178 protein-coding genes and 1 tRNA gene (2 of these 179 running past the window's edge) are annotated in these 230,686 nt (G+C 63.0%); 106 read left to right on the forward strand and 73 right to left on the reverse strand.

The window, feature by feature from the left end; translation table 11 throughout:
- On the reverse strand, window positions 1-686 hold the beginning of the coding sequence (locus tag ACR9Y2_RS22825) for a tetratricopeptide repeat protein (RefSeq protein WP_435043968.1). It extends 1,147 nt beyond the left edge of the window; the window shows 686 of its 1,833 coding nt (coding positions 1-686); the start codon lies at window positions 684-686; its stop codon lies beyond the left edge, outside the window.
- Window positions 687-884: 198 nt separating this feature from the next.
- Between ACR9Y2_RS22825 and ACR9Y2_RS22830 the strand changes: the two genes are divergently transcribed.
- Both ACR9Y2_RS22830 and ACR9Y2_RS22835 read left to right on the forward strand, forming a co-directional pair.
- On the forward strand, window positions 885-3,170 hold the full coding sequence (locus ACR9Y2_RS22830; protein WP_435043969.1) for a hypothetical protein: 2,286 nt from the start codon (window positions 885-887) through the stop codon (window positions 3,168-3,170).
- A 33-nt stretch (window positions 3,171-3,203) separates the two neighbouring features.
- The gene (locus ACR9Y2_RS22835; RefSeq protein ID WP_435043970.1) at window positions 3,204-3,725 is read left to right on the forward strand and encodes a PEP-CTERM sorting domain-containing protein; all 522 of its coding nucleotides are present in this window, start codon (window positions 3,204-3,206) and stop codon (window positions 3,723-3,725) included.
- A 100-nt stretch (window positions 3,726-3,825) separates the two neighbouring features.
- On the opposite strand, the gene ACR9Y2_RS22840 is transcribed toward ACR9Y2_RS22835, so the two are convergent.
- Complete coding sequence (locus tag ACR9Y2_RS22840; protein WP_435043971.1) at window positions 3,826-5,052, reverse strand: threonine synthase; 1,227 nt, start codon at window positions 5,050-5,052, stop codon at window positions 3,826-3,828.
- Window positions 5,053-5,073: 21 nt separating this feature from the next.
- Between ACR9Y2_RS22840 and ACR9Y2_RS22845 the strand changes: the two genes are divergently transcribed.
- Both ACR9Y2_RS22845 and ACR9Y2_RS22850 read left to right on the forward strand, forming a co-directional pair.
- Window positions 5,074-8,007: a M14 family zinc carboxypeptidase gene (locus ACR9Y2_RS22845; protein ID WP_435043972.1), complete on the forward strand. Its 2,934-nt coding sequence runs from the start codon at window positions 5,074-5,076 to the stop codon at window positions 8,005-8,007.
- Window positions 8,004-8,705 carry a lytic transglycosylase domain-containing protein gene (locus ACR9Y2_RS22850; RefSeq protein WP_435043973.1) on the forward strand — a complete coding sequence of 234 codons (702 nt, stop codon included), beginning with the start codon at window positions 8,004-8,006 and terminating at the stop codon, window positions 8,703-8,705. Before ACR9Y2_RS22845 ends, ACR9Y2_RS22850 begins: the two co-directional genes overlap by 4 nt.
- On the opposite strand, the gene ACR9Y2_RS22855 is transcribed toward ACR9Y2_RS22850, so the two are convergent.
- From ACR9Y2_RS22855 to ACR9Y2_RS22865, 3 genes are read right to left on the reverse strand one after another with little or no spacing between them, the layout of a single operon-like run.
- Complete coding sequence (locus ACR9Y2_RS22855; RefSeq protein WP_435043974.1) at window positions 8,641-10,260, reverse strand: carboxypeptidase regulatory-like domain-containing protein; 1,620 nt, start codon at window positions 10,258-10,260, stop codon at window positions 8,641-8,643. The genes ACR9Y2_RS22850 and ACR9Y2_RS22855 overlap by 65 nt on opposite strands.
- 1 nt (window position 10,261) lies before the next feature.
- Complete coding sequence (locus ACR9Y2_RS22860; RefSeq protein ID WP_435043975.1) at window positions 10,262-11,215, reverse strand: MDR/zinc-dependent alcohol dehydrogenase-like family protein; 954 nt, start codon at window positions 11,213-11,215, stop codon at window positions 10,262-10,264.
- A complete protein-coding gene (locus ACR9Y2_RS22865; protein WP_435043976.1) occupies window positions 11,212-11,487 on the reverse strand; it encodes a helix-hairpin-helix domain-containing protein in 276 nt (91 codons plus the stop codon). Before ACR9Y2_RS22865 ends, ACR9Y2_RS22860 begins: the two co-directional genes overlap by 4 nt.
- Before the next feature lie 22 nt (window positions 11,488-11,509).
- Here ACR9Y2_RS22865 and ACR9Y2_RS22870 point away from each other — a divergent pair, with 22 nt between their 5' ends.
- The 3 genes from ACR9Y2_RS22870 (at window position 11,510) to ACR9Y2_RS22880 (ending at window position 13,394) form a co-directional block, all read left to right on the forward strand.
- Window positions 11,510-11,830, forward strand: a complete 321-nt coding sequence (locus ACR9Y2_RS22870) for an L-rhamnose mutarotase (RefSeq protein ID WP_435043977.1) — start codon at window positions 11,510-11,512, stop codon at window positions 11,828-11,830.
- Between the two features lie 55 nt (window positions 11,831-11,885).
- Entirely contained in the window at window positions 11,886-13,205 is a 1,320-nt protein-coding gene (thrC, locus tag ACR9Y2_RS22875; protein ID WP_435043978.1) for a threonine synthase, read from the forward strand.
- A 112-nt stretch (window positions 13,206-13,317) separates the two neighbouring features.
- Window positions 13,318-13,394: transfer RNA gene (locus ACR9Y2_RS22880), tRNA-Arg, on the forward strand.
- Window positions 13,395-13,638: 244 nt separating this feature from the next.
- Here ACR9Y2_RS22880 and ACR9Y2_RS22885 read toward each other — a convergent pair.
- Window positions 13,639-13,956 (reverse strand): transposase, encoded by a 318-nt coding sequence (locus tag ACR9Y2_RS22885; RefSeq protein ID WP_435043979.1) that lies wholly within the window; start codon window positions 13,954-13,956, stop codon window positions 13,639-13,641.
- Window positions 13,957-14,559: 603 nt separating this feature from the next.
- On the opposite strand from ACR9Y2_RS22885, the gene ACR9Y2_RS22890 reads away from it, so the two are divergent.
- The gene (locus ACR9Y2_RS22890) at window positions 14,560-15,921 is read left to right on the forward strand and encodes an amidohydrolase (RefSeq protein WP_435043980.1); all 1,362 of its coding nucleotides are present in this window, start codon (window positions 14,560-14,562) and stop codon (window positions 15,919-15,921) included.
- 2 nt (window positions 15,922-15,923) lie between these two features.
- Here ACR9Y2_RS22890 and ACR9Y2_RS22895 read toward each other — a convergent pair whose 3' ends face one another.
- Window positions 15,924-16,334, reverse strand: coding sequence for a hypothetical protein (locus tag ACR9Y2_RS22895; RefSeq protein ID WP_435043981.1), 411 nt, complete (start codon window positions 16,332-16,334; stop codon window positions 15,924-15,926).
- 232 nt (window positions 16,335-16,566) lie between these two features.
- Between ACR9Y2_RS22895 and ACR9Y2_RS22900 the strand changes: the two genes are divergently transcribed.
- A complete protein-coding gene (locus ACR9Y2_RS22900; RefSeq protein ID WP_435043982.1) occupies window positions 16,567-20,313 on the forward strand; it encodes an RHS repeat-associated core domain-containing protein in 3,747 nt (1,248 codons plus the stop codon).
- Between the two features lie 421 nt (window positions 20,314-20,734).
- On the opposite strand, the gene ACR9Y2_RS22905 is transcribed toward ACR9Y2_RS22900, so the two are convergent.
- Window positions 20,735-21,319, reverse strand: coding sequence for an IS110 family transposase (locus ACR9Y2_RS22905; protein ID WP_435043983.1), 585 nt, complete (start codon window positions 21,317-21,319; stop codon window positions 20,735-20,737).
- 96 nt (window positions 21,320-21,415) lie between these two features.
- Between ACR9Y2_RS22905 and ACR9Y2_RS22910 the strand changes: the two genes are divergently transcribed.
- Together ACR9Y2_RS22910 and ACR9Y2_RS22915 are read left to right on the forward strand one after the other, a co-directional pair.
- Window positions 21,416-22,243, forward strand: a complete 828-nt coding sequence (locus tag ACR9Y2_RS22910) for an RHS repeat-associated core domain-containing protein (protein ID WP_435043984.1) — start codon at window positions 21,416-21,418, stop codon at window positions 22,241-22,243.
- Window positions 22,244-24,073: 1,830 nt separating this feature from the next.
- Window positions 24,074-24,781 carry a hypothetical protein gene (locus tag ACR9Y2_RS22915; RefSeq protein WP_435043985.1) on the forward strand — a complete coding sequence of 236 codons (708 nt, stop codon included), beginning with the start codon at window positions 24,074-24,076 and terminating at the stop codon, window positions 24,779-24,781.
- Window positions 24,782-25,462: 681 nt separating this feature from the next.
- On the opposite strand, the gene ACR9Y2_RS22920 is transcribed toward ACR9Y2_RS22915, so the two are convergent.
- Together ACR9Y2_RS22920 and ACR9Y2_RS22925 are read right to left on the reverse strand one after the other, a co-directional pair.
- Complete coding sequence (locus ACR9Y2_RS22920) at window positions 25,463-26,701, reverse strand: transporter (protein WP_435043986.1); 1,239 nt, start codon at window positions 26,699-26,701, stop codon at window positions 25,463-25,465.
- Window positions 26,702-27,036: 335 nt separating this feature from the next.
- Complete coding sequence (locus ACR9Y2_RS22925) at window positions 27,037-34,578, reverse strand: protein kinase domain-containing protein (RefSeq protein WP_435043987.1); 7,542 nt, start codon at window positions 34,576-34,578, stop codon at window positions 27,037-27,039.
- Window positions 34,579-35,312: 734 nt separating this feature from the next.
- Between ACR9Y2_RS22925 and ACR9Y2_RS22930 the strand changes: the two genes are divergently transcribed.
- From ACR9Y2_RS22930 to ACR9Y2_RS22975, 10 genes are all read left to right on the forward strand, one after another.
- Entirely contained in the window at window positions 35,313-35,861 is a 549-nt protein-coding gene (locus ACR9Y2_RS22930) for a BON domain-containing protein (RefSeq protein ID WP_435043988.1), read from the forward strand.
- 60 nt (window positions 35,862-35,921) lie between these two features.
- The gene (locus ACR9Y2_RS22935) at window positions 35,922-36,095 is read left to right on the forward strand and encodes a hypothetical protein (RefSeq protein ID WP_435043989.1); all 174 of its coding nucleotides are present in this window, start codon (window positions 35,922-35,924) and stop codon (window positions 36,093-36,095) included.
- Between the two features lie 88 nt (window positions 36,096-36,183).
- Window positions 36,184-37,938, forward strand: coding sequence for an MOSC domain-containing protein (locus tag ACR9Y2_RS22940; RefSeq protein ID WP_435043990.1), 1,755 nt, complete (start codon window positions 36,184-36,186; stop codon window positions 37,936-37,938).
- 293 nt (window positions 37,939-38,231) lie between these two features.
- Window positions 38,232-41,186, forward strand: coding sequence for a formate dehydrogenase subunit alpha (gene fdhF, locus ACR9Y2_RS22945; protein ID WP_435043991.1), 2,955 nt, complete (start codon window positions 38,232-38,234; stop codon window positions 41,184-41,186).
- Between the two features lie 3 nt (window positions 41,187-41,189).
- On the forward strand, window positions 41,190-41,636 hold the full coding sequence (locus ACR9Y2_RS22950; protein ID WP_435043992.1) for a DUF1641 domain-containing protein: 447 nt from the start codon (window positions 41,190-41,192) through the stop codon (window positions 41,634-41,636).
- Window positions 41,637-41,638: 2 nt separating this feature from the next.
- Entirely contained in the window at window positions 41,639-42,442 is an 804-nt protein-coding gene (gene fdhD, locus ACR9Y2_RS22955; protein WP_435043993.1) for a formate dehydrogenase accessory sulfurtransferase FdhD, read from the forward strand.
- Window positions 42,439-42,825, forward strand: a complete 387-nt coding sequence (locus ACR9Y2_RS22960) for a DUF7009 family protein (protein WP_435043994.1) — start codon at window positions 42,439-42,441, stop codon at window positions 42,823-42,825. The genes fdhD and ACR9Y2_RS22960 overlap by 4 nt, the downstream gene beginning before the upstream one ends.
- A gap of 11 nt (window positions 42,826-42,836) precedes the next feature.
- A complete protein-coding gene (locus tag ACR9Y2_RS22965) occupies window positions 42,837-43,451 on the forward strand; it encodes a DinB family protein (RefSeq protein WP_435043995.1) in 615 nt (204 codons plus the stop codon).
- A gap of 68 nt (window positions 43,452-43,519) precedes the next feature.
- A complete protein-coding gene (locus ACR9Y2_RS22970) occupies window positions 43,520-44,938 on the forward strand; it encodes a hypothetical protein (protein WP_435043996.1) in 1,419 nt (472 codons plus the stop codon).
- An 11-nt stretch (window positions 44,939-44,949) separates the two neighbouring features.
- Window positions 44,950-46,197, forward strand: coding sequence for an L-lactate MFS transporter (locus ACR9Y2_RS22975; RefSeq protein ID WP_435043997.1), 1,248 nt, complete (start codon window positions 44,950-44,952; stop codon window positions 46,195-46,197).
- Between the two features lie 17 nt (window positions 46,198-46,214).
- Here ACR9Y2_RS22975 and ACR9Y2_RS22980 read toward each other — a convergent pair whose 3' ends face one another.
- The 3 genes from ACR9Y2_RS22980 to ACR9Y2_RS22990 are packed head-to-tail and all read right to left on the reverse strand — an operon-like array spanning window position 46,215 to window position 50,445.
- Window positions 46,215-47,879, reverse strand: coding sequence for a glycoside hydrolase family 43 protein (locus tag ACR9Y2_RS22980; RefSeq protein WP_435043998.1), 1,665 nt, complete (start codon window positions 47,877-47,879; stop codon window positions 46,215-46,217).
- A 2-nt stretch (window positions 47,880-47,881) separates the two neighbouring features.
- Window positions 47,882-49,159: an MFS transporter gene (locus tag ACR9Y2_RS22985; RefSeq protein ID WP_435043999.1), complete on the reverse strand. Its 1,278-nt coding sequence runs from the start codon at window positions 49,157-49,159 to the stop codon at window positions 47,882-47,884.
- A gap of 2 nt (window positions 49,160-49,161) precedes the next feature.
- Window positions 49,162-50,445: a glycosyl hydrolase family 8 gene (locus tag ACR9Y2_RS22990; RefSeq protein WP_435044000.1), complete on the reverse strand. Its 1,284-nt coding sequence runs from the start codon at window positions 50,443-50,445 to the stop codon at window positions 49,162-49,164.
- A 138-nt stretch (window positions 50,446-50,583) separates the two neighbouring features.
- On the opposite strand from ACR9Y2_RS22990, the gene ACR9Y2_RS22995 reads away from it, so the two are divergent.
- Together ACR9Y2_RS22995 and ACR9Y2_RS23000 are read left to right on the forward strand one after the other, a co-directional pair.
- Entirely contained in the window at window positions 50,584-51,984 is a 1,401-nt protein-coding gene (locus ACR9Y2_RS22995; RefSeq protein WP_435044001.1) for a sensor histidine kinase, read from the forward strand.
- A complete protein-coding gene (locus ACR9Y2_RS23000; RefSeq protein ID WP_435044002.1) occupies window positions 51,981-52,625 on the forward strand; it encodes a response regulator in 645 nt (214 codons plus the stop codon). The genes ACR9Y2_RS22995 and ACR9Y2_RS23000 overlap by 4 nt, the downstream gene beginning before the upstream one ends.
- Here ACR9Y2_RS23000 and ACR9Y2_RS23005 read toward each other — a convergent pair.
- Entirely contained in the window at window positions 52,615-53,181 is a 567-nt protein-coding gene (locus ACR9Y2_RS23005; RefSeq protein WP_435044003.1) for a hypothetical protein, read from the reverse strand. The two genes, ACR9Y2_RS23000 and ACR9Y2_RS23005, sit on opposite strands and share 11 nt — an antisense overlap.
- A gap of 150 nt (window positions 53,182-53,331) precedes the next feature.
- Window positions 53,332-54,192, reverse strand: coding sequence for a DUF3300 domain-containing protein (locus tag ACR9Y2_RS23010; RefSeq protein WP_435044004.1), 861 nt, complete (start codon window positions 54,190-54,192; stop codon window positions 53,332-53,334).
- A 253-nt stretch (window positions 54,193-54,445) separates the two neighbouring features.
- Here ACR9Y2_RS23010 and ACR9Y2_RS23015 point away from each other — a divergent pair, with 253 nt between their 5' ends.
- The 4 genes from ACR9Y2_RS23015 to ACR9Y2_RS23030 all read left to right on the forward strand — a co-directional run bounded on the left by ACR9Y2_RS23015 (window position 54,446) and on the right by ACR9Y2_RS23030 (window position 56,740).
- A complete protein-coding gene (locus ACR9Y2_RS23015; RefSeq protein ID WP_435044005.1) occupies window positions 54,446-55,003 on the forward strand; it encodes a hypothetical protein in 558 nt (185 codons plus the stop codon).
- The gene (locus ACR9Y2_RS23020) at window positions 55,003-55,386 is read left to right on the forward strand and encodes an STAS domain-containing protein (RefSeq protein ID WP_435044006.1); all 384 of its coding nucleotides are present in this window, start codon (window positions 55,003-55,005) and stop codon (window positions 55,384-55,386) included. Before ACR9Y2_RS23015 ends, ACR9Y2_RS23020 begins: the two co-directional genes overlap by 1 nt.
- Before the next feature lie 78 nt (window positions 55,387-55,464).
- Complete coding sequence (locus ACR9Y2_RS23025) at window positions 55,465-55,674, forward strand: hypothetical protein (RefSeq protein ID WP_435044007.1); 210 nt, start codon at window positions 55,465-55,467, stop codon at window positions 55,672-55,674.
- Between the two features lie 46 nt (window positions 55,675-55,720).
- The gene (locus ACR9Y2_RS23030) at window positions 55,721-56,740 is read left to right on the forward strand and encodes an HlyD family secretion protein (RefSeq protein WP_435044008.1); all 1,020 of its coding nucleotides are present in this window, start codon (window positions 55,721-55,723) and stop codon (window positions 56,738-56,740) included.
- A 21-nt stretch (window positions 56,741-56,761) separates the two neighbouring features.
- Here ACR9Y2_RS23030 and ACR9Y2_RS23035 read toward each other — a convergent pair whose 3' ends face one another.
- Together ACR9Y2_RS23035 and ACR9Y2_RS23040 are read right to left on the reverse strand one after the other, a co-directional pair.
- Window positions 56,762-58,171: a trypsin-like peptidase domain-containing protein gene (locus ACR9Y2_RS23035; RefSeq protein ID WP_435044009.1), complete on the reverse strand. Its 1,410-nt coding sequence runs from the start codon at window positions 58,169-58,171 to the stop codon at window positions 56,762-56,764.
- A 199-nt stretch (window positions 58,172-58,370) separates the two neighbouring features.
- Window positions 58,371-58,817 (reverse strand): PEGA domain-containing protein, encoded by a 447-nt coding sequence (locus tag ACR9Y2_RS23040; protein ID WP_435044010.1) that lies wholly within the window; start codon window positions 58,815-58,817, stop codon window positions 58,371-58,373.
- A gap of 231 nt (window positions 58,818-59,048) precedes the next feature.
- On the opposite strand from ACR9Y2_RS23040, the gene ACR9Y2_RS23045 reads away from it, so the two are divergent.
- On the forward strand, window positions 59,049-60,032 hold the full coding sequence (locus ACR9Y2_RS23045; RefSeq protein WP_435044011.1) for a methyltransferase: 984 nt from the start codon (window positions 59,049-59,051) through the stop codon (window positions 60,030-60,032).
- A 202-nt stretch (window positions 60,033-60,234) separates the two neighbouring features.
- Here ACR9Y2_RS23045 and ACR9Y2_RS23050 read toward each other — a convergent pair whose 3' ends face one another.
- The 9 genes from ACR9Y2_RS23050 to ACR9Y2_RS23090 form a co-directional block, all read right to left on the reverse strand.
- A complete protein-coding gene (locus ACR9Y2_RS23050; protein WP_435044012.1) occupies window positions 60,235-62,019 on the reverse strand; it encodes a protein kinase domain-containing protein in 1,785 nt (594 codons plus the stop codon).
- A gap of 9 nt (window positions 62,020-62,028) precedes the next feature.
- Window positions 62,029-63,012 carry a CsgG/HfaB family protein gene (locus ACR9Y2_RS23055; protein WP_435044013.1) on the reverse strand — a complete coding sequence of 328 codons (984 nt, stop codon included), beginning with the start codon at window positions 63,010-63,012 and terminating at the stop codon, window positions 62,029-62,031.
- Window positions 63,013-63,281: 269 nt separating this feature from the next.
- Complete coding sequence (locus ACR9Y2_RS23060) at window positions 63,282-64,397, reverse strand: ABC transporter permease (protein WP_435044014.1); 1,116 nt, start codon at window positions 64,395-64,397, stop codon at window positions 63,282-63,284.
- Window positions 64,394-65,326, reverse strand: coding sequence for an ABC transporter ATP-binding protein (locus tag ACR9Y2_RS23065; protein ID WP_435044015.1), 933 nt, complete (start codon window positions 65,324-65,326; stop codon window positions 64,394-64,396). Before ACR9Y2_RS23065 ends, ACR9Y2_RS23060 begins: the two co-directional genes overlap by 4 nt.
- Entirely contained in the window at window positions 65,323-66,201 is an 879-nt protein-coding gene (locus tag ACR9Y2_RS23070) for an ABC transporter permease (protein ID WP_435044016.1), read from the reverse strand. Before ACR9Y2_RS23070 ends, ACR9Y2_RS23065 begins: the two co-directional genes overlap by 4 nt.
- Window positions 66,188-67,171: an ATP-binding cassette domain-containing protein gene (locus ACR9Y2_RS23075; protein ID WP_435044017.1), complete on the reverse strand. Its 984-nt coding sequence runs from the start codon at window positions 67,169-67,171 to the stop codon at window positions 66,188-66,190. The genes ACR9Y2_RS23070 and ACR9Y2_RS23075 overlap by 14 nt, the downstream gene beginning before the upstream one ends.
- Window positions 67,155-69,611, reverse strand: coding sequence for a FecR domain-containing protein (locus ACR9Y2_RS23080; protein WP_435044018.1), 2,457 nt, complete (start codon window positions 69,609-69,611; stop codon window positions 67,155-67,157). The genes ACR9Y2_RS23075 and ACR9Y2_RS23080 overlap by 17 nt, the downstream gene beginning before the upstream one ends.
- A gap of 13 nt (window positions 69,612-69,624) precedes the next feature.
- The gene (locus tag ACR9Y2_RS23085; protein ID WP_435044019.1) at window positions 69,625-70,101 is read right to left on the reverse strand and encodes an RNA polymerase sigma factor; all 477 of its coding nucleotides are present in this window, start codon (window positions 70,099-70,101) and stop codon (window positions 69,625-69,627) included.
- 95 nt (window positions 70,102-70,196) lie between these two features.
- Window positions 70,197-71,435, reverse strand: coding sequence for a hypothetical protein (locus tag ACR9Y2_RS23090; protein WP_435044020.1), 1,239 nt, complete (start codon window positions 71,433-71,435; stop codon window positions 70,197-70,199).
- A 162-nt stretch (window positions 71,436-71,597) separates the two neighbouring features.
- Between ACR9Y2_RS23090 and ACR9Y2_RS23095 the strand changes: the two genes are divergently transcribed.
- Genes ACR9Y2_RS23095 through ACR9Y2_RS23105 form a run of 3 tightly spaced genes read left to right on the forward strand, consistent with a single transcriptional unit; the run spans window position 71,598 to window position 78,585 of the window.
- Window positions 71,598-73,589, forward strand: coding sequence for an FAD-dependent oxidoreductase (locus ACR9Y2_RS23095; protein ID WP_435044021.1), 1,992 nt, complete (start codon window positions 71,598-71,600; stop codon window positions 73,587-73,589).
- Window positions 73,589-76,981, forward strand: a complete 3,393-nt coding sequence (locus ACR9Y2_RS23100) for a carboxypeptidase regulatory-like domain-containing protein (RefSeq protein ID WP_435044022.1) — start codon at window positions 73,589-73,591, stop codon at window positions 76,979-76,981. Before ACR9Y2_RS23095 ends, ACR9Y2_RS23100 begins: the two co-directional genes overlap by 1 nt.
- 2 nt (window positions 76,982-76,983) lie before the next feature.
- The gene (locus tag ACR9Y2_RS23105) at window positions 76,984-78,585 is read left to right on the forward strand and encodes an FAD-dependent oxidoreductase (protein ID WP_435044023.1); all 1,602 of its coding nucleotides are present in this window, start codon (window positions 76,984-76,986) and stop codon (window positions 78,583-78,585) included.
- A gap of 161 nt (window positions 78,586-78,746) precedes the next feature.
- On the opposite strand, the gene ACR9Y2_RS23110 is transcribed toward ACR9Y2_RS23105, so the two are convergent.
- Window positions 78,747-80,405 carry a hypothetical protein gene (locus tag ACR9Y2_RS23110; RefSeq protein ID WP_435044024.1) on the reverse strand — a complete coding sequence of 553 codons (1,659 nt, stop codon included), beginning with the start codon at window positions 80,403-80,405 and terminating at the stop codon, window positions 78,747-78,749.
- A 463-nt stretch (window positions 80,406-80,868) separates the two neighbouring features.
- Between ACR9Y2_RS23110 and ACR9Y2_RS23115 the strand changes: the two genes are divergently transcribed.
- From ACR9Y2_RS23115 to ACR9Y2_RS23125, 3 genes are all read left to right on the forward strand, one after another.
- Window positions 80,869-82,158, forward strand: a complete 1,290-nt coding sequence (locus ACR9Y2_RS23115; RefSeq protein ID WP_435044025.1) for a Glu/Leu/Phe/Val family dehydrogenase — start codon at window positions 80,869-80,871, stop codon at window positions 82,156-82,158.
- Window positions 82,159-82,393: 235 nt separating this feature from the next.
- The gene (gene mutS, locus ACR9Y2_RS23120; RefSeq protein WP_435044026.1) at window positions 82,394-85,000 is read left to right on the forward strand and encodes a DNA mismatch repair protein MutS; all 2,607 of its coding nucleotides are present in this window, start codon (window positions 82,394-82,396) and stop codon (window positions 84,998-85,000) included.
- A 165-nt stretch (window positions 85,001-85,165) separates the two neighbouring features.
- Window positions 85,166-86,356, forward strand: coding sequence for an anhydro-N-acetylmuramic acid kinase (locus ACR9Y2_RS23125; protein ID WP_435044027.1), 1,191 nt, complete (start codon window positions 85,166-85,168; stop codon window positions 86,354-86,356).
- Window positions 86,357-86,433: 77 nt separating this feature from the next.
- Here ACR9Y2_RS23125 and ACR9Y2_RS23130 read toward each other — a convergent pair whose 3' ends face one another.
- Complete coding sequence (locus tag ACR9Y2_RS23130; RefSeq protein ID WP_435044028.1) at window positions 86,434-88,002, reverse strand: TonB family protein; 1,569 nt, start codon at window positions 88,000-88,002, stop codon at window positions 86,434-86,436.
- A gap of 1 nt (window position 88,003) precedes the next feature.
- The gene (locus ACR9Y2_RS23135; RefSeq protein WP_435044029.1) at window positions 88,004-88,399 is read right to left on the reverse strand and encodes a BlaI/MecI/CopY family transcriptional regulator; all 396 of its coding nucleotides are present in this window, start codon (window positions 88,397-88,399) and stop codon (window positions 88,004-88,006) included.
- A gap of 150 nt (window positions 88,400-88,549) precedes the next feature.
- Between ACR9Y2_RS23135 and ACR9Y2_RS23140 the strand changes: the two genes are divergently transcribed.
- From ACR9Y2_RS23140 to ACR9Y2_RS23170, 7 genes are all read left to right on the forward strand, one after another.
- Window positions 88,550-89,449: a DUF4434 domain-containing protein gene (locus ACR9Y2_RS23140; RefSeq protein ID WP_435044895.1), complete on the forward strand. Its 900-nt coding sequence runs from the start codon at window positions 88,550-88,552 to the stop codon at window positions 89,447-89,449.
- Window positions 89,450-89,566: 117 nt separating this feature from the next.
- Window positions 89,567-89,914 (forward strand): energy transducer TonB, encoded by a 348-nt coding sequence (locus ACR9Y2_RS23145; protein WP_435044030.1) that lies wholly within the window; start codon window positions 89,567-89,569, stop codon window positions 89,912-89,914.
- Between the two features lie 43 nt (window positions 89,915-89,957).
- Window positions 89,958-90,473, forward strand: a complete 516-nt coding sequence (locus tag ACR9Y2_RS23150) for a thermonuclease family protein (protein WP_435044031.1) — start codon at window positions 89,958-89,960, stop codon at window positions 90,471-90,473.
- 7 nt (window positions 90,474-90,480) lie between these two features.
- The gene (locus ACR9Y2_RS23155; RefSeq protein WP_435044032.1) at window positions 90,481-90,900 is read left to right on the forward strand and encodes a secondary thiamine-phosphate synthase enzyme YjbQ; all 420 of its coding nucleotides are present in this window, start codon (window positions 90,481-90,483) and stop codon (window positions 90,898-90,900) included.
- Window positions 90,901-91,002: 102 nt separating this feature from the next.
- Entirely contained in the window at window positions 91,003-91,794 is a 792-nt protein-coding gene (locus tag ACR9Y2_RS23160) for a YoaP domain-containing protein (protein WP_435044033.1), read from the forward strand.
- A gap of 98 nt (window positions 91,795-91,892) precedes the next feature.
- Window positions 91,893-92,513, forward strand: a complete 621-nt coding sequence (locus tag ACR9Y2_RS23165) for a DUF2239 family protein (RefSeq protein ID WP_435044034.1) — start codon at window positions 91,893-91,895, stop codon at window positions 92,511-92,513.
- Window positions 92,514-92,550: 37 nt separating this feature from the next.
- Window positions 92,551-92,895, forward strand: a complete 345-nt coding sequence (locus ACR9Y2_RS23170; RefSeq protein WP_435044035.1) for a GIY-YIG nuclease family protein — start codon at window positions 92,551-92,553, stop codon at window positions 92,893-92,895.
- A gap of 76 nt (window positions 92,896-92,971) precedes the next feature.
- Here ACR9Y2_RS23170 and ACR9Y2_RS23175 read toward each other — a convergent pair whose 3' ends face one another.
- Window positions 92,972-94,327 carry a serine hydrolase gene (locus ACR9Y2_RS23175; RefSeq protein ID WP_435044036.1) on the reverse strand — a complete coding sequence of 452 codons (1,356 nt, stop codon included), beginning with the start codon at window positions 94,325-94,327 and terminating at the stop codon, window positions 92,972-92,974.
- Window positions 94,328-94,381: 54 nt separating this feature from the next.
- Here ACR9Y2_RS23175 and ftsY point away from each other — a divergent pair, with 54 nt between their 5' ends.
- From ftsY to ACR9Y2_RS23190, 3 genes are read left to right on the forward strand one after another with little or no spacing between them, the layout of a single operon-like run.
- Complete coding sequence (gene ftsY / locus ACR9Y2_RS23180) at window positions 94,382-95,299, forward strand: signal recognition particle-docking protein FtsY (RefSeq protein WP_435044037.1); 918 nt, start codon at window positions 94,382-94,384, stop codon at window positions 95,297-95,299.
- A gap of 2 nt (window positions 95,300-95,301) precedes the next feature.
- Entirely contained in the window at window positions 95,302-96,396 is a 1,095-nt protein-coding gene (gene ribD, locus ACR9Y2_RS23185) for a bifunctional diaminohydroxyphosphoribosylaminopyrimidine deaminase/5-amino-6-(5-phosphoribosylamino)uracil reductase RibD (protein WP_435044038.1), read from the forward strand.
- 3 nt (window positions 96,397-96,399) lie between these two features.
- Complete coding sequence (locus ACR9Y2_RS23190; RefSeq protein ID WP_435044039.1) at window positions 96,400-97,044, forward strand: riboflavin synthase; 645 nt, start codon at window positions 96,400-96,402, stop codon at window positions 97,042-97,044.
- Between the two features lie 150 nt (window positions 97,045-97,194).
- On the opposite strand, the gene ACR9Y2_RS23195 is transcribed toward ACR9Y2_RS23190, so the two are convergent.
- Together ACR9Y2_RS23195 and ACR9Y2_RS23200 are read right to left on the reverse strand one after the other, a co-directional pair.
- Window positions 97,195-98,445: an ABC transporter permease gene (locus ACR9Y2_RS23195; protein WP_435044040.1), complete on the reverse strand. Its 1,251-nt coding sequence runs from the start codon at window positions 98,443-98,445 to the stop codon at window positions 97,195-97,197.
- A 2-nt stretch (window positions 98,446-98,447) separates the two neighbouring features.
- Complete coding sequence (locus ACR9Y2_RS23200; RefSeq protein WP_435044041.1) at window positions 98,448-99,695, reverse strand: ABC transporter permease; 1,248 nt, start codon at window positions 99,693-99,695, stop codon at window positions 98,448-98,450.
- 268 nt (window positions 99,696-99,963) lie between these two features.
- On the opposite strand from ACR9Y2_RS23200, the gene ACR9Y2_RS23205 reads away from it, so the two are divergent.
- From ACR9Y2_RS23205 to ACR9Y2_RS23230, 6 genes are all read left to right on the forward strand, one after another.
- Window positions 99,964-101,190: a hypothetical protein gene (locus tag ACR9Y2_RS23205; RefSeq protein ID WP_435044042.1), complete on the forward strand. Its 1,227-nt coding sequence runs from the start codon at window positions 99,964-99,966 to the stop codon at window positions 101,188-101,190.
- Window positions 101,191-101,376: 186 nt separating this feature from the next.
- On the forward strand, window positions 101,377-101,841 hold the full coding sequence (locus ACR9Y2_RS23210) for a fasciclin domain-containing protein (protein WP_435044043.1): 465 nt from the start codon (window positions 101,377-101,379) through the stop codon (window positions 101,839-101,841).
- Window positions 101,842-102,022: 181 nt separating this feature from the next.
- Window positions 102,023-102,697, forward strand: coding sequence for a hypothetical protein (locus ACR9Y2_RS23215; protein ID WP_435044044.1), 675 nt, complete (start codon window positions 102,023-102,025; stop codon window positions 102,695-102,697).
- Between the two features lie 118 nt (window positions 102,698-102,815).
- Window positions 102,816-103,856 carry a hypothetical protein gene (locus ACR9Y2_RS23220; protein WP_435044045.1) on the forward strand — a complete coding sequence of 347 codons (1,041 nt, stop codon included), beginning with the start codon at window positions 102,816-102,818 and terminating at the stop codon, window positions 103,854-103,856.
- Between the two features lie 20 nt (window positions 103,857-103,876).
- Complete coding sequence (locus ACR9Y2_RS23225) at window positions 103,877-104,350, forward strand: GNAT family N-acetyltransferase (RefSeq protein WP_435044046.1); 474 nt, start codon at window positions 103,877-103,879, stop codon at window positions 104,348-104,350.
- Window positions 104,351-104,361: 11 nt separating this feature from the next.
- A complete protein-coding gene (locus ACR9Y2_RS23230) occupies window positions 104,362-104,979 on the forward strand; it encodes a DedA family protein (protein WP_435044047.1) in 618 nt (205 codons plus the stop codon).
- Here the strand turns inward: ACR9Y2_RS23230 and ACR9Y2_RS23235 are convergent.
- Window positions 104,957-105,925 carry an alpha/beta fold hydrolase gene (locus tag ACR9Y2_RS23235; RefSeq protein ID WP_435044048.1) on the reverse strand — a complete coding sequence of 323 codons (969 nt, stop codon included), beginning with the start codon at window positions 105,923-105,925 and terminating at the stop codon, window positions 104,957-104,959. The genes ACR9Y2_RS23230 and ACR9Y2_RS23235 overlap by 23 nt on opposite strands.
- Complete coding sequence (locus ACR9Y2_RS23240) at window positions 105,922-107,550, reverse strand: phytoene desaturase family protein (protein ID WP_435044049.1); 1,629 nt, start codon at window positions 107,548-107,550, stop codon at window positions 105,922-105,924. Before ACR9Y2_RS23240 ends, ACR9Y2_RS23235 begins: the two co-directional genes overlap by 4 nt.
- Window positions 107,551-107,613: 63 nt before the next feature.
- On the opposite strand from ACR9Y2_RS23240, the gene ACR9Y2_RS23245 reads away from it, so the two are divergent.
- Window positions 107,614-108,159: an NUDIX hydrolase gene (locus ACR9Y2_RS23245; protein WP_435044050.1), complete on the forward strand. Its 546-nt coding sequence runs from the start codon at window positions 107,614-107,616 to the stop codon at window positions 108,157-108,159.
- Here the strand turns inward: ACR9Y2_RS23245 and ACR9Y2_RS23250 are convergent.
- The 3 genes from ACR9Y2_RS23250 to ACR9Y2_RS23260 form a co-directional block, all read right to left on the reverse strand.
- Complete coding sequence (locus tag ACR9Y2_RS23250; protein ID WP_435044051.1) at window positions 108,156-109,715, reverse strand: hybrid sensor histidine kinase/response regulator; 1,560 nt, start codon at window positions 109,713-109,715, stop codon at window positions 108,156-108,158. The two genes, ACR9Y2_RS23245 and ACR9Y2_RS23250, sit on opposite strands and share 4 nt — an antisense overlap.
- Before the next feature lie 140 nt (window positions 109,716-109,855).
- Window positions 109,856-110,872 carry an agmatine deiminase family protein gene (locus ACR9Y2_RS23255; RefSeq protein ID WP_435044052.1) on the reverse strand — a complete coding sequence of 339 codons (1,017 nt, stop codon included), beginning with the start codon at window positions 110,870-110,872 and terminating at the stop codon, window positions 109,856-109,858.
- Window positions 110,873-110,880: 8 nt separating this feature from the next.
- Entirely contained in the window at window positions 110,881-111,777 is an 897-nt protein-coding gene (locus ACR9Y2_RS23260; protein ID WP_435044053.1) for a carbon-nitrogen hydrolase, read from the reverse strand.
- 16 nt (window positions 111,778-111,793) lie between these two features.
- Here ACR9Y2_RS23260 and ACR9Y2_RS23265 point away from each other — a divergent pair, with 16 nt between their 5' ends.
- Complete coding sequence (locus ACR9Y2_RS23265; RefSeq protein ID WP_435044054.1) at window positions 111,794-114,196, forward strand: M14 family zinc carboxypeptidase; 2,403 nt, start codon at window positions 111,794-111,796, stop codon at window positions 114,194-114,196.
- Window positions 114,197-114,280: 84 nt separating this feature from the next.
- Entirely contained in the window at window positions 114,281-115,141 is an 861-nt protein-coding gene (locus ACR9Y2_RS23270; RefSeq protein WP_435044055.1) for an aldo/keto reductase, read from the forward strand.
- Between the two features lie 68 nt (window positions 115,142-115,209).
- Here the strand turns inward: ACR9Y2_RS23270 and ACR9Y2_RS23275 are convergent, their stop codons facing one another.
- The 7 genes from ACR9Y2_RS23275 to ACR9Y2_RS23305 all read right to left on the reverse strand — a co-directional run bounded on the left by ACR9Y2_RS23275 (window position 115,210) and on the right by ACR9Y2_RS23305 (window position 121,193).
- A complete protein-coding gene (locus ACR9Y2_RS23275) occupies window positions 115,210-115,389 on the reverse strand; it encodes a hypothetical protein (protein ID WP_435044056.1) in 180 nt (59 codons plus the stop codon).
- A 64-nt stretch (window positions 115,390-115,453) separates the two neighbouring features.
- Window positions 115,454-116,668 carry a 3-keto-disaccharide hydrolase gene (locus ACR9Y2_RS23280; RefSeq protein ID WP_435044057.1) on the reverse strand — a complete coding sequence of 405 codons (1,215 nt, stop codon included), beginning with the start codon at window positions 116,666-116,668 and terminating at the stop codon, window positions 115,454-115,456.
- A gap of 40 nt (window positions 116,669-116,708) precedes the next feature.
- Entirely contained in the window at window positions 116,709-117,092 is a 384-nt protein-coding gene (locus ACR9Y2_RS23285; protein WP_435044058.1) for a hypothetical protein, read from the reverse strand.
- A 135-nt stretch (window positions 117,093-117,227) separates the two neighbouring features.
- On the reverse strand, window positions 117,228-117,722 hold the full coding sequence (locus tag ACR9Y2_RS23290) for a Spy/CpxP family protein refolding chaperone (protein ID WP_435044059.1): 495 nt from the start codon (window positions 117,720-117,722) through the stop codon (window positions 117,228-117,230).
- Between the two features lie 110 nt (window positions 117,723-117,832).
- A complete protein-coding gene (locus ACR9Y2_RS23295; RefSeq protein WP_435044060.1) occupies window positions 117,833-118,498 on the reverse strand; it encodes an O-methyltransferase in 666 nt (221 codons plus the stop codon).
- Window positions 118,499-118,738: 240 nt separating this feature from the next.
- Window positions 118,739-120,376 (reverse strand): phosphoglucomutase (alpha-D-glucose-1,6-bisphosphate-dependent), encoded by a 1,638-nt coding sequence (pgm, locus tag ACR9Y2_RS23300; RefSeq protein WP_435044061.1) that lies wholly within the window; start codon window positions 120,374-120,376, stop codon window positions 118,739-118,741.
- Window positions 120,377-120,419: 43 nt separating this feature from the next.
- Window positions 120,420-121,193, reverse strand: coding sequence for an AraC family transcriptional regulator (locus ACR9Y2_RS23305; RefSeq protein ID WP_435044062.1), 774 nt, complete (start codon window positions 121,191-121,193; stop codon window positions 120,420-120,422).
- A gap of 82 nt (window positions 121,194-121,275) precedes the next feature.
- Here ACR9Y2_RS23305 and ACR9Y2_RS23310 point away from each other — a divergent pair, with 82 nt between their 5' ends.
- The 10 genes from ACR9Y2_RS23310 to ACR9Y2_RS23355 all read left to right on the forward strand — a co-directional run bounded on the left by ACR9Y2_RS23310 (window position 121,276) and on the right by ACR9Y2_RS23355 (window position 131,012).
- The gene (locus ACR9Y2_RS23310; RefSeq protein ID WP_435044063.1) at window positions 121,276-121,659 is read left to right on the forward strand and encodes a VOC family protein; all 384 of its coding nucleotides are present in this window, start codon (window positions 121,276-121,278) and stop codon (window positions 121,657-121,659) included.
- Window positions 121,660-121,701: 42 nt separating this feature from the next.
- Window positions 121,702-122,703: a YncE family protein gene (locus ACR9Y2_RS23315; protein ID WP_435044064.1), complete on the forward strand. Its 1,002-nt coding sequence runs from the start codon at window positions 121,702-121,704 to the stop codon at window positions 122,701-122,703.
- A gap of 256 nt (window positions 122,704-122,959) precedes the next feature.
- Window positions 122,960-123,640 carry a lipid-binding SYLF domain-containing protein gene (locus tag ACR9Y2_RS23320; protein ID WP_435044065.1) on the forward strand — a complete coding sequence of 227 codons (681 nt, stop codon included), beginning with the start codon at window positions 122,960-122,962 and terminating at the stop codon, window positions 123,638-123,640.
- 28 nt (window positions 123,641-123,668) lie between these two features.
- Entirely contained in the window at window positions 123,669-123,941 is a 273-nt protein-coding gene (locus ACR9Y2_RS23325; protein ID WP_435044066.1) for a YtxH domain-containing protein, read from the forward strand.
- 42 nt (window positions 123,942-123,983) lie between these two features.
- Window positions 123,984-124,133: a lmo0937 family membrane protein gene (locus tag ACR9Y2_RS23330; protein WP_435044067.1), complete on the forward strand. Its 150-nt coding sequence runs from the start codon at window positions 123,984-123,986 to the stop codon at window positions 124,131-124,133.
- A gap of 173 nt (window positions 124,134-124,306) precedes the next feature.
- Window positions 124,307-125,215, forward strand: coding sequence for a hypothetical protein (locus tag ACR9Y2_RS23335; RefSeq protein WP_435044068.1), 909 nt, complete (start codon window positions 124,307-124,309; stop codon window positions 125,213-125,215).
- A gap of 54 nt (window positions 125,216-125,269) precedes the next feature.
- Window positions 125,270-125,797, forward strand: coding sequence for a DinB family protein (locus ACR9Y2_RS23340; RefSeq protein WP_435044069.1), 528 nt, complete (start codon window positions 125,270-125,272; stop codon window positions 125,795-125,797).
- A 124-nt stretch (window positions 125,798-125,921) separates the two neighbouring features.
- Entirely contained in the window at window positions 125,922-127,271 is a 1,350-nt protein-coding gene (locus tag ACR9Y2_RS23345; protein WP_435044070.1) for an alpha-L-fucosidase, read from the forward strand.
- A gap of 117 nt (window positions 127,272-127,388) precedes the next feature.
- Complete coding sequence (gene alaS / locus ACR9Y2_RS23350) at window positions 127,389-130,031, forward strand: alanine--tRNA ligase (RefSeq protein ID WP_435044071.1); 2,643 nt, start codon at window positions 127,389-127,391, stop codon at window positions 130,029-130,031.
- Window positions 130,032-131,012 (forward strand): YpdA family putative bacillithiol disulfide reductase, encoded by a 981-nt coding sequence (locus ACR9Y2_RS23355; RefSeq protein WP_435044072.1) that lies wholly within the window; start codon window positions 130,032-130,034, stop codon window positions 131,010-131,012.
- On the opposite strand, the gene ACR9Y2_RS23360 is transcribed toward ACR9Y2_RS23355, so the two are convergent.
- Window positions 131,009-133,147 (reverse strand): glycosyltransferase family 39 protein, encoded by a 2,139-nt coding sequence (locus ACR9Y2_RS23360; RefSeq protein ID WP_435044073.1) that lies wholly within the window; start codon window positions 133,145-133,147, stop codon window positions 131,009-131,011. The genes ACR9Y2_RS23355 and ACR9Y2_RS23360 overlap by 4 nt on opposite strands.
- Before the next feature lie 35 nt (window positions 133,148-133,182).
- Between ACR9Y2_RS23360 and ACR9Y2_RS23365 the strand changes: the two genes are divergently transcribed.
- The gene (locus tag ACR9Y2_RS23365; RefSeq protein WP_435044074.1) at window positions 133,183-134,031 is read left to right on the forward strand and encodes a sugar phosphate isomerase/epimerase family protein; all 849 of its coding nucleotides are present in this window, start codon (window positions 133,183-133,185) and stop codon (window positions 134,029-134,031) included.
- On the opposite strand, the gene ACR9Y2_RS23370 is transcribed toward ACR9Y2_RS23365, so the two are convergent.
- Genes ACR9Y2_RS23370 through ACR9Y2_RS23380 form a run of 3 tightly spaced genes read right to left on the reverse strand, consistent with a single transcriptional unit; the run spans window position 134,028 to window position 136,717 of the window.
- The gene (locus ACR9Y2_RS23370; protein ID WP_435044075.1) at window positions 134,028-134,525 is read right to left on the reverse strand and encodes a hypothetical protein; all 498 of its coding nucleotides are present in this window, start codon (window positions 134,523-134,525) and stop codon (window positions 134,028-134,030) included. The genes ACR9Y2_RS23365 and ACR9Y2_RS23370 overlap by 4 nt on opposite strands.
- A 39-nt stretch (window positions 134,526-134,564) precedes the next feature.
- Window positions 134,565-136,067: a hypothetical protein gene (locus tag ACR9Y2_RS23375; protein WP_435044076.1), complete on the reverse strand. Its 1,503-nt coding sequence runs from the start codon at window positions 136,065-136,067 to the stop codon at window positions 134,565-134,567.
- Window positions 136,040-136,717 (reverse strand): HAD family hydrolase, encoded by a 678-nt coding sequence (locus tag ACR9Y2_RS23380; RefSeq protein ID WP_435044077.1) that lies wholly within the window; start codon window positions 136,715-136,717, stop codon window positions 136,040-136,042. Before ACR9Y2_RS23380 ends, ACR9Y2_RS23375 begins: the two co-directional genes overlap by 28 nt.
- Before the next feature lie 199 nt (window positions 136,718-136,916).
- Between ACR9Y2_RS23380 and ACR9Y2_RS23385 the strand changes: the two genes are divergently transcribed.
- From ACR9Y2_RS23385 to ACR9Y2_RS23465, 17 genes are all read left to right on the forward strand, one after another.
- Window positions 136,917-137,648 carry a hypothetical protein gene (locus tag ACR9Y2_RS23385; protein ID WP_435044078.1) on the forward strand — a complete coding sequence of 244 codons (732 nt, stop codon included), beginning with the start codon at window positions 136,917-136,919 and terminating at the stop codon, window positions 137,646-137,648.
- A gap of 78 nt (window positions 137,649-137,726) precedes the next feature.
- Complete coding sequence (locus ACR9Y2_RS23390; RefSeq protein WP_435044079.1) at window positions 137,727-139,172, forward strand: MSCRAMM family protein; 1,446 nt, start codon at window positions 137,727-137,729, stop codon at window positions 139,170-139,172.
- Between the two features lie 193 nt (window positions 139,173-139,365).
- The gene (locus ACR9Y2_RS23395; RefSeq protein WP_435044080.1) at window positions 139,366-141,033 is read left to right on the forward strand and encodes an ABC transporter substrate-binding protein; all 1,668 of its coding nucleotides are present in this window, start codon (window positions 139,366-139,368) and stop codon (window positions 141,031-141,033) included.
- Window positions 141,011-142,729 carry an ATP-binding protein gene (locus ACR9Y2_RS23400; protein WP_435044081.1) on the forward strand — a complete coding sequence of 573 codons (1,719 nt, stop codon included), beginning with the start codon at window positions 141,011-141,013 and terminating at the stop codon, window positions 142,727-142,729. Before ACR9Y2_RS23395 ends, ACR9Y2_RS23400 begins: the two co-directional genes overlap by 23 nt.
- Window positions 142,710-144,056, forward strand: coding sequence for a sigma-54-dependent transcriptional regulator (locus ACR9Y2_RS23405; protein ID WP_435044082.1), 1,347 nt, complete (start codon window positions 142,710-142,712; stop codon window positions 144,054-144,056). Before ACR9Y2_RS23400 ends, ACR9Y2_RS23405 begins: the two co-directional genes overlap by 20 nt.
- Window positions 144,057-144,183: 127 nt before the next feature.
- The gene (locus ACR9Y2_RS23410; protein WP_435044083.1) at window positions 144,184-144,756 is read left to right on the forward strand and encodes a hypothetical protein; all 573 of its coding nucleotides are present in this window, start codon (window positions 144,184-144,186) and stop codon (window positions 144,754-144,756) included.
- A gap of 77 nt (window positions 144,757-144,833) precedes the next feature.
- Window positions 144,834-145,784, forward strand: a complete 951-nt coding sequence (locus ACR9Y2_RS23415; RefSeq protein WP_435044084.1) for a hypothetical protein — start codon at window positions 144,834-144,836, stop codon at window positions 145,782-145,784.
- A gap of 31 nt (window positions 145,785-145,815) precedes the next feature.
- Window positions 145,816-146,715 (forward strand): PAN domain-containing protein, encoded by a 900-nt coding sequence (locus ACR9Y2_RS23420; protein ID WP_435044085.1) that lies wholly within the window; start codon window positions 145,816-145,818, stop codon window positions 146,713-146,715.
- A 22-nt stretch (window positions 146,716-146,737) separates the two neighbouring features.
- Entirely contained in the window at window positions 146,738-147,064 is a 327-nt protein-coding gene (locus ACR9Y2_RS23425) for a hypothetical protein (protein ID WP_435044086.1), read from the forward strand.
- Between the two features lie 85 nt (window positions 147,065-147,149).
- Window positions 147,150-149,477 (forward strand): PAN domain-containing protein, encoded by a 2,328-nt coding sequence (locus tag ACR9Y2_RS23430; protein ID WP_435044087.1) that lies wholly within the window; start codon window positions 147,150-147,152, stop codon window positions 149,475-149,477.
- Between the two features lie 468 nt (window positions 149,478-149,945).
- Window positions 149,946-150,782 carry an XdhC family protein gene (locus ACR9Y2_RS23435; protein ID WP_435044088.1) on the forward strand — a complete coding sequence of 279 codons (837 nt, stop codon included), beginning with the start codon at window positions 149,946-149,948 and terminating at the stop codon, window positions 150,780-150,782.
- Window positions 150,779-151,387: a nucleotidyltransferase family protein gene (locus ACR9Y2_RS23440; protein ID WP_435044089.1), complete on the forward strand. Its 609-nt coding sequence runs from the start codon at window positions 150,779-150,781 to the stop codon at window positions 151,385-151,387. Before ACR9Y2_RS23435 ends, ACR9Y2_RS23440 begins: the two co-directional genes overlap by 4 nt.
- On the forward strand, window positions 151,384-153,795 hold the full coding sequence (locus ACR9Y2_RS23445; RefSeq protein ID WP_435044090.1) for an AsmA family protein: 2,412 nt from the start codon (window positions 151,384-151,386) through the stop codon (window positions 153,793-153,795). The genes ACR9Y2_RS23440 and ACR9Y2_RS23445 overlap by 4 nt, the downstream gene beginning before the upstream one ends.
- Window positions 153,796-153,824: 29 nt before the next feature.
- Window positions 153,825-154,961 carry a hypothetical protein gene (locus tag ACR9Y2_RS23450; RefSeq protein WP_435044091.1) on the forward strand — a complete coding sequence of 379 codons (1,137 nt, stop codon included), beginning with the start codon at window positions 153,825-153,827 and terminating at the stop codon, window positions 154,959-154,961.
- Window positions 154,912-157,182 (forward strand): transglycosylase SLT domain-containing protein, encoded by a 2,271-nt coding sequence (locus ACR9Y2_RS23455; RefSeq protein ID WP_435044092.1) that lies wholly within the window; start codon window positions 154,912-154,914, stop codon window positions 157,180-157,182. Before ACR9Y2_RS23450 ends, ACR9Y2_RS23455 begins: the two co-directional genes overlap by 50 nt.
- Before the next feature lie 52 nt (window positions 157,183-157,234).
- The gene (locus tag ACR9Y2_RS23460; RefSeq protein WP_435044093.1) at window positions 157,235-158,350 is read left to right on the forward strand and encodes an aminotransferase class I/II-fold pyridoxal phosphate-dependent enzyme; all 1,116 of its coding nucleotides are present in this window, start codon (window positions 157,235-157,237) and stop codon (window positions 158,348-158,350) included.
- A 58-nt stretch (window positions 158,351-158,408) separates the two neighbouring features.
- On the forward strand, window positions 158,409-158,792 hold the full coding sequence (locus tag ACR9Y2_RS23465) for a hypothetical protein (protein WP_435044094.1): 384 nt from the start codon (window positions 158,409-158,411) through the stop codon (window positions 158,790-158,792).
- Window positions 158,793-158,806: 14 nt separating this feature from the next.
- On the opposite strand, the gene larB is transcribed toward ACR9Y2_RS23465, so the two are convergent.
- Both larB and ACR9Y2_RS23475 read right to left on the reverse strand, forming a co-directional pair.
- On the reverse strand, window positions 158,807-159,553 hold the full coding sequence (larB, locus tag ACR9Y2_RS23470) for a nickel pincer cofactor biosynthesis protein LarB (RefSeq protein WP_435044095.1): 747 nt from the start codon (window positions 159,551-159,553) through the stop codon (window positions 158,807-158,809).
- A gap of 18 nt (window positions 159,554-159,571) precedes the next feature.
- Complete coding sequence (locus ACR9Y2_RS23475) at window positions 159,572-160,021, reverse strand: DUF192 domain-containing protein (RefSeq protein ID WP_435044096.1); 450 nt, start codon at window positions 160,019-160,021, stop codon at window positions 159,572-159,574.
- 53 nt (window positions 160,022-160,074) lie between these two features.
- Here ACR9Y2_RS23475 and ACR9Y2_RS23480 point away from each other — a divergent pair, with 53 nt between their 5' ends.
- Together ACR9Y2_RS23480 and mqnE are read left to right on the forward strand one after the other, a co-directional pair.
- Entirely contained in the window at window positions 160,075-161,007 is a 933-nt protein-coding gene (locus ACR9Y2_RS23480; protein WP_435044097.1) for a UbiA-like polyprenyltransferase, read from the forward strand.
- An 8-nt stretch (window positions 161,008-161,015) separates the two neighbouring features.
- Window positions 161,016-162,149 (forward strand): aminofutalosine synthase MqnE, encoded by a 1,134-nt coding sequence (gene mqnE / locus ACR9Y2_RS23485; protein ID WP_435044098.1) that lies wholly within the window; start codon window positions 161,016-161,018, stop codon window positions 162,147-162,149.
- A 23-nt stretch (window positions 162,150-162,172) separates the two neighbouring features.
- Here mqnE and ACR9Y2_RS23490 read toward each other — a convergent pair whose 3' ends face one another.
- From ACR9Y2_RS23490 to ACR9Y2_RS23520, 7 genes are all read right to left on the reverse strand, one after another.
- Window positions 162,173-163,981, reverse strand: coding sequence for a chloride channel protein (locus ACR9Y2_RS23490; protein WP_435044099.1), 1,809 nt, complete (start codon window positions 163,979-163,981; stop codon window positions 162,173-162,175).
- Complete coding sequence (locus tag ACR9Y2_RS23495; RefSeq protein ID WP_435044100.1) at window positions 163,978-164,424, reverse strand: MarR family winged helix-turn-helix transcriptional regulator; 447 nt, start codon at window positions 164,422-164,424, stop codon at window positions 163,978-163,980. The genes ACR9Y2_RS23490 and ACR9Y2_RS23495 overlap by 4 nt, the downstream gene beginning before the upstream one ends.
- Before the next feature lie 77 nt (window positions 164,425-164,501).
- Complete coding sequence (locus ACR9Y2_RS23500; RefSeq protein WP_435044101.1) at window positions 164,502-165,887, reverse strand: hypothetical protein; 1,386 nt, start codon at window positions 165,885-165,887, stop codon at window positions 164,502-164,504.
- 57 nt (window positions 165,888-165,944) lie between these two features.
- Complete coding sequence (locus tag ACR9Y2_RS23505) at window positions 165,945-167,027, reverse strand: aminotransferase class I/II-fold pyridoxal phosphate-dependent enzyme (RefSeq protein ID WP_435044102.1); 1,083 nt, start codon at window positions 167,025-167,027, stop codon at window positions 165,945-165,947.
- On the reverse strand, window positions 167,024-168,361 hold the full coding sequence (locus ACR9Y2_RS23510) for an APC family permease (RefSeq protein WP_435044103.1): 1,338 nt from the start codon (window positions 168,359-168,361) through the stop codon (window positions 167,024-167,026). The genes ACR9Y2_RS23505 and ACR9Y2_RS23510 overlap by 4 nt, the downstream gene beginning before the upstream one ends.
- A gap of 15 nt (window positions 168,362-168,376) precedes the next feature.
- Window positions 168,377-169,345: a quinone oxidoreductase family protein gene (locus ACR9Y2_RS23515; RefSeq protein WP_435044104.1), complete on the reverse strand. Its 969-nt coding sequence runs from the start codon at window positions 169,343-169,345 to the stop codon at window positions 168,377-168,379.
- Window positions 169,342-169,890 carry a hypothetical protein gene (locus tag ACR9Y2_RS23520; RefSeq protein WP_435044105.1) on the reverse strand — a complete coding sequence of 183 codons (549 nt, stop codon included), beginning with the start codon at window positions 169,888-169,890 and terminating at the stop codon, window positions 169,342-169,344. Before ACR9Y2_RS23520 ends, ACR9Y2_RS23515 begins: the two co-directional genes overlap by 4 nt.
- Before the next feature lie 295 nt (window positions 169,891-170,185).
- Between ACR9Y2_RS23520 and ACR9Y2_RS23525 the strand changes: the two genes are divergently transcribed.
- From ACR9Y2_RS23525 to ACR9Y2_RS23560, 8 genes are all read left to right on the forward strand, one after another.
- A complete protein-coding gene (locus ACR9Y2_RS23525) occupies window positions 170,186-173,773 on the forward strand; it encodes a hypothetical protein (RefSeq protein ID WP_435044106.1) in 3,588 nt (1,195 codons plus the stop codon).
- Between the two features lie 72 nt (window positions 173,774-173,845).
- Complete coding sequence (locus ACR9Y2_RS23530; RefSeq protein WP_435044107.1) at window positions 173,846-174,175, forward strand: PadR family transcriptional regulator; 330 nt, start codon at window positions 173,846-173,848, stop codon at window positions 174,173-174,175.
- A 19-nt stretch (window positions 174,176-174,194) separates the two neighbouring features.
- Complete coding sequence (locus ACR9Y2_RS23535; RefSeq protein WP_435044108.1) at window positions 174,195-176,804, forward strand: ADOP family duplicated permease; 2,610 nt, start codon at window positions 174,195-174,197, stop codon at window positions 176,802-176,804.
- Between the two features lie 374 nt (window positions 176,805-177,178).
- Window positions 177,179-178,909 (forward strand): biosynthetic-type acetolactate synthase large subunit, encoded by a 1,731-nt coding sequence (gene ilvB, locus ACR9Y2_RS23540; protein ID WP_435044109.1) that lies wholly within the window; start codon window positions 177,179-177,181, stop codon window positions 178,907-178,909.
- Window positions 178,910-178,927: 18 nt separating this feature from the next.
- Window positions 178,928-179,458 (forward strand): acetolactate synthase small subunit, encoded by a 531-nt coding sequence (ilvN, locus tag ACR9Y2_RS23545; protein WP_435044110.1) that lies wholly within the window; start codon window positions 178,928-178,930, stop codon window positions 179,456-179,458.
- Between the two features lie 122 nt (window positions 179,459-179,580).
- Window positions 179,581-180,588: a ketol-acid reductoisomerase gene (ilvC, locus tag ACR9Y2_RS23550; RefSeq protein WP_435044111.1), complete on the forward strand. Its 1,008-nt coding sequence runs from the start codon at window positions 179,581-179,583 to the stop codon at window positions 180,586-180,588.
- Window positions 180,589-180,594: 6 nt separating this feature from the next.
- Window positions 180,595-182,205 carry a citramalate synthase gene (cimA, locus tag ACR9Y2_RS23555; RefSeq protein WP_435044112.1) on the forward strand — a complete coding sequence of 537 codons (1,611 nt, stop codon included), beginning with the start codon at window positions 180,595-180,597 and terminating at the stop codon, window positions 182,203-182,205.
- Window positions 182,206-182,287: 82 nt separating this feature from the next.
- Window positions 182,288-182,659, forward strand: a complete 372-nt coding sequence (locus ACR9Y2_RS23560) for an MGMT family protein (protein ID WP_435044113.1) — start codon at window positions 182,288-182,290, stop codon at window positions 182,657-182,659.
- Between the two features lie 20 nt (window positions 182,660-182,679).
- Here the strand turns inward: ACR9Y2_RS23560 and ACR9Y2_RS23565 are convergent, their stop codons facing one another.
- From ACR9Y2_RS23565 to ACR9Y2_RS23590, 6 genes are read right to left on the reverse strand one after another with little or no spacing between them, the layout of a single operon-like run.
- Entirely contained in the window at window positions 182,680-183,198 is a 519-nt protein-coding gene (locus ACR9Y2_RS23565; RefSeq protein WP_435044114.1) for a hydrogenase maturation protease, read from the reverse strand.
- On the reverse strand, window positions 183,195-183,851 hold the full coding sequence (gene hypB / locus ACR9Y2_RS23570) for a hydrogenase nickel incorporation protein HypB (protein ID WP_435044115.1): 657 nt from the start codon (window positions 183,849-183,851) through the stop codon (window positions 183,195-183,197). The genes ACR9Y2_RS23565 and hypB overlap by 4 nt, the downstream gene beginning before the upstream one ends.
- Window positions 183,848-184,183: a hydrogenase maturation nickel metallochaperone HypA gene (locus tag ACR9Y2_RS23575; protein ID WP_435044116.1), complete on the reverse strand. Its 336-nt coding sequence runs from the start codon at window positions 184,181-184,183 to the stop codon at window positions 183,848-183,850. The genes hypB and ACR9Y2_RS23575 overlap by 4 nt, the downstream gene beginning before the upstream one ends.
- Window positions 184,176-184,442, reverse strand: a complete 267-nt coding sequence (locus tag ACR9Y2_RS23580; protein ID WP_435044117.1) for a HypC/HybG/HupF family hydrogenase formation chaperone — start codon at window positions 184,440-184,442, stop codon at window positions 184,176-184,178. The genes ACR9Y2_RS23575 and ACR9Y2_RS23580 overlap by 8 nt, the downstream gene beginning before the upstream one ends.
- Window positions 184,433-186,625 (reverse strand): carbamoyltransferase HypF, encoded by a 2,193-nt coding sequence (gene hypF / locus ACR9Y2_RS23585; RefSeq protein WP_435044118.1) that lies wholly within the window; start codon window positions 186,623-186,625, stop codon window positions 184,433-184,435. Before hypF ends, ACR9Y2_RS23580 begins: the two co-directional genes overlap by 10 nt.
- A gap of 36 nt (window positions 186,626-186,661) precedes the next feature.
- Window positions 186,662-190,237: a hypothetical protein gene (locus ACR9Y2_RS23590; protein ID WP_435044910.1), complete on the reverse strand. Its 3,576-nt coding sequence runs from the start codon at window positions 190,235-190,237 to the stop codon at window positions 186,662-186,664.
- Window positions 190,238-190,468: 231 nt separating this feature from the next.
- Here ACR9Y2_RS23590 and ACR9Y2_RS23595 point away from each other — a divergent pair, with 231 nt between their 5' ends.
- On the forward strand, window positions 190,469-191,650 hold the full coding sequence (locus ACR9Y2_RS23595) for a hypothetical protein (protein WP_435044119.1): 1,182 nt from the start codon (window positions 190,469-190,471) through the stop codon (window positions 191,648-191,650).
- Window positions 191,651-191,863: 213 nt separating this feature from the next.
- Window positions 191,864-192,754, forward strand: coding sequence for a hypothetical protein (locus ACR9Y2_RS23600; protein WP_435044120.1), 891 nt, complete (start codon window positions 191,864-191,866; stop codon window positions 192,752-192,754).
- A 177-nt stretch (window positions 192,755-192,931) separates the two neighbouring features.
- Here ACR9Y2_RS23600 and ACR9Y2_RS23605 read toward each other — a convergent pair whose 3' ends face one another.
- Entirely contained in the window at window positions 192,932-193,879 is a 948-nt protein-coding gene (locus ACR9Y2_RS23605; protein WP_435044121.1) for a VWA domain-containing protein, read from the reverse strand.
- 177 nt (window positions 193,880-194,056) lie between these two features.
- On the opposite strand from ACR9Y2_RS23605, the gene ACR9Y2_RS23610 reads away from it, so the two are divergent.
- Window positions 194,057-195,439, forward strand: coding sequence for a hypothetical protein (locus ACR9Y2_RS23610; protein WP_435044122.1), 1,383 nt, complete (start codon window positions 194,057-194,059; stop codon window positions 195,437-195,439).
- A gap of 113 nt (window positions 195,440-195,552) precedes the next feature.
- Here the strand turns inward: ACR9Y2_RS23610 and ACR9Y2_RS23615 are convergent, their stop codons facing one another.
- The 3 genes from ACR9Y2_RS23615 to ACR9Y2_RS23625 all read right to left on the reverse strand — a co-directional run bounded on the left by ACR9Y2_RS23615 (window position 195,553) and on the right by ACR9Y2_RS23625 (window position 200,598).
- A complete protein-coding gene (locus tag ACR9Y2_RS23615) occupies window positions 195,553-199,203 on the reverse strand; it encodes a PKD domain-containing protein (RefSeq protein ID WP_435044123.1) in 3,651 nt (1,216 codons plus the stop codon).
- Window positions 199,204-199,501: 298 nt separating this feature from the next.
- Window positions 199,502-200,287, reverse strand: coding sequence for a hypothetical protein (locus ACR9Y2_RS23620; protein WP_435044124.1), 786 nt, complete (start codon window positions 200,285-200,287; stop codon window positions 199,502-199,504).
- Complete coding sequence (locus ACR9Y2_RS23625) at window positions 200,287-200,598, reverse strand: PadR family transcriptional regulator (protein WP_435044125.1); 312 nt, start codon at window positions 200,596-200,598, stop codon at window positions 200,287-200,289. Before ACR9Y2_RS23625 ends, ACR9Y2_RS23620 begins: the two co-directional genes overlap by 1 nt.
- A 70-nt stretch (window positions 200,599-200,668) precedes the next feature.
- On the opposite strand from ACR9Y2_RS23625, the gene ACR9Y2_RS23630 reads away from it, so the two are divergent.
- The 4 genes from ACR9Y2_RS23630 (at window position 200,669) to ACR9Y2_RS23645 (ending at window position 206,143) form a co-directional block, all read left to right on the forward strand.
- Window positions 200,669-201,433 (forward strand): ABC transporter ATP-binding protein, encoded by a 765-nt coding sequence (locus ACR9Y2_RS23630; protein ID WP_435044126.1) that lies wholly within the window; start codon window positions 200,669-200,671, stop codon window positions 201,431-201,433.
- Window positions 201,434-201,442: 9 nt separating this feature from the next.
- Complete coding sequence (locus ACR9Y2_RS23635; protein WP_435044127.1) at window positions 201,443-204,259, forward strand: serine hydrolase domain-containing protein; 2,817 nt, start codon at window positions 201,443-201,445, stop codon at window positions 204,257-204,259.
- 100 nt (window positions 204,260-204,359) lie between these two features.
- Complete coding sequence (locus tag ACR9Y2_RS23640) at window positions 204,360-204,953, forward strand: hypothetical protein (protein ID WP_435044128.1); 594 nt, start codon at window positions 204,360-204,362, stop codon at window positions 204,951-204,953.
- Between the two features lie 212 nt (window positions 204,954-205,165).
- Window positions 205,166-206,143 carry a DUF4331 family protein gene (locus ACR9Y2_RS23645; RefSeq protein WP_435044129.1) on the forward strand — a complete coding sequence of 326 codons (978 nt, stop codon included), beginning with the start codon at window positions 205,166-205,168 and terminating at the stop codon, window positions 206,141-206,143.
- Window positions 206,144-206,194: 51 nt separating this feature from the next.
- Here the strand turns inward: ACR9Y2_RS23645 and ACR9Y2_RS23650 are convergent, their stop codons facing one another.
- A complete protein-coding gene (locus ACR9Y2_RS23650) occupies window positions 206,195-208,387 on the reverse strand; it encodes a PEGA domain-containing protein (protein ID WP_435044130.1) in 2,193 nt (730 codons plus the stop codon).
- Window positions 208,388-208,827: 440 nt separating this feature from the next.
- On the opposite strand from ACR9Y2_RS23650, the gene ACR9Y2_RS23655 reads away from it, so the two are divergent.
- From ACR9Y2_RS23655 to ACR9Y2_RS23680, 6 genes are all read left to right on the forward strand, one after another.
- The gene (locus ACR9Y2_RS23655) at window positions 208,828-208,920 is read left to right on the forward strand and encodes an Imm53 family immunity protein (protein ID WP_435044896.1); all 93 of its coding nucleotides are present in this window, start codon (window positions 208,828-208,830) and stop codon (window positions 208,918-208,920) included.
- A 1,580-nt stretch (window positions 208,921-210,500) separates the two neighbouring features.
- Window positions 210,501-213,113, forward strand: coding sequence for an InlB B-repeat-containing protein (locus ACR9Y2_RS23660; RefSeq protein ID WP_435044131.1), 2,613 nt, complete (start codon window positions 210,501-210,503; stop codon window positions 213,111-213,113).
- A gap of 82 nt (window positions 213,114-213,195) precedes the next feature.
- Window positions 213,196-215,946 (forward strand): hypothetical protein, encoded by a 2,751-nt coding sequence (locus ACR9Y2_RS23665; RefSeq protein ID WP_435044132.1) that lies wholly within the window; start codon window positions 213,196-213,198, stop codon window positions 215,944-215,946.
- A gap of 672 nt (window positions 215,947-216,618) precedes the next feature.
- Window positions 216,619-218,838, forward strand: coding sequence for an InlB B-repeat-containing protein (locus ACR9Y2_RS23670; RefSeq protein ID WP_435044133.1), 2,220 nt, complete (start codon window positions 216,619-216,621; stop codon window positions 218,836-218,838).
- Between the two features lie 1,184 nt (window positions 218,839-220,022).
- On the forward strand, window positions 220,023-222,785 hold the full coding sequence (locus tag ACR9Y2_RS23675; protein WP_435044134.1) for a hypothetical protein: 2,763 nt from the start codon (window positions 220,023-220,025) through the stop codon (window positions 222,783-222,785).
- 210 nt (window positions 222,786-222,995) lie between these two features.
- Window positions 222,996-225,623 carry a hypothetical protein gene (locus ACR9Y2_RS23680; RefSeq protein WP_435044135.1) on the forward strand — a complete coding sequence of 876 codons (2,628 nt, stop codon included), beginning with the start codon at window positions 222,996-222,998 and terminating at the stop codon, window positions 225,621-225,623.
- Between the two features lie 286 nt (window positions 225,624-225,909).
- Here ACR9Y2_RS23680 and ACR9Y2_RS23685 read toward each other — a convergent pair whose 3' ends face one another.
- The 3 genes from ACR9Y2_RS23685 to ACR9Y2_RS23695 are packed head-to-tail and all read right to left on the reverse strand — an operon-like array spanning window position 225,910 to window position 226,846.
- Window positions 225,910-226,182, reverse strand: coding sequence for a type II toxin-antitoxin system RelE family toxin (locus ACR9Y2_RS23685; protein ID WP_435044136.1), 273 nt, complete (start codon window positions 226,180-226,182; stop codon window positions 225,910-225,912).
- Complete coding sequence (locus ACR9Y2_RS23690; RefSeq protein ID WP_435044137.1) at window positions 226,179-226,439, reverse strand: hypothetical protein; 261 nt, start codon at window positions 226,437-226,439, stop codon at window positions 226,179-226,181. Before ACR9Y2_RS23690 ends, ACR9Y2_RS23685 begins: the two co-directional genes overlap by 4 nt.
- A 17-nt stretch (window positions 226,440-226,456) precedes the next feature.
- Entirely contained in the window at window positions 226,457-226,846 is a 390-nt protein-coding gene (locus ACR9Y2_RS23695; RefSeq protein WP_435044138.1) for a helix-turn-helix domain-containing protein, read from the reverse strand.
- A 698-nt stretch (window positions 226,847-227,544) separates the two neighbouring features.
- On the opposite strand from ACR9Y2_RS23695, the gene ACR9Y2_RS23700 reads away from it, so the two are divergent.
- Together ACR9Y2_RS23700 and ACR9Y2_RS23705 are read left to right on the forward strand one after the other, a co-directional pair.
- Complete coding sequence (locus ACR9Y2_RS23700) at window positions 227,545-227,778, forward strand: hypothetical protein (protein ID WP_435039233.1); 234 nt, start codon at window positions 227,545-227,547, stop codon at window positions 227,776-227,778.
- A 2-nt stretch (window positions 227,779-227,780) separates the two neighbouring features.
- Window positions 227,781-228,749, forward strand: a complete 969-nt coding sequence (locus ACR9Y2_RS23705; RefSeq protein ID WP_435044140.1) for a hypothetical protein — start codon at window positions 227,781-227,783, stop codon at window positions 228,747-228,749.
- A gap of 193 nt (window positions 228,750-228,942) precedes the next feature.
- On the opposite strand, the gene ACR9Y2_RS23710 is transcribed toward ACR9Y2_RS23705, so the two are convergent.
- Both ACR9Y2_RS23710 and ACR9Y2_RS23715 read right to left on the reverse strand, forming a co-directional pair.
- Window positions 228,943-229,515, reverse strand: a complete 573-nt coding sequence (locus ACR9Y2_RS23710; protein ID WP_435044141.1) for a hypothetical protein — start codon at window positions 229,513-229,515, stop codon at window positions 228,943-228,945.
- An 11-nt stretch (window positions 229,516-229,526) separates the two neighbouring features.
- Window positions 229,527-230,686, reverse strand: partial view of a sensor histidine kinase gene (locus tag ACR9Y2_RS23715; protein WP_435044142.1) — the 3' portion only. Its footprint extends 634 nt past the window's final position; 1,160 of the gene's 1,794 nt are visible here — the last part of the coding sequence; its start codon lies beyond the right edge, outside the window; the stop codon is at window positions 229,527-229,529.

Raw genomic sequence — 230,686 nt, forward strand, 5'->3', positions numbered from 1 at the left:
TCGAGCAGCAGTTTGGCCCCCAGCCGGTTGCGGATGGCGGAGAGGTCGAGATTGGGCCCGCGGAAGCGGAATGTGGAGGTGCGGGAGACCACGCGCAGGCGGGGTGTTTCGGCCAGCAGTTGGAGGATGTCTTCGGCGATGCCGTCGCCCAGATAGGGACCCGCTTCGCCGGCCTCGTACTCGACGAAGGGGAGCACGGCGATGAGCGGCGCCTCGCGGCGGGGGAACCAGATGAGAACGGCCGCGATGGCCAGCCCCAGCACAGCCATGCCCGCGGCGGCTGCGCGATACTTCCAACTGCGCGGTGCGGGTGGCGCTGCCGCGGTGGTCTTCCAGGAGAACTGGGGCACATACCCGCCGGGCTGGAGGTCGATCAGGACCGCATCCGCCGCGCCTTCGTTCAAATAGTAGTCCTGTAACCGCTGGCGGAGGCGGCGTGCTTCGACGCGCACGATGTTATCGGCGCGTGCATCGAAATCCGACCCGCGATTGAAAATTTCGACACCCAGTGTGGACTCTTTCAATACCTCGGCACGTCCTTCGACTGCCGCTTCCACCGTGTGCCGCAGGAACTTCTGTTGCCGTTCGGAGCGCGCAAAGGCCCGCGATGCAATCACCTGGGCGAGTTGGGAGCGGATGTCCGCGGCCGAAGGGACCGCCGGGTGCTCCACTGTACCGCGGGTCATTTGATAGAAGCATACCTGTTGCTCCGATGTTCAACAAGGCGTGCAACCAGACATGAAACGGGGCGCTCGTTACCAACTGGTTACCGTAACCGCGGGAACTCGTTCCTTTTATCACCCGGCGCGGCCCGGTAGGGTTGTGTTTCCAGCCCGCCGGCGTCCCATCGAGAGGCACTAGTCCGGGCGAATTGGAGGAAAGTCATGCAGGATCAATCCGCAAGGAACAGAGTTCTTCTCACGGCGGCGCGCTGCCTGGTGATGGCATCGCTCGCCGTTGCCCCAATGGCCGCCCAGGCGCCTGATTACCAGTGGCACACCTTCTACAACCATGGTGAGACCGCGTTTGGCAGCGGCACGGGCAAGACCGTGGCCACCGACATCCTGGGGAACGTATATGTGGCGGGGATCACGCATCACCCCGAGAACTTCGCTCCAGGTTCACCGGTCCACGCGGTGGAGGCGCACCCCTCCGGGAACTATGTCGGCTTCATTATGAAGCTCAACTCTTCCGGGGGCTTGTTGTGGCACACCTTCTATCACGCCACCTTCGCGGCGATTGCCGTTGAAACCGACGGCGCCAGTATTTACGTGACGGGCGAAGGTCAATTCCGGACCGACGGTCTGCCGGCGCCGCGCTACAACGGCGCGGTTTCCGACCTCGAATCGGCGACCTTCGTGTTGAAGCTGGATTCGCAAGGCCAGTACCTTTGGCACACCGAGTACAACCGAAGCAAGGGCGGTGTGGACATGGTGATCGATCCTTCGAATCACAACCTCTACATCACTGGAGAAACCCTGAGCAAAGGCTTTCCAGAGGCGCCGCTGCATGCGGCGGACGGGCCTTCGGCCGCTCCCTACATCCTGGCGCTGACACAGGAGGGCAGCTATTTGTGGCATTCGATCTGGGGAGAAGGCCAGGCGCGCGGCATCACGGTGGATCCGGCGGGCAATATCTTCATTACCGGTCAATGGCACAATTCCGGCGCCTACAACGTCTTTGTCGCGAAGGTGGGAGGCCCCAATGCGGCGGTGGGCTTCGGCAATATGGAGTGGAGTGTCCTGTTCGGAGGCAGCCTGATGGGCTATGGGGTCGCCACCGACAGCGCCGGGAATCTGTACGCAACCGGGTACGCGCGTCCCACCGCCGCCAATCCGGGGGCGCCGCCCCTGCACACCGATGGGAGTGGATCGAGCACGTACGTGGCGAAGTTCAACCCTGCCGGCATCTGCCTCTGGTACACGCTGTATGGAGGCGAGGGCTACGGGTCGCGGGGCATGGACATCGTCCTGGATGGCCTGGGCAAGGTATACGTAGCGGGGTTCAAAGAGAACCACCCGTTTTTCGGGGACAACGGTCAACCCTCGCTGCACGACAACACGCAGGTCTCGGGTTACCATGGCGGCCTGTTCGTCCTGGCGCTGAATACGAACGGCGCCTACCAGTGGCACACCTTCTACGGGAACAGTGACCGTACCAATGCGAACAGCATCGCCCTCGACAACGAGCGCAGCATTTATGTAGCGGGCGGCAGCCGCTTCAACTGGCTGGGCGACAATGGGACCCTGCCGCTGGTTCCGCACGACGGCGCCGATAGCGCGTTTGTACTGAAACTGGCCCAGGCGCCGGCGGCCGCCACGACAACAGTCACCAGCAATCTGCAGCGTACATACAGTCCACAGGCGCAGAACGTCACTTTGACAGCGGCGGTCACCAGCCTCGCTGGTGTGGTGGCCGGGGGCCAGGTCTGTTTCGCGACGTCCGGCCAAGCCATCGCTCCGGTTTGCGCGAATGTGGTGAATGGCACGGCCAGCGCCGCTGCGGTGATACCGGCCGGCACCGCGGCCGGGAACTACACACTCCAGGCGACTTTCTCCGGGACGCCGGTATTCGTCACCAGCAGCGACTCGAAGCAACTGACGATCCTCCAGGCGGCACCGGCGCTCACCTGGGCTAATCCGGCAGCCATTCAGTATGGCTCGTCGTTGGGTGCGATGCAGTTGAACGCAACCGCGAATGTGCCCGGGAGCTTCGTGTATACCCCTACGGCGGGAACGGTGCTGGCGGTGGGCAATGGCCAGACCCTGTCCACCGTGTTCACCCCGGCTGATGCGGGGAACTACAGCGCGGCCGCGAAGAGCGTGCTGATCAATGTCCTGGCCGCGTCGCAGCCTTCGACTCCGGCGAAGATCGTGATCACCAGGACGCTGTCGCGCAACGGGTCGAATCAGGTCGTGGCGGTCCTCAGCGTGGCCAACACAGGGGGCACGGCGGCACAGAATGTCCGGTTGACGGCAGGCAAAATCGGGACCACCGCGGGCACGCCGCTGCCGCAGACGCTGGGGACCGTGGCGGCGGGTGCGGCCGTGACGGCCACGATGACATTTCCAGGGTCGGTGGGGACCGCCGGCGCGGCGTCCACTCTCACCATCTCCGGAACCTACACCGGCGGGTCATTCACCACCGCAAGCCGGATCACGCTGCCCTAGGGAAGCAAGAACGACATAGATAAGGACGCTCCTATGACCATCAAACTTCTACAGCCGGTGCTGCTTGGCCTGCTCTGCGGCTTCCCGGCGTGTGCGGATTCGATTTCGGTCGTGTTCACCCCTTCGCTGCTGACGGGTTCGCAGGGCGTGACGCTGACCTTCCAGGGCGCGCTCGGGACGACCACCAGCGACCTGCCCTACGATGCGTATCTCAACTCGCTCAGCATCTCGCTGGCCGGGCCGTTGGATTGGAGCTTCGATTCCACTCCATTCATGGCGAATGCGCCGCTGCAACTGGCGAGCGGTGCTGCCACAGGGCCGTTCGACTTCTTCTCCGTGACGGTCCCGCTTGGGCTGGCGCCCGGGCTCTACGATGGGGCAGTGTCCGTCCTGGGGGGCACGGATCCGGATTCCGAAGTGATCCTTGGCGTCTCGGGTTTTCAAGTCCAGGTGGAGGAGGCGCCAGCGCCGGTGCCGGAACCAGCGTCATCGCTGCTGCTGCTGGCTGGCGGAGTGGGTGGGGTGCTGCTGTTGCGGTTGCGGCAAAGGCGCTGACGAGACGGCGGGGTCCGGTCATGGTTCCGTGCGATCGGGATCGCCGGACCCAAGGCTGAGAATCAGGCGGCAGAGCGTTGGGAGTCTGCCGCCCGGTGCACTAGCGCGGTGTAATCAGTCCCCCCAGTTTGTCGCTCTCGCTCTCGGACGTCCTTGGAAACAAGGTGGAGTAGGCTTCGAGATATTTCAGCCCGGCGCCGGTATTGTAGACCACGATCTTCTCTTCCGGCTGCAGGAATCCGTTCTTCAACAGTTGATCGAGCGCAGCGAAACAGGCCGCTCCTTCGGGGGCCGCAAAGATGCCTTCGCGGCTCGCCAGTTCCGCCCCGGCGAGGAGGGACGCCCGGTCACTGACGGCCACACAGGTTCCTTTGCTGGCCCGGACCGACTGCAGGATGAGGAAATCGCCCAGCGGTTTCGGCACACGCAGGCCGCTGGAGACGGTCATGGCGTTCTCCCAGAACGTGCTGCGTTCGGCGCCCTGCTCGAAGGCGCGCACCACCGGAGCGCAACCATCCGCCTGGACCACGATCATCTTCGGCCGCTTGGACCCGATCCAACCCAGCGCTTCCATTTCGTCGAACGCCTTCCACATGCCAATCAGGCCGACGCCGCCGCCGGTGGGATAGAAGATGGCGTCCGGCAGATTCCACTGGAACTGCTCGGCCACCTCATAACCCATCGTTTTCTTACCCTCGATGCGGTACGGCTCCTTCAAAGTATTGATTTCAAACCAGCCCTCGGCCTCTTTCCGCTCGCTGACGATGCGGCCGCAGTCGCTGATCAGGCCATCGACCAGCGTGACCTTGGCGCCGAAGCTCTTGCATTCGATGTAGTTGGCCTGGGGCACGTCCTTCGGCATGAAGATGTGCGCTTCGATGCCCGCGGCCGCAGCGTAAGCCGCCGTCGCACTGGCAGCGTTGCCGGCCGAGCCAAGCGCTACCTTCTTGATCCCCAGCTCGTGGCACATCGAGATGCAGCAGGCCAGCCCGCGCGCTTTGAACGAACCCGTCGGATTGATGCCTTCGTCCTTCACCCAAAGGTTCTGAGCTCCTACGGCTGCGCCATAGTGGCGGGCCCGGATCAGCGGGGTCCAACCTTCACCTAGGGAAATCATCGACGTAGGCTTCGATACCGGCAGCACGGGCGCGTACCGCCACATGGAGGACGGCCCGCTGGCGATCCACTCCCGGCTCCAGCCGTTGCGCGCGGCTTCCAGGTCATAACGCACCAGCAGCGGCCCGCCGCACTCGCAGAGATTATGCGCCTGGTGCGCCGGATACGTTTTTCCGCACAGGCTGCATTCTAGGTGTGTGAGAGTGGTCATCTCTTGCAGCATACTGAAAACATGTCTCGCGTGACTTGTCCTGCGGTCCTCTTTTTCCTCGGCGCCAGCCTCGCGCTGGCTCAAACCCAGAAGCTCGACGACGGTTACGCGAAGAAAATCCGCGAATTCACGACCGATCCGATGTTCCTGACGGAGCTCGTCGACCACTTGCCGGTTTCGGACAAGGTGCCGACTCCGGAGAAGTTCCTGGGCTACATTGCCGGTGCGGAGAACAAGCTCACCTACGCCAAGGACATCTACCGCTATATGCGCGAGGTGGAGAAGACCTCGCCTCGCGTGCGGGTTCTCTCCATCGGACAGACCGAGGAGAACCGCGAAATGGTGGTGGTCGTGGTATCGAGCGAGGCCAATCTGGCCCGCTTGGACCGGCTGAAGCAGATCACGGCGACGCTGGCCGATCCGCGCAAGACGACGCCGGCGGAAGCGGACAAGTTGATCGCGGAGGGTTTGCCTTTCTACTGGGCGACCGCCTCCATCCATTCGCCGGAGACCGGTTCACCGGAGATGTCGATGGAGTTGGTCTACCGTTTGGCGGTGGAGGAGACTCCATTTATCCAGAAGATCCGCGACAACGCGATCGTCCTGGTCACCCCGGTAGTTGAGGTGGATGGCCGCGAGAAGATGGTCGACCTCTACCGCTGGAAGAAGGAGAATCCGGGGAAGATCGCCCCCAGCCTGCTGTATTGGGGTAAATATGTTGCACACGACAACAATCGCGACGGCATGGCTCTCTCCCTGGCCCTTAGCCGCAACATAACAAAGGCTTTTCTGCAATTCCACCCGCAGGTTCTGCACGATCTGCACGAGTCGGTGCCGTTTCTTTATACGTCCACCGGCATGGGACCTTACAACGCTTGGCTCGATCCCATCGTCATCAATGAGTGGCAGAAGCTTGCCTACTACGAGATTGAAGAGATGACGAAGCGCGGCGTGCCGGGCGTCTGGACCCACGGGTTCTACGACGGTTGGGCCGCCAACTACCTCATGGAAGTCGCCCACGGGCACAATTCGATCGGCCGGTTTTACGAGACCTTCGGGAACGGAGGCGCGGACACGCGCGAGCGCACCGTGCCGGCCGCCCAGACCACGCGAGCCTGGTTCCGCCCGAATCCGCCGCTGCCGAAGGTGAAGTGGTCGCAGCGCAACAACGTGAACATGCAGCAATCCGCGCTGCTGCTGGCCATGAACTACACGGCCACGAACAAAGAGACGTTCCTCCGCAATTTCTGGCTGAAGAGCCAGCGCAGTGTCGCGAAAGCAACCACCGAAGGTCCGGCCGCCTACATCATCGATGCCAGCGTGCGTCCGAACGAGGCGGCTTCGCTGGCTGACCAACTGGCAATGCATGGTGTCGAGGTACAGCGTCTCACCCAGCCTTACCAGGGCAATGCCGCCGGCGCGTATGTCGTCCGCATGGATCAGCCTTACTCGCGGCTGGCCGATATGCTGCTGGACCGTCAATACTACAACGCCAACGATACGCCGCCTTACGACGACACCGGTTGGACGGTCCAGGCCCTGCGCAATCTCAAGAGCGCCCGGATTACGGACGTTGCCGTGCTGAAAGCGGCGATGGCGCCCGTTACCGGCTCGATTACGCCCGAGGGCAAGCTCACCGGCGACGGAGCGGTCTACGCCATTAACCACAATGCCGACCGGGTGTTGGCCACGCTGCGCTACAAGTTGAAGGATATAAAGATGAACGCGGCTGAGGAGGCTTTCGAAGCCGAAGGCCAGAAGTTCGTCGCGGGTTCGTTCCTGATTCCAGCCTCGGGCAATCCCTCAGATCTGCGGCAGCGCCTGCAGTCGGCCGCGACGGAACTGGGCGTCAACATTGTTGCCCTGAAGAGCGCTCCGAAGACGGCGCAGCACCCGCTGGCCGCTCCGCGCATCGCGCTGGTCCACAACTGGTTGAATACGCAGAACGAAGGCTGGTTCCGGCTGGCGATGGACACGACGGGTGTCCCGTACACCTACATCTCCGATCACACCGTGGCCGCGACAGCGGACCTGCGGTCGAAGTTCGACGTCATCATCCTCGGCCCGATGGGCGGGACAGCTCAGCGCATCGTCAACGGCATGCCGAAACGCGGGGAGCCTGTGCCGTGGAAAGCCTCCACGCTAACTCCTAATTTTGGAACCTCGCCGGATCAAACGGACGACATCCGCGGCGGTCTGGGCCTGGAAGGCGTGCAGCATATCCGCGACTTCGTCGAGGCGGGCGGTCTGTTCATCACCATCGGAGGCAATGCTTCCTTGCCCATCACGTATGGATTGATCGACGGCATCACGATCCAGCCCACGCGGGAATTGAAGGTCCGGGGCAGCGTGCTGGATTCGGCGATCTCTGACGCGCGCAGCCCCATCGCTTACGGTTACTCCGAGCATCTGCCGGTCTACATGGGCGCCGAACTGGTTCTGAACGCCAGTGCGACGGCTGGTTTGGGCGGTGGGGGCGGCGGCCAGGCAGCCAGCGTGAGCGGCCAGAACCGAGCCAGCGGCCGCGGCGGTGTCACTGATCCCGATATTATCCAGGGGCGCCCTCCGGCTCCGGCCGTGCCTGAACCCAAGCCGGGCGAACTCAGTGCGGAGATGCTGGAGAACATGCGCGCCTACCTGCCGACCCCGGCCGAGCGTCCGCGCACGATTCTCAAATTTGGCGAGGAGAAAGACCTGCTGATTTCCGGCCTGCTGGCTGGGGGCAGGGAACTCGCGGGCAAGCCGGCACTGGTCGATGTACCCCAGGGTAAGGGCCACTACGTCCTGTTTGCTATCAACCCCATGTGGCGCCAGCAGACCCAGGGTAGCTTCATGCTGCTGTTTAACGCCGCAATGAATTTTGAGAACCTGGGAGCAGGCCGGCCCGCCGGTACCGGCCGCCTGACTGAGCCGCCCACTGCCGGTGACGACGACTTCAACGACCAGATGCAATGATGCGCTTCGCTCTTTTCCTTGTCCTCGCCGCCCTGCCGCTCGCCGCGGCCGACATCGCCGTGCTCCACACGGGCGCCCGGATCCGTGCGCAACGCATCGAGAAACTGGAAGACCGCTACATCCTGATCAGCGCCGACAGCCGGATTGAGCTGAAGGCTGATCTGATCGCGGAACTGGAGCATGAAGACGACCCGCCTTCGCCGCAGGCGGCTCCGGCGGACAAGTCCCCCACGCCCCCGCCATTCAAAGAAGTGGATCCTAAGAAACTGGTCACGGAAGCAGCGCTGAAGTACGGGCTTCCTCCGGCGATCGTCCACGCCCTGGCCATGACGGAATCCGCTTATCAGACGAATGCCGTCTCTCGCGCCGGCGCGATTGGCGTCATGCAATTAATGCCTGGTACGGCCCAGTCCCTCAACGCCGACCCTCGCGACGTTGAGCAGAATATCGACGCCGGAACGCGCCTGCTGCGCGAACTGCTGTTGAAGTACGAGAACGATCCCAACCCGGTGCGCCGCGCCTTGGCTGCCTACAACGCGGGTTCGGGCGCCGTCGCCAGATACAACGGCGTTCCCCCTTATCGCGAAACCCAGGCCTATGTCGAGAAGGTGATTGAGCGCTACTGGAAGCAGGTCAACGCTCCGCAGTCGGTATCACTCGCAGCTCAAGGTTCTGCGGCCCAGACTCCCGCACAGTGACCTTTTTCGCTTTCGACAGCAGGGGCTTGAGGAATTCCTCGTCCTCCAGCGCGCCTGCTTCCAATTGATCGAGGGACAAGATGGCGTACTCACCCGGAGCGACGCTGGGCAGCTTGAAGGCTCCATTCTGGTCAGTACGCGTGACGCGCATGCGGAAGGCCCGCTTCGGCACCGGCACCAGTCCGACATTCACAGAGGGCACTGGTTCGCCCTTGTCGTTCTGAACAACTCCGCCGACATCCGCGGTCGCCAGGCCCAGGGCGATCGCCAGCGGAGTCGCTGCATTCGAAATATCCGCTTCGTCGCTCTCCAGCGTCTTCTCGCCGAACTTGATTTCCTTCACGTAGTGGGTGGCAGGCATGCCGGTGAGGGCCAGCCTGTACCGCCCCGCCACCAGATTGCCGAGGACGAAATCGCCGTTATCGGCCGCCGAGGACATGGCGAAGGTGGCCACAATATCGTCCGCCGGCACGGCCACGATCTTGATCGAGCCGACTTTCAGCTCAGGTGAGGGGTCGGCCACCAGGTGGCCTTTCACTTCAAACGGGGCGGCCGCCTGGACGTTCACCTTCTCAATGGGCTGGTCGCCGATCTCAATGGACGATTTCACGACATAGGCCACATTGCCGAGCCCCGTCGGCAGGGTCTGCAGGATGTAAGCGCCGGGCGGCACGTTCTTGAAGGTGAACTTGCCGTCCGCGCCCTGCAGCAACGCCCGCGGCCCCATCGCCCGGCCGATTGGGCCGGCGTCTTTCGGCACCAGGCTGAGATAAGTGACGGAGGATGTGCTGGCCGGGATGCCGTCGATGACGCCCGTGAACGTGACCGTCTTCACCTTGCTCATGCGGATGTCGATGCCAGGCACCTCGGAGGAGTCCTTGATCTCAATGGACTGCGCCTCGGCGACGGTGGGCACCGACGGGAAGCAGGTGTTGGCCAGCGACTCTTCCACGCCGGTCTTGACGTCCTTGGGATTCAACTGAGGTTGGTAGGATCCCTCCAGCACCGCGCAGACGACGAACTTGCCGGGCGGCAACTGGCCAATCCTGTACTCACCCAGATCGTTGCTCATCACCGGCACCGTGCCGGCCGGCAGGCGGATCTTCTTCCCATTGGCGTAGATGTTGTTCATCGCCAGTACCAGGGCTTTGGCCACCGGTTCGCCATCGTTGTCGACGATTTTGCCGGCGATGATGCCTTGCTTAGGAAGGGCGATATTCATGCCGGTCAGCCCGGCTCCGGCATCAATCCGCAGGGTCTGTCCCAGCGCTTCGCCCGGGCTCTTCGCTCCGTAGGCCGTCGCCTGGTACCCCGTCTTCTCAGCCGTCAAGCGGTAGCGCCCGGGTTTGACGTCCTTGAGAGTGTACTTTCCGTCATCGCCCGTCTCGGCCGATTGCGACTGTTCGCCGCCGCCGATCAGCGTCAGGGTCACCTTGGCCTTGCGGAGAGCCGTCTGCGTCGCCGCATGGGTGATGGAACCCTCCAGAGTCGCGGGCTTCACCTCCTGCGCGGCTGGAGCCTGCATCAGCATCGCCATCACGATCAGGGAAATCATGTTAGGAACCTCGCAACAACACCTTCAAAACTCCGCGTTCCTGCGCACGCGCAAACGCCCGCGGCGCGTCGGCCAGCGGGCATTCTTCCGAAATCATCTGGTCCAATTGTAATTTGCCGGTTTGGAGCAACTTGAGCGCCGGTTCGAAGCGGCCGCAACGCGAACCCACCAGTGTGATCTCATTGACGATCACCGGAGCGGCGTCCAGGGCGACCGTTCCATGCACGGTGGACTTCATGATGATGGTCCCGCGCGGCCGTGTCATGCCCACAGCCTGCATCAGACCTTCGCTGGAGCCGGTTGCCTCCACCACATAGTCATACGCGGCGGCCGGCAATTTGTTCGATAATCTCGCATCAATGCCCGCTGCTTCGGCGATCCGCAGTTTCTCTTTATGACGCCCGTATTGGTGTACTTCCATTCCCGAGAAACGCAACGTTTGGCCAATCAGCAGCCCCAACTTCCCATCGCCCAGCACCGCCACCTTCTCGCCGCGAGGGATCCTGACCTGATCGAGGATCTCGCAGGCCGCCGCGATGGGTTCCGTGAAGACCGCATGTTCGGTCTTTACCTTGGCCGGCACCGCGCGTAGATTCGCCTCGGGCAGAGTGAGGAGTTCGCGGAACGCTCCGGGATGCCGCACGATGCCGAGCACGGTTCGCCGGGGACAATGCCGTCCCAGGCCGCGCGTGCACCAGTCGCAATGCCCGCAGGGGAGGTTGATCTCGCCCACTACGCGGCGGCCCACCCAGCCGGGATCGTCGCTATCCACCACCTCGCCGACGAACTCGTGGCCTGGCGTCCCCTTGAAGCCATAGTAGCCGCGGAGGAGTTCGATGTCGGTGTTGCAGATGCCGCCGCAGATCAGCCGGATGAGCGCCGACCCCTTGGGCCTGCGCGGCGCGGGCATCCGGCGCACCGTCACGGCGCCCGCTTCGAGATGGACCCCAATCATCGGATCTGGCCCTTCCGCACGCGGCTCCAGTACCACCAGTTGCGCTGCTCCGCCGGCAGGTTTGGGTCTTTCGCCTGCGCCACCGCGCAGACAAACACATCCAACACGCACGGGTCCTGCCTCTGACCGGTGAATTCACACAGCCGGTCGTACATCTTCCGTCCCGACTGCTTCTTCAACTGATCGATGTTGGCGATCCCGAGCAGTTCCAAATCCTTCAGCATCTTTGGACCAATTCCGTCCAGATCCTTGAGTTTTCGCAAATCTGCCATGGCAAGGGATATGATGCCAGAGATGCAACGCGTCTGCTTCCTCCTTCAAGTCAAGAAAGACCGCCTGGCCGAATACAAAGAGCGGCACAAGTCCGTCTGGCCTGAGATGCTCCAGGCCCTGGGCGACACCGGCTGGCACAACTACTCGTTATTCCTGCGGGACGACGGACTGCTGGTCGGGTATGTCGAGACGCCTGATTTCCAGAAGGCCCTGGACGGCATGGCCGGGTTGGAAGTGAATGCCCGCTGGCAGGCCGAAATGCGCGAGTTCTTTGAGGACACGACGGGCCGCAACGCCGATGAACGGATGCGGCCGTTGGAGCAGGTTTTCTACCTGGCCTGAAGCCGATTACCGGACAAGTTAGGAAACCAGGAATCCTCCCGAGTAAACTAGAGGGTTGGAACCCGCACTTCTTTCCTGTCTGAATCCTCACTGCCGCGCCCAGTTCGCCGTGGAAGAGGTTCTCTATACGTGCCCGCGCTGCGGAGCGTTGATCGAAGCCACTTATCCGGGGATGGCCCTGGATCCTGCCGCGACTAAGCGGATGTGGCGCGAACGCCGCATGTCCAACGCGCCCCTCGACCAGTCCGGCGTCTGGCGCTACCGCGAGATGCTCGGCTTTGTCGATACCACGGTTCACGAGGTGGTGACGCTGCGGGAAGGGAACACGCCCCTGCTGCCGGCTCCCCCAGCGGCCCAATTCGGCGGCCTGGATGCCTTGGTCTTCAAGCACCAGGGCTTCAATCCCACGGGCTCGTTCAAGGATAACGGCATGACCTGCGGAGCCACGCAGGGCCTGCGCCTGGGCATGCAGCGCGTGGCGTGCGTCTCCACCGGCAATACTTCCGCGTCGATGGCCGCCTATGCCTCCAGCGCCGGGATGACGCCCATCATCTTCCTGCCGCACGGCAATATCAGCTACGGGAAACTCGCCCAGGCGCTGGAGTATGGCGCGCTGACGCTGCAGGTGGAAGCGAACTTCGACCAGATTCTTGCACTGGTGCGGGTGCTGGCCGATGAGACCGGCATTTACCTGCTGAACAGCGTGAACCCGTTCCGGATCGAGGGCCAGAAGACGATCATGGTCGAGATGCTCGATCAGCGGGACTGGCAGGTGCCGGACTGGGTGGTCGTCCCGGGCGGGAACCTGGGCAACATTTCGGCCTTCGGCAAAGGCTTCCGGGAATTGTTGGCCATGGGCTTCATCGACAAGCTGCCCCGGTTTGCGGTGATCCAGGCCGCGGGTTCGGCGCCGTTCTACGACTACTTCCTCAACCGTTCGGAGTTCCACCCGATCCCAGATCCGGAGACGCTGGCGACGGCGATCCGCATTGGCGATCCGGTGTCCTGGCCGAAGGCGATCCAGGTGATCGACGATTCCAACGGCGTGGTGGAAAGCGTGACGGAGCAGGAGATCGCCGACGCCAAGGCGATAGTCGGCCGGTGCGGCATCGGCTGTGAGCCGGCCTCGGCCGCGACGCTGGCCGGAATCAGGAAATTGACCGCGGCTGGAGTAATGGCGCCGGATGCGGACGTAGTGGCGATTCTGACCGGCAATGTCCTGAAGGATCCGGATTACATTTACAAGTACCACACGGGCCAGTTGAAGACACCCTCGGGCGAGATGATTGCGCCGGGGTATGGGAACAGTCCGGTTGTGGTGCCCAACGATCCCGGCAAAATCGTGGCGCTGCTGGCGGAGCGAGTGGGCTCCTGAGGCAGGTTCCGCCCAGGGTAGCGCGAATAGGTAGGACCCAGGTGCAGTGGTAAAATCACAGCAGGCTGATCGAACTTCGCGACAGGTAGAGATCCGCCTATGAGAGCAGTTTGGGACCGTAGCTCAGTTGGATAGAGCATCTGCCTTCTAAGCAGAGGGTCGCAGGTTCGAGTCCTGCCGGTCCTACCATTTCTTATCAGTAGCTTACACGGACTTAAGGAACGCGGCGGAGAGTAGATTTTGATACGGTGACATCCTGCTCTTTCCGAAGGTGGGCCGGACCGTATCGGAACGTCGGACTCGGCGGTTGTGCCTGCAGCGAACCTTGAGCTCAGTGAGAACATGGAGCTTCTGTCCGGGTCGCGGTAAGGATATCGGTTGCCCGATATGGCTCTACCCCAACAACGGGGGCAGACCCCAATTCCAGACCTTCCTAAGAACATAGCACCTGCACGCGTTGCCGGTAGTTTTCGAAGTTGCGGAACCCGTACGCCTGCCTGCTGATCGTCTCCATTTTATTGTGAAATCCCTCGGTGATGCCGTTGGAGCGAGTGAAGCGCCACATGCGCGCAATCTCGGCCGACCAGGAGTGGAGCGTGTCTCCGAGCGTGACGAGTTGCGCCAATCCGGACTGGCGCAAGTCAACGATGGCGCGCAAGAAGCGGGGGACCAGCTTCCGGCGTTGCTTGCGCGGTCTACTCTTCTTCAGCAGGATGGTCCCAGATACTGAGGCGGCGCCGAGAAGATACACGTCATCGCCGCCCGGACCTCGCTTTCCCGACGCTGTTGCAACTGGCTGCTAAGGCTGGCTGACCGCCACCATAGTGCTGAACCGCCCTGGCTTACACCCGCAGTTCAGGAATGCCGCGGGTTAGAGCCGGGCACGGAAAGTTCTGAAGCGCCCCAGGATGGCGCAGTCGGTCCACGCCACGACGATTTCCGGGATTTTCTAGAATCGTGGAAAACCACGAGTTCCTCTCGCCTTGCGGCAGCTTGCTCGGGCGTAACGGCTTGTTATGCAGCCGGTCCAGAAGTTTGGGGAATCGCTTTACGGTGATCGGGTTACAGAGCAATGCGTCCATCTTGTGCTCGATGTCGGACTCAGCCGAATCTCCAAAGGTAAGGATTCAGTTCGGAACTATTCGGCACCCGAACGTGTCAAGTAACTATGCGGCTCCATTGGGTTTTGATGTGCCTGAGTGCGGGCGCCTGGTGCGCAGCGCAGCCGGCGACTCTGGCCGTGGTCCACGCACGGGTTTGGACCGGAGATGCGAAGCACCCGTGGGCGACGGCGCTGGCGGTATCCGGCGAGAGGATTCTGGCCGTGGGGTCCGACGCGGAGATCCATGCTCTCGTGGGCGCCAAGACACGAATCGTCGATGGGAAGGGATCACTCGTCACCCCCGGCTTGAATGATTCGCACATTCACCTGATGAGCTACGACCGCGCCCATCCCTTCCCGCCGATCTTCCTGCGCTTCCTGCACGGCAGACAGCAGGTAGCGGAGAAGATCGCGTCTTATGCGGCCAAACTCCCGAAAGGCTCATGGATTCTGGGCGAGGATTGGACAGATTCCGTCTGGGCGGGTCCGCTTCCTACGCGCGTATGGCTCGATTCGCTCGCGCCGGATCATCCGGTGTGGCTGGTCGGGCGGGAGGGCAACTCCGGGATTGCGAACAGCGCGGCGTTGCGTGCCGCGAAGATCGACCGGCAGACGGCCGACGAGCCGCCGGGTGCGATCGAACGGGACGGCAAGGGAGACGCGACGGGCGTGATCCGCGGCGGACCGATGTGGCGGATCGAGGCGACGCTGATCGAGCGCAGCCGCGATGCCGACGATCGCGCGATCGAGCAGGTGATGACGGGACTGCTGCGTACGGGCGTGACGTCGGTGCAACACAACAACAGCTGGTACGACTTCCTGGTGCTGCGACGGCTGCACCAGGAAGCTAAGCTGCGGATCCGCATCTATGCTTCGCCTCCACTACCCGCATGGGAACGGCTGCGGGACTATGTAGGCGCCCAAGGCCGGGGCGACACGTGGATGCACTGGGGCGGCCTGAAGGGATACGGCGCGATTCAGGCGGATCAGTATTACCGCTGGGTTTCCGGCGCATCCAAGGCGGGTTTACAGGTGATGGCGCACCTCGGGAGCGAATCGGAAATGCGGCAGCTGCTCCAGGTGTATGGGCGCGTGAGGGGTGAGCAGAAGTTGACGGATCCTCGCTTTCGGCTGGAGCACGGGCACGATATGCCCGCCGATCTGATCCCTGTATTAGCGCAAGTGGGCGCCGTCGCAAGCATGCAGCCTCCACTGCTGGCGCATTTCGACCAGCGTACGGCTCTGGGGGTGCCGGCACCCAAGAATCTCTTCCCATGCCGCGCGATTCTGGAAGCCGGCGTCAGGATCGCGTTCGGGACCGATACGTATCCCGCGACCGAGATAATTGCACCGGCCGCCTCGCTGCAGATGGCACTTGAGCGTGCTGCCCCGGACGGGACGCGTCTGACGATCGACGAGGCGCTACGCGCCTACACGCTGGATGCTGCGTACGCAGAGTTCGCCGAAAGGGAGAAAGGCTCGCTCGAACCCGGCAAACTTGCAGATTTCGTGCTGTTCGATCGCGATTTTACTCGTGGATCCGTCCATTCGATCGGCAATGCCGAAGCGCGCATGACCGTGGTCGGTGGGCGGGTGATGTACGACGCGCTTTGAGATCAACGGCGCAGGGACGAGAGCATCTTGAGCGCGTTCTGTACCACCATTTCGGCCGCCTGCGGAGCGAAGCCGCTGAGATCGACCTCGTATCCTCGCTCCTCGAAGAGATGCGCGGGCGGCAGATAGCCCGATCCTCCATTACAGTTGGTAAGGATAAATGTGTGCGAAAACGGGGACTGGCGGCGGATCGTCTTGCCGACCTCGACCAGCGCCTCACAGTCCAGCGCAAGAAACGCAACGTCCCCGACCCGCGCGGCCGACACCTCCAGGTACTTGGTGGGAGTCTCCGCAGGTTTGGCGGGCGTACCAGTCGGCCTTCCGGGTAGAGCCAGTTGCGCCGACCTGGTTTCGATATCGCCGGGAGGAGCGAGCGCCGTCAGGCCGAACAGGGCCAGCCTGACCCGTCCCACCGCAAATCACCAAAACCTGGCATCCAATTGGGGCTAATCACCCAGAAGCAGAGCCGATGCAGCCATCTTCTCCTCTAAGATGCCGCCGTTCGAACATCCACCGAACCCAAACGGGTGCCCCAGTCTGCCGAGAAGGCCCAGTTCTGCGCCATATCCCACAAAGAGGACAAGGGCGTCTGCAATCAGGAAGGGGAAACCCCCATTGGGACGGGTGCGCCCGTCCCGAACATTCTTGCCCCCCGCACCAGCCGTGCACACCCCGGAAGGCTCGATCTTCGCCTGGTACACGCCGAAGTACACGGGCGAACCGGGTTTCTATGGCAGCCTGACTTCGACCGGCGACACCTGCAGCGGCGTACTGCTGCGGACCGGCAATCAATGGATCTGCGGCCTGGCCGACGACACTTACAAGTCCACGGGCTGGAAGTACACGGATCCGGCGGGCCGGGAATACACAATCGCCGCGGACGGTATCACGTCTTCGGCCGGGAACCTGAAGGTGGCGTTTGTCCGCGACGCGCAGGGGCGGATCACGAAGATCACTGATCCCTTGGGCAAGCAGTATCTGTACGGCTACAACACGACGGGCGAGTTGACCAGTGTCACCTACCCATCGCTGACGGCGCCCTCGGGCTACACGTACGATCCGGGCCATCTGCTGAAGACCGAAACCGACCCGCGAGGCAATGTGGCGGGGACCACGATCTACGACGCGGCGGGCCGCCTGCAGTCGGTGACCGATGCGGCGGGCAACACAACGCAGTACGCCTACGATGTTGCCAATCGCAAGACCACGACCACCAACCCGGACACGGGCGTGGAAGAGGTGATCAGCGACGCCAACGGCAATGTCTTGAGCCGCAAGGACGGGCTCAATCGCATCACCACCTTTACCTACGACACGAAGAACAATCTCCTAACCGAGACCAACGCCCTCAACCAGACCACAACGAATACGTACGACGCCAATGGTTTCAAGACCTCGGTCAAGAATGCACTGAACGAGACGTCCAGTGCGGTGTTCAATGCCTACGGGGGGCCGACGTCGGTCACGAATCCGCTGAGCTTCACGCAGAGCGTGACGTACGACGCAACCTACAACATCAACACGATCAGCGACTCGATCGGCCAGGTGGCGCAGTTCTCGTGGAACTCGCACGGCCAGCCGCTGACGATGAAGGACGCTCGGGGAAACACGAGCCAGTATCAATATGACGCCTATGGCAACCGGACGAGCTACACGGATCCGGAAGGCCACACGACGTTGTCCACCTACAACTCGTTCGGGCAGAAGCTCAGCGAGACGGACCCGCGCGGCAACACGACCACCTACACCTACGACGACCTCGGCCACGTGCTGACGATAACGAATGCCGACGGCAAAACGACAACCTATGAGTACGATGCCAACGGCAACAAGACGGCCGAGGTGGATGCGCTCAGCCGGCGGACGACGTTCGAATACGACGCCAAGAACCGGCTGACGAAGACAACCTATCCGGATCTGACATACACAGAGACCACCTACGACTTCCGGGACAAGCCGCTGACGGTGCGGGATCAGGGTGGACGGATCACGAAGAACGTCTACGACAAGGCGGGTCAGCTCACCAGCGTGACCCATGCCTTTGGAACGGCCGACGCCGGAACGGTGAGCTACACCTACGACGACGCCGGCCGGAAGCTGACCGAGACGGACGAGCGGAATCACACGACGACGTCCGCCTATGACGCGGCGGGCCGGGTGCTCTCGGTGACCAACGCGCTCGGCAAGGTGACGAGCTTCACCTACGATGGAGCAGGCCGGAAGAAGACGCGGACCGACGCGAACAACCACACGACGACTTATGACTACGATGGCCGCGGCCGTCTTGTCACGACGACGTACCCCGACACGAAAACCGTCACGCACACCTACGATGGTCTCGGTGCAAGACTGACCACCACGGATCAGGAGAATCGCACCACCACCTGGACGTACGACAAGGCGAGCCGGCTGAAGCAGGTGACCGACGCGCTGAGCCAGGTGACCACCTACGGCTACGACGCGACGGGCAACAAGATCAGCCAGACGGACGCCAACAGCCACACGACGACCTACGAGTACGACAAGCTGAACCGGCGAACGAAGCGGACCCTGCCGCTGGGCCAGTCTGAAACCTTTACCTACGATGCCGTAGGAAACATGGCGACGCGGAAAGACTTCAACGGGAAGACGACGACGTTCGGGTACGACTCGTTGAACCGGCTGCTGTCGAAGACGCCGGACGCGAGCTTTGCCGCCTCGCCGGTCACATTTACCCATACGGCGACCGGCAAGCGGCAGTCGATGGTGGACCCCAGCGGGACGACGAACTACACGTATGACAATCGGGATCGATTACTAACGAAGGCAACGCCACAGGGAACGCTGACCTACACTTGGCACCCAAACAGCCTGGTGGCCTCGGTGATTTCGTCGAACACGAATGGTGTGAGCGTGGGGTATGAGTATGACGCGGCGAACCGGCTCCAGACTGTGACGGACAGCCGGTTGACCAACTCTACGAGTTACACATATGACGATGCTGGGAACTTGCAGTCGTTCACGTATCCCAATGGTGTGGTCCATGCGTTCACCTATGACGCGGCCGACCGGCCGACGAATCTGGCCGTGACCAAGGGCGGCGTGACACAGGCAAGTTACGCGCAGACCTTCAGCGACGCGGGTCGGAAGCTGACGGTGAACGAGAACGGTACTCGGTTGGTTAACTACGGCTACGACAACATCTACCGGTTGTTGTCGGAGACTATCGGGATGGATTCGTTGGTGTACGCGTTGGATCCGGTGGGGAACCGCCTGAACCGCGCATCGACGATTCCGAGACTGTCGACAGCGGGTAGCACTAATGACAACAACGACCGGTTGATGAGCGATGCTTACGATGCCAACGGCAACACGCTGGCGAGCGGTGGAAACAGTTACGGGTACGACTTCGAAGACCGGCTGACGAGCTTCAATGGCGGCGCAGTCACGATGACTTACGATGGCGACGGGAATCGGGTCGTGCGGACCGGGGGTGGTGTGACGACACGGTATCTCGTGGATGAGTTCACGCTGACCGGGTATGCACAGGTGACCGAGGAGGTTCAGGCGGGGGCGGTCGTGCGGCGATATGCCCATGGGCCACAGCGGATTAGCCAGACGCAACTAATCAGCGGGGCTTGGACTACGCATTACTATGGCTATGACTCCGGGTTCAGCGTGCGACTGTTGAGCAACGCGGCGGGTGCGGTGGCGGACACGTATACGTATGATGCGTTTGGGAATGAGATCGGATTGACGGCGACGACGCCAAATCTGTTCTTGTATCGCGGAGAGATGTGGGATTCCGCACTGGGGCTGTACTACTTGAGAGCAAGATGGTATGAACCGCAGACGGGACGGTTCCTAACCCAGGACAAATATGAGCCCGACTGTCCAAGTAACTGCGCCACTTGTTGTTCGGCTCGTTCATGCTGTGGGATGAATAGGCGCAGCGGCTCACGGGAGGAGAGTGATCTGAAGGCAATAGCCGCGCTCGCACTGGGAATCTCGCCCAGTCAAGTGTCGATGGCTCAACAAGCATCCGTTCACCTCTTCATCTTTGCTGACCAGGATCCCGTGAACAAGACCGATCCAACCGGTCTTTCAACAACAATATCGTGGGCAAAGATCGTGGCAGCCACTGTTATTCCTCTCGGAATGGCCTTCTATGAGCAGAAAACCCACGCGCTGGGTAATCTGATCGCTCAGGGGCTCAATGCCGCTGGCAAGATGCTGCAGTGCCAAGCAGACTACGTCAGATGCACTGACAAGTATCCGGTACCTCACAACCCCAAGCGTCGACGACCTGCGTATCCGAAAGTTCGATGCGACTTATGTCTGCTCATATGCCTGGAGGAGGCCCTTGACCCGACGGTCTACGATCCCTGGCCACACGGCAGATGCCCAATTTAGCGCCGGAGAAACCATATGACAACATTGACCAAGAACAAACGAAAGGCCTTGATCGAGTATGAGATCCGGCGTGTGACCCAGATTTTTGCGAAGCACATGCACGGCGCTGACAATTTCAATCGGGGTGTGGCGGCTCTCAATGAACACTGGCGCACCGTTCGGCATAGCCCTGCGGCAAGGTGGATTCGATTCTTTATTGTCGTTTGGTGTGCGCATCTATCATTGAGCGCAGGTCGACTGGAGGACGCGCTTGCGAAGTGCAAGGAATCATGGAGTCTTCCCGCAAGCACTGACGCGCGACTCAGCGTTGCGCGTTTGCAGGCACACTTGCTTCGGAGACTTGGCAGGTTGTCCGACTCGCTCAAGTGCTGCATAACCGGACTTCGAGTTTGCAGGCGTACAGGGGATCTGAAGGTGGCGTTCAGTCTGCTTGTCGAAGTGGCTCGGATGAACGAGCAAACCTCACTTGAGAAGGTGGCATCCGAATTCGGTCCCCTGGTGAAACAGGCATTGGCCATTTACGGGGCAGCCCCGAACCTTGACAGTGGAACGCCACTATCGAGACTGATGTCACTTCAGCATGCACTCGGTCGTGAGGAGGCCACTGCCGAAAGCGCGCATGATGCTGACACCGATGAATCGATCGTTCCCAGACGCCCTTCAACCTGACCCAGACAGTAGGCAGGTAGTCGAGGCGAAGCAGATGGCCAAGGACCACGACGTCGATCTTGTCGGTTTTCACCTTGGCTTGGGCAATGGCGCGGGTGAGCAACGGGTTGCTCACGGTTACGGAATGGACCAGGGGCTGTAGGAGTTCGACCACGGCCCAAGTGTTGAAGGTGGCCTCCATCACGACTTTATGAAGAGGAGAAAGGTGTTGCCGGGCAAAGGCGAGGATGGCCTCGCGAGTACCGGGAAAGCGTTGGCGGAGGAGGAGGCGGCCGGAGTCGTCGAAGGTGGCGGCCTCAATTTCTCTTTTATGGAGATCGAAAGCGGCGAATGGCATAATATATACACTCCTAATGTGAAACCAGCCAGGGAGCAGGAGTGGCCCGGCGATGAACTGGGTCACCGGCGAGCGAAGGGTGAACGGCAACTATCTATGCGAGCTCGAAGCTCAACCGGGTGGGCCGGAGGGGAGGCCAGATACGACGGCGGGCTCAAAGCCTATAAACAAACCCGGCCTACCCCGAGGTGTTCAACCCTGCTTCCGTGGCTGGGGAGTCGGCAATTCCACCTCGTCCCTGGCCCGGTGAGCACCAGCGTAGCGCCTGCCGCGGCACAGCCGCGAAGGCCGCTACGGTTTGATCATGCCCGGTACGATGGGTTTGGGGGCACGGTCGCCTCAACGGGGTCCACGTCGAATACATATCTCTATCGTGGCGAAGCCTACGACGCTCAATTGCGCTTGCAGTACCTGCGGGCACGATATAGTCGGCCGAATGCCGGAATTTTCCTGACCGGGGATCCGATTGAGCCATGCGGGGAGAGTGGCTGCGACAAGAATTATTGCACTGGCCACTTGTGCGTGCAGAGCACAGCTCTGAATCGGTACGTGTATGCGCTTGCTGATCCTGTCAATCACGACGATCCTACCGGCAAGATAGCCAGAACATCGCAAGCGAATTTATTGCTCTACTTGGTCGCCGCGACCTCTGCTACGGCGTCCTATTACTACAGCCAGAATGCAGATGCTGCAAATGTGCTTGTCACAATGTCCAAAGCGACGATAAAAGGACTATCGTGCAGCGCACACTTTGCACTGTGTCAAGGTTATGGGTGGCCTTGGACGGACCCAACTCTTAATACGAGTTTTGGACATAGTAGATGTAGGGAATGTATGATTACGTGTGAAGGCCTAGGCCGTTGGCCAGATAGTTGCGGAAGCGGTGGGTGCCGTTATTGGGAGGATTGGGTGAAGGAGTACTAGTAATTCGAGGAGGCGGAAATGCACGGTTCTTGGCATATTCTCACTTGGCCTCTGCGGCTAACATTTCTCGACCCTGAGGCCGCACGAACAATAATGTGGACAGACGAGTTGTGCTCCGGGCCGGTGCCTTCAGGACTCAGTTTTCGCGCTCTGACTCACCGCCGAAGCGAATTCTGGCGCGGAGTGGAGTCTCGTAGGACACCGCGGCCCAACTCGCAAATGATGGAAGCAATGAGAGCCCGGTCGACACCGCCACTTTGGCGGTACTCTCAGGATTCTATCGACGTTCTTCAGGCTGCGGAGGAGATCGTGATTTGGCTAGGGGAGGGCCCGGGCAGCCAATTGTCGATGCTGCAATGTGTTGAACTAGTTACCACAGACATCCCGGTGTCTGTGGTAACGAAGGTGTCATCATATCGAGATCACAGCAGAACGGAAGAGGCGTATCAGGGACGAACCGTTCTGTCTACCGATGTGAGACTATTGCTGAGCAAGCTCTGGCAACATTTCCGATCTCCCTCCCCTATAGCATTCCATGAATTGATCAGGTCAGTTCCGGAGTCGTTCGGGGGATTGAGGTCATTGGGTAAAAAGTTCCCACTTCTATTTCCTGCGAAGGTAGGCGGCGTCGATGACCTTCTCTTAAAGGTGCTATCGGCGGCCTCGTCTCGGTCGTTCTCTTTGGCGGAGTGTGTCGGGAAGGCATTGAGCGGAACAGGGATGGGCGACACATATCTGTTCGACAGGGTGTTTGCGGAGTTCAGCAAGCGCACGCCGCTTCTCGCCTTGGATGGATGCGCTTTCGATCCCGCATCTACAGTGTCAATGATGGCCCGCCCCCTAGTCACCACACAAGCCGGAGACGCCGTACTTAGGGGAGAACTGGACGCGATTGAACTAAACGGCATTGACACATGGGTAGGAGGGTGTCACATCAGTAGCGAGCCCCGAAGTGGGTTTCGCTGGTGTGAACATCAGCAAGAATTCTCCGAGTTGTGATAGCAATTCAGAGTGGACCAGTTGGCAACCGACTGAGTCGCGCTCCGACCGATAGGATGCCCTTCAGCCTGAACCATCGTATGCGTCCAGTGAAGCCATGCTCTAGCAGCCCGGCATCTGCCGGCGGCGACTAGACTTCAATGGGCTTCCAGTTCCCCGGCAACAATTCGTCCAATTGCTGGATCGGGGTAAGCGTCCGAAGCTGACCGTCTAGACGCGCCGCCGGTTCGGAGTCGATTCTGGAAAGGGCGACAGCCTGACCCGTCCCAGCTCAATCGACGCGAATCCGCCCTCCCATTGGGGCTCTTCACCCAGAGGAACGACAATTTCGCTCGACTCGTTCATCCTGTTCAGCGCCATCTCCAGATGCCATGCCCGAAACGGCCACGCCAGCCAGCCCAGACTGCCAAACCTGCGCCAAATCACACGAAAAATACGCAACAGTAGGCAATGAGTGGGAGCAAAACCCCGTCGGGACGGGTGCGACTGTCCCCAAGTCCAAGCCAAGCATTCCCAGCGCTCCACACCGCCGCCCCAAATCAGAATCCGTCATCGGAATCGCCTCAAACCACGCGCCAGGGAGCGACTAGCCCGGTACGTCTCCCACCGGGTCCCACCCACACATCCACCCACCAGAACCCACGCGCTCCACCCACTTCTCCCCTAATTCCCACATTAAGCTTTGTTGAGTCACAGGCGCCGAAAATCTATATTTCCTTTCAATTCAACACCCGCCTCTCCAAACAGCCATTTTCGCTTGACCCCACCAGCTACAGTGGAATCGCGCCGGCACCTACGCCGGCATTTCTCATTTACAAGGAGATTTTAGTTATGGCGACCGCAGCTCAGATCAACGCCAACCAGGCCAATGCGAAACGTTCCACCGGCCCCGTCACTATTGACGGCAAGGCCCGCGCCGCCCAGAACGCCCGCAGCCACGGCTTCACCGCCCAGAACCTCAACATCACGCCCGAGGACCGTGCTCAATTCCAAGCCCTCGAAGCCGCCCTCCGCCTCGATACCCGTCCCGCGAATTGCATCGAGGAAGAGATCTTCCATCGCATCCTCACCCATACCTGGAACCTCCGCCGCATCGAATCGTTCGAGTGCCTCATCCTTGCCGAAACGGACCCATTGGCCGAAACCAACACCCACGCCGGCGAACTCGAGCGCTACGCCCGCTACCGCCGGGACCTCGAACGCGGCCTCTACCGCGCCATCAAAGAGCTGAGCAAACTCCAAACCGAGCGCGCCGCCCTCGGCCAGCAGCACCCCGATGTCGTCAAAGGCATCCGCGAGAACGTCCCCCTGGCCGAAGTCACCCGCCTGACCAAAAACACCGAGGAACTCTTCTTCTATGAAGGCTACGGCCGCCCCCGCCGGGCCCTCGAGCACCTCACCACCGGAAACGATACCAACCACCCCGATAACCAGGACCCGCTGGCCGATCTCCAGCCGATCCGCGTTTCACGAAACGAAGCCAACAACCCCAGCGGGGCCGGACAGCCGAACCAAAACTACAAGGTCTCCGGCATCTAGACACCACACGCCCAGACCTACACGCGCGTCGACGAAACGAAGCCTTTGACGGCCCCTGGCCCCGTTCGCGCCCAAGCCGGAGCTACCTCCGGTACTGCTCTTTGACAATTGAATCTACAACTCATCGGGGGCAATCCGATCCACCTCGGCCGTCCGCTGCCCAATCCATCTCCTCGTTAGGTCCGATCCGGGCAGGTCTGCCGGATCGCGAGCGTCGCGAGGCAGGCCGGAACCGCCGGTCCTGACCCCACGGCAACTCGTAGCTTGGGTGACCAGACACCTGCAATACGCACTGGCCGTTCCGGCGCTCGTGGAGCAGGGAAGAGCCCATCGAGTCGTGTTACACGCCTGGATCCCGATTTTCTACGTTAAGGTTGCGTCACGCAGCCCCGGCGACAGCGCACTGTGTCAAAACTGCGCCGCAACTCGACCCGTTGATTCCGATGGGGTTACCTGGAGCGAGGAAGCAGATTCCCCAAGTTGCTGTAAATATTGGGATTCAGGCGCAGGCATTGGAGCCATTGGAAGTGGCTCTCGTCCCTTCCAGGAATCACCCGTGGCGGGGGGGCGGCCTCCGCTGTACGCAATGGAGCGCCAAGCGGCGGAGCTTCCGTCGGCGGAGCGTCTGAAACTACTGCCCGAGAACCCGGTTCCGGTAGTGACGCAGTTGCCGGAGAAGCTTTAGAAGGTGTACGACCCGCCAAACATCGGCACCACAGTGCTACGCAGGCCACTATCGTTCATCTTGAAGATCAGATTCGCGGTCAGCACGAAACTGGCGAACGGGTTCAGTTTAAAACCCAGGGAACCATTGTTCAGATTGAAGCTGCGGTTCGCCAGGGCGATGTTGTTGAATGTCTTCGCGCTATTCTCCGGGTGGGCGGTGGAGACAGCCGTCGTGAATGTGGTTCTGACCACTCCGGTGGCATCGATGACACGCTGTCCCAGGAAGTCGAAAGTAATTGTCAGGGGCTTGGCAACTGAGAATTCTGTCCCGACCGAGTAGAAAAACTGATTTGGAAGATGGGCCTTCACATTGCTCGTGACGTCTCCGGCGAGAACGGAATCGCCGTTCCACTGATAGCCGATATTGACGTGAGGCGCGAAGCGGCCGGTGTGGAGTGAGGCGGCGACGAACGGCTTGAACCCAGCCGCGCCGGACCCCAGAAAGTTCTTTTCGTCTCCGGTGGGGGCGCGAACGTCCGCGGCCACGGCGACCCCGGCCTTTGCGTTCTTCCAGACATTGCCCTTCAATCGAAATGTCACGTCGCCCAGGCCGGTGGAGGATCCGCGGCCAGTGAAGGTCTTGTTGATGCTGCCAGTCGGATCAGCGGAGTCAAAGTAGTGAGCTTCCCCGAACTGGGCGTTGGGTCCGGCGATGCGGCGGATCGTGGCGTTCGACTTCACGTCCAGCGACACATCCATCAGTGGAATGGCTACCGAGAGGTCAATGCGGTTAGTCAGGCCTACCGCGCCAAAAAGAGTGAATTGGTTGACTTTGAAATTAATGTCATTGTCGGTGGTAATAACGTCATTCTCGTATTCTGGCTCGGGCGTTATGTTCTCGGCATGCGTGTGGGTGAAAACGGCTGGCAGGCTGTCGAGACTAACCCCATCGACGCTGCTGAAATTGAAGCGCTGGTAGGCGAACGATAGAAAGAACTTGCCCCGGCCGAGTGTCTCCGCGCGTTCCGTCAGAATGGGGCCCAGGCTCTGGGCTGAGCGAGTGTAGACGCCTGCGGTCCTGTCGAAGGTATACGTAAATCCGGAGGCTGGGGAGGCCAACGGCAACAAAGTAAGTTGCGTGGCCAGCGCGCCGCCCAAAGGGGTGAAGCTCGACTGGAACGAACTCACAAAGTGCGCCTGATGGAAGGCGTTCGGAAGCACCAGCCCCTGCGACCCGTACAGATTGGGTATCACGCAGGCAAGCTTGCTGCTGCTCGCGCAAGCGGTGCCGGCGGTTGTTTGCCCCAAGGCAGACCCCACCCCCGCGCAAGTCAGAAGGTACAACCCAATTGAATAGCTGGTTCTCACTCTTGGACGCTCCTTCCGAGGCATTGCAACTGCTTGATTCCGGCGACAATCAGTCAGTACGCACACGTCTCCTCATGCAATCCAGTGCGGCGTACCGGTTCGATCCGTGATTCATTCCAGTTTGGTCAAGTTTGTAGAAATTGTAATCGTAGCCTGCGCCGGCTGCAAGGGTAATCTTGGTACCAAGTGCTACAAACTAGGATTCTTGTCCACAAGATTCCCTATTGAATGGACGAGATGGACCAGGCATCACCCTGCTTGACGAAGGTGATTGTGACCCGGTCCCGCGCAGCCGGCGGTGCGCCGTCCTTGTATCTCTGGGTCATAGTTCTGCCGCAGACAACCGAAGCCTTGGACCCTGAGATGACCGGCGCCGACTCCGGCTGCAACTGCAAATCGATCGAAACCGCGTTTTTAAATGCGGTTTTGAGAAGAGCTAGCGACTGGCTCGGAATCGATGGCCAGAGGGCACGAACCTGGTCGGCATTCTTCGCGGCGAATGCGGCAGAGTAGCGGCTCACCAGGGCCAGAATGGCCTGCTCGTCGGCTTTCGACTGTGAGGCGCCGGCGAACTTGGCCAGTTCTTCCCTGGCCTGCTGAGAGTTGGCGCCCCTCGGGTGCTTTTGCAGAAACGACTCCAAATCCGCTTTGTTCGACTTATTCAGGTTGTCCCACTCGATCTTCTCCATCGCGCGGGCAGCTTCCGCGGCAAAACGGCCGTTCGGGTACTTCTTCTGGAAAGCATCCAATGCGGCCACGTCCCTGGTGCTGCTCAGACCCGCCCATTCCACCTGTTCGATCCTGTGTCCCGCCTCCTCGGCATGCGGGCCATTCGGAAATTTCCTCCGGAACTCCTCAAGCGCGGACGTGTCGCGGCTGTTTTGCAGGGAGCCCCATTCCTGGGCCTCCACAGCGCGCGGATCGGCCGGCTTCGGAGCTTCAACGGGCGGAGGAGTAGGCGCGGCCTTGCGGATCTCCTGCATCTGGGTCTGCTCCGGCCCGAAGCGCACAGTCGAGCCTGGATCGAAGCGGCTGGCGATCTGCCTGGGCGTGAAACCGTCCTTCCGCAAATCGATCGTGTGCTCACCAGATGGCAGCCGGCCCGAATAGCGGCCATCGGCGCCCGCAAGTCCGTGTGGCCGGCCATCCACCAGGACCTCCGCGTTCGGAGCCAGTCCCGCCAGTTCCAGAGTCGCCTCCCGCGGCGTCAGCCGGAACGAGAGGCGGCGCACCTCGCCACGGTGCAGTTCTACGGACTGTTGCCCACTCGTGTCGTAACCCGGCTTCTCAACTCGAACCGTATACGATTTGGATTCCAACGGAAGCTGCAGGAGTCCGCGGCTGGTGTAGCGGCGCGAGCCCACCACGACCTCGACTTCGCCTTCATTCGTCTCGACAACCAGGGTGCCGACGTCGCGGTTGGCAGTCAGGAAGAGATTCATTGAGGGAGCGTCATGCGTCATCAGAACCAGCGGACTGCCATTGCCGACCTTCAACTCATGCGTTCCGGCTCGCAGATTCGCCACTTCCAGCGCGGGTGACTTCATCACGCCCGACGGTTTCCCATCCACCGTGACCGGCTGACCGGCGCAGTTGCACAGCAGCCGGATTTTGCCCGCAAAGCTGGCGACGGCGACGGTCTTGAGTTCGTTCGAGTTGATGAGATTGGCGAGCCCGGGCATGGCATCGGGGCGAATCTCGAAGGATAGCGAGGCATTCCCATCGGGACCGGAGATCTTCAGGGTGTGCTTGCCGGGCGCGGCTTCAGTCAGGCGGAATTGCCCGTTCTCAAGCTTGCCCGCCGGGCGATTGTCGACCTGCACTGTGGCTTCCGCCAGATTGGTGGCCAGTTCGAGGATGGGCGGCGGAGGCTCCGGAGTGGCCGCCTGTTTCGGACCTCCGGCTGCGCTGCCTTCAGTGGCCGTCTCTTTCCTCGGATGGGACATGCGCCGGATCGCGACAGTTCCACCGATCAGGGCAACTACAACCACCGCCGCCGCCGCCCAGCGAGGAATGCCGGCGATGAGCGACGCCTTTGCCGGCTCGGATCGGGGGGCCTCTTCCACGCCGGCAGACACCGCGGCCGCCAGGGGCATGGGCTGCTTGGGTGTGGCAGGCGCGGGCGGCCCGCTCAATGGTGGTGAGGGAGCGGCCTTCGGAGGCTCGAATCCCTGTAGAGCGGCCTGGATCTGGGCGATGGCCGCCTCGGTCAACGATTTGAATTCACGATCGGCGGAGAAGGGCGCCGCCAGTAGCCGGACCTCCTCGAGGCGCGCCTGCAGCTTGCCGGGCTCCCGGACGTTGGCGGCTGTTTGCCCCAGCTTGCTCACTTTCGCCGCGGCCGCCTCACGTTCCTTCTGCCGGCGCTTTTCGGCGGCAAGTTCAGCCAGCGACGCCAGGCTGGGCTCGTTGGGGAACTGAGCGCGGCTGCGCGCCAGGGCTTCCAGTGCTTCCTCGAAGCGGCCCTTGTCGATCAGCGTCTTGGCGGCCTTCTCCGCCTTTCGAAGTTCCTCGGCTCGTTTGTGCTGCTCCAGTTCCGCGGAGGCCTCCTGCCTGACGGCGGCCAACCGCGGATCCGGCCCTAATTCCTTGACTGCCCGCTCGATGCGTTTGAGTGCGTCGGTGAAACTCTGCTTCTGACGTAACCGGTTAGCCTCGTCAATCGCGGCGCCGATAGCCTGGCTGAGCTCCTGCGCATGCCGGGCGGCCGTTGCTCGCTGCAGGAGTTCCGTGAGCGAGAGTTCGCCGGGAAACTCGCGCAGCCCTGCTTCCAGCGCTCGTATGGCGCCGGCGAAGTCCCCTCCATCCGTGAGAGTCCGGGCCTCGCGGCGGATCTTTTCGAGAGTGGCGGCCTGCTCCGCCTCGCGAATCTTGGACAATGCTTCGGCCAGCAAAGCAGCGACTTCCGCATCCTTGCCTTCCTCGCGGACAAACGCCTCCAGCGCCTGCCTTGCCAGAATCAGTTGCCCCGCCGCGATGGAAGATCGCGCCTGCGAGAGAGTCGTCTGCCGCCTATGTTCCCTGCGCTGCGCCTCAATCCTGGCCGCGATATCTTCGCGTTTGGCTTGCAGTGCCGGATCTTTCCCGACGGTCTGCCGCGCCTGGTCGATCCGCATCAACGCATCGGCGAACCGGCCCGCGCCGCAATACTCATCGGCCTCGCGGATGGCTGTGGCGATGGCCTCGGCCCGTTCGAGAGCCCGTTTCTGCTCTGCAAGCTGCACTTCGGCCGACCGCAGCAGCGCTTCCAGTTCCTTGTTGGCGGGAAAGCGTTGCAGCGCATTCCTCAAGTCCCGCGCCGCGCTGCTCCCGTCTCCTGCCTTCAATCGCGCTTCCGCTTCCCGGGCGGCCGCGGCGATCTCCGCAAGCTGCCGGCGGTTCTCGACCTCGCCTTCGACGATGCGCTGCAACTCAACCAGCAACGGCTGCCGTCCCAGTTCCTTCAGCCCCCGGTTCGCGCGGCGCAGGGCGTCCTCCAGCTTGTCCTGGCTGCGGAGGTCCTTCACGTCCTGCACCACTACCTGGATCGACTGCTGCAGCTCGGCGGCAGCCTGCGCCGCCGCGGCCTTCTGAAGCAGCGCCTCCATCTCGCCGTTGCGTGTGTGCGAGCGCAGGCCGTCTCGCAGTATCCGCTGAGCCTCGGCGAAATTCCCCTTGCCCATCTCCTGCCCGGCGCCGGCGAGAATCCTGCTGATCTCCGCCTGCTTCCTCTGGACCTCGAGGCTTGCCGTGGCACTCTGGCGCAACTGGGCCAGAGCGGGGACGTCGGGATAGCGTGCCGTCACACCAGCAAGAACCCGGATGGCTCCTTCGAATTCACCTTTCGCGATCAAGGATCGGGCCTCGGCCTCACCATCCGCGATGGTTTTGTCGCGGCGCAGGCGTTCGGCCTCCATTCCCAGGTCGGCGGCCATCTCTGTGACAGCTGGATGCTCGCCCCAGCGCTGGGTCCAGGCTTCGAGCTGCGATTGGGCTTCCTCATGGCGCCCCTGCGCGCGCAGCGTTCGCGCCTTTTCCAGAGCTTGCTCCAATTCCTGATTGCGCCGGTGGCCCTGCTGCGCCTCGAAGAGCAGTTTCGTCAGCGTGGCTTCGCCCGGATAGACCTTGTCGGCTTGGCCCAGAATCTGGGCAGCGCCCATGAAATCGCCCCGCCGGATCAAGCCCTGGGCCTCGGCCTCCACCGCGCGGACAGCTTCGTTCCTTTGTTGTAGCTTGAGCCCGTCCGAGAGTTCCCCTTCCAGACGTCGGAGCCGCGGGTCGGAGCTGTACTCCTTCGGCAGGGATCGCAGGAAGTCCAGGCCTTCCGAGTACCGTTCCGATTGCCGCAATTCGCCGGCCTTCGCAACCGCCTTCTCGAGCTCCCGGTTTCTCCCTTGCGCGGCCTTGTCAGCGCGTAACGCGGCCAGGCGGGCCGCAATCTGCTCCTCGCCAGGAAACGACTGGACTCCAGCTTCCAGGCTCCGTATCGCGGCGTCCAGGTCGTTGGCCTGCACCAGCGCGTTCACCTTGCCCAGCAATTGATCCAGTCTGGCCCGCTGCTGTGCCGCCGCGCGGGCTTTCGCGAGAAGCGCCTCCAACTCGGGCTCACCGGGGTATTCAGAGCAGTTCTGCTCCAGCCGGGCGACCGCCGTCGCGGCTTGCCCGCCGGCCAGCAATCGTTCCGCCTCTCCCACGGCCGCCCTCACGGCCGCCGACTTCTTCTGCTGTGCCTTCTCCGCTGCCAGTTGGGCCCGGATGCTCAGGAGTTCCGATTCCTGGGGATGTGCGCGGAGAGCATCCCCCACCATCTGGAGCGCCTGATCCAATGAACCCCTGCCGCGTAATGCCGCGGCCTCCTGCAACGCGCGGGCGACCTCCTGACTCTTCCGCCGGGCCTCCTGCGAGTCGCACACGGCTTTGTGGGTCTCCCTCAAAACCGCCGCGTCGGGATACAACTGGATCGCCTGATTCAGCAGTTGGATCGCCTCGGAATAGTTCTCCCGCGCGGCAAGGCCGGTGGCCTGTGCGCGAATCTTTTCCACCTCCGCCGCCCGCTGCGCGATCTGGAGCCGCTGCCTGGCGGTGGCCATGAGCGGCAGGATTTGCGAGTCGCCGGGAAACCGCGCCAGCGCTCCCTCCAGCGTCGCGATGGCCTCGCTCACACGGTCCTCACCCAGTTGCCGCTGTGCCTCCTCCACCGCCTGACGAACGGCCTGGTCCCGCTGATGCTTCGCCCAGGCAGCTTCGATCTTTGCGCGCAAATCCCCCAGCCGGGCCGCCTCGGGATGCTCGGCGAGGGCCTCGCGAGTCACATCGAGCGCTTCCTCGAAGAATCCACGGCGAAACAGGGATTCTGCTTTGGCCAGCTCTCTTTCCAGCGCCTGCTCGCGCTCCCATGCTCGCTTCGCCGCTGCCGTCTCCGCGAGTAACGACCGGATCGCCTCGCCGCGCTCCGGGAAGTCGCGCGCCCCTTGCTCCAACAGAGAAAGCGCCTGGTCAAAATTAGAGGCACTTGTGAGTTCGCGCAGACGCAGGCGCATGCGTTCGAATGCTTCTGTCTGTTGCAGCGCCTGTATTGACTGCTCGGCCTCTTCGAGCAGGGAGAGCAGCAGCGGTTCGCCGGGGAATCGCACAATGCCATGCCGGAGGAGCGGAATCGCCTTCCCCGGTCGTCCGCCCTTCATGTAGGACCGCGCGTCCTCCTCAATGCCCCGGATCGCCTGCGTTCTGCGCTGCTGGGAGAGGGCCGCTTCCGCGTCCCGGCGCAGTTGGAGCAGCGACTCCTCGCCCGCGAACTTGTTCAGTGAGGAGTCGATCAACTGCAAGGCCTCTGCGAGCATCTGCTTCTCAATGAGTTCCTGGCATCCCTGCACTGCCTCGCTGACGGCCGCTTTCCGCTTGTAGGCAGCCCAGGCCGCGATAGTCACGTGTAGCGTTTCCAATAGCAGGTTCTCGCCCGGGTACTGCCGGAGTCCCTCCTCCAGCCGTTCGATGGCTTGCGCGTACTGCCCTCCTTCGCGCAAGTCCACCGCATCACGTGCCGTGGCGGCCAGGAAATCCGCCTTTTGCTTCAAACGCAATTCATCGCGAATGAAGCCCAGCAGCCCTACAACTTCACGATGGTCCGGGAACTCCCTCGCCAGCCCCTCCGCCAGAACCAACGCCTCTTCCAGGCGATTCTCGCGAAGCATCTGGCGGGTAGCATCGAGATACTGCTGCAATCGCTGGCGATTCAGTTGCTCCTTCTTTAGAACCTGTGCCCGTTCCATCGCGGAAGCGACCTCAGGAGAGCCTGGGAACTTCGCCGACAGCTCGGTCAGAGCGGCGATTGCCTCATCGATGGATTGCATCAGAAACATCGCCTGCACGCGGCTCAGCTCGGCTTTCAGGCGCTGCGCACGGTCCCGCTCTTGCATTTGCAGGCGAATTTCGTCCAGCAGTAGCATCGCCTCGGGATTCTCGGGGTCGCTTTCGGCGGCCTCCGAAGCGTGCTTGAAGGCGCCAGTGAGGTCGTTGTGCTCCAGGCCTTTCCTGGCGTTGGTGAGCAGTTCGGCGGCTCGGCGGCTCTGCTCCAGCAGCGAACGGGCCTGCTCTACCAACGCAATCAATTGGCTGTTGGAGGGATCCAGGGCCAGGGCGTTCTCGAACCACCGGACCGCGTCCTGGAAGCGCCTGCTTTGTAGCTCTGCGTGCCCCTTCGACCGCAGTGCGTCAACCTCTTGCTTCAGCGCCTGCCGTCTGATGGCCTCCCGGACGTTCTCCCGCAGACGCCGCGCGCTTCGGTTTCCGGGATCGAGTTCCAGCACCTTTTTGAGGATCTTCGATGCGGCATTGAATTCGCCGCTGACAAAGTGCCCCTGCGCCTCGGACAACAGCGAAACTGCCTCTTCATATTGCAGTTCCATCATGATCGGCTCCGCGTCCAGCCTGAATTCTTCAATGGACTGGTAGCGCAGCGAACGGTCCTTCGCCATCGCCCGGTGGACAATCTCCGCCAGGGCGGGCGGCCACTCGGACGAGTACTCTTTGAGGTTCCTGGGCTCCTGATTCATGATGGAAGCCATCACCGCTGGAGCCGTCGGACCCGAAAAGGGATGAATTCCGGTCAGTAACTCGTAGTAGATCACCCCATAGGCGAATATGTCGCAAAGTCCGTCTGTCTCGGCGCCCAGAAACTGCTCCGGCGACATATAGGGGATGCTGCCCACCAGGTACCCCTGCTGGGTCAACCGGGTTCCCTCACCATCCACCAGGCGGGCAATCCCGAAATCCATGATCTTTACCGTCAAGTCCGGCAGCAGCATGATGTTAGCCGGCTTCACGTCCCGATGCAGCACGCCATTTGCATGCGCGCAGTGCAGACCCTCCGCCACCTGCGACATGACGTGCATCTTCTGCAGCAAGGTCAGCGAACGTTTGCGGTGGATAGCTTCGTTGAGATCCTCTCCTTCCAATAGCTCCATCACGATGTAAGCCATGCCGCGGTCTTCGCCGAAATCGTGGATCGTAACGATGTTCTTGTGATGGAGATTGCCGGCAGCGGACGCTTCGTTGCGAAACCTCGCCAGCATGGCGGCATCGGCGCTCTCGGTCAGGACTTTGATCGCGACTGGACGCGAGACCACCGGATCGAAGGCACGGTAAACCCGCCCGAACCCGCCTCTGCCAAGCTCAGCCGCGATCTCATACTTGCCGATGCGTTCGATCGTCTCCCCCCAGAGTGCGGCGAGTCCGGTCCCAGAATAGGCTATACAAATCGCTGCCGCCCAGGAGCGATTTTTCACCAACTATATCATTGCAGAGGTGGTTGCCATCAGTCCCGCCAGTTTCGGAGCCGGGTAGCTGTCCCCTTAACGAGAAAACCTGGATCCCTGGGCGTACCTATGCAACGTGCTGGGCGCATCGCGGAACATCCGATCCGAAATGTGGACAAAGCGTTTGGAATAAGGTGGATGACGACACTCAGGGGCCGCGCTCCAGCCAGATTGAGCAGCGTTGCCCGCCGCATCCCAGCCAGGCCAGCGGAGGGCCGCCTTTCGCGTGTGGACCGCGGGCTGGGCTAAAACTTGCCATTCGGCAATAAATGCAGAGCAAGATGTGCACTTTGCCGGTCATTTTTGGGCGCGCGCACCCCCTCACCGGACCAGCCGCCGGCTCCGGTGAGCCTTGGCGGGGTGGGTTCCAAGAGCGGCGGCATTGGCACCAGTCTACGGGCCAGCCCTCCGTTGGACTTAACATTCCGAGGTTGCACTCGCGGAGTTCGGCGCGCACCTGCGAACATGACGCGAAACGATCAGGCGCCCTTTCCTTCGTGAAGGATATCGTCTTTCCAGGGAGAGTGGACCCAGCGTGCACCAGCTCGAAAACGCCGTGTTTTCCTGCATTCTGCGCCTATTCCCCCATCCCATGACTTTGCGCCGGAGCCGCAGAACCACTGCCTGTGGCCCGGACGGCGCAGGATGGCCCTGAGCGTGCTTCCTACAGCAGTGTCGGACTTTAACAAAGCAAAGGAAAACCTATGAAGACTCTCGGCTCGTCCTCACTCATTCTCGCCCTGGCCTTCGCAGGCGCGATGGCAGGTTGCTCCCCTCAAACCACGAAGTCTGTAGACGTCACCGACAGTGTCCGAGCCTCGCTGGATCAGGCCGGCTACAAGGACGTTTCCGTGAAACAGGACAGGGAGAAGGGTGTCGTTACCCTCAGTGGCCATGTCGCACAGGAAGCCGATAAGGCACAGGCGGAAGTCCTGGCGAAATCTCTTGCAGCCGGACAGGTTGTCGCCAATCAGATCGCGGTCCTGCCGCCTGGCGGCGAAAGCGAAGCCAAGACGATCAACTCCGACCTCGACAAAGCCATTGAAAAGAATCTCCACGCAGTCCTTGTGCAAGCCAGGCTTGAGGAGAAGGTGAAGTACTCTGTCAAGAATGGCGTAGTCACTCTCAGCGGTTCGGTGGATTCACAGGCAAGGCGCGCTCATGCGCAGAATCTGGCTGCCGCGGTGGTCAACGTTCAACAGGTCGTCAACGAGTTGCAGGTGAAGGGGCAGAAGGCCTCGTCGTCCATGTGACGCTGGACTCAGCGCAGCCCGGGCCACGCAATCACGTGTGGCAGAAATGAGGATCGGCCTATGTCGTTTGCGATCTATATGCTGGGCTTTCTGATCATGATCGGAGGGCTCATCTACGGCGCCGTCCTACTGCATGTCGCTCCGCATTGGATAGCAGTCGGTGGCCTGATCCTCCTTGGGCTGGCGATCCTAAAGGGAGTCCGATCCACACGTGGAAAAGACCCCTCCAACTAGCCGGATCCTCCCGGCTGCTGCACAGGCCGGAGACAGAACCATCAAGTGCCCGGCAAAATTGCAGATATATTGCAAATAGGGGCACCTGATGGCACGGCTCATCTCAGTCAATGTCGGGCTTCCACGTGACGTCGAATGGAGAGGCGAGCAGGTCCATACCGCCATATGGAAGCAGCCCGTGGAGGGCCGGATCGCGGCGCGCCGCCTGAACCTGGAAGGGGATGGGCAAGGCGATCTCGCCGGGCATGGAGGCGAACATCGGGCCGTAATGGTGTACCAATTGGCGTCTTATCGCTATTGGGAAGCCCAACTCGGCCGGAACGATTTTTCTTTCGGGCAATTCGGCGAGAACTTCACCGTGGATGGCTTGGCGGACGATGAAGTCTGCATCGGGGATCGATACCGCATCGGCAGCGCGGTCTTCGAGGTGACACAGCCCCGCGTCACCTGCTTTCGCGTGGGCATCCGAATGGCTGAGCCGGCAATGGCCGCGCTGCTGGTATCGCATCATCGGCCTGGCTTCTACTTCCGCGTGCTGGAAGAGGGCGAGGTTGGGGCCGGTGACGAGATCACGAAAGTGGCGGATGGCGTTGAACAGATCACCGTAGCCAGCATGGACGCCCTGTTGTATCTGCCTAACCCCTCCCGGGCATTGCTCGAGCGTGCCTTGCGGATCCCGGCACTCAGCCAGGGCTGGAAGACGTCCTTTGCAGCGCTGCTGCAGCCGGACGCGCCGGTGGACGGAAATCCCGGACTCAAGGCCACTGGCGGGCCGCCGCCCGCATGGCCTGGCTTCCGGCCCATGCAGGTCACCCGGTTGGAGCGTGAAACCGCCGCTGTGACGTCTTTGTACCTGGAACAGCAGGATGGTGCTCCCTTGCCTGCCGCCCTGCCCGGACAGTTTCTGGTGCTGCGCTTGCGAACCACTCCTGATGGGCCAATGCTGCTGAGGAACTACTCCATCTCAGGCATGCCCGACGCAAAAAACTACCGGCTGAGCGTCAAACGTGAAGTGAACGGTATTGTCAGCGCGTACATTCATGACCAGCTTCACGCGGGCGACACCCTGGAATCCAGTGCGCCCCGGGGCGCCTTCACCCTGAAATCGGGCGATGCGCCAGTCGTCCTCCTGAGTGCCGGCATCGGCGCAACTCCCGTACTCGCCATGTTGCATTTCCTAGCCAACACCGCCTCCCGCAGGGCGGTCTGGTGGATCTATGGAGCGCGCAATGGGGCACAGCATCCGTTCGCGAAAGAATCCCGGGCACTTCTGCAGGCACTAATCAATGGCCGCAGCCAGATTGTGTACAGCCAGCCGGGCCCCGGGGACGGACTCGGGGTCGACTACGACTCGGCCGGGCACATGGACACGGCGCTGCTCGACCGGATCGGGGTCCCCCGCCAGGCTGAGTTTTATCTTTGCGGCCCCTCGTCCTTCCTGCGCGACCTGGCCGAAGGCCTGAGGAAATGGGGCGCCGATCCGGCACGAATTCATGCAGAGGTCTTTGGACCCGAGGCGTCGATCACCCCGGGCATCACACGAACTGCGCGCCCTCCGGCGCATCCTCCGTCCGGACAGCCCGGCAGCGGTCCGCAGGTGTCGTTTACCCGCAGCGGTCTCACCGTGCCGTGGGATTCACGGTTTTCCAGTCTGCTGGAATTCGCCGAGGCGTGCGATGTTCCCGTACAGTGGGCGTGCCGTAGCGGAGTCTGCCATACCTGTGAATGCGCCTTGATCGGCGGCAGTGTTCTGTACCAGCCGGATCCGCTGCAACCGCCAGCCACCGGCAACGTGCTGATCTGCTGTTCGAAGCCGGCCGGTGACATGGAACTCGATCTCTGAGTCGCAGGCCAGCCCGTCTGATGGCCCCTGCCTTCTCCTCCACCCAGCGTCGAACTCCCGACAATTTGACCCGACGTCGACACATCCGTTCCGTCCCGGGTAGCCAAATATAAGAAATTAAAGAGAATATTGTGGGCGGTTTGTGGCCCTCAAGATGCTTTCTTTCATGGCAACGCGGCGAGACGCGTTGTGTTTCATGAAAGGACCGCTCCGATGCTCCTGAATCCATCCGGCAACGGCGAGTTCCGCCCCACTCCCGTCACTATGGGCGCTTGCGCTCTGAGGTCATCCACGTGCCATCAATCCTGATCAACTCCGCGCGCCACAACGTGCAAGAGGGCGAGCGCCTGGTTGAGGTGATTGACCGCGCCGGTATCCCTCTGCCCCAGGTCTGCTTTCATCCCCAACTGGGCGATATCCAGACCTGCGACACCTGCCTGGTGGAACTGGACGGCAAACTGGTGCGGGCGTGTGGCACGAAGGTATCTGACGGCATGTCGGTGGAGGTCTTCACGCCGCGTGCGAAGGCTGCGCGCACCGAAGCCTTCGATCACATTCTGTCGAACCACCTGCTCTACTGCACGGTTTGCGACAACAACAACGGCAACTGTCAGATCCATAACACCGCTAAGATGATGGCGGTCGAGCACCAGGCTTTGCCCTTCCGCGCCAAGCCCTACGGGATCGACGACTCGAACCCCTTCTACCGCTATGATCCCGATCAGTGCGTCCTCTGCGGGCGCTGCGTCGAGGCCTGCCAGAATCTCCAGGTGAACGAGACGCTCTCCATCAACTGGGAGAGCCCCGACCCGCGCGTGGTTTGGGACGGAGGCGTCGCCATCGGTGAGTCGAGCTGCGTCTCCTGCGGTCACTGCGTATCGGTATGCCCGTGCAATGCGCTGATGGAGAAATCCATGCTGCAGCACGCCGGCTTCTTCACCCGCATTCCCAAAAAGGCGCTGGACTCCATGATTGAGGCGGTGAAGGGTGTGGAGCCGGAGACCGGCTATAGCCCGGTCCTTGCCTTGTCCGAGGCCGAGGCGGCGATGCGGGCCACGCGGATCCGCCGCACCAAGACCGTGTGCACCTACTGCGGTGTCGGCTGCAGTTTCGACATCTGGACCAAGGATCGTCACATCCTGAAAGTCGCCCCCGCCAAAGGCCCGGCCAACGGAGTCTCCACCTGCGTCAAGGGCAAGTTCGCCTGGGATTTCGTGAATAATCAGGACCGGCTGACCACTCCACTCATTCGGGAAGGAGACCGCTTCCGCGAAGCAGGTTGGGATGAGGCACTGGACCTGATTGCCCGAAAGTTCACTGAGATCAAGGGCAGGGACGGCGCCGACGCCCTGGGCTTCATCGCTTCCTCCAAGTGCACCAACGAAGAGAGCTATCTGATGCAGAAGCTGGCCCGGGCGGTGATCGGCACCAACAATGTCGACAATTGCTCACGTTATTGCCAGGCGCCGGCCACCACCGGCCTATTCCGCACCGTCGGCTACGGTGGGGACTCCGGCTCGATCTCCGACATCGAGAAGGCTGACCTGGTCATCATCATCGGCAGCAACACGGCGGAGAGCCATCCTGTGCTCGCCACGCGCGTCAAGCGAGCGCATAAGCTGCATGGCCAGAAGCTGATTGTGTCGGACCTGCGGGAACACGAAATGGCCCGCCGCGCTGACATCTACCTCCACGCGAGACCCGGCACGGACCTCGTTTGGCTTTCCGCCATGAGCCGCTATCTGCTCGACAACGGACTCGCCGCTACCGACTTCCTAGACCGCTGGGTCAACAACCTCCCCGAGTATCGCAAGAGCCTCGAGCCGTTCACCCTGCAGTTCGCTGCCGAGACTTGCGGACTTTCCATCGAAACCCTGGAGCGCGTGGCACGGACCATCGCGGATTCCAAGGCGGTGTGCATCCTGTGGGCGATGGGCGTCACCCAGCACACCAACGGGTCCGACACCTCCACCGCCATCTCGAACCTGCTGCTGGTCAGCGGCAACTACATGCGGCCCGGCACAGGCGCCTACCCACTGCGCGGACACAACAATGTGCAAGGCGCCAGCGACCTCGGCTCCATGCCCAACTTCCTGCCCGGCTATCAACCGGTCAGCGATCCCGAGGTGCGCCGGCGCTTCGAGGAGAAGTGGAAAGTCCCACTCCCCAACACCAAGGGTCTGGACAACCACGAAATGGTGGACGCCATCCACGACGGCAAGCTCAAGGCCCTTTACCTGTTCGGCGAAGAGATGAGCATCGTCGATTCGAACGCGAATCATGTGGGCGCCGCCTTCGAAAAGCTGGAGTTCTTTGTCGTTCAAGACGTCTTCTTCGGTGTTACCTGCAGGTTCGCCGACGTGGTCCTGCCCGCGGCCCCCAGCCTGGAGAAGGAGGGTACGTTCACCAGCACGGAGAGACGCATTCAGCGCCTGTATCAGGTCTTCGAGCCCTTGGAAGGAAGCCGGCCCGACTGGCAGATCCTGCAACTGGTAGCCAACCGCCTCGGCGCGGCGTGGAACTATCGGCATCCCTCCGCGGTCATGGACGAGATCGCTGCCCTGACGCCTCTCTTTGCGGGCGTGAATTACGATCGCCTGGAGGGGTATCGGTCCCTGCAGTGGCCCGTCGCGGCCGACGGCACAGACCAGCCGCTGCTCTACACGCGCGGTTTTGCCCACCCCGATGGCAAAGCGCGATTGTTCCCCATTAGCCTCACCGTCCTCTCGGAGAGTCCTGATCAGGACTACGACCTCCACCTGAACAATGGACGGCTGCTGGAGCACTTCCACGAAGGCAACCTGACCTATCGCAGCCCGGGCATCGCCGCCAGGACGCCCGACACATTCATAGAGATCTCGCCAGACCTGGCCAGCGAACGCGGTATTCAATCCGGCAGCCTGGTGCAACTGGTGTCCCGCCGCGGCAAGCTGCGAGCGCGCGCATTGGTTACCAACCGTGTGCACGGCAAGGAACTCTACATGCCGATGAATTCAACGGAAAGCCCGGTGAACGTCCTCACCAGCAGCTTCACAGACACAGTCACCCACACACCCGCCTACAAGGAGACCGCTGTCCATATGCAGGTCATCGACCCGAATGGCGAAAGTCCGTTGCCGAAGAACAACCCCCGTTTCGGAAAGCCCACGCCACAGCGCGGTGTCGAAGTGGAGCGAAAATGGCGCCGCAAGGACTACAAGTTCCCAGGCAACGGCCTGGTTCAAATCAGCAAAGGAAGTGAGGAATAGACCATGGCGCAAGCGATAGCATTTGAGCCGCAGCCGAAGGATGCCTCCGCGCGGGAGGTGCTGACGCAGGGCACTCCGCGGCCACACACGGATGCGCTTCTGTCGGCCTATGACCTGCTGCAGGTGTTGCACGAGCGCGGCGTGTTGGACATGGTCCGGGGGCTGGTTGGCGCACGCGATGAGGTGACGGGGATTCTGGCCTCCGCCGTGTGCAGCCCGGAATCCATTCGCGGTATCCGGAACTTCCTGCTCCTCACCAAATTTTTCGCGGGAATCCCACCGGAGGTCCTGCAAAGCCTGGTCCAAACCGTCAATGCCGGAGCGGAACGCGAGAAGTCGCAAGAGGCCCCCGGACTGGGTGCGCTCCTCCTGCGGCTGCGCAATAAGGACAGCAGGCACGCCGTGGCCGTCATGCTGGACCTGCTGGAAGCAGTCGGCAAAGGACTCTGAGGATGCCATCCACTGTCAGGGTTCCCATCGACAAGCTGGTGCAGGGTGGACACCTGGAGCGGCGGGACGACTCGCTTGCCGTAGAGGAGCCGCTGGAAATCCGCGTCGGCGGCAAAAGCCTCTCTGTCACCATGCGCACACCGGGGAATGATTATGAACTGGCGGCGGGCTTCCTCTTCTCGGAAGGCATCGTCCGCCACGCCGGCGACATCGCTTCCATCACCCGGCTTCCGGATGGCAATCCAAACATCGTCCAGGTTGTGCTGGCCCGCGACGCCGCAGCCAAGCCGCTCTCCGTCCAGCGCGCCTTCGTCATGACCTCTGCCTGTGGACTCTGCGGCAAGGCCTCGCTCGCCGCACTGGAGTCCAACCGCTGTCCCGCCCTTCCTCCACCCTCCATCGTCTTCGATGCCAGGGTTCTGCATGGTTTGCCGGCGGCGCTACGAGCCCGGCAGAGCGTCTTTGAAGACACCGGCGGCCTGCATGCGGCCGCGCTATTCGATGCCACCGGCCGCCTGGAGTCTCTTCACGAGGATGTCGGACGCCACAACGCCGTCGACAAGCTGATCGGCCACGCCCTGCTGCACGGGCGGACGCCCGCGGCCAATTCCATGGTTCTCGTCAGCGGGCGGGCCAGCTATGAGTTGGTGCAGAAATGCCTGATGGGGGGCGTGCCATTGCTCGCCGCTGTGGGCGCACCCTCCAGCCTGGCCGTCTCCACTGCGGCTAAGTCCGGCATGACTCTTGTCGGCTTCCTGCGGGACAGCCGCTTCAACGTCTACAGCGAGCCAGGGAGGCTTCAATGAAACTCCGCATACAGGACAGCTCCCTTCGATTCCGGCTGACGCAGAAAGAAGTGTCGCAACTGCGGGACTGCGGCTGGGTGGAAGCGGAGGTTCCCTTCGATCCCAGGCGGCCGTTCCGCTACTCCATATTCACTTCCGAGAATGTGCAGGACCTTGTGATCGACTACTCCCCCGATTCCATTCGAGTCGTGCTGCCTCCCTCGGTGGTGAACGACTGGGCCAACAGCGACCAGGTCTCCATCGCCGGCCGAGGCCGCATTCAGGTGTTGGTGGAGAAGGATTTCCAGTGTTTGCACGGACCGGACCGTTGGGATCCTGACGCCTGGCCGAATCCCCTGCTGAATTCCAGCCCATCTGACCTGGTAGTGGAGCCGCGGACATAAATGAGGGTGATATGAGATACGCGTTTCTCATCGAGACCTATGCCTCCGAGCGCGTCAAGGTAATCAGCGCGTGGAGCATGTTCCAGGACGGCGACTTGCCGGTCCGTCCGCATCCCAGCGATAGACGAGGCCGCAGCATTCACGAACAGATGGTTCATCAGTGCGTCAGCGAAGACCTCTGGTTCCGCACAATGCTGGGCATTGAAGTCTGTGCGTCCCCCTTGCCGAAGGAAGAGACGCGCCTGGAGTTCATGCGCCAGTACGAGGGGGACAGCGCCAGGCGGCTGGCCATCCTGCGCGAGAAAGATGAGGCGTGGTGGGAAGGCGAAACCACCTTCTTTGACGTGCGCCGTTCGCGGGCCTGGGTCATGACCCGCCGCATGACGCACACGTCCCATCACCGCGGGCAGCAGTTGGCCATGCTGCGCATGCTGAATCGCGATGAGCACAGCAACTACGGCCCCACCGCGGATACTGGCGGCCTCATGCAGAACAAGGCGCCCACCATCTACCCCTACTCCAGTCTCGAAGCGCTCTTCGAGGGCGAGCGCGCGGGGGGTCGCAAGCACATCCTGCCCGGGCCCGGTCCCAAGCCGGTGACTGAGCGGCCCGATGCAGCGGGGTGACCGCCGCATAGGCACTTTGAAAGCGAAGCCGTCCCGTTGGTCCTAGTGGATTGGGAGAGACAGCACTCATGCTCAAAAATCAGATTGCCGGAGTTGTGCTCGTGCTGTGCGCGCTGACCTGCCAGGCGCAATCACCAGCCGATGAACTCGCCCGGGTCCTGCGCGACAAGCAGGTCATCACGTCCGCCGAATTCGACCGTGTCATCGGCGCCGGAGCCAATGGAGTGCAGCAGCTAGCCGCCATCCTGCGTGACAAGGGCATCATCAGTGCAACCGATGCCGCCGGCCTGCATGCTGCTCCCGCCGTTGCACCGGCACCCATCAGCACCGCCGCGGCCGCAGCCCCAAAGGCCGAGGCTGCGCCGTCGCCGAAACTGAAATTCAACGGCACCCTGTTGTTCAATGCCTACTTTAATTCCGCGGGCACGAACAACGCGGACTTTCCGGGCTTCGCCACCCCGCGTACGGCGGGACCCCAGGAGAACTTTGGCGCCACCGCCCGCCAGACGCGCCTGGGCCTCTCCATCTCAGATCTAAAAGCCGGAAACGCCAAACTCAGCGCCGTGGTTGAAGCTGATTTCTTCGGCGGAGATCCCGCCCTCGCCAACGGCGTCAACATGGATATCCTGCGCCTGCGGTTAGCCTACGGGCGGCTCCAGTGGGATCGTTTCGCGATCCAGGCCGGGCAGGATTGGAGCATCTTTGCTCCCTTGAACCCAACCTCCTTCGCTGAGTTTTCCATCCCCGAATTCTCCGGCTCCGGCAACCTCTGGATCCGTACTCCACAGATTCGGGCTGAGTGGAACGGCAAGTTCGCACACGATCGGACGCTCCTCTGGCAGGTGGCCGCGGTGAATCCGGATATCGGCGATAACCTCGCTGCCTACTCCACCGTGCGCCAGCCGCGGGCCGGGGAACTGGGGCGCCTGCCGGCCGTCGAGACGCGCCTTGCCTTATCCTCGCCCGTCCTGGACCGTACGGCTACCCTCGGCTTCAGCGGACACTGGGGCACGGCTAAGAACACAGCCGTCACGAACGGCATTGCCGCGACACGCGACTTTCAAAGCTGGGGCGCAGCCGTCGACTACAACCTGCCCCTCGGCCGCTTTGTCACCCTGTCCGGCGAGGCCTTCGCCGGCCGTGCCCTCGGCATCTTCAGCGGCGGTATCGGGCAGACCGTCCTGCCCATCGGACAACCGGGTGATCGCGGCGTGGGCACACGCGGCGGCTGGGCGCAGGTCTCCCTCCAGTTGAGCCGCAGATGGCAAAGCAATACAGCCTACGGCATCGATGCCCCCGAGATCGGCAACGTGCCCGGAGGCGGCCGGTCCAAGAACCAGAGCTATATGAGCAACATCATCTTTCACCTGTCTCCTAATGTCGCCTTCGCACTGGAGTGGCACCGCTTCCTGACGAACTATCGCAATCAGCCAGCCAGCAACAACATCGGCGATCACTTCAACCTGGGCGCAGCCTATACCTTCTAGCCGGACATACCATGACAACAAACACTCCCAATCGCTGGCTCATTGCCGCAGCCGGTGTACTCATGCAGATCGCGCTCGGCGCCGTGTACGCATGGAGCGTCTTCCGCATCCCGCTCACCAAGACATATGGCTGGACCGTCCCCGAGGTGACTTCCGCCTTCGAACTCGCCATCCTGGTCCTCGGCTTCGCGGCGTTCGCCGGGGGCCTCTGGATGAGGCGTGTAGGGCCGAGAACCGTCGCCCTCTCCGCATCCATCCTGTATGGGGCCGGGACTATGCTCGCCGGTATCTCTCATACGCTGCCGATGCTCTACCTCACCTATGGGGTGATCGGCGGCGCCGGCATAGGACTCGCCTATATCGTTCCTGTCGCCACCCTGTTGCGCTGGTTCCCTGACCATCGGGGCATGATCACCGGGGTTGCGGTCGCCGGCTTCGGCGCCGGAGCTCTCATCACCGCACCTATCGCGCAGTACCTGATTGACTCGTCTGGTGTGAACGCCACCTTCCTGATCCTGGGCGCCGCCTACTTCGTCATCGTCGCTTCATGTGCTTTTTTCATGATTGTCCCGCCTGAAGGCTACGCTCCTCCCGGCTATCGCGCCTCTCTCGCCAGCGCCCACATTGCACCCGCGCAGGATCTCACCCTTCGCCAGGCGCTCGGCTCCTGGCAGTGGTACGGGCTCTGGATGACCCTGTTCCTCAACAGCATGGCGGGCATCGCCATCATCTCGCAGGCCTCGCCAATGGCACAGGAAGTCTCCCACGTCAGTGCTGCGACGGCCGCTGCCATGGTCGGCATCATCTCCATCGGCAACGGCTGCGGGCGCCTCTTCTGGGCCTGGCTGTCCGATGCCATCGGCCGCAAGACGGTCTTCCTCACGATGTTCGGAGTCGAAGCCCTGGTCTTCCTGCTGCTCTCCCAGACTTCCGACTTCAGCATGCTGGCGCTCCTGCTGTGCATCATCCTGCTTTGCTATGGCGGTGGCTTCGGCACCATGCCCGCTTTTGCGGCAGACTACTTCGGTTCGCGCGACATCGGCTCCATCTACGGGCTGATGCTCACCGCCTGGGGCTTCGCCGGTGTGGCGGGACCCGCCCTCATTGCTCACTTCCGCCAGGCCACCGGTGAGTACCACGGCGTGCTGCGCATCATGGCCTTTATCGCCCTGGCGAGCGGCACCGTGCCGCTGCTGTTGCGAAAGCCGTCGCCGCAGGAACCAGCACTGCGGAGTGTGCAGCACGAGGCTCGCGGTTGAACTTCCTTGACCTCAGCTCAGCCCGCGCTGGGAGCCTCGAACGGCTCCGCCAGATACGGGCGCTCCCGATACGTGAAGTGCGCAAAATCGGCCGGAAGCCGCGTTCCGGCCAGGTCCTGGCAGCAGACGCCGACAAACGCTCCCGTGAAATTGGGCGTACCCGGAGCCGCTGCCTCGTCCGACAAAATGCTCGCATCGAGCGGCCCCGGCATCCTCACCCAGGCCCCGCTCCCCACTTTGAACGCGAAGTACAACCGTTCGAAATCCACCTCGACCCGCAAGTGCACCGGAGCATCTTCCGGTATCGCCACAGCGGCACTGAAAACGTCCGACTGCACCTGGTCCGGCAGGCACGACATCACCCGGACCTGCTTGCCCAGTTCGTCATCGCGCGAGACATACAGGTAGTGAAACTTGCTGCTGTTGTAATAACAGACCAGTCCGGCCATCTGCGCGAACCCCTGTGGCTGGAACTCCATCGAAGTCTCTGCGCTGTAGCAATGTGCCTGCTGCCGGCGCGCCACCAGCGATTGCCGGAACAGGCTGCCGATCGTCTCACGGCCGTACATGCGCAGATACGCCGGCCGCTCCGTCAGGCTGAATAGTTCTTCCGGCCACGGGGACCTGAGCCACTGGAAGTCCGGCGGCAGCTCCGGCCCATCAAACAGTTGGCGCTCCGGCGAAGCGGGAAACTCATGGACAGGCAGGGCCGGCGCAGCCACTTCGCTCAGCGGCAGGCCGGAGCCATCGGCCGTACGCAGCCACCCATCGTCACCCCAGGCCATCTTCTGAATGGCCGTCTCGCGGCCCAGGGTGCAGCGCCCCCGGTTGTGGATCGGCCGCCCGCAGAGGTGAACCAGATACGTCTCGCCCGCCTGCGTCTCCACCAGGTCCGCATGACCGGCACGCTGCAGTTCGACATCCGGCCGGTTCCGCGCAGTCAGCACGTACATGTCCGGATGCAGTTCATAGGCTCCCGTCAGCTCACGTGACCGCGCCATCGTCACAGCATGACCCCAGCCTGTGCCGCCTTCCGCTGTCAGCAGGTGGTAATAGCCGCCCCGCTTGTAGAGATGCGGACCCTCAGTAAACCCGATCTGCGTCCCCCGGAAAATCAAGTGGACCGGCCCGGTCAACGAGCGCTCGGCGGGGGAATATTCCTGCAGCACAATCCCCGAGAATCGATTGCTGCCTGGTCGGTGATCCCACCGTAAGTTGACCAGGTACTTCCGGTCGTCGTCGTCATGAAACAGCGAAGGGTCGAACCCGCTGCTGTTCAAATACACCGGCTCGGACCATCCGCCCTCGATGCTCTGGCTCGTCACCAGGTAGTTGTGCGTATCCCGCAGCGAGGCGCCGGCCGCACCGCCCTGGGTCGTCCGGCCATAACGCTTCACGTCCGTGTAGATGAGCCAGAACAGGCCGTCCGCATAGGTGAGACACGGAGCCCACACTCCGCATGAGTCGGGATCGCCCAGCATGTTCAACTGGCTGGCCCGGTTCAGCGGCCTCCCCACCAGGCGCCAGTGGATCAGGTCGCGGGAGTGGTGGATCTGAACCCCCGGGAACCACTCGAACGTGGATGTGGCGATGTAATAATCGTCCCCCACCCGCACTATGGAGGGGTCTGGATTGAACCCCGGCAGAATCGGATTTCGAATCAGCGCCGACGTTTCCGGCATAGTCATTGCCCTCCCTCTATGGCTTCCGGTTGCGCCGCCGGGCGCTCGCGCACCAGCGTCCACAACACCGCCGCGCCCAGCAGGTCCAACAGGCCCAGGCAGACGAAAAACGGCGTGTAGCCCACCGTGGCGACCAACCCACCAATCATCAGCGAGAAAATCAGCAGGCCCGCGTTGCCGAATGTTCCGGCCATGCCGGCCGCCGTCGCCACCTCGTTCTTCCGGAACAGGTCAGACGCCATGGTGATCACCGTCACCGACAGCGTCTGATGCGCGAAACCCGCCAGGCTCAGCAGCGCGATGGCCGCATAGGGACTCTCCACAAAACCGACAAACCCCACGCCCAGCATCAATACCGCACCCAGCGTGAAGGCACAGCGCCGGGCATTGATCAGGCTCAGCCCCGCCAGTTTCTGCAGCTTCATCGAGACCAGGCCGCCGAACACGCAACCGAAGTCCGCTGCCAGAAAGGGCATCCACGCGAACATGGCGATGTGCTTGAGATCCATGTGGCGGACGCTGCTGAGATACAGCGGCAGCCAGAAGCTCAGCGTGCCCCAGGTTGGATCGGCCAGGAATCGCGGCAGCGCAATGCCCCAGAAGTTCCGCTGCACCAGGATCTTGCCCAGCGATGGCCGCGACCCGTCACTCTGAAGATGCTTCTCCTGCCCAGCAGAGATGTACGCTTTCTCCTCACTCGACAGGGCAGGGTGCCGGTCTGGCGATTGATACAGGAACAGCCACAGCGCTACCCACACCAGGCCCAGCGCACCCGTAATGACAAAAGCCGCACGCCAGTTATACACCAGGATGGCCCACGCGACCAGCGGCGGCGCCAGCATGGAACCCACCGACGCCCCGATGTTATAAACTCCGCCGGCCAGCCCGCGCTCCTTCGCCGGGAACCACTCGGACGTTGCCTTCATGCCCGCCGGGTTGGCCGAGCCTTCCGCGAAGCCAAGCGCGCCGCGCAGCCAGGCAAACGCCTGCCAGCTACCGGCCAGCGCGTGTGCCATGTTGACCAGCGACCACGCGATTGCGAAAATCGCGAAGCCAATCTTCAGCCCAAGAACATCCAGCACATAGCCGCAAATCGGCTGCGCCATGATAGCGCCCTGGAACGTCCCCACAATCCACGAGTATTCCTTCGCGCTGATATGCAGTTCCTGCAGCAGCGTCGGAGCAGCGACAGCCAGCGTGCTGCGAGTCAGGTAATTGATGACCGACCCGAGCATGATCAGGCCGATCATCCACCATCGGAGTGCTTTGATTTTGGGCATGATTACTTCGGCGGCCAGATGCGGAATTCGCCGCTGACGTGCAGCAGGCCCATTAGATACCACATCCCGTCGTAATACCGGTAGCGGCCCGAGGGAATCTCGGCCTTCCATAACGCTTCAGTAAATTGGGCGGCCCGTTCCTTGTTCGTCGCTGCCAGGCTGGCCACGGCGTTCGCGGCCACCAGGGCTGTCGAGTGGGAACCGCCCAACGGCTTGCCATCCAAAGTGAACCGGTTCCCATACGTATCGATGCCCTGCGCCGCGAAGAACGCCTGGATCTTGTCGCTCAAGACCTGCTCCCGCGGGTCGGCCGCCCACCACGACCAGTCCACGGCCCAGTTGGCCGCTGTCCGCCAGGCATCCGCTCCGAAGTTCCCGTTCTGGCCGCCCGCGCCAGGTACGGGCGTCCCGTCGTAGTTGGCATAGTTCGGCGCCAGCGCCGTCACCGGATGCGTTGCCTTCTGAAGGTAGTCGCGGCTCACCTGCGCAGCTGCCGCCCAAAACGGCCGGTCCGCCGCCGGTCCCCAGCGTGCCCACAGTTCATAGAAGGCGGGCAGATGATAAGAAGGATCCGTATGATCCGGCCGTCTCAGGTTCGGAGTGAATCGCACCATCTTGTGATCCGGATGAAACTCCGGCCCCCCGGTTTCCGCACCCCGATTGGTGGGCCCATCTATGATCTTGCGATTCTTCATGCTGTCCAGCAGGCGGTCCGCTTCGGCCCGATAATCATAGATGCCTTTGCCGTTGCCCCACCGGCCCGAGGCGAAATACAACGCCATCACCCAGTATTCTTCCCCATCCGGAGCCGGCGACTCGCTGTTCGGAGTGCCGTCCACTTTCATCGACCATGAGAAGTATCCGTACGATGGATGTGTTGCCGACGCCTGGTACATATAGGTCTTCGACCAGTTCCACAGCGCGTCGAATTCCATCTTCTTATTCAGCTGGACCGCAATCATCATTGCGTATGACATGCCTTCCGATCGCACATCATGATTGTTGATGTCGCTGACATACGCCAGCGGACCGTTGGCATTCCGTCCCACTTCGTAATAGACGGTCTGTGTCTCCGCGTCGCCGTGAAACAACTGCTGGAAGCCCGCCTGGACCTTCGCGGAAATCTCCTTCTGCGAGTGACCTGCTGCCCGGAAGAGGTTCGGGTAGCGCTTCGTAGCATACGCACCACGGGTGGAAGCCGAGCCGGGGCCGCCGGCCGTCTGCGCGGCGAGGCCACCCATGCCTGTCAGCACAAGGGCGATCATCCGAACGAATGTCTTGCTCATAAATCGTGGACTATCGCATCAGATGATCGGGGCCTTGTCAAGAATCCCCCTGCCCGCTGTGCTGCGCATACCGGCCCGCCGCGATATCCAAGGATCCCCTGACCCTGTGCTAACAATGGGTCAAGGCTCAATCCCCAGATGGCGGACCCTTCCCAACAGCCCTGGTCCCTTCGTTCACTCACCGGGCGGCTCCTGTCCACATGGGCGCGCGCCCTCGGCATCGGCTTTGCCGGGCTTCTGCTGCTGATGGCCGCCATGGCCTTCGACGCCACGACCTCCCTGCGCAAAGTGGAACTCGCCACCGCCGCCCTGCGCGACGAATCCCGCGCTCGCGACGCCCTGCTCGACCAGTTGCGGGCCGACATCCTCCGCATCGCCACCATCGTCCGCGACTACCTCCTCGAAGTCGACGGAACCCGCGCCGAAAATCAGAAAGCCGAACTCCACCAGCTGCGCCGCCATGCCGCCGAGACCCTGAACGCCTACGAGGGCCGCCTCATTCCCTCGGAACGACAGGCCTTCCGCGACCTGCGCGGCCAGATCGATACCTACTGGCATTCCCTCGAACCCGCTCTCCAGTGGGACGCCCAGGTCCGCCGCGCCAAGGCCAGCACCTTCCTCTTCGACGTCATCTTGCCCTTCCGCACCGAGGTCCTGCAACTCACGCGCCGCATCACCGCCATGAACGAGCGCGATCTCGACGCCGGCGAGGAACGCATCCGCGCCGTCCAGATCGGCTTCCGCCGCCGCGTCATCGCCATCTCGCTCACCGCTCTCCTGCTCGGGCTCGTGCTCGCCACCATCACCATCCGGCGCGTCCAGCGACTCGAACACGAGGCCCGGCTCCGCTTCGAAGAGGTCGAAGCCGCCCGCCGCGAAATGCAGACCCTCTCCAGCCGCCTCGTCACGGCACAGGAGGAGGAGCGCCGCAATCTCTCCCGCGAGCTGCACGACGAAGTCGGCCAGACCATGTCCGCCATGCTCGTCGAACTCGGCCGCCTCGAATCGTCCCCCAATCCCGAAACTCGCGGCGAGCGCCTGCAGTCCGTACGCAGCCTCGCCGAATCCAGCGTCGGCATGGTGCGCAACATGGCTCTCCTCCTGCGCCCGTCCATGCTCGACGACCTCGGTCTCGTCGCCGCCCTCCGCTGGCAGGCCCGCGAAGTCTCCCGCCGCTCCGGCCTCAAAGTGAAAATGGTAGCCGACGAAATTGTCGAGGATCTGCCCGACTCCCACCGCACCTGCGTCTACCGTGTCGTGCAGGAGGCCCTGAATAACTGCACCCGCCACGCCCATGCGTCCCAGGTCCGCGTCGTTGTCCGCCGCGACTGCAATAGCCTCTCCGTCACTGTGCAGGACGACGGCGTCGGCTTCGATCCGCACCGCGAAAAGGGCATGGGTCTGCTAGGTATGGAGGAGCGCGTCGACCAACTCGGCGGCAGCTTCTCCATCGACTCTGCACCCGGTCGCGGCACAGTCCTCTCCATCCTCCTGCCTCTTCCCGGCGCCCCGCCGCATCCTACAAAGGACACTCCATGATTCGAATCATTCTGGCCGACGACCATGCCGTAATGCGGCGCGGATTGCGCCTCGTCATCGAGGAACACAAGGACTTTCAGGTAGTCGGCGAAGCCAGCGACGGCCGCGAGGCGGTCAGCCTCGTCGAGGAGCTCAAGCCCGATCTCATCGTCCTCGACATCAGCATGCCCAACATGAACGGCATCGAAGCCGCCCGCCAGATCCACGAGAAACAGGCCGGCGTCTCCATCGTCGTGCTCAGCATGCACTCTGACGAAAGCTATGTCCTGCGCGCCCTCAAGGCCGGAGCCCGCGGCTATCTGCTCAAGGAATCCGCCGAATCCGATTTCATCCTCGCCATCCGCTCAGTCAGCGCCGGCAAAGCCTTCTTCAGCCCCGCTGTCAGCCGCCTGCTTGTCGAAGATTACGTCCGCCAGTTACAGGACAAGGACATCGAGGACAGCTATGAACTCCTCACCCAGCGTGAACGTGAGCTTCTCCAACTGATCGCCGAAGGAAAGAGCAATAAAGATGTGGCGAACATGCTCAATCTCAGCCTCTACACCGTGGAGACCCATCGCGGCAATCTGATGGAAAAACTCAACCTGCACAGCGTGCCGGAACTCATCCTCTACGCTGTCCGCAAGGGTGTCATTTCCTAGCGTCGACCACCGGCCTGGCGGCGTGGCCTTCCTGCTGCTTCCAGATTGACCACGCCGCGGTCACCATGCGCATCACGGCGTTTCCATTCACCGGCGTCCGCGCTACATCGAAACCGCCGCACCGCACCAGCTCTTCCCACTGGTTCATGTCGCAGGTATCCGACAGCAGCACGACGCAGGGCCGTGGAATCATGCGTGAAAGCACGCGCACCGCCGGCCGCCAGTCCCGGCCCGCTACCTCACGCTGGAACAGGATCACCTGAAACCGCTCCTGCATCTGCTGCACCAGCGCATCGGTCGTGTTGTCAGCCAGGGCTAAGCCCCAGCCCCGCTCATCAAATGCAGCTTGCAGCGCACTTCGGTCTGGACCCTCTCCCATCACCGCCAGCGTCCGTGGCCCGGGTTCCGCTGGTGCGCCCATCGGCCGCTGCCCGGCGCGTGTCCGCCGACCCAATGACCGCACCACGGCCTGGATCCGCTGGACCACCTTAGCCACCGGCAACATCCCCCGGCTCATGGTGACCACTTCTGGAGACAACCTGATGCTCTCACTCACGGTTGGCCCGCCTTCTTTCTCGGGCACCCCCATCATGCGGTGTCCGGCCCGCCAAGCCCATACCACTCGCGCGGTAAATCGCCGCGCCCATCCTGGGGAGACTGAGCCGGGAAACCCGGTAGCCCGGCTCGGATTCCTCCCCTTCCACGGCTACCTCCTGTGCTCCACCGGACCCCCGCGCCGCTGCGGACGCGTCGGCCGCAGTTCGTGCCTCTCCACGCGCGGACCCGCCGCATGCGGCGGGCGTACATAAGGATGCCGGTAGGCTTCGTGGTTCTCCCTGGTCCGCGCCCAGGCGTGCCCGTCCACGAGCATCGTGCGAGACCTCCACTCAAAGCCCGACCGGCCCCAGCCCCAGGGCGCAAACGCCGCGCCCAGCGCAATCCGCGGCCCGAAGCTGATCCCCACAGTCAGCCCCACCCGAGGCCGCCCGAAGACAATCAGGGGATCATAGACTGGCAGGCAATAGAACCCCGGATCCACCGGCACAATCTGGATCTGCCCCGGGCCCCCATCCGTCACCTGATATTGCGCATTGTTCTGCAGATAGCCGAAATCCCTCGCTTTCTGCCGCATCGCCTGCACCGCATCCATCACATCTCCACGCTGGCCCAGCACTGCGTCGCCCAGTTGCCGCGTCCAAAACAGGTTGCCCGCCATCATGTCCAAGACCGAGGGGAAGGGCAGCAGCGCCTGCACGCTCGGATCCCAGGGCAGGTTGTCCTCCTGAATCGCCTTGGCCAGGCTCTCGCCCGTCAGGTAACTGTGCTCATCCGCCCACCGCGCGGCCTCTGCAGCCTGGTCGGAGTACGTCGACGCCGTCAGGATCTGCGCCAGCAACGGGTCCGGATAGAGGGCGATCCGCGAAACCAGATCATCCAATTGCTGAGGCGAGAGCTGCACCTGTGCCTGCACAGGCCCGGATAATCCCAAAAGCCCCGCGCACACCAGCCCGGCCATCAGCAGCCGGCTTCTCTTTATTTTGGATACTCGCCCGATTGGGTCTTTCATTTTTCGACCTCCTGCTTTGTCGACGGACCCGCGGCCTCGCAAGATACCGCCTACCCTGGCGCAACCTCAGCAAATACCCGCCAGGGGGTAGCCGCGCGGCTCCTGTTTTGCATGCGCCGCAAATCTACCAACTCAACTGGGGCGCGAATGCCGTGTCGGGGGGAGTCTCCAATCGCTGCCTTGCGTCGTCTTGATAGGTGAGCCGGAACAAATTAAACAACCGGCAAACAAGGCAAGTAGGAGAAAAAACGTCATGACCAAAAAGAGCTTTTCCCTCACCGTGATGGCCGCCATCGGTTCCCTGGTGGCGGTCGCCACCCCTTCGTTCGGCAAGACCTCCACTGCCGGCAATGACACCGGCAACCCCCGGGTCATGCTCGAAGAGATGCGCAACGTTGCTTCCAACACCGCCGTCGAGGCCGACCACCTCAGTATGGACGCCCGGAATGCCGCTCTCTCCAGCGACTCGCACCTCAGCCCCCTCTGGATGCTGAAGCAGGATGTCAATGCCATGGGCAAGGAGATCTCCGCCCTCGAAGCCGAACGCGACACCCTCCAGCCCTGGGAACAGCAGGCCGTCGATAAGGTGGTGCCGCTGCTCAAGGAAGCCGCCACCAATACGGAGGAGGCCATCGAATACTTCAATACCAACCACAACTTCCTCTGGAGCCCCCAATACCGCGGCTATGCGGATAAGGTGAAACAGGACTCCGATCAGATCGCCAGGACCCTCAAAAACTACCTCAAATATGAGAAGGTCCAAAACGAGGAACAACAGCTCCGCGGCACCATCACCCCTGGAGCCAACTGATGGACTCCCGGCTGACAATTCACGAGCGCGGAGGTTTCATCATCATCGACGCGCACGGGAAACTCGCCTCGACCGAAGAGCAGCACTCTCTCCACCAGCAGTTGCGCCAGTTGGTGGAGAGAGGCCGCTCCCATATCCTGCTTGACCTGTCCGCCGTGCCTTCCCTCGACATCGACGATCTCGGCGAACTCATGGTCGGCTATGTGATGGTGACCCTCGCCGGCGGCGAACTGAGACTGCTCAACCTCACCGGCTCCACCGCCGATGTGTTGCGCACCACACGCATCATCCACCTCATCGGCGGCGCCGGAGAAATGCCGGAAGCTCCAGCACCGCCCGCGCTCCACAGTTGGCAGGCCGGCAGCGAATGGTACATCGGCTGACTTACCCGGGCGCCTGGGTTGCTTTGCTCAACTCCGGCGCCCAAACCGCCTAAACCTCCCGACAAAAGGAGCAGCGCGATGGATACGCCAAACATCGGCACCTCACCTACGGCCATCAACGCTGCTCCCCCTCCAGCCGCGCGGCTGTCAGTCAGACACGGCCGGCACCTGCTCGCCGTCCTCCTCATCGACGCCGCCGGCCTCTACTGCACAGGCGGAATTCTCGCCATCGTCCTCGGCTTCACCGCCTCCATCTGCTTCTCTCACGTTCGAAGACTGGGCCGCTGATCGCTCTGTCCCCCCTACGCCGGCCCAGCACGGAAAGGACCTCTTCATGAAACTCCACACCACGCCAGCCGTCATCCTCATCACCTCGGCCTGCCTCGTGGGCGCAGTTTGGACCCACGCCAATCAGTCCTCCACCCACCTCTGGCAGAGTGCCGGCTCCAGCCAGGAATCGCCCGAGGCTGAGCCCCTCCACTACCCGGGTGAACTCGTCTCCGTCGCCTCCGTGCCCGTACCCGCCACCATCCTCGAACTCGAAGTGCCCCTGAACGCCCAGGTCCGCAAGGGCCAGGTCATCGGAGAGACAGAACCGCAGGCTTTGCCGGAACCGATCGCTGAGCTGGATGCTCGCGGCAACCTCGCCTCCGCCCAGGCCGCCGTCGACCAGGCCCGCGACCAACTCCGCGACATCCAGGCCCGCGCGGCCGCCTCGCGTGCCCGTGCGGAGGACCTCCGGAACCGCATGATTGGCGCGGAACTCGCGGCGGGTGAGGCAGACGAAGCAACTCAACACAGCGACATGCTCTATCGCGAAGGCATGCAGAGCCAGTTGAAACACGACGAAGAGCTCGCCCTGCAACAGTCTGCCCGCCAACAGGTGGAAACCCAGTCGGAAGCCGCCACCCACTCCATCGGCAGGGAAGAGGAACTGGAAGCCCAGGAAACCGCTGCCCAGGCTGCCTTGCGTCAGGCCGAGGATCGCCTGCGTGCCGCCGAGTCCGCCGCCGTCAATCCCCAGGCCTCCGCCGTGCGCCTCCCCGTGATTGCCCCCGCTGACGGCTACCTGGTTCTGCGCGACCAATACTCCAGGGACTTCGAAATCGTCTCTGGGCTCACGCGCCAGGTGGAAGCCCACATCCCGCAGGCGAGTCTCTCCTCAGTCCACATCGGCCAGCTGGCTACGGTCACTCTCGACAGCCAACCGAATGTTGTGCTCCAGGCCGTCGTGGAGAAGATCGGGGAGCTGCAAGTGTCTGCAACCGGCGCGTTCTACCCCGTCACGCTATCTCTCAACAATGCCGCCGGGCTCGGCGATGATAGCGTCCGCGTCACCATTACCCTGCAGTAACCGCGCAGTCGACGGCAGCGCTCACTCGAGCGTTGCCGTCACATAGATCAACTGCCCCAATCGCTCCACCAGCAGTACAATCCCGTCGCCCTGCTTCCTCTCCTTCAATATCGCCTTCAACTCGTCCAGCGACGCCACTGGCTTGGTGTTCACCTCATAGATCACATCACCTGCCAGCAAGCCCGGATTCAAGCCCGCATACTCCGCCGGCACAGCAGCTACGGCCACCCCCGACAGCCGCCGCAGGTCCGTCAGGATCGCCGTCACCTTCTCATCCACGGTCACGGCGAGAATCCCCAGTTCCCGCACCAGTGCCGCATCATAGCCGGCTTGGTCCGCCAGCAGGCTGGGTTCGTTCTTTCGCTCCAGCACAGCCACGGTCTTCGTCATTTCTTCTTTGCCGCGCTGGAAAACGATCTTCAACTCGTCGCCCGGGGCCCGTTGGAATACCGTCAACGCGAGATCCCGCACCTCTCGGATCGGCTTGCCGTCAATCGAGATCAGCACATCGCCCGGCTGCAGTCCGGCCGCATCAGCAGCCCCGTGCGGTGCCACATCCGACAGAATCACGCCCGAGTCGCGATCCAGCCCCAGCCCCGCGGCCAGCGCCGGAGTGATCGCCTCCGGCAGTACTCCAATAGCGCCCCGCCGCACCCGTCCGTCCTTCCGCAGCTTCTGGTAAACGTCTTTGGCGAGATTCGCGGGGATTGCAAATCCAATGCCTTCACTGCCGCCCGACTCCGTATAGATCATCGTGTTGATCCCGACAATCCGTCCCTCGATATCCAACAGCGGACCGCCGCTGTTTCCAGGATTAATCGGAGCATCTGTCTGGATGTAAACCATCGGGCTCTCCGGCTTCAGTTGCCGCAGCGTCGCACTTACCACGCCATGCGTCAGCGTATTCTGCAACCCCAACGGACTCCCCATGGCCATCACCAGCCGCCCCTGCCGCAAGGTGTCTGAATTCACAAAGGAAAGCGTCGGCAGGTTCGCGCCCTCAATCTTGAGCACCGCAATATCCACCTGCCGGTCGAGGCCGATCAGCTTCGCCGGCAGCAGATGCCCATGCGGAGCCTGACCCTTCTCATCCACCCGCAGCACCTTCACATCAATGCGCCGCGCGTTCTGCACTACATGCGCATTGGTGACGATATATCCGTCCGGATCCACAATGACGCCGGACCCCGTCGCCTCCTGCTCCGACACAAACCCCATGCGCTGCGAATCGCCCTGGCCCACCGGAGCAACCCTCTGTACAAGGATCTGCACCACTGCCGGACTCGCCGCCTCGGCCAGTTGCTCCATCGCCTCGCTGTAGTCGGACAACGACTTCGACGCCGCAATAATAGGCGCCTTCGTTCGCGTCTGCGCCAATCCTGGCACCATCGCGAACACCACCAGCAAGCTATACCCAATCGGCTTCAGCATTTGCTCTATTTCCTCCGCCCCGGTTGGGCCAGCGGTCGGGCCGCTGCAATATACGTCTAGTCTTTGGATGATATGAGTCACCATCCAGTTTCTTCGTAAGATTTGTAATAAAAAAACCGGCCCAAGTCCTTGATTCAGGGCCTTGGGCCGGTTTGTGTTCGAAATCGGGGGGCGCGCTCTTCACCCTGCCGCCGCAGCCTCAAGACTTCGGCTCCAGCCGCAGTTCGGGCCGCACCTTCATCGTCTTGCCGTTCACCACATAGATCTGTTGCGCGAACGCTTCACGCCCCGCACTCCGCACTTCCAGCTTGTACGAGCCCTGCTTCAGCCACATCGACTTCAGCTCGCCCGTCGTGCCGGCATACGAGCCGTTCACATAAACCTCGGCGTCTTTCACCTTCGTGTCCAACTTCACCTGGCCCGCATTCGGATGCGTCACCATCGGGTAGCCGCCGTAGAAATACGGATCATATCCGTAACCCCACGGACCCCACCCGCCCCCATAACCAAACCCACCCCGGAAATAGCGCGGGCCCGCACTCGCGGGTAAGGCCATTATCAGGGCGGCGGACACCAACAGCAGCTTGCGCAGCATCGTGAATCCGAAGTGACGTCCCGCGTCGCCCCTGCCATTTGTGAGTGTCATTTGCTTACTCTCCTTATCAGCACTTTGCTTCTTGCTCGGTCACCCCTATGGACGCTGCACCCCCCACCCGCGTAGCTAGCCTCGGTCGGGTATTCCCATTCCCTTCGATTCAGTAGGCTCGCCTCCATTCCTTCCGGGATCTCTCGCGCAGGCTTACAATGCTGAATAGAACTGCAGCGGCCCGGTTCCGCTGCTCTGGTGTTCAATTCACATCGCGAGGCCCCCACTCCCGTGCCCGATCAACCTCCCGCCGACCTCTGGTCACTGTGCGATCTGCAGACCCCCTGGTGCATCCATACCGCCGCCACCCTACGCCTCGCCCATCACATGGACGCCGGCCTCTCGCACGTGAAGGAAATCGCCGCCGCCGCCCAATGCGATCCCTACGTCCTCGACTGCCTGCTCGGCTACCTCGTCTCCCGAGGCGTCTTCGAGCAGACCGGTCCTGGCCGCTATGTCCTCAATGAAGCCGCCAAAGGGCTGCTCGATCCCGGGATGCTCATCGGCCTCGACCTCGACGGTTTCGGCGGCCGCATGGCCCACGCCTGGGGCACCATGCTCAGCTACGTCCGCACCGGTCGCCCTGCCTATCACCAGCTCTTCGGCCGCGGCTTCTGGGAAGATCTCGAAGCCAATCCGCCCATTGCCGCTCAGTTCGACGCCCTCATCGGGCCGCAGGGCCACGGCACACCCAATCCGCATTTCGACATCACCGGCGGCTGGGACTCCATCCGGACCGTGGTCGACCTGGGCGGCGGCACCGGAGCCATGCTGGCCGAACTGCTGCGGGTCCATCCGCATATCCACGGGACCTTGCTGGACCAGCCCGGCACCGTAGCCAGGGCCAGCGAAATCCTGCAGTCCGCCGGAGTCGCCGGCCGTGCCACGCTTTGCGGCCAAAGCTTCTTCGATCCGCTCCCGCCCGGCGCGGACATCTACCTGCTGAGGGGCATCCTCAACGATTGGCCGGATGCCGAAACAGTAGCCATCCTGACGCGGGCGGCGGAAGCGGCACGTCCCAACGGCCGGGTAGTCATCCTCAAGAGCGTGAGCCCCGACACCGGCACCCGCACCGTTACCATAGAGATGGTGCTCCTGGCGGGCAAGCACCGCACCCTGGAGGAATTCAAGGAATTGGCACAACAGGCAGGACTCGAAGTGTCATCCGCCGGACCCCAGTCCGCCTACTACGTAGTCGAGTGCCGGCCGGCATAAGCCCCGATCCTAATGGGAGCCAGCCTGCCCGGGCGGGCCACCAAATCGGAGCAAATCGCAACGAACCACGACCGTAAGGAAGTGGTCCCATCCGAGCTGCGAACCGCGACTGGCAAGGAGCGGGCCACGGCCGCCGGAGCGTCTTCCAAGTCCAGCGACACAATCATTCGCTAAGCGCGAACCAGAACCAATCCCACCCCCACTACCGCCCCAGGAACGTCTCCAACTTCGCAACTTCGCGTTCCCCTAAGTCGAGATACTTCTTTCCACCAGCGAGATCGCCCGCCTTGATGGCCGTCTCGCACTCGTCCAGGTAAAACTCCATCCGTTGCGATGCCGTATTGATATCCCCGCGCAGCCCCAATCCCTGCCTCGCCTGCGCCTGTTTCAACCGTTCCAGGCTGCTCTTCACCGAATTCGCCCGAGTCCCCAGCAGCATCAACTGCTCCCGCATATCCCGCAGCGCCGCTCCGGAAGCCTCCGCCGCCGGATTGGCCGCGTTGTTCACCGGAGCCTGCTGCACCACCGGAGGAGCGCTCACCTCCGGACTCTGCGCCCCGCCCGCCGGCTGATTCGACGCATACCCCGGCCGCGCCCCAGCTGGTTCCGTATGCGGCCGCCCGCCGCCCCCTGCTGGCGTCACCGGAGCCACCGGGCTCGTCTCCCGGCCGCCCGACGCAACCGGTTGGCTCACCGGCGCCTGGCCAGGTCCTGATCCCGAAGCCGCCCCGTTCGCGGCACCGCCCGCCCCCTCCACTCGAGGTGGTTGCGCACTGCCGCCACCCGCCGCTTCCTGCCCGGAAACTACACTCTGCTGTGGGCCGCCCGCCTGGGTCCGGAACAGCTTAGGAATCTGGATCGCACCCACAATCAGTACGCCCACGGTAACCAGCGACCCAATCGCGATATACAAACCCCGGTTGCCCAAAGGCCGGCCCGGAGGCACCTCCGCCGCCGCGGCATAAGCCGGAGCAGGGAACTCAGGCGCCGCCGCCGAGACCGGGGATTGCATAAACGCCGAAGCCGAAAGCGGTGCCCCGGCCGTACTCGGGGCAACCACACCGCCGGCAGTCGCTTGTGGTGGCGGAATCGGAGCCGCCTCGGGAACCGCAGCCGCGTTGGCAGGCAATGCCGCGACGGCCGGCCGCGTCACCGTCGCATGCCCCGTGCCCAGCACACTCTCCAGCGCCCGCAGCATCGCCGCCGCTGATTGGAACCGCCGTTCCCGGTCCTTCTCAATCGCCGTCAGGATAATATCGTTCAACGCCTGCGGCACGTTCGGGTCGATCTCAATCGGTGGCACAGGTACCTGTTTCAGGTGCGCCACCATTAGCGAATAGTCGCTGTCGCCCAGGAATGGCCGCCGCCCGGTCACAATCTCATACAACGAGATGCCCAGCGCGTAGATGTCGGCCCGGTGGTCCAGATCCGTCGCGCCCTCAATCTGCTCGGGCGACATATACGGCAGCGAGCCCACCGTGAATCCCGTCTTCGTCAGCGACTGGTCCTGCTTCAGCTTCGCAATCCCGAAGTCCAGCAGCTTCACCACGCCTTCCGTGGTCACCATGATGTTCGCCGGCTTCAGGTCCCGGTGGATCACCCCCGCGGCGTGCGCATAGGCCAGCGCGCCCAAAACCTGGCACATCAGCTCCGCCGCCTTCTGCGGAGGCGCCGGCCCCACCTTCAGCAGCCGCTCCAGGGTTGTCCCCTCGACATACTCCATCACCATCAGCACCTGGTTCTCCACACGCAATGCCGTGTGCAGCCCCGCGATGTTCCGGTGCGTCAGCCGCGCCTGGACCTTGATCTCTCGCAGAAAACGTTCGGCCTGGTCCTGCTCTTCGCCCGCATTCATCAGCAGGACTTTGAGTGCCTCTATCCGCTCCGTCAGTACATTGCGGACCTTATAGACCTTCCCCATTCCGCCTGCGCCCAGAATGGAAATGATCTCGTAGTCGCCGATGCGTGAACCAATCGCGTAGTCCATCGCGGGGCCTCAGTTTGCAGTCTTTACCGCATCGCCGACCTTCAATGGCGATGTGCCCGCATAGGTGCCCACGGCGGCCAGGTCGTCCACGTCGGTGATGGTCACCCAGCCGACAGTCTCTTCGATGCGCCGGATCACCTTGCCCGTGGCCGGGTCCTTGATCTCGCGTGTCACCTTCACTACCTGGAACTTATCCCCAAGCGCCACGCCCGCCTTCTTGCCGACGTTCAGCGTGATTGTTTGCCCGCTGACATCCGCCACCAGGCCTTCGATCATGCGCGCATGAGCCGGAATCGCCGACGAATTGCCCTGCAGTTGTGTCGCTGTCGACGCCACCGCTTGGGCCGTCGCCTCGCCCAGGATCGAGCTCGCAAATTGCGAACTGCCCATGCTGTAGCCCGCGCCGCCCGCTGAACTGTAGCTGCCGCCCGACCCCAGCAACGAAGCACCCGACCGCTTCGACTCGCCCTTGCCAGTGAAGGCCGCGAAAATCTGCGCCGTGTCCGTCCCGATGATCCTCGCGCTGATCGCCACCACTGCCTTCGCTTCCTTCTTGCCGACACCGCCCAAACCGTAGCGCGAAGCCATGCCCCCCAGCGCGCCGCCGCCTACGCTTGTCTCTCTGTCATCACGCCCGAACTGCGTGATGCTGCCCATGATGATTGCGTCCACGCCCAGCAGCTTGCCAATCTTGGCCGCCGTCGCCGCATCCGCGCGATCGCTGTTCGAAAGGTTCTGTTCGGCCATCACCTTATCCAGCGTCTTGCGCTCGTACACCGTGTACACGCCGCTCTGGACCAACTTCTCCACCAGCAGGTCCGCGATGCCCTTGCCGATATCGACGTTACCGCCGAATATCGCCGACACTCCGCCCTGCACGGTTCCGTAGTCAAAATCCAGGACAGCGACCTTCTTCTTAGGCGGAGCCGTTTGTGCCAGGCAGCTGAAAGCCACTGCTCCAGCCAGCACCGTCCTCAAAATCAAGTTGTTCATAACACGCCCTCCGTGTACCCCAGTATATGGTGTTCAAGCGGTTTTCCGTCCGCCGCTATTTGGAAGGCAAACAAAATCGGAAGACTCGCGAGCAAGGAAAGCCCATCCTCCGCAATGCGATACACCGGAACCCCAGTCCGGGAGCCGCCCAACTCTCCCCCCACCATTACCCCCGGCGCTAGCCGGGGGCCCGCCGCAACTAGAAAGAAACTTCCATCCCAACGAAAACGGCCGCAAGCCCACCCAATCCGGGAGCCACCCACACCCCCTCACTCCGTCCCGTAATTGATCTCCAACCGCCGCACGGCCTTCGACGCCGCCCACAACACCAGCACCGTCACCGCCAGCAACCCGAGGATCGCCCCCGCCTTCGACGCCGGAGCCGCCGGGTTCAACAGCAACTTCAACAACGGGGGAGTCCCACTGTCCATGGGGGCCGGCACCGGGCACAGCGACTGCAGATAATGCAGCACGCTCAGCTTCTGCAGGATGTCCGGCAGAAACCCGTTGATGCTCTCCCAAGCCAGCAGTACCGCCGCCGGGATGATCGGATTCCGCAGCAACAACCCCGCCGCCACAAACACGCTTCCATACCCCACACACCCCAGCATCGCCGCCACGCCATACCAAATCATGTGGCTCCAGCCCACGCTCTGCCAGTACGCCTGCATCTCCACCCCGCTGTGCGGCCACATCATCGCCCAGTACGACAACAACGCACCGCTGGTGAAGATGACACACGCCGCCGTCAGCCCGGCAACATACTTGCCCAGCAGCAGCACTTCGCGCCTCGTCGGGAACAGAAACCAGAAGTGCAGCGTCTTGTCCAGCATCTCGCCCCGGAACAGGTTCATGAAGATGCCCAGGCACCCGAAGAAGATCGCCAGCCGCAGGTAGAAATACTGGAACACCCCCGCGTAAATCGACCGGTCCTCCTCGAAATTCCCCGACTCACGGGTGTTCTTGCTCTCCAGCAGGCCATTCACGAAGTGCAGGTTCACCCGCCGCTGCCCGTCGGTGTAAATCATGTGCCGGTGCCGCTCCAACTCCGGCTGCTCTTCATACCGCCGCTGGCCGTTCGGCGCCCGCTCTTCCTTGTACTTCCGCCGGTTCCATTCGTTGTCGTCCGCCGGTTCACCCAACCTCTGCAGCACCGCTTTGTCCGTCTCGCCCCTCGACACGCTGTCGAGCAACGCAGCCGAAACCTTGGGCCCCGACGCCCACCTCTGTTGCTGGAACTTCACCTCGATCGCATGACCGAGGAAAATCACCGAGGGGAACAACGCCAGCAGATACACCCAGAATGCCCGCTTCGAAAAGAACGCCCGCCGCATCTCGATCCGCGCAATCACCCACGCCTGGCTCGCCCGCGTCGACATCGTCATCGCCCACCCCCAATCAGATACTCATACAAGGCGTCCACGTTCTCGTCCGCCGGAATCACGCTCGTCACGTCGTGGCCGCTCAACGCGATCCTCGATAGCGCCCGCGCAAACTCTTCCCGGTTCCGTGTCAACACCAGCAGCCCCAGCTTGTCCTCGTTCAGCTTGATCTCCGTCACGTGCTCTTCACTGAACAGCAGCGACGCGATCTTCGACGCATCCCGGCACCGGATAATGAACTGGCTCGGATGCTCGTGAATCTCCTCGCGCACCCCGCGGATCTCGCCCTCGGCCAGAATGCTCCCGTTCGCAATCAGCACCACCTGGTCGCTGATCACGTCCACTTCCTGCAGCACGTGGCTCGACAGAATCACATGCCGCCCCATCGCCGCATAGTCGCGGAACAAGGCGATCGTCTCCGCCCGCACCAGTGGATCCAGGCCGTTCAACGGCTCGTCCAGCACCAGCACATCCGGCTCGTGCGCAATGGCCTGCGCCAGCCGCACCCTCTGCCGCATGCCCTTCGAATACGCCGCCACCTTACGGTGCGCCGCTTCCGTCAGGCTCACCCGCTTCAGCGCTTCCCACGCCTTGTGCTCCGACTCCGCCTTCGAATACCCGTACAACTCCAGGCCCGTCGTCACAAATTGGAAGCCCGACGCCCACCGCGGAGCCGCGTCATACTGCGTCGCATATCCGCAGATCCGCATCAGTTGCTCCGGATCCCGCGGTGACAGGCCCCGAATCGAAACCGACCCGCGATCCGGATGGATCAACCCCATCATCAGGTTCATCAACGTCGTCTTGCCCGACCCGTTCGGCCCCACCAGGCTCGTCAACCCCGGCGGAATCCGCAGCGATACCCGGTTCACCCCCAGTACCTCGCCGTAGAACTTCGAGACGTTTTCGAAAATCACTTCCTGCTGGCTCACTTGATCACCTCCACCGGACGCAGCTTGCGCTCCAAAACCACGCCCAACAGGCCCACCAGCACCAGCAGCGCCACCGCGCACGCCATCGACCCCGGCCCGTCCGGAGGATCCGCGCCCAGCATGTCGCTCCACACCACATACATCGCCTTCGCCGGGTTCAACAACACGCCCCAGTCCACGCGGAATACCGCATTCACCATCGTCGCCACACCTGCCGTTACAAAGAAGAAGCCCAGCACCAGCGCTCCAGCCACAATCTTCCACTTCACATACGCTGAGCACGCCAGCGCCACCAGGCTCACCATCAGAATCCACAGCAGGAACCCGAACAGCAGCGCCGCCGCCATCCGCGCATGGTCCAGCATCCAGTCCCAGCCCGCCATGCCCGATTGAATCCCGAACAACATCAATCCGGGGACCCACGTAATCGTCGACAACAGCCCCACCAGCACCAGCAGCCGCGCCAGCACGTAGTCTTTTCGTGTCAGCGGCCGGCTCAAATACAAAGGCAGCGCATTGTTCGCCAGGTCCGGAGCAATCAACCCCGGTCCGGCCAGCGCAGCCAGCAGCACGCTGAACGTCGATTGGAAATTCATGAAGATCAGGAAGAATCTCGGGTTGATCTCCATGAACTTCGCCAGCCCGCCATCCTGGCCCCGGTTGTTGGTCAAACTCGCAAAAATCTCGAGATGGTTCGAAAGGTAGATGAACAGCCCGCACAGCAGCGGCCAGATCAGCGACGCCGTCAATAACAGCACCACCAGCCTCTGCTGGAACAGCCGCTCCCACGAAAACCGCGGCAGCGAGAACAGCCGCGTCCAGTGCCCCGTCAACGGACCCTGATACCGCTGGTACCCGCGCTTATATACCGCCATTGGCCGCCACCTCCTCCGGAGCCGTCGCACCCGGCGATTTCGCCAGGTGCCCCACCGCCCGCAGGAAGATCTCTTCCAGCGTGTCGCGCCGGTGTGTCAGCTTTCTTACCCTCAATCCCTCGCCCGCCGTCACCTTCCACACCACCGCGATCTCGACACCCGGCGGCAGCACAATCCGCCACCGGCCCTGGCCTTCGTTCACCCCGTCAGCGCCTACCTTGTGCAGCGCTTCCAGCAGCCCGCTGTCGTCGCCCGAAACTTCCAGCTCCACGAAGAAGCGGTTCGACTTCCGCTCCGCTTCCAGGTCCGCCTCGTGCACCACCACGCCGTCCTTCAGGATCACCACCTCGTCGCAGACCTCTTCCACGTCGCGCAACAGGTGCGAGCACAACACCACGTTCATCCCGTGGTCTTCCTTCATCTCTTTCACCAGCCGCAGCATCCTCTGCCGCGCCGCCGGGTCCAGCCCGTTCGTCGGCTCGTCCAGAATCACCAGCGGCGGCCCGTGCACAATCGCCTGCGCCAGCTTCGCCATCTGCTTCATGCCCAACGAATAGGTGCCCAGGTCTCTATAACGCGCCTCGCCCAGGCCCACATGGAACAGCGTCTCGTGGGCCTTTTCCAGCGCCGTCTCCTTGGGCAGTCCCGACAACTCGCCCATCTGCCGCAGGAATCGCACCGCCGTCATGTTCGATATGAAAGAATCGCTCTCCGGCATATAGCCGATCCGCGACCGCACTTCCCGAACCTGCTTGTGGCAGTCAAACCCCATGATCTTCGCCGTGCCCGACAGCGGCAGGTGAAACCCCAGCAGCGTCTGGATCAACGTCGATTTCCCAGCCCCGTTCGGACCCAGCAGCCCAATCGCCCGGCCCTGGCCCGCAACGCCGAGCCGGCAGGAGATCCCCTTCAGGATCTCCCGCCGGCCCAGCTTCACTCTTAAGTTTTCGAGTTCAATTACTGGCGGCATTCTTCTTTATGTTCCGGTTGATTTTGTTTGAGCTTGCGTCGGCTGCCGTACCGGCCAGCATCCCGTCGAGAATCAGGCTCGTTAATCGAGTACGACTCGAAACCCGGATTCGTTCCGTTTCTCCGCTCACTACCACCAGAATCGGGTCCCGGTCCTGGGTAATCGTCTTCAGCGCTTCGTTCGAAACAACCGAGTTCAGCCCGTCCAGCGCGCCTTTCATGTTCAGCCACAGGAAGCCCGAAGGATGCACGCCCGCCGAGGCCGGCATGTACTGCACGAACTTCGCTGACCGCGTCAACGCAAACCCGCCGTCCCGCGTCTTCAGGGCCCGCTGCGCCACACCCAGGTCCGTGCTCATTACCACGTAGCCCCGGTCGTAGGTCCAGTACAGCGTCATCGGTGCGCCCGCCGCTTTGATCGTCATCCACAACCGGCCTTCAATCGTCTGCTGGCCCATCACCAGCTTCCGCGATTGATACTCCGCCGGCAGCTCCGCATTGTGCGCATCCACCAGCTTCGCAATCGTGCCGTCCAGCGTCCCCGGCTTGTAGACTTCCGCCGCCGCAATCCAGCCAGGAATCGGCAGGCTCGCATTCTCGATCGCCACCGCGAAGTCCGTCCCCAGCGCCGACGCCAGGTCCTTGCCGATGTCGATCCCCAACTTCGCCTGAGCCTCGTCCAGATGAGTCTTGAACTTATCGTCCATCGAACCCATCAGGTTCGTGATCTCCGTGAACATCTGGCTCGGCTCTTTCGTCGAGCCCGAGAACGCCATCAGCGCGTCGCTCGTGATGTACTCAGAAGCCCCCGAGGCCCCAGCCGGAGCCAGCCACGCCGCAATTCCTGCCCGCGCCCCGGCAAAGTTCAAGGTCGCTTCGTTCTCTTCCGACCCGTCACTCGACCTCTGCTCGAAGAACAACGTCTTCAGCGGCACGCCGCCCGTTAAGACACTCGCCTTCTGGGTCGAGCTCATCTGGAACGACGCCGCGTTCAGCCCCAGCATCCAGCCCACGCCACGCTGGTAGTGCTGTGTCACCTCAGCCGCGAAAGCGCTCGTCGCGCCCTGGCCCAACTGCCCCATCGCCCACAGCAGGTGCGTCTGGTTGTCCGTGATCACCACCACCTTCTCGTTCACACCGAAGTTCACGCCCTCCACCATCGGCGCCAGCGCTTTGCGCACCGCCGCCTGCTGGCCTGGGTTCACTTCCGCGATCACAAAGGCCACCCGGTCCTGCTCACCGCCCGGACCCTGCGCCAGCACAAAGCCGATCTCCTCGCCCAGCAGCGGCATCACCGCCTGGACCTTGCCAAGCATCTCCCGCACCTTCTCACCGTTGGCCGACTTCCACCATTCGCCGAACGTCGCGTTCTGCTCCGCCCGCTGCTCCGCTAGCCGCACAGCCTCTTCCAACGTCCCCGAGATGTTCGGAGCCGCGCCGAAGGCAACGACGTTCGAAGGCAGGTACGCCACCAGCTTGGCCTGCGTCCGCATGGCCGGCGTCGGTAACTCCGCAATCTGCTTCTCCAACTTCGAGAACTCAGCCAACAGCGCGAAATACTTCTGCTTCTCCGCACTCCAGGCCACGGCTTCCTGGGCCGTCACCCCGCTCAACGCTGAGGTCGAACCCGCAATCTCACCCGGCTTCAACGTCTGGTTGAAGTGCGGCTGATTCACCTCCACCGCGCCCTCAACCACGGCCACAACGGATCCGTTCATGCCCGTAGAAACCGCAAAGACAGTGCCCTTCACAGACGCCTCGGAGTCCCGCGTCCGCACCTTCAAATGACCGCGCCGCTGCTTCGCCGCCTGCACAATCACATCGCCGCGCTCCAGTTGCACCGTCGCGCCGCTCCACGCCGCATGCACAAACAACTGGCTGCGCTCGTTCATCTCGACAGCCGAACCATCGGCCAGCCGCAGCACCGCATGCGAGCCCGCACCGGTGCGCACAATCTGCCCTTCGCTCAACGTCGCCCCGGCGCCCATCGCCGTGTCGGTCAAGCCATATACCTGGCCCGAGGCCCGCTCCAAGGTAGCCCGCGGACCCGACGGCGCCATCAGCGAGTCAATCCTGTCCCGCCCCGTATACAGCGCCACCAGCCCGATGCTCGCCGCCAAAGCCCACCGCTGCCACACCGGGCGCGGCTTCCTCACTGCCACGGCGGGCAGGACGACCACCTTTCGTTCCCCTTTGGCTTCCGCGTACATGCGCCTGCATTCCGCGCACCGCCCCAGATGGTCATCCATCAACGCCCGCCGGTTCTCAGCCAGCTCACCTTTCAGGTAAGCCGCGAGATCCGCTTGAAACTCCATGCACAGCGACGGCACCTGCCCCATCAGCTTGCGCAACACCCGCTCCTGCGCCGCTGCCATTTCACCGGTCGGCACAGGCTCGTTCTTCATTGCTTCCAGCGCTTGATCCAGACGCTCTTCCGACATGTCCATATCCCCCTTACTTCCCTAGTTCCGCCTGCAACACTTGCCGGATGCGGTGCAGCTTCACCGCCACCCTCGCCTTGTCCACATTGAAGATCTCCGCAATTTCCCCATTGCTGAGCCCTTCCACATACCGCAAAAGGAACATCTCGGCGTCATCCTTCGGCAGCGTCGCCACGGCCTGCCGCAGCGTCTCCTTTAAGAGATAGGTGGATTCCTTCACCGCCTTCGGCCCGCTCGCTTCCAGCGGAGCCTCCGCCTTCGATGCCTTCGACCTCAAGATGTCGATCGCCGCGTTCGTAGCCGCCCGCCGGAAATACCGGTCGGGATGCCCCTGTGGATCCACGCCATCAGCCCGGTTCCAGACACGCATGAATACCGTCTGCAGTGCATCCTCTGCATCTGCTGTATTGCCGGTTACACGCAAAGCGCTCTTGTAAACGATGGCTGAGTATTGGTTGTAGAGTTCTGTGAATCCTGGTGGCGGGTTCATATGTACCGTTACGCTAGACGTCGCCAGGCTGAGTGATCCCATATTCCGGTTGCCTCAGCCACCTATACGGGCCGTCTTGCGCCTTTATTTCAAACTCATTCCAGCACGCGGACGAACTCAAAGTGCGTCTGCAGACTGTAGGTGTCAATCGATTCGGTCCTGACCACGACCTGGAACTTTCGCGGCCAGCTACCCCCGAATCGCTTCTCGAGCTCGGCCAAACCTTCGGTCGACGTGAAGAACTTTGCCCCCGCTTCGGAGCCGTCCGAATTGATGCCGGAGAAGATGAGTAGCCGCCGGCGGCCGGCCTGGTCCGTTGGCAGCACCGTCACTAACCCATAGTTAAGACGCAGGTTATCGGTGGCGTACCACCATTCCGTCTCGCCCTTCCGGGGGCTCCGGTTGTGGACGCCCAGGCGCCGGTGCTCGGGGTTGTACTCCACCGTCATGCCGCCTTCCGGCATCAGCGAACTCACCGTTTCGCTATATTCGGGCCGCCCGATGAGCACCGCGTTCCGCTCCCTAAGTGCCACGGCATGAGTACGATAGGCAGGAATCGTCTCCACATGGGCGCCGCGTGCCGCCAGGGCTTGGGTCACCACCAGCGCGGCCGAGGCGTCGCCCCATAAAGGCGAATGATGATTGGGATGCAGGAACGCGGTTTTCCCTAATGGATGGTTCCGCCACCGGGTGTACCACTGTTCAAAGCCTGGGGTGCGGTCGATCTCTGTCCGAAATGCCGGATCGCCCGTGGGCGGCGGATCGTTCCCGAAATCACGGACATACAGTTGCAGCGGCGTCGCCAGGGCGATCGTCACTTCCGTGCCCGGTTCCAGCATTGGACCCCACGCCGCCTTCAATAACCGCTCGCTTTCCGGCAGTGTGCGCGACTGCCAGAGCCTCCAGCCGCCCACGAGAATGGAGACGCTGAGGACTCCTAAGACGAACGGCAGCCATGGCTTAGGCGCGCGAGCCGGTTTCTCGTCGGGGGCCTGGACTACATACTTGACGCCGTAGGAACCTTTCGGGATCTCCAGCCGGAACTCGGCCGCGCTGGCCTCGCCGGTGTAATACTCCTCCAGCTTTTTCCTAAGCGAATGGACCCGGGTTCGTACGGAAGAGTCGGTCTCGGGAGCGAAATCCGCCGGCCGCCCCAGCGCCTGCACCCCGATCTCGTACTCCGTGACGGCGTTGGCCCGGCCCTGCTGTTCCTGCTGGCAAAGGTACTCGAGCAGCGCCTTCGACTGGTCCGACCGCCGGAACGCGGCGCTCTCCAGAATGCTCTTTAGGGCCTGCTGCTTCTGCTCGGCTGTGAACGGGGCCGACCGTGACATCGCGACCCCGAGAGTAACACAATCCGGCCATCGGAAACACCCGCATAACAAACTCGTAACGGCTGCACTCCGCTCATTCCAAAGGGGCAATTAGAGAACATCGTCTTGACAACAAGATGCTGGCCCGCCGCGGCCCGTCTGGCGTTTCATGGCTTACACAGTATGTCTCGCATCGCGTTTCTGCTCTTTGTGGCCACGCTCTGCCACGCCCAGGTCGATGTCCTGATCGTCGGCGGCAGCAGTTCCGGCATTGGAGCCGCCATCGGCGCCGCCCGCCTCGGCGGTTCGGTCCTGCTGGTTGAAGATACTCCCGTTCTGGGCGGCATGCTCTCCAACGGCATCTCCAACATCGATTCCTACTCCTACGAGTCGCTGAGCGGCGTCTTTGATGAGTTCCGTCAACAGGTTCGCGCCCACTACGGCTACTCGGGGGCTCTGCCCCCGCACAAAGCCTCCCATGTCGATGGACATTCCTTTGCGGCCCACCAGGCCGAAGCCGGGGGCCGTTGGGAGCCTCATGTCGCCGCTCGGATCTTTCAGCAGATGGCCGCTCGGTATCCCAACCTCCAGATTCGCTATCGCACTGTCGCCACTGGAGTTGTCATGGACGGCCGGCGCATTGTGGGCGTCCACTTCGAGGACGAAAAGGGTCGGAAGAGCACGGTCCTGGCGAAGGTCGTAGTCGATGCGACGCATGAAGGCGACATTGCCGCCTGGGCTGGTGCTCCTTATCGAGTCGGCCGCGAAGCCCGCTCGCCTTTGGAACCGCATGCCGGGCACATCTTCTTCTACAACGCTACAAACGAGATCCTGCCCGGCTCGACCGGGCGCCAGGATCAGGCGATTCCGTCATCCGGACTGCGGGTCTGCATCCGGAAATACCCAGGCAAAGCACCTCTCGTTGCTCGTCCCGCGGACTACGATCCGGAGCAGTTCAAATTCAGCACAAAGGGTTTGTCCACAGAGGTTCCCGGCGGAAAGTTCGAGATGAACGTGAACCCGATCGGCAACGAAATCCAGGAGTTGAACTGGGCTTGGCCGGAGGGTTCGGCGGCTGAACGCAGGAAGCTGTACGAACTGCACAAGAATCGCGCGCTCAGCTATCTCTATTACCTGCAGCACGATCTCGGGCGCACGGATCTCGGCTTAGCTGACGACGAGTTTGTCGACAACGGCAATCTGCCGTACCGGGTATTCATTCGAGAAGCACGGCGGATTGAGGGCGAGGTCATGATGACCGAAGCCGACATAAACCCGTTTCTGACCGGCAACACCTGGCTGCCGCCCTTCCGATCAGACAGCATCGCCGTTGGTGAATACCCCATCGATGCCAAGCCTGTCCGGCCCAAGACGGACTTCACGAAGCCGGACAAGGGCGAGGGCGACTTCTACCTGATCGACGTAACTACTGCGTTTCAAGTGCCTTACGGAGCTATGGTCCCCAAGCAGGTGGATGGGTTATTGGTGCCTACGGCGCTTTCGGCAACGCATGTGGCGTTCTCCGCCGTGCGCATGGATCCCACCTGGACTGTGCTCGGCCAGGCCGCCGGCGTCGCGGCCGCGCTCTCTGCCAAAGCGGAGGTCAATCCGCGCCAACTTGCTGTCAGCAAAGTACAAAGTGAGTTGTTGCGGCAGAAAGCCCGATTGGTCTTCTACTGGGATCTGCCGCTGGATCACCCCGCCTTTCAGGCGATCGAGTCGCTCTCGCTGCGCGGTTCGTTTCGCGGGTTCCCGGACCGGACGTTCCACCCGGACGATCCGCTCACCCGAGCCCAGGCTGCCGCATTGATAGCAAAGCACTTCGGGCTGTGGCCCAGCGTCAGCGGCCATCACTTCACAGACGTCCCCTATGCCCATTGGGCGTTCCGTGATGTCGAAACGCTGCACGACCAGAACGTGCTCGAGTTGCTGGGCCTGCCTCCGCTATGGCCTCAGGCTGGACCTTATCGAGGTCCCATCCATGCCGGTTTTGCCAAGCCGGCTGGTGCTCGTCAATTCCTTCCAAATCAATCAGTTACTTCACAAGAGTGGAGAGGTTTGTTGAACCGATTCCGCCCGAATTCACTACCTCCACTGCCTCCCGGCCCAGTCTCGCGGGCGAGGGCGGCGCTGGATCTCTATTCACTGCCCGTTCAAGAGGGAGTCAATCCATAATGCGCTTCAGGACACTGTCTGTCACGGCGTTGCTTGCCTTCTCGCTGGCCCTGTCAGCCCTGGCACAGAACGCCCAAATTACTGGAATGGTGAAGGATCCGACCGATGCCCCCATCGCCGGAGCCACCGTCAATATCATCGCTACCGATACCGGATCGTCGCGCCAGGTCATCACGAGCCCGGAGGGGTACTACACGGCTCCGCTACTGCCTCGCGGCCGCTATGAAGTGGTAGTTGAAATGAAGGGCTTCAAAGGCTCAAGGAATAAAGACTTACTGCTGGAGGAAGGTCAATCCCTCCGGCTCGACATCCGGTTGGAGATGGGCCAGGTGAGCGAGACGGTGGAGGTCGTAGCGTCAGCGGGATTGCTGAGCACGGAGACCACGTCGGTCTCGACCGTGGTGCCCAACCAGCGCGTCGTCGATCTGCCTCTCAGCGGCCGCAACCCACTGCTGCTGGCCAACTTAGTGCCCGGTGTTCGACCGGTCGGGTCGTTCGGCGGCATGACCGTCTCGAGCTTCGACGGCTCGCGTGTCTCGATTGCCGGCGGCGCCCCCAGCACCAATAACTTCATGGTGGACGGCGTCGCGGCCGAGAACTTCGCTTCGGGCGGTATCCAGATTACGCTCTCGCCGGACGCGACGGAAGAGTTCCGTGTGATCACTCGCAACCCCAGCGCCGAGTATGGGCGGACGGGCGGCGGCATCGCCAATTTCGTCAGCAAAGCGGGTACGAACTCATGGCACGGTTCGGCCTTTGAGTTCCTGAAAAATAAGCAGTTAAACGCCAACAGCTTCTTCAGTAACTATGCTGGGGCGAAGCGCGCTCCGTTCGTCTTCAACCAGTACGGCGCCACCCTGGGCGGACCGGTCCGGAAGGATCAGACCTTCTTTTTCTTCAACTGGGAGAAGGTGGCACAGCGCGGCCAGGACCAGACCTTCCGCACGGTTCCGACCGACCTGCAGCGCAAGGGCGACTTCAGCCAGACCTTCGATGCCGCGGGCCGGCTGGTCGTAATCTATGACCCTTCGACGACCGCTCCGAATCCGGCCAAGCCCGGCTCCTACCTGCGCACGCCGATTGCGGGCAATGTCATTCCGGCCAATCGAATCAGCGCGGTAGCGGCGGCAGTGTCGTCTTATTATCCGGCCGGCAACACGGCGGGCAACGCCTTCACGCGGACCAACAACTTCTTCGGCCAGGCCTCGGCGCCCGTCGACAAAGACGTTTATGGCGTCCGCGTCGACCATAACTTCAACCAAAGCCGCCGCATCTTTGGCCGGTATACCTATGACAAGACGTTCCGGGGCTCCTCGAACTTCTATGACAACGTGGCGGAGACCAACACCAGCGACCTGCCGTTCAAGCGCAACAGCGCTGTTCTCAGCTACATCGAGACGCTGCGGCCCACTCTTCTGCTGGAAACCCGCGTGGGCCTGAACCGCTACTTCACGCCGCGCGTGACGCGCAGCTACGGCTTCGATGTGACCAAGCTCTCGATGAATGCTATCGTCAACAGCCAGATGCAGTTACCGGTTTTTCCAAACTTCAGCATCGGCGACATGAGCGGCCTGGGCGCCGCGGCGGACGATCACCTGATCCAGGCCAATGATTCCTACACGGCGGCGGGGTCGTTGACGTGGATCCACTCGGCTCATAACTTCAAATTCGGCACGGAGTTCCGGACTTATCGCGCCAACAACAATCAGATGTGCGGCTCCATTCTGGCGCTGGGTTTTGGGCGCGGCTTCACGCAGGGTTCAGACCCGAACGTGGCGGCCACGAATGCCGGCTTCGGTTATGCCTCGTTCCTGCTGGGCGATGCCAGCAGCGGCGGTTTAACTCGCTGTCCGACAGTGACTTATCAGGTTCCTTACGGCGCGGTTTATGCGCAGGACGATTGGAAGGTGACTCCGCGGATTACCTTAAACCTTGGCTTGAGGTATGAGGTGGAAGGTGCACTCACAGATCGCTATAATGCCATGTCCATGTGGGATCCGACGGCTGCATATTCGAGCGGCGGCATCAATATGACCGGAGGCCTGGTCTATCCAGGTGTGAACGGTCGGGGCCGGGGCAACCGCCAAGTGTCGTACAAGGACTTCGAGCCGCGCCTGGGCCTTTCTTATCAGTTATTTAAGAAGACCGTGGTGCGGTCGAGCTATGGCATCCTGCACCTGCCGACGACCGGCGTGATTGTGCGCGTGGGTCAAAGCGGCTTCGCCGCCACTTCGGCGATGGTGACCTCAGTGGATGGCGGTTTTACGCCTTCCGGCAACATTGCGAACCCATTCCCGGACGGGATCAACCTGCCCAGCGGCTCGTCGCAGGGCCTGCTCACCGGTATCGGCACCAGCATCGGCGGCAACCTGTTGAATCTGCAGCGTGGATACAGCCAGCAGTGGAACTTCAACGTGCAGCAGGAGTTGGGCGGCGGCTGGATTGTCGAGTTGGGTTATATGGGCAACCGGGGCGTTTCGCTGCCGGCCAACAGGACGTTCCGCTACCTGCCTCAGTCTGTGCTGTCGCAGGGGACCGCGCTGCAGCAGTTGGTGCCTAACCCCTTTGCTGCCATTGTGAAGACGGGTCCGCTGGCGCAGGCAAACGTGACCCGGGCCACGCTGTTGAACTACTATCCGCAGTTCAGCGGTTCCAGCGGTTTGGACTCGTGGGCCGATTCGATCTACCATGCGGCGACGATGCGACTGGAGAAGCGCTTTTCGCACGGGTTGTCGTTGCTGGCTTCGTACACGTTTTCGAAGCTCATCGACAACAATTTGGGCAATGGAGTCAACAACTTCGCCGATGGTGGGGATAACGGCGTGCAGAACTGGGACAACCTGCGGGCGGAGCGCGCCGTGTCGACCTCCGATCTGCCGCAACGCCTTGTGATGACAGCAAGTTACGAGTTGCCTTTCCTGAAGAACTCAAAGGGCATCGCGAATGCCGTGCTGGGCGGATGGCAGCTGAACCCGATCGTTACGCTGCAAAGCGGCAACGTGATTTCCGTGACGGCGAATGCTCCGGCGTTCGGCGGGGGACGCCCCGATCTCATTGGAGATCCATCGGTTAGCGAGCCAACCATCGACAATTGGTTGAACAAGGCCGCCTTCGCCCCGATTCAGCCGTTCACGTTTGGGAATGCTCCGCGCAATCTACCTACGGTCCGGACTGACGGAATGCAGAATATTGACCTTTCGGTGCTGAAGAACTTCCGGTTGAAAGAGCGCTACAAGGTACAGTTCCGAGCCGAGTTCTTTAACCTGACGAACACGCCCACATTCGGCAATCCGACGGCGAACATCAGTTCGGGCAGTTTCGGGACGATTCGGTCGCTGGCGACGAACACGGGTCCGCGGAATATCCAACTGGCGCTGAAGTTCCTCTTCTAGTCATGAAGCTCAATTGGTTGACCAAATCAACAATATTACTTGCCAGTGTCAAGTTATTTGGCGCCGCAGTTACGGTGCAGGATGTGGTCGTTTACGGTGGGACAGCCGCGGGCGTGACCGCGGCTGTCCAGGCAGCCAGGATGGGGAAGAAAGTGGCGCTGGTCGCCCCGGAGAAACACGTCGGGGGCATTTCGGTAGAGGGGCTCGGCGGATCGGATATCGATAATCATGATTTCCGAAACAGTATGGCGGTGGGCGGATTGGCGCTCGAGTTCTACACACGGGTCGGCCAGAAGTATGGGAAGCAGAAGCCGGTGTGGCAGTTTGAGCCGCATGTGGCGGAAGCGGTCTTCGAGGACATGTTGGAGCAGGCGCACGTGCCGGTGTTCCGGGGCCGGCGGCTGAAGGAGCCTCTATCGGCCTCGGTGGTTTGGGGGGAGGGCAAGAAGCTGGCGGCGATTGTGACGGAGTCGGGCGAAGTGTTCGAGGGGCGTCAGTTCATCGACGCCTCCATTGAAGGCGACCTGCTGTTTGCGGCTGGGGTGGAGACAGTGATCGGGCGGGAGCCGAACTCGAAATATGGCGAGACGAAGAATGGGATTCGAGGGCAGAACGAGTACCGGCAGTTCCCGGTGCGGGTTGATCCCTACAAAGTGCCCGGGGTGGCTTCGAGCGGGTTGATTGCGACGATCCAGGATGAGGCGCTCGGGGTGCCGGGCTCGGGGGATGAGCGAGTGCAGGGGTACTGCTTCCGGTTGTGCTTGACGCGGCGGCCGGAGAATCGGCTGGCGATCAGTAAGCCGGCCCACTATGATCCGGCGCAGTATGAGATCTACCGGCGGTATGCGGCCGCGGGCGGACATCTGTTTGCGCCGCAGGAGAATGTGCCGAACGGGAAGACGGACCTGGGGTCGTGGCATGACCTTTCCGCGAATCTATACGGGATGAACTTCGAGTATCCGGGTGGTTCGTATGCGGTGCGCGCCCAGGTGTACCAGCAGCATCTGGAGTTCACGTGGGGGCTGCTGTATTTCCTGGCGCACGATGCCGGATTGCCGGAGCGTGTGCGGGCGGCCTGGCGGGACTGGGGTCTGTGCAAGGACGAGTTCACGGATAACGGGGGGTGGCCGCGGCAGATCTATGTGCGGGATGCGCGGCGGATGGTCTCGGATTATGTGTTGACGGAGGCGCACACACGGAGGCTGAATGCTCCTCGGGTGGAGGATGCGGTGGCGGTGGCGTATTGGCCTCCGGACATGCACCATGTGCGGCGGATCGTGAAGGATGGGGCTGCTTATAACGAAGGGTTTGTGTTTGGCGGGAAGGACTGGGGTCCATTTAGTATTCCGTACCGGGCGTTGACGCCGAGACGGTCGGAGGCGACGAATCTGCTGGCGGCTTCGTGCCCGTCGTCGTCGCATGTAGCGTACGGGGCGATCCGGTTGGAGTGGACGTTCCTGGCGTTGGGGCAGGCGGCGGGGGCGGCGGCCGGGTTGGCGGAGGGGGATGTGCAGGATGTTTCGTATCCGAAGCTGAGGGAGGTTCTGGTGAGGGCTGGGGCTGTGGTTTCGGTGCAAGGGGTGACGGGGTTGATGGGGCGGTGAGGGGGCGGAATGTGTTGGTGGGGGGAAGAGGGGGACGGTCCGCTCTGCCCACGTCGACCTTTCCTTGCATTGGGATGGCATTGGTTGGGGGCAGAGAGGACCGTCCCCGCCCGGTTGGGGGCAGAGGACCGTCCCCGCTGCCCCGCCGTTGTCTGACTTCGCTAGGGCTGGAGGGCTAGCTCGACCTTGAACCCTGGCGGGTTCGGTTCCTGTTCGAAGCTGCAGATTGCTGCCTCAGTATGACTGGGATTCGACGGGAGACGGGCCGGCAGGACGAGGTTCACCTGGTAGAGGCCGAACTGGCCGGGCACCAGGCCCGCATACGGCATCTCGAACCGGAATGACGGGTCGCCGCTGCTCCATCTGCAAATGAATTCCTTCTGGAGCGTGGGCACTGGCGTGGCTGGTTGGGGTTTGCCTGTCTCTACCGGGGCCATCACCGAGCCGAGGCCCAGGGCCTGGATATAGATGGTCTCTCCGGGTTGGGCCGGATCGTCGAGGGTGACCGGTTGCTGCGTATTTGCGTGCTTCGGTACACCGTAGATGTCAGGGTACAGGGCACTGACGTAGGCCTGGAATTGCATGGGTTCGACGAGAGGGTACTCCGCTTTGGTCTGCAAGGCCACCTGGGTTTCGGGGTCGGCGGCGCACTCCCATGGAACCTGAACGAGGAGTTCGCCGGGCTTGGCCTGGACGATGGGCGCGGGCCGGCCTCCGATGGTCACCTGTAGATCGGGCTCATCGAGTGCGGTCCCCTTGATGAGCATGGCCGAGCCGATGGCGCCGTGGAGCGATTCTGTTTCCACGTGGGCGGTGCGGCCGAGGATCTGGGTCACTTTGGGCTCTTCGACATCGATGCGGAGCAGGCGTCCTCCGAAGGTGAGGGCATAGGCGACGCGGCCATTGCCGGAGAGGATTGCGGTCTGGATGCCGTCGTTCTCACTGGTGAGTTGCCGGAGACCGGTGCCGTCGGTGTTGAGGACGAAAACCTGGCCGCCGCTGACGGTGAGGGCGAGGGAGCCGTCGTTGCTGATGGCGGGTTGGGTGAAGTCGGCTGCGCCTTCGAGGAGGGTGGTGAGTTCGCCGGTGGCGAGGTCGAGGCGGCGTACCCGGGCGTACTGATTGTAGGGCGCGGGCCAACGCGAGGTGAAGATGAGGGAGCGGCCTTCGGCGTCGATGGCGGCGCCTTCGATGGATTCGCTGTGGAAGGTGACGCGTTGCAGGGCTCCGCGGTGGAACAGTTGGAGGTCGTCGTCGTACTTGAGAAGGACTGTGCCGTCGTTGGTGATCATGCGGCCGGAGGGGGCGAAGGAGTTGTAGGGCAGGGGCCAGGATTCTCCGGTTTCGAGATCCCACTGGCTGCGGCGGGCTCCGGTGGGGCGGGGGATGCCGGTGATGGTGGCGGCGAGGTAGCGTCCGTTCGGGCTGAGGCGGGCGGGTCCGGAGTAGTCGACCGGCTCGCCGCGGCCGCGCACCGTGGTCATGGTGTTGACCATCGAGCCGCAGAAGTTTTCCTGGCAAAGGCGGCTGGCGGCGGTGGCGGTGATGCGGCCGTCTCCGGAGACGTCGATGCCGGAAATGTTGTAGAAATTCGAGATTACGTTGACGGGGGCTTCGACGATTTCCAGGATCCGGGCTTCCTGGAGGGCGAGGCCCTGGGCGTCGATGCGGAAGGATTTGCCGTGGGCGGGCTGGGCGGCGCCGGGCTGGGTGAAGGGCGTTGTGAAGTAGAGGACGCTGCCGTCGTCGGTGGTGCTGAGACTGGCGATTTGGGCTTGGAGGGAAGCGGCTAAGAGGAGGGCGAGAATTGCGGGTTTCACTGGAGGGGCTCCGGATTTGGTCGGGCGAAATGTGCGATCGATTTTTATGGTATCGAGATATTGATTATTTCGGATGTGTTTATCTTATCGCGTTTCCGGATGAGTGCCCGGCGTTGCGGCGGCTGCGCCAGGGGTAATGACGGGGGGAACGGAATACGGCGTTGGGGAGAAGGGCTGGGGCCGCTTCCTAGGGTGGGGGGACGGTCCGCTCTGCCCACGTCGGACTTCTGCTGTGTTGGGATCACTTTGGTCGGGGGCAGAGAGGACCGTCCCCAGCTTGCGGCCCGCTTCGATCGTGGGCAGAGAGGACCGCGCTCGGGGCTTTTGCCGGGATTGTGGAGTGACACCCACTGTAGGGAGGTGCTGGTACTTTACGGTTCCCGGATATTTTGATGCTGTTCTGTTGGCGTACCGTTCCAACTGATTGAGCGCTGGGGCATAATAGGGGCGGAGGTGATCATCAATGATCCTCGAAGCCACGAAACCTGACAGCGATGCCGCTCTCGACCGGGAGTTTAACCCCTGGCTCGCTGCCGAGGCCCGCTTCAATGAAGCCGCCACGTTGCTCGGCTTGGACGATGGTCTCCAGAAGGTGCTGCGTTCGCCGGCCCTGGAGATGACCGTCCATATTCCTGTCCAACTGGATGACGGCCGTTTAGAAGTTTTTACTGGATATCGTGTTCAGCATTCGCTGGCCCGCGGGCCGGCTAAAGGTGGGATCCGCTTCGCTCCCGATGTCACTCTGGACGAAGTCAAGGCACTGGCGTCCTGGATGACGTGGAAGTGCGCCGTGGTGAACATCCCGTTTGGCGGCGGCAAGGGGGGCGTGATTTGCGACCCCGCGATCCTGTCCCAGAATGAACTGGAACGGATCACACGGCGCTATACGGCGGAGCTGATCGACATCATTGGACCGGAGCGCGACGTGCCGGCTCCGGACATGAATACGAATGAACAGACGATGGCTTGGATCATGGACACCTACTCCATGCACAAGCGCACGACGGTGACGGCCGTGGTGACCGGCAAGCCCCTGAACCTGGGCGGCTCGCGGGGCCGGGTGGAGGCGACCGGACGAGGTTGCCTGTTCGTCACGTTGCAGGCGCTGCGGAAGTTCCACATGGATCCGGCGCAGACGAAGGTGGTGGTGCAGGGCTTCGGCAATGTGGGCGGCAAGGCCGCGAAGCTGATGCACAAGGCCGGGATGAAGGTGATCTCGATCATCGAGTGGGACGGCGCGCTGTACAACTCGAACGGGATCGATCCGGAAGCCCTGATGAAGTACAAGCAGGCGACGGGCACGGTGGTGGGGTATCCCGAGGCGGAGGCGATTGACAAGCACCAGGCGATGTTCCTGGAATGCGACGTATTGGTGCCGGCGGCCAAGGAGAACGTGATCCATTCGGGCAATGCGTCGAAGATCCAGGCCAAGATTTTGTGCGAAGGCGCGAACGGGCCGACGACGGCCGTGGCGGACAAGATCCTGGAAGAGAAGGGGATTTTTGTGATCCCCGATATTCTGGCGAATGCCGGCGGGGTCACCGTTTCCTATTTCGAATGGGTACAGGACCGGCAGGGCTTCTTCTGGAACGAGCAACTGGTGAACGGGCGGCTGGAGGAGATCATGGTGAACTCCTTTAAGGATGTCGTGGATTATGGGGAGCGCCACAAGGTGCACAACCGGGCTGCGGCGTATATGTTGGCGTTGGACCGGGTGGCGTTTGCGATCAAGCTGCGCGGGATTTACGCCTAGTGATGGACGCTGTGTTGAGTTGGCTGGATTGGGGCGGGCGTGTTGATTCACGCCCGCCCCGTTTGGGAATTGGGGGGGACCCGTCGCTGATGCTCCGGGATGGTTGCGGGTTGGATTGGGGTTGGGGATTTCGTGTAGTGAGTTGTGCTGGGGAGCTGGTTCGATGGCTCCCGCTCCCTGACGGTCGCGGCTCCGTTTGGAGTCGCGGCTCCGTTTCGAGTTGGGGGCTGGTCTAGTGGCCGGCGAACCGACTACGCCTTTGATGCGGCAGTATCACGCCGCGAAACAGCAGGCTCCTAATGCTTTGATGCTGTTCCGCCTGGGCGATTTCTATGAGCTGTTCTTTGACGATGCCGTTACCGCGGCCAAAGAGCTCGAGATTACGCTCACTTCGCGGAATAAGGAAAAAGGCGAGCCCGTGCCGATGTGCGGGGTTCCGGCTCATGCCGCTGAGAATTACATTGCGCGCCTGATTCAGAAGGGCTACCGCGTGGCCATCTGCGACCAGATGGAGGATCCGCGGCAGACCAAGAAGATTGTGCGGCGCGAGATTACCCGCATTGTCACTCCGGGGACGGTGACCGAGGCTTCGCTGCTGCGGTCGCACGAGAACAACTTCCTGGCGGCGCTGGCGTATAAGGGCGACCGGGCCGGACTGGCTTACGTCGATGTTTCCACGGGGGAGTTTCGGGCTACGGAGATGGACCAGGCTGATGCGGCCGCGTCTTTGGAGCAGTTGAAGGTTCGGGAATTGCTGGTTCCCGAGGGGTCGGCGAAGAGTCCTGATGGGCGGTGGGTGAAGACTCCGGTGGACGCGTGGACGTTCACTACCGACTACGCCGAACAGAGTCTCAAGGATCATTTCCAACTGCTGGTGCTGGATGGGGTCGGGCTGGCGGATAAACGGCTGGCGGTGTCGGCGGCGGGGGCGATTCTGGCGTATCTGCGGGAGACGCAGAAGTCGGCCTTGGATCACCTGGATCGTCCGGCGTATTTCGACCGGGCCGGGGCGATGCTGCTGGATGCCGTGACGGTGCGGAATCTGGAACTGGTCGAGCCCATGTTTTCGGCCGATTTGGATGCCAAGCGGGATTCGACGCTGCTGAGTGTTTTGGATCTGACACAGACGGGCATGGGCGGACGGCTGCTGCAGCGGCGGTTGTTGCGGCCTTCGCTGGACCGGGCGGAGATTGAAGCGCGGCTGGATGCGGTGGAGTGGCTGCGGTCGGCTACGGTGGAGCGGGCCAAGCTGCGCGACGTGATGGGCGGCATGCTGGACGTCGAGCGGCTGCTGTCGCGCATTGCCGTCGGGACCGCGAATCCGCGGGACGCGCTGGGGTTGGGTCGGACGCTGGCCCGGATCCCGCTGCTGCGGCCCCTGCTGGAGAAGGCGGCGGCGCCGCTGCTGTGTGCGGTGCGCGAGCAGTTGGACGATGTAGCCGAGGTGCGGGACAAGATTCTGGCGGCGATTGCGGATGAGCCTCCGGTGACGTTGAACGACGGCGGAGTGGTGCGGCCCGGCTACAATGCGGATCTGGATGAGCTTCGGAACCTGGCTAAGAACTCGCGGCAGATCATCGCGGCGATTGAACTGCGGGAGCGGGAGCGGACGGGCATCGGGTCGCTGAAGGTGCGGTTCAACAACGTGTTCGGGTTCTATATCGAGATCTCGAATTCGAACAAGCACCTGGCTCCGGCGGATTACGAGCGCAAGCAGACGCTGGTGAATGCGGAGCGGTTTACGACTCCGGAGTTGAAGGAGCTGGAGTCGAAGGTCCTGGACGCGGAGGACAAGGCGAACGAGCTGGAGCGGACGATTTTCGCGGAAGTGCGGGCCGAAGCGGCGTCGCAGGCGGGGCGGATCCGGGCTACGGCGGCGGCGGTGGCGGAGATCGATTTCTATTGCTCCCTGGCGCAGGCGTCGTTGGACCACCGGTATACGCGGCCGAAGTTTTCGGCGCAGTCGGGCGAGCTCAGGATTGCGGGTGGGCGGCATCCGGTGATCGAGCGATTGACGGAGAAGGACGCGCAGCGGTTTATTCCGAACGACCTTTACCTGGATCAGGAGAAGAGCCGGATCGCGATCATCACGGGGCCCAACATGGGCGGCAAGTCGACGTACCTGCGGCAGGCGGCGCTGATTGCGGTGATGGCGCAGATGGGGTCGTTTGTGCCGGCTACGGAGGCGGTGCTGCCCCTGGTGGACCGCGTGTTTACGCGGATTGGGGCTTCGGACAATCTGGCTCGGGGGCGCAGTACGTTCATGGTGGAGATGACGGAGACGGCCGTGATCCTGAATACGGCTACGTCGAATTCGCTGATTGTGCTGGATGAGATCGGGCGGGGTACGGCGACGTATGACGGGCTGTCGTTGGCCTGGGCGGTGATTGAGCATATTCACGAGCGGATCGGCGCTTATACGCTGTTTGCCACGCATTACCACGAGCTGACCGAATTGGCGGATAAGCTGGATGGGATCCGGAATCTGCATGTGTCGGTGAAAGAGGTGGGGGATCAGGTGATCTTCCTGCGCAAGGTGGAGCCGGGGAGCGCGGATAAGAGTTACGGCATTGAGGTGGCGCGGTTGGCGGCGCTGCCGATGGCTGTGATTGAACGGGCTCGGGAGATTCTGTCGCTGCACGAGAAGACGGAGCACAAGGTTAGTGAGCAGCTGGAGGGGCCGAAGCGGAAGAGTAAGCAGGAGCCGAGTTTCCAGATCCAGTTGTTTGAGCCGGTGGGGTATCAGATTGCGGAGCGGATTCGAGGGTTGGATATTGATAATTTGAAGCCGATTGAGGCTTTGCAGTTGCTGGCGGAGCTGAAGGAAGAGCTGCAGGGGTAGGTTTCCGCGGGGGTGCGGGGCTAGCCCGTCGCTTACGCTCCGGGACTGGGAACAGGGCGGCTTCCTTTGGTTTGGCGGACTGCGGGACGTTTGGACCACTCCCTTACGGTCGTGGTTCGTTGCGGGCCTTTGTGCCTTGGTTGGGGCTGAGCCAGGAGAGAGGTTATGAAAGAGATTCGAAACGGGAAGCCGGAATTGGTGGCTAAGAAGGGCTCGGCCGGAATGGTTTGCGCCGGGATTATGTCCGGTACGTCCCTGGATGGGATCGATGTCGCTATCGTGCGGCGGTCCAAGACGGGCGTCGAGATGCTGGCCTTTCACTCCGTGCCGTATCCCCCGGAAGTGCGGACGGCGCTGCTGGAGGTTTCCAACTGTGAGACCCATACGCGCGAGATTGCCCGGCTGAATTTCCTGCTGCCGGAGTTATATGCCTCGGCCTTCCTGCAGACCTGCAAGAAGGGAAAGATTGCGGCGGAGGATGTCGAGGTGATTGGCTGCCACGGGCAGACGATTTATCACGAAGGCACAGCTGTAGAGTACCTGGGGAAGAAGCTCACGTGTACTTTGCAGATCGGCGACGGCAATGTCCTGGCGGCCCGGACGGGACGCACGGTGGTGTCGGATTTCCGGCCGGCGGATATGGCGGCGGGCGGTAAGGGCGCTCCGCTGGTGCCGTTCGTCGATTACCTGCTGTTCCACGATGAGGACCTGACGCGGGTGGCGCTGAATATTGGCGGGATTGCGAACATTTCGTGGCTGCCGGCGGGGCTGGGTCCGGAGGAGGTGGTGGCCTTCGATACGGGTCCGGGGAACATGGTGGTCGATCAACTGGTGGCGCACTATACGCAAGGGAAGTTGATGTACGACAGGGATGGGGCGATTGCGGCCGAGGGGCTGGTGTATCCGGAGATTGTAGGCGAGTTGCTGACGGATGAGTATTTCACGCAGCGGCCACCGAAGACCGCGGGCCGGGAGCAGTACGGGACGGAGTTTGTGAAGGGGCTGATTGGCCGGGGCTTGAGCGTGGAGGATACCGTGGCGACGGCTACGTACTTCACGGCAGCGGCGATCGCCGATGGGATTGCGCGTTTTGCGGAGGGAGAAGAGAATCCACCCGCGGAAGTAATTGTGGCGGGGGGCGGGGTCCACAACAAGACGCTGATGCGGTTTCTGCGGGCGGAGCTGCCGGAGTCGGAAGTGTCGCGGAGCGAAGTGCACGGGGTGGATGCGGACGCGAAGGAAGCGGTGGCGTTCGCGGTGCTGGCCGCGGAGACTTTGAAGGGGCAGCCTTCGAATTTGCCATCGGCCACGGGCGCGAAGCGGGCGGTGGTGTTGGGGAAGGTGTGCCGGGGGTAGGGGATCGGCCCGGGAAGGGCGAGCCTGGGAAGCGCTCAATTCCGCAGGCTCGATAAGTCCCTCCCGGGGCATTGCTGTTAGTGGCTCAGGACGAAGTTCACATCGATTTCGGTGATCACTTCGATGGGTTGGCCATTCAGCAGAGTGGACTGATACTTCCACTTGGTGACTGCTTCGGTGGCGGCTTGCGCGAGGCGGTCGTCCACCATCTGGTTGAGGCGCTGCAGCGAGAGGACGTCGCCTTCCTTGGAGATGACTGCGCGTAGCAGCACTGTGCCTTCCACGCCAGCGGCCTTGCATTCGGGCGGGTAGACGGGGCGGACCATGTTGACGATCTTGGTGGCCTGCACGTTGCCACCGACGCGGATGCGGGTGGGCGGGCCGGAGGGCGCGGGCGCCGCCTTGGGGGTGCCTTCGCCGCTGACGGTGATGGATTCGCTCACTTGGCCGGGCTGGAGCATGAGCTCGACGTCGGCGCCGTTGCCGCCGCTGAGGGTGAGTTCCTTGATGGCCGAGAGGGCGAAGCCTTTGGCAGAGGCTCGGAGAGCGTATTTGCCGTCGGGCAGGGGTTCGAAGGTGAAGCGGCCTGCGGGGTCGGAGGTGGCGACCTCTTTGCGGTCGGAGCCGGGGAAGGTGAGGGTGACGCGGGCCTGCGGGACGGCGGCCCCACTGACGTCGCGGACGACGCCCGAGATGCCACCAGGGGAGGCGGCCGAGGCAGGCAGGCGCAGGGCGGCCAGTGGCGCGAGGATGGAGAGCGCGGCCACGGCGGCGGTGAGGACCATACGGCGGCCGGCGGGCCGGCGATTCATTTCGGGGTTGAGCATTGCGCGCAGGCGACGCTCGAGGTCGGAGATTCGGGCCATGGGGATCCCTCCTTGTGGGACTCGTTCGCGGCCGGAGAGGCCACGGACAATATCGATCAGGTGGCCGGCGTAGTCGGACGCGCGTTCTCCGGAGCGAAGGACGGCGTCATCGCAGGCCAGTTCAGCCTCCACACGGAGCCGCGCGGCGGCGAACCAGACCCAGGGGAGAGGCCAGTAGAGCGCGCAGACCAGGTTGGAGACGAGTTGGGAGAGTGTGTCGCGGCGCTGGGCGTGCATGGCTTCGTGCCGCAGGACGAGTTCGAGACGGTCGGGCGGCCAGGTGGTGGCCGCGTCGGGCAGGAGGATGACGGGGTTTGCGAGTCCGCAGACGGCTGGGACGTCGAGGAGCGGGGAGAGGCGGACTGGTTGGTTTTCAAAGATACGCCAGGGGCGGGCCTGGCGGGCGAGGCGGGCGGCGCGGTACTGGCCGAAGGCCGAGCGGAGCAGGAAGAGGGCGGCGATGGCGGCCCAGAGGAAGAGGCCGATGCGGCCGGCGGCGTACCAACCGGAAGCGTCGGCGGTGATGGTGAGGACGGTGCGGGTGGTGGCGGCGACTGGCGGGAGGCTGGGGGTGAGGTGCGGCGACCAGGCGGCCGGCAGGAGGGCGAAGATGGCCGAAGCGGCGGGCAGGGTCAGGGCGGTGCTGAAGCCGGCGAGCCAGGCGAGGTGGCGGGCGGCGGCGGAGGCTCGGGTGAGGGCGAGCGCGGCCAGGGCGGCGCAGCCGAGGAGTAGTGAAGCTTTCAGAGCGAAGAGCAGCAGTGTGGCGGCAGCGGGTGTCATGTCAGCGTCCATCCTTTCTTGCCTTGTCGATGAGGGATGAGAGTTCGTCCAGTTCGGCGTCGGTGAGGCGCGCGGAGCGATTGTCGAGCAGGGCGGCGGCGGCGCGGGCGGGGGAGCCGCCGAAGAAGGTATCCACCATATGGCGCAGGGCTGTTTTGCGGGCCTGCGCGGGCTGGGTGGTGGGGGAATAGACGTAACGCAAGTCCTCGGCTTCGTGGCGGACGTGGCCTTTGTCTTCGAGGGTGCGGAGGTGGGCACGGACGGCGGAGTAGCTGGGGCGGTCCGGCATCGCCTGATGGATCTCAGAGGCGGTGGCGCGGCCGAGGCGGTAGAGCAGCTCCATGATTTGCCGCTCGCGGCGGCTGAGATTGAGGGGTGTTTTGCGGGTTGCGTTCATATGCGGTTTTTCTGCCAGCCTGCTAGAAAACTAGCACCACTTCGCGCGGCTGTCAATATGGACACCGGTTTGACGCCTGGGTTCCCGGCGCCGGAAAGTTTCTGCTGATATTCTGCAGGCGTGACGTTGGCGCAGACGAGCCGCCGGGAAGTGCTGGGACTGGCGGCCGCATGGGCTGCCGGGCGAGGCGGAGCGCGGCCGGGCGGAACGTTCCTGCAATTTTGGAATTTCCATAAAGAATGGGAGATGGAACGGTGGCGGGCGCTGTTCGGGTATCTGGCGGAGCTGCGGGTGCGGGAGGTGGTGATCCAGTGGACGCGGTATGACGGGATCGACTACACGGAGTTGACGGAGAAGGTATTGGCGCTGGCGGGCCGGTCGGGTATGGAGGTCTGGGTGGGGCTGGCGTACGAGTCGACGTGGTGGCGGGCGTTGGAGGAGGGGGCTGGGGAGGCGCTGTTGCAGAGGGTGGCGGACGGGCACCTGGCGCTGGCGGCGGAGCTGAAGAGCGTGGTGCGGGGGCATCACTCATTTCGCGGCTGGTATCTGCCGGAGGAGATCGATGATGTGCACTGGCGCGCGAAGGCCGCGACGGAAGGGCTGCGGGCGCATGTGAAGGAACTGCGGCGGCGGTTGCGGCCGCTGGCACTGAGCGGGTTTTCGAACGGGCGGATGGCGCCGGTGGAGTTGGGACGGTTCTGGAAGAGGGTGGCGGGCGGCGGGTTGGAGCGGGTGTTGTTCCAGGACGGGATTGGGGCGGGGAAGCTGACGCTGGAGAGCTGGCCCGGGTACCTGCAGGCGCTGGGGCGGAGCCTGGGGGCGCGGTTAACGGTGGTGGTGGAGAACTTCGAGGTAGCGTCGGCGGGCGGGGCGGGATTTGCGGCGAAGCCAGCGGGCGTGGAGCGGATAGAGCGGCAGGTGGAGCTGGCGGGGCGGTATACGAAGCATGCTCCGGTGGTGTTCAGCCTGCCGGAGTATGCGACGCCGCTGGGGGGCGCGGCGGCGGCGCGGCTGTACGAAGACTGGCGGCGGACCTTTCCGGCTCGCTGAATTTCCGAACATTTCCTTTCAAGGTAGCTGGGCTCGATCCGATGAGTGCGGCATGGTCAGCTTGCGCGAGCAATTCGTGCGGGCTAGAGACCGGCTTCGAACAGGAGATGAGAAGACATGCGCGTAATGATACTGGCCATTGCGTTTTTGATTGCGCTGGGAGCTGTTTGCCAGGCGCAGGAAGAGAACAGTATGACAACGGCGAATGCGCTGGCGCGAGCAGCCAAGCGGGTGTCGCCGGAGTACCCTATTGCGGCGCGGCAATTGAATATTCAAGGTCAGCAGGAAGTAGCGATTGTCGTGAATGCGCAGGGCGACGTGAGCGAGGCGAAGGTGATGAAGGGCAATGCGATGTTCACGTCGGCGAGTGTGGCGGCGGCGAAACAGTGGAAGTTTTCGCCCTTGACGAAAGACGGCCAGCCGATGGGGTTCACGACCGTCCTGATCTTCAGCTATACGAAGTAGCAGCAGCGGCGGGCGCAGTGGGCAAGGGAGATAGAATGGGGGCGTGCTATGCAGGCTCGCCCCTGTTCTGCTGGCTGTCATTGCCTTGGCGAACGGAGAGACCTGGACCGGGAAAGTAGTCGGGATCCAGGACGGCGACACGATCACGATCTTACGAGTAGGCAAGCCGGTGCGCGTGCGGCTGGATGGTGTGGATTGCCCGGAATTGGGGCAGCCGTTCGGTGGCAGGGCACGGGAGCGGGTGTCTGCGCTCACGTTTGGGCGGATGGTGGTGGTGCGCGAAGGTGTGGGTGCGGCTGGCCGGGACCGGTATGGGCGAGTGCTGGCACAAGTCATTCTGGCGGATGGCCGGAATTTGAACCGGTTGCTGGTGGCGGAAGGCTGGGCGTGGTGGTACCGGCACTATGCGCCGCGCGATGCCGTGCTGGCGGGATTGGAAGAGCGGGCGCGTGAGTTGCGGCTGGGGCTGTGGGCTGATGAAGAGCCTGAGCCGCCGTGGCTCTGGCGGGGTCAGCGGCGGAAGAGGGTCGTGGTCGAGCCGGTGGGCCGATTAGAATAGCGGCAGGATGAAAAGCTACCGCAAGGAACTTTGGTTCGAAGTGCCCGCGCGCCGCGGGTTTCTGAATATCACGCCGGAGATTGAGCTGTGCCTGGGCGAGAGCGGGATTCGTGAAGGCTTGTGCCTGGTGAATGCGATGCACATTACGGCCAGCGTGTTCATTAACGACGACGAGAGCGGCCTGCATCACGACTATGAGGTGTGGCTGGAGAAGCTGGCTCCGCATGAGCCTGTGCGCGGGTATCACCACAACCGGACCGGCGAAGACAATGCGGACGCGCACATGAAGCGTCAGGTGATGGGGCGTGAGGTGGTGGTGGCGATCACCGAGGGCCGGCTCGATTTCGGGCCGTGGGAACAGATCTTCTATGGCGAGTTTGATGGGCGGCGGCGGAAGCGGGTCCTGGTGAAGATTATTGGGGAATGACGGCTGGCGGGCGTGGGTGATTTCCGCGAATAAACTGTGCATGAAAGTATGAGCAGTCCGCGGTGTGCGGTGTTACACTGGAGCCGCCACGAGGGCATTTCCATGGCACAATCCCCTGTTCTTGTCGACTTGGATGCGGCCAACTTCGAGGAGCTGCCGTGTTGCGGTGTTGTGAATGAGGCTCACAGCGGGCGCTGCGATAAGAACAAGTGGTTGAAGACTTATCTCAAAAAGGGGCTGCGGGCCAAAGTCCTTTTAGGTTCGGATGGGCGGCAGTGCGGCTACATCGAATACCTGCCGGGCGAGTATGCGTGGCGCGGCGTGGAGGCTCGGGGGTACCTGTTCATCCACTGCCTCTGGACGCATTACAAGCGGAACCAGAACAAGGGCTACGGCGGCCAGATGATCCGGGCGTGTGTGGAAGATGCCGCGGCGGCGGGCATGGATGGGGTGGCGGTGGTGGCTCGGGAGAAGCCGTGGCTGGCGTCGTCGGCCATCTATCTCAAGCATGGGTTTGCGGTTGTGGATTCGGCTCCACCAGACTATGAGTTGTTGGTGAAGAAGCTGAACCCGGAGGCGGCGAATCCGCGTTTCAAGACGGGTTGGGCCGACAGGCTGAAGAAATACAGTACGGGGCTGACAATTATCCGGTCGAACCAGTGTTCGCACATTGCGAAGTTCGCGGATGAGATTGCGCAGAGTGCGGAGCAGGACTACGGGCTGAAGCCGACGATTGTCCAGATCAAGACGCACAAGGAAGCGCAGAATGCTCCGACGCCCTACGCGGTGTTTGCGGTGATCCGCGATGGCGTGATCCTGGCGGACCACCAGATTAGCTGTACACGGTTCCACAACATCATGCAGGGACGCGGCGCGCGGCCCGATTCAGTTTGAAGCTACTCCGGCGGCCAGCCGGATCACACTTGACTCTTCTATTTTCCCTGGGTAGTATTGTTTTATCCGGGTGAAATTGTGAATGAAGAGGCGTGTGCATGACCGTTGCTGGCTCAAAGACATATACCGCATTTGCTGGTTCGCGGCGGATTGCGAGTGGGGTGCTGGCTGAGGCAGCCGTGCAGGCGAAGGCGGTGCTGGACGCGGACGAGTGGGCACAAGTCCTGATTTTTGATGACGTCACCAGCGAAGTAGTGGATCTGGATTTTCGTGGGACTGCTTCGGATGTGCTGGCTCGGCTGGCGGAGAAGACCTCAGGTTCCACGGAGACGGTTCCGGAAGACGCGGCTAGGAAGCCGGGCCGCCCTAAATTGGGCGTGGTGGCGCGGGAGGTGACGTTGCTGCCGCGGCACTGGTCGTGGCTGGCGGGTCAGCCGGGTGGGGCCTCGGTTGCGTTGCGGAAGCTGGTGGAGCAAGCCAGCCGCGCCAATGCGGGACGGGATCAGCGGCGACAGGCCAAGGATTCGGCATACCGGTTCCTGTCGGCGATTGCCGGAAATCTGCCTGGCTTTGAAGAGGCAGCGCGGGCGTTGTTCGCGGACCAGCCGGAGCAGTTGTCAAACCAGATGGAATTGTGGCCTGGGGATATCCGGGCGCATGCGATGAAATTGCTTTCCGGTGCGTTTGAACGAGCCGGCGACGGGGCTTGCGGCGAGTAGCCCCCTCTGTTCGAACCTTCCTTCCAAGGAGCAGGCCATGCTATCGAGTGCGGAACGCAAAGAGATCAACCGGAAGTACAAAGAGCTGAAGCCGAATATGGGCATCTTCGCCGTGCGGTGTGCGGCGAGCGGCCTTGTGTGGGTGGGTGCGACGCGGAATCTGGATGCGACGCGCAATCAGAACTGGTTTGCGCTGAATCACGGGTCGCATCGGGACAAGGGGCTGCAGGCGGAGTGGAATGCGCGCGGGGGTGAGGCGTTCACCTACGAAGTGCTGGAGAAGCTGGATGAGGAGCTGCTGCCGATGGCGGTGGCGGATGTCCTGAAAGAGAAGCGGCGCCTGTGGGTGGAGGAGTTGGGGGCTCGGGTGGTGCTGAGTTAGGGGTGGGAGCACGCGGAGCAGTTGGGCCGCTCCGCGTACTGCGCTCGCCCAGGTTTTTGGCCGCGGGCCGGGCGGTCTACTGCCGCTTGGCCGGCATGCGGCGGCCGTTCTGGACGAGGGTGAGGCCGGTGGCTTTGCCATCCGCGTCGACGTCGAAGACGATTTCCGCGTCGATCACCTTCGGGTAAAACGTGTTGGCGGACTTGGCGAAGATCGGGATCTTGCCCTGGCCGGTGGCCTGGGTGATCAACTGGTCGCCTTCCACGGTGACGGCCAGGATGAAGGTGGGCGCAATCGCGTAGTTGCCCACGAACTTTTCCAGCGCTTCTTTCGAGAGTTTGATCTCGGCCGGTTTTTCCGGCACCGGCAGGTTCTGGCCCAGCATGAGTTTCACCAGTTCCTGGGCGAGTTTGTCGGGTTGGCCGGGCACCACGTTGCTGAGCGCTACGACGACCAGGTGCTGGCTGGGGACACGGACGATGCGGGTGGAGAAGCCGTTGATACCGCCGCCGTGGTTGATCTGCTCGACTCCGTCCTCCGTTTTCACGGTCCAGCCATAGGCGTAGTTGTTCAGGACCGGGGTGAAGTAGCGCTTATAGGCTTCGGCTGAGAGGATCTTGTGAGCATTCAGGGCTTCGTCCCATTTCATGAGGTCGAGTGTCGTGGAGTAGAGCGAGCCGGCGGCGTGCGGGATGGACATGTCGAGGAACTTGGCGTTTTGCAGTTTGGAGCCCGCCCGCTCATAACCGGAAGCACGCCTCGGGAGGACGGTCAGCGTGTCGTCGTAGCCGGTGTCGCCCATGCCGAGGGGGGTGAGGATGTTCTTGCGGAGGTAGTCCTCATAGGTGCCGCCTGAGACCTTTTCGATGATGTAGCCGAGCAGGACGTAGCCGGAGTTGGAGTAAGAGAATTTGGAACCGGGCGGGAAGTCGAGCGGCTCGTTCAGGAAGCGCTTCAGCGATTCAGCGGGCGGCGAGGCGACGCTCATGGTTTTGGCGTAGCTGGCGAAGGCTGTGAAGTTGGGGATGCCCGAGGTGTGCGTCAGCAAGTGGTGGAGCGTGATGGGTTTCCAGGCTTCGGGGCAGGGGGCCACGTAGTTGCAGACGGGGTCGTCGACCTTCAATTGGCCCTGGTCGCTGAGCAGCAGGACCGCCATCGCGGTGAACTGTTTGGTGATGGAGCCGAGGCGGAACTTCGTGTCGGGGGTGACTGGCACGTTCCATTCGAAATTGGCCAGGCCGTAGCCTTTGCTGAGGACGATTTTGCCGTCCTTGGCGACGAGAACCGCGCCGTTAAAGCGGTCCTGGCTGGTGTAGCCGCGGACCTGTTCTTCGAGGCGCTGGGGTGTGGCGGGGGCGGAGGCTGGGGCGGTGGTCTGGGCCGCGGCGAGTGCGGCGGAGGCTAGTAGAAGGAAGGATCGACGGTACCACATAGGGATAGCTTGTCCCATTGTCGCTACAATCAATAGAGCCCCAAGTAAATTCACATGCTTAGTCTCCTCGACCGTTTGAAACAAGGTATACAGAAGACCCGCACCGGCCTGGTCAGCAAGGTGGAAGACGTTCTTCTCGGCAAGAAAGAGATCGATGCCGATCTGCTGGAAGAGCTCGAATACACACTGATTTCGGCGGATATCGGGGTGCGGACCGCGAACGAAATTCTGGAAGGGATCCGGCAGCGGGTGGACCGCCACCTGGTGAACGATCCTTCAGAACTGCGGCAGTTGATCAGTGAACACCTGCTGGGCGTGCTGGAGGCGAGTGACCGGCCGTTGAATTTCGCGGCTGAGGCTCCAACGGTGGTGCTGATGGTGGGGGTGAACGGGTCTGGCAAGACGACGACGACGGGCAAGCTGGCGGCGCGGTTTTCGGGCGAAGGCAAAACCGTACTGATGTGTGCGGCCGATACATTCCGGGCGGCGGCGATTGAGCAGTTGGAAGTCTGGGGCCAGCGGACGAAGAGCGAGATCATCCGGCAGTCGCAGGGGGCCGATCCGAGTGCGGTGGTGTTTGACGCGCTGCAGGCGGCGAAGGCGCGCAAGAGTGACATCCTGCTGGTGGACACGGCGGGGCGGCTGCACACGAAGGCGAACCTCATGACCGAGTTGGAAAAGATGCGGCGTACGTCGGGGCGGGTGATTCCGGGTGCTCCGCACGAGGTTTGGCTGGTGTTGGACGCGACGACGGGCCAGAACGGCCTGGAGCAGGCGCGGAAGTTCACTGAGTCGGCTGGTGTGACCGGGCTCATCCTGACGAAGCTGGACGGTACCGCCAAGGGCGGCATCGTGGTGGCGATTACGCGTGAGCTGAATCTGCCCATCCGCTTCATCGGCGTAGGCGAGCAGGCTGAGGATCTGCTGCCGTTCGAGCCGGAAAAGTTCATCTCCTCGTTGTTTGAGGCCTAAGCATGGACTACTTACGAATTGCACTTGATTTGGCCAAACAGGGCCAAGGCCGGGTAGCCCCGAATCCTTCGGTGGGGGCTGTACTGGTGCGGGACGGCGCTGTCGTGGGACAGGGCTTTCATACGTGGGCGGGCGTGAAGCACGCAGAAGTGTTGGCGCTGGAGGCGGCGGGCGACCAGGCTCGCGGGGCTACGCTCTACCTTAACCTGGAGCCGTGCTGTCACATGGGCCGGACGGGCCCGTGTGTGGAAGCGCTGATCTCGGCCGGTGTGAAGAAAGTCGTGGCGATTCAGGAAGACCCGAATCCGCAGGTGGCGGGGCAGGGTTTTGCGCGGCTGCGGGCGGCGGGTGTCGAGGTGGAGATTGAATCCTCGCTGGCTGATGAGGCCACGGATCTCAACCTCGCCTTTTTTCATTACATGAAGACGGGCCGGCCGCTGGTGACATTGAAGTCGGCGTTGACGCTGGACGGGAAGATCGCGGCTCCGGAGGACAACTCCGGCTGGATCACATCGGAGCGGGCACGGGCGCATGTGCAGCAGATCCGGCATTTGCACGACGCGATCCTGACGGGCATCGACACAGTTCTCTCGGATGATTGCCTGTTGACGGACCGCAGCGGGCTGGAGCGGTCGCGGCCTTTGCTGCGCATCGTGGTGGATTCGCAACTGCGAATTCCGCTCACGTCGAAGATGGTGAAGAGTTTCCAGCACGATTTGCTGGTGGTGTGCAGTTCGGTGGCGTCTCCGGCGCGGCGGCATGAGTTGGAGAAGCTGGGGATTGAAGTGCTGGCGGCGGACGGGCCCGGCGGGCGTACTGATCTGAAGAAGATCGTACAGGTGCTGGGGACGCGCAAGTATCTGTCGCTGATGATTGAGGCGGGTAGCAAGGTGAACTGGTCGGCACTGGAGTACGGTGTGGCGGACCGGATCTTCTTCTACTACGCTCCGAAGATTCTGGGTGGCTTGCAGTCGCTGCCGGTGGCGGGCGGAATTGGCAAGCGGCGGCGGGCCGATGCGATCAAATTCACGGGCACGAAGCTGCATGTGATTCCTCCCGACGAGTTTGTGGTGGAAGCCTGGCTGCAGAAGAGCTGACGCATGTTTACGGGGATCATCGAAGAATTGGGGATTGTCGAGGCGATCGAGCCGCGGTCGACGGGCAGCCGGCTGCGGGTGCGGGCGCCGCTGGTGTGCTCGGATGCAAAAGAGGGCGACAGCATTTGTGTGAGCGGCGTGTGTCTCACGGCTGTCGATTTGAAGCCGGGGAGTTTTGGCGCGGATGTTTCTCCGGAGACGCTGACCCGGACGAGTTTGAAGCTGGCGAAAGTGGGCGCGGCCGTGAATCTGGAGCGGGCGCTGCTGCCGACGACGCGGTTGGGCGGTCACATCGTGCAGGGCCATGTGGACGGAGTCGGCGAGATTGTCTCCATCGAGTTGCTGGGCGATGACAACTGGCTGCTGCGGGTGCGGGCGCCTCGGGAGCTGGACCGCTATCTGGCGTTCAAGGGGTCCGTGGCGATTGACGGGATCAGCCTGACGATTGCGGCGATTGAGAACTGTGAAGTATCCGTGGCGGTGATTCCGCACACGTATTCGCATACGACGCTGAAGCAGAGGAAGCCGGGGGATCCGGTGAATCTGGAGACGGATGTGCTGGCGAAGTATGTGGAGAAGATGCTGGGGGGGCTGGATGTGAAGGGCTCGTCGATTACTCTCGAGGGGTTGCTGGAGCAGGGGTACTGAGCGAGGAAGAAGCTATCAGCTGTCAGCCATCAGGTGTCAGCTTGGGCGTGCCCGCGGTCCGGCGCTGTTGTCTTTGTTGAGCTGTCAGCTGATTGCTGACAGCTGAAAGCTAGATCGCCGCTACATCGTGAATCGCCGCAACAAGCTCCCTCACTCGTAGCGGAGGGCGTCTACGGGGTCGAGGTTGGCTGCCTTCAGGGCGGGCCAGGTTCCGAAGAAGAGGCCGATTGAGACGGAGACTCCGAAGCCGAGGGTGATGGCCCAGCCGGGCACGATTGAGGGCAGGGAAGGTACGAGCTTCCCGATGATCAGCGTCAGCAGGACCGAGACAAAGACGCCCAAGGCTCCGCCCAAGCCGGTTAAGGTCACCGCTTCCATCAGGAATTGCGCGATGATGTCGCCTTTGCGGGCTCCGATTGCCTTGCGGATGCCGATCTCCTTGGTTCGTTCCGTCACCGAGACCAGCATGATGTTCATGACTCCGATGCCGCCGACCAGCAGGCCGAGGCTGGAGAGGGCTACGGAAACCACCACGATCACGCTGAGGATGCCGTCCAGACGGTTGATGATCTGATCGGCGGTGGTGAGGCCGAAGTCGTCGTCAGCCCCCGGAGGGGTATGGCGGAGGCGGCGCAGGAGTTGTCGGATCTCCTCGAAGGCCTCGTCCCGCATGCCCGGGCGCGCGTGGGCGACGAGGATCAGGCGGTCCTCGGTGGGGAAGCGCTGGCGGGCGGTCTGGTAGGGGATGACGATTTGCGTATCCTGGCCGTTCTGGCCGAAGAAGCCGCCTTTGGCTTCGGTGAAGACTCCGATGACGGTGTATTCGGTGCCGGCGACGCCGATGGTGCGGCCGGCTGCGCGGCCATCGGGGAAGAGGGCTTCGGCGACCAGCGGACCGATGACGCAGACGCGCATGGCGCGTTCCGCCTCTTCCGGTGTAAATACGCGGCCTTCCTTCACTTCGCGAGGCTGGAGATTGAAGGCATTGCCGCTGTAGCCGACGAGGGCTACGTTTTCCGTTTCAAAGCCGGGGACGCGGGCCGTGATCAGGCCGCTGGTTTCCGAGGTGATGTAGAGCTGCAGGCTGACATCTTCGACCGCGCGGACGCTTTGGCGGATGTACTCGGCGTATTCGGGCCGGATGGGGCGGCGCTTCATTTCCTTGAGGGAGCCGGGGGCGCTGGGGTCGCGATTGAAGCGATTGAGAAAGATGTTGTCGGGGCCGAATTCGGCAAAGAAGGTGACGATGCCGGCGCGGAGGCCGCTGGTGAGGCTGCCGACGGTGACGACGGTGGTGATGCCGATGACGATGCCGAGGATGGTGAGGCCGCTGCGAAAGCGGTGGGTCCATACGGCGTCGAGGGCCATGTTGACGTTTTCGCCAAAGTGCATGCGGACCATGGTTAGTCGGCCCTCAGCGCTTCGACAGGATCAAGACGGGCCGCTCGGGAGGCAGGGTACCAGCCGGAGAGAATCCCCACGGCGCTGGAGACGAAGAGGGATAGGAAGACGTAGGGCAGAGTCACGGCCAGATGGACGCCGGCGATGATAGAGGCGATGCGGGCGACTCCGGCGCCGATGCCGAGCCCGATGAGGCCGCCGATGGCGGAGAGGAAGACGGCTTCCAGCAGGAACTGGAGCATGAGGTCGGTGCGGCGGGCGCCCAGGGATTTGCGGACGCCGATCTCGCGGGTTCGTTCGGTAACGGAGACGAGCATGATGTTCATGATCACGATGCCGCCGACGACCAGGGAAATGCACGTAATGGGGACGACCACGGCTCCGATCAAGGCCATGATGCGGCCGATGAACTCGCGGATGGAGTCGGGAGTGAGGGTGTCGAAGTTATCGGGGCGGCCGGGGCGGGCTTTGAAGCGGGTGCGGAGGGCGACGCGGGAGAGGTCGAGGGCCTGTTCCAGGGTGAGTCCGGTTTCAGGGCGGGCGCGGGCGAAGAGCAGCATGGTCTTCTCGGGTCCGTAGAGGCGATTGAAGACGGTGGCCGGGATGAAGGCGACGTTGTCCTGGGACTGGCCTCCGGCGCTGCCGATTTTCTCCTGGACACCGATGATGGTGAACTCGAAGCCGCTGATTTTAATGAGTTTACCGATAGGCGACCGGCCGGTGAAGAATTCTGTACGGATGTCCTCGCCGATGATGGCGACGGGTACTTTGTTGTGCTCCTCCTGCTCAGTGAAGAAGCGGCCGTCGGTGAGGTTCACCTCGCGGATCTCGGCCAGGTTGGCGGAGACGCCGATGATGGAGGTGCTCTCGAAGAGCCGGCCTTCGACGTGGATATCCTCGGCGCGCAGGCGGTAGGGGCTGTAGAGGACTTGGTCGCCCGTGGTCTGGCGGAGGTAGGCGTAGTCGTCGGGGCGGATCTGGTGGTTGTACTTGAGCTTTTCGATGCGTTCGCGGCGGGACAGGCGCCCGACCTGCAGCAGTTGACCGATCTGGTAACCGTCGCTGCCGAAGACCTTGGATGTGGTCTCTTCGGCGTAGTTGCCCAGCCCTTCGATGGCGGCGCCGACGATGACGACGCTGCTGACTCCGATGATGACCCCGAGGAGGGTGAGGAAGCTGCGCAGCTTGTGGGCTCGAAGCGAGGCCACGGCCAGGGATGCCGCCGTGGTGACGGTGTAGGTGAATCTCATGGGTGCGAATGTTTCATGGGATATGATTCATCGGCAGAACGGGGGTTGCATAACAGAGTACAATGAAAAAGATCTGGTGGCGGTTCTGACCGACCATTAGTGAATAAAAGTAGAAGGCTGTGGAATTTTCCAACAGCCACTTAGCGTTCGAGCAACGGCAGCCTGGAGTGGAGGGGTTCACCCTAACTGGCCGTTGGTTGCAGCGAAGCCAAGCAGCACGTGACTCGTAGAAGTCGGGCTTGGATCGCATGTTTGGAGGAGGCTGGCCGTGGGACTTTCACTTCAAAGTCTGCCGCCCCGCATTGTTACGGGAGGTTCGGCAGACCAAAGCTGGCAAGCTGATGCCGGCCGCTATCGCATTGAATTCACCGGAAACATCCTAGAAGAGCTTCGGTTTGAAGCATCGCGGGCCATGAATGGCTATGCGTGTCTGGGCATTGGTGGAGTCCTGTTGGGCCGCCGGAGCGCGGATGGGGATGTGGTGGAGGCCTGGAAACCGATCCACTGCGACCATTCGCGGGGGCCGGGCTTTCTGTTGTCGGCGCGTGACGAAGCGGCGCTAAGTGCCTTCCTGGAAGGGATTTCGGTTGCACCGGCCGCCGGCAGCGACGTTGCCCAACCGGAAGTGCTGGGGTGGTTCATTTCGCATCCCAAGGGCGAGTTGGAAGCAACCGAAGCCGAATTGGAGTTGCATCGCCGCCATCTGCCGGTGGGCAGCCTGTTGATGATTGTGCGGCCCGACCGTTTGGGTGACGCCGAAGTGCAGATTCACGTCGCGTCGCAGGATGCGCCCGGCGTGGTGGACGCGGTGGAGCCCCTGCTGATCATCGAACCGCTGCCGATTGCCAAGCGCGAACCGGGCCAGCGGCGGCAGAAGAAGTCAATTGAGGCGCCGTCCGTCCTGGCAGCGCTGAGCGGGCAGCAGCATGCGCAGCAGGAACTGACAGTCGAACCTGAGCCTGAACCCGAACTCGAAGTCGAACCAGAGGTCGAACGCGAGGCAGGAAAGCGGGAGCCGGACTTCCGGGTTATCTGGGGGTTACTGGCTGTTTCCGCCGTACTGCTGGGATTGGGCATCACGGGGTTTGTATTGCTGGTCCGCCCGCGGACGCCGGCGGTGAAGGTGGCCAATCTGCCTCCGGATCCTCCGATGGAGATGCTGTCGCTGCATGCGGCGCATCGCGACGGCGAATTCACCATCACCTGGAATGGGACGTCGGCGGCGGTGCGGTATGCCAGGAAGGCATCACTTGAGCTGCACCAGAACTCCAAAGTGGTCGTGATTCCGCTCTCCCGCAAGGAGATGGTCTCCGGCGAGTTCCGCTATAAGCGCCATCAGGGCGGCGAAACGGTGCTGGCGAAGCTGGTGCTGCAGGGCGACGGCGGGGACAGCTTTGAAGAGACGACGGAAATTGTCGATGGTGGCGCCGCGATTGCGTCGATGATGTCAGTGACACCCGACATGGTGCCGCCGGCCGCCCGTCAAAAAAACTAACTCAGTCAAGAATCGCCATTCATCTTCTCTTACGTGGACGGAATATCTTTCGTCCAGGAGAACTTGGCGGCTGACGTGCAGCGTTGCGGGTAATTCCTCCGCTTTCTAAAGTGCAAATTGCACGGCTGCCCGGTATGGCTGCGCGAGTTCTCCCATTCGAATCCGATCTCGAAAAGAGGACTTGGCATGAAGCGATTTGTGTGTCTATTTTCCCTGCTGGCTGTTTCGGCCGTCGCTGCACAGGCGGCTGATATTGTTGACACCGCGGTGAGCGCGGGCAGCTTCAAGACGCTGGTGGCGGCGGTGAAAGCGGCCGGGCTGGTGGAGACGTTGAAGAGCCCGGGACCATTCACGGTGTTTGCCCCGACGGATGAAGCATTTGCGAAGCTTCCGGCGGGCACGGTGGAAGGGTTGTTGAAGGATCCCGAGAAGCTGAAGAAGATCCTGACTTACCATGTCGTCGCGGGCAAAGTGATGGCGGCGGACGTGGTGAAACTGAAGAGCGCGAAGACGGTGGAGGGCGAAGCTGTGAAGATTATGGTTTCCGGCTCCAAGGTGATGGTGAATCAGGCAACCGTTGTAAAGACCGATATTGCCTGTGACAATGGCGTGATTCACGTGATCGATACGGTCATCCTGCCGAAGAAGTAAATGGCCGCCCACCTTTCTGGCCGGCGCCAGTCCTGACGCCGAATCCGGTTCCGATTACCGATAGATGGCGATTTGATGACGGGCCCGGAGTGTGTCCACCCGGGCCCATTTGTTGACAGCGGGCGCCCTGAGTCTGTCGTATGATGTTGCTGTACAAAGCTCTCGCAAGGTGGCACACCCGATGCAGAAGACGATTTTTACCCTGACCTCACTGTTCGTGCTGAGTCTGAATGCTTTCGCGGCCGGCGTAACCGGCACCTGGAAGATGTCCGCTCAAGCTCCGGACGGCAATACCCACAAGTTCGATTTGGTTCTCAAGGAAGCCAGCGGCAAGTTTGACGGGACGCTGGTCTCGGAGCAGGGCTCGCTGCCTTTGCAGGACTTGGCCGTTACGGCGGAAGACGTGGCGTTCAAGATCACGATGGATTTTGGCCAGATCGCATTCAAGTTGAAGCAGGACGGCGATGCGATGAAGGGCAATCTGGTGTTGCCGGACGGCAGCACGGGCCCGGTGACGGGGAATCGGGACGGCGCCTCCGCGCCGGCGGCCACCCCGACGGCGGCGACCGATGCCACGGGTAAATGGAAGGTTGTGTCCAAGGATAGTGAAGGCCGTGAAATGAAGAGCACGCTCGACCTGAAGCAGGACGGGACGAAGCTGACCGGCCAGATCATCATGGAGAGCGGCGACGAAGCACCGATTTCCGACGGCACGGTGGATGGCCCGACCTTCTCCTTCAAGATCCCGACGGGCGAAGGGTCGTTCTCGGTGACCGGCAAGATTGAAGGCACATCCGTGAAGGGCACGTTCCAGACTCCGAACGGCACCAAGGGTTCATTCAGCGGCTCGAAGTAGACCGCTTCTCTTTCTCTCCTCCCCACGGCCCAGGGCCCGGAACCAGCTTCCGGACCCTGGGCCGTTTTGCTCTCCTTGCCAGTCTGGTAAAGTATTCAAACGAAGAGGAGCTTTCCGGATGTCCAATCCAATCACCCGCCGTGTTTTCGTTTCCACCCTGTCGGCGGCGCCCGCTGTGCTGGCCGGCGACAAGTCTGGCCTGAAGCTACCCACGACGGGCCAGGGCGCGTACATGTTCGAGGTGATCCACGACTGGGGCGAGTTGCCGCGTACGATCAAGTACGGAAACACGCACGGCGTGGGCGTGGATTCGCAGGGCCATGTCTATGTCCACCACACGGTGCATGCCACCTCTGAGTCGGAAGACACGATGGTGGTTTTCGACAAGAAGGGCAAGTTTGTCCGCAGCTGGGGCAAGGAGTTCAAGGGCGGCGCCCACGGGTTGACGTTGCGCAAGGAGGGCCGGGACGAGTTCCTGTACCTGTGCGACACCAAGCGGGCGCTGGTGGGCAAGTACACGCTGAAGGGCGAAAAGGTGTGGGAGACGGGCTATCCGTCGGAGGCTCCGGGCTACAAGCCGGGCGCGGATGGGAAGAAGCAGAAGTTCAGCCCGACGAACCTGACGGTGGCTCCGAATGGGGACGTGTACGTGGGTGACGGGTACGGCTCAAGCTATATCAACGTGTACAGTCCGAAGGGCGAATGGAAGTTCTCGTTTGGCGGCAAAGGCAAGGCGGCGGGGCAACTGGATTGCCCGCACGGGATCGCATTTGACAGTCACGCGAAGGAGCCGCGGATCCTGGTGGCCGATCGCAGCAACCGGCGGCTGCAGTATTTCTCGCTGGACGGCAAGCACCTGGGTTTCGGCGGCGAGGGCGACGTGAAGCTGCCGTGCCACTTCGACCAGCGCAAGGGCCTGCTGCTGGTGCCCGACCTGGAGGCGCGCGTCACGCTGATGGACATGAACTACAAAGCGGTGGCGCAGCTGGGTGAGGACGATACGAACACCTGGGGCAAGCTGCGCAAGGAGCCGCGCGATAAGTTTATCCCGGGCAAGTTCATCTGCCCGCATTCGGCGTGCTTCGACAAAGACGGGAACATTTTTGTGGTCGAATGGGTTGAGGTGGGCCGGGTCACGAAGCTGCGGCGAGTGGCTTAGGGCAAGCCTCCGACTCAATCATGGATCCGATCACAATCCGGTTGGCCGAACCGGCCGACGCAGAATTCCTGGTGCGCGGCAACGCGTCGATGGCGCTGGAGACTGAGCATCTGTCGCTGGATCTCGACCGGCTGCGGGATGGCGTGCATGCGCTGTTCGAAGATACTTCACGAGGCGTCTATTACGTGGCGGAAGTGAAAGGCCGGCGAGTGGGCCAGATGATGATCACGTATGAATGGTCTGACTGGCGCAACGGCATGTTCTGGTGGATCCAGAGCGTGTGGGTGGAGCCGGAATTCCGTGGGCGGGGCGTCTTCAAGGCGTTGTACGCGCACGTGGAGCAACTGGCGCGGGGCGACGCGGGGGTGTGCGGGCTGCGGCTGTATGTCGAGCAGGACAACGAGCGCGCGCAAGGCACGTATGTCCGCTGTGGCATGAAGCGCACGGCGTACCAGATGTTTGAAGCGGATTTCGTGCTCAACCGGACCGAGTAGCTGGCGGCTGCATGGAGATCATTCAGCACTGGATCACGCAATACGGCTACTTCGGCATCGCTGCGCTGCTGGCCCTGGGCATCGTGGGGCTGCCGATACCCGATGAGACCCTGCTGACGTTCGCGGGCTACCTGATTTTCAAGGGCGAGTTGAAGGCGCTGCCGACTGGCCTGGCGGCACTGGCGGGCAGTATATCCGGGATCACGATCAGCTATGTGCTAGGCCGGACGACGGGCTATCCGCTGCTGCACAAGTATGGGCGTTATGTCAGGATCTCGCAGAAGGAGATCGACAAGGTCCACGACTTCTACCACCGTACGGGTGGGTTGGCGCTGACCTTCGGCTACTTCATCGCAGGCGTGCGGCACCTGACGGCGTATGTGGCGGGGGCTTCGAAGCTGGAATGGCCGATATTCGCGGCGTTCGCCTATGGCGGAGCCGTGCTATGGGCGAGCACGTTCCTGACGCTGGGCTACCTGCTGGGCGAGCGTTGGGGCACGATCCTGGAAGCGGCGCACCGGTTCGGACTGGCAGCGGGGCTGGTGCTGGGGGCGGCGGCAGCGGGCTATGGCTGGTGGTGGTGGCGCCGGCGATCGCGCAGTAAGGCTAACGGCGGGCCAACCACCTGATAATGGCTTCGGCCTGGGTGAGCGCGACGTAGTGGCCGGAGTCTTTCACCGGGATGAACTCGGCGCCGGGAATCACCTCGGCGAGGTACTCCGCATTTTTGATGGAGGCGATTCGGTCCTGGTCGCCGTGCCAGATGCGGACGGGGACGCGGATGGACTCGTATTCAAAGCCCCAGTCGCGGCTCATCAGCAATAGATCGTGAACGAGGCCGAAGGTGCCCTGGCGGAAGGCCTCGGCGCGATCGGGTATCATCATTTGCACCATCTCGTCGCGGCTGAGCACGTTGGCGTCGGCGGGCACTTCGACGCGGGCGCGTTCCAATTCGAAGCCGCGCGGGTCGTGCTGGCGGCGTTTATCCAATTGCTGGAGGCGGCGGCCCATGAGGCCGGGCATCCAGCCGGCGAGGCGGACCTGGAACATCCAGGCGCGGGGAGCGGCCAGGCGGAGCTCCTCGACGTCCATGACGGTGATGGGCGCGGCGATGGCGACGCGGTCGACGCGGTCGGGTAGGCGGGCGGCGACGGCCAAGGCCAGGGGCGCGCCGGCGGACCAGCCGAGGACGCTGAATTTCTGGGCGCCGAGTTGTTCGGCGAGTTCATCGGCGTCGACAGCCCAATCGGCGTAGCTGCCTACATCGTCGACAGGTGAGAGGCCGACACCGGGGCGATCGATCCCAATCCAGCGGATGCCGAAGCGGCGCAGGACCTGTTCGTTCGCGATCATTTCCAGGCGCGAGCCGAGGAAGCCGTGGAAATAGAAGACGGGGCGTCCGCCGGGATCGCCGCGCTCGACGACTCCGATGCGGCGTCCGTCGTGGAGAATGATGGTGCGGCCCGGGGCTCCGGTCTCGCGCGGCTCAAGCTGCCTGCCGGGTCCCATCAGGTACCAGGTGCCGGCCGCCAGGACCACAGCAGCCGCCGGCAATGCTACCCAACGAATTCTCATGCCTGCTTCAATACCTCGCGAGCGCAGTTATAGCCGGGCGCGCCCATGACTCCGCCGCCGGGATGGGCGCCGGAGCCGCACAGATAGAGCCCGGGGACCGGCGTCCGGTAACGGGCCCACCCCGCCACGGGACGCATCACGAACATCTGTTCGAAGCTCATCTCACCATGAAAGATATTACCGCCTGTGAGGCCGAAGCGGCGTTCGAGATCAAGCGGAGTGAGAACCTGCATGTCGACGACGATGTCGCGGATGTTGGGGCAGTACTCGGCGATGAGGTCGAGGACGTGGCTGCCGTAGGGTTCGCGGAGCTCATCCCAGGAGGTGGAGCCGCGGCCGTCATCGAAGCCGGCGCCGGGGCCCGTGGGCGGCTTCAGGGTGTAGGGTGCATATTGGAGAAACGCACCCATGACGTGATGGCCGGCGGGGGCGAGCGACGGGTCGTACATCGTCGGGATGGTGAGTTCGATGAGGGGCCGCTGGGAGGGGCGGCCGTATTTGGCGTCATCCCAGGCTCGCTCCACGTAATCGATGGAGGGGCAGATGTGCATGGTGGCGCGGTGCAGGGGGAGCGGGGCTCCGGGCAAACAGGTGAACTCGGGCAGGCCTCGGAGGGCGAAATTGATCTTAAGAGAGGTTCCTTCGCAGCGGAACTGGCGGATGGAGTTCGTGAAGTCGGGCGGCAGGAGGCTGGGATCGAGGATTTCGAGAAAGGTTCGCTTGGGATCGAGGTTGGATGCAACCACGGGCGCGTGGTACTCGTCACCACTTTGGAGCACGACGCCCCGCGCCTTTCCGTGCCGGACAATAATCTGCGCCACCGGTGCGTCAGTCAGGATCGTTGCGCCGCGCTCCTTAGCCGAAGTGGCGAGGGCTTCAGAGACCGCCCCCATGCCGCCGCGCACGAAGCCCCACAGGCCGCGATGGCCGGCCACGCCGCCCATGCAGTGGTGCAGCAGGATATACGCTGTGCCGGGCGAGCGGGGACCGCCGTTGGCGCCGATGACACCGTCTGTAGCCAGGGTGACTTTCACTTCCGGGGATTCGAACCACTCGTCGAGGAAGTCGCTGGCGCTCATCGAAAAGATCTTGACGAGGCCGGTGATTTCCGCGGTATTCAGGCCGCGGATCCGTCCGGCCACACGGAGCCACTCCACCATTGCGCCGAGGCCGTTTGGCGGAAACGGCGGAGGGGTGGTGAGGAGCAGGCTTTCGGCGACCTGGGCGAGCTTCTCGATGTGGGCTTCGTAGGCGGGGAAGCGGCGGGCGTCGCGCGGTGAGAATTTGGCGATCTCGTCGAGGGTATTCTGGGCGTCCTGCCAGAAGAAGAGATGGCGTCCATCGGGGAAGGCGCTGAAGAAGGCGGGGTCCTTGGCGTCGACGCGGTAGCCGTGGCGTTCCAGTTGGAGTTCACGGATGATGCGCTCCTGCAGCAGGCTGGTGAGGTAGGAGGCTGTGGAGACGCGATAGCCGGGCCAGACCTCCTCTGTGACGGCGCAACCGCCGACGAGATTCCTGCGCTCGAGCACGAGGACTTTCTTGCCGGCCTTGCCGAGATAGGCTGCGCAGGTGAGGCCGTTGTGGCCTCCGCCAATGACGATCGCATCGAACTGCCCTGAGTGCATTGCTGTGAGACTACCAACGCGGCGAGGCTCCTGCAACAATAGAGGGACTCCTTTCTGCCGATCATGAGCACCCGCGATAACTTAATCAGTCAGCTGCGCGCTTACCGCGCTTTCAATCCCCACGAAGAGAAGATGCGGGCGCGCATTCTGGCGTTTGTGGAAGAGCACGCCGACTGCTTTGAACGATCGCTGCTGGTGGGCCATGTGACTGCGTCCGCCTGGGTATTGAGCGAGGACCGGACGGAGACGCTGCTGGTGCATCACGCGAGGTTGGATAAGTGGCTGCAGCCGGGCGGGCACTGCGACGGGAATCCGGATGTCCTGGGCTCCGCGATGCGTGAAGTATTGGAAGAGACGGGCGTGGAGGGCGTGCCGGCGGGCGACGGGATTTTCGATGTGGATGCGCATGAGATTCCAGCCCGGAAAGCGGAACCGGCCCACATCCATTACGATGTGCGGTTCCTGTTGACGGCCGACCGGCGCCGGCCCCTGGTGGTGAGTGAGGAGTCGCGAGACGTGTCCTGGGTGCGACTGGACGAAGTGCGGTTGTTGAACACGGATGAATCGGTGTTGCGGCTGGTGGAGAAGAGCCGGAGCAGCGCCAACTAAGCACCATCCAGCGTTCCGCGGACTTTCCGGGCGAGTTCGTCGACGGTGAAGGGTTTGGGCAGGAAGCGGGCGCCCGGGGCGACCAGGCCGCGTTTGAGCGCCTGCTCTTCGGAGTGGCCGGATATATAGAGAACCTTTAACTGGGGCTGGAGTGCCAGCAGCGTTTCGGCCACAGCGCCTCCGGCGGAATCGGGCAGGTTGATGTCCGTCAACAGCAGGTCGATTTTTCCACTATTTCCCTGAAGAATCCTGGCCGCCTCTTTGCCGTCGGCGGCCTCCAGCACCTGGTAGCCGCGTTTGCGCAGGATGCTGGTGATGAGGCGGCGGATCCCCTCCTCATCCTCGACAAGCAGGATGGTCTCTGTACCTGCGGACGCGGTGGCGGCGGTTGTTGGCAATGGTTCCACCTCACCTTCCACTCGCGGAAGGCAGATGGTGAATGTTGTACCACGATTTACACCGCTTTTCACACGAATGAGGCCGGCGGCCTGATGCACGATGCGTTGGACCGTGGCGAGCCCGAGTCCGGTGCCGCCCTGTTTGGTCGTAAAGAATGGTTCGAACAGGCGGGCCTGCGCGATCTGGTCCATGCCGCAGCCGTTGTCGGTGACGGAAAGTACGGCATAGTGGCCCGCGCGGGCATGCGACTCTTCGGGCTCGAGCCAGGCGCGGCGGGTGGAGATGTGAATCTGCCCTCCACGGCCGCGGAGGGCGTCCCTGGCATTCAGGACGAGGTTGACCAGCACTTGGTCGATGCGGCCGCGCTCTGCCGCGACAAACCCGGTGCGGGGCGAGAGGCGAAAGGTCAATTCCAGGTTGGGCGGCAGCAGACGCCGGATCATGCCGTCCATGTCGTAGATGGCTCCGTTGAGGGGCGTGGTCCTGTGGGGCGGAGCGACCTGGCGGCGGCTGAAGGAAAGGAGTTCCTTGACCAGCCCGGACGAGCGCCGCACGGCATTCTGGATTTCGCGCGAGTTTTCGCTGAGCGGATCGATGGGCGCCAGTTGATCGAGCAGGATATGGTTGTGTCCGTTGATGATCGTCAGCAGGTTGTTAAAGTCGTGCACGATGCTGGCGACGAGGTGGCCGGCGACCTCGATGCGCTGCACGTCGATGAGGCGGCTTTCCAGTTTTTTGCGCTGGGTGATGTCGGAAATGAAAGCAATTACAATCGGTGTCCCCTTCCAGGACGATCGACGCAGGTCAATTGCGACGGGAAATTCCGTGCCGTCCTTACGTTTTCCGGTGTAGTCGGCGCCCTGTTCCGGGTGCGGATCGTTCCCGCTGAGGAAATAGTGAATACGAGGATCGGGATTCGGGGCAGCGCCGTTGTCGGGCAGCAGCATTTCGATGGGATGGCCTTCCATCTCGGCGCGAGTGTAGGCGAACAAACCCTCGGCGCCGCCGTTTGCCAGCAGAATTGTACCTTTGGAATCAACCAGCAGGATCGCCTGCGGAGCCGCCTCGAAGACGGTGCGCAGTGGTGTCTCGAACGCATCAGCGGGATGTAAGCCGGAATAAGCCGTACCTACGGCGCGGCCCCAATCCTGAGCCATCCTACCAGCCTCCCTAAGTGGACTCCGCCCGGAACACTTCTTCGGCAGGTGCACGCAGTATAATTCGATGCGTCGATGGTGTCTACCCTAAATTGGTGTAATTCCGGAAACTAAGGTGGAATTGTGGGGGAGACGACACATTAAGCTGGTTCCTGCATTGTGCCGCAATGGATCGTTCCGAGGCCGAGTACCAGATCGACGCAATACAAACCGATGACATCGCGAGTGGGAAACAGGCGGGCCAGAATATTTAGCGCGATGCGGTCGTTCGGGTCCTGAAACACCGGCACCAATACGACGCCATTGGCGATATAGAAATTCGCATAAGAGGCGGGCAGGCGCTGGCCGTTGTATGACACGGGGCGCGGCATGGGCAGTTCGACAACGCGGGGCGCCCGACCGTCGAGGCCCTTCATGCGGCGCAACAGGCGGACGTTTTCCGCCAACGGTTCATAGTTCGCTTCTTCGCGGTCTTCTTCGACGACGATGGCGATGGTGCGCTCGTCGGTGAAGCGAGCCAGGTCATCCACGTGTCCGTGGGTGTCATCTCCGGAGATTCCGCGATTGAGCCAGAGGACTTTCTCGACCCCGAGATAACCTTCAAAGAGCGCTTCGAGGTGTTCGCGCTGCAGTCCCGGATTCCGCGACTGGACGCCGCTGAGCAGGCATTCCTCGGTGGTGAGCATCAGGCCGGCACCGTTGACGTCGATGCTGCCGCCCTCGAGCACGACACGGCGGCCATTCCACTCGGGCTTCACCAGGGCGGATTTTGAGACGCGCGCGGCCTTCTCGCCGGCCGAGTCGTCATTCTTCCAATTGGGATATTTCGCCCAGCCGTTGAAGCGCCATTTGGTGGCGATTTTTTCGCCGGAAGCGGTCTTCACAAAAAGCGGGCAGTAATCACGCGTCCAACTGCGGTTCGTCTCCGCGGTGACGAGGCGGACGTTGCTGTTCCAGGCACCGCACTTCTCCAGCACGGCGCGGGCGCGTTTCTGGTGGGCGGCGGGGACCAGGATCCTGACCTCTTCGCGGCGGCTGAGAATGCGCACGATCTCGCCGTAGAGGAAGGGAATTGGCGTAAATTTGCCGGGCCAGTCGGTGGTCTCGTGCGGCCAGCCCAGCCACGTGGCCTCATGCTGCGCCCATTCGGGCGGCATGCGGTGAGTTATTTGTTGCCCAGCCACCGCTCGGTGATCCCCCCATAAAAATCAATGCGGCGATCGCGCAGGAAGGGCCAGTTGCGGCGGACTTCCTCGATGCGGCGGCGGTCGCACTCGACGACGAGGATCTCTTCCTGGTCGTGGGAGGCCTCGGCCAGCAGCACGCCGAACGGATCGGCGACGAAGCTGTTGCCCCAGAACTCCAGGCCGCGCTCCGGCGTGCCCTCGAAGCCGACACGATTCACGGCGGCGACGTAGACACCGTTGGCGATGGCGTGGCCGCGCTGGATGGTGCGCCAGGCGTCGAGCTGGGCGGCTCCGTACTGCGCCTTCTCAGCCGGGTGCCAGCCGATGGCGGTGGGGTAAAACAAAATGTCAGCACCTTGTAGGGCGGTGAGGCGGGCGCCTTCCGGGTACCACTGATCCCAGCAGACCAGCACACCGATGCGGCCGAATGGGGTTTCGAAGTTCTTGAAGCCCAGGTCGCCCGGGGTGAAATAGAACTTCTCGAAGAACAGCGGATCGTCCGGGATATGCATCTTGCGGTAGATGCCCTGGAGGGCGCCATCGGCATTCAGGATGGCCGCGGTGTTGTGATAGAGGCCCGCGGCACGGCGTTCGAAGAGGCTGGCGACGATGACGACGCCGAGCTCTTTGGCGAGCCGGCCCATGACATCGGTGGAAGGACCGGGCACGGGCTCGGCCAGGTCGAACAGGTCGGCACTTTCGTCGCGGCAGAAATATTGTGAGCGGAACAGCTCCTGCAGGCAGATGATCTGAGCGCCGCGCTGAGCCGCCTCTCGCACCTTGGCGGCCGCCTTGTCGAGATTCTCTTGCGGATCAAGCGAACACGAGGTCTGGACCAGCCCGATGCGGAACTTGGTTTGGGATTCCCCAGGCATACTACGATTGTTCCATATGGTCTTGTCTCAGGTCACTCGCCGTCGGGCAGTACTTGCCATTCTTTGCGCCTTTTCCGCCCTGGGCGCGGTCCCAACGCCCAAGGATCACTTCGGCTTCACGCCTGGTGACGACTACAAGTTGGCCAACTACCAGGAAGTGATTAGTTACTTCCAGAAGCTGGCCGCGGCGTCGGACCGCATCAAGCTGGTGGAGTTCGGCAAGAGCTCGGAAGGGCGCGCGACGTATGTGGCGTTCATCAGCTCGGCGGAGAACCTGAAGAAGCTGGATCAGTACAAAGAGATGAACCGGCGGCTGGCCTTGGGCCTGGCGACGCCGGAGGAAGCGGCCAGGCTGTCCGCTGAGAGCAAGGCGATTGTATGGATCGATTCGGGGCTGCATGCGACCGAGGTGGCCCCGGTGCAGCAGGCTCCGCACCTGGCCTACAGGATGATCACCGGGGAGACGGAGGAGATCCGGCGGATCCGCGACAACGTGATCCTGATGCAGGTGCCGGTGATCAATCCGGACGGGTTGGACATGACGGCGGGCTGGTACAGGAAGAACGTGGGGACACCGCACGAGCTGGCGCCGCTGCCCACGCTGTATCAGAAATACTCGGGGCACGACAACAATCGCGACTGGTTCATGTTGAACCTGCCGGAGACGAGGAATGTCTGCCGGCTGCTGTTCCGGGAGTGGTTCCCGCAGATTGTCTACAACCAGCACCAGGTGGCTCCGTTTCCGGCGCGTATTTTTATACCGCCTTACGCCGAGCCGTTGAATCCGAATATTCCGGCGGCGGTGATGGAAGGGATCAACGGGATTGGGGCGGCGATGCGGGAGCGGTTTGCGCGGGAGAACAAAGCCGGGGCGATATCCTACAACGGCTTTGATGCGTGGTGGAATGGCGGCCTGCGCTCGGCTCCGGCGTTCCACAACATGCACGGCATCCTCACCGAGACCGCGCTGTATCAGTACGCGACGCCGAAGGAATACAAGCTCAGCGAGATTCCGGAGCGGTTCGCCAACGGCATCCCGGCGCGGGAACCGTCGGTGTTCTACGAGAAGCCATGGCTGGGTGGGCGCTGGGCGCTGATGGATGCCGTCGACTACATGTTGACCGCCGATTTCGCGATTCTCGAACTGGCGGCTTCGCGTCCGCGCCAGTTCCTGCACAAAGCCTGGGAGATGGCCCAGGCGCAGATCGAGGCCGGGCAGAAGGGCGGGCCGTACGCCTATGTGATCCCCGCGGATGCGGGCAATGCGTGGCAGGCGGCCGAGATGCTGCGGCGGCTGCAGGGGGCGGGCGTGGAAGTTCGCAAGACGACGGCCGCGGTGGAAGTGGGCGGCAAAAGCTACCCCAGCGGGTCGTACCTTGTGCTGACGGCGCAGCCATTCCGCGGATACATTGTGGATCTGATGGAGCCGCAGAAGTACCCCGAGATCCGGTCGAGCGCCAACGGTCCGGTGAAGCGGCCGTATGACCTGGCGGGCTGGACGCTGCCTTACCAGATGGGCGTGCAGTACGCGCGGATCGAGCAGCCTGCGGCCATCGGGTCCGAGCTGATTGGCGATTTGCCGGCGCAGGAGCCTCCGGCTTCCTGGCTGCCGAAGCCGGGCGCGCCCAAGGCCCGGGTGGCGGTGTATGAGCCCTTTCTGCCGAACAGCGATTCGGGCTGGACGCAGTGGACGCTCGACTATTTCCATGTGGGCCACACGGTGGTGCATAACGCGGACCTTCGGGCGGCGGACCTGCGGTCGCGTTTCGACACGATTATCCTGGCGCAGCAGACGATGAACTCGATCCTGCACGGGACGCGGGAGGGCGAGCGGAGCGGCCGCGGGGAACCGCAGGGTGAGGCTGCGCACAACGTGCAGCGGCCGGAGTTCACGGGCGGAATCGGCGTAGAGGGAGTGCGGAGCCTGCAGGAGTTTGTGAAGCAGGGCGGGACGCTGGTGGCGCTGGATTCAGCGACGGAACTGCCGCTGGCCCTGTTCCCGATTGGGGTGCGCGGCGTGCTGCGGGGCGGGGAAGAGGAGAGCGCGGGCGGCTGGTCGTGCCCCGGGTCGCTGCTGCACCTGAATGTGGATACGGCGCATCCGCTGGCGCAGGGTGTGGCGAAGGATGCGATTGCGACCTCGACGGGCGGACAGGCGTTCGACATCACGATGCTGCCCGAGTTCAACCAGGGCGATCGCGAGGTGAAGGTGGTGGCGAGCTACGCCAAGACGAATCTGCTGGCCAGCGGCTGGATTGCGGGCGAACGGATTGTGGCCGGCAAGCCTGCCGTGATCTCCGCGCGCATGGGCCAGGGGCGGGTGGTCCTCATCGGCTTCCGGGCGCAGTTCCGTGGTCAGAGTTTTGGGACGTTCAAGTTCCTGTTGAACGCGATCTACCAAAGTGCCGGGCAGAATTAGGCGCGGTTTTCGGTATACGAATAAACGGCGAAAAAACAATCCTGGATTGGTATGGTATGGTCTCTTCATCGACTGGGAGGTCCCATGAAACGACGCACGTTCCTGAAAACAGGCGCCGGCGCAATTAGCCTGAACGCCTTTCCGTACCATTTATTTGCGGGTACAACACAGAAACAAGCCAGCGATGTCGTGACGCTGGGCCCCCGTAAGATCAAACTCAGCCGGTTGGCCATGGGCACTGGCACCAACGGGTCGGGCGGCAGTTCGAACCAGACGAAGAAGCTGGGGTTGGAAGGTGTCGCGAACATGATGCGCGCCGCCTACGACAACGGCATCACCTTCTGGGATTCGGCCGACCAGTACGGCACTCACGCGCATCTCAAGGAAGCGCTCAAGAAGACGCCTCGGGAGAAGGTGACGATTCTCTCGAAGACCCACGCTTCCACGGAAGCCGAGATGAAGGCCGATATCGACCGGTTCCGGCGCGAGATTGGCACCGACTATATCGACATCCTGTTGTTGCATTGCATGATGGACGCCGATTGGCCCCAACGCAAGAAGGGCGCCATGGAATACATCAGCGAATTGCAGGAGCGCGGCATTGTGCGCACCAAGGGCGTCAGCTGCCACACCATGGGTGCGTTGAAGGCTTCGGCCGCTTCGCCCTGGGTGGAAGTGGACCTCGCCCGGTTGAACCCGGCCGGCGTCGCCATGGACGCTTCGCCCGCGGAAGTGATTCCGGTTCTGAAGCAGATGAAGGCTTCGGGCAAGGGCATCATCGGGATGAAGATTTTCGGGGCGGGGAAGCTGCGAAACAAGACGGACGAGTGCCTGCAGTTTGCGCTGTCGCAGGATGTGCTCGACTGTTTCACCATCGGCAGCGAGAACATCAATGAAATGCAGGAGCTGACGAAGAAGATTCCGGCGGCCAGTACGCGGGGATAGCGGGTATACAGAAGCCCGGATCCGCGCCCTCCGGAATGGCGCGAATCCGGGCTTTCGTGTGTCTGGGGTTAGCCCTTGGCGCTCCACGCGCGGATCGAGGCGATCTCGGCCGGCGGGATGCTCAGGTACTCGAGGAAGCCCTGGTGCTCCTTCGGTTCAGTGCGCTCAAACTCAACGTGCAGCTTGTGCATCTGGTCTTCCGTGATGCCGGCGGCACGCAGGATGGCTACGAACTTGTCTTTCGTCATGTGTGTATGACCTCCTGAGATCCACGTTGAGGCGTGAAGCGATAGACGGGTCAAGCAGGTTTTTCTATTTCTTGGGGACCAGGAGCTCAATGTCCTTGAACCAGACATCCGTGGGCTTCTTGGACCCGTGGGTTTGCAGGCCGAGAACGCCTTCCACGCGGCCGGGCTTGTCGTCGGGCAGATAGAGCGTGCGGGCGCCGTTCACGTGGAATACGATGCGGTGGCCGTGCAGGGACGCTGTGAGCTGGTTCCAGTCGTTCGGCTTCACGGTGCCGTTGTCCTCTGGGCCGGTGACCCACTTGCGTCCGCCAGGGCCTGTTTCCCAGAAGCCGCCCGTACCCTTCTTCTCGTCGATCTCGACTTCGTAGGCGGCGAGGTTCGTGGGTTCCGTGCGAACGAAGAAGCCTGAATTGCCGCGCTGGATCTTGAACTTCAGGCGGACCGTGAAGTCCGTCAGGGACAGGTCGGAGACGAGCATGCCGATCTTCTCGTCGCCCTCTACCGAGTGGGCGTAGATGGTGCCGTCCTGGACGGTGATGCTACCGCCGCCGCGCGCCTTCCAGCCGTTGAAGGTTTTGCCGTCCCACAGCGGCTTCCAGACGTGGCTGCCGTTGTCCTGGATCCTGATGTTCTTCCAGCGCACCTGCACGGGCTTGGGACCCTTGTAGGCGTGGACCTGGAGCCCGATGAAACCGGAAAGGTCCTCGGAGTCGGTCAGGTTCGCGCAGGGGACGCCGTTGATCCAGGTCTTGATGGAATCGCCGGCGGCTTCGATGCGGTAGTGGTTCCACTGGTTGTCCTTGAAGGCCTTGGAGGCGGCGGGATCGCTGGAAATGTTGTCGAGCCAGCCGCGGCGGGCTTCGTCGTAGATGCCGCCGGAGGCGCCGGACTTTTCGTCCGCCACTTCCACCTGGTAGCCGTAGACGCGGCCCTGGGGCTCAGTGTGCTGGGCGCTCTTCGCACCGTCGAAAGTAGTGACAACGGTTTCCCGAGGATAGCGGTGAGCGCGGATCTGGACTCCTGAGTTCAGCAGCGGATCGGTTTTCGTGTCGAACTCGAGGACGAAGTCGCCGAACTCCTTCTTGGAGCAGAGGAAGCTGTTGGGACTGCCTTCCACGGTCGTGCCGGTGATTTCGCCTTTCTCGACGACATAGGTGGCTTTGCCGTTGCAGACCTCCCAGCCTTTGAGCGTCTTGCCGTCAAACAGCGGGGTGAAGGGGTTGTCGGCGGCGGCAAGCGTTGCCGCGCCCAGGAGGGTGAGTAGAAGGATGCGAGACATGGGGGCCAGAGACATCGTATCCGATGCGCGGGTCCTCTACTCACAAGCCGGAGACGTAAACGGCGAGGGCGTGGCGCAGGCGGGCGTCGAGATTGCCGAGATCAACAGTGCCCGGCCGCTCTGTGCGCTCCAATAGTTCATCTTCCGAGTAGCGTTGGCCCAGCCCGTTGATGGGCTTTACGTTGCCGCCGGCGTAGGAGCGATCCGCGCCATCGGCGCCGTGACAGCGGCTGCAGAGTGAGGTGTAGATGTCGCGGCCGGTGGTCCAGGCCTGCAGGTCGGCTTGCGCCTGGCTGGCACTGGGTGAGACGCGGCGCACATGCAGGGTTTCGTCCAGTAGCAGGTACAAGCCGTTGGACAGGGGCAGGACAAAGGGCCCGGAGGGGGTGGCGGCGAGCAGCAGGGCTAACAGGAGGGGCCTCAAACGGGCAGGGTAGCACAGCGGAGAAAGACCGGAGCCGCAGGGTGGGTCATGTTGGGGGCATGTCACCCTGCGGCCGGATCTACTCCAGATCAGTTGAGGCGCCGGCTCTACACTTGGGAGGGCGTAAGGGCAGGCTTACTTACTGGTCCGGGAGCGCATTGCCTGGGGGCCGCCGCGGCCCATACCCATGCCGCCCATGCCGCCGGGTCCCTGAGGCATTGAATCGAATTTCGTCTGTTGGTCGGGCGTGAGGATGGCGTAGAACGCCGCTTCCGCCTTGCTTTGAACGGAGGTCACCTGGCCGTTGATCGCGCCGAGCTGAGTCGCGGCCTGGTCGATGGCGACGGTGTCGTTCTTTTTCACCGCGGCAGCCAGGGTGTCGTGAATGGTCGAGACGTTGGCGCGAGCACTGGTTGTGGCCGTTTCCGCCTCAGTGAAGATCGTCGTGGCCGAAGCCTTCTGGGCGTCGCTCAAGCCCAATTGCCTGGTGAGCCGCTCCACGCGGAATTGGACGCGGGTGGCTGCGTCAGGTGGGCTGCCGCCGTTCATGCGGCCCATCCCCGGTCCCTGTGCGAAGACGAACGCCGAGCTGATAGCCGCGGCGGCGATGAGTCTGCTGAGTTTGTTCATGTGGTTGCGTCGAACCTCACAACCATAGAACGCCAGTTTTCCGGAATGGGTTGCTTTCGCCCAGGTAAAGGATTGTTAAGTGCCGGCGATCGCGGGATCCGGCTGTCTTTTCAACGCTTTTTCAAGGTGACGGCCAAGCCTCCGCCCTGCGAGTAGACCACTGTCTCCAGTTCAGGCCGGGCTGCGATGGCCTTCATGTACTCCGGCACCATCTCGACGTTGTGGGCCAGGATCAGCCCGCCGGGCCGCACTAGGGGCAGCAGTTTGGTGAGGTAGTCGAGGTACCCATCCTTGTCGGCATCGATGAAGACTATATCGATAGGGAGCTTGAGCTGCTTCACGTTCTGGTGTGCGTCGCCCTGGATGATGGTGACCAGCTTTTCCACCCCGGCCTTGCGGAAGTGCTCCTGCGCGATGGCGGCGCGGCGCGGGTCGAGCTCAAAAGTGGTCAGGTGACCGTGCGTGCGGTCCAGGGCCATGCAGAACCAGAGTCCGGACAGGCCGGTGGAGGTTCCGATCTCCACCACGTTTTTAGCCCCCGTGGATTCCGCCAGCAAGCGCAGCATGCGGCCGTCAGTCTCCGGTACATTGGCCCAGACCTCATCCGCCTGGACTGCTTCCTCCAGGACGGAGAGGATCAGCTTCTCCGTCGCTGTCCTGGGCTGCGACGGGGTTTGATCCTCGCGGGTCACGGGATTGCGGCGCAGGCGGGGCTGCCAGCCGCTGGTGAGCGGCGGGCAGACCAATAGCAGTCCTAGGACGAATAGGAGTCTCATAGAAGAAAAAGCGCAGGTACTGCTGTCAATCTACAACGGCGCGGGATCGAAAGAAAGAGTTACGTCGCTTTCCCAATGGTTAATTCGCCGTCATCCGGTTCCACCACCAGCAGGCAAATAGATGGTGAATCCAATAGTGATTCCGGGGGGCGATCCGTTTCACGATTTGCGCCCTCGGGGCCCGGTCTCGCTGGCAGCTCGCGGCCTTTCGGCCGGCTTCCTCCTCCTGCTCCTGATGGTTTAGAGTGATCGGTTTACCAGGTCGCGTGCTTCAGAGACAATGCTCTCCAGGTGCTGCTCGCTGACCAGGCTTTCGGCGTACAGTTTGTAAATGTTCTCAGTGCCCGAAGGGCGGGCCGCGAACCAGCCTTGATCCGTGACGACTTTCAGACCCCCGATCGCCGCGCCGTTGCCTGGGGCTTGGGTCAATTTGGCGGTGATAGGCGCTCCGGCCAGCGTTTCATCGGTGACGGCCGAGGGCGAGAGCTTGGCGAGTTTTGACTTCTGCTCCGGCGTGGAAGGGGTGTCGATGCGCGTGTAGTAGGAGGCGCCGAACTCACTGGTAATGTCCTGGTAATGCTCGCCGGGATCGCGCCCGGTCCGCGCCGTGATTTCACACGCCAGCAGACCCAGGATGAGTCCGTCCTTGTCGGTGGTCCAGACGTTGCCGTCCCGGCGCAGGAAGCTGGCGCCGGCGCTTTCCTCGCCGCCAAAGGCGACGGTGCCGTCGAACAGGCCCGGCGCAAACCATTTGAAGCCGACCGGGACTTCGTACACAACACGCCCCAGGCTGCCGACGACACGGTCGATCAGGGCACTGGAGACCAGGGTCTTGCCGATGCGGGCGGCCGCGGACCATTCCTTGCGATGGGTGAGCAGATAGCGGATCGCCACGCAGAGGTAGTGATTCGGATTCAGGAGGCCCGAGGAACGGGTGACGATGCCGTGGCGGTCGGCGTCGGGGTCGTTGCCGAAAGCGATGTCGAACTTATCCTTCAATTGCACCAGGCCGGCCATGGCGTACGGGCTGGAGCAGTCCATGCGGATCTTGCCGTCGTGGTCGACAGTCATGAAACCGAACTGCGGATCGACGCTGGGGTTGACGACAGTCAGGTCGAGGTTATAGCGGGCCGCGACCTCCGACCAGTAGTAGACGGCCGCGCCGCCCAGGGGATCCACTCCAATCTTCAAACCAGCCTGGGCGATGGCCTCCATGTCGACGACGGCCGAGAGTTCGCGCACGAAGCCGGGGATGAAGTCGAACTCGTGCACGCAATCGGCCTGGATGGCCCGTTCGTAGGGGAGGCGGCGCACCCCGGCATTGTTCGCGCGCAGCAGTTCGTTGGCACGGTTCTGGATCCAGTTGGTGACGTCTGTGTCGGCGGGACCACCGTTGGGCGGGTTGTACTTGAAGCCGCCGTCGGCGGGCGGGTTGTGGGAGGGCGTGATGACGATGCCGTCGCTCCAGCCGGAAGTCATGCCGCGATTGCGCTCCAGGATGGCGTGGCTGACCACTGGCGTCGGGGTAAAGCCGTCATCCTGCTGGATCAGCGTAGTCTGCTCATTGGCAGCCAGAACTTCCAGGGCGGTACGCTGGGCGGCGGCCGACAGCGCATGGGTGTCCTTGCCCATCACCAGGGCGCCGGTATAGCCCTTCATGCCGCGGTACTCGCAGATCGCCTGGGTGATGGCCAGGATGTGCGGCTCGGTAAAAGTACTGTTGGTGGAGGTGCCCCGGTGCCCGCTGGTGCCGAAGCTGACGAGCTGCTGCGGGTCGCCCATATCGGGCCGGTTGGCGTAGTAGTCGTGTTCCAGCCGGGCCGTATCGATCAGCAGTTCAGCCGGAGCCGGCTTGCCGGCGAGGGGGTTCAGGGCCATAGGGACATGATAGACAGCCCGGGCGTGCCGGTGGGGCGGGCCTCTATTCCGGCTGGAAGTAGCGGCCCGGCGTCTGGCCTAACTCACGGCGAAACATGGCGATGAAGGCGCTGGTGCTCTGGTAGCCCAGTTCCTCGGCGATACTCTGGACGCCCTGGCCCGCGGCCAGCAGTTTCAGGCTCTGCAGCAGCTTCTGACGGCGCAGCCATTGGCCCAGGCTCAGAGCGGTTTCTTCCTGGAACAGGCGTTCCATGGTGCGGCGGCTGGCTCCGCAGGCTCGCAGAAGCTTGGGCACGGGGGTGGACGCGCCGCCCTCCGAGGCTGCTAGTGCCGCGAAGCGTACGGCCCGCTCGTCCTTGGGCGCGGGCAACTGCAGGGGGACGCTGTGGAGTACCTTTAACTCGTCCAGCAGGACGCCGATCAGATGGCGCTGCTCGGGTTTGCGGGTGTCGAGCACGCTCCACTGGATCGTGCGGACGATGATCTCGCGCAGCAGGCCGGTGACGTTGACAACGCAGCAGTCCGCCGGTGCCCAGCCGCTGGGGCGGATGTCGGCCCGTACGTAAAGATTGCGCAACGCGACCGTGCCGGACATCTCCAGGCGGTGCTGGACGCCCTGCGGAATCCAGACGGCGCGATGCGGCGGCAGCACCCAGGCGGCCTGCTCCGTCCTGACCGTGAGAACACCCTGCGTGGCGTAAATCAGTTCGTGCCAGCCGGGGGCATGGGGCGGGATCAGGGCCGTATTCGTGAGAGTGACGCCGAAGCTTCTGACGAGGATGGTGGGATCCAGGTACAGTTGGCGAGTTTTCGGCATGAACTGGCAATATAGCGTGATCCTGCCCGCGGCGCCATCCCTTAGAATCCGTTTAGACCGAAACAGTTGGAGGGATGTCCACATGCCAAATCCAGTTGCCCACTTCTCGATCAATACATCAGACCTGCCCGCGTCCCGCGCCTTTTACGAGGGCGTCTTCGGATGGAAGTTCAACGCCTGGGGACCGCCCGGCTTCTACATGATCGACATGGGCGCCGCCGCCGGCGGACCCTTGCTCGGTTCATTGCAGCAGCGGCGGGAGATCGTGCCAGGTACCCCGATGTACGGCTTCGAGTGCACTATCTCTGTCGAGGATATAGCCGCCACGGCCGCCGCCATCGAGGCGCACGGCGGCAGGATTGTGATGCCCATCTGCACTCTGGCCGGCGTGGGCCAGTTGCTGTTCTTCCAGGATCCGGGTGGAACCATCGCCGGCGCGATGCAATATGAAACGCGGCCCGCCTGAATTTACGGCGAAGAAGGGAAAAGCGCGGCACAATGGATTCCCATGAGGACTCTCCTGGGCGCGTTACTCCCTCTCTCCGCCACTTTGCTGGCTGTCTCCGCGTGGGCGGCTGAACTGCCTTCGCCGGCGCTGCTCGTATTGAATAAGTCCGACGCCACGCTGGTGATTGTGGATCCGGCCACGGGCAAGATCACGGGCAAGGTGGCCACGGGCGAGGGGCCGCATGAAGTGGTGGTGAACGCCGAGGGCACCGTGGCCTACGCCACCAACTATGGCAGCGGCCCGGCACCCGGGCAGTCCATCTCGATCATCGAGCTGTCCGGGCCGAAAGAGATCAAGCGGCTGGAGGTGGCCCCGATGCTACGTCCGCACGGGATCGCGGTGGCTGAGGGCAAGGTCTGGTTTACGGCCGAGGCCAACAAGCTGGTGGCGCGCTACGATCCGGCTTCGCAGCGCGTCGACTACCTTCTGGGTACCGGCCAGAACACCACTCACATGCTGCAATTCAGCGCGGACACGAACCGGCTGTACACCGCCAACATCAGTTCCGACACGATCTCCATCTTTGAGCGGGCGGCAGGCGGCACGAACTGGAACCAGACGGTGGTTCCGGTGGGCAAAGGGCCCGAGGCGTTCGATGTCTCGCCGGATGGCAGCCGGCTGTGGGCGGCGCACTCGCGGGACGGCGGCGTGTCGGTAATCGACCTGGCCGCCAGGAAAGTGGTGGAGACGCTGCCCCTGGGCACCAAACGCTCGAACCGCCTGAAGTTCACGCCGGACGGAAAGACCGTGCTCATCTCCGACCTCGATGCGGGGGAACTGCTGTTCGTGGATGTCGCGACGCGCAAAGTAACGAAGAAGCTGCCGCTGGGCCAGGCGCCGGAGGGCATCCTGATCGAGCCTGGCGGAGCGCGCGCGTATGTAGCCGTGGCCGGGGACAACCACGTCGCGGTGATCGATCTGAAATCGATGACCAAGACAGGGCAGTTCGAGACCGGCGGTGGTCCGGACGGCATGGCGTGGATCGGCGGCCCCCGTCATTAATCCCTGCAGCCTAATTCTCGCCGGGTGAAGGGTCGAGGAAACCTGAACTTAGCTGTTTTCAGGTCATTTGGGTTCTTCGCCCAGGGACTTGGCGGTCAAAATTACCGTTCGCCCGCCGCCTGTTGAATTCGCGGGAACCTCCGGCCTGTTTTACTTATCTGGGAAACCTAAGAAAACAAAGCACCTAGGCGCCTTTAGCGAGAATGGCAAGGTGATTGCCACTTTGAAACCAGAAGTAGAAACGGAGGTTTCTAACATGAAACAGACTCTGGGAATCGCACTATTGGCCGCCCTACCGCTGCTGGCCAAAGAACCGCCCGCTGTGCAACGGTTGGACGAATCGGCTGTAGTGCTATCGGAAATCATGGGAACGCCGGACAAGGGCATTCCTCAGGACCTCATGGAAAAAGCGCACTGCGTTGTCGTGGTGCCGGGCCTCAAAAAGGGTGCGTTCATTGTCGGCGGTAAGTATGGGAAGGGCTTCCTGTCCTGCCGCCATATAGGGCGCGCAGGCTGGTCGGCGCCCGCCGCGATCCGGGTGGAAGGCGGCAGTGTCGGCTTCCAGATCGGCGGCTCCGAGACCGACGTGGTCATGCTGGTCATGAACGAGAGCGGTTCCAAGAAACTGCTCAACAGCCAGTTCACGCTGGGTGGAGAAGGCTCAGTGGCAGCGGGCCCGGTGGGCCGCACGGCTACAGCGGATACCGATGCGTTTATGCGGGCTGAGATCCTCTCCTGGTCCCGTTCGCGCGGTGTCTTTGCCGGAATCTCCCTGCAGGGCGCCACTTTGCGCCAGGACATGGAAGAGAATGAAACCCTCTACGGCAAGCGTCTGACCACGGAAGAAGTGGTGCACAAGAGCACTCCGCCGGCGGCTGCGGCTCGCCTGATGACGCTGCTGACCCGGTTCTCGCCCCGCGAAAAGTCGGGCGACTAACTTGCCAAATCTTAAGGAGAACGGACAGATGAACAGAGACACCATCTTCGCGGCACTGGCTGGTTTGGGCCTGGGCGCCGGCCTGGCGCTGCTGTTCGCGCCGGCCTCGGGCCGTCACCTGCGGGGCCGCATTGTCTACCGCGCCCGCGGTGAGGCGCGCCGCCTCAGGCACCAGGCCGAAGAGCTCCAGGAAACTGCGGCCAATCTGGTCGACCAAGGCAAGGAGCAGGCGCTGAAGCAGCGTGACGGGATCGTGAACGCTGTGGAAGCCGGCAAACGAGCTTATCTGGAAACGGTCTAACTCAACCCGCCTCGGCTACCGTCCGGCACAAGGAGGTGCCTTATGTTATGGACAATCTTCGTAGTTCTGTTGGTTCTATGGCTGCTCGGCATGGTGACGTCGTACACGCTGTACGGCTTCATCCATATCCTGCTGGTAGTCGCGCTGGTCACCTTACTGATCGGCATCATCAACGGACGTAGAGCACTATAGCTGAGGCCGGCCCGGGTGGCTCCCATCAGTGGGGGCGCCCGGGCCGGCCTTAGCGTCTGCCCGCCTGATTTCCTTTCCCCCTCCTCTCAAAAAGAGTCAATCGGATCCGATGGGGGCCTTCCATCTTCACTCCAAGGGACATATAATGTTCCCGCGTGATTTTGGAGACTGCCATGAAATTTCTGATCCTAAGTGCAATGGGCCTCATCCTCGCCGCTCCGGTGATTGCTGGCGATCTGGAGACCGCCCATGACAATTTGAAGCAAGCCGTCCAGGCGAAGGACGTGGAGGCCGTTAAGAAGCTGGCTACGGAAGCTAGTGTCCTGGCCCGGAAGGCGATTGCCACTCCGGCCCCGGCGGGCGCCGAAGCGAAGGCTGCCTGGACGAAGAACGTTGCCTACGCCAAGGAAGTCGATCTCTATACGGAGAACGCCCTGGTCGCCACGGCCCTGCAGGCTGATCCCCCCAAGTTAATCGACCTGATCGCTGCTCTCGAAAAGCAGAATCCGAAGAGCAAGTTCCTCGACCAGGCCTACGGCCCTTACTTCCAGGCCCTGGAGCAGACGGAAAACGGCGCCAAAGTCGCCCCGCTGGCCGAGAAGGCCATCCTTAGCCAGCCGGAGAATGTCGACATTCTCGTGATCGTGGCCGATTCCGCAATGGCCAAACGCCAGACCGGCCGCGCCGGCATCTTTGCCGAGAAGCTCATCGCCGTCCTGGAAAAGAAACCCAAGCCGGAGAACATGAACGCCGAGGATTGGGAAGCCAGGAAGAAGTCAGCCCTGGGTCATGCCCACTACATCGCGGGCATGGCGCACAGCGAACGGCAGCAGTTCGCACTGGCCGATCAGGATTTGCGCGCCGCCCTGCCACTGATCAAGGATGACGAGCAGGCGACCGCCGCCAGCCTCTACCACCTGGGTGTGGCCAACTACAGCGTCGGTGTCGCGGCCGGCAGCAAAGCCAGGGTGATGGAGGGTGTGAAATTCAGCGAGCAGTCAGCGGCGATTAAGGGGCCCTTTGCCCAGCCGGCCGCCGCCAATGCCCAGAGGATGAAGGGCGAGGCGGCCCGGTTCAACTAGACCGGTTGCGCCAGGGCGTCCTGGTGGGTTAACAATGTGAGCCTGGGGGCTCATATGAAACTCACTCTCTTTGTATTGTCGCTGCTGGCTGTGCCGGCAATGGCGCAGTCGACGGTGAAGGACGCGCTGGCCAAGCATTGGAAGGTATCCGGGGAATTCACGGTAGCCGTCGCGTCGGCGATGCCGGCAGACGGCTACAACTTCCGGCCTTCCCCCGAAGAAATGACCTTCGGACAACTGATGGCTCACATCGCTGCCGCGGATGCGAATGCGTGCTCGAACGCCAGCGGCCTGCCGAAGCCGGAAGTGAAGGGTAGCGTGGCCGAGTGGGCAAAGGACCAGAAGAAGGACGTCGACCGCGAGGCCGCGATCGAGTTCCTGACGACGACCTTTGCATTCTGCGACAAGGCCATTTCGGGTGTGACATTGGAGCAACTGGATAAGGTGGTGGGTCCGCCGGCACGCAATCTCACCGGCTATGAGTGGCTGTGGAGCTACTTCACCCACACCGCCCACCATCGTGGCCAGGCCGAGGTCTACCTGCGTGTGAAGGGGCTCAAGCCGCCGGCATATAAGTTCTAAGGGGTCCTGATTCAACGGCCGTCAGCGGTGCGAAAATGCCGGTGACGGCCCTTCTGTTTTCTGATATGTTAACGCTAACGCATCGGAAAGGAAGGAGTCTCCGTTGAAACCCCGGATTCCCTATTTGACACGTACTCTTATTGCCTGCCTGGTCTTCGCCGCCACCTGCGCTGCCCAGAAACTGCCCCCGCCGCTGCCGGCCCCGGCGTCGCAGGACGCCAAGATGCAGTGGTTCCGTGAGGCTAAGTTCGGCCTCTTTATCCATTGGGGCCTTTACGCCATCCCCGCCGGCGAGTGGAAGGGTAAGCCCATCCCCGGCATCGGCGAATGGATCATGAATCGCGCCAAGATCCCGGTGGGTGAGTATGAACAGCTCGCCGCTCAGTTCAACCCGGTCAAGTTCAACGCCGAGGAATGGGTGAAGATGGCCAAGGATGCCGGCATGAAGTATGTCGTCATCACCAGCAAACACCACGACGGCTTCGCGATGTACCAGTCGGCCGTCAGCAAGTACAACGTGGTCGACGCCACCCCGTTCAAACGCGACGTCGTCAAGGAACTGGCCCTGGCCTGCGCCAAGCACGGCCTGAAGTTCGGCGTCTACTATTCGCAAGCCCAGGACTGGCACGAGAAGAATGGCGCCGGCAACTCATGGGATTTCGGCCCCGATCCGCAGAAGGACTTCGACCAGTACCTGCGCGACAAGGCGCTGCCGCAGCTCAAGGAACTCATGACCGGCTACGGCCCCATGTGCCTGGTCTGGTTCGACACGCCGCGTATGATGACGAAGGAGCGCTCGCAGCCCTTCATCGACGCCATCCACCAGATGCAGCCCGCCTGCCTCATCGATGGCCGGTTGGGCGCCTCGGGCGACTATCGCTCCATGGGCGACAACGTGATTCCGGGCACTGTGGTGAAGGAAGATTGGGAAGTCCCGGCCACGCTGAATCACACCTGGGGCTTCAAGAAGGATGACAACGAGTGGAAGACCACTCCGGACCTCACCTTCAAACTGGTCGACATCGTGAGCAAGGGCGGCAACTACCTGCTCAACGTCGGTCCCACCTCTGAGGGCATCATCCCCCAACCCAGCCAGGACAACCTGCGCGGCGTCGGCAAGTGGTTGAAAGTGAACGGCGAATCCATCTACGGCGCCGGCCCGACTCCGTTCGGACCCGAGCTCGGTTCGCCCGATCCGGTGAAGAAAGACAGGGAAGGGAAGCCGTTCATCAATGCCAAAACCGATTGGCGTTGCACGACCAAGCCCGGCAAGCTCTACATTCACCTCTTCAAGTGGCCCGCGGGTCAATTCGAGTTGGACGGCTACAACGGTAAGGTGAAGAAGGCCTACCTGCTGTCCAAGCGCGGCAAATCGCTGAAGGTGAAGCAGGATGGCGCGAAACTCGCTGTTTCACTGCCGGCCGAGGCGCCCGATGCGATCGATTCCGTGATCGTGCTCGAGACCGCCAACTAGCTCGACCGAACCGTACAGTCTGTCGAAGGCCCGTGTCCGCCCGGCACGGGCCTTTTTGTGTCTGCAATCGGCTCTCCACAGGCCAGCCGGGACAGGTCCCTGTGTCACAATAATGTTGTGACAGGTCACGAGATTCGCCAGAAGTTCCTTGATTTCTTCGCCGCCCGCAATCATCGCGTCGTGCGTAGTTCTTCGCTGGTGCCCGGCAACGATCCCACGTTGCTGTTCACCAACGCAGGCATGAATCAGTTCAAAGACGTCTTCACCGGTCTGGAACAGCGTGATTACTCGCGCGCCACCACCGCCCAGAAGTGCGTCCGTGCCGGCGGCAAGCACAACGATCTGGAGAACGTCGGCTATACCCGCCGCCACCATACGTTCTTCGAGATGATGGGCAATTTCAGCTTCGGCGACTACTTCAAGACCGACGCTATCGACTTTGCCTGGGACCTGGTGACGAACGGCTATGGCCTGCCCAAGGACCGCCTGTACGTCACCGTATTCCGCGAGGACGACGAAGCCGAGGAGCTCTGGCAGAAGGTCGCCGGCGTCCCCAAGGACCGCATCTTCCGCCTCGACGAGAAGGATAATTTCTGGCAGATGGGCGAGACCGGCCCTTGCGGCCCGTGCTCCGAAATCCACTTCGACCTGGGCGAGCACACCGCCGCTCCGGGCCGTGAGCACGAGAAGTTCCCTGAAGACGGCGGCGGCCGTTTCGTCGAGATCTGGAACCTCGTCTTCATGCAGTTTGACCGCGACCTCAGCGGGAAGTTCACCCCGCTGCCCCGGCCCTCCATCGACACCGGCATGGGGCTGGAGCGGGTGGCCGCCATCATGCAGGGCAAGCTCTCGAACTTCGAGTGCGACCTGCTCTACCCAATCGTCGAGGAAGCCGGCAATCTGCTGGGCAAGAGCGTAGGCGAAGACACCCGCACCGACACCGTCCTGCGCATCTGCGCCGACCATGCGCGCGCCACCGCGTTTCTGATCAATGACGGCGTGCTGCCTTCGAACGAAGGCCGCGGCTATGTGCTGCGCAAGATCATGCGCCGCGCCATGCGCAACGCCCGCATGATCGGGTCAGGCGATCCGTTCCTCTACAAGTTGACCGGCTTTGTGGCCGACTTCATGAAGGCGCCTTATCCGGACATGCTGGAGAGCGTGCAGCGTGTGGCCCGCGTCGTGAAAGACGAAGAACACCGCTACGCCACCACCTTCCAGGTGGCCGAGAAGGTGTTCCACGACGAAGCCAAATCGGCCGCCGGCGAAGTGCTGCCCGGCCCGGCCGCCTTCAAACTCTACGACACCTACGGCATGGCGCTGGACGAGCAGGAGGAGATGGCCCGCGAACTAGGCCTCTCCATCGACGTCGCCGGGTATGAAGACGCGATGCAGAAGCAGCGCGAACGGGCCCGCGCCAGTTGGAAAGGCGCCGAGAAGGCCCAGATCGCGCCCATTTATCAGGAGTTGCTCGGCGGCGGCCGTACCCAGTTCCTGGGCTACGAGACCCTGGAGCACGGCGCTTCGCAGGTTCTGGCCATCCTGGTCGACCAGCAGCGTGTCGACAGCGTCGGGCCCGAGACCGAGTGCGAAATCGTGCTCGACCGCACTCCGTTCTATGCCGAATCCGGCGGCCAGGTGGGCGATACCGGCGTCCTGGTGAGCCCCGAGACAGGGGAGCCGCTGGCGTACATCACGCGGACTTATCCGGCTGTTCCGGGCCTCAGCGTGCACAAAGCGCGCACCGCGGGTACGTTGACGACCGATCAACTCGTCGCGGCCCGCGTGAATGATACCGGCCGCTTCGCCACCATGCGCAACCACACGGCGACCCACCTGGCGCACGCCGCTCTGCGGCAGGTGCTGGGCAAGCACGTGAAACAGGCCGGCAGCGTCGTGGAACCGGGACGCCTGCGCTTCGACTTCTCGCACTACACGGCCGTGGACGCCCAGGAAGTGGCTGAAGTGGAGCGCCTGGCCAACGAGCAGATCCTGCTCGATGTGCCTGTTACCACGGATGTCATGGAGCTGGACAAAGCCATCGACACCGGCGCCATGGCTCTGTTCGGGGAGAAGTACGGCGAAAAGGTCCGGGTCGTTTCGGTGCCCGGTTTCAGCCGTGAACTCTGCGGCGGCACGCACGTCCATCGCACCGGCGAGATCGGCCTGCTGAAAGTGGTCTACGAAGGTTCCATCTCGGCCGGCGTACGCCGCATCGAGGCCCTCACCGGCGCCTCCGCCCTGAAGCGCTTTCAGGAGACGACGGACACCCTGCACAAGGCGACCTCCGCCCTGCGCACTTCGGAAACGGAGTTCCTCGACCAGATAGACCGTCTGCTCGCCCAGCAGAAGACCCTGGAGCGCCAGATCGAAACGCTCAAGGAGAAGGTGGCCCATGCGGCCGCCGCCGGACTGGAAGCCCAGGTGCGCGAGATCAAGGGCGTCAAGATCCTCTCGGCCGTGGCCGATGGTATGGACCGCGCCCAGATGCGCAATCTCGCCGACGGATTCCGCAATCGCTGGAAGTCGGCCGTCATCCTGCTGGCCTCGGGTGAGGAAGGCAATGTGGCCATCGTCACGGCCGTCACGAAGGATCTCACCGCCAAAGTGCACGCCGGAAAACTGGCTGGGTCCATCGCCCAGGCCGTCGGCGGCAAGGGCGGCGGACGCCCCGACATGGCGGAAGCCGGAGGCAAGGACGCAGCGGCCCTGCCAGCCGCGTTGGCCGCGGCCAGCGCCAGCGTCGAGGGCCTGCTCTAGGTGCTGGACGCCGTCGTAGTGGGCGCGGGGCCAACCGGCCTCGCGTGCGGTATTGAATTGAAGCGGCGCGGCCTGTCCTGTGTCCTGTTCGACAAGGGCTGCCTCACCAATTCGCTCTACCACTACCCCACGAACATGATGTTCTTCACCACTCCGGAACTGCTGGAGATCGGCGACATCCCCATGACCAGCGTGGGCGAAAAGCCGGTGCGCGTCGAGGCGCTGAAGTACTATCGCCGAGTGGCCGACCACTACGGCATCGACATTCACCAGTACGAGCGGGTGATCGGGTTCGAAGGCTCGGACGGCGATTTCACCATTCACTCGGAAGACCGCCAGGGCCGCAAGCTCTCCTACCAGGCCCGCAAGGTGATCCTGGCGACCGGCTACTACGACCGTCCCAACTATCTCAACGTGCCCGGTGAAGAACTGCCCAAGGTAATCCACTACTACAAGGAAGCGCACCCCTACTACGCGCACGACGTGCTGGTGGTGGGTGGGAAAAACTCCGCCGCCATCGCCGCCCTGGAGCTGTTCTGGACCGGCGCCCGCGTCACCATGGTGCACCGGCATCCGGCGCTGCACGGCAATATCAAGTACTGGATCAAACCCAACATCGAGAACCGCATCAAGGCCGGCGAGGTGAAGGCTTACTTCGACTCATCGGTCGAGAGCATCGAGCCGGATGCAGTCAACCTGATCACGCCCGAAGGCCGGGTTCGCCTCAAGAACGACTTCGTTTTTGCCATGACGGGCTACCGGCCCGATACCGATTTCCTGGAGCGCCATGGCATCCGCTTCGACCTCGAAAGCCAGCGGCCGCGGCTCAATCCCGAGACGCTGGAAAGTGAGCGCGCCGGGGTCTACCTGGCGGGCGTACTGGTCGCCGGGATGCACACCAACGAGATCTTCATCGAGAATGGCCGCTTTCACGGCCGCCAGATCGCTGACGATGTTGCCTTGAAGCTCGATCGCGTCTAACGGATGCGGAACAGCCCGATACTCTCCACTCGCTCGACCAGTTCCACACCCCAGGCATCCGGCGAAGCCAGGAACGACTCGCCTACCGGTCCGTGGCCCTCCCTTCCGATCCTGGTCACAATCCAGCGGTAGCCTGCATTCTTCACAAACTTCACGGCCGAATGCCGGTACATGCGATTCGGCGGCGCCTGCATCACCGCGCGGTCCGACACCTTGCGCCAGGCGCGGTCCATGCCCTGGACGTACATCGCAACCCGTTGCGGCGAATCCACGTTGACCATCATGGCCCACGCGCCATCCAGCGGCACCGGCCGGTCGGGCCGCAGTTCCCACGTCATGCCTTCCTTCGAATTCGTCCAGGACTGCCAGCGCGAGGCGCGGTTGCCGTCCACCGCCAGCCAGGCATCGCCCGCTTCGGGCCAGGAGTGCAGGAACCAGTTCCTGGAAACCTTCACCGGCCGGCCATTCCTCACGATGCCCGCTTCGGCGATGCTCCAGGGAGCCAGGAATGGCTTTTCCATGCGCAGCCGCACCGCGCGCACAAACTGCTGCGGCCAATCGCAGCGCATGGAGTAGAGTTGCTCCGGCAGGCGTCCGGAGGCGAGGTCCAGCGAAGCCGCCATGTTGTCGAAGGCAGCCGAGGGCAGCGGACCCAGCGGCGCGGTCGGCAGGTAGGCATACGGCAGGCCATAGAGGTCCAGCAGCGGCTCATCCGGTTTCAGGTGCGCCGCGGCCTTCTTCAGGAAGCTGTACTCGTACAATTTCGCTGTCAGATAAGAGTCTTCGCCCTGGATGCGCAGCGCGGCCTCCCAGGGCATGCCCTTCAACCGCCAGGCCCACGGGTTGGTATAGGTGTTCATCACCGCTGGCCAGGCCGACAGGGCGTGCAGCAACACAACCACGGTGAACACCTGTCGCGGCAGCACCATTGCCAGGGCCAGGCAGTAGAAAGCCAGCGCCGGCATCAGGAAGCGCGCCCCCACGTTCTGAGTCCAGGGCAGCGTCAGCACTGCGGCGGCGGCCAGCACCGCCCGTCCGGCCGGTTTCTTCCACGCCAGGAGAACCAGCGGCAGCAGCAGGAAGACCGGACCGATCAGGCCCTGCAAGGCCACTCCGTCCACCGTGATCGCCCAGGGCAGCTGTCGCCACGAGACCCCGTAGTCTCGTAAGTACTGGCCCAACGATTGTTCCATGGCTACGTGGAACGCATCATTCGGAAAGATTCGGTTGCCCAGGGGGGCCAGCGGATTGCCGGTCAGCACCAGGTCACGCAGCATCCAGGGCAGGATGGAGAGCGACGAGGTTGCAGCAAACAGCACCGCGCCCCGCCAGCGCCGCCGCCAGAGGATCCACGCCAGCGCCGCCGCCACCACCACCAGGCCCGTGATCTTCACCGCATAGCAGAAGCCCGCGGCCAGTCCGGCATAGGCCAGCCAGCTATCGCCCGGTTCTTGCCACTCTTCCAGCAGCAGGGCAAACACAGCCACGGTGAAGAACACGCCGGCGGCGTCGTTGTAGGCGGCCACTCCGCTCATGCCGGTAATCGGCGACAGGGCGTATAGCGCGGCGGCCCCAGCCGCTGTCTCCTGCCGCAGGCCGAGTTGCGTCCCGATGCGCCACAGCAGGGGTACGGTGGAGCAGAGCAAGGCGAAATGGAAGCAACTGGCCGCCGAGTAGCCGCCCACCGCCACTGCCGGCGCAAAGAGCGTCTCCAGGCCCAGCGGCAACATCTCATAGAATCCGATGCGCGTGGCAAAACCGTGCAACCGCAGCCACTCCGCCACCAGCCCCAGGTGATAGGTCACGGCATCCGGTTGGGTGGCCGGCGCCAGCGCGTTCACGGCATACAGCACCACGAATGGTGCGAAGACCAGGGCGATCCACGGCGGTCTGGTCCAGCGGACCGGAAGGCGCCACCCACGCACACCCAATGCGGCCGCACACAGGCACAACGCGATGAGCGCGGACTTGGTCGCCAGACCGGAAATCAGCAGCAGATAGACACCCAGGCTGAGGAGGGGCGCCCCGCACGCCAGCGCATAGGTCCAGTGCGGAGCACGCCACCGCCACGCCGCTTGGCCCGCGCCCAGAGCCGCCCCCGTCACCAGCACCACCGCTGCAAGAATCCAGGTCACAAATGATAGGATATTCGCAACCACTGGGACCAAGCATGAATCATCGTAGAGACTTCCTAAAGACAGCCCTGGCCGCGATGCCGGCAGCCGCCCTGGCCAGGACCAGCGAAGTGCGCCTCGGCGCCCAAAGCTACAGCTTCCGCGACCGCGATCTCGCCGGTGCCATCGCCGGCTACCAGGCCGCCGGCTTGAAATACGTCGAACTCTTCTCGGGTCACATCGAGCCCACCGGGACTAAGGAAATACCGGTCAGCCGCGAGGAACTCCGCAAGTGGCGGCTGGAAACGCCCCTCAAACACTTCGAGGACGCGGCGGCCAAAATTAAGGCAGGCGGGCTGACCCTGGTCGCTTACAACTACAGCTTCCGGGAAGATTTCACCGATCCGGAGATCGCCCGCGGCTTCGAGATCGCCAAGGCCCTGGGCGTGCAATGGATCACTGCTTCCTCGAATGTGACCACCGCGAAGCGCATTGATCCCTTCGCCAAAAAGGCCAAAATCATGGTGGGCATGCACAACCACTCCCGCATCGCCCCCAACGAATTCGCCACGCCCCAGAACTTCGCCAACGCCATGGCCGGGACCAGCGAGTACATCCGCATCAATCTCGACATCGGCCACTTCTGTGCCGCCAACTTCGACCCGGTGGAGTATCTGGACAAGCACCACGACCGCATCCTCACGCTCCACATCAAGGACCGCAAGAAGAACCAGGGCGACAACATGCCGTTCGGCCAGGGCGATACACCCATCCGCGCCGTGCTGCAGCTATTGAAGTCGAAGGGCTATGACAATCCGCCCATGATCGAGTACGAGTACAAGGCGCCCGATACCGTGGCCGAAGTGAAGAAATGCGCGGACTTCTGCCGCGCCGCTCTTGCTTAGTAGGTCGTGAAACAGAAGACCTGATTCGAACCTTCCGGGGACAGGCAGTATTCGCCGTCCCCGATCACCTCATTCACTTCCACTTTGAACAGCGAGGGCGCCAGCGGCGTCACCATCAGGAACAGCGCCCGTACGGCGTCCTTCTTTGCTCGCTTGCCGGCCGGCGGAATCACCAGCGAACGGCTGCCGCCCTTCACCTCCATCTTGTAGAGGCTCAACCGGTCGGGATTGATCTTGTCCGATTGGAAGATCATGATCGGTTCGGCCGTGGGTGTCCGCGCCTGCGACGTCGCCCCGGATACCGTGTAGATCGTGCCGTCCTTGCCTTGCGACTCGGTGGCCGTGCTCGATTCCGTTTCCACCAGCTTTCCGGCGTGCACCAGAAAGGGCACGTCCGGCTTCGGCGGCCTCGGCCCCGTGTACTTCTTCTGGGCCAGAACCACGCCGGCCAGTATCAGGAGGGCCGCGGTAAGACGCAAAACCTGGATCCGCATAAGCTGTATTGTCTCACTGAGAACAGATGGCCGCGCCCGTCACGCGGTTTCGTCAAGACCCGTTAAAATCCGCTCCAACTCCAGCTCGTCCACCGGCAGGTGCACCGTCAGGGCTCCGGGTAATGCAGTGTCGGAAGCGGTCGCGATCAATCCGACATGGGCCGCGTGCACGCGGGCCTTCTCGGCGAATTCGGCCCACGGCAGGTCCGGCAGTTGCGCCGGCGCGAGGATAACGTCGAAACGAACCCGCGAAGCGTACTCCAACGCCTCGGCCGCGGTTACCACCGGGATTGCGCGATGCTCCAGGCGGCCCAGCGCCTCGATCAGGGGCCGCAGTACGTTGTGGTCCGGATGCACCAGCAAGAGGGTTAAGAGCTTCGCCTGCTGGCGCACATGCCGTGCCGCCGGCCGCGCAGCCGATTCCGTCAACGGCAGCTCGATCTCAAACCGCGTCCCATCCGACGCCGGATCCCTGCGCAACTCGCCCCCATGGCTTTCCACAATCCCGCGCGCCACGCCCAGGCTCCAGGCGCCCGTTTCCGCCTCTTCCCGCCACGCGCCGGACGCCGCCGAGAACTCAACAGACAGCACTGCCTGGCTTTCCACCTGGGCGGTAGTCACGATGATGTTCTTGGTGGCGGCATGCTGCAGCGATTGCTCGGCATGCACCAGCACGCTCAGCACCGCCTGCTCCAGTTGTCCGCTGGAGCCCAGCACCGTCAGTTCCCCCGGAGTCAGGTTCACCTCTCCGGTCACCAGTTGCAGTCGCCACGGCTGGGCCCGGAAGTTCGCAAGATTCCTGACGAGTTCGTTGAGTTCCACAGGCCGCACGCGCGCCTGGTCCGGACGTCCGAAGGAGATCAACCGCTCCAGCGTGTCCAATGCCTGATGGGCGTCGCCGGCCACCGCGGCCAGCGCCTCACCGCGCGCCGCAGCCGAAATCCGCTGCAACGGCGGCTGCAACTCAGTCGCGATGCTGGAAATCAGCTGCCCCACTGCGCCCAGCTTCTCACTGCGCAGAAGCTGATCGCGCAATTGCCGCTGCTCCAGCAGTTGCAGTGCGATACCCACCTGGTTCGCCAGGTGGCGGAGGGCCGCCATCTCGTCCTCCGGCGGGTGTCCTCCCTGTTGAGAGGAGCATTGCAGGACGCCGCTGCCCGCGCCCTGCGAGAGCATCGGCAGGCTCAACGAGTTCATCGTCAGCACGGCGTCCGCGGTTTCGTGGCAGCGCCGCGCCGCCTCCAAATCCACCGCCTTGCCCGCCGCCACTTCCAATTGCTCGCTGCCCGGGTCGGTGACCAGAATGGTGACCGCTTCCAGCCCTGCTGATTCGCTCAATTTGCCCGCAAGCTGGCTGAGGATCTCCGCCGCCGAACGGGCCCGGAAGACTTCCTCGCTCAACGCGTAGATTTGCCCCACCGCCCGCCGCTGTTTCGTCAACCGTCCCAGCCGCCGCCACCATACGAGTGACGCCAGCAGCATCGACACCAGGGCGGTGCCAATCGTTGTCCGGTCTAGCGAGGCGCCAGTGCTGAAATCCATGGCAACAACCGCTCATCCAGAAAATCGGGCACAGCCAAGCCGGCCAGCGGCGCTTCCTGCAGGGTCGTCAGCAGGCCCACCAGATGGGCACCCGCAGCCTTTGCCGCCTGCATGCCGCCGGGAGAATCCTCAAACACGACACAGTTCTCAGGGTTTACGCCCAGCCGCCCCGCCGCTGTCAGGTACACTTCCGGGTCCGGTTTGGGCTTCGCCACCTGATGCCCATCCACAATCGCCTGAAAGCATCCGGCTAAGCCCGCGCCTTCCAGGACGAATTCCACATTCAGCGGCTCGGCGTTCGTAGCCACAGCGCAGGGCACACCCAAGGCGTGGGCCGCCTGGGCGAACTCCACCACCCCCGGCACCAATTGCGCCCTCAACACAGGGGCCATCATTTCGCGGTACAGCCGCTCCTTGTCCGCGCCATGGCGAAACACTTCTTCCGCCGTCAAACCAGTTCCGAAAATGTCGTGCACGATCTGGTCGTTCCGCTTCCCCAACATCCTCGACATGATGCCCTGGGAATCGATTCCGAGCCGTGAAAGGTAAAGCTCCCAGGCGCGCGTGTGCAGCACGGTCGATTCAACGATCACGCCATCCATATCGAAAAGGAATGCGAGACCCGGGGCAACGTGTAGATTCTCGAACACTTGCGGGCATGATAGCATAGCCGGGCCGGGCTCCCATTCGCGCCTCCAGCCGCCCCGGCCGAGGGCCGCACAAACTGGATCTTCTCCAGTCAAATCTGGGCCTGTTTGTGCGATTTCGCTGGCCTCCCGCCTGGGCTGGCCATTGCGGAAGCCGCCAACCTCAGGTAGTCTGGCAGCACCTCACGAGGAGCACACGCAAATGGACTGGGTATCTCCTTCGGTAGATCACGCGTTGCAGGTCTGCAACGCAACAGCGGCGCACTTCCACGTTGTGCTCTTGAACGGCGCCCTGAAGAACCAACTCTCGCTCGACCCGCGGGCCGATGTGAAACCAATCCTCAAAGCACTGAACGCCGCGATGAAGCAGTTCAATGCGCATCCTCCGGCGATAACGCAGGCCCTTCGTTCCAACCTGGCGGCCACGCGCGACCAGTTGAATGGTGCGCAATTGCGCATCTTCCACCCGGGCGATGACGTCACCCTTCCTCCGGATGACGGGGGCACCGTCGACACCGGGACCGGATCTGGCACCGAGCCACCACCCCCACCACCTCCTCCGCCTCCTCCCGAACCCGAACCTGAACCTGTCGATCCCGCCGCTCCCGTCCGTGAGGCCGCTACCCTCTTTGGACCGGACAGCTTCCCCAACACAGTCATTCCTTTTTCGGAGTTGTCGCCCGAAGACCAGGCCGAGGGCCAAAGCGCGTTCATCAGCAGCATCGAGGGTGATATAGACGAGTATCTGAAGAACCTGGCTCAGTATTTACAGGTCTATCCGGAATGGCCGGCCACCGACATCGTAGCGGCCATTGTCAGCATTGTCGGGGGCGCCGCTTCAATTCTGGGCTCTGTCTTCGGCAAGGTGCAGGCTTTCGCCATCGACGTTGTTCCCAGAATGCTGGCCGAAGTCGAGGAGCAACTCGTTAACTAGCCTCGCCCGGCTCCTTGTACAATTCGTTCCGGCGCGCCATGGCAATGTTCAACTGATTCGAATAAAGTTGAAATATAAATGGCGAAGATTGACCGGTTATTCCTGTTTGCCCTCACCTGTGCGCCCGCCTGGGCCTGTAGCTGTGCCAGTTACCCCTCGCCGAAGGAAGCCTGGCTCGATTCGCCGCTCGTATTCGCCGGAATTGTCGAGAAAGCCGTCCCGAAACGCAGCGGTGAGTGGGTGAGGGCCCGTGAACAATCGGCCTGGGTCCGCGTCACCGAACCGTTTAAGGGCGTCGCCAGGGATCAGGTGCTCGAGCTCTGGGGCGAGATCAGTAGCTGCTTCGGAGGGTTTGACAAGGGTTCCTCGCTCTTGTTTTACCTGCACCCCAGCGGGAAGCCAGGTAAATGGATGACACCTGCCTGTCATCGCACCGGTGACCTGCGCAGCGCCGCGCACGATCTCAAATTCCTGCGCGGGCTTCCGGCCTCGGCTCACGGGAATCGGGTGTCAGGCTCTGTCGAATTTTGGGAGGACTCTCCGGTCAAGGAACTCCCTCTGAACCACGTGTTTCAGGGAGTGCGCGTGCACGCCGTGGGCTCCCCTGGTTCCTATGAATCCGAGACGGACGCCCAGGGCGTTTACGAATTCCGTGACCTGCCGCCAGGCACCTACACCATCAGCATCGACTACCCCAAGGGCACGGCTTTGCTTTTCCCCGTCGCGATCGGAAGGGACAATCCATCGCGGCGGCTAAACCGGAAGCCTGGCAGCGATATGCAACTGGTAGTGACCGATTCGTCCGGCAATGGCTATGATTTTGTCCTTGCGGCGGACACCCGGGTATCGGGACACGTCCTGGACCCCGATGGCCGTCCGATGAAGGGCGTCTGCCTGGAGTTGGAGGTGCTTCGGCACAAAGGCCCGGATGATTCAGAAATCTCCAAGTGCACTGAGCGTGACGGTTCCTATGTGCTGGAAAAGATGCCGGCGGGACGCTACCGCCTTGCGGTCAATCGCGGCGGTGAAATGAGTGCGGCCTCTCCCTTCAGCAAGTTCTACTACCCCGGCACTTCAGACACTGACAAGGCGGCTATCCTGACCGTCGCCGCGGGCCAGCACCTCGACGGAATCGATATTCGTGTTTCCAAACTGGCCCGGCGCATTGAATTGCGCGGCCGCCTCATCTTCAGCGACGGAGTTCCTCTGCCCAGGCAGTCATTCGAGTTCCGAAAGGATGGCGGCGGCTACCGTGAATCCGGCTACACCGACGCTGAAGGCAATTTCGTACTGCCAATTCTCGCGGGACGGCCTGGCAAGCTGATAGGCAGCTTCTCGCTGTGGCGCGACCTGCAGGACGCATGCCCCCAATTTGGAGCGAAGTTCAACCCCAACGGATATGGGGCAACGCTGGACTCTACCCCCACTGCAATCTCGGGCACATCGGATCTTTCCGGGATCGAGATAGTGTTTCCGTTCCCCTCGTGTGCAGCGTGGCTGAAGCGCGAGGCGGAACGAAAATGATCCTGGGCTCCGCCACCCGGAGCACGGCCCCACCAGCCGCGAACTCAACATCCACGCCCTCCGGCACGACTGTTCTTCGTGTAACCGCACCGCTTCTCAACAAAAGATAAAACGCCCTGAAAATACCAAAACAGCGCAAGCCGATGTAAGATATGGTGTTCCAGTGCCGGCCGGACGATGGAAGGTGAACCAGATGGCGGCTCGAGGAGACCTGTTGTCAGCCGTGGGGCTCGGTGTGGTCCTCGTATGGGGCTGCGGCCGGACGCCCATTCCGCCGGAGGCTCAACAGCCGCGCGCCGGCGGGTCCCTGAGGCTCATCTACCAGACCCCGCCCGACACCCTCGACCCGCAGGCCATGATCTTCCTCCTGGATGCCGAGATCGCGGCCCTGCCCTTTGAGGGCCTCGTCGGTCATGGAGTGCGGCCGGGTGAAGTGAGGCCCCTGCTGGCGGAGTCCTGGGAGCAGAGCGAAGGCGGGCGCGTGTGGACATTCACCTTGAGGGAAGCCTGGTTCCACGACGACCCCTGCTTTCCCGCAGGGACCGGCCGGCGCGTGACGGCCGAGGACGTGCGCTGGACGCTGGAGCGGATCGCGCGTCCGGGCGCCGAGTGGCCCAACTGGTATCTGTTCGCCGGGAAGGTCGAAGGCCTGGCCGACTATCACGCCGGGCGGGCGAAGACGATTCGAGGAGTGCAGGTATTGGATGAGCGGCGGGTGCGCATCCGGCTGGTGCGGCCCTATGCCAGCTTTCTGCGCATCCTCGCTACGCAGGCCGCCTACATCGCTCCACGGGAGGCGGAAGCGGCTTACGGCGCCGAATACGGCCGGCATGCCGTGGGGACCGGGCCGTTTCGGCTGGTGCGGTGGAAAGCCGCTGGCGAAATCGTCCTGGTGCGGCACGGGCGCTACTGGCGGCGCGACGAGTCCGGCGCGCGGCTGCCACACCTGGACAGCGTCACCATCCAGTTCCGTCCGGAAGCATCCGAAGCCGGGCTCGTGGCGGCCTTTCTGAAAGGTGAGACACAGGTCCTGGCGGCGCGCCGCGACCTATTGGAAAAACTGGCGCAGAGCGAGGGAGCCGCTCGCTGGCGGACGGCGGGCCAGACGGCCTCCCTGGCGTTTCGCTTCCTCGGGTTTTCGATGGACAACGGTGGACCGCTGGCGCGGCACGCTGAATTGCGCCGGGCGCTCGCGCTGGCGCTGGACCGCGCGGCACTGGGCAAAACCGTGCCGGCCGGTCCCGTACGCCTCGCCGAAACACTCGCGCCGCCGCAGCTGTTGGGCCGCGAGGGCCAGTGGTACAGCCTCGATCCCGTTCAGGCTGGCCGGCTTCTGGACAAATGGCGGCCCGAGCTGGAACAGCGGCCGCCCGTCCTCGCCAGCAACTTCGACAGTGACGACGTCGGTCTGCTACGCCGCGGTTTGGGCCGGCTGGGCGTGACGGCGCAGGTACGCATCCGGCCGGCGGGCTACTACGGCTATATCGCCAAGGAACGGCCGGATCTGTTCCGCGTGAGCTTCACCCCCAGCTTCGGCGACCCCGAGGATTACTACTGCCTGTTCTACTCCAGGAGCTCGCCGGACGTGAATCTCACCGGATATCGGAATGCCGAATTCGACCGGGTGTTGGAGTCGGCCATGACGGAAATGGACGAAGCCCGCCGCCGTGAGCTGTTCCAGCGGCTGGAGCAGATTCTGAAAGACGATGTGCCGGCCTTGTATCTAAGCCATGGGACGCCGCTGGAGGTCGCCACCGCGCCGCAACTGCGGGGCGTGGTGGTGCGCCAGTACTTCCCTGATTTCGCGGCGGCATGGCTGGCTGGCAGCGAGGCAGTGCATGAGAATCGGCCTGCGCGGTAAATCGGTGGCCTTCCTGGTGGGCTACACGCTGGTGCTGGAGGGCAGCGGGCTGGTGTACTTCTACGTCTCGGGCCGGGATGCCCTGCAACGTGCGACACGCGAAGAGGTGGCCGCCGCGGCACGGCTGGCGCGCGGCTCGGTGGAACGCTCTCTCAGCAACGCCCTGGCCGAGTTGGGCGCGCTGCGGCCGCAGTTGCTGATGCGGGCCGGCGGCAACGAAGCCGGACGCCGCGCGGTGCTGTCCGAACTGGCGGTGGGCGAACCCGGCAGGTATGCGCGGCTCGGGGTGTACGACCCCGCCACCCGCCGCATGCTGGGCGTGCGGGCCGTGCGCGAGTTTCGAGGCACCTATCCAGTGGCCGATGACGGGATGCTGCCGGGGGGCGCCTCCGCGAAGGAAGGCGAAGTCCGGGTGTCCCTGCCGCTCGATGCGGAGGGCGGCACCCTGCTGCTGGCCGATGTTTACCTCGATGGTCTGCTGGATCCCCTGTCGGAACTGGGCCTGCCGGCCGGCGTAGGCGTCCTGGCGACCGACTCACGCGGGCTGATTCTCGCCGCGCCATCGCCGCACCTGCTGCGCACTTACCTTCGCCTCGAGAGCCTTGCACCCGGCGGGGCGGCAACCTGCGAAGCGCGGCTCACTCGTCCGGAATTGCGGCTGGTGGCTTACAAAGACAACCGGGCGCAGTTGGCTGGGTTGCGGCGGGAGCTGGCCCGCGTGGCCACCTTCGCAGCAGCGGCGACAGCGTTGGGGCTGGCGGTCATCTGGGCGCTTACCGGGCGCATGGCGCGGGTCATGCGCGAGATCGTGGATTCGGCCGGATGCGTCGCGGGTGGTGATTTCTCGCCCCGCATCGGCAACGGCCGGGACGACGAACTGGGCGACCTGATAGCCAGCATCAACGCCATGACTGAGCGGCTGGAAGGCAGCTACCGGGAATTGACGGCGGTGAATCTCAAATTGAGGGGCAAGGTACGCGCCCTGACACGAACTCGGCAGAGGCTGCTGGAGAAGGAACGCATGGCCGCCATGGGCGAGGCGCTGTCGAAGGTCTCGCACGAGATCCAGAACAAGGTGGGCGGCGTCGGCGTGTGGGTGCAGAACCTGGAGCGGGCGGGCGCGAAAGACGAAACTACCCGCGTGTGCGCCGCGGAGTTGAGGGCCGGCCTGGATTCCATGCTGGAGATGCTGGTGCACTTCAAGCGGTTCTACCGCATGCCTGTGGTGGCCCCTCGCGCCATCGAACCGCACGCCCTGCTGCGGGAGTGCGTGACGCGGGCAACCTCCTCCGCCACCGCGCGCGGAGTCGAGTTGCAGTTGGAAGCGGCAGCATCGCCCTTGCCCTGCCAGGCCGACCCCGCACAACTGGCGGATGCCATAACGAATCTCGTCCTGAACGCCGTCGAGGCCTCCGGACGGGGCGGCGCCGTCGAGGTGGATGTGCGCTCCGAGGAAGACTGGGTGGCGTTTACCGTGCGCGACCGCGGACCGGGCCTGCCGGAAACCAAGCGCATCTTCCGGCCCTTCTTCACCACCAAGGCGGCCGGCAGCGGTCTGGGCCTGGCCATTGCCGGCAATATCGCAAAGGCGCACGGCGGGCGGGTGCGGGCCTGGAATCGCGAAGCGGGCGGCGCGTGTTTCGAGTTGAGAATTCCGGCCCACGCGGGAGGTTGCAATGAGAATCCTGCTGGTTGAGGACGATGCGGCGACGCGCCGCGGCATCTCGCACTTTCTGGCTGCGGCGGGCCACGCGGTCACGCAGGCAGCCGATGGGCTGGCAGCCCTGGATTTGCTGGAGACCTGCACGCCGGAATTGGTCGTCAGCGATATCCGGATGCCGGGCTTGGATGGCTTGGGCTTGCTTGCCCGTCTGCGCGCGCACGGCACCGCACCCGCAGTGCTCATGATGACTGCCTTCGCCACGGTGGAAGAGGCCGTGGGCGCCCTGCAGGCCGGGGCGCGGGACTATCTCACGAAGCCCTTGAACCTCGGCGAGCTGGGTGTCAAGGTCAGCCGGATCGAAGAGGAGTTGCGGCTGCGGCGCGAGAACCTGCGCCTGCGCGAACGGCTGCAGTGCGTCGAGCATCCTGAGCTGGTTGGTGCCGGCAAAGCCATGGCGGAGCTGCGAAAAACCTTACTGCGCGCGGCCGCCGACGGTGCTGTGCCGGTGATGATCTATGGCGAAAGCGGCACTGGCAAAGAGCTGGTGGCGCGGACCCTCCATGCCGAGAGCCCCCGCGCGGCCGCCGCTTTTGTCGACGTCAGCTGCGCCGCTTTCAGCGATGAACTGCTGGAGAGCGAACTGTTCGGCTACCGGAAGGGCGCTTTCACGGGTGCCTACCGCGACAAGAAAGGCATCGTCGAGGCAGCCGCGCATGGCACCCTCTTCCTCGACGAAGTCTCCGAAATGAGCCCCCGCATGCAGAGCAAGCTCCTGCGCTTTCTCCAGGAGCACACCGTGATGGCGGTGGGCGCCACCTCCGCCACAGCGGTGGATGTGCGCGTCGTCGGGGCGTCCAACGTCGACCTGCACGAAATGGCGCTCGCCGGCCGGTTCCGCGAAGACCTCTACTACCGGCTCAACGTGGTGGAGGTGCGGCTGCCACCGCTGCGCGCCCGCGTGGAAGACATTGCGGGCCTGGTGGGCCATTTCCTGCGCAAGCACGGCGGACGTGAGCTGCGCTTCACCCGGGCCTGCTGGGATGTGCTGGAGCACCACGCCTGGCCCGGCAATGTGCGCGAACTGGAAAACCTCGTTCGCGTCCTGCAGGTGAGCTGCGACGGCCAGGAAGTGGACGTCCACGATCTGCCTGTGCGCATCAGGGCGCCGCGCGCGGAGCCGGCGGCTGCTGGCGAGTTGGCGGAGGGTACCCTCCACGACGCCCTCGCCCGCTGCGAGGAACGCATGGTGCGCGCCGAGCTGAAGCGGCAGGGCGGCAACGTCTCGCGCACCGCCCAGGCGCTGGGGCTCTCCCGCGTGGGCCTCTACAAGAAGCTGAAACAGCACGGAATTGCTCTGTAAACTCCCGGAAACACCAGGTGTCATCAGCGGTTGACGGTGCGTGCCGGGAGCCGTGCGCGAAAAGGCCGGAAATGTTGGGAAATGCCCGTATCCCGCGAATGGCCAGCGGCGTGTAAGTGAGAGCGGCGTGACTTGCCCCTCGCGAATCCGGGCCGGAGCGGAGGTAGCCCAGCTTAGCCATTGCCTGGCTGGGAGCCGGCCCGGATCGCGTCCAATCCTGCTTCCGGTTCTGGCGCTGCTGATAGCGGGCGCGGCCTATGCCTCAGGGGGCGCATACCGGCACCCGGAGATGGGCCTCTCCCTCTGGCTGCCGGATGCCTGGAGCGTCGACATCGACTCCATCTCGGTTGTGGCCTACGGGCCGGGACGGGAACCGCGCTTCGAGGTACGCGCGCTGGGCGCCGGAGAGTCGGCCGATGAGGCCGGTCACCGCGCCCTGGCGAGGCTGCGCTCGGACATTCGAAGGCTGCAGGAGCGGGCTGCGTGGCGCGCAACGACACTCGGCAGCATCAGTGGGCGGCGCTGGGATGGAGAGGGCCTCGAGGCCGGAAACCGGAAAACGCTGCACCTGCTGGTATGGCGGGCACGGCGCACCTGGTTGATGGCCCTGTGGGTGGTGGAACAGCGCGAAGCCGCGCGGCACGAAGAGACCTGGAGGCGGATCGCGCTCGGGCTCCGCGCAGTTGGTGAGGATCGCTGAAAGCAATCTGTCCTGCGCTGGGCGTAGCCCCATTGCGTGAAACGTGTGCAGGCATGGACCACAGGAGGGAGGGAATCATGAAGATCCAGTTATGCGTGGTTGGGCTGCTGGCCATGACGGTGGGCGCTGCCCCGCCGGCGGACATCGCGGCGGACCTGGTGATGCTCGAAGGCGGGCAGGTGATCGAGACCATGAAGTTCTACGCCAGCGGGACCCGTACGCGGCTGGAGTCGCAACTGGCCGGAGGACTCGTCAACATCGTGCGGCGCGATCGCGGCGTCGTGTGGACGCTGGTGCCCGGCAAGCGGCAGTACACGGAAAAGACGCTGGAGGCGAACCTGGCAATGCAGGACCCGGCCTCTGATCCGCCCGGCCTGATCAGCAAACAGCGCACGGGTTCCTCGGTTGTAGCCGGGCAGCCCTGCACCACCTACCGCCTGACGATCGCCGGGCCGCGCGGACGCAACATGCAAGCCACATCGTGCTACTCGGAGGCCCTGGCGCTGGGGCTGCGAATGGACGTGATGGGTGTGGTGAGCGAACTCCGCAATCTGCGCCTGGGCGCCCAACCGGCACACCTGTTCGAGATCCCGTCCGGCTACCAGGCGATGGCGGGGTTGGTTGCCTCGGCTGTGCCACTGCCGGGCAACCTGCCGCCTGGTGTGGCGGAGCGTCTCACGCAACAACTGTCGAAGCGTGCCACGGGTTCGCGGCGCTCCTCGGCCTCCACCGGCAAACTGCCCGCCTGGCTGCCCGCCATGGCCGGCTGCACGGTAGAAGCCAGCGGCACTGAGGAAATGGGAGTGGCCAGCCTGTTCTGCCAGTCGGAGCCGCTTGCGATTGCCGACTGGTACCAGGCCACTCTCGGGCGCTCCGGCTTCACGCTGCGCCGGACCGCGTCCACCGAAGGCCCGGCGCCGGTCGTTTCCTTACGCGCCCTGCGCGGCGCGGTGGATCTGGCCCTGACGGCCTCCAGGAATTCCCGCGGCCAGAACCAGGCGCAGCTCACCTGGGGGCCGCGCCGCTGACGGCAGATGGATGGGCAAAAGGAGAAACAGCATGACGAAGACGTGGTTGGTGTTCGGGCTGATTCTGGCGTTCGCCGCGCCCGTGTCAATGGCCCAGTCGAGAAAGGGCACTGCCCGCTGGCGCAACAACGTAAACCTGCCGGGCGGCGACTATCTGTCCATCGACATGGATACGGCCGACCCCTCTGGCTGCCGGGCGGCCTGCGAAAAAGACGGCCGCTGCAAGGCGTGGACTTTCGTGAAGCCGGAGCAGCCCGGCGGGCGCGGCTACTGCTGGCTCAAGGACTCCGTGCCCGAAGCGACTCGCGAGGAGTGCTGCGTTTCGGCCCTCAAGGGAGAAGGTTCCAGCGGAGCAGCCGTAATCGCCTCCACGCTGCCCAAGTGGAGGGACAACGTGAACCTGCCGGGCGGCGACTTCCTGTCCATCGACATGACAGGCACGGATCCCGCCCCCTGCCAGGCAGCCTGCGAAAAGGAGAGCCGGTGCAAGGCGTGGACCTATGTGAAGCCGGAAGAGCCGGGCGGGCGCGGCTATTGCTGGCTGAAAGACTCGGTGCCCGAGGCGATCGTGGAAAACTGCTGCGTTTCCGCATTGAAAGGTGCAGGGACAAGCACTGCCTCAGGCTGGGCCGTAGGCTGGGGTAGCCGCAAAGTGGCCACCTGGCGCAACAACATCAACCTGCCGGGCGCCGACTTCCTGGCGATCGACATGACCGGCGACGATCCAGGGCCCTGCCAGGCGGCGTGCGAAAAGGACGGTCGCTGCAAAGCCTGGACCTTTGTGAAGCCCGAAGAACCGGGCGGCCGCAGCTACTGCTGGCTGAAGGACTCAGTACCTACGGCCGTGCGGGAAGAGTGCTGCGTTTCGGCCCTGAAGGGGGAAGGTGGCGCGTCGCCGCGCAGGGACGACCGGCGCGGCAGGACGAAATGACCAGAGTGAAAGAAAGGAATCCATGACCAGGAGAACATCGCTGATCCTCGCTGCCTTAGCGGCTCTGCCACTACTGGCTGAGACGAAGAAGAACATTCGCTTCACCGACTACATGAACCAGCAATATGGGGTTCAACATCAGAATGGCCCGGGCCAGTACAGCTTCAACGCGGGCGGTGAACTGCCGCTGGTGGTCACCAATACGACGCGGCTCGTGCAATCGCTGAGGATCCGCAACCTGCCCAACGGCGAGGTACTGCTGCTGCGGCACATCCGGGAGGACCAGTTCCTCCTGCTGCACGAACAGTCGAAACAGCAGGCGCCGCTGCGCCTGGCGCTTCAGAAGTAGACGCAGCCGGCGAGGTCGGCATCGCTGGCCGAAACGAACCCAATCAGCCGCGGCGCCGGGGAAGCTGCCGCGGGAGGAGGACCCGATGAAACTGCGAAAGTCGAATCTGGTGATGCTGGCCTGCCTGGCGTTGGTGGCCGCGGCGGGCACACTGGCCGCCCAGCAGGCGCAGCGGGTCAGCCTGGACGAGGCGTGGCACAAGTTGAACTCCATCGTCGCGGAGGAAATGGTCGTTGTCCGCGAGATGGACCGGGCGCGCCTGCTCATCGTACGCGGCCTCACCAACAACTACACCCAGCCGGCGGAACAGCTCGGGCGGCGTCTCACGAAACGGGAGATGGAGTGGCTTGCGGGCGGGCTGGACTTCTATGCGGGCGCCTCATACACGCCTTTCGCCCAGTCATCAGCGGCGGCCCGGACCACGGCCGCGACGAAGACAGGCGGAGCGACCCAGCCTCGTTCCGCCGTCGACCAGCAGCTCATTGACGCCTACGTGAAGTACAAGAACTCCGGTTTGACAGAGGAGGAGTTCATCCACTCTGAGTACGGTTCCAGCGAGAACTCCGGCGACGAATCGCCCTCTGGCTCGCAGGGCCTGTTCAACCGCATGAGGAACTATCTGGAGGAGAAGTTTGTCCCCATGCGGGACGCCGCCACGGGCGCGCAGAGCGCCATGCTGGATGCCTACGTAAGCTACTTTGACCATCACTGGAACGAGATCGACAAGTGCTGCATCGAGAAGCGGCTGGGCGAAGCGCGTCCCGGTTTGACCTACGTCGAATTCAAGAACCGGCTCAGGTTTCCCAACAGCTATCGGAACGATCCGCTGCAGGCCGAGGAGCGCGCCGCCCTCGTCTCCACTCTCACCTCCTGCCTGCCTTCCAACTTCCTGCTGGAAGTGAATCAATCCGACCTCTTAAGAAAGCAATTCATCAAAATGAGTAAGGCGGGCTGGAAGGCCGTCGCCGACAAATCATTCGAGACGCTGGGTTCGCTGGCTGACCTCGGCACCGGCGCCAGCAAGGCCCTCAGCGTCGCAGTCGACTGGGCTACCGGCGGCGCGGTCAACCAGGATGACCTCGAGGAGTTCGTCGAACTGGACCGGCCGGGCGGTCCCATGGAGCCCCAGGCCGTCACCATTCGGCGGCCGGGCGGGGACGACGCCGTCGTCGCGGTGTTTTATCCGCGCAATGCGGAATACCCTTCGCAGTGGATCGCGCTGAAACTGGTCAACGGCCGCATCGAAGTCCCTGGCGTGTATACAGGTCTCTATGACCTCTATCTCTACCGGCCGGGTTTGAGGCCGGCGCTCATCCGCGGCGTTCGTGCCGAGGCGGGCAGGCGGACGCTGGTGCGGGCCGAGCCGGCAAGGACACTGAAAGCCGGGTCCAAGCCTCCCTCCAGGGTGAAGGTGAATCCCGACCCCGATAAACCGCCGGAACCCCCACGCATTCCACCGGTGCAAGGCTGCCCCTGCAAACCCTACCGCATCCACATCCTCTCCGAGACCACTTGCAGCCCGTTGGGTGAGGTGCCCAATCGCTACTCCAGCGTACGCTTTGAGGGCGTAGCCGAGTTCGACGTCTTCGAGAGCGACTACGACTTCTCCGGCGGCCGCAGGGTCCGCAGCCTGAAACCGGTCCTGGTGCCGATGGTCTCCCGGCGGCAGCTCTACCAGGGCACGCTGGCGGGTGCTGCCTACACGCACATGCCGGCCAGCCTGGAGATGACCGGCGAGATGTCCATCACCCTGGAGTTGTCGCGCCAGGGCCAGTCCATCTGCCTTGAAGTACGCGACGAGCCGACCGGCAATCCATCGGTGCCCGTGCGCGACAGCATCCGCGACCTGGCCACCGGCCATGTCATCCAGGCGGTGAATCAGGAGTACATGTTCGCGCCGGGCCTGGCTTATCCCTTCGAAATGGTGGGCCGGAACGGCTGCGGCTTTCCGGGCCGGGTGTCGATGGAAGCAGACAGCTCGTTCATGCCTCGGGAATTACGCAACGGCTGCAGTTGGCGCGGGCGCATTGTGGTCGAGCCGAAAGACGGCGCGCCGCCCCTGTCCCACTTGGACCCGGTGACGCCGCCCGACCGATCCGGAACCAGTTCCGGCACACCGCGGGATCAGGCGCCCCGCGCAACGAGCCCCCTTCCCAGCCTGGAAACCGAAACGGCCCGGCCCGCCAGCCGCTTCGAAGTCAACGTCAATCGCAATGGCGAGGACTATCGCGATTTCCTTCCTCCGCGCCCCGATCCCGCGTTGTGTGCGGCGGCTTGCGCGAAGGAGGGCCGCTGCCGTTCCTGGACCTGGGTCAAAAGCGAGGCCGAGGGGCCGAACGGGCATTGCTGGCTGAAACACTCGATGCCCCAGCCGGATGCTGACGATTGTTGTGTGTCGGGCCTGAAGCAGTAGCTTTGTCGCCTGTTCATCGTCTATCTATCGTAGATTCAAGCGTTTGCAGGAATTCGCTAGCGGGCGCTCCCGCAGACTGGAAATCAGGATGGCCAGTCAACCAGCCCCGAATCTCGGAATTACGAAAGGAACCCGGACATGGCCACCGCCGCCCAGATCAACGCCAATCGCGCCAACGCACAGCTCTCCACGCAGCCGCGTTCGGCCCGTTTTTGACGTACGAAGCCAATTCGAACGCCAGCCGCGCCTCGCCCCCTCAGCCGCCGGAGGCTAGCCACGCAGGCCCCGTTTGAACGGACGAACCCAATTCCGCGCCGCCACGCCCCGGCCCTCCTGTTCCGTCCCGGACCCCGGCCTGCCGGGACACGCCCGCAGCCGCACTCGATTTTTGACGGACGAACCCAATCCGCCCGCCTGGTGGATCGCAAAAAGCCGCCTCGCCTCGCCCGCACGATATAATTCAAAGGAATGGACGTACTTGAAGAACTGGTCAGACTGCGCCGCGCCGGCCAGAAGTGCGCCCTGGCCACTATCGTTCAAGCCAACGGGTCGATTCCCAGCTATACCAGCGCCAAACTGCTGGTGCGCGAGGATGGCTCCATTACCGGCACCATCGGCGGCGGCTGCGTGGAAGCTGAAGTGTGGACGGCCGCCCGCGAAGTGATGGAGACCGGCAAACCCCGCCGCCTCAACTTCTCGCTCGGCCAGGATGCCGCCTACGACAACGGTCTGATCTGCGGAGGCCAATTGGAAGTCTTCATTGAGCCCATCGAGCCCCAGCCGCGCGCCTTCATCTTCGGCGCCGGACATATCTCCAAGAGCCTCTGCCAGGTCGCCTCGCTCATCGGCTTCGCCACCACCGTCATCGACGACCGCGAATCGTTCGCCAACCGCGAGCGCTTCCCCATTGCCGACGACATCGTGGCCGGCGAGTATGAGGAGATCTTCCCGCGGCTCGAAATCACCTCGTCTTCTTACCTGGTAATCGTCACGCGCGGCCATCGTGACGACATGCGCATCCTGCGCTGGGCCGTCACCACGCCGGCCCGATACATCGCCATGATCGGCAGCAAACGCAAGGTCATCGGCGTCGTCCGCGAACTGGAAAAAGAGGGCATCCCGGCGGAGAGCTTCCAGCGGGTTTCGGCGCCCATGGGCCTCGATATCGGCGCCCAGTCGCCGGAAGAGATCGCTGTCAGCGTAGCCGCCGAAATGATCGCCGTCCGCCGCAACTCCGAGTCCGGCTGGCGCGCCCTGTCCAAGTCCCTGCATGCGAGCGACGAAGTGCGAGCGCTCCAGAAGTGAACCCCGCTTTACCCCGGACCGCGGCCGTCCTTCTCGCCGCCGGCGCCTCTTCCCGCATGGGCCGTCCCAAGCCGCTGCTCGACTTCCACGGCGAAACCTTCCTCGACCGGCAGATCGCACTGTTTCGTACGGTCTGCTCTCCCGTGATCGCCGTACTGGGTCATGCGGCAGCCGAAATCGCCGCCGGCCTCGCCTATTCCGATCACGCCACCCTCGTGCTCAACCCCCTGCCGGCTCGCGGCCAGCTCAGTTCCCTCCAGTGCGGGCTGCGCGCCCTGCCGCCCTGCTCGTCCGTCTTCTTTCTGCCCATTGACTCGCCTGGTGTCCAGCCCGGCACGCTGCAGCAGTTGCTGGCTGCGCTCCACGCTTCTCCCGAAGCCAGTCTCGTGATTCCCAGACAGTCCGGCCGCCGCGGCCACCCGGTGTTGATGCGTTATACCCTGATCCCAGAATTCCTCGCCCTCGATCCTTCCGCCACGGCCCGCGAAGTCATCCATGCACACCGCGGCGCCACCCGCTACGTGGACGTCGAAGATCCCGGCATCCTCCTCGATATCGACGACCCGGCCGCCTACCAGGCGTTGCTGGCGGAGGTCCGCCCATGACCATCCGCTGGGGCCGCATAGTCCTTACTTGTTTCGGAACGGCCGTCCTGGTGGGCGTCGCCGGCCTCGTGGCGCCGGAACTCAACGCCGGCCGCATGCGCGCTCCGCTGGAAGCCGCTCTCCGCGAGACGCTGGGCCGCCCCGTCGAAGTCCGTGAAGTCCGCTACCAGGTATTCCCCAAACCCGGGCTCTCCGCGACCGACCTCGTCATCCCCGACGAGCCTGCTTTTGGCCTGGAGCCCCTCGCCTATGTCGGAGAAATGCAGGCCGGCATCAGCTTCACCAGCCTCTTCACCGGCCGCCTGCGCATCTCCACCGTCCGCCTGGTCGACGCCAGCGTCAACCTCGCCCGGAAAGATGACCTCGGGTGGAATTTTGCCCGCCTGCTCAGCCGCATGGCCACCAACGTCAAACAGACCGGTTCCGCGCCAGCCGTCGAAATCCGCGAAAGCCGCATCAATTTCCGCACCGGCACCCTCAAGTCGCCACTGTTCCTCAATGCGGTTGACCTGGACATCGATCCGCCCGACGCCACCGGCGGCTCGCTCCAGTGGCGCTATGAAGCTTCGCCCGCTCGCACGGATCGCGCCGAAGAAGGTTTTGGCCGCTTCACCGGCAGTGGGAAGTGGCGCGCCGCCGGCGGCGGGGACGGTACCCTGGCGGTTGAACTGGAACTCGATCGCAGCCCGATCGCCGAATTCCTCACGCTCCTCACCGGCCACGACCTTGGCGTCCAGGGCCGCTTCAGCACCCGCACCACGCTCGACGGGCCGCTGAATAATATGACCGTGAAGGGCTCAGTCGAGCTCGAGGATGTCGATCGCTCCACTTACTTCGGCCTGCGGGGCAACCAGTGGGCGCTCGCCTATGAAGGAACCTTAAACCTGCCGGGGGAGACCCTCCAGATTGCCACCCGCAAGCCGCGCGAGAAGGCTCCGCTGCCGCTCACCGTTCAGCTCGAGTGCCGCCGCATGCTGCTCGATCCGCAATGGAGCGCCTCGTTCGCTTTCGACGAGATTCCCGCGCCCGCCCTGCTCGATTTCGGACGCCGCCTGGGCGCCCGGCTGCCGGAGGAGCTCACGGTCCTCGGCAAGGTGGTCGGGTCCATCTCCTATTCCCAATCGAAGCCACTGGAGGGCAGTGTCGAACTGCGCGAAGGAAGAGTCACGTTGGGTGCGGCCGGTCCGCTGGCCTTTGAAACGGCGCAGGTTTCCCTCTCAGGAGAGGGTGTTTCCCTGGCTCCGGTGAAGGTCGCCACACCCGGCGGACGCCAGGCGGAGATCTCCGGCGACTGGCAGATGGCCTCCGAGGCGTTGAATTTCAAGATCGATTCCGAAGGGTTGGCGCTCACTGAATTGGATACCGCCATCTCCAGCCTGAAGGACGTGGCCTCCGTTCCGCTGCTCGCGGCCTGTACGGAAGGCGACCTGCGCGGCTCGCTCAGCTACGAACGCGCGGCCCAGAACGTCGACCAGCCCATCGCCGGCGGTTGGACAGGGGAACTGGGGCTGTCTGGGGTACACTGCGCCCTGGATGGCGCCGCCCAGCCGGTGGTTCTTGAATCCGGCACGCTCGCTCTCAAGCCCAACCAGTGGAACCTGCGGAAAGCGAGCGGCCTCTATGGCAAACAGCCTTTCCAATTGGAACTTACGCACACCGGCCTGCTCAGCGCCCGCCGTCCTTATAAGTTCAAGCTGAATATCGACTCCATTGGCGGAGCCGAGATCGACCAGTTCCTGAGGCCCGCGCTGCTCACGCGGCGCGGCTTTATCGATCGCACGCTGCGCCGCGCGCAACTCGTGCCCGCCTGGCTGCGGGCCCGCCACGCCGAAGGGGACCTCCATATCACCTCCCTGAAGCTGGGGGAGGAGACCCTTTCGAACTTCGCTGGCCGCGCCTACTGGGACGGCGCCGCGCTGGAATTGCCGGATATTTCCGCCCGCTGGGACGAAGCTGCGGTCTCCGGACGCATCCGCCTGAGCCTGGGCGGCGAGCGGTTCGACTACCGCATGAAGGGCCATGTGGACGGGGTGGAGTGGAAGCAGGGCACGCTCGATTTCGAACTCGATGCCCGCACTACCAGCCTGGCTGCGCCGTTTTCTCCAAACCTTCGTGGTACGGGCCAGTTCGCCGCCCGTTCCATCGATTTCGGGGAAGATACCTTGAAACAGGTGTCCGGCTGCCTGGATTTTGATGGCCAGCGCGCACAACGCCTGAAGATCGGCTGCCTGGAAGCCCAGCATGGCGGAGAGTGGATGCAGGGCCAGGGTTGGGCCGCGTCCGACCCGAAAGCTGATCAGAGAGTAGTAGTTGACCTGACCGGGGCACACCGCGCACTGCGCCTCACCGGCACGCTGCAGCCCCTACAGTTTGAGTCCGCAACAGGCGATAGCAGCCGAACGCGCTAAAATTCGAGCGAGGGTTGATGAATTTGTCTATGGATGAACTTCAAGCGCTGCCGCCCGCCCGCGACTTCGTCGACGCGGAACGCGACACGGCGCGCGAGCAGATAACCGCCGCCTGGCAATTGCATGTCGAACGGCTGCAGGAACAGATCGAACGCGGCTGGCAGGAGAATATCGAGCGCGTCTTCGAGGAGCGTTTTGCAGCCCTGCGAGCCGGTTTCGAAGCTGAAATTGAAGCCCGTACCGCTGCCCGCGTGGCGGAAGCTTCAGACCGCGTGCGCGCTGCTTCCCTGCGCGTCATGAGCGAACGGCTCAACCAGACCGCGCGCCGCCTGGACCAGGCGGAAGACGGCCACACGTGGGCCGCCGCCCTGCTGGATGGCGCCGCTGCCTATGCCTCCCGCGCCATTCTTTTCAGCGTCATCAACGGCGAGTTGCAGTACGAAGACCACCGTTCGAACGAAGAGCAGAGCCTCGGCGACGTGCTGGACGGTCGCATTGCGCTGAGCGATGCCCCGGCCTTTGGCGGGGTTCTGGAAACCATGGATGCCGTCATCTGCATGGCCACGGCCGGAGAGATCTCGGCCCGCCTCGCCGATGTCCTGGGGTCGAGTGAAGAACGCCGCGTCTCCCTGCTGCCGGTCATCGTCGGCCAAGGCCAGGGCAAACGCCGCGTCGCCGCCATCCTCTACGCTGAGAACGAAGCCGAACCCATCGATGTGAACGTCCTGGAAGTCATCACCGCGGTTGCCGGCAACACTCTCGACGCCCGCCAGACGGCCCAGCGCCAGGCAACCTCCGCCCCGGCCGGCAACCTCATGTCGATCGCCCCGGTGGCCGCCCTGCCTGCCGCGGCGCCCGCTACCGGACCGGACTGGTCCAAACTGCCGCGCGAAGAGCAGGAACTCCACGCCAAAGCCCAGCGTTTCGCCCGCGTGCGTGTCGCGGAAATGCGCCTCTACCAGGCCCAGGCCGTCCGCCAGGGCAGGGAAGACGCCCGCCTCTATGTCTCCCTGCGAGGCGAGATGGATCGCGGACGCGCCCAGTTCAAGCACGAGTTTCTTCAGATCCCGTCCATGATCGATTACTTCCACATGGAGTTGGTCCGTACTCTTGCCAATGACGATGCTTCGCTGTTGGGGCCGGAATATCCTGGCCCACTCGTCTAAAGCCAAACGCGTGGGAGGCGGGCTGTTCCCGCTGGTGCTTTGCGCGCTGACAGCTGGCGCGCAGACAGACCCGGGCCCGCGCCTGAAGGCTGCCGTCGAAGCGCTCGACAGAAACTCGCCCGGCGTGGCCCTCAGCCAGTTATCCGGGCTGACGCCGCGCCTGCCCCAGATCGCCGATTACCTGGCGTTCTGGACCGCGCAGGCGCAGATGCAGAACCGGAACTACCCGGCCGTGGCGCCCACCCTCGAACCTGTCTTCCGCCAGACCCTGCCTTCACCTCTGGCCGGACGCGCCGCGATCCTGGCGGCCCGCGCGCTGGTCGAGACCAACTCGTTTACGCCGGCCCTGCAGGCGCTCAGCCGCGTGCCGATGGACCAGTTGCCCATGCCCCAGGCAGCCCTTTTGTTTGCACAGGCTTACTCCGGCGCCGGCGATTCGGTCTCGGCGGCGGTGCAGTATCAGACGGTCTATTTCTACTACCCGCTCAGCGACGAAGCCCGGGAAGCGGGCGCCGCGCTGCCTGGCCTGGAGCGGGAACTGGGCGATCGTTATCCGCCCGCCATGCCCAATGCCCGGCTGCAGCGTGCCCAGAAGCTGATCGACGGAGGGCTGGCCGAACGGGCGAAGACCGAGTTGGAAGCCATGATCCCACTGCTGGGCGGGCTGGAGCGCGACCAGGCCCGCGTCCGGTTGGGCGCCGCCGACTACCAGCTGAAACGAACCGAAACCGCGGCTTCCTACCTGCGTAGCCTGCGCGTCGACGATCCGGAAGCCGACGCCGAGCGTCTGTACTACCTCGCCGCCTGCTACCGCCGGCTCGATCGGGATGCCGATATGCTGGCCACCGTCCAGGACATCGGACCCAAGGCGCCCTCCTCCCCGTGGCGGCTGAAGGCCCTGATCCTGGCCGGCAACAACTACCTGGTGGCCAATGACGCGAAGAAGTTCACCCCGCTGTTCCAGGCCTGCGCCGAGGCGTTCCCCAATTCAGAAGATGGGCCGGGCTGCCACTGGAAGGTCACCTGGCGCGCTTACCTGGAGCGTAAGTCGGACGCAGGCCAGTGGTTGCGGCAGCACGTCACGCTCTATCCGTCTTCCGACAAGGCCGGAGCCGCGCTCTACTATCTCGGCCGCCTGGCCGAAACGTCGTCTGATATGCCGGCGGCCAAACGCTTTTACAACGAGTTGCTGGGGCGATTCCCGAACTACTACTACACCGCGCTGGCCCGGGAACAATTGAAGCGGTCGCAGGTTGCCCTGGCGGCGGCTTCGCCGGATACCGAGCAGTGGCTGGGAACCATTGCCTGGCCCAACCGCGTGCGGCAGGCCGATTTCAATGGCGACGAGCTCACCAACCGCCGGATTGAACGGGCCCGCCTGCTGTCCGGCGCCGGCCTGGAACAGTGGGCCGAGGGCGAACTGCGGTACGGAATTCGCACCGGCGGCAAGCGCTTTCCCCTGGCCGTCGAACTGGCGGAAACCGCCCATCGCCGCGGAGCGCCCGACGTCGGCCTGCGCTACATCAAGAGCACGATTCCGGACTACCTGTGGCTCACCGCCGACGGAGCGCCCAAGAGCTTCTGGAAGCTTGCCTTCCCGTTCCCCTATCGCGCCAAGATTGAGCGCTTTGCGAAGGAACGTTCGCTCGATCCCTTCCTGGTGGCGGCGCTCATCCGGCAGGAATCGGAGTTCAACCCGAGCGCCCTTTCCGTGGTGAAAGCCGTGGGCCTGATGCAGGTGATGCCGGCCACCGGCCGCGAGCTTGGCCGCCGGGTGGGCCTGAAGGCGGTCCGGCCGAGTTCGCTGAAGGTCCCGGACATCAACATCAACATTGGAACCTACTACCTGCAGCGCCAGTTGGCGGCCCGCAACGGCAACGTCGAGGACACACTCGCCGGCTACAATGCCGGACCGTCGCGCGTGCCCGTCTGGCGCTCGTGGTGGGACTTCCGCGAATCCAGTGAATTCGTCGAAACGATCCCGTTCACGCAGACCCGTGAATACGTCCAGATCGTGATGCGCAACGCCGAGATGTACCGCCGAATCTACGCCAACGAGCCCTACACCGTCGAACCCGAGCCGCCCGCGATGCCGGCCACCATCACCGCCGCCCCGCCTGCCAGGAAAGCCGTCGCCGCGCCCGTTAAAGCCTCGACCAGGAAGTCGACACACTCCAAATCCAAAAAAGGTAAGCAGAGTGCCACTCGAACCAGTAACTGAGCGTTTTCGCGCCCACCGCGTTGAACACTTCACCGAAAGTGTCATCCGTGAGATGACCCGCCTCGCCCTGCGCCATTCGGCCGTCAACCTGGCCCAGGGCTTCCCCGATTTTCCGGCCCCGGCCGAGCTCAAAGAGGCCGCGACCCGCGCCATCGAGGAAGACTTCAACCAGTACGCCGTCACCTGGGGCGCCAAGCCGCTGCGCGATGCGATCGCCGCCAAGTACCTGAGGCACTATGGCCTGGAGCTGGATCCCGAGACCGAGATCACGGTCGTCTGCGGCTCCACTGAGGGCATGATTGCCTCGCTGCTGGCCACGACGAATCCTGACGACGAGATCGTGATTTTCGAGCCGTACTACGAAAACTACGGGCCCGATGCCGACCTGTGTTCGGCCAAACGGCGCTATGTCACACTGCACGCGCCCGACTGGACGTTCGATCCCGAAGAACTGCGCGCCGCGTTCAACTCAAAGACCAAGGCGATCATCGTCAATACGCCTAACAATCCCACCGGCAAGGTCTTCACGCGGGCTGAACTGGAGCTGATCGCCGAACTGTGCCAGGAGCATGACGCGCTCTGCATCACGGATGAGATCTACGAGCACATCCTGTATGACGGCGCCGTCCACATTCCTGTGCTGACCATGCCCGGGATGCGGGACCGTACCATCCTGGTGAACTCGATGTCGAAGACCTTTTCGGTCACCGGCTGGCGCGTTGGCTGGGTGCTGGCCGCTCCGCACCTGACCACCTCGATCCGCAAAGTGCACGATTTCCTGACAGTGGGGGCCGCGAGTCCGTTGCAGCAGGCGGGAGTCTTTGCCCTATCTTTACCTGACACGTACTTCAAGGATCTCGCCATACATTATGGCGAGCGGCGAGACTATCTGATGGGGCTGCTGCGAGTGGCTGGATTGGCTCCGTATCGCCCCGCGGGCGCATACTATATCATGAGCGACATTAATTCCATCGGGTATTCGGATGATGTTCTCCTAAGTCGACATCTTGTTGAAACAGTGGGAGTTGCATGTGTACCTGGAGGGTCATTTTTCAGCCGGCAGGGTCTGGGATCGCACTTAATTCGCTTCTGTTTCTGCAAAAAGTATGAGACGCTGGAGGAGGCGGGACGGCGTCTACAGCGCGCGTTCCGCGGTGCCGCCGACTAACTGACGCCAAGAAGCGTCATTGCAGTTGAAGTGCATTCGATTGGCTGAAGGAGAAACGATGCTGCCGAATTTCCTCCTGCCGGAACAGGTAGTCCGTCAGAACGGGTCCGGTCCCAAGATTGAGATCGGCGATTCCGCAGGCGATGTAATCAGCCTGACGCTGGGGATTCATCGAACCATAGAACAACAGAGCCTGGATCTGTCAATTTCCGGGTCAGTGGACGGTGAAAACTGGGGCGACAAGCCTCTGGCCGCTTTCCCGCAGAAGTTCTATTGCGGGGTATACAGCCTGATTGTGGATCTCTCTGACCGGCCCGATGTCCGCTTCCTGCGCGTTGACTGGAAAGTCAGCCGCTGGGGCCGTGGAGAGCCAACGCCCTTATTTGGACTTTACGTATTCGCCGAAGCCGTAGGCCAAGGTGTGTTGGGCGCCGCCCGCTAACCCGACCAGGGCCTTTACAGCCGGTTGATCAGGCTAGCCACATAGCCGCCGCCGAAGCCGTTATCGATGTTCACCACGCTCACGTTGCTGGCGCAGCTATTGAGCATCCCCAGCAGCGCTGCCAGTCCATGGAAGCTGGCGCCGTAACCCACGCTGGTCGGCACCGCGATGACTGGACAACTGACGAGCCCGCCCACCGCGCTGGGCAGCGCTCCTTCCATTCCGGCGCACACTACGATCACGCGTGCCTTCGTGATCCGGTCCATGTTCCCGAACAGGCGATGGATACCGGCAACGCCCACGTCGTGAATCTGATCGACATCATTGCCCATCACCTCGGCGGTCACCACTGCTTCGAGTGCTACCGGCATATCCGTCGTACCGGCGCTGATCACGGCCAGCCGCCCTTTGCCGTGCATGGTGCGGTCGCGCCACACGCGGAGGGCGCCGCAAGCTGGGAAGTATTCGGCTTCGGGGTACAGCGCCTGCATGCGGCCCGCGACCTCTTCCGTGGTGCGTGTCACCAGGACGTTGGAGGCGCGCTCCAGCAGGCGTTCGGCGATACCCAGCACCTGTTCAGTGGTCTTGCCTTTGCCGAAGATCACTTCCGGCATCCCGGTGCGGATGGCGCGATGATGATCCACCGTCGCATAGCCGAGATTCTCGAAGGGCATGTGCCGCAGGCGTTCGATGGCCGCGTCGATCTCTACTGCGCCTGAACGCACCTGTTCCAACAGTGACTTGAGGTGATCCTGATCCATTTGGGTGTTTACGCCTCTCTAGAAATCGAGTGTCATGCCCGGCTTGATATTGTTCTTCGCGGCTACGCCGGCGGCCACTTCGAGTACGTAGGCGGCGTTGAAGCCTCCGCCATACGACATGCAAGTTTCCTGCGGTCCGGGGCAGGGGGGCACTTTGTGGACCAGCTGCACAACGGTGTGCTGGCGGTCCATCCAGATCATGTCGAGCGGCACCTTCACTTCAAACATCCAGTAAGGGTACTTGCCCTCTTTCTGGTGGACGAACAGCATGCCCTGGTCTTCCGGCAGCGAGTCGCGGAACTTCATGCCGCGCATCACATCGGCCGGTTGAATCGCCAGCTCGGCGCGGATCTTTTTGCCGTTCGGAAAGGTGACCTGCCGCGAGTTGTAGCCGACCACGGTCCCGCTCTCGGAGCCGCCGCATCCGGCCAGCGCCAGTGACAGGGTTGTGGCTGCCAGCCAGATCATGCGGAAGCGTCTTTCATGCATCGATTAAAATGGTAGCTGGATTGCCAGCCGGAATGCACCAAGCCACCTCTTCTTTCAGTCCCCCAGCCCTCTGGCGGCGTCTTGTCCTGACGCTCGACATGATCAGGTTCGAGCATTCGGTGTTCGCCCTGCCTTTCGCGCTGACCGGCGCGCTGCTGGGCTGGCGCGCCGTCGGCTACCCGCTGAACGGCATGGCCGCCAAGCTGGGTTGGATCGTCCTCGCCATGGTGGGCGCCCGTTCGGCGGCGATGGCCTTCAACCGGGTGCTGGATGCCGACATTGACGCTCGCAATCCGCGGACGAAGGCCCGCCATATTCCGGCCGGCCTGCTGAGCCGGACGTTCGCCTGGGGGTTCATTGCGGCCACCTCGGCCGTATTCCTGCTGGCCGCCGGGATGCTGAATCCGCTGTGTTTCCGGTTGGCGCCCGTCGCGCTGGGGGTCGTTTTCTTCTATTCCTGGACGAAGCGCTTCACCCCGCTGTCGCATGTCGTGCTGGGCTTTGCGCTGGGCATCGCGCCGTCGGCCGCCTGGATCGCGATGACCGGCTCGCTGGATCCGCGGATCATCTGGCTGACCGCCGCCGTCACGCTGTGGACGGCCGGTTTCGACATCATTTACTCCTGCCAGGACTATGAGTTCGACCAGCGGGAGGGGTTGTTCAGCCTGCCGGCCAAGCTCGGGATCGCCGGGGCGCTGCTGACCGCCCGTTTTTTCCACATTGCGATGATTGCCTGCCTGGCCATCCTGGCGCTGTCTCTGGGCGGCGGAATTCCGGCCTGGCTCGGGATCGGCGTGGTGGCGGCGCTGCTGCTCTATGAACATTCCCTGGTCCACTCCAACGACCTGTCGCGGGTCGACGCCGCCTTCTTCACCGTGAACGGCTGGGTGGGCATGTTATTCTTTGGTTTCTGGGCCTTTGACATCCTCTCCGCCATGCCCGGACTGCATCTCCTGGGAAACTGACACACCCTATGCTGCCTGATTTCTCTCAGCCCACTTTTGATGACCGCCGCCTGCTCCCCATTTACGACAAGGTGCAGGCGGGTGAACGCCTGAGCTACGAAGACGGGCTGACCCTTTACCGTTCGCCCGATCTGCTCGCCATCGGCCACATGGCCAACCTGGTGCGTGAACGGCTGCACGGCAACGTCACCTATTTCAACGTCAACCGCCACATCAACCCGACCGACGTCTGCGTAGCCTCCTGCAAGCTGTGCGCTTTCGGCAAGAAGGCCAAGGATCCTACCGCCTATACGATGTCGCTGGAGGATGTCTGGGCCCGCGCCGGACACGGAGTGAGCGAAGCGGTGACCGAGTTCCACATTGTCGGCGGACTGCATCCGGAGCTGACGGTCGACTGGTTCTGCGAGATGCTGCGCGGCTTGAAGCAGCGCTACCCGCAGGTGCACCTCAAGGCGTTCACGATGGTGGAGATCGCCTACTTCCACAAGCGCTTCAAGATCCCGATCGAAGAGGTGCTGCGGCGCCTGAAGGATGCAGGCATGGACTCCATGCCCGGCGGCGGCGCGGAGATCTTCAGCGAGCGCGTCCGGCGCATCATCTGCGACCACAAGATTGACGGCAATGAGTGGCTGGACATCGCCCGCCTGGCGCACAAGATGGGCCTGAAGTCCAACTGCACCATGCTCTACGGCCATATCGAGAACGAAGAGGACCGCACGGATCACCTGGTCCGCCTGCGCGCCGTGCAGTCCGATACGAACGGCTTCGTCACTTACATTCCGCTGGCCTTCCACCCGGACAATACGCCGCTGGAGCATGTCTCGAAGACCACCGGTTTTGACGACCTCAAGAACATCGCGGTGGCCCGCCTGATGCTGGACAACATCCCGCACATCAAGGCTTACTGGGTGATGATGACGCCCAAGATTGCGCAGATCGCGCAGCGCTTTGGAGCCGACGACATCGACGGCACCGTGGTGGAAGAGAAGATCTACCACGACGCCGGAGCAGATACGAGCCAGGGCCTGCGCCGCAACGAACTGTTGAGCCTGATCCGCGCCGCGGGCCGCGAACCAGTGGAGCGCGATACCGCCTACAACCGCGTGCAGCGCACGGAAAGCACCTTCGCGATCCTCGTCTAGTTTTACGGGGCAGGGGCGCCCCATCAGCGCCCCTGCCTGACTGCTCCGGCCCGGCTTCCGAATGGCAGCCGGATGCGCAGCACCCGCTCCCGGTGCCGTTCCTCGGTGAGGTTCCTCGAACGCGCGCGCAGCAGGTCTTCCAGCGAAATCATGCCCGCCAGACGTCCGCCGTCGGCGCGGTCCACTACCGGCATGCGCGTGAACCCGCTCTCCGCCATGCGGTAGACGGCGACGCGCAGCGATTCATCCGCATAGGCGACCACCGGATTGCGGCGGGCCAGCATGGCAGCCGTCCGGGCGCCTTTCTCCTCGCCCTCGGCCAGCCACAGGCGCACGTCCTTTCTCGTGATTACCCCTTGCAGCCGCCGCTGCCCGTCTACCACGGGGAATAGATGCTGGCCGCGGGGTGAGTGGTCTGGCCGGAACCAGCCGGCGATCTGCGCCAGCGTCTCGGACTCAGGGAACGCCACGAGGTTGGTGCGCATCACTTCGCGGACAAACTGAATCTCGAGAGGGTCCACTTCGTATTCGCGGCTGAGGTGGAAGCCGCGCCGGCTCACTTTCTCGGTGAGGATCGAGCGTTTCATCATCAGCACCGTCACGGCGTAGGCGATCACGTTAGCGACCAAGAGTGGCAGCAACGCGCTGAAGTCGTGTGTCAGCTCGAGTGCGAAGACGATGCCGGTGAAGGGTGAGCGCATGGTGCCGCCCAGGATCGCGCCCATGCTGACCAGCGGCCAGAAGCCCGCGCCCACTGTTGGAAGGAACATCGCTTCGACGCCGCCCAGGGCGCCGCCCATCATCAGCAGGGGAGCGAGTACTCCTCCTGAGGTGCCGGAGCCTAGCGAAACGGCCCAGATGAGCGACTTCACGGCCAGGATCCCAATGATGGTCGCCTTGGGGACATCGCCCTGCACGAGGGCCGCAATGGTCTCATAGCCAACGCCCAGCGCCTGCGGGAAGACGAGCCCACCCAAGCCCACGATGAGCCCGCCGATGGCCGGCCACCACATCCAGTGGATGGGCAGTTTCTGAAAGCCGTCCTCGGCCGCGTAAACAGCGCGCGTCAGCGCCGCTGAGAGCAGACCCGCCAGCAGTCCCGCGATCACGCAGCCGGCCAGGCCCGCCGGTCCAATGAAGACGAGATGGGCCGGGACGTGGAAGAGCGGCCCCAGGCCCATGAGGTAACGGCGGGCGGCGCCGGCTGTCGCACTGGCCAGGGCCACGGGGATCAGGCTGCGCGGCTTCCACTCAAAGAGCAGCAGTTCCACGGCCAGCAGGACAGCGGAAAGAGGGGCTGCGAAGGTGGCGGACATGCCCGCGGCGGCGCCCGCCACCAGCAGGGTCTTGCGCTCCGCACTGCTGAGGTGGAACAACTGCGCGATCATCGACCCGAAGGCGCCGCCCGTCATGATGATGGGCCCTTCCGCGCCAAACGGCCCGCCGGAGCCGATGGAGATCGCCGACGACAGCGGTTTCAGCACCGCCAGGCGCGGCTGCACCTTGCTGCCATTCAACAGGATCGACTCGATTGCTTCCGGGATGCCGTGGCCGCGGATCCGCTCAGAACCGTAGCGGGCCATCAGGCCGATCACCAGTGCGCCTGCCACCGGCACGAGCACTGCCCAGAATCCCAAATGGTGACCGGCGGGCGACACCAGTTCAGTGGACCAGCGTTGGAAGTAGAACAGATTTGTACACAGACCGATCAGTTTCAGCAGCAGCAGCGCCACAACAGAGCTCACCAGCCCGATCAGCACCGCCAGGGCTGCAATCGGCACCAGCCGCGCGGACGCCGTGAAATCGCCCAGTTCTTCAGCGCCCCTGCTCATGCCAGTCCGCCCTGCGTCGAACGGCGGATGATTGCCCGCAAGGCCTTGGACAGTTGCGGCGCGGTTTCTTCCAGTTCTTCGCGGTGAGTCAAAGAGAGGCGCTCGAGGACCTCTTCGCCATGCTGTGTGAGCTTCACCAGTACTTGCCGCCCATCGGCCTTGGCCGCGACGCGTTGGACAAGACCGCAACGCTCCATGCGGTCGACCAGGCCGACTGCGCTCTGGTGCCGCAGGAAGAGCCGTTCCGCCACGGCACCGATGGTGGGTTCCAGGCCGTGCGGCAAGCCCTTGAGGGCGAGCAGGGCCTGGTGATGCTGCGGCTCCAACCCCTCGGCTTTGGCGACTGCCTCACTGAATTGCAGGAAGCGGCGAATCTGGTAGCGGAACTCCGCCAATTCGTGATATTCCACTGCTGACAGTGGTTTGCGGGCTGTGCTGAGCATGATTATATCGTACTACGATTATATCGTATTGCGATATTGCTGAGCGCAGATTGGATCCGCCGGCCGGCGCTGCGATGTTAACGCGACTGAGCGAACTTGTCGAACGTGATGGTGGAGGACGACCCGAACTTGCGGTAGTTTTTGAACACCAGTTGGTTCTTGAAGCAGGGCGTATCCCCGCCGACGCAGCCCACGCTGTCGCCCTTCAGGGGCAGCAGGAAGGTGCCTGAATCGAGTTTGATGAACCCGAACTCCACCGAGGTTTCCGCGCTTTCATAGGGAATGCTGCTGGTGATGATGGCCTTCTGTTCAATGCGCAGGACCTTGTGGGTCGCCTTGTCGATCCAGACCTGGCCGGTGTAGGCGGGCCGCACCTGTTTGCCATCCTGGCTGACGAGGATCCAGTGGGAATTCTCGGCAGTCACGCTGATATCGAAGAGCAGGGCGTTCCGGCCGCCCAACTGTTCTTCGCCGCGCCTGGTGAACTTCGCGTTGGTGACCGGAGACATGATGTCCTGCAAAGTCACGACGAACTCGCCGGTGGTCCAGGCGCCCGTTTTGTTGATGGGGTCCTGTGTAGGGCGGCCGTTGATGCGCAGGTTCTTGTACTCTTCCTTGCCGTTCATGACGGAGACATCGGCGGCGACGACGTCGACGACGCGCCAGCGGGGCGGGTCGGTGAAGCCGCTGGAGCGAGTGGTGGTCTGTTCCGCCACGAAGTTCGGCATGTCCTGCAGGATTCGAGCGGAAGCCTCGCGCGCATCGTCGACGGCCTGCGGTTCTCCGCGCAGCTCTTTCTTCGGCGGATCCGCATCGTCTTCCGGCGGCTTGGCGCCGGCCGATTCTGGGGCGCCTTCGGCGGTGCCATCCAGGTCCTGCGAAGTGGGTGCGTGAATGAGCGCGGCTTCCACCTTGCGCTCGGCTTCCTTGCGTTCGTCCGGGGTTCCTACGCGAACCTGGGTTATGCGGTAAGCCGTCTCGGTATCGTCGGCGCTCACCTGTACCATGAGCCGGTCGCCCGGATGCAGCAGGGAGTCGCGCATCGACTCGCCCTCGGAGTTGCGGAACTGGGTCTTGGCCAGCAGCCGGAACCGCAGGACGCGGGTTGACGAGGTTTCCAGCAGCAGGTCTTTCTCGCCGAAGTTGCGCAGCGTGCCGTCGACGGAGCGCAGGGCGATCTTCAACTCCTGGTCAGAACCTTCCTTCTTCTCCTTGTCCTTCTCGTCCTTGGATTTCTTCTTGGGCCACTTGATACGGGGCATCGGTATGCCGCTGCCGGTACCGGATCCGCCCGGATACTGTCCTGGCGGGTATTGCCCCGGCGGGTACTGACCTGGCGGATATTGTCCGGGTGGATACTGCTGCGGGTATTGTTGCGGATACTGCGCCAGTAAGTCGCCCGCGCCGGCGGCTATCCAGATCGCCAACATCCCCCGAACGGCCAGCTTGCTGTAGTGCCGCATACTGTAGGCTCCCCCTAAGTATTATATGGAGCCCCAGCGCGAACGGTTACGCTAACTTTAGGCTGGCCGGAACCGGGCCAGCAGGTCACCCATGCGCCGCAGGCCTTCCTGGAACATCACGGTGTTTACGCCCATACCGATGCGGAAGTGATCGGGGCTGTCGAAAAACCGCCCCGGCACTACTGAAGTTTCGTACTCCGCCCGTAGACGGTCGACAAACTCGGCGGAGCCACCTGCGGCGAGGCGAACAAAGGCCGTTGTGCCATGAGTCGTCCGCGGAGTGAGCAACTGGGGGTGCTGGTCGAGAAAGGCGTTGAACAACCCGCGGTCCGCCTCCACGACTTTGCGGGCGCGAGTCCGCACCATGTCGAGATGCTGCAGCACGCGCAGTGCGATCAGGTTGCCCGGATGGGAGGGAATGGACCCGAACAGATCGTTCAGGCGGTACATCGCCCAGGCCAGTTCCGGCTCCGCCAGGATCCAGCCGCAGCGCAGGCCGCTGACGCCATGAACCTTGGTCAGGCTGTTGGTCACCACGAATTCCGGCCCCAGGTGGAAGACGCTGGGCGGAGTGTTTTCATAGATGGCGTCCACATAGATTTCGTCGACCAGCACACGCGCGCCGGCTTCGCGGGCTAGGGCGCCGATCTGTTCGAAGACGCCCGGCGCCGCCTGCACGCTGGTGGGGTTGTGCAGGTTCGTGATCACGATCAGCCGTGTCTTCGATGTGATGTTGCGGCGGATCTCGTCGATGTCGAGGGCGTAGCCGTCTTCTTCGCGGCGCAGGAAGCGCTTCACCGCGGCTCCGGTGAATTGCGCTGCCGACACCAGCAGTTCGTAGGCCGGCTGCTCAATCAGCACTTCGTCGCCCGGTTCCAGGATCGCCGCCATCGCCAGGTAGTTTGCCTGCGACGCCCCATCGGCGGTCACCACGCAATCGGGGCTGACACCGCACTTGGAGGCGAGGGCTTCTCGCAGGGGCAGGTGCCCGTACTTCGTGTCGCCGTTGATCTCCAGTTCGTCGATCGAAAGCGGCAGTTCGCGCAGTGGAAACGAACCCACGCCGCTGGTTGCCAGGTTGAACTTAGCGTGACTCCGGGTCTTGGCCCAGTTCATGTAATCGGAGTACTTCTGCCTCATGCTTCCTTTCCGCCGGGCCGCCGTTTCCAGCGGCCCCAATAAAAATAGACCGGTATGCCGGCCGCGAGGATGGTGAGCCCGGCCAGGCTGTTTTCGGGTGAGCTCGAAACCGTACCCGTGACGATGCCGGCGCAGGCCAGCACAAACAAGGCGGTGGACCAGGGATGACCAGGGGTGTGAAAGACACCCTCTCCCGTCAAACCGCGCCGCCGGGCGCGCACCACGAACAAGGCCGCCGCCGTCAGTCCGAAGCTGATGAAATCCACTGATACGACATAGTTCAAGATCTGTTCGTAGCGGCCCGAGAAGACGATCAGCGTCGCCATCACGCCTTGCAGGATGATGGCCACGACGGGGACGCCCGACTTCGGGGCCAGGCGGCCGACACTTTCGAAGAAGAGGCCGTCGCGGGCCATGGTGTAGTAGACCCGCGGGGCTGTGAGGATCCCCTGGCTGAGGAAGCCCAGGGTCGAGATGGCGATGCCGATGGCGATCCACCAGGCGCCGCGATCGCCCAGGATGGCCCGCATGACGGCCGTGGCCGGGGTTTTTGTGGCGGCCAGGCCGTCCGCGCCGAGCATCCTGAGGCAGACGAAGTTCACCGCGAGGTAGAGCAGGACGACCCCGGATACGCCGAGAACGAGGCCCCGCGACAGGTCCCGCCCTGGATTCCGCATCTCGCCTGAGACGAAGCTGGCCGTCTGCCAGCCGCCATAGGCGAAAGCGATGGGGACCATGGCCGCGCCGATGGAGGCGATGAGGCCGGAGGAGAGGGGCCGGTCGAGGATGGGGGACCAGTGCAGTTGGCCGCCGCCCAGGAAGAGGCCCAGCAGGACCATGGCGGCAATGGCGCCGGCGCGCAGCAGCATGAGCACGGTCTGGGCATTGCTGCCGGCGCGCACGCCCAGGCAGTTGATGGCGGTGAGGCCCAGCAGGGCGATTGCGGCGATGGCCCCGTCGTTGAGTTGGAGGCCCGAAATTTCGCGGAAGTAGCGGGCGAAGGTGATGGCGACGGCGGCCATCCCGCCAGTCTGGGTGACGAGCAGGAAAACCCAGCCGTAGAGGAAGGCGACCAGCGGATGGTAGGCCTCGCGCAGGTACATATACTGGCCGCCGAAGCCGGGCAGGCGGGTGGCCAGTTCCGCCCAGATGAAGGCGCCCATCATGGCCAGCGCGCCGCCCAGCAGCCAGGCTCCGAGGATCAGCACGGGCGTGTGCACGTGCAACGCGACTACGTAAGGGTTGATGAAGATGCCCGACCCGACGATGCCGCCCATCACGATCATCGTCGCGTCGAACACACCCAGCGCTCGTTTCGGCCGTACTTCCGCCAAAGGCGCTCTCGATTCCTAGGGGACGAGGATCAGTTTGCCGGCGGTCGCGCGCGATTCCAGGTCGGTCTGGGCCTGGCCCGCGTCAGCCAACGGATAGACTTTGTGGATCTGCAGTTTCATGCTGCCGTCCTTCAGCCAGCGGAGGATATCGGCGGCGCGCCACTCGAGTTCCGCGCGGGTGGTCGTGTAATCGCCGAGTTTCGGCCGGGTCAGGTAGAGCGACCCTTTCTGGTTCAGCACCAGCGGCGCCATGGGCGGCACGGGGCCGCTGGCATTGCCGAACGTCACCATCATGCCGCGCGGCTTGATGGAGTTCAGGCTGCGCTCCCAGGTGGCCGCGCCTACGGAGTCGTAGACCACGTCGACGCCACGGCCTTCGGTCAGCCGGCGTACCTCGGTGTCGAACTGCTGTTCGGAGTAGTTGATGACCTCGTCGCAGCCCGCCCGCTTCGCCACTTCGGCTTTGGCGGCCGAGGAGGTGGTTCCGATGACGCGTGCTCCGCGCAGCTTGGCGGCCGCGACGATCCACTGGCCGGCTCCGCCTGCGGCCGCGTGCACCAGGCAGGTATCACCCTGTTTGAGTGGATAGGTGGAATGCGTGAGGTAGTGGGCGGTCATGCCTTGCAGCATGGCTCCGGCGGCTGTTTGGAGATCCACCTCATCCGGCACAGGTACGAGCTGCCAGGCGGGCAGCGCGGCATACTCGGCGTAGGAGCCGCGGACCGTCCCGAAGGCCACCCGGTCGCCCACTTTCACGCTCTTCACGTCGGGAGCCACGGCTTCCACCACCCCGGCGGCTTCCATGCCGAGGATCACGGGCGGCGTCGCGGGATATAGGCCGGTGCGGAAGTAAATGTCGATGAAGTTCACGCCGATGGCATGGATGCGGACCAGTGCCTGGCCTTCCACCGGCTCCGGCACCGGCAGGTCTTCGTAGCGCAGCTTGTCGACGCCGCCGAATTCCGTAACAAAGACAGCTTTCATATTCTAGCGATCCTCCGCAGATGGAAATACGCTGCATAGAGCAGCAGGTAGGTGAACGTGAACGGAAACAGCAGCACGCGCAGTACGGTGCTCACGCCGGCCGAGCCGCTCAAGCCGGCACGGAACAGGATGAAGTGTTTGATCGTGCGCCACTCGGATTTCTGGAACCAGAAATAGTCGCCGTTCTCATTGAGGATGAAAACCTTGGCTTGCACCTGCCAGGCCAGCACCCATTTCCATTTCGTCATGATGGGCTCACCGGAGCAGATGATGCCGGTGATCTCGTAGCCCTGGGCGCGCAGCAGCGAATAGAAGCGGGTGCGTGCCTCCGAACCGGAATAGTCCGTCACCCGGTACACTTGGCCGCGGGAAGAATCGAAGCCCTTCGGCAGGCCGGGGAAGCAGGTGACCAGGTCCACCTTCTGGCCTTGGGAGAACTTCGAATAAATGCCGGGGAGCAGCCCTTCCACCAGGTACCGCGAGCCGCTCTCAACCAGCAGCACGCGCCGGAAGTGCGGGATATGCCGTGAAAAGAAGAAACGCAAACTACAATTCTAACTGTTGCCGCCCTCTCCAGCCGCGGCGGTAGCCAGGAACATTTCCGTCCTGGCGCAGGGACCGCGTCCAGGCGATAGCTCACAGAAACGTACGCCGTCTGAAATTCACGTAACAACGAGGAACCCCCGTGCATATTCCATGTCCTCGAGCTACGGGCCGGCCATCCGGCGTGTGCGATGATCCCCCTGGCAACCGGCCGGTTTCTTTGCTAGTCTCAACCGCACTTGGCGCACTGTGCGCCCATACTTCCGGAGGAGGGGCGGTTCGCACCGCCACGAGTGGATGAGCAATCAGTCGACACTACCCTGGGGTGTGGCGCTGGTCCTTTTTGTCGCCTACGCCCTGTTCAGCTCGGGCACGATTGTGCCCAGCCAGCCCGTTTCCGCCGGAGCGCAGCCCGCGGCCGCGGCACCTCCGCTCGAGCCGAATCCAAAGGAGGAGGGGGACCTTGCCTGCCTGGATGTCCCACCGCCGCTGCGGCCGGCCTGCCGCCAATTGACGCCGGCACGCAGTGTCTCGGGCGAGCTCCTCGCCGGAACCGCGGCGTCCACCGATTGTCCGGCAAAGCCATGCCCGGCGCGGGCGACGCGCTGGCAGGGGCAGCCCTGGGTGCAGCGCGCCGGGAAGAGCATGAAGGTAGTAATTGCGGTGGTGCCGGATCCCGAAATGACGCGCCTGGCGCTTTACTACGGACGCGCCATCGACAGCATTATCCTGGCCGCCGAACGGGCCGACTACCTGTTCGACACCTACTGGGTGCCGTGGAAGGCTCCGGGGTCGCGGGCCTCCGCCGACACCGCCAAGGGTGCTCCGCCGCTGGTGCCGGCCGGGCTCGATCCGGCGTCGACCCTGCCGGGTGCGCTTCTCTTCCGGCAATCCTCGGCGTCCTGGGAGCCGGCCGCGAGCGCTAAGGAAGGAGCCTACCTGCTGGTCCTGCTGGTGGGGGAATCGAACATCTCCGGACTGCGGCGCGACCAGTTCAAGGAAGCGCTGTACTATCGCTCCACGCTGACCCCCGGCGAGCAGACAGTTCCCATCATCGGACCCTCTTACTCCGGCACCTTTGCTTCTCTTCACAAGTGCCTCAGCGAGGACCTGCTCTCTTTCCCAAGCCACCAGTATCGCCTCGTATCCTCAAACACGACGGTGAAAGCAGCCCGGCAGCAGATGCGCAAGAAAGGGTTCCCCATCGCGCTGACGGCGATCCAGCGCGATGACGAGAGCACCATGAATGCGCTGCTGCACAGCGTCAAGGGTCTGGGCCGCATTGCCACGCTCTCTGAGGGGGATACGGCCTTTGGAGCCACTGACCTCAGGCAATGGAAGGCCGATCCGGAGGCGCCCGCCATCACGCGCATCTCCTTCCCTCGCGGCATCGCGCAACTGCGCGACGTGTATCCGGAGGATTCCGCCGCCAAGGGCTCCTCCGGCGCTGCGACGCAGGCCACTGAGCAGTTGCCTTTGTCCCTGCGCGGCAGCCCCGCCGGCAGCGATACGCCCGAGGTTTTCAACGTCAAGCATCTGACGGTCGCCCAGGAAGCGCAGATGCAGACCATCGCCGGCATCCTCAATCGCGGCGGCTTCGAAACCGCCTTCATCTTCGCCTCCGACGTTCTCGACCTCACCTTTGTCACCGGCTACCTGCGGCAATCGTGCCCGAATCTCCGGGTGATCGTGCAGGATTGGGACCTGCTCTTTGTCCAGACCACCAGCAAGTGGTCGATGGAGGGCGTGTGGGTGGTCACCAGCCTGTTGCCGCCTCCGCAGAATCTGTTCGTGCCGGAGCGCCAGGGGTTCGGCGTGCCCACCTATTGGACCCCGCTGCTGGCGGCGAGCCAGTTCGAACATGCCACCTACGATGCCGCCTATACCGTCTTCAGTGAGATCTTTCCTCCGGGCTGCCCTTCCATTCCGCCTGGCCAGCCACAGCCGCCACTCGGATGTCCGGACGAACACGGGCGCAGCTCCATCCGCGACTTTGACTCGGAGTCGGTTGAGCCCATCTGGCTGAGCATCGTCGGACGCCGAAGCCTGTGGCCTATCCGGGATCTTGTGAATCCCGTGAAGAAAGAGACCGGGCCGGACTCCTCCCCTCCGCCGCCGGCCGCTGTGCACACCGGCCGCCTCAGCCGGCTCACCACGCTGCTGGTCTGCCTCATCCTGGGGCTGGCCGCCCTCTACCAGTTGCTGGTGCTTTACAGCCTGGTGCACCCCCTGCTGCCGCGCCGCATCTCGGCCGTCGCCGTGCCGCGGCCGTTTCGCAGTTTCCGCTGGTGGGAAGCGGGGTTCGAAGGCCGGGTGGGGTACCACACGCTGGGCATTCTCCTGCTGGGGTGCATGTCCTATGTCCTCACCGCGCCGTTCGCGCACTGGCACATTGAGCTGCTGCCGCTGGCTTCGCTCGAAATCGTCGGACTGGTGCTGGCGGTGCTCTCCATCCTGTTCGCGGCGCTAGGCGTGCTGCGGCTGCTCGCGCCGACAATCCGCCGGCTGCTGCACCCCACCCCGGCCGGACCGGACAGCGAGCCCACCGGCCTATTCGAGTGGCTGCGATCGGGCGACCGCCGGATCTCCATGCTGATGGCGATCCTCACCGCCATGGGTGTCGCCCTGTCGTTCCTCTATTACTGGCGGGATCTCATGGGCGATCCGTCCACCCTGCGCAGCCACTTCCTCGGGCTGCGCGCCCTCGACGCTTTCAGCGGCGTGTCTCCCTCACTCCCCGTACTCCTGTTGGGCTGCGGTTTCCTGACCCTCGCCTGGACGCAGATGAGCCGCCACGAACTCTACATGCGGGTCCGCCCGGATATCCCCGCTGTCTTCCCTGCGGCTTCGAGCGCTTTCCATCCCGCGGGGCCCGCGGTCGGGCCGCTGACGGTGATTGGATTCCTGGCCTCGGCCGCTGTCATTGCCGTTACACTGCTGCGCCTCTTCAACCGCCAATCCTTTGACGGACTCCGGTTTGATCTCGTCTATTTCATGGGGCTTTCCGTACTGTGGGCCGCCCTGATCATTGCCGCTGCGCGCCTGCACCGCCTGTGGCGCCCATTGCACTGCCTGCTGCTGACGCTGGAACGCTCGCCGCTGCGCCGCGGTTTCACGGCGCTGCCGCCTGAGTTTGCCAGTTCGCCCCTGCTGCCATCCTCGCGCCGGCAGGATCACCGCATCATGCTGGCCCGGTCGCTGGATACCCTGCGTGCGCTGGCCTCCGAGACCAAGTGCGTGGACCTGGCGGCCAAACTACAGGCCGAGCTGCCGCCCATGACCAGGATCTGCGACCGCTATCTGTTTGCCGAGGCCTGCGGGCACCGTTTCTCCGCGTTCTACTACCGCTGGGTCCAACAGGCGCTGGCCGAGCAGGCGAAGGCCGTGGCCGGCCTGCTGCAACCGTTCTGGGCCAAAGGCATGGCCGTTAAGGAAGGAACTGAGCCGCCGCCCAAGGATTTCCCGCGCGAGACCAGCCTGGCCGAGGAGTTTCTGGCGCTGCGATTCCTGGCCGTCATCCGCTACTCCGTCAGCCAGATGTGGTGCCAGATCTGGTTCCTGGCGCTGGGCTTCTTCTTTGCTGTCCTTTCCACTACGGCGTACCCTTTCCGGTCGCAGGGGTCCATTCGCTGGATGACTAATCTGTTCCTGGTTATTCTGGGTCTCCCGGTGCTGGTCACCGTACTCAGCGCGGAACGCAACCCCATCCTGCGGCGCCTCTCAGCCAATCCGGACGGCAAGTCCGGCAGCCAGATGGCCCAGTTGCTGATGCGCCTGCTGGTGCTGGGCGCCCTGCCGCTGCTGGGCGTCATCAACAGCTATGTGCCGTTGCTGGGGCGCTTCCTTTCCACCTGGATCGAGCCGCTGGCCGCCGTGCCAAAATAATCTCGAACGCTCCCCTTGATTACCTACAAGAGCAGGTGTATGCTCCTTCTTGTAGATAACCAAGGGGGCGCGATGAGCAAACCGACCGATCTTGTACAGGGCACCCTGGATCTGCTGATCCTGAAGACGCTCACGCTGGGTCCGCAGCATGGCTGGTCCATCGCGCAGCTCATCAAGGAGCGGTCAGAGGAGATCCTGCTGGTGCAGCAGGGCTCCCTCTATCCGGCCCTGCACAAGCTCGAAACCCTAGGCTTTATTGAGTCCGAGTGGGGCGACAGCGAGAACAACCGCCGGGCCAAGTTCTACGCGCTCACCCGCAAGGGCAGGCAGTATCTGAAAGAGGAAGAGGCCAATTGGGAGCGCCTCTCCCGCGCCATCGGCCTCATTGTGAAGATGGCCTGAATTCAATAGGAGCAGCACCATGAACTGGATTCAGAGGCTTCGGTTTCTCGTGAAGAAGAACGATACCGATAGGGAGCTCGACGAGGAGTTGCGCTTCCATCTCGATCGCCAGATCGAATTGAACATCGCCAATGGCCTGCCGCCCGCCGAGGCGCGCTATGCCGCGCTGCGCGAGTTCGGCATCGTGGATCAGGTCAAGGAAGAATGCCGTTCGTCCCGCGGCCTGGATTGGCTGAACGGCGTCATGCAGGACATCCGCTATGCGATGCGCAATTTCCGGCGCAACCGGGGCTTCGCGCTCACTGTGCTGGCCGTGACGGCCATCGGTATTGGCTCTTCGACGGCGGTTTTCAGTGTTGTGGACCGTATTCTCTTCCGGAACCTGGCTTATTCTGAACCGAACCGCCTGGTCTCGATGGGGATCACCATACCGTGGATGGATTACGACTTTCTCACCTGGGCCGACTACAGTGAGCTCAAGCGGACACCCACTCAATTACAGAGCATCACTTCGTGGGCGGGTGTGGTGGACTGCGACCTGACGGGCGACCGGCCGCTGCGCCTGAGTTGCGCTCGCGTGGAAGCGTCGTTCCTACCGGTGTTAGGCGTCCAGCCGGTGCTCGGCCGCAATTTTGCCGCCGAAGAGGACCGTCCGAACGTGCCCGGTGTGGCGCTAATCACCCACGCGATGTGGCAAAGCCGCTTCGCCGGCCAACCGTCCGTGATCGGACGCCGCCTGATGATTGATGGCGCGGAACGACAGATCATCGGCGTGCTGCCGCCCGGCTTCGAGTTGCCCACGCTGGAAAAGGTCGATCTGGTGATCCCCCAGGCGATGCCGCCGCTGCCCGCCGGTGGGGGCCGGCCGCTGCAGGTATACGGGCGGCTGAAACCGGGCGCCACCACGCAGCAGATGCGCGACTCCGTCATGCCGCTGGCCGACCGGATCTTCTCCTTTGCTCCTCCGCAGGCCCGCAAACAGTTGAAATTCCAGGTGAAATCCCTGCAGGAGATGCAGTCCGGCGACATGTACCTCGCCGCCTGGACGCTGTTCGGCGCCGTGCTGGCCATGCTGCTCATCGCCTGTGCGAATGTCGCTAACCTCTTGTTGGCTCGTGCCTTGGCGAGACAGCGGGAACTGGCCGTGCGGGCCGCGCTGGGGGCCTCGCGGGGTCGCCTGATCCGCCAGACACTTACGGAAAGCATGCTCCTCAGCCTCGCCGGAGGCGCTGCCGGAATCCTGCTGGCCTACGGTTTGCTGCGTGTTTTCCTGCTCATCGCTCCGGTGGGACTGCCTCATCTGGCTGGCGCGCAACTGGATTTGCGCGTCCTTTGCTTCAGCCTGGGCGCCTCCCTGCTGTGCGGGCTGGTCTTCGGACTCGCGCCGTCCCTGCACACGCCTTCGGCCGCCACCGTTTCCGGCGCCCGTGCGACGCCGCGCTCGAGCATGATCACCCGCCATGCGCTGGTCAGCGCGCAGTTGGGCTTCTCCCTCATCCTGTTGACCTGCGCGGGTTTGCTGCTGCAAAGCCTGTGGAACCGCCAGCGCCTGCCGTTGGGCATGAGCACCGAGAACGTGGTGACCGCCGAGATGGCCCTGACCATCCGGTATTCGCAGCCCTCGGCCCGGCTGGCGTTCTTCGAGACGCTGGAACAACGGCTGGCCAAACTGCCGGGTGTGGAAACAGTTGCCCTCAGCGACTCGTTGCCGCCCGGCGGCGTCCCGCGCACCCAGCCGCTGTATGCGCTGGAAGGGAGCGTTCGGAACCCTGCTCAGCCGAACAGCGGCATCGTGGTCTGGCGCCACGTCACGCCTGGCTATTTCCGGGCTTTGGGCATTCCCATTGTGAAGGGCAGGGCATTCACAGAAGAAGACCGTGGGCCTAAACAGATGGCCGTTGTCATCAGCCAGTCGCTGGCCGCAAAGCTGTTTCCCGGAGAAGAAGCGCTGGGCAAGCAGATGCGCCGGTTTCCGAAGGGGCCGCTCTATACGGTGGTGGGTATTTCGGCTAGTGTCCGAAACGGCGGGCTGACGGATGCGAATCATCCGGAGTATTACCTGGTCCGGCGCCACTCCGACGATGATGCACTGGCGGCATCCGCTGTGATTCTGCGCGGACAGGCGAAACCGGAAGTGCTGGAGTCGTGGATCCGGTCGGAGGTTGCGGCCCTGGATCCGGTGATCCCCGCGGTCATCCAGACTTTCAATCAGCATCTGGGCGAACTGTCAGCCCGGCCGCGGTTCCAGGCTTCACTACTTGTTCTGTTTGCCGCCATCGGACTGATTCTCTCGGCCTCGGGCCTCTACGGGCTGATCTCCTACCTGGCGGCTCAGCGAGAGCGGGAAATCGGGGTGCGGCTGGCTCTGGGCGCCACTCCTTCGCAGATCCTGAAGATGATCCTGGCGCACGCCTTCCGCTGGACCGCGGCCGGCCTGGTGTTCGGAATCGCCGGCGCGGCGGGGGCCGCTTACGCCTTGAAAGGACTGCTGTTCCACATCAAGCCGGCTGATCCGGTGGCGTTTGCCTCATCCGCCTTCAGCTTAGCCCTGATCGCGTTGTTGGCTGCGCTGTTGCCGTCGCGGCGAGCGTCGCGGGTGGATCCGATGACCACACTCAGGCAGGACTGAGAAGGCCGGCCGGCCAGGAACGGCGTTTTCGTTGTGAAAAGCACGGATTTGGGTGGTACACCCGTCCGGTGGTGGGCTATACCGTCATAAACACATTTAATGGCGATCACATCTTGCATTTTCCGGACTAACACCCTAATCTGGAACAGATGACACTGACCGAACAGCTCTGGAACCACCAGCAACTGAGCGGCAGGGCCGTGCAACTTTTCGTAGTAGTAGGGATTATTCAGATTGGGGTCACCGTACTGGGACCTGCCTGAGTGAGCCTTACCTGAGTTACAAAAAAGGCCACCAGGCGGAAAGATCCCGCCGAGGTGGCCTTTTTCAATTCAACCCAGTCCCTGATAGACAAGAGAGGATTCCTCAGACCGATGTCCAACCTGATGAGTGGTGCACGCATTTTATTGGAGTGCCTGGCGCGCGAAGGCGTTGATGTGATCTTCGGCTATCCCGGAGGCGTCACTCTACCTTTGTACGACGTCATCTACGACAACCCCATTCGCCATGTTCTGGTGCGGCACGAGGAGAACGCAGCCTTTTCCGCCGCCGGCTATGCGCGAGCGACGGGCAAGGTGGGCGTTTGCTGCGCCACCTCCGGCCCCGGCGCAACCAACCTGACCACCGGCCTGGTGGATGCCATGATGGACTCCATCCCGATAGTCGCCATCACGGGCCAGGTGACCAGCAAGTTGATCGGCAGCGATGCGTTCCAGGAAGCCGATACGTTCGGCATCACGCGGCCCTGCACGAAGCACAATTTCCTGGTGAAGGACATTAAGGAACTGGCGCAGATTGTCCACGAAGCGTTCCACATCGCCTCGACGGGCCGTCCGGGCCCGGTGCTGGTCGACATCACCAAGGACGTGCTGCAGGGCCAGGCGCACTACACGCCTGTCAACGAGATCCACCTGCCTGGCTATAAGGTGGTGACCGACGGCCATGCCGGCCAGATCCGGCGCGCGGCGCAGATGATGTGGGAAGCGCAGCGGCCCTATGTTTACGCGGGCGGCGGCATCCTGGCGGCGGGCGCATCGCCTGAGTTGAAGGAACTGGTGGAGACGCTGGATGCGCCGGCGGTCTGCACGCTGATGGGTTTGGGCGGCCTGCCGGGCTCGCATCCGAACTTCATCTCGATGCCGGGCATGCACGGCTCCTACACGGCCAACATGGGTATGTATGAGTGCGACCTGCTCATCGCGCTCGGGGTGCGGTTTGACGACCGCGTGACGGGCCGGCTGGCGGCGTTCGCTCCGCATGCCAAGGTCATCCATGTCGACATCGATCCGGCCGAGATCGGCAAGAACCGCACCGCGGACCTGCCCATTGTCGGCGATGTGAAGAAAGTGCTGAGCAAGCTGAACCGGAACCTGAAGGAACTGGAACCGGAGATGGCGCCGAAGAACGCGGAAGGCCGCAAGTCGTGGTGGAAACAGATCCGCGCGTGGCAGGCGGAGCATCCGCTGGAACCGGTCTTCTCGGCCGATGAGATCAAGCCGCAGCACCTGATGTACGAGATCAACAAGCTGTCGGGCGGCAAGGCGATTGTCAGCGTGGACGTGGGCCAGCACCAGATGTGGGCGGCGCAGTTCATCAAGTTCGACAATCCGCGTACGTGGATCTGTTCGGGCGGCCTGGGCTCAATGGGCTTCGGCCTGCCGGCCGCGATCGGCGCGCAGATGGCGCATCCCGACCAGACCGTTTTCGCGATCTGCGGTGACGGCGGCTTCCAGATGGCGCTGCCGGAACTGGCCACCCTGGTGAACTACCAGTTGCCGGTGAAGGTGATCGTGATGAACAACGGCTACCTGGGGATGGTGCGGCAGTGGCAGGAGCTGTTTTACAACAACCGGTTGTCGTCGGTGGAGTTGAGCGCGTTCCCGAATGTGGAACTGCTGGCCGCCGCGTATGGAATGAAGGGGCGCATCGTGCACACGCCGATGGAACTAGCCGGGGCGTTGAAGGAAGCTTTGGCGGAACCGGGTCCTTATCTCATGGATGTGCGCGTGTCGCAGTTTGAAAACGTCTACCCGATGGTTCCGGCCGGAGCGGCCATCAACGAGATGGTGCTGGCTCCGCCGCAGCCTGTGGCCGTGCCCCGCTAAGGAGTAAATGTCATGCTGATGACCATATCTATCTTGATGGAGAACAAGCCGGGCGCGTTGATGCGCGTGACGGGCCTGATCAGCCAGCGCGGCTACAATATCGAGTCATTGACAGTGGCCCGGACACTTGATCCGACGTTATCTCGAATGACGCTGATGGTGGATGTCGAGTCGCGGTTGCGCGGCCTGGTGATCAAACAGATGAACCGCCTGGTGAACGTGTTGCAGGCGGCGGACCTGACCGATGCTCCGGCGGTGATGCGCGAGATGGTGCTGCTGCGGGTGCGCGCCACCCAGGAGAACCGGACGGCTATCTTAAAAGAGTCCGAGATCTTCGGGGCTCGCGTGGTGGATTCCTCAGTGGAGGGCTTTGCCCTGGAGGCGACGGGCGCCCCGGAGAAGATGGAAGAGTTCATCGCCGTCATGGAAACTTACGGCGAAATTGAAGTGACGCGATCGGGGATGGTGGCCGTGAGCCTGGAAGCGAAGAAGCTGCGGTTGGCGCCGCCGATCCCCAAGTCCCAGCCCGAGACGGTGGGACAGGCTTAACAGGGAGAGTTCCGCTTGGAACGGGTGGCGGTCCCAAGGATGGAGGCGCTACCTGTTCCACCTGCGCGGGACGTAGCCCGAGTTCCCTGGTTTTGAATTCGAAAGGAATCTGAGTATTCGTTATGGCAAATCGTTTTTATGAGAAGGACGGCTCGCTCGCTCCGCTCGCGGGCAAGACAGTGGCCATCGTCGGCTACGGCTCGCAGGGCCATGCGCACGCGCTGAACCTGCGCGATTCGGGCGTGAACGTGATTGTGGGCCTGCCGCCCACGTCGAAGTCGAAAGCGAAAGCGGAATCCGCCGGTCTCACCGTGGTGACCCCGGCCGAAGCCGGCGCGCAGGCCGACGTCATCATGGTTCTCGTGCCGGATCACATCCAGGCCGACCTCTACAACAACGACCTGGCGCCGTCGATGAAGCCCGGCAAGACGCTGATGTTCGCCCACGGCTTCAATATTCACTTCGGCTTCATCACGCCTCCGGCCGGCGTCGATGTTTCGATGATCGCGCCCAAGGCCCCCGGCCACCGCGTGCGCGAAGTCTTCACGGAAGGCCAGGGTGTTCCGGCGCTGATCGCTGTCGCGCAGGATGCCTCCGGCAAGGCCCACGAGAACGCTCTGGCGTATGCCCTGGCGCTGGGCTCGCTCAAGGCCGGTGTCATCGAGACCACCTTCAAGGAAGAGACCGAGTCGGACCTCTTCGGCGAACAGGCCGTGTTGTGCGGCGGCGCCTCGGAACTGATCCGCGCCGGTTTCGAAACCCTGGTGGAAGCCGGCTATGCCCCGGAAATCGCCTACTTCGAGTGCCTGCACGAGCTCAAGCTGATTGTCGACCTCATCTATGAAGGCGGCCTCAGCTACATGCGCTACTCCGTCTCCGATACGGCTGAGTACGGCGACTACACCCGCGGACCGCGCATCATCAACGACCAGACCCGCGCCGAAATGCGCAAAATCCTCTCTGAGATCCAGTCCGGCGAATTCGCCAAGGCCTGGATGGCGGAGAACAAGAGCGGCCGTTCCGGCTTCCTGGCCATGCGGGAAGGCGCGCGCAAGCAGCGTATCGAAACCGTCGGCGCCGAGTTGCGCGACATGATGACCTTCCTCAAGAAGAAGAAGGTAGAAGAGTAAACTGCAATGCGTATCTGGACATTTGACACCACCCTCCGTGACGGCACGCAAGGCGAAGCCGTGTCTTTCTCAGTGGAAGACAAGCTGCTCATTACCCAGAAGCTCGACGAACTGGGTATCGACTACATTGAGGGCGGCTGGCCGATGTCCAACCCCAAGGACAAGGAGTTCTTCCTGAAGGCGCGTGGGCTGAAGCTGAAACATGCCAAGCTCACCGCCTTCGGGGCGACCCGGTTTGCCCGCAATCCGGTGGAGAAAGACTCCAACGTCCTGGCGCTGCTGGAGGCGGAAACGCCTGTCATCAGCATCTTTGGCAAGACCTGGGATATCCACGCCACGCGCGTGCTGGGCATCTCGCTGGAAGAGAACCTCACGCTGATCGCCGACACGGTGCGGTTCCTCAAGGACCATGGCCGCGAGGTGGTGTATGACGCGGAGCACTTCTTCGACGGCTATCAGGCGAATCCGGACTACGCCCTCAGCACGCTGGAAGCGGCTAAGGAAGCGGGTGCGGACGTACTTTGCCTGTGCGATACCAATGGCGGCACGCTGACGCACCGCCTGGCCGAGATCGTCACCATCGTGCGCGAGCGCTTTGACGGTGTGCTGGGCATTCACTGCCACAACGACTGCGACCTGGCGGTGGGCAACACCATGGCCGCCGTGGAGCAGGGCGTGACGCATGTCCAGGGCTGCATGAATGGCTATGGGGAACGCTGCGGCAACGCGAATCTGGCCAGTGTGATCGCCAACCTGGAAGCGAAGCTGGGTCATTCCACCATCGGTCCGGAGAAGCTCACCTCGCTCACCTCCGTGGCGCACTACATTGCGGAACTGGCCAACCTGCCGGTACCGGCCGGCCAGCCGTTTGTCGGCCGCAGCGCGTTTGCGCATAAGGGCGGCGTGCATGTCAGCGCCGTGTTGAAAGATTCCATCACCTACGAACACATCCGTCCGTCCGTGGTGGGCAACCGGCAGCGTGTACTGCTGAGCGATCTCAGCGGCCGCGGCAACATCCTCTACAAGCTGCAGCAGTACGGCCTCGGCGACCGTCTGAAAGACGATGCCAAGCGCGAGCTGCTCGACCGCATGAAGACGATGGAGTATCTCGGCTACGAACTGGAAGCGGCCGAAGGGACCTTCGAGCTGCTGGTGCGCGAGGCATTGCAGCCGGGCCTGCACTTCTTCGAAGTGGTCAGCTTCGAAGTGGGTACGCGCATGATCGGCAGCCGGCCTTCCGAGACCACCGCCACGATTATTCTGCGGATCAATGAGGCCATCCACTCCGCGACGGCTTCGGGCGAAGGCCCGATGAACGCTCTCGACCTCTGTCTGCGGCAGTGCATTTCGGCGACCTATCCGGCGATTGCGAGTGTGCGGCTGACGGATTACAAGGTGCGTGTGATCTCGACGGAGAAGGGTACGGCGTCGAAGGTGCGCGTGCTCGTCGAATGGTCCGATCACCGCCGTTCCTGGGCCACTGTCGGCGTCAGTGACAACGTTTTGGAAGCGTCCTGGAATGCGCTGGTGGACGCCATCCGGTTGGAGTTGATGCGGCTGGCGGACAAGGATGAGTCGATCGAAAAGGCCGTCGAAGACTACTGCTGGGGCGTGTAGCGTACAGTCACTTTTGTGAGAGGAACGGGGCTGCCTGCCGGAGCGGGCGGCCCCTTTCACTTGGAATGCGAGAATAGTTCCAATGCAGCGGATCCCCAAGGAAAAGATCGTCCGGGCGTTGATGAAGGAGATCCAGAAGCCCAATGAGGCTCGGGATTCCGCCATTATTCGCGTGATCCGGTCGATCCCCAAAGGCAAAGTCGCCACCTATTCGCAGATCGCGGGGGCCGCCGGCTATCCCATGTACCACCGCCTGGTGGCGCGCATTCTGCGGCACTCGGGCGGGCGCCTGCCGTGGCAGCGGGTCGTCGGCGCCGGCGGCGAGATCAAGCTGCACCTGGATGCCGCGCTGGAGCAGCGCATGCGGCTGGAGATGGAAGGCGTCACGTTTCGAGGCCGTCGCGTGAACATGGAGAAACACCAGCACATGTTCAAGATGTGGGAAGAGGAGTAAACCGGGCCAGGGCTCTCCGGTTATCGCTGCCACCAGAGTTCCGGTGGTTGCGGAGCAGCGCGCCGGACCAGCGCGATGCCCAACCCACTGATCACGGCTGCAACCTCATCGAGGATTGTCTCCAGGTGCGCGGAAATCTCCGGCGACATGGGCTCCCCCAGTTGGCACGAGCCCGCGGCTACGCCAATCAGGATCAGCCGCCGGGGCGGCACGCCATGCAGTCGCGAGAGCTGCAACGACTCGTGCCAATCCGGTGCATGCAGATCGTGCCGCGGGAACTCGCGCGCGGCTGGCAATCCGGCTGGGTCCACTACCTTTACCGTCCCTGGCGCCGAAGCCGGGTCCTCGCTCGCATCCACCAGAATCACGGTGTCGCGGTTGGCCAGGTGCTGGGCGAGGTCGATCCCCGGTGTGCCGAAATCCTTCAACTCCACCTCGGGGGGAAACTCATAAAAGGCTCTCAAATAGTAGATCAGCGTGGGGCCAATTGCATCGTCGCCCATCAGGACATTGCCCAGGCCGGCAATCAGGGTTGTCACGCCAGGCGGCTCCGCAGCCAGTCGAACCAGGCTTCCAGCCCCTCGCCGGTCCGGCAGGAAACAGGGAAGGTGACCAGCCCCGGATTCAGAGTCTCCACGCCGCGCCGGAAGTAGTCCATGCGGAAGTCGACGTAGGGCAGGAGATCGATCTTGTTGATCACCAGCACGTCGACGCCGGAGTACATCTTTGGGTACTTGTAGGGCTTGTCGTCGCCCTCCGGAATCGACGCGATCAGTACGCTGCAATGCGCGCCCAGTTGCCAGGCCGAGGGACAGACAAGGTTGCCCACGTTCTCAATCAGCAGCAGCCGGATCTGCTCCAGCGGCAGCAGGGCCAGCGCGTCGCGCACCATTGCGGCCTCGAGATGGCACTTGCCCCCCGTGTTGATGTGGATGGAGAGGGCGCCGGCGCGTTGGCTGCGCTCCGCGTCAAAGGCCGCTTCGGACGTGTCGCCATTCACCATGCCCACGGGATGCGTGGCCTTCAGCGCGGCCGTGGTGCGCTCCACCAGCGAGGTCTTGCCGGCTCCGGGAGAGGCCATCAGGTTTAGAGAGAAGATGCCGCGCGCGTCCAACTGGGCGCGGGTGGCGGCGGCCACCGAATCGTTTGCCGAAAGGACCTTCTCGACAACAGGAATACGGACGGGGTTCATTCGAACACCTCGATGGAATCAACGTAGCAGTCTTTGCCCGTGGCCGGCAGTGCGCTGCCGGACTGGCAGTGCGGGCAGATGAAATCGCGAGTGCGGACTGGAAACTGCTTGCCGCAGTCGAGGCACAGCAGCTCGCCCGGTTCTCGTGCAAACTGCAGCGCCGCCTCTTCCGCCAGTGTCCCCCGGGTCAGCTCCTGCCAGAAAAGCTGGATCGATTCGTCGACGTAGGACGACAGTTCGCCAATGACGAGGTGGACCGAGACGACGCGGCGGCCGGCGGCGTGGCGCAGGGCGATCTCCAGGATCGACTCTGTGATCGATAGCTCATGCATTGGCGGCGCCCGGCTGGCCGGTTTCCTCGTCGAGTTCGCCCATCTCGCGTAGTAGCTGCAAGGTCCGGTCCGCCTCCGCTTCATCGATGGTCTGGATGGCGAAGCCGGCATGGACGAGCACATAGTCGCCGCTGCGGGCTTCGGGCACATAGGCGAGCGACACCTCCTTGACGATGCCGTCAAACGAGACGCGGGCCATGCGGGTGATCTCATCGTCACCCTGCAGATTGAGGATCTGGCCGGGTATGGCTAAGCACATGGGGAAGGCTCCTGGCGGCGCAGGGCGGCCGCGAGAATCTGGCCGGCGGCGATGGCGCCGTCGTTGGGGGGGATGGCCTGATGGGTGAAGACACGGAAGCCCGCGTCGCGCAGCCGGGCGGTGGCCAGTTCCGTGAGGATTGCATTCTGAAAGCAACCGCCGGTGAGCAAAACCTGTTCGATGCCCACCTGTTGGGCCTGGTGCAGGATCAAGGCGGCGAGCGCATGGTGGAAACAGGCGGCGCGGGCCGGCACCGGGTGGGCCGGGTTGGCCAGTATCTCGAACAGCGGCTGCCAGTCAGTGGAGGCCGGCGGCAGGGGGCAAGGCTCTGCACGGCGGGCGGCGAATTCCAGCAGCATGGCGGCCTCGCCCTCGAAGGTGGAAACCGAGCACAGGCCGAGTAGTGTGGCCGCGGCGTCGAACAGCCTGCCAGCGCTGGTGGTGACTGGGCTGTTCAAGCCGGTGACCAGCATCTGTTGGAGTACATCGAACTGATTCGGCTGGAACCACTGCTTCGCCAGGCCGGCCCGCCCGAATTCATGGAGGACACCCAGCAGGGACCGTCGCGGCTCACGGACGGCCTGCTCTCCTCCCGGCAGTCGGAAGGGCCGCAGGTGTGCCGCGCGCGTGAAGCGGTTGTCCTGAAAGACGAGGAACTCGCCGCCCCAGATCGTCTTGTCGGGACCGAAGCCGGTGCCATCCCAGGCTACTCCGAGCAAGGGGCCCTCGATGCGGTGTTCCAAGACCCCGGCCAGTACATGCGCCTCGTGATGCTGCACCGGCTCCACCGGCAGTCCCAGCCGTTGCGCCGCCTGCGTCGACCCATACTCCGGATGCAGGTCGCAGGCCACCAATTGCGGCTCGAGCTGATATGTGCGGCGCAGGTCTTCCAGCGTACGCGCGTGGTTCTCCAGCGCCGGCACCGTTTCCAGGTCGCCCAGGTGTTGGCTGAGGAACACCAGGTTGGCCCGCGAGAAGGCCACCGTGTTCTTCATGTGCGCCCCTGTCGCCACCATGTCCGGCAGTGGGAACGCGGCCTGAAAAGGCAGCGGCGCATACCCCCGGGCGCGGCGCAGCAGGACAGGCTGCCCATCAATGAAGCGAACAATAGAATCGTCCACAGGCCGCACAATGGGCCGGTCGTGCACCAGAAACACGTCGGCAATGCCCTCCAGCCGCTGCAGCGCTTCCTGTTCCTCAATGCAGATCGGCTCGTCGGTAAGATTGCCGCTGGTGGCCACCATGGGACCCTGGAACTCATCCAGCAGCAGGGCGTGCAGCGGAGAATAAGGGCTCATCAACCCCAGGTAGGGATTGCCCGGCGCGATCTCCTCCGGCAGCAGCCCACGATGCTCGATCAGGACAATGGGCGCCTGCGGTGAACGCAGCAACCGGTCCGCCTCGGGCCGCACATGCCACGCGGCCGTCATGACGGCAAAGGGCTTGGTAGGGCGGTGCTTGCGATCGCGCAACAAGCGAATCGCCGCCGCGTCCCTGGCATTGCAGCACAGATGGAAGCCGCCGATGCCCTTGATCGCAACGATCCGCCCGTCCCGCAAGGCTTGCACCGCGCCCAGCAGCGCCTCCTGCCGGCTGGCCAGCACCTTGCCCTCGGCCGACCATAGCGCCAGTTGCGGACCGCAGGCCGGGCAGCAGTTCGTCTGCGCGTGAAAACGGCGGTCGCGCGGATCCCGATACTCGGCGTCGCACTCCGCGCATAGGGGAAACCGGCGCATGGAGGTCAGTGGGCGATCGTAGGGAATGCCTTCGACGATGGAGTACCTTGGCCCGCAATGCGTGCAGGTGGTGAACGGGTAGCCATGGCGTCGGTTCGCTGCATCCCGGATGTCAGCCAGGCAGGCCGGGCAGATGGCGAGGTCGGGCAGCAGGAAGGCGCCCGGTTCTCCTGACGCATCGCTGTGATCGACGCGGAAAGGGGTGATGCCCCGGTCGGGGATCTCTTCTGTGTGGAAGGAGTGGACGACGGCATTCGGCGGCGGTGCATCCCGCAGCTTCTGTTCCAGCCAGCGGGCGACGCGCGGCGGCCCCTCCGCCTCGATCAGCACCCCTTCGATGGAATTCTGAACGAAGCCACCCAGGCCCGCCGATGAGGCAAGACGATAGACGTGAGGACGAAAGCCGACGCCTTGGACGGCTCCGGTAATACGGATGCGCAGACGCATGAAGAACGCAGCTCCATCATATGCCTGCTGCTGGAATCAGGGTACGGGCAGAGTCAGGGTTCCATGGAAGTTCGCAGACGAGCTGCGCCCTCCACCCAGCAGGCCGATCGAGATGGATGCCGAGCGGGCGCCGGTGGAGGTGATGTTCCACGAAAGGTTGAGAAGGTCAGGCGGGAACGCGTAACTGATACGCGGTGAAGTGTTGGCCGCACTTCCGTCGTTCTGCAGGTACATCGAGGCTCCGGCATAGCCGCGGTCCGACGTGCCCGACGCCTGGCCCGTAAAGCGGAACTGCTGGCGGTTGCCGCGCTGCCGCCGCAGCTTGGCGCTCAATTGCATGCCGCCCTGCGGCTGGACATCCACTGGATCACTCCCGCTAATGGAGGCTTCAATCTTGTAGCTGGCTCCTGTTTTGCGCACCTTCATGGAGATCGAACTCTTGCCGGTCGCGAACGAATAGTCGAAGCGCGTCTCGGGCGTCACCTTGAACTCTCGATACATCTCCACCAGCGTGCGGTAAGTGCCGCCGCGTTCCTCCGCCCGGGTCAGGGTGACTTTCAGCGTCGACACCCCGCGGCCCACCTCGATCGGGATGCCATACACGCCGCCCTTCACGCCGCGATGCTGCTGCGCGTTCACGTTGGGCGTCAGCTCCACGAAGTGATCAGGGAACGTCGTCAGTTGCGCGTAGGTGAGGCCGCCGTCCTCTTTCCCCCAGAAGCCGTAGGCGTAGCTCTTGTTCCCTTCGAACAGCGGCTCGATTCGCGTGTCGCGGCCCAGCAGCGGGTTCCGTCCCAGGCCCTGCGGCTGCACCGTCTTCAGATCGCACTTGTAGACCTGGACCTCGCGGGCCGGTTGGATCAGTCCCAACTGTTTCGACATGCGTTGGACCTCGTCCCGGCTCTGCTGATACAGCCAGTCCAACCAGATCCTGGCCTGCTCCTTCGCCGCATCCTTGCCTTCCTTACTGGTCTTCTTGTCGCCGTTGATGATGGAATCCAGTACGAAATTGCGAGCCACCTGCACGATCTGGTCGACAGCCTGCTCCTTCGTCCAGCGCGATTTCAGCAGCGCATAAATGCGCGTCCCGTCGTTGCGCACCTCGCGGAACGTGCCCACCGGCACCGGGTCCGGGAACGGCCGTGCATTGAATGAGTCGAGGTAAACGGGATAAATGTTGCAGAAGAACTCAGCCTTGCCGACCAGCCGCCGGATGCGGTTGAAGGCCATGATGTAGGGGTTCTTCGAGAACTTCTCGGCGAACTTACCAATCTCATCGACAATGCCGCCCGCCGCATTCCAGGCCTTCACCAACAGGGAATTGGAATCGATCTGGGCGATGCTATAGCACAGCGCGTACTTGGGATCGTCCGTCAGGCAGGGCCCTCCTTCGCCGGCGGCGCGCACCCGATTCTTCCAGGCCGTGGGTGATTCCTCTTCAGCCGGCGTGAGCTCCGTGATCATCGACATCATCGTCTCCAGATCGGCTCGCGTCACCGTCACCGGCTGGGGATTGGGATACTCGGCGGTCGCCGGGAAGGCCGGCAGGACAGCGGATCCGGTAACTGCGATGTCGTCCGCCATCTTCTGCAGCACTGCCAGGTCGGGATCGAGGCCGGCGAGCAGGACGTCGATGGCCGGCGCCAGGTCGGGCTGGTCGTGCAACTGCGTCAGTACGTCGCGCACGGCCGCCGCTTTGCTGGTGATCCATTGCCGGAAATCGGCCGCCGCATCACCGGCATACGTGGATTTGAGGAAAGTGAAACCCACGGTATTCGTGAGCGTGTCGTCGTTGAGCCGGGCCGCCACCGAAATGCCGCCCGTATAATCGCCTGTCACTCCCCCCACATCGCGAGGCAGCGGTACTGTGAATACCGGAACACCGTTCTCCACATTCACTTGTGCCACGGCCGTTGTTCCATTCGGGAAGGTCAGCAGGGCCCCGGTCACGGCATCGGGCGCCGCCAGGTTCTCCATCGTCAGCGTGACTGTCTGTCCCGGTTTCGCCTCCGCCGGCGAAAGCGCAGCCAGCCGGGGCGCGCCGATCGCGATGTTCAACTGCTGCACCGTCTCGCCGCACACGCCTGTCGCCGTCAGTTCATACGTCGCCGACTCGGTCAGGTCCACTGCAGCCGTACTTGTCGTTGCAACCGGCCCGAGACCACTGATAGAGACTGTGTCCGCATTGAACACACTCCACGAGAGATCATATGAACCCGGGGCGGCCGGATACCCGGCCGAAGAGGTGAAGTGGTCGACATACGGAGCCTCGCATGAGTACTCGGCCACGCTCTGCGCGGACTGCACCAGTGTGCCGCCGGTGCGGGCGTACGCCGCCAAAGCGCCCTGGGTCGTTTCGATCACCACCGCGGCTCCCTGCGGGATGGCCTCGACCTGGAAGAACGCCGCCGCGGCAGCTTCGATCGTGGTGTTCGGTTCCAGCGTCACGCTACCGGCCGCTACGCTTTGACCTGCTGCGTCCAGCAGCGTCAACGATGCTGTGCCCCCCTCGACATTGGCCGTGAAGCCCAGCGCCGCGGCCGGATCCAGGGCAATCAGCTGTGCCGGATCAGAGCCGGCTGGGGCCGTCAGCGTCAATGCCTGGTGCCCCGCCGACGCCAGGGTCCGGCTCTGGATCACCACCGGGTAAGAGGCCGAAAGCTGGAGGATGCCGGGTGTGCCCGCCGCCAGGCCGAAGGTCTCCACGACGATGTCGTCGATCGCCTGGGCGGCTCCGGCGGCGAGGGTCACTTTCGCCGTCGCCAGCGGATCGCCCCCCTCCGGGGCATAAAACGCCGCTGTGATCACACTGGAGTAATACTCATCCGGGTTGAGGATCCGCACCGACACTCTGCTGCCCGCCTCACGAGCCAGGTAGGTGACGCGAGGTCCGCCCGTCGGTTCCGGCGTACCCGCCGCCAGCAGCACATCGTTGAGCGCGGAATCGAGGATCTGTAAATAAGCGCTGACGCGGCCCGAGGCAACCTGGATTTCGTAGCGAAACGTCTCGGTGCCCGGAGCGTCCAGGCTCGCCGCCGCCACTTCCACGACGCCCGGGGCCGCCGCTTCCAGCGTTTGCCGCACCAGTTCCGCACCGGCGGCATTGTAGGAAACCACATCCACCGCTCCGGGCACCAGGAAGACTACACCCAGGCTGGCGGCCGCCGAATCAGGAATCGGGAAACTCAGCAGGTCGGCCGTCGATTCGGGGCCGGTCGTGTCCTGGTACCGGCCCACCAGCCCGGCGGAACGGACTTGCGAGCCATCCGGCAGCTCCACCACCGTTTCCGAGGTAATTGCCAGCGACTGGTCCGCCGTGAGCTTCAATGCTCCGGTCTCTTCCTCACGGCTCCACAGTGCACGCAACGGATTCGCGATCACGAGAGTGGCTCCGGGATCCAGTGTCTGTGTGACCGGTTCGGCCGGTCCAGCGGCGGAGGAAGGCAGCAGCTCGAACGTAATCGAAGCCGCGGCGGCGCCCGTATTGCGAAGCTTCAGGGCGGAGGAGGCATGCGCGCCCGAATCGAGAGTGCGATTGACGATGGCTGGCGCCACCCATGTGGCGGCCGAGCACAACCCAGTCCAGGCGAGAACCAGCCAGAGCCTCTGCATGAGTAATATTACTCGACTTTCCAGATTTAGCGATAACCGTTTCCGGACCCATTCCATAAGGAATTGCCTGGGCCCTGTAGCGCCTTTGCTGCCCCGCGGGTCTTTGAATCGACAGCCTTCGCAATGGTCACCTTCATCGGATGGCTGCTGTTTCCCTGCTAATGCGACGCAACGTGCCCGCGCCGGACGTGTGCCCGCCCGGCTCGTCCGGTGACTGATTGTCTGGCCATAATGATGACCTTCGCCTCGGAAATCCGCGAACTGCCAAACCTGGAACAACTGCTGCTCCGGGTGCACGCTTGGTTTGAGCGCATTCTGGGGCTGCTGGTGGCCGGACGGCGTTGGAAAGCCCGCGCGTTGCTCGCTGTGCTCGCCCTCGTTCTGCTGCGGGCCTTTCCCAGCTATGACGCACTGTCGTCCAGCTTCGTCCAGCAGAAGTGGCAGGATGCCCTCCTCAAGGCGGATCGCCCCTTGGCCGACATGGGCCAGCTCTATGCTCCGGATTCGCACGAGAGCAAACTCACCTACCGGCTGACCGTGCCGCTGGTCGCGCGTCTCCTGCACCTGCGGATGGCTGGTGTCCTCCTGGTCTCCGCGCTCCTGGGCATATTGTTGCTCGGTTTGGCCCTGCATGCCGGCTATGAGATTACGGGCTGCCGCCGCTCCGCGTTCCTCATTAGCCTCGCTGTCGGCTGCTCCTGGCCCGGCGAAGCAGCGTTCCACGAATTACGCGGCGGCTACTACGACGCGGCCGCACTCTGCCTGCTCCTGCTGGCCCTGTGCGTGAGAAGCCCCGCGCTGGTTGCGTTGTTTACCTTCCTTGCGGCCTGGACCGACGAGCGCGCCTTGCTCGCCGCCCCCTGCGTCCTGCTCTTTCACCTGGTGCACCGTCCCAACGCTGTGCGCGTCGCCCTGGGCGTCGTCCTCGGACTCGGCGTTTATACTCTCAGCCGCCTGTACATGACGTCATCCGGTAGCTATCAACCGGCGCTGGCGGGCATCGGCTTCCACCTGTTCGCCCGCCAGATGAACGTTCTCCCCGTCGCCCTGTGGAGTGGCCTCGGCGGCTGTTGGGCCCCCATCGCCGGAGGCTGTGCCGTCCTCTTCGTCCGCAAACGATACGCCAAGGGACTGCTCTTCGCCGGCCTCGTCACAGGGTTGGCGGCCAGCGCCTTCTGCGTCATCGACACCACCCGCAGCGTGTCATACCTTCTGCCGGCGGTCTTCGTCGGCCTGGCTGTCCTGCGCCAGACCGAATCGGCCGACTCTCTCGCCCGCATCGCCGCCGCGACGGCGCTTCTCTCCTTCTTCGTCCCTCCTTTTTACCTGGAAGGTGGCAGCGGCGTCTGGTGGCTGTATCCTTTACCGGTTCAACTTGTACGCTGGCTGGTCACTTTCCGGCCTGGATTGTAGTGCGTTTGGGGTAGGGAATTGGCCTGTGCCTTTTCTTCGGGCACACTTGCAGGCGTCGGGCAGAAGTGCACTCGGGCAGAATTGCCGAATCCGCACATTATTTTCGCAACCTGGCTGAAAACAAAGCACTTATAGTTTGGCACGGCATCTGCAATATACAGTGCGTGACGCCGGAAGCGTCAGACAAAAAGAATCTTTGAGGAGATGCACAGGATGTCGAGCTACAACGAAAACAACGAAACCGTGATCCGCAATGAGGAGCGTCCCAGTTCCGGCGGAGTCGTCACAAAGGTGGCCGTGGCCGTGGCCCTGGTGGCTGCCCTCGGAGGCTGGTGGTACCAGAGCAATCAGGTATCCTCGGTGCGCCAGGAAATGGCCCAATCGCAGCAGAAATTCGAACAGCTGCAGAGCCAGATGCAGACCAGCGCAACAGTGGCGAAGGCCCAGGTCGACGAAACCCTCGCCAAGATGAACGACGAAGTGACCAAGGCTCGGCAGGAAGCCCTGGCCAGTTCCCAGCGGGCCGCCAAACAGCAGGCCGGCCGGGTGCTGACGACGCTCACCGCCAAGAACGACGAACTGACCAAGCAACTCGAAGATTACAAGCAGGCCACCGACCAGAAGTCAACCCAGGTGGACGAAGCCCTCAATGGCATCAAGGGTGACGTGGGCACGGTTCGTACAGACGTAGACACCACCAAGACCGACCTGTCACAGACCAAGGAAGACCTGAAGCGGATGACGGGCGATATGGGTGTCATGAGCGGCCTGATCGCGACGAACGGGACAGAACTCTCCGAACTGCGCAAGCTGGGTGAGAAGGACTACTTCGAATTCACGCTGCCGCGCAACGGTAAGCCCCAGAAGGTCGGCGAAATCCGCCTGGCCCTCAAGAAGACCGACGTAAAGCGGAACAAGTTCACGATGAACGTCCTGGCCGACGACAAGACGGTCGAGAAGAAGGACAAGAACGTGAACGAGCCGGTGCAGTTCTATACCTCCGGCGCACGGACTCCCTATGAAGTGGTCGTGAACGAGATCCGTAAGGACCAGGTGATCGGCTACTTGGCGGTGCCCAAAGTGAAAACGATGGCCAAGCGCTAGGGACCATAGCCCACTTCGTTGGGGCAGAGAGCCGGGAGCCAGTCTCCCGGCTCTTTTTGCGGTTACCGGTATGTGCACTTCCCGGCCCGGCAATCCTGGCAGATTCTGGTCAGTGCTTTGCCCCAAACACTGGCTGCCCGTATCCTTCCCGTTGAAAACCAGCTTCCCCCGCCCGCTTCACCGTTTCTCCGGCAAAACATAACCCTTCCTGGCCTGCGCCCGCGCACCAGGGTGTCTGATCAGCCCGGACTCGCTCAACTCCACACGCACCGTCCGCTTCTCGCCTGCCCGGCCTTGCGGCATGTCGTAGTAGATGCTGTATCGCCGCCGGATGCGTTCCATCAGCCTGGCGAAGTCATCTTCCGGTTGCTCCGCGCCCAGCAGCGTGCCGCCTGTCTTTTCCGCAACGTCATCCAGGTGGGAGGCCATCTCCTCGCGTCTCATCATCGACGGTGGAAAAGCTCGCCCAGCTCGCCGCTGCTTTTGGAGCCAGAGATATGGGCCGACCAGCACTCCGTGGACACTGGCGTCGGTCTCCCAGAGCCGGACCACCAGCGCATCCTGATTGGGGCGCTTCGCATTGCCGAAGTTATCCGTCACGACGAGAATCGCCCTGCGCCGGGACGCCCGCCGTTCGCGGGCCAGCACTTTTCTGGCGGCTTCCACCGCTCCCAGCAGGGCGGTGCCCACTCCCACCCACCTGCTCGTCCGGTGGGTCTCGATCACCTGGGCGACTTGGTCCATGTTGGAGCAAAGGGGCAGCACCTGGACGCTTCGCCCACTGAACTCCGTCAGCGCCACACGGTCGCCAGCTTTCATCTGGGCCAGGACATTCCTGGCGCCTTTTCGCACCCGTGCGATGGAGCCCGCCATGCTTCCGCTCACATCGAAGACCAGAACGATGTCCAGTGGCTCCTCTCCTTGGGAGACAACCCGGATCGTCTGCGGTTGGCCATTGTCGAGAACCGCAAAATCGGCAGGGATGAGGCCGTCAATCGTGCGAGTCCCATCCGTCACCTCGCAATCGACACGCACCAGGCTGACCTCAGTGCGGAAAGCCGGAGGTGACCACCATGCCATCGAGGACAGCGAACAAAGAAAGCCGCGACGCAGCATGGGCTTCATTCCGGATGGCACCCTTCAATCGAGGAAACTTCAAGGCTCCAGCCGGCAGACGGCATTACTCTCCAGCCGGCGCAAGCAAAGTCTACCTCCAAAACCACGGAAATGCCATCCGCTTGCCGCAATACTCCAATCGCGCTCCGCTTTAAAATCCAATAAAATCACAAGCGGAGACCCTTCATGCGCGGACACTATGTACGAACACTATTTCAATTAGTGATCCCGCTGTCGCTGGCGTTTTGCTCGCCTCTTTCCGCCCAGCAGCTCCTCGACTCCTACACCCCTGACCAACTCGAAAAACTCGGCGCGGCCCGCTTTCAGGGCGGCCAGCCTGACCTGGCACTGCCTTACTATGCCAAGGCGCTCGATAAAGACCCCGCCCGCATTTCGAGCCTCGTAGCGGCGGCCGGCATCCAGGAGAGCGGCTTCCGGCGCGAACAGGCCCTCGCCCTCTACCGCCGGGCCCTCACGCTCGATCCTGGCAATCTGGACGCCCTGACCTTCCTGTCCCGCTCCGCGCCGACCCCGGCCGAACAGCAAGCTTCCACACGCCAGCTCGCTTCCATGGCCACCGGCGAGCAGGCCGCCCGCGCCCGCATGCGGCTGCGCGAACTCGACGCCCTGGGCGGGCGGCCGGCCTTCGAGGTGGCCGACACAACCCGGCCTTACTATTTCGAACTGGAGGACCCCGGCCGCGACGTTCCCTTCGGCATGACCTTTGCGGTCCTCGTCGTCCCCACTCCGAATGGCGGCAGAATCAGGCTGTTGCTCTCCACCGCCACCGAAGGCATTTGGCTCCGCAAGAGTGCGGCCAAAGCACTGGGCGCCCGCATCCTGTTCCCCTCCACCTACCCCTGGCTCGATCAGGGCAACCTGCTCGCAGGCGACTTCGGCATCATCGACAAGCTGGAACTCGGAGAGCTCACCTTGCGCAACTGTCCGGTATTTGTCCGCAACGCCTCGCGTTCCTACATGTACGGGGTGGACGGCATCATCGGGGCCGAAGTCTTCAAGGACTTTCTCGTGGAAATCGGCAATTCGGCCGCCGATCTTTCCCTGATTCCGTTCGCCGAGGGCTACCCCGCCGAAGCTGCCAGGTATTTCGTGAACATCCGCCGCTACGGCCCGTTTCTCCTCGCACCGGCGAAGCTCGACCCCGAACAGGAAAGATACTTTGCAGTGAGCAACCTCACTTCCGCCGTGCTTCTCCAGGCGGGTAAACAGCCGCCGGGCGTCAAGGACGTGGATGGCGGCTCCAACCGGGTATTGTCGGGCTGGCTGTGCTCGGCCCTGCCGCCCCAGCACCTGTATCAGGTGCTACTGGCCGTCGGCTTCTCCCGCTGGGAGGGCTACGCCACCTCCTGCAAAATGGAGGACCTCAACCGCGCCGCCGGCTTCCGCGTCACCGGCATTCTCGGCTACTCATTCCTCAGCGCCTATACCATGGTCATCGACTATCGCCGCGGCCGCATCGGCTTCATCCCGCACACCCTCCGGGCACCGGGCGGCAAGCCATGGCGCGATCCCGGCGAAAAGTGGCCAACCTTACCTGTCGGCCAGTAGTGCAGTCCGGCAGCCGAAAAGGTCAGGCGGCAATGTCGACAGCCCTGGCACGTGTTCGCCCGAATCAGGCGGCCCCGCGTTTCACCGCTGTCGGCTCGGGTTTCCGTGCGAGCCTACTGGCTGCAGGCAGGCCCCTCCACACTGACGGAGTTCAGCCCGTCTTTCACACTGAATTGGCCCTTTAACGTTCCCTTATCCGGGCAGCCCAGCGTGAAGTTGTAATCCACCTCATAGGCGTAGTTGTGGCCTACGACCAGCGTGGTTTCCCAGTAGCCGTTGGTGGCGAGGGCCTCGCCATGATCCACCACGACCGAGGTATTGGGGTCGAGAATGCGGACCTTGAAGTCGTTGCAGGCCTGTTTGCTTTGGCCAAATACATTCTTGAAATTGCGCCACACCTGGAAGGCGACGGTGGCCGTCTTCTCCGGATCGGTATTGGGCGCAATCTCGATGGTAGTGGTCGCGGTGGAGGGCGGCGTGGAACTCGCCTCGACATTTACCGTATAGGTGCCGGGGTTCTTGTAGCTGTGGGTCACGCTGCGTTTGCCTTCGCCGTAGTCAGTGTTGCCGTCGCCGAAGTTCCAGCTGTATGCCACGTCTGCCGGAATGTTGGTGTTGATGGTGCCGAAAGAGTAAGAACCTCCGACAACGCCTTTGAAGTTGGAGTACTTGTTCGCCATCTCGAGTGCAGGCGGGGCCAGGCCGGCTTGCAGGGGCAGCGTGATGTAGCCGTCACAGGGCAGCACGCAGCGGCCATTGGCCAGCATCAGCAGCAGCGGTTGTTGGCTCGAGAGTTTCTCGACATTCCGGATGTCAACGATGGGCCGCAGGGGGCCCCAGTTCTCGCCGATCAGTTTCTTTTCCTTCGCGCTGGCCACCAGAATTCCGGCTTTGTCACTCTGGAAGCCGGGAGGCACTTCGAAGCGCAGCGTGACCCCGTCGGTGAGGGCCGGCGCCGCCGCAGCGAGTTCGAAGTCCATCTTGTAGACCTCGGCCGACAGGTCGCCCATCTTTTCGTTAGCCCAAACTTTGCCGCTTTCCGGAGAAGCCCGGAACCATTTGTACTTGCGGTCTCCTTCCGGCATGAGATCCGAGGGGGCGGGCCACGCTCCGGAGTAGAGTTGGACATCCATGATGTCGTGGACGAAGGTTCGCCAGGTGTCTTCGAGAGTGCGATTCTCAGCGGTGACCAGGCTGTTGAGGACGTTCAGGGAGAGTGGGTCCTGGGCCGCTCCGGTGATCAGGGGAGCGATGGCAGCAGGACCGTTGGAGAGACTCTTCGAGAGTTGGGTGAGATACGCGGCCGCGCCGTAGCCGTGGAACTGTTCCGGTTTCTCATCGGTGATGGACTTGGCCTTGGCTAGGGAGAACTGGAGGCCGGTGCGCAGGAAGCCAAGGAAACTGTCCTTGGTCACCTGGGCAACGTAGCTGGGGCTGGTGTCGGCCTGGCCCTCGAACCAGGTGGCGGTGGCATCGTCCATCCAAACCCAACCGTCGTGTTTGCCAGGCTTTTGGGCCACATGCACCAACTCGTGGGCGACGACCGTGCGGAATTCGTTGATCGCTTCCTCGGATTCCATGCGATTGGCGTTCAGCTCGATGCCGCGGCCGTCGGAGAGGCCGTAGGTGAGCTTGTTAGTGAAGATCAGCCAGTCGTGGAAGCGGGAGATGGTCACCCAGAGAGTGCCGCCGATGTGGTCGAGCGGGATTCCGAGGCCCTCGGGCGGAGCCGAGGTGAGCTTCGTCACAGCGCTCTCAGCCCAGCCTTGAATGGCAGCGGCGGTAGCGGGCGTGATGTAGTCCTTGACGTACATCAGCTTCACAGCGACGGAAGACGCTGCCCGGCTGACGGTGGGCTTTTCTTCACCGGCCACCGCATATCCGGATACGGCGTAGAAGCGCAGGCCTCCGGAACCGGCGGCGGGATGGCCTGCGTGGAAGTGGGCGCTCGCCGTGGTGCCGCCGTCGGCCGGCATCAGGCGGCGGCTGCTGCCATAGCCACCTTTGGCGCGCAGCCAGGAGTTACGCTCCATGGCGAGGAAGGGGCGGGATCCGGCCGGGACGGCGGTGGTGAGCGGCAGGCTGACTTCGAGTTCGCCGTCTAGGTCGCCGGGCAATCCTTCCAGGCGATAGACATTGCTGTTTCGCTCCTCGACGTAGAACGGTGCGGGCAAGCCACGAAGTAGGCGAACCTCGGTCGGGGCTGACAGGGTTCCGGCGGGTACGGTGCAACGGAAGCCCTCGGATTCGACCGGACCGCCTTCCGCTCCTATCGTGGTCACTGTGAGCAGTTTCCACAGATTCAGCCCGAGGTTGAGGCTGGTGGCAAAACTCGAGAGCTTCGCGGAGACTTTCACGGTGATTAGGTCGGCGGTGGAACCGGCCGGGGCCACCACGCGAACGAGGGCCGATTCTCCATTGCGCAGCTCTTTCGGCTCGATGGTGACCTGTGGTTTGACTTCGCCCGCACCCTCGACGCTAACTTCGAGTGGCACTGCCCCGTCGATTGACGCAGTAGTGGTGAACTTCACCGTGAACTCGGAGGGTTCCGCCTCGACACCATCCTTCAGCGCCTCCTCACTGGAGAGTTGAAAGAGTTCAGGGCTCGAAGCAGTTCCGTAGCGGACAGTCGCGCGATAGGGCAGGTTCACCTGACGCGCCACCGTGTCGCTGGGCTTCACCTGGGTGGGGCCGAGGAAGGTGGCTCCGTCGTCCCAGGAAAAATAAGCGCGTTGCTTGGCAGGACCGTCCGTGTCATAGGAGATGTAGACGCCATTGTCCGCGTCGGGAGCCTGTATGCCGACGTAGAAATCGCCGGAAGGAATGGTGACTCCAGTGATGGCCGTATCCAGCATGACGTCCGCGCGCTCGACGGTGATGGTCCGGTCGACCAGAAGTTGGGGCTGGACTGGCACCGAACCATCGGATGGACCGCTGAAAGCGAGGATTCTGACCTTTTGACCGGCCGGCGAGGGCATGCCCGTCATGGAAGGAAACAGCAAGGAGAGCTTCTCGAGGGTAGCAGGGTACCGGGCGGGGGTGAGGCGATTGACGGCCCAGACGTTGCGCGAGAGGAGCGCAGTTTCGATGGTTCCGTCGTCTGTGGAGAGTTCCTCCACCTCGGGTTCGCCCTCTGATTCCACAATCGCGCGGACAAGGAGATTGGGTTCGCGGCCGCTTTGGAACTTGGTGGGCCCCGACCAGGCGGCGCCGCCATCGAAGGAATGGAAAGTGCGGCGCTGCGGGGTGCTGCTGGCGTCGCAGGCGAAACCGGCACCCAAGGCGGGGTCGGATACGACGTAACCGGCGTAGATGTCGCCGGACGAGACGACAGCCCCATTGAGGGGAAAATCGATCCAGGTATTGACGGCCGCGATGGGGACGGAGACCGAGTAGAGGAACGGAGTGCTGTTGGTTGGGGCGCCTGCTCCTTTGGGGTCAAGGAACACGATGAGGCGCACCGACCGGCCAATCGGCGACACTTCGCCCTCGAACTCGACGAACTGAATCCTCAGCGCGCGCAGGCGGACAGGGTAAGCCGGAGGCGTGAGGCGGTTCACCATGGTGAGGCCATCCATCAGTAGGCCTGTGTCCCAATCACCATCATCGACCTTGAGCTCGAACTGACCGGCTGACACCGGCCTGGTGAGGCCGCCACCGAAAGTACGGGGAGCGGCAGCGGCACGGCGCTCACGCAAGTAGCGGGGATCCTCCGCGGCCAGGACCGCCAATGACAGGAAACCCAACGCCAGCAAGCACTTCATGGCGATCGACTCCTCCGCTTCTGAAGTTTAATACCTATCACTCTGAAATACAATGAACCGGAGGGTCCATGGTGGTCTATCCAGGGAAACATAGGACTGCGCGCCAACGGCACAAGCCATCGCTCCACCCCCTGCGGAACCAGCATGGGGTTCAGTGGGCCGCGATGCCCGCTGCCGAAGTGGTGCGCGCGGGTATCGATGCCAGGGCGGCCGGCAGGCTATACGATCCGCCACACCGCACTGCTGGACTCGTCTCTCAGATCAAGCCGTCCCTAGCCCCGGTCGACCCCGTTTGCCCCTACTTGAACAACTCGCTCCACGACCGGTCCAGATGCGTCCAACTCTGCGTCCGGAACGACGTGGTCGGGATCTCCGGGACGTGCAGCAGGCCGTGCCCCTTCACGCACACGAACTCGGTCCCATACCACTCGAGGAATATCTGTGAGGGCACACCAATTCGAGCGGGGTGCGTCACCAGCCGCAGGCATTCCGGACAGCGCCGCCGTTGGTCGATCAGCGCCCACCGTAACCCCACGACATTCCCAATCAAAATGCAGTGAAGCGGCCCGGATGCGACCTTCAGCCCCAGCATCGCCGCCAGGTTCAACACGCCCGAAAACACAATGAACAGCACCAGTGCGACCTTGGCCGCGAAGAAAGCCCAGCGCCAGGCATTGGGTTGGCCCGGATACGACCCCAGGCGCAGGCTCGTGATCGCCGCCAGAATGGGCACTGTCATCAGGGCCATGTAGAGCATCGCCCCAATCGGCCCGCGCACCGGCAACGGTAGGCCCGGCCGCTGGTAGCGCAACGCCGCCAGCGCGCACACCGTCGCCAGCAGGCACAGGAAGCCCAGGCACCGTATGGGCGATTCCAGCCAGGATGCGGACGGCATTGCAGGAGGACAGTTGCGCCGCATCCAGAGTGCATCCCGGAATGCGCCCAGGCAAAAGCCCGTCGTTTTCAGCCTGTGCCTCCGCTGGATGTGCCACAGTTCCGCGCTCCACTCGGCCAGCCACTCCGCACGCATTTCGCCCGGTACCAGCCAGGCTGCGCTGCGCAACATTGCCAGGTGAATGGTCATCACTCCCCCGTTTCGACGGCCGCCAGTTTTGTTAACAATGGATACCGCCGCTGCGAGGCCGCCAGCGTCGCCTGGCCCGCCTCCGTCAGTTGGTAGTACTTCCGCGGCGGCCGCTGACCCGCGTCCGCAATCGCTTGCCCTTCCCACTGCGACACGACCAGGCCGTCCCGCTCCAACCGGCGCATCGCGGGATAGACCGTTCCGCTCGGAAGCCCGGTGAGTTCCATCACGCTGAATCCGTATCCATCGCCGGTCTCCACCGCCTGCAGGATCAGCGCGGCAGTGTGCGAAAGCTTGAGCTCAGCAGCCATGCGTCCATTCTACCCTATGTAGCATAATACTTGACACCCGGTTTGTAGTTTGCTACATAGGGTGTCAGCCATGCTCGAACTCCTTCACCTCACCAAACGATTTCACGGCATCGTCGCCGTCGAGGAAGTGAGCTTCACTGCCCGTACCGGCGAAATCACCGGCTACCTGGGCCCCAACGGCTCGGGGAAATCCACCACCATGAAGATGATCACCGGTCTCATGGACCCCACCTCCGGCGAAATCCGCTTCCAGGGGGAACGGATCCAGCGCGCTTCCATCGCCTACAAGCAACGCATGGGCTATGTGCCGGAGGAGCCGCACCTCTATGCGCATCTTAGCGGCCTGGAATACCTCATCATGGTGGGCCAGTTGCGCGGTCTGCCAGCCAAGCCCACCGCCGGTCGCATCGATGGCCTTCTGCGCCTGTTTTCGCTTCACTCTGACCGCCACGTCCCCATCTCTGCTTACTCAAAGGGCATGCGGCAGAAGGTGCTGCTCATCGCCGCCCTGCTGCACAATCCCGACCTCATTCTGCTCGACGAGCCCTTTTCCGGCCTCGACGTCGCCACCGCCCTCGTGCTCCGCAGCCTGATCCAGGAATTGGCCTCACGCGGCAAAGTGGTGCTCTTCAGCTCGCATGAGCTCGAAACCGTCGAGCGTGTCTGCGCCCACGTCGTCATCCTGCATCGCGGCAAAGTCGTCGCCGACGATTCCATCGAACATCTGCGCACCCTCATGTCTGCCCCCACCCTGGAGGCGATCTTCTCGCAACTCGCCGTCGAGCAGGACACCACCGCCATCTCGCGCCAGGTCGCTGACCTCATCGAGGCTTAGAGGTGCTTTATGGAGAAACTCCAGTTCCGCGTGCTCTATCGCCAGTTCCTCTTCCGCATGGTCGATCTGGAAATCCTCTCCGCCGATGCTCTCGGCGATTCGAACAAACTGCTGGGCCAGTTCGCGGCTCTGTTGATCTTCCTCAGCATCTTCTTTCTCTCGGGGCCTACACTCGCTGTCGCCTCCAGCCGCATGCCGCCCGAAATGCGGGTCTTTAGCGCTTGGAGCGTCGAACACTTTCTCATCGCCACCACCATGCTGGTCGTGGGTCTGTTCGCGGTGCTTAGTTGGGATTCCACGTTTCCCGATAGCCGCGACGTGCTGGTGCTGGCCCCCTTGCCGGTTCGAGCCCGCACGCTGTTCCTCGCCAAGGTCGCCGCGGCCGGGACGGCGCTGGGTCTCACCGTCCTGCTGCTGCATTCCGCCGCCGGCCTGGTAGGCCCGCTCGCTCTCAGCGCCCGCTCCGCCGAACGGGTGATCATGCCTGCCTTTGGCTATAGTCCCGCCAGGCCGCCGGCCGATGCAGCCGGGATAGGACCGCTGTTGCAGCAGGATCTCCCGGGTCAACTTCCGCATGGCATGGGCATCGTCGTCGGTGTGCTGAAGCACGGTCAGCGCCGGATCCTCGCCTACGGCGACGCGCAGCCCGATTCCATCTACCAGGTCGGGTCCATCACCAAAACGTTCACGGGCCTCCTGCTGGCGCAGATGATCCTCGAAGGCCAGGTGCGCCTCGACGAACCCCTACGAGCCTTTCTCCCCTCCGGGACGGTGCCCCCCCCCGCTGGCCGCGAAATCACCCTCCTCGATCTGGCCACCCACCACTCCGGTCTGGCGCCGATGCCGCCTGACTTCAACTCACGCCGCTTTCCCACCGTGGCCGCCGGATTTGCCGGTTATCACGCTGTCGACCTCCGCGCCTCCATCGCCAGGCATGGCGTCGGTCGCGAAGCCGCCCCGCCGTTCGCCTACAGCAACTGGGGCTACTCTCTCCTAGGGGAGGCGCTCGCCGTGCGCGCCGGATCCTCTTATCCGGACCTGCTGGCTCAACGCATCACGGGCCCGCTCCACATGGACGACACCTTCGTCTCCCTGTCGCCCGAACGGCGGCAGCGCCTCATCCAGGCCTATGACGACAGGCGGAAACCCCTGCCGCCGTGGGAAATGGACTCCTTCGCCCCAGCCGGCGCCATCAACTCCACAGCCAGCGACATGCTCACCTACCTGGAGGCGCAGCTGCATGCCGCTTCGCCCGCGCTCCGCCTGTCCCAGATGCCGCGCGCACCCTCCAGCCGTGGAGCGCGCATCGCTCTTGGCTGGTTCTACGACGAGAAAGCCGGAACCTACGGACACAGCGGAGCCATCTCCGGCTATGCCAGCTACGCCTTCTTCAATCCCAAGGGCGACTACGCGGGAATTGTCCTCGTGAATCAGGCGGCATCCTTCCTCGGGGCCTTACTACCCCTGCACGTCCGGCAGCGGCTCGCGGGTGAACCGGCGGTCTCGCTCGCCTTGGTCACCGTACCCCAGGGCGGCGGCCTTTCCGCTGTCCTGCGCATGTTCGCCGTCTACTGGGCCATCATGTTCCTCGCCGGTCTCTTCGTGTACTGCTGCATGCTGTCCCTGCAGGGCTTCGCCGCACAACTGCTGCCACGCCGGCTGTTCCTGCGGGCCTCCTCCTGGCTCCAGATGGCGGCCTTCTGCGTCATCGTCTGCGTCTACTGTCTGCAGCCCATGGTTCCGCCCGACCCTCTCCACGCCACCGGCCGCGGACTCCTCGCCTGGTCACCGTCCTATTGGTTCTTGGGCCTGTTTCAGCAGTGGAACGGAACGTCTGCGCTCGCTGTCCTGGCGCACCGCGCTTGGCTCGGCCTGGCCGTCGGCGTCTCCGCCACCGTCCTCGCCTATGCGCTCTCTTACTTCCGCACCCTCCGCCAAATCGTCGAGGAGCCAGACATTGTGGGCGCCAGCCGTGGCGGCCTCTGGGTACCGCGCTTCGGGAACTCCGTCAAGGCCGCCCTCGTGCAATTTAGTGCAAGGACCCTGCAGCGCAGCCGGCTCCATCGCGTCATCCTTGCCTTCTACCTGGGAGTCGGCTTCGCGTTGGTGATTGCCATGGTCAACAACGGCGCACCTCAGAACCAACTTGCTGACGCACCCGCCGCCGACCCGTGGAGCCAGGTCAACGAGCCGTTGCTCGCCGCCACCATCACCCTGCTCGGCTTCGCCATGCTCGGCACCCGCGTCGCCTTCTCCATCCCCCTCGACTTGCGTGGAAACTGGATCTTCCAGGTCACCGGCGCTCGGCGCGTGCCGGAGTGCCTGTCCGCCGCCCGCCGCTCCCTCCTCCTGTTCCCGGCGTTTCCCCTATGGCTGCTCTCGGCCGTGTGTTGCTTCTGTCTCTGGCCGTGGCGCGCCGCCGCCGGTCACCTGGCGATCCTCGCCGCCGTGGCGTTCATCCTGGCTGAGCTCTGCTTGCACGGGTTCCACAAGATCCCGTTCACCTGCTCCTATCTGCCGGGCAAGTCCCAAGTCCATCTGGCAATCCTCGGCGGCATCGCTCTCCTCTGGTCCATCCTGCTCAGCGTGATGTATGAGCGCCAGGCGCTCGCCGATCCGAAGCTCTTCGTCCCGGCGCTCCTCGGGCTTGCCATCATCTGGGCCGTTCTCCGCTGGCGCACGGCCGCCCACGCCGGTGAGGAGGGCGCCGAGGTCCGGTTTGAAGAGCTGGCGTCCCCGGCTGTCCAGGTTCTGGGCCTGAACCGCGACGGTGCCTGGCCCAACCAGTCGCCCCAGCCTGGGCCGGAACGCCCGGGCACGCCCTAATCTTCTGTACAACCTCGAAGTCCGCCCTCACAATGCGATCTACAACTCGACGCGCGGAGTGAAACAAGGAGAGCTGGCGGAGCTAGGATGAGTAACTAGGATGAGCAGACCCGCGATTCCACCCTCCTGCCGGCGCCGCCGGTATTCCATTCTCACGCTGCCTGCTGCCGTCATCCTCGCGGCAGCAGTTTGGTTCACGGTCCCCGCGGCGGAAGCCCGGGCCGTTCGCATCGTCTCCTACCAGGAGCTGCTCGACAAGTCAGACCTGGTGGCCATCGCCACCGCCTCAGGCCGGACCACCGATACCGCGCAGGAAATCCATCTGCCCGGTTTCTCCACAATCGATGCGCAAGGGCAGGTCACCCAGGTGAAATGCAGGGCAGTCGAGACGCAGTTCGTAGTCTCCGTGGTTCTCAAAGGCGATCGGAGCATCCAGAAATTCACCCTCCATCACGCCCGCTGGCCGCAGGCTCAGCCTGTCGCGAGAGGACCCCTGCTGGTCCTCTTCGACCCACAGGACTCCAGGAGATCAGGCTCTTACCTGCTGTTTCTGGTTCGTGAGCCGGACGGCCGCTACGCGCCAACAGACGGGCAGACGGATCCAGCCCTGGGCGTCATCACCCGCCTGCCCATCGAAGATACGGCTGCCCGGCTTCGTCAGCCCACCCAACAGAACCCACGTTCCTCCTGGTAGGAAATCGGGCCTCCGGCAACGACCGCGCCCCTCGCTCGCGTCTATCCTTTGCTGTCGCCTGTCGCTCGGCCACCACCAGTTGCCGACACGCCTCGGCCCGCTTGCCCCTCGTTGAGCGAGGGCCGCTTCTAAACACGGCAGTTGCGGGGACTGGAAGGGCGGCCCCTCGTTTGCCTTGAGTTAGGTTGTCAAACACTGCAGGAGGATCCTCCGTGTCCCACCATTACTCTGGCCCTGACTACGGCTTTCCCCACGGCGATGCGCGCCTCGATCTCACCGACCTGTACGCCTTCCCGAAACCCGGCGGCGCCGGCAATTCGATTGTCATCATGAACGTCCATCCCTCAGCCAGCGTCCACCCGCCCGGCCCCACCACCCGCGAGCCTTTCTCGACACAGGCCGTGTATGAACTGAAAGTGGATACAAACGGCGATGCAGTCGCCGATATTGCCTACCGCATCTGCTTCTCGTCCACTGACGGCGGCAGCCAGGTCGCCACAGTGCGCCGTGCCCAAGGCGAAGCCGCGGCCGGCGATGGCCCCGGCGGGCAAACGATCTTCGCTTCGGCGCGGGTCTCCACCGGCCGGGAAGCGCTCGTGTCCGAAGCCGCCGGCTATCGCTTCTTCGCGGGGTGGCGAAGCGATCCCTTCTTCTTCGACACCGAAGGCGCCCTAAACAATTTCCAGTTCACCGGCCGCGACTTCTTTGCCGGAAAAGACGTGTGCAGCATCGTGCTGGAATTGCCCGCCGACGCCCTCGGTGCCACACCTGTTGGTCTATGGCAGCGCACCCTCGATGGCCGAAGCGGGACGTGGATTCAGGCGGACCGCGGCGCACGGCCTTCTCAATCTGTATTCCTGACCGGCGAGCAAAAGGCCGCCTACCTCGCCGCACAACCGGCCGGGGACGCCCGCTTTGTCGCCACCTTCGCGCATTCGCTGGAGCATACGGGCGGCTATTCACCCCAGGAAGCCAAACGAGTGGCCGAGTCTTTGCTCCCGGATATCCTCTTCTATGATCCCAGCCGGCCGGCGTCTTACCCCCTCAATGGCCGCACCCTCACGGATGACGTAATGGACGGCTTCATCGCCCTGCTCACCAACGGAAGGTTGACCCGCGACGGCGTCGAGCCGCATCGCGATCTTCTCCCCGATTTCCCTTACCTCGGCCCGCCCCACGAGTTGACGTAACCAATCTGCCCGCTTGGCGCGCGCACAACGAATAGCGCCTTCGCGATTCGTTTAGAACTGCGACCCGAACCCGTAGGCGGACCATGCCGAGTCGCTCGGCGTCAGGCGCATGCGGGCGTTGGCGAGATCCGCCACCATGAGCTTTCGCTGGGAGGTTAGGGCGTCCAGAACATCCAGCCCGTCCTGCTTCATGATCAGCAGTTCCTTCCGCTTCTCATCGACCGAAACGCGCTCGTCCTTGTCGAGCGCCATCTTCTCAGCTGCCTCATTGGAGTCCATGTTGACCACGAAGAGGTTCTTCATGTTGAAGCAATAGATGAAGTGCCCGCCTTCCGGCGCCCAGAGTCCTTGGGGATCCTTCCCCACCGGGACTGTGGCGGAGACAGACCAGTCGCGCACCGACAGAACCGTCACGTCTTCGCTCTCCGCATCCAGCACATAGAGCTTCTCCTTGTCCGGCCCCAGCACAGCGTCAATGTAGCCGGAGCCGCCTCCGGGAAACATGATGAGATACGGTGCCGACGGCACGCCCCCCGCAGCCGCTCCACCAGCGGCCGCGGCTGTGCCCACCGTGATCGCGATGGCTGCCAGGGTTCTCTTGGTCGCCTTGGACCGGCGCACCGATTCTCTTCCGACAGGAATGGTCTTCTCGATCTGTCCTCCCTCTATCTGCAGAACGGCGAGTTTGTGCTGCCCTCCCACCGTCACTGCGTACCGCCGTTCATCGATCTTCACTGGAGCGACCATGTTTAATCTGGTGCCAGCCGGGAAGGGAATCCTGACACTGGCCAGCGTGCCCTCGTCTCCAATCTTCTGGATGAGGCCCGACGTTTGCAGCCACAGCGGGCCATCCTCCGCAAACCGGAAGAGATCCTCGGCGTTGTCGGGAACCGGAGTTGTGCGCAGTAATTGCGCCGAGGCCACATCGAATACTTTGAGATCTCCCTTGGGCAGCAACTCCTTCGCCTTCGGCTTCACGGAACGCACCAAAAGGTAGAGCAGCTTTTCGTCCTGCGATGTCTTCCAGGCCATCACGTGGCCGCCCACGTCGATAGTTTTGGCCGTCTCGGCGCTGTTCAGATCCTCGATCCACATGCTCTGCGGCAGGATAGCCGTGCCGAGTCCGAGCATTCCCTTCGATTCCGTCTCCTTCGAGAAGCTCAGCGCCCGGTCGCCCTTCAGGATCTTTTCCACCCTGTTGCGCGTGGGATCGCCTGTTGTGAATTCGTGCGTCGTCCTGTCGATCTTCCACTCGCGCTTTTCCGTCCAAACAACCAGGCGTTTGGGTTCAAGCGCCATCGAGTAGATGCCCCAACTGATGGACCCCAGGAGGATTTCCTTCACCTTGACGCTGCGCCGGGCATCGATAATGAGGAGCCTGAAAGTGTTCTTTCCCTTGAGGTGGGTGAGGTACACATAATGTCCATCCGTCAGGATGCGCTCCGGTTTGTCATCCAGTTCCACCGCTCCGCTAATCGAATTGCGCTCACGGTCCAGTGTGGTGATACGCCAAGGCTTGGACTGCACGAACACCGAATGCTGCGATGCGCGGTCAGATGGCAGTTCTTTGGACACAACCGGCGTCGTCGGGGCGGGCTCCGGTGCCGCTTCGCGGCGAACGGCAGTTGCATCGGACACCGGCGTGGCCTTCGGTTCCGCGCCAGCGCGAGGTTCCTCCAGGAGCGCGTGGAGGGTGATGTTTACGCCGTCCTGCAGACTGAGCTTTCGCGACCAGACGAGCCCGCCCTTCTTCACGGTCACCACGCGTTCACCTGGAGCCATCTTGACGGTCGACGGTGTGCTGCCCACAAACATCCCGTCCACCTCGATCTCCGCGCCAGGAGGTTCTGAGGTGATCGGTACCGCGATGGTGCCCGGTCTGGCTGCGCCATTCGCCACCATCGGAGCGGCGCCTTGGCTCTTCGCGACGGTCGCGGAGTTCGTATAGACCTCCAGGATCAATCCCTTTTCGAACGCGCGCTCCTTCCCCTTTCTTGACATCAGCGGTGCGGAGGTAATAGCGGAAACTGTTTTGCCCGTTATGCCCTTTTCATTCTTCTTTCCCTGCTTCTCGGAACGCAGCTCGACGGGCTGTCCGTCCACGCTAGCCACGCGATCTACTGAAAACTCGAGTTTGCCGTCCTTGCCCATCCGATGCCGCGGTTCCACGACCGTAATGGTGCCGGTCACGGGAGCGCCTTGATCAATCACGGTCTTGCCATTCACCTCGACTTTTTCCGTCACGGTGAATCGAATCTTCTGCCCTTGATTGGCAGTTTCCGAGGACAGGCGTTCCTCCAGTCTCACTTGTACTCTTGTACCCTCGGGAATGTCCATCTGCGCACTGGCAGGAAAAATTAACGCGAAAGTGAAGATAAGGAAAGGCCGGATTATATTAGACATAGTGGCGACCAGTGCGCCATCATAACAAACGATCGAGCGTCGTTGGCATAGTATAAAGATATACAGACCTCAAATTAGTGAACTAGATTTAGAGGCACGAAACCACGGACTACGCCGCCTGGCAAAGCCGGCAGCCGGCAACCGCGGAGGGCAGATTCCTGGAGTGGGGCCGACTGACGCTGACCACCGCCACGCCCGCCTCAGGGACTCATAACGTTGCCTGATGATTCCAAGCTCAACATGGGACGGCGCAAACCCCCGTCGCCGGCCATCAACCGGCCATCCGTATCAGCACACTGGATAACTCAGGCTGGTCTGTCGTTATTGATCTGATTGTCACTAATCTTGCAGGTCTGGAGATGAATCCTACATGAGTGATCCAAGCGAGACAGACTGGGTTTTCTGTAAGATTGGGGCTGGTAAATTCACGACGCACGGAGATTCATTCAAACTGGATTGGATTATCGACTATTGTCGGACGTGGGCTCAAACACAAGCGAAACACCAATCGTTGTAGCGGCCGCAATCGGTGGAAGAACTCATCACCTCGCTGGAGTACGAACCAATCTACCCGGAACAGGCCAAACTTCAGTGGGAGCCGGCCCACTCCGTCGCCCGCTGAAGTCCCCGTACGGTCTTGGGCTGCGGCTTGGCTCGTCCCCCGATAGGACGCAGATCATCCGCGCCGCAGCCTCGCACTCCCGGTGGGAGGATTGACTGGATGACGGCCTGTTCGAATTTGCTTCACCACCCCCATAATCTTGGTCCACGACGCGTTCCAAATTGCTCCCTTGTCGTGGTTTGAAACGACGCCGCGTCGATGGAAAGACCTTCCCAACGACCAGAAAGGACGAACCGCGGCGACAATCACCGCCGCATGCAATAAAGCGCATTGATATGTGGGGAGAGTGTCTGAATCGCTTCGATACGCGCTAAGTCCAGCGTGCAGGGTGGCGGGCCATCCCTGAATCTCACCGTAGGTCTCTCCTTCTGAAATGCCCCTCCACTCATTACCGATTACCGAATTTAAATATGTACGAAACTATCCATGAAGTCCCGGCCGTTTCACCACTGCCAGACATGCCCCCACTCCGCCCAATTGTCACGCCCGCCAAGGCCCGCTTTCCGAAGCCTGCCGGTACTCCAGGTCATTCTGCCTAAGCCACTGATCCGCAGCATGTTCCACCGATGCGCAGGCGGTGGCGAGCCTCTCTTGGGCTCAGCCTGCCTAAGGCGTATGCGGGAAGTGCAGCCCCGCCATATGCAGTAAAATTCATTAATATTCCGAAAATAGGCCCATCGAACGAGCAGGCATTCATCCTATGGGAGTATATTAGTTCTTCGGACATCCCTGGTCTCTCCGGCGAGGGGGACATGCTTTTTCCTGTGGGGGATTGTGTCTAAACGGTTTCGATACCCAGCGGCGCTATCCGCGCTCGCCCTCAGATCCGTTTTGATTCTGTCTCAATTGCTCTGGAGTGGGATTCCCTGCCGGGCTCACACTGCCTCATCGCTCCGCACCGGCTTAGCGCCGGAATCGCACCCGATGCATGCGACGGCAATGTCGTCCGCTGCCAGCTGCATCTTCATTTCTTGCTCGGGAGGAACTCCGGTCTCCGTGGTCGCACCCATCCCCACAGCGGAACTCCAGCTAGATTCTAATGCTGACCCTACGCAGCGCACCGCGGAGCCGGCAGGGGGACCATTGTTAGCTTTGGACCCATTCGACATCGACTCCGGCCGGAATCAGGTGGCCACTTATCAGGTTCCGTAACGTGCGGAGTTCTTTCAGTCCCAGCAAAGGCAATTCATGAATATAAGATCTTTCAAGTTAGTCAGCGCGGGGAGTCGCGGGCTGGTCTGCCTGCTGTTCCTCCTGGGGATAACCGCATTTGCGCAGTCATCTCCACTCCAGTGCTTCGGGTCGACAGCGACTACGCCTGTGATGCGAGCGATGGAGATCACGGCCCTTGCGGGCGAGATCGTGGTCACGTGTTCCGGTGGTTTCCCGACCTCGGTCGGCGCCCCTGTCCCGACCGCGGATATCCAGATTTACTTCAACACCAGCTATACGGGCCGCACCACTGGCGTTCTGACCGAATCACTGTTGCTGATTGACGAACCCCTGCCGGCAAACCGCGTTCCCTGCACGACCGATGTCAGTCTGTGCGGTTGGACTGGCGGGGCCAGCGGCCCGAACGTCTATCAGGCGAAAGTGCTGGGATCGAATGCAATCACGTTCCAGGGCATCCCCTTCGATCCGCCCGGTTCCGGGCAGAACCGTGTTCTCCGGTTCACAAACATTCGCGTCGATGCTTCCTCTCTAGGCATATCCAGCACGATGATCCCCATCTCGGTCTATGCTTTCATCTCGGTAGCAGGGGCAGCTTCTCTGCCGCTGGCGAATTCCCAGGTGGCGATAGGCTTTGTCCAGAAAGCCTTGAACAGCGCCGTCATGAACTCGAGGGCGGATACCGTTTTGCCCGCCTTGATGGGCGTCGAGTTGCCCAATTGCGTCTCCACCACCAAACAGCGATTTGCGACGCTGCGGTTCAGCAAGAGCTTTGGAACCGCACTGCTCCCGCGATCGGCTGCGGCGTTCATCGATACAGAAACCTCACCCACCCCCAAGGCCCAGAACGCAATCGGCACCATCTATAATTCCGAAACCGGATTCTACTCGCCGGCTTTTCCCGCAACGAACAAACTGAACACGGCTGGTCTGGCCGACTTCGGCAGCCGGATCCAGGCCGACTTCACCAACCTGCCGGCGGGTGCGACTCTCTACGTTGCCGCGGTCCCGGTGACCTTCACCAACGGTGTGCCTGCGCCCAACGGCGGGGCCCAATTGCGCGCGCGCCTCATCAGTTCTGCCACCGGTGCCTTTGCACCCGTCACCGCCACGGAAATTCTGGATGGAATACCCGCGGCCGCCATCCCGATTACCCAGGGCAGCGCCCAGGCTGTCTGGGAGGTCCTCCAGAACAATCCAGGTGCTTTGGACAATGTGGATTTCCCGTTGTGGATCTCCTACCCGGCCAACACCGTTGGGCTCGGGACGGCCTCTGTGAACCTGCGGCAAGGGCCCGTCTCTACCGTGAAGGCCTCGGACGAAACGGCTCCGGTGCCCCAGTTCGTGGATGCTTTCAACGGCATGCAATTGGTGACAATCCGCAACATGTGTCCCGGAGACAGCTACGTAGTGACCAGCAATCCTGCCGGACTTACGATTACCGTCGACGGACAGCCCTACACCGCGCCACATTCGTTCAACTGGCAGCCCAAGTCCACTCACACCCTCAGCGTGACCACGCCGCAATTCTCCAGTTCCACGGTCCGTCACAAGTTTCTTTGGTGGAGCGATTCCGGTACTGCTACACACACCATCACCGCGCCCGATTTCCCCACGGTTTACACTGCGGGATTCAATTCGGAATACCAGCTAACATTGAGCGTCTCCCCGCCGGGAGGCGGCACCATCGCGGCCTCGCCGGCCTCGGCGGATGGTTTTTACGCTCCGGACACAGGCGTCACGGTGACAGCAACACCCGCTGCCGGCTATAGCTTCGCCGGCTTCACGGGTAGCTACACGACAACCTCCAACTCATTTGCGTTGCCCATGACAAGCCCGATGAATCTCCAGGCCAATTTCGTCAGTGCGAGTGGGGGTGTCGGCGTCGGTACCGTAACCCCGGATGCAGGCACCGGAAGCACGCAGACCTTCACGGCATCCTTTACCGGTACTCAGGGCCCGAGCTCACTGACATGGGTCCAGATGCTCATCGCGGCAGCCGAGAACGGCGGCGGCCAGCCGTTCTGCCTCGTCCACTACGACGCGCACGCGAGTGCCTTCTGGGTCTATTCGGATGTGGACGGCTTCTTCCACGGACCCGTAGCTGCCCATGCCCCTTCGGGCACGCTGCAAGGCTCCAGCTGCGCTCTGGATACCGCCAACTCTTCAGCCACTAGAGTGGGCAACCAGTTGAGTGTCGATTTCCGGCTCGTCTTCAAGTCGTCGGCCGCCAGGAAGGTCTACCTGCGCGCCTACGATGACAGCGGTGCGGACACTGGATCGGTCCAACGTGGAGTCTGGACACAGGTGCCCCTGGATGCACCCACCATGACCGTAACTCCGGCATCCGGCAACTCGGCCTCCCCTCTCTTCCAGGCGAAGTTCGCTTCCGATGCCTACGGCAATCAGGGCTCCCTGCCGCTCGGGTGGCAGCAGTTTCTCGTTGCCGCGGACTCCACCGGAGGCGGGCAGCCGTTCTGCTTCGTACACTACGACCGGGCCGGAGGCGCCTTCTGGATGTACTCATCTGACGTCGGGTTCTTCCTGGGGCCGGTCGCACCCGGCGCGGCCTCCAACACACTGGACAGCAGCGCGTGTACGGTAAACACCGCGGCCGCCGCGGCAGGCATCGCCGGAGACTTCAGCTCCAGCCTCACTCTGCCGCTGACGCTGAAGGCGCCCATGTCGGGTGCCAAACAGCTGTACATGCGCACCATGGATCCCCTCCTGCGGGATTCGGGATGGCAGCAGGTGGGGACTTACCAGGTTCCCTGAGGAAGCCGGGAGAGCGGACGCGCCAAGCCCGCTCTCCCTCTCCGGTCTCCTGGCGAATCCGAATCATGAACAAACAAAGACAATGAACCCCTTCCTACCTATACCGATCTCCAGGCGGCTCGCCTGGAACCTGCTCGCTCTGGTTGCCCTCGCTTTGACCGCGGTGGGGCAGAACATGCCGCTGCAATGCGTGGTGAATTCGGGCACCACGCCCCCGATTCGGCAGGCGGAGATCACCGCCACTGCCGGAGAGATCCTAATCAGTTGCTCGGGCGGAATCCCGACCCCTGCTGGTCAGCCTGTGCCCACCCACGACATCCAGGTCTATTTCAATGCCGACTATACGGGTCGGACGACAGGGCTGTTCACAGAATCGCTTCTCCTCATCGACGATCCTTCCTGGCCGCAGCAGGTGCCGTGTACAACGGACCCCAGCCTTTGCGGATGGACCGGCGGGAGCAAGGGGCCCAATGTCTTTCAGGGCAAAGTTCTGGCCTCGAATGCCGTCGCCTTTTACGGCGTGCCGCTGGATCCGCCCGGGGACTCCGGGCAGAGGGTCCTCCGCCTCGTCAACCTGCGCATAAATGCGTCCATGTTGCCGGTGTCTCCCAATATGATTCCGACACAGGTGCTGGCGAATGTCTCCGTCACCGGCATCGCCCTGATCAACGGGACCGAAATGGTAGTCGGCTATGTGCAGGATGCCATGCTTGTGAAACTACGGAACGCGGCTGGTGATGCAACGGTGGCCAGCCCGAACGGCGTCGAGTTCACAAGCTGCACGCCTGTCACGAAACAGCGCGTCGCAAACCTGCGATTCAGCGAACGGTTCGGTACTGTGTTTCTCAAGCCCAATTGGACCTACGATCCGGTAACCGGCGTGCCTGGCACCCCGAACTTCCAGGCGGTGACGGGCACCATCTACAACACCGCCTCGGCCTTCTACAACCCGAACTTTCCTGCTACGAATAACCTGAATAAAGCCGGTCTGGCCGATTCCGGCACACGCCTGCAGGCGACGTTCAGCCGGCTCCCGCCCGGAGCGACGCTCTACATCTCCACAATCGCGGTGACGTACACGGATGGCGTTCCGGCGCCCAACGCAAATGGCCTGGACGAAGCGCGCCTCACGGCCAACGCCAGCGGGGCATTTGCTCCCGTGGCGGCAACGGAAACACTCGACGGAATTCCCGTTGCCGTGCTACCCATCGACAAAGGCAGCGCTACCGCGGTCTGGGAAGTACTCAAGAGTGACCCGGGCAATCAGGGCAACCTCGATTTCCCGGTTTGGATCTCTTTCCCGGGTTCCTCTGAAGGTCTGGGTACGGCTACCGTCGCGATGCAGCTCGGGCCCGTCTCCAGCGAGACAGGGGCAAGCGATACCGCACACGTGGCTCGCTTCGCTGACTCACCAATCACTCTCCCCTTGCTGACGGCGCCCTCCACCTGCTCCAGCGCGCCGTACCTGGTGACGACCTCGCCGCCATACCTGCCCGTGATCGTCGACGGGCAGACCTATACTTCTCCGAAATCCTTCTCCTGGCAGCCCGGCAGCACGCACACCCTCAGCGCCACCTCCGCGAATGTGACAGGCACGGGGACCCGCGAGGTCTTCACTGCCTGGAGCGACAGCAATCTGTCCGTACGCACCATCGTCGCGCCGCAAGGCTCAGCCACCTACACGGCCAACTACAAAACGCAGTACCTGCTGAATACCACCGTGATACCTCCCGGCTGCGGCAGCGTGACGTTGAACCCGGCCGGATCGGCCTCCTTCTTCGACGTGGGCCAGACGGTTGCCGTCACCGCCACTCCGAGCGGGCCCTGCTACTTCACCGGATTCAGCGGCGCAACCATCACCGCCCAGCCCACGACCAATCTGGTCATGACTAAGCCTCTGAATATCACCGCTTCCTTCGTGGCGGCCACCGGTGGCACGAAACCGGTCAGTGTCACGCCCGCCTCCGGGTCCGGCTCAAAGCAGAACTTCACCGCTGTCTTTCAGGGTGCTCAGGGCGCGAACACTCTCCGCTGGGCCCAGATGCTGGTCGCGGCGTCCCCCGATGGCGGCGGTCAGCCCTTCTGCCTCGTCCACTACGATGTGCCCGGCAACTCGTTCTGGGTCTATTCCGACATCTACGGGTTCTTCCAGGGACCGGTAAATCCACAAGCTCCTTCGGACACCCTCCAAAGCTCCGCCTGTGCCTTGGACACCTTTAACTCCTCTCCTGCTGTGAACGGGTCGCAACTCACGCTGCGCCTCCGGTTGCTGTTCAAAACGGCGGCCGCGGACAATGTCTACCTGCGGACGTTAGACTACTTCGGCACGGACTCCGGTTGGGTGAAGAGCGGTACTTGGACCATGGCCGCCATGCCTGTGCCCACGATGGCAGTCGTCCCGTCGAATGGAGTCTCTGCCTTCCCATATTTCCAGGCGAACTACTACCTGGACGAATATGGTCAACAGGGGTCGCTACCACGCGGATGGCAGCAGCTCCTGGTTGCGGCGGATCCGACAGGTGGCGGTCAGCCTTTCTGTTACGTCCACCTGGATCGTGCCGCGAACATGCTCTGGATGTACTCTTCAGACATCGGCTTCTTCCTGGGCCCGGTCGCGCCAGGCGCCGCATCAACCATGTTGGATAGTTCCGCCTGTTCCATTAATACGGCGGCGGCTTCCGCCGGAGCTGGATCCAATTTCAGTTCCGATCTGAAGCTGCCGCTGACGCTGAAGGCGCCCATGTCCGGCGCGAAGAAACTCTACATGCGCATGATGGACGAGCTGATGCGCGACTCTGGCTGGCAGCAGGTGGGGACTTACCAGGTGCCGTAGCGCCCGGCGGGGGGCGTCGCGGCGCCCCCACGCTCCGCAAAATGACTTGTGAGGTATTGGATGAACTTCGAGCGTTGGTTGAATGCGCGGCCGGATACTCTCCGCGGCGGACTCGTCTCTTTGACTGGAGAGCGAGGGGCCAATCGGGCCTTCCGTTGGCCGCGGATCCTTGGGTCCTCTCTGATCATCCTCGGCATTGCGGGAATGGCTCCTGTTTTGGCGGAAGTCCCAATGCAGTGTGTGGCCGATTCTGCCAGAACTGACAATCTTATGTTGCGGGCGGGAGAAATATCGGCGCAGGTGGATGACCTGGTTCTCAGGTGTACGGGGGGAACTCCTACGCCGGCGGGACTGCAGGTGCCAGTAACGGATATTCACATCGCATTCTCTGCAAACTACACAGGGCGAACCTACGGGGTTCTGACGGAATCACTTCTGCTCATCGATGAACCGGATCCGTCGGCCCAGGTGCCCTGCTTGACTGAGCCCGGTTTGTGCGGCCGGAAGGGCGGCAGCCCGGGCCCCAATGTTTTCCAGGCGAAAATCCTCGGCCCGAACGCGATCGCATTCTACGGCATACCCATCGATCCCCCCGGGCCGGGGCAGACCCGGAGAGTTCGATTCACCAACCTTCGCGCGGATGCGTCGCGACTCCCGGTGCCCACATCCCAAGTGCCCTCGACACTATCAGCCACCATCTCCGCGTCCAATCTGACGATCCTGAACGGGCAGCCCACCACCGCTGGCTACGTCATGGAGGCCCCGCTCTCCGTGTTGCTGCGGAATGCGGCTGGTGACGCGGACGTGAATAGTCCGACAGGGGCGGAATTCCCCAATTGCACCACGGTGACCAAACAGCGCTTCGCCAACCTGCGTTTCTCTGAACAGATGGGCTTCGAGTTCCAACCACCGAACTGGAAGTACGACCTCACGACCGGCGCGAAAGGCACACCGCAGAGCCAGGCGACGCTCGGCTGGATCTACCAATCCGAATCGGGGTTTTACAATGCGGACTTCCCGTCGGTCAACAATCTGAACAAGGCCGGGCTCGCTGATTCAGGAACCAGGTTACAAGCCACATTCTCCGGGCTGCCCTCTGGGGCGACGATCTACGTTTCCACTGTGGCGATGACGTACACCAATGGTGTGCCGGTTCCCAACCCGGACGGCGTGGAGCAGGCACGCCTGACTGGGTCCGCGGCGGGTGCATTCGCCCCTGTGGCGGCTACCGATACCTTGGATGGCATTCCAGTCGCGGCCCTCGCCATCACGCAGGGGAACGCCTCGGCGGTTTGGGAAATCCTGAGCGGCAACGGGAGTTCAGTCCCGGGCAATATCGATATTCCAGTTTGGATTTCGTTCCCGGGGAATGGCGTGGGCGTGGGCACGGCTCATGTGACGATGGGCTTCGCGCCCGTGTCGACGATCACCACGAACAGTGAAACGGCGCCGATTCCCCGGTTTACCGCGCAATCCCAGACTTTGCCGCTGTTGACCATCCTGGACTCCTGCCCGGCCTCTCAGTACCTGGTGACGACTTCGCCCGCATTCCTGCCGATCGTGGTGGATGGCCAGCCCTATACATCGCCGAAGTCCTTCCCCTGGCAGCCCGGTACGACACATACCGTTTCCGTGGCGAACGCCGTGGCCGCCGGCAATGGGACACGCCAATTGTTCCTGGGCTGGAACGATGCCGGCGCTCTCTCACACACCATTGCCGTTCCGCCGTCGCCGACGGCCTATGTCGCCAGTTTCAAGACGCAGTTTCTCTTGGATCTCAAGATACTGCCCACCGCGGGCGGTACGGTAACCTTGACTCCGCCAACGTCCGACGGCTACTACGACCCGCAAACCAAAGTTGAGATTTCAGCCTCGCCCAATCCCTTATATGGCTTTGCCGGGTATTCCGGCGACATCTCGGAGACGCTCAATTCAACCAGTCTGAAGCTTTCCACCCCGCGGAGCGTGACAGTGACATTTGTGCGCGCGGGTCCCGTCTCTTCGACTGTGGGCGTCACCCCTGCTTCCGGGGCGGGCTCGTACCGTAGCTTTCAGGCCGTTTATGAAGGTTCGCAGGGCGCCGGCAGCCTCACCTGGGTCCAGCTTCTCTTCGCGGCTGCGCCGGATGGCGGAGGGCAGCCCTTCTGCTTCGTTCACTACGACGTGAAAGCCGGGCAGATGTGGCTGTACTCCGACGTCTACGGTTTCTTCGCCGGTCCGGTGGCGCCCGGACAGAACTCGGCCGCCCTGCAGGGATCCTCCTGCGCCGTGGAGCCAACCTACTCGCGCGTGAGCCTGGACGGCGCCTGGTTGACCTTTGAGCCCTTTCTGCTGTTCAAGGTCCCGGGAGCAAAGCGGGTGTATCTGCGGGAGAGGGATGACGCCGGGGTGGATAGTGGATGGGTGCAGCGCGGGACTTGGGATCAGCAGGCCGTGGGCTCGCCTGTCACGTTTATCAACCCTGCTACCAGCGAGGGAACCGGCACCTATTTCGAGCTCAATTTCACCACAATGCCGGCGCCCGCATTGTATTCCGCGCCGCTTGGCTGGAAGCAGTTCCTGATCGCCGCCGATTCCGACGGGGGCGGTCAGCCGTTTTGTTTCGTGCACTACGACACCGCCGCCGGGCAGTTCTGGATGTACTCCTCGGATGTTGGGTTCTTCATCGGGCCCGTTGCGCCGGGCTCGGCCTCCACTGCGCTGGATACCTCCGCATGCACTCTGTACACCGCGGGTGCGACGTACACGAACTCACTCTACACTCAGATCCTGTCGCTTCCCATTGAACTCAAGGCCCCGATGAAGGGGGTCAAGAAGCTGTACACGCGGTATTTGGATCCTCTCATGACCGACTCGGGCTTTGTCGAAATGGGTTGGTACCGGATTCCATAACGGAGTCCCGCGTGCCCCCACGGGCCGCCAAAACAGAGGAAGCCGCATTGAGCCGCGAACGTGGGTGAGCGGATAGCCACCGAAAGGCTCCGCTCAGCCAGTATCTCGACCCATTGCCCGTGCGTCCTCAACGGAGTCCCCCATGGCCCTGCGGGCCGCCAGACAGGTGGAAAGCTCCGCTGGACCGAACACGTGGGACGGCGGCACCCCTGGTCCGCGGGCGCCCCCCTGGTCGGCCCCGTGGAGGCTCATCGCCACCCACCCGCCTGACTTCCAACGGTGTTGGCGGCCAGCCGCAGGCATGGCCTAAGACGGGGCAGCAAGGGATGAAAGTGACTCCCAGCAGGAGCTAATTGAAGGAAAACCTCGGCGGCGAGGTGGAAATCGATGCCTCATAGAATCCGCCAGTAACAATCAAGTCAATTTGGACTGAGTTCTGCAAGACGATCAAGTACGTACCTTTCCGGTAAGTCCGGACGGCTCCACCGATGCGAGGCGTGCCGCGCACACCCCAATAGCCCATGCTCGGTGTTGCCCGGTTTCCGATGCCTCGTGGTCTCCCAGGCGGCTCCCCTAAGGCACTGAGCTGTGACGCTTTCCGTCGAGGCGGGGACGCTGCGACGGTCCCTCTTGACGACCCGCGTCGGCGCCTTGAGTATCGCAATCACCGCCGCCTGCAAAAAAGTTCCTTAATAACCAGAAAGTAAGACGATCTTGCGAGCGTTTATTAGCTCCGGGGGAGTATATTAGTTTTTCGGTCATCCCCGTTCTCTCGGACGACTGGGACATGCTTATTCCTGTGGGGGGATTGTGCCTAAACGATTGCGATACCCAGCGGCGCTTACCGCGCTCGCCCTCAGATCCGCCTCCATTTCCTTTCTACTGCTGCTGAGTTGGATGCCCTGCCGGGCTCAAACTTCCGCACTGCTGTGTACCGCCTCAGCGGGGGAATGGCGCCCGATCCATCCGACGGAAATCTCGGCCGCTGCCAGCGACATCGTCGTTACCTGCATTAAACATCGACTCCGGCTGGCCGCAGGTAGGGTCTCACAAGGTCACCTGGTGAAACCGGGAGAGCGGCCCGCAGAGCTCGCTCTCCCATGTTCCTTCCTGGCGAGGGGAATGCGGGTATTTCAACCAACAGTGCTATCGAACTCGCTTGAAACGCTGATGTAGGAGCGCAAATGAAGACCTCGAGAATCCGAACAATGCATGCGAGCGCCAGGTGGCTGGCCTTGCTCTCATTCGCCATGCTCGCCTTTTCCGCGACGGCGGCGGGCCAGAGCAACCCATTGCAGTGCGACGCGATCCCGGACCTCGCGCGCACTCTCGGGCAGACTGAGATCAGCGCCCGCGCCGCGGGAATCATCATCGTATGCTGGGGCGGTACTCCTACCCCTGCCGGACAACCGGTACCCACGAACGACATCCTGATTTACTTCAATGCGGATTATTCGGGACGAACCACCGGACAGTTGACCGAATCGCTACTAACGGTTGATGAGCCGTCCCCCCAAATCCAGGTCCCCTGCACAACAGATCCCAGCCTCTGCGGATGGACCGGCGGGAGCAAAGGGCCCAATGTCTTCCAGGGCAGGCTTCTGGCGAAGAATGCAATCGCCTTTTATGGGGTTCCTGTGAATCCGCCCGGGGACTCCGGGGCGCTACTGGTGCTTCGCGTCTTCAACGTGCGGCTGAACGTATCCACGCTGCCGGTGGCTTCGCCTCCGAATCTGCCGTACGCGGTTGCGTCGGTCGCTATGTCCGGGAGCGGGCTCCTCGACGGTACGCAGGTCTCCCTCGGCACGGTACAGTCCTCCATGCTCGCGACACTCCAGAACGCCGCGGGTGACGCGGCGGTAACCAGCCCGAAAGGTGTCGAATTCACTGACTGTGCACCCGTGACCAAGCGGCGCCTGGCAAACCTGCGGTTTAGCGAACAGTTCGGCACTGCCTTTCTCCAGCCCAATTGGACCTACGATCCGGTCACTGGAGTGCCTGGCACCCCTGCCGTCCAGGCGGTGCCGGGCGGTGTTTACAATACCACCTCAGGCTTTTATAACCCGAATTTCCCAGCCACGAACAACCTGAATAAGGCCGGTTTGGCCGATTCCGGCACGCGTCTGCAGGCGACGTTCAGCGGGTTGCCACCCGGAGCGACGCTGTATGTCTCCACGGTTGCCGTGACCTACACAAATGGCGTGCCGGCGCCGAATGCAAACGGCCTGGACGAAGCGCGCCTCACGGCCAGCACCGGAGGGGCTTTCGCGCCGGTGGCGGCAACGGAAACACTCGACGGGATTCCTGTCGCCGTGCTGCCGGTCGATAAAGCCAGCGTCACCGCGGTCTGGGAGATCCTCAAGAGCCACCCCGGCGAGTCGGCCAGTCTCGATTTCCCTGTGTGGATCTCATTCTCGGGCAGCGGCGCAGGATTGACCACAGCCACTGTCGCGATGCAACTCGGGCCCACCTCCAGCGAGACAGGGGCCAGCGATACCGCGCACCTGCCCCGCTTCGCGGATTCACCCATCACCCTCCCATTGTTGACGGCTCCCGCGATGTGCCCCAGCGCGCCCTATCTGGTGACGACTTCGCCGCCCTTTTTGCCGGTGGTCGTCGATGGGCAGACCTACACCTCACCAATGACATTCTCCTGGCAGCCGGGCAGCACGCACACCCTCAGCGCCAGTTATGCGAATGTTACGGGGCCGGGAACTCGCCAGGTCTTCACTGCCTGGAGCGACAGCAACCTGTTCGTGCGCACCATCGTCGCGCCGCCGGGCACGGCCACCTACACGGCGAACTACAAAACTCAATACCAGGTGAATGCGACGGTGACCCCCGCCGGTTGCGGCACCGTAAAGCTGAACCCGGCCGGATCGAATTCCTATTATGACGCCGGCCAGGGACTGGATATCACGGCCACTCCGGTTGGGCCGTGCTATTTCGTCGATATCAGTGGCGACGGAACCTCTACCGCACCCCTCCTCAGGGTGTTCGTGACAAAGCCCATGAATTTTACGGCTTCGTTCGTAGCCACTACCGGCGGCACAAAGCCGGTGAGCGTCAGCCCCGCTTCCGGGTCGGGCTCAAAGCAGTACTTCATCTCCCTCTTCCAGGCGGCGCAAGGAGCAAGCACTCTCCGCTGGGTCCAGATGCTGGTCGCTAAGTCGCCCGATGGTGGCGGGCAGCCGTTCTGCCTGATCCACTACGACGCCCCCGGCAATTCGTACTGGGTCTATTCCGACATCTACGGTTTCTTCCAGGGGCCGGCCTACCCGCGAGATCCCACAGATACCCTGCAGAGCTCTGCCTGTGCCTTGGACACCTACAATACCTCCGCGTTCTATAACGGGGCGCAGTTGACTCTGCGGCTCATGGTGCTGTTCAAGTCCGCGGCCGCGGACAATATCTACCTGCGCACGATGGACTTCTTCGGCGCGGACTCCGGTTGGGTGAAGAACGGTACCTGGACCATGGCCGCGATGCCGCCGCCGGCAATGTCAGTTTCACCCTCCAGCGGCGGCTCTGCCTCCCCTTACTTCCAGGCGAATTACGCCCTGGATGAGTACGGCCAACAGGGCGGACCGTCACGCGGATGGCAGCAGTTCCTGGTCGCGGCGGATCCGACAGGTGGCGGTCAGCCTTTCTGTTACGTACACCTGGATCGCGCCGCGAACATGCTCTGGATGTACTCCTCAGACATCGGCTTCTTCCTGGGCCCGGTCGCGCCAGGCGCCGCATCAACCAAGTTGGATAGTTCTGCCTGTTCCGTAAACACGGCGGCGGCTTCCACCGGAACTGGGTTTAATTTCAGTTCCGATCTGAAACTGCCGCTGACGCTGAAGGCGCCCATGTCCGGCGCGAAGAAGCTCTACATGCGCACGATGGACGAGCTGATGCGCGACTCCGGCTGGCAGCAGGTGGGGACCTACCAGGTTCCCTAGTAGTGCGGCCGGGGCTATCCTGTCGAAGGACACCCCTGCTCAATTCCGATCCGGCTTTACGAGAACATGATGACCAATTCAAAACTAAATATGGATTCATGGATTAACTCAAGGACCGTGCTCGCCTGCCTGTTGTTTATGGCAGCAGCGCCCGCATACGGACAGTTCACGCCCCTGGTCTGCGTTGCAAGCTCGGACGCAAACCGTAACTTGCGCGACACCGAGATCACCGCCCGGGTGAGCGATATCGTGATCAGTTGCTCCGGCGGCACACCCACGCCGGCCGGACAAGCGGTGCCCACCAGGGATTTCCTGGTCTACTTCGAGCTGAATCATACCGGCCGCAAAACGGGCGATCTGCTGGACTCCCTGCTCCTGGTCGACGATCCCCCTCCCCAAGCGCAGTCGCCCTGTGCGACCGATGTCAGCCTGTGCGGATGGACCGGCGGCGGGAAGGGCCCGAATGTCTTCCAGGGGAAGGTTCTGGCGCCTAATGCGATTGCATTCTACGGGATTCCTGTGGATCCTCCCGGAGATTTCACACAGCGAACGTTCCGGATTGTGAATCCGCGGCTGAATGTCTCCTCGCAGTGGCCCTCCGGCTCGGAGCGACCAAATCCCGTGATGGCCAATGTCACGGCGTCCGGCCTCGCACTGCAGAACGCAAACGGACTGGTCGTTGGTTATTCTTATTCACTACATCAGATGCAGGTGCGCGACGCCGCGGGCAATGCCCTGTCCACCGCCAACAACGGCATTGAGGTGCCCAATTGCACCACCGTGACCAAAAAACGCTTTGCCACCCTGCGGTTTTCCGACTTTCTGGGGCTTTCGCTGCTGCCGCCGAACTGGACCTACGACCCGTTGACCGCGGCGCCCGGCGCGCCGAGCTCGCAGGCGGTGCCCGGCACGCTCTACTACACGGAATCCGGGTTCTACAATCCCCTTTTTCCGCAGGCCAACCACCTCAATAAAGCCGGACTGGCCGATTCCGGCACCCGCCTGCAGGCGACGTTCACAGGACTTCCTGCCGGCGCGGCAATCTATGTCTCCACTGTGGGCGTGACATACGCCAATGGTGTGCCGTCACCAAGTTCGAATCCCGCGCTGCAGGCGCGGCTGACAATGGCCGCCGAGGGGGCTTTTGCTCCAGTGCCCGCAACCGAAACGCTGGATGGAATTCCCGTGGCCGCTGTAGCCATCAACAAGGGGACGGCCTCAGTGGTGTGGGAGGTGACGCAGGCCACAGCCTGGATTCAGAACGATTTCGACTTTCCCGTTTGGATCTCCTTCCCCGGCAATGCAGTAGGTTTGGGGACAACCAGCGTCAGCCTTCGTCTGGCTCCAGTTTCCAGCGAAACATCGGCCAGTGAAACGGCTTGGATTCCGCGCTTTGCCGACATCCCAACTACGCTGCCACTCCTGACAACCCTCAATATGTGTCCCGCCACGCAGTATCTGGTCACGACATCCCCGGCGTTTCTTCCGGTTACCGTGGACGGACAGACCTTTACTTCCCCAAAGTCCTTTCCCTGGACACCAGGCAGCACCCACACGATCAGCGTGGCCGCGGCGATTCCACGAGAGGCCGGCGTCCGGTACGCGGCCACCGGTTGGAGCGATGGCGGTGCGCTGACGCACACCATCACTGTGCCGCCGTCGCCCACCACGTACGTGGCGGCGTACAAGCTGCAGTACCTGCTGGACATAAAAGTAGTCCCCGCTGGTGGAGGTACGGTGTCCGTGGAGCCCGCTTCGCCGGATGGTTATTACGACCCCGCCCCCTTTACGGATTTGAAGGTCTCTGCCGTTCCTGGTCCGCTTTACAGCTTCACTGCCTTCTCTGGCGACCTGATTGGCCCGTACGGTTACCAGCTCCTGAGGATGACGAAGCCGCGGAGTATCACCGCGACCTTCCTGAAGGCCGGGCCGGTCTCTTCTACGGTGGGCGTCTCGCCGGCCTCGGGCAGCGGAAGCGAAGCTCTTCTCACGGCCACTTACGAAGGTTCGCAGGGATTCCAGAGCCTCAAGTGGGTGGAACTGTTGCTGGCTACCGCCCCGGACGGCGGCGGGCAGCCCTTCTGCTTTGTCCACTTTGACGCACATGCAATGTCTTACTGGCTGTACTCCGACGTGGATGGCTTCTTCCACGGCCCGGTGACGGCAGGCACCCCCTCAGCCGACCTGCAGGGCTCATCCTGCTTCTTGGATACGAGTTCCTACCAAAACTCGCCTAACGTGAATGGACCGCGGTTGTCCGTGTCCGCACAACTGCTTTTCAAGACCGCTGGTGCCAGGAACATCTACCTGCGTGCCATGGACGAAGCGGGGGTAGACACAGGCTGGGTTCAGCAGGGGACCTGGACTCAGCAACCAGCGCCACCTCCGTCCATGTCCGCCACGCGAACCAGCGCCCTGGGACCATATCAGTACTTTCAACTGAGCAGTTCGATCGGCCAGCATTCCTATCTCAGCACCGCGCCGGTAGGCTGGACCCAGTTTCTCATCGCGGCCGATCCGACTGGCGGCGGTCAGCCTTTCTGCTTCGTCCACTACGACCGGGCGGGCCAGGAACTTTGGATGTACTCCTCCGATGTTGGCTTCTTCCTCGGTCCGGTGAAACCCGGGAACAACTCGAATCTCCTCCAAAGCTCGGCTTGTAACGTGGACACGAGCCAATCCGGCCCGGCCGGGAATTCGACATCGAGTTTTGGGCTCTCGCTCTTGCTGGGTCTGAGGCCTCCGATGCAGGGTCCAAAGAAGTTGTATATGCGCTCGATGGACGCGCTCAAGATGGATTCCGGCTTCCAGCTTGTAGGGACTTTCCAGGTGCCCTAGCAGCCGGCGTGGGGGCGTCGCGGCGCCCCCACGGGTGTTCTCCCCCACCCGCAACGCACTGGAATCTCATGATTCACTGGGTTCCAACGGCCCCACCCCCTGTCCGGGAACTACTCCGAAGTACGCCTTCAATCGACGAAAATCGCCACTGGGACGAGCCACCAATCAGGAGGGAGGAGCGTCCCGGAGAGCTGCAGTCTGCGAGGCAGCCGGGTGACCGGACGCGTGCGCGTAGCTCCTGCCCGCCAGTCTGTCCCTGCCTCGGGGCTCGCACAATCCAGTTCGTTCAACGGTAGGCTTCCCGTCGGTTGCGGACGCCGGTAATCTCGATGACGGTTTCATCCTTGAGTTCGAAGAATCCCCGGTAGTCGCCACAGCGAAGCCGGAAACCAGCCAGCGGCGGCTTGAGCTTCTTCACGTCGCCATTGCGACTTGCCAAGTAGCGATCGATGCAGTGGAGAATCTGCAGGGCGATTGCGCGGTAGACGGTCCGCAGACCGGCGCGAGCTTCCGGGGACCAGATGACTGAGATGCGCTCCGGGGCCTTGCCCTCGCTCACTGATTCAACCCGAACTCGCGCAGGATCTCTTCGTGCGGGATGCCCTCACCGCGGTCGAGTGATGCACGGGCACGATCCAGCGCCGCGGCCGTCTCCGGAGTGACATCTTCGTCTTCAACCGGGGCTAGGGCCAACGAGCGCGCCAATGGTTCCACCAACACTTCCAGCAGACTCCGCACAGCGCTGAGTTTCTCTGCCGGCAGCATGTCCAGCAAGGCGTGGGCCTGCCTGCGTTCCTGATTGAGGTTCGGTTCCATGGTTTCTTCCTTGGCCGTTAAAGTTCGGCCAACACGCGGCCGACTTTGGAGCGCTTCACCAGGCTGTCGAGCACGATCAAGAGCGCCTTCTGATCCTCATCCGAAAGTTGATCGACCTTTTTGTACAGGCGGTGCAACTCCGGGTTGTGGATGTGAACATCGCCGTTGGTCTCTTTCCTTCCGGCCAGTTCGTCGAGACTGACATCGAGGATGTCAGCGATTCTGACAACAGTGGCAAACAGCGGCGTGGCATCGCCGTTTTCCCAGCGGGTGTAAACGCGGGGGCTGACGCCAAGCAGTTCGGCCACGCGCGTCTGGGTGATCTTGCGAGCCGTGCGGAGTTGCCTGAGCCTTTGGTGAAAGTCCGCCATATTCCTGTCGGGCGGAAAACGCTGAACCTGGTTCATCGTAAAACCACCTTGCGGGTGTCCTGCATGAAATTGTCTACAGTGTCATCATATACTATGACAACAAAGTCATTTTGGAAAGGGTCCACCAGCTTGTTCCTCTGGCTCTATTTCCATCCTTTCCCTGACAACGCGCTCCGGTACTTTACCCTCTAGCTCTCAGCACCTCCGCGCCCCTTGACGGAGCCGGATCACTCCCCACCATCGCCCTGACAGCGGATCGTTGCGCATTGAGTCTCTCGGAATATATCTTGTCACTCAATGGTTGACCAGAGTCGGCCGCTCCGTGTAATCGTGCGAGCACGCCCCTCAAGCCGATCTGGCCAAGCCTGGGAATGGGGACAGATCGCCAATCGAGGCCAACGGCCCAGTGTCTCCCTTCAATTCCGCCGCGATGGAGTCAATCCTCGGCCTGCCGGGTAGACGAGAGGCCACCTCTCACCAAGAGCAGATACTCCATCTATTTCCCGGACATTCACCTTCCCTCACGCCGAATCTCCAGCGGGGCGCACGCACCCGAACCCCCACGGCCAAGCCCTGCGCTCGCTCCTCAGGCGCTCGCCCCTCTACCCAGGCGAACAAAAAGCGGTCACATCTCGAGAAAATAATCTATCCCTATTTACTTTCAAAGAGTTAACCGCCTCACCCCAAGCCAGCATTTGGCAGCCCTCCCTTATGATGTCCCCGGAGCGTGATTGATGAGGATCGATGTGACGACGAACGATGCAAGGGCCGCTGCCGCCCTCGCTCGCCGCATCCGGCAAACGGATGCCAACTTGGACCTGCACCCTGCCGAAACGGCGGGGGTTGCCTCCTACGAGGCCCCCGTGCGCTTCCAGGAGCTATGCCATGCCATCTCTGACGGCGTTCAACGCGGCTCTCTCCACGAGCACTTCGTCACCGCCACTGCGTCCCCAAGGAAGGACCGCTAACCATGTCAGCCAGCGCCGCCCTCGCCCCCCACCGCCTTGCCGCCAACCGCGCCAATGCTCGCAAATCCACCGGACCCCGCACCGAAGCCGGCAAACGCGCCTCTTCCCAGAACGCCCGCAAGACCCCGCCTTGCCCGTTCACCTTCGAGCTGCCGGCCCACTTCGCCGGCCCATGGTTCCTCGACGCTCTCCGTCGCACCGAAGCCTGCCGCGACACCCGCGCCCGCCTGCTGCTCATCAACCGCTGCATGCTCCAGGCTCACGAACTCCGCTGGGCCGCCCTCGAACGCACCCTCTTCGACGTCGCCTGCGCCGAAACCGATGGCAGTCTCGAAGCGGCTTCCGTCTGGCTCGCCCAGCAGCTCGCCGCCGCCAAAGGCCTCGAGACCTACCAGCGCTGGATCACCCATCGCATCAATTTGGTGGAACGCTCCCTGGCCACCCTCGCCGCGCAGTCTGCGGGAATCGAAGCCGAAGTCCCCAAGACCATGGCCGCCGGCGCCGGCGGAGGCTCCGTGTTCTCCGAAATGACACCCGCCGCTCTCGGCCCCGAAAGCACTCTCCCCATCTCCTTCAACGACGACGGCTGGAGGTACGCTGGCCTCTCCGGCCTGCTCGGCGGCCGCGTCGGAGCGCCTCAACCCCCAAAACCGCCGCAGCCCCCCAAACCCCCCGTCGTCCACCCCATCCGCGGCCGCTATCGCCTCTATCTCCGCTGCCCCGCCGCGCCGCAGCCGCAAAACGAAGCCACGGCTCCGCAGCCCGCCGTACCTATCACAACCACCCCGCGAACCGGGGCCCTCGCCCCTGATCGCAATGTCGCAGAACGAAGCCAATCCACCCCAGTGCCGCCACCGGCGGCCCCCTCCGTCCGCCCCACATCTGATGCGGAACCCCCGTCCGGAGCCCCGGCCGCATCCTCTTCTTCCACTTCACCGCCAATCCACGGCCCGCCCTGCCGCACAGGCTGACGAATCAAACCCACTCGGCCCCACTCCGTCGGTCCGGCCTCAGGAACTTGCTTGGAAATCAGCCCCGGACAGCCGGGCATGCTCTTTGACATTCAAATCGCATTCACTGCATGCCTGGACGGAGCCCACCCCGCAACTTGAGGGAACGAACCCATTTGGCCAGGCCGGAGATCCGTGGCTCGTATTGGCGCACCTACCGCAGCGATGACATCAGATCGCGAGCCAGAATCTGCGCCCGCTGCGCCAGTTGGGCGGCCGTCGCCGGGTCCTTCGCCTGTGCTTCGTCCGCCTGGCTCAGGAATGAGCGGATCCGGTTCGCTGATTCCGCCTGCTCCCTCGACAGGGCTCGGCCCTTCAGCTGCGTCAGTACCTGGCGGGCCGACTGCGCACTCTGCTGATAGGTCGTCCGCAACTCAGTCTGCTGCTGGGGCGTCAGGATCTGTCCGAACGCCGGCGGAGCCGGTGCCGGTGCCGGGGTTGGCGGTTTCGGCGTCGTCACCACTGGTTTGGGTTTTGGCTGGACGGGTGCCGGCTGCGGCTGTGGCTGCGGCGGAGCCACCACTGGTTGGGGCGGCTCGGGTTGCACTTGCGGTTGGGGCGGTGGTGGCTCCGGTTCCGGCGTCACCACCGGCGGCGCAGTCGCTACCGGATGGGGTTGCGGCGGGGTGGCCGGCGCCTTCGGTTTGCGCCCAAACCAACTGCAGCCGGCGGAGGAAAGCATCAGCAGCAGGGCGAGAGCGGATTGTGCGGTAACTGGCTTCGTCATGTGCATTTGGATCAATTGGCGAATGCGGGCAAAATGATCGTAAAGCGCGCACCGTGGCCGGGTTCGCTGTCCACTTCAATCCTACCGCCATGAAGCTGGACAGCGCGGTAGACCATGGCCAACCCATAGCCCGAACCGCCCGTCTTCGTCGTGTAGTAAAGCTGGAAGATCTTCTCCCGTTGTTCCCGCGGGATGCCGGGACCCGTATCCGACACCGTGATGCGGACGTCGCGCGGCCCCTGATCCAGGGCCAAGCTGAGGATTCCGCCCTCCGGCATGGCTTCGATCGCATTCACCGCCAGGTTCATCAGCGCCTGCCGCAGCAGATCGGCGTCTCCCCGCACGGGAATGTGGTCCGGATTCGACGAGCAGCGCACCTCCACCTTCCGCCGTTCCGCATCGGCCTGGATGAACCCCGTGACTTCCCTGGCCAGGTTCACAATGTCCAGTTCGGCATGCGCCAGTTCGACAGGCCGTGTGAACTCCAGAAACGTCCGCACCACCCGGTCCAACCTCTGGACCTCTTCGCCGATCACCCGGATCTCCTCCTCGGCTTCAGCCGACTCCTCACCTACGATGGACTCCAGCAGCGCAATCCGCGCGGCAATCGAGTTCAGCGGATTCTTGATCTCGTGGGCCACCCCGCCCGTCAGCCGGTTGATCGCGTCCAGTCGCGATAGCAGCTCCATCTGCGATTCGATCTGCTGCCGCGCCTCCGGATCGCGCAGATGCACCAGCACGCGGCCGTCCGAGAAATAGTCGAGTGTGACCAGCAGGTGCGGATGCGCGATATGGCCTGGCCATTCCACCAGCCGCTCCGGCAGGCTCCGACGGTCCTGAATCGCCGATCGCACCAGCGGGCCCAGCGGTGTCGCCTCCAGGTCCAGCTTGTCGGGCGACAGCCCCAGCAACGACTCCGCCGCGCCGCCGCTCAAAACCAGCCTCTGCGTCGCATCGAACAGCAGAATGCCCTCTTCCAGCCGTTCCAATACATTCGCCACCCGGGCCCGGAAGTCGGCCGCGGTCCGCGCCGTATCGCGAACCTCGGCGCCCAGCAGGCTCAGCTTTGACTGCACGGCGGCGAATTCCGGCGATGCCCCCCGCGTGGGCAGGATCGCCGGCTGCTGGCCCTGGCGGATCAGGTCGATGTCGTGCGCAATCAGATTCAGGT

The sequence above is a fragment of the Paludibaculum fermentans genome (assembly GCF_051172195.1).
In the GTDB taxonomy this organism is placed as follows: Bacteria; Acidobacteriota; Terriglobia; order Bryobacterales; family Bryobacteraceae; genus Paludibaculum; species Paludibaculum fermentans_A.

What these genes read in the sequence shown, in the direction of transcription:
- ACR9Y2_RS22980 (WP_435043998.1), bottom strand. Translation starts at nt 47,879, where the DNA reads ATGCCGGAAACGTCGGCGCTGATTCGAAATCCGATTCTGCCGGGGTTC.
- ACR9Y2_RS23030 (WP_435044008.1), top strand. Translation starts at nt 55,721, where the DNA reads ATGAAACTCCACACCACGCCAGCCGTCATCCTCATCACCTCGGCCTGC.
- ACR9Y2_RS22940 (WP_435043990.1), top strand. Translation starts at nt 36,184, where the DNA reads ATGGCACGGCTCATCTCAGTCAATGTCGGGCTTCCACGTGACGTCGAA.
- ACR9Y2_RS23475 (WP_435044096.1), bottom strand. Translation starts at nt 160,021, where the DNA reads ATGATCTGGCTGGCAGCCACAACCCTGTCACTGGCGCTGGCCGGATGC.
- pgm (WP_435044061.1), bottom strand. Translation starts at nt 120,376, where the DNA reads ATGGCCCTGAACCCCCTCGCCGGCAAGCCGGCTCCGGCTGAACTGCTG.
- ACR9Y2_RS22910 (WP_435043984.1), top strand. Translation starts at nt 21,416, where the DNA reads ATGCGAGCTCGAAGCTCAACCGGGTGGGCCGGAGGGGAGGCCAGATAC.
- ACR9Y2_RS23560 (WP_435044113.1), top strand. Translation starts at nt 182,288, where the DNA reads ATGCAGCGGATCCCCAAGGAAAAGATCGTCCGGGCGTTGATGAAGGAG.
- ribD (WP_435044038.1), top strand. Translation starts at nt 95,302, where the DNA reads ATGGACTACTTACGAATTGCACTTGATTTGGCCAAACAGGGCCAAGGC.
- ACR9Y2_RS23200 (WP_435044041.1), bottom strand. Translation starts at nt 99,695, where the DNA reads ATGAGATTCACCTACACCGTCACCACGGCGGCATCCCTGGCCGTGGCC.
- ACR9Y2_RS23435 (WP_435044088.1), top strand. Translation starts at nt 149,946, where the DNA reads ATGGACGTACTTGAAGAACTGGTCAGACTGCGCCGCGCCGGCCAGAAG.
- ACR9Y2_RS23240 (WP_435044049.1), bottom strand. Translation starts at nt 107,550, where the DNA reads ATGCACTCAGGGCAGTTCGATGCGATCGTCATTGGCGGAGGCCACAAC.
- ACR9Y2_RS23515 (WP_435044104.1), bottom strand. Translation starts at nt 169,345, where the DNA reads ATGAAAGCTGTCTTTGTTACGGAATTCGGCGGCGTCGACAAGCTGCGC.
- ACR9Y2_RS23480 (WP_435044097.1), top strand. Translation starts at nt 160,075, where the DNA reads ATGCACCAAGCCACCTCTTCTTTCAGTCCCCCAGCCCTCTGGCGGCGT.
- ACR9Y2_RS23265 (WP_435044054.1), top strand. Translation starts at nt 111,794, where the DNA reads ATGGTCTTGTCTCAGGTCACTCGCCGTCGGGCAGTACTTGCCATTCTT.
- ACR9Y2_RS22855 (WP_435043974.1), bottom strand. Translation starts at nt 10,260, where the DNA reads ATGATTTCCCTGATCGTGATGGCGATGCTGATGCAGGCTCCAGCCGCG.
- ACR9Y2_RS23615 (WP_435044123.1), bottom strand. Translation starts at nt 199,203, where the DNA reads ATGAAGTGCTTGCTGGCGTTGGGTTTCCTGTCATTGGCGGTCCTGGCC.
- ACR9Y2_RS23215 (WP_435044044.1), top strand. Translation starts at nt 102,023, where the DNA reads ATGCAGAAGACGATTTTTACCCTGACCTCACTGTTCGTGCTGAGTCTG.
- ACR9Y2_RS23160 (WP_435044033.1), top strand. Translation starts at nt 91,003, where the DNA reads ATGGCACAATCCCCTGTTCTTGTCGACTTGGATGCGGCCAACTTCGAG.
- ACR9Y2_RS23635 (WP_435044127.1), top strand. Translation starts at nt 201,443, where the DNA reads ATGGAGAAACTCCAGTTCCGCGTGCTCTATCGCCAGTTCCTCTTCCGC.
- ACR9Y2_RS23580 (WP_435044117.1), bottom strand. Translation starts at nt 184,442, where the DNA reads ATGTGCTTAGCCATACCCGGCCAGATCCTCAATCTGCAGGGTGACGAT.
- ACR9Y2_RS23135 (WP_435044029.1), bottom strand. Translation starts at nt 88,399, where the DNA reads ATGAACGCAACCCGCAAAACACCCCTCAATCTCAGCCGCCGCGAGCGG.
- ACR9Y2_RS23055 (WP_435044013.1), bottom strand. Translation starts at nt 63,012, where the DNA reads ATGAACAACTTGATTTTGAGGACGGTGCTGGCTGGAGCAGTGGCTTTC.
- ACR9Y2_RS23690 (WP_435044137.1), bottom strand. Translation starts at nt 226,439, where the DNA reads ATGGAACCGAACCTCAATCAGGAACGCAGGCAGGCCCACGCCTTGCTG.
- ACR9Y2_RS23665 (WP_435044132.1), top strand. Translation starts at nt 213,196, where the DNA reads ATGAACCCCTTCCTACCTATACCGATCTCCAGGCGGCTCGCCTGGAAC.
- ACR9Y2_RS23710 (WP_435044141.1), bottom strand. Translation starts at nt 229,515, where the DNA reads ATGACGAAGCCAGTTACCGCACAATCCGCTCTCGCCCTGCTGCTGATG.
- ACR9Y2_RS22830 (WP_435043969.1), top strand. Translation starts at nt 885, where the DNA reads ATGCAGGATCAATCCGCAAGGAACAGAGTTCTTCTCACGGCGGCGCGC.
- ACR9Y2_RS23100 (WP_435044022.1), top strand. Translation starts at nt 73,589, where the DNA reads ATGCGCTTCAGGACACTGTCTGTCACGGCGTTGCTTGCCTTCTCGCTG.
- ACR9Y2_RS23340 (WP_435044069.1), top strand. Translation starts at nt 125,270, where the DNA reads ATGAAACTCACTCTCTTTGTATTGTCGCTGCTGGCTGTGCCGGCAATG.
- ACR9Y2_RS23320 (WP_435044065.1), top strand. Translation starts at nt 122,960, where the DNA reads ATGAAACAGACTCTGGGAATCGCACTATTGGCCGCCCTACCGCTGCTG.
- cimA (WP_435044112.1), top strand. Translation starts at nt 180,595, where the DNA reads ATGCGTATCTGGACATTTGACACCACCCTCCGTGACGGCACGCAAGGC.
- ACR9Y2_RS23675 (WP_435044134.1), top strand. Translation starts at nt 220,023, where the DNA reads ATGAAGACCTCGAGAATCCGAACAATGCATGCGAGCGCCAGGTGGCTG.
- ACR9Y2_RS23190 (WP_435044039.1), top strand. Translation starts at nt 96,400, where the DNA reads ATGTTTACGGGGATCATCGAAGAATTGGGGATTGTCGAGGCGATCGAG.
- ACR9Y2_RS23290 (WP_435044059.1), bottom strand. Translation starts at nt 117,722, where the DNA reads ATGAACAAACTCAGCAGACTCATCGCCGCCGCGGCTATCAGCTCGGCG.
- ACR9Y2_RS23095 (WP_435044021.1), top strand. Translation starts at nt 71,598, where the DNA reads ATGTCTCGCATCGCGTTTCTGCTCTTTGTGGCCACGCTCTGCCACGCC.
- ACR9Y2_RS23090 (WP_435044020.1), bottom strand. Translation starts at nt 71,435, where the DNA reads ATGTCACGGTCGGCCCCGTTCACAGCCGAGCAGAAGCAGCAGGCCCTA.
- ACR9Y2_RS23000 (WP_435044002.1), top strand. Translation starts at nt 51,981, where the DNA reads ATGATTCGAATCATTCTGGCCGACGACCATGCCGTAATGCGGCGCGGA.
- ACR9Y2_RS23245 (WP_435044050.1), top strand. Translation starts at nt 107,614, where the DNA reads ATGAGCACCCGCGATAACTTAATCAGTCAGCTGCGCGCTTACCGCGCT.
- ACR9Y2_RS23660 (WP_435044131.1), top strand. Translation starts at nt 210,501, where the DNA reads ATGGAGATCACGGCCCTTGCGGGCGAGATCGTGGTCACGTGTTCCGGT.
- ACR9Y2_RS23010 (WP_435044004.1), bottom strand. Translation starts at nt 54,192, where the DNA reads ATGAAAGACCCAATCGGGCGAGTATCCAAAATAAAGAGAAGCCGGCTG.
- ACR9Y2_RS23310 (WP_435044063.1), top strand. Translation starts at nt 121,276, where the DNA reads ATGCCAAATCCAGTTGCCCACTTCTCGATCAATACATCAGACCTGCCC.
- ACR9Y2_RS23035 (WP_435044009.1), bottom strand. Translation starts at nt 58,171, where the DNA reads ATGCTGAAGCCGATTGGGTATAGCTTGCTGGTGGTGTTCGCGATGGTG.
- ftsY (WP_435044037.1), top strand. Translation starts at nt 94,382, where the DNA reads ATGCTTAGTCTCCTCGACCGTTTGAAACAAGGTATACAGAAGACCCGC.
- ACR9Y2_RS23400 (WP_435044081.1), top strand. Translation starts at nt 141,011, where the DNA reads ATGAGAATCGGCCTGCGCGGTAAATCGGTGGCCTTCCTGGTGGGCTAC.
- ACR9Y2_RS23590 (WP_435044910.1), bottom strand. Translation starts at nt 190,237, where the DNA reads ATGCAGAGGCTCTGGCTGGTTCTCGCCTGGACTGGGTTGTGCTCGGCC.
- ACR9Y2_RS23430 (WP_435044087.1), top strand. Translation starts at nt 147,150, where the DNA reads ATGAAACTGCGAAAGTCGAATCTGGTGATGCTGGCCTGCCTGGCGTTG.
- ACR9Y2_RS23280 (WP_435044057.1), bottom strand. Translation starts at nt 116,668, where the DNA reads ATGTCTCGCATCCTTCTACTCACCCTCCTGGGCGCGGCAACGCTTGCC.
- ACR9Y2_RS23600 (WP_435044120.1), top strand. Translation starts at nt 191,864, where the DNA reads ATGTCGAGCTACAACGAAAACAACGAAACCGTGATCCGCAATGAGGAG.
- mqnE (WP_435044098.1), top strand. Translation starts at nt 161,016, where the DNA reads ATGCTGCCTGATTTCTCTCAGCCCACTTTTGATGACCGCCGCCTGCTC.
- ACR9Y2_RS23175 (WP_435044036.1), bottom strand. Translation starts at nt 94,327, where the DNA reads ATGTGGTACCGTCGATCCTTCCTTCTACTAGCCTCCGCCGCACTCGCC.
- ACR9Y2_RS22970 (WP_435043996.1), top strand. Translation starts at nt 43,520, where the DNA reads ATGCTCAAAAATCAGATTGCCGGAGTTGTGCTCGTGCTGTGCGCGCTG.
- ACR9Y2_RS22915 (WP_435043985.1), top strand. Translation starts at nt 24,074, where the DNA reads ATGGCGACCGCAGCTCAGATCAACGCCAACCAGGCCAATGCGAAACGT.
- ACR9Y2_RS23620 (WP_435044124.1), bottom strand. Translation starts at nt 200,287, where the DNA reads ATGACCATTCACCTGGCAATGTTGCGCAGCGCAGCCTGGCTGGTACCG.
- ACR9Y2_RS23535 (WP_435044108.1), top strand. Translation starts at nt 174,195, where the DNA reads ATGAACTGGATTCAGAGGCTTCGGTTTCTCGTGAAGAAGAACGATACC.
- ACR9Y2_RS23420 (WP_435044085.1), top strand. Translation starts at nt 145,816, where the DNA reads ATGACGAAGACGTGGTTGGTGTTCGGGCTGATTCTGGCGTTCGCCGCG.
- ACR9Y2_RS23500 (WP_435044101.1), bottom strand. Translation starts at nt 165,887, where the DNA reads ATGCGGCACTACAGCAAGCTGGCCGTTCGGGGGATGTTGGCGATCTGG.
- ACR9Y2_RS22865 (WP_435043976.1), bottom strand. Translation starts at nt 11,487, where the DNA reads ATGGCAGATTTGCGAAAACTCAAGGATCTGGACGGAATTGGTCCAAAG.
- ACR9Y2_RS23315 (WP_435044064.1), top strand. Translation starts at nt 121,702, where the DNA reads ATGAGGACTCTCCTGGGCGCGTTACTCCCTCTCTCCGCCACTTTGCTG.
- ACR9Y2_RS23210 (WP_435044043.1), top strand. Translation starts at nt 101,377, where the DNA reads ATGAAGCGATTTGTGTGTCTATTTTCCCTGCTGGCTGTTTCGGCCGTC.
- ACR9Y2_RS23025 (WP_435044007.1), top strand. Translation starts at nt 55,465, where the DNA reads ATGGATACGCCAAACATCGGCACCTCACCTACGGCCATCAACGCTGCT.
- ACR9Y2_RS23335 (WP_435044068.1), top strand. Translation starts at nt 124,307, where the DNA reads ATGAAATTTCTGATCCTAAGTGCAATGGGCCTCATCCTCGCCGCTCCG.
- ACR9Y2_RS23445 (WP_435044090.1), top strand. Translation starts at nt 151,384, where the DNA reads ATGACCATCCGCTGGGGCCGCATAGTCCTTACTTGTTTCGGAACGGCC.
- ACR9Y2_RS23070 (WP_435044016.1), bottom strand. Translation starts at nt 66,201, where the DNA reads ATGGCGGTATATAAGCGCGGGTACCAGCGGTATCAGGGTCCGTTGACG.
- ACR9Y2_RS23255 (WP_435044052.1), bottom strand. Translation starts at nt 110,872, where the DNA reads ATGCCGCCCGAATGGGCGCAGCATGAGGCCACGTGGCTGGGCTGGCCG.
- ACR9Y2_RS23105 (WP_435044023.1), top strand. Translation starts at nt 76,984, where the DNA reads ATGAAGCTCAATTGGTTGACCAAATCAACAATATTACTTGCCAGTGTC.
- ACR9Y2_RS23085 (WP_435044019.1), bottom strand. Translation starts at nt 70,101, where the DNA reads ATGAACCCGCCACCAGGATTCACAGAACTCTACAACCAATACTCAGCC.
- ACR9Y2_RS22960 (WP_435043994.1), top strand. Translation starts at nt 42,439, where the DNA reads ATGAAACTCCGCATACAGGACAGCTCCCTTCGATTCCGGCTGACGCAG.
- ACR9Y2_RS22860 (WP_435043975.1), bottom strand. Translation starts at nt 11,215, where the DNA reads ATGATTGGGGTCCATCTCGAAGCGGGCGCCGTGACGGTGCGCCGGATG.
- ACR9Y2_RS22905 (WP_435043983.1), bottom strand. Translation starts at nt 21,319, where the DNA reads ATGCCATTCGCCGCTTTCGATCTCCATAAAAGAGAAATTGAGGCCGCC.
- larB (WP_435044095.1), bottom strand. Translation starts at nt 159,553, where the DNA reads ATGGATCAGGATCACCTCAAGTCACTGTTGGAACAGGTGCGTTCAGGC.
- ACR9Y2_RS23450 (WP_435044091.1), top strand. Translation starts at nt 153,825, where the DNA reads ATGGATGAACTTCAAGCGCTGCCGCCCGCCCGCGACTTCGTCGACGCG.
- ACR9Y2_RS22930 (WP_435043988.1), top strand. Translation starts at nt 35,313, where the DNA reads ATGAAGACTCTCGGCTCGTCCTCACTCATTCTCGCCCTGGCCTTCGCA.
- ACR9Y2_RS23700 (WP_435039233.1), top strand. Translation starts at nt 227,545, where the DNA reads ATGAGGATCGATGTGACGACGAACGATGCAAGGGCCGCTGCCGCCCTC.
- ACR9Y2_RS23165 (WP_435044034.1), top strand. Translation starts at nt 91,893, where the DNA reads ATGACCGTTGCTGGCTCAAAGACATATACCGCATTTGCTGGTTCGCGG.
- ACR9Y2_RS23490 (WP_435044099.1), bottom strand. Translation starts at nt 163,981, where the DNA reads ATGAGCAGGGGCGCTGAAGAACTGGGCGATTTCACGGCGTCCGCGCGG.
- ACR9Y2_RS23060 (WP_435044014.1), bottom strand. Translation starts at nt 64,397, where the DNA reads ATGACGATGTCGACGCGGGCGAGCCAGGCGTGGGTGATTGCGCGGATC.
- ACR9Y2_RS22840 (WP_435043971.1), bottom strand. Translation starts at nt 5,052, where the DNA reads ATGACCACTCTCACACACCTAGAATGCAGCCTGTGCGGAAAAACGTAT.
- ACR9Y2_RS23695 (WP_435044138.1), bottom strand. Translation starts at nt 226,846, where the DNA reads ATGAACCAGGTTCAGCGTTTTCCGCCCGACAGGAATATGGCGGACTTT.
- ACR9Y2_RS23305 (WP_435044062.1), bottom strand. Translation starts at nt 121,193, where the DNA reads ATGCCGAAAACTCGCCAACTGTACCTGGATCCCACCATCCTCGTCAGA.
- ACR9Y2_RS22870 (WP_435043977.1), top strand. Translation starts at nt 11,510, where the DNA reads ATGCAACGCGTCTGCTTCCTCCTTCAAGTCAAGAAAGACCGCCTGGCC.
- ACR9Y2_RS23075 (WP_435044017.1), bottom strand. Translation starts at nt 67,171, where the DNA reads ATGCCGCCAGTAATTGAACTCGAAAACTTAAGAGTGAAGCTGGGCCGG.
- ACR9Y2_RS23125 (WP_435044027.1), top strand. Translation starts at nt 85,166, where the DNA reads ATGAAAGAGATTCGAAACGGGAAGCCGGAATTGGTGGCTAAGAAGGGC.
- ACR9Y2_RS23625 (WP_435044125.1), bottom strand. Translation starts at nt 200,598, where the DNA reads ATGGCTGCTGAGCTCAAGCTTTCGCACACTGCCGCGCTGATCCTGCAG.
- ACR9Y2_RS22985 (WP_435043999.1), bottom strand. Translation starts at nt 49,159, where the DNA reads ATGCCCAAAATCAAAGCACTCCGATGGTGGATGATCGGCCTGATCATG.
- ACR9Y2_RS23575 (WP_435044116.1), bottom strand. Translation starts at nt 184,183, where the DNA reads ATGCATGAGCTATCGATCACAGAGTCGATCCTGGAGATCGCCCTGCGC.
- ACR9Y2_RS23505 (WP_435044102.1), bottom strand. Translation starts at nt 167,027, where the DNA reads ATGAGGCAGAAGTACTCCGATTACATGAACTGGGCCAAGACCCGGAGT.
- ACR9Y2_RS23460 (WP_435044093.1), top strand. Translation starts at nt 157,235, where the DNA reads ATGACCCGCCTCGCCCTGCGCCATTCGGCCGTCAACCTGGCCCAGGGC.
- ACR9Y2_RS22965 (WP_435043995.1), top strand. Translation starts at nt 42,837, where the DNA reads ATGAGATACGCGTTTCTCATCGAGACCTATGCCTCCGAGCGCGTCAAG.
- ACR9Y2_RS23525 (WP_435044106.1), top strand. Translation starts at nt 170,186, where the DNA reads ATGAGCAATCAGTCGACACTACCCTGGGGTGTGGCGCTGGTCCTTTTT.
- ACR9Y2_RS22990 (WP_435044000.1), bottom strand. Translation starts at nt 50,445, where the DNA reads ATGAGCAAGACATTCGTTCGGATGATCGCCCTTGTGCTGACAGGCATG.
- ACR9Y2_RS22845 (WP_435043972.1), top strand. Translation starts at nt 5,074, where the DNA reads ATGTCTCGCGTGACTTGTCCTGCGGTCCTCTTTTTCCTCGGCGCCAGC.
- ACR9Y2_RS23195 (WP_435044040.1), bottom strand. Translation starts at nt 98,445, where the DNA reads ATGGTCCGCATGCACTTTGGCGAAAACGTCAACATGGCCCTCGACGCC.
- ACR9Y2_RS22850 (WP_435043973.1), top strand. Translation starts at nt 8,004, where the DNA reads ATGATGCGCTTCGCTCTTTTCCTTGTCCTCGCCGCCCTGCCGCTCGCC.
- ACR9Y2_RS23295 (WP_435044060.1), bottom strand. Translation starts at nt 118,498, where the DNA reads ATGAGACTCCTATTCGTCCTAGGACTGCTATTGGTCTGCCCGCCGCTC.
- ACR9Y2_RS23235 (WP_435044048.1), bottom strand. Translation starts at nt 105,925, where the DNA reads ATGAGAATTCGTTGGGTAGCATTGCCGGCGGCTGCTGTGGTCCTGGCG.
- ACR9Y2_RS23170 (WP_435044035.1), top strand. Translation starts at nt 92,551, where the DNA reads ATGCTATCGAGTGCGGAACGCAAAGAGATCAACCGGAAGTACAAAGAG.
- ACR9Y2_RS23405 (WP_435044082.1), top strand. Translation starts at nt 142,710, where the DNA reads ATGAGAATCCTGCTGGTTGAGGACGATGCGGCGACGCGCCGCGGCATC.
- ACR9Y2_RS23375 (WP_435044076.1), bottom strand. Translation starts at nt 136,067, where the DNA reads ATGGATTTCAGCACTGGCGCCTCGCTAGACCGGACAACGATTGGCACC.
- ACR9Y2_RS23395 (WP_435044080.1), top strand. Translation starts at nt 139,366, where the DNA reads ATGGCGGCTCGAGGAGACCTGTTGTCAGCCGTGGGGCTCGGTGTGGTC.
- ACR9Y2_RS23040 (WP_435044010.1), bottom strand. Translation starts at nt 58,817, where the DNA reads ATGACACTCACAAATGGCAGGGGCGACGCGGGACGTCACTTCGGATTC.
- ACR9Y2_RS23530 (WP_435044107.1), top strand. Translation starts at nt 173,846, where the DNA reads ATGAGCAAACCGACCGATCTTGTACAGGGCACCCTGGATCTGCTGATC.
- ACR9Y2_RS23275 (WP_435044056.1), bottom strand. Translation starts at nt 115,389, where the DNA reads ATGACGAAAGACAAGTTCGTAGCCATCCTGCGTGCCGCCGGCATCACG.
- ilvN (WP_435044110.1), top strand. Translation starts at nt 178,928, where the DNA reads ATGACCATATCTATCTTGATGGAGAACAAGCCGGGCGCGTTGATGCGC.
- ACR9Y2_RS23015 (WP_435044005.1), top strand. Translation starts at nt 54,446, where the DNA reads ATGACCAAAAAGAGCTTTTCCCTCACCGTGATGGCCGCCATCGGTTCC.
- ACR9Y2_RS23250 (WP_435044051.1), bottom strand. Translation starts at nt 109,715, where the DNA reads ATGGCTCAGGATTGGGGCCGCGCCGTAGGTACGGCTTATTCCGGCTTA.
- ACR9Y2_RS23640 (WP_435044128.1), top strand. Translation starts at nt 204,360, where the DNA reads ATGAGCAGACCCGCGATTCCACCCTCCTGCCGGCGCCGCCGGTATTCC.
- ACR9Y2_RS23325 (WP_435044066.1), top strand. Translation starts at nt 123,669, where the DNA reads ATGAACAGAGACACCATCTTCGCGGCACTGGCTGGTTTGGGCCTGGGC.
- ACR9Y2_RS23705 (WP_435044140.1), top strand. Translation starts at nt 227,781, where the DNA reads ATGTCAGCCAGCGCCGCCCTCGCCCCCCACCGCCTTGCCGCCAACCGC.
- ACR9Y2_RS23390 (WP_435044079.1), top strand. Translation starts at nt 137,727, where the DNA reads ATGGCGAAGATTGACCGGTTATTCCTGTTTGCCCTCACCTGTGCGCCC.
- ACR9Y2_RS23220 (WP_435044045.1), top strand. Translation starts at nt 102,816, where the DNA reads ATGTCCAATCCAATCACCCGCCGTGTTTTCGTTTCCACCCTGTCGGCG.
- ACR9Y2_RS23080 (WP_435044018.1), bottom strand. Translation starts at nt 69,611, where the DNA reads ATGTCGGAAGAGCGTCTGGATCAAGCGCTGGAAGCAATGAAGAACGAG.
- ACR9Y2_RS23385 (WP_435044078.1), top strand. Translation starts at nt 136,917, where the DNA reads ATGGACTGGGTATCTCCTTCGGTAGATCACGCGTTGCAGGTCTGCAAC.
- ACR9Y2_RS23115 (WP_435044025.1), top strand. Translation starts at nt 80,869, where the DNA reads ATGATCCTCGAAGCCACGAAACCTGACAGCGATGCCGCTCTCGACCGG.
- ACR9Y2_RS23270 (WP_435044055.1), top strand. Translation starts at nt 114,281, where the DNA reads ATGAAACGACGCACGTTCCTGAAAACAGGCGCCGGCGCAATTAGCCTG.
- ilvC (WP_435044111.1), top strand. Translation starts at nt 179,581, where the DNA reads ATGGCAAATCGTTTTTATGAGAAGGACGGCTCGCTCGCTCCGCTCGCG.
- ACR9Y2_RS23605 (WP_435044121.1), bottom strand. Translation starts at nt 193,879, where the DNA reads ATGAAGCCCATGCTGCGTCGCGGCTTTCTTTGTTCGCTGTCCTCGATG.
- ACR9Y2_RS23370 (WP_435044075.1), bottom strand. Translation starts at nt 134,525, where the DNA reads ATGCGGATCCAGGTTTTGCGTCTTACCGCGGCCCTCCTGATACTGGCC.
- ACR9Y2_RS23465 (WP_435044094.1), top strand. Translation starts at nt 158,409, where the DNA reads ATGCTGCCGAATTTCCTCCTGCCGGAACAGGTAGTCCGTCAGAACGGG.
- ACR9Y2_RS23130 (WP_435044028.1), bottom strand. Translation starts at nt 88,002, where the DNA reads ATGACACCCGCTGCCGCCACACTGCTGCTCTTCGCTCTGAAAGCTTCA.
- ACR9Y2_RS23415 (WP_435044084.1), top strand. Translation starts at nt 144,834, where the DNA reads ATGAAGATCCAGTTATGCGTGGTTGGGCTGCTGGCCATGACGGTGGGC.
- ACR9Y2_RS23365 (WP_435044074.1), top strand. Translation starts at nt 133,183, where the DNA reads ATGAATCATCGTAGAGACTTCCTAAAGACAGCCCTGGCCGCGATGCCG.
- ACR9Y2_RS23145 (WP_435044030.1), top strand. Translation starts at nt 89,567, where the DNA reads ATGCGCGTAATGATACTGGCCATTGCGTTTTTGATTGCGCTGGGAGCT.
- ACR9Y2_RS23230 (WP_435044047.1), top strand. Translation starts at nt 104,362, where the DNA reads ATGGAGATCATTCAGCACTGGATCACGCAATACGGCTACTTCGGCATC.
- hypF (WP_435044118.1), bottom strand. Translation starts at nt 186,625, where the DNA reads ATGCGTCTGCGCATCCGTATTACCGGAGCCGTCCAAGGCGTCGGCTTT.
- ACR9Y2_RS23425 (WP_435044086.1), top strand. Translation starts at nt 146,738, where the DNA reads ATGACCAGGAGAACATCGCTGATCCTCGCTGCCTTAGCGGCTCTGCCA.
- ACR9Y2_RS23595 (WP_435044119.1), top strand. Translation starts at nt 190,469, where the DNA reads ATGATGACCTTCGCCTCGGAAATCCGCGAACTGCCAAACCTGGAACAA.
- ACR9Y2_RS23630 (WP_435044126.1), top strand. Translation starts at nt 200,669, where the DNA reads ATGCTCGAACTCCTTCACCTCACCAAACGATTTCACGGCATCGTCGCC.
- ACR9Y2_RS22975 (WP_435043997.1), top strand. Translation starts at nt 44,950, where the DNA reads ATGACAACAAACACTCCCAATCGCTGGCTCATTGCCGCAGCCGGTGTA.
- ACR9Y2_RS22935 (WP_435043989.1), top strand. Translation starts at nt 35,922, where the DNA reads ATGTCGTTTGCGATCTATATGCTGGGCTTTCTGATCATGATCGGAGGG.
- fdhD (WP_435043993.1), top strand. Translation starts at nt 41,639, where the DNA reads ATGCCATCCACTGTCAGGGTTCCCATCGACAAGCTGGTGCAGGGTGGA.
- ACR9Y2_RS23495 (WP_435044100.1), bottom strand. Translation starts at nt 164,424, where the DNA reads ATGCTCAGCACAGCCCGCAAACCACTGTCAGCAGTGGAATATCACGAA.
- ACR9Y2_RS23260 (WP_435044053.1), bottom strand. Translation starts at nt 111,777, where the DNA reads ATGCCTGGGGAATCCCAAACCAAGTTCCGCATCGGGCTGGTCCAGACC.
- ilvB (WP_435044109.1), top strand. Translation starts at nt 177,179, where the DNA reads ATGTCCAACCTGATGAGTGGTGCACGCATTTTATTGGAGTGCCTGGCG.
- ACR9Y2_RS22995 (WP_435044001.1), top strand. Translation starts at nt 50,584, where the DNA reads ATGGCGGACCCTTCCCAACAGCCCTGGTCCCTTCGTTCACTCACCGGG.
- ACR9Y2_RS23155 (WP_435044032.1), top strand. Translation starts at nt 90,481, where the DNA reads ATGAAAAGCTACCGCAAGGAACTTTGGTTCGAAGTGCCCGCGCGCCGC.
- ACR9Y2_RS23020 (WP_435044006.1), top strand. Translation starts at nt 55,003, where the DNA reads ATGGACTCCCGGCTGACAATTCACGAGCGCGGAGGTTTCATCATCATC.
- ACR9Y2_RS22835 (WP_435043970.1), top strand. Translation starts at nt 3,204, where the DNA reads ATGACCATCAAACTTCTACAGCCGGTGCTGCTTGGCCTGCTCTGCGGC.
- ACR9Y2_RS23330 (WP_435044067.1), top strand. Translation starts at nt 123,984, where the DNA reads ATGTTATGGACAATCTTCGTAGTTCTGTTGGTTCTATGGCTGCTCGGC.
- ACR9Y2_RS22950 (WP_435043992.1), top strand. Translation starts at nt 41,190, where the DNA reads ATGGCGCAAGCGATAGCATTTGAGCCGCAGCCGAAGGATGCCTCCGCG.
- ACR9Y2_RS23455 (WP_435044092.1), top strand. Translation starts at nt 154,912, where the DNA reads ATGACGATGCTTCGCTGTTGGGGCCGGAATATCCTGGCCCACTCGTCT.
- ACR9Y2_RS23050 (WP_435044012.1), bottom strand. Translation starts at nt 62,019, where the DNA reads ATGGACTACGCGATTGGTTCACGCATCGGCGACTACGAGATCATTTCC.
- ACR9Y2_RS23610 (WP_435044122.1), top strand. Translation starts at nt 194,057, where the DNA reads ATGCGCGGACACTATGTACGAACACTATTTCAATTAGTGATCCCGCTG.
- ACR9Y2_RS23225 (WP_435044046.1), top strand. Translation starts at nt 103,877, where the DNA reads ATGGATCCGATCACAATCCGGTTGGCCGAACCGGCCGACGCAGAATTC.
- hypB (WP_435044115.1), bottom strand. Translation starts at nt 183,851, where the DNA reads ATGAACCCCGTCCGTATTCCTGTTGTCGAGAAGGTCCTTTCGGCAAAC.